This is a genomic window from Janthinobacterium aquaticum, assembly GCF_009208565.1.
In the GTDB taxonomy this organism is placed as follows: domain Bacteria; phylum Pseudomonadota; class Gammaproteobacteria; order Burkholderiales; family Burkholderiaceae_D; genus Janthinobacterium.
The window spans coordinates 286,496-502,423 of record NZ_WFLK01000003.1; the positions used below are offsets into that span (position 1 = coordinate 286,496).

Sequence of the window (215,928 nt, forward strand, 5' to 3'; positions counted from 1 at the left end):
ATGTCGCGCAGCAGGCCGCCGAAGACGCCGGTAATCATGCCGGCCAGCACCACGATGGCCGGATGCATCCCGGCGCCCATGGCAATATCGCAGCCGATCACGCAAAACGCCACCAGCCCCAGGCCGTCAACCAGCAAAAACACCGTGCGCAGATGATGCAGATAGCGCGCCACGAACGCCGTCACGACGGCCGCACCGCCGGTAAACAACAGGTACTCGGGATGGGCAATCCAGCCCAGCGGATAGTGACCGAGCAGCATATCGCGCACGGTGCCGCCACCGAGCGCGGTGACGGTGCCGATCATCACAATGCCGAACAGATCCATGCCACGGCGCATGCCCATAATGGCGCCGGACATGGCTTCGGCCGTAATGGCGACCAGGTATATCGTATAGAGCAACATGGATTCTTTCAGAAAAGCGTGCGCAGCACGGCTGCGCAAAACGCTATTGTGCAATGCAACACGCCAAAGCTAATCAAAAGTAAGTATTATTTAGGATTGATAAATTTTTCTAATCTTTGCCATGCCATGAACCTCAATCCACGCCATACCGAAGCGTTTCGCGCCGTGGTGGAAACCGGCAGTTTCGAGCAGGCGGCCGTGCAGCTGCACCTGACCTCGCCGGCCATTTCACAACGCGTACGGGCGCTGGAAAGCCAGCTGGGCAACGCGCTGATCGTGCGCAGCCGGCCGGCGCGCGCCACGCGCATGGGGCAGCGGCTGATGCAATACCTGAAACGCGCCAAGCTGCTCGAAGACGACCTGGAAGCGGAACTGGCGGTCGAGCATGACGCTCCGCTGACGCTGGTGCTGGCCCTGAACGCCGACTCGATCGGCACCTGGTTTTTTCCAGCCTTGTCAGAAGTGCTGATACGCGAGCGCGTGCTGCTGGACTTGCTGGTGGAAGACCAGGACCATACCTATACTTTGCTGGAAACGGGGATGGCGATCGGCTGCATTACCACCGAAGCCAAGCCCATGCGCGGCTGCATTGCCGAGCCGCTGGGCGTGATGCGCTACTGGCTGGTGGCCACGCCGGCGTTTCGCCAGCAATGGTTTGCGCATGGCATCACCCGCAAGGCCGCGCGCACGGCGCCGGTGGTGGCCTATACACGCAAGGACACCTTGCAATCGTCGTATCTGGAACAGCAGCTGGGACTGCCCGAAGGCGCCTACCCCTGCCACTATGTGCCGGGCGCCACCTCGCACTTCAACGCCATCCGTTATGGACTGGGCTATGGCATGGTGCCCGAACTGCTGCTGCGCGCCAACCCCGACGGCGCGCTGGTCGACAAGCTGGCGCCCACCCAGCCGGCCGACGTGGCGCTGTACTGGCATACCTGGAAGGTGCAGTCGCCACGGCTGGAGCAGCTGTCGCGCCAGATTATTGCAGCGGCGCGCAGCATGCTGGCCTAAGCTGGACTGACTATTTGCCTGCTTCGTCGTAGCTGGCCAGGCGGGCCGCCATGCGCGGCGCCAGTTCATGGCCGGCCGATACACTCACTTCCAGGTCGTTGAGCACGCCGTCCTTCAGGCCGTACACCCAGCCGTGCACGCTCAGCGACTGGCCACGTTCCCAGGCGTCCTGCACGATGGTGGTCTGGCAGACGTTCAGGACCTGCTCGACCACGTTCAGCTCGCACAGGCGGTCGCTGCGCTGGCGGCTGGTCAGCACGTCGCCCAGATAACGCTCATGCTTCTGGCTCACATCCTGCACATGGCGCAGCCAGTTGTCGACCAGGCCGATGCGCGTGCCGGTCATGGCCGCATGCACGCCCTTGCAGCCGTAGTGGCCGACGATAATCACATGTTTGACTTTCAGCACATCAACGGCGAACTGCAGCACCGACAGGCAGTTCAGGTCGGAATGCACGACCACGTTGGCAATATTACGATGCACGAAAACATCGCCTGGCGGCATGCCCAGCAGTTCATTGGCGGGCACGCGGCTGTCCGAGCAGCCAATCCACAGGTATTCTGGGGACGTTTGCGCTTCCAGGTTCCTGAAGTAATCGGGATTTTTCTCCATCATGGACGTGGCCCAGCGCAAGTTGCGCTGCAGCAGGTCCGTCAGGGCCGGGGCTTTGTTTGCTTCGGTCATGGTTTCCTTGCTTCTTAAAAAAAAAGCCGGGATGTGGTTGGCATCCCGGCGATTGAATTGCTAACGTTTATTCAAAAAAATCCTTGACCTTGTCTTTCCAGGTCTTGCTTTGAGGGCTGTGCTTGGCGCCGCCCTCGGTGGTGGATTTTTCAAAATCGCGCAGCAGTTCTTTCTGCTTTTCCGTCAGTTTGACTGGCGTCTCCACGGCAACGTGGCAGAACAGGTCGCCAGCAAAACCGGAGCGCACACCCTTGATGCCCTTGCCTTTGAGGCGGAAGGTCTTGCCCGATTGGGTGCCTTCAGGAATCGTAAACGACACCTTGCCGTTCAGGGTCGGCACTTCGATATCGCCGCCCAAGGCTGCCTTGGTAAACGAAATCGGCATTTCGCAATGCAGGTCGTCGCCTTCGCGCTGGAACACGGCGTGCGGCTTGATATGGATTTCCACATACAGGTCGCCCGACGGTCCGCCATTGGTGCCCGGTTCGCCGTTGCCGGACGAACGGATACGCATGCCGTTGTCGATACCAACCGGAATTTTCACTTCCAGCGTCTTGTTGCGCTTGATACGGCCGGCGCCGTTGCAAGTGCCGCAAGGCTCAGGAATCACCTTGCCGCTGCCGTGGCATTTCGGGCAGGTTTGCTGGATGCTGAAGAAACCCTGCTGCATGCGTACCTGGCCGTGGCCGCCGCACGTGCCGCACGTGACCGGCTGCGTGCCGGGCTTGGCACCGCTGCCGTGGCAGGTGTCGCACTTGTCCCAGCTCGGCACGCGGATGGTCGTGTCGAAGCCGTGGGCAGCCTGCTCCAAGGTAATTTCCAGGTTGTAGCGCAGATCGGCGCCGCGGTAGACCTGCGGGCCGGCATTGCGGCTGCGTCCGCCGCCGCCAAAGATGTCGCCGAAGATATCGCCAAAGCTGTCGGCAAAGCCGCCTCCGCCGAAACCGCCGCCGCCACCCATGTTCGGGTCCACGCCGGCATGGCCATAACGGTCATAGGCCTCGCGCTTTTCCGGATTGGTCAGCATCTCGTAGGCTTCTTTGACTTCCTTGAACTTTTCTTCCGATTCCTTGCTATCCGGATTGCGGTCCGGATGGTACTTCATCGCCAGCTTGCGGTAAGCCTTCTTGATTTCGTCTTCCGAAGCATTCTTTGCGACACCAAGTGTCTCGTAAAAATCACGCTTTGCCATTTGGCACCTTGCAGTCTATCTACTGATGTACAAACACACGAAAAAGCCGAGCGAGTACCGTGCAAACACGGTGACTCGGCTCGGCCGGTCTTCGCAACTTGACGGCCAGGCCGCCCCCACCAGAGTGGGAGTGAACCGTCCGAGTAACAATTACTTGCTGTCTTTTACTTCCTTGAAGTCGGCGTCGACCACGTCGTCCTGCTTGGCGTTCGCTTCCGATGCGCCAGCGGCTTGCTGAGCACCTTCTGCACCGCCTGCAGCTTGCTGCGCTTGCATGTCGGCGTACATTTTCTCGCCCAGCTTTTGCGCTGCCGAAGACAGGGCTTCCGATTTGGCATCGATTTCTGCCTTGTCGCCAGCCTTGATCGAAGCTTCCAGATCGGTGATTGCTGCTTCGATCTTTTCTTTCTCGCCAGCTTCGAGCTTGTCGCCGTATTCGGTCAGCGATTTGCGGGTCGAGTGTACCAGAGCATCAGCCTGGTTGCGCGACTCGGCCAGTTCCTTGACCTTTTTATCTTCTTCCGCGTTCAGCTCGGCGTCTTTCACCATCTTCTGGATTTCAGCCTCGGTCAAGCCCGAGTTGGCCTTGATCGTGATCTTGTTTTCCTTGCCGGTGGCCTTGTCTTTCGCGCCGACGTGCAAAATGCCGTTGGCGTCGATGTCGAAAGTCACTTCGATCTGTGGCGTACCGCGTGCTGCTGGCGGGATGCCTTCCAGATTGAATTCGCCCAGACCTTTGTTACCGGCCGCGATTTCACGCTCACCCTGATAGACCTTGATGGTCACGGCAGGCTGGTTGTCATCGGCAGTCGAGAACACTTGCGAAAACTTGGTTGGAATCGTGGTGTTTTTGTGAATCATCTTGGTCATCACGCCACCCAGGGTTTCAATACCCAGCGACAGCGGCGTCACGTCCAGCAGCAGCAAGTCCTTGCGTTCGCCCGACAGGACCGAACCTTGAATCGCTGCACCAACAGCCACGGCTTCGTCCGGGTTCACGTCCTTGCGTGGATCCTTGCCGAAGAATTCCTTCACTTTTTCCTGCACCTTCGGCATACGGGTCATACCGCCGACCAGAATGATGTCGTCGATGTCGGACACTTTCACGCCTGCATCCTTGATGGCCATGCGGCATGGTTCCATGGTGGCCGAAATCAGCTCTTCCACCAGCGACTCGAGCTTGGCACGGGTCATTTTCAGATTCAGGTGGACCGGTGCGCCATTGGCCATGGCGATGTACGGCTCGTTGATCTCGGTCTGTTGCGACGACGACAGCTCGATCTTTGCGCGCTCGGCCGAAGCCTTGATGCGCTGCAGGGCGATCGGATCTTTTTTCAGATCGATGCCGTTGATCTTCTTGAACTCGTCGATGATGTAATCGATAACGCGCTGGTCGAAGTCTTCGCCGCCCAGGAAGGTGTCGCCGTTGGTGGCCAGCACTTCAAATTGTTTTTCGCCATCAACGTCAGCGATTTCAATGATCGACACGTCGAACGTACCGCCACCCAGGTCGTACACGGCGATCTTGCGGTCGCCCTTTTCGTTCTTGTCCAGGCCGAATGCCAGTGCGGCTGCGGTCGGCTCATTGATGATGCGCTTGACGTCCAGACCAGCGATACGGCCGGCGTCCTTGGTTGCCTGGCGCTGCGAGTCGTTGAAGTAAGCAGGCACGGTGATGACCGCTTCGGTGACTTCTTCGCCGAGGTAGTCTTCTGCCGTTTTCTTCATCTTGCGCAGCACTTCAGCCGAAATTTGCTGCGGTGCCAGTTTTTTGTCGCGTACGCCGATCCACGCATCGCCGTTGTCGGCTTTGGTGATCTGGTAAGGCATCAGCGCGATGTCTTTCTGTACTTCTTTCTCGTCGAATTTGCGACCGATCAGACGCTTGACTGCAAACAGCGTGTTTTTCGGATTGGTCACTGCCTGGCGTTTTGCCGGCGCGCCGACGAGAATTTCGCCGTCTTCCTGATAAGCGATAATCGACGGCGTCGTGCGTGCGCCTTCAGCGTTTTCGATTACCTTTGGTTGACCGTTTTCCATGATGGAAACGCAGGAATTCGTGGTTCCCAGATCGATACCGATAATTCTACCCATGATTTTTCTTCCTTTTATTCGCTAGATTTCAGATGGTTCTTATATATGGCACTGCAGCATGTTTTCAAGACTGGCTTGACGCCGCACTCTGATTATTTTGCTTGCGCGGTGGTCACGATGGCAGGACGCAACAGACGGTCTGCAATCATATAACCTTTTTGCAATACCGTAACAACCGTGTTGGCTTCCTGGTCGGCCGGCACGACAGCGACGGCCTGGTGCTTCATCGGATCGAGCTTTTCGCCCTGCGCCGGCACAACTTCGACCAGGCGGTTGCGCTCGAAAGCGGCGCTCAGTTGCTTGAGCGTCATTTCCACGCCTTCTTTCAGCGACTCGATCGATGGCGCAGCCACCGTCAGCGCTGTTTCCAGGCTGTCTTTCACCGGCACCAGCGCTTCGGCAAAGCTTTCTACTGCAAATTTATGCGCTTTGGCCACATCTTCCTGGGCACGGCGACGAATGTTTTCACCGTCAGCCTTGGCGCGCATAAAGGCGTCGTGCATCTCTGCAAGACGCGCTTCGGTGCTGGCCAGTTGCTCTTCCAAAGTAGCCTCTGCAGGAGTCGATGGTGCAGCCGCTGCAGCGTCCGCTTCGTGATTAGGTACTGCTTGATTTTCCTGATCTTGCATCTGAAAAGCTCCTACAATCAATGACTTAATATTAGTTAGGCGACATATCTTTACAACACTGACCGGAACATGGGGCTAAGTCCCTGTCTTTCAAGGGGGTATAAGCGACAAGCTGAAAAATTACTGAAACATGGTACAACTTATCCCGATTCGCTTCTTTTTTCATGTTGCGGCCAGCGCGCCTGCACTGCACAACCCGGTATTTTAACAGTGCGGACATGGCTGCCACCATTTCAAAGTTGCAGATTTGCAAATTCGATGTGGCCAGAAACAGCGAGGCCGCGCAAGCGCGGCCCTTTTCTTTGATATCGCTTACCGGCTTAGTCGGCAGCGCCCAAAGCCAGCGCCGCAGCGCGCGACGCCTCGCCAGCGACGTGCTCGGCGGCGCGCTGCGGCACTGTTTTCATGGTAGGCCAGCCGATCATATGCTGCTCGGCAATTTCCGCCATGCCAGCGATCCAGGCCGGCGACTCGTTCAGGCAGGCAATGTAATGAAACTGCTGTCCGCCAGCCGCTTCGAAGTCATGTTTGGCTTCCATGGCGATTTCCTCCAGCGTCTCCAGGCAATCGCTGGTAAAGCCCGGGCACAGCAGGTCGACCCGCTTGACGCCCTGCTGCGCCAGCGCAATCAAGGTGGGCGCCGTATAGGGCTGCAACCATTCGGCCTTGCCGAAGCGCGACTGGAACGTCACCAGGTATTGTTCCTTGCTCAGGCCCAGCATTTCAGCCAGCAGGCGCGCCGTTTTCAGGCATTGGCAATGGTAAGGGTCGCCCAGCAGCAAGGTACGCTTGGGCACGCCATGAAAGCTCATCACCAGTTTTTCCGGCTGACCATGCTGCGCCCAGTGCGCCAGCACCGAGTCGCGCAGCGCATCGATATACGTTTCATGCTCGTGGTACTGCTTGATAAAGCGCAATTCCGGCACATTGCGCACCGATGCATAGTGCGCAAATACGGCGTCGTAGATGGAACCGGTGGTGGTGGCCGAATACTGAGGATAGGCCGGCAGAATGGCAATGCGTTCGCAGCCTTCGCTTTTGAGCTGCGCCAGCACCTCGGGCAGCGACGGCGAACCGTAGCGCATGGCCATCGCCACCGACAGGTCCGTATGGCCACGTTCGGCCAGCGCACCGGCCAGCAGCTGCGCCTGCTTTTGCGTATGCACTTTCAAGGGAGAGCCTTCGGCACTCCAGATCGACGCATATTTCTTGGCCGACTGGCTGGAACGGAACGGCAGGATAATCAGGTTCAGGATAAACCACCACACCAGGCGCGGAATTTCCACCACGCGCGGATCGGACAGGAATTGTTTCAGATAGCGCCGCACGGCCGGCGCGGTGGGCGCATCGGGCGTACCCAGGTTGACCAGCACCACGGCGCTGCGTGACACGGCGCCGTGCTTGTAGGGAGGTTCGGCTTGAAATGGCATGGCGTTTTTAGACTCGTTGGACGGGTAGCCGGACATTATAGCCACGTAGGTCGGATTAGCCGCGTAGCGGCGTAATCCGACAACATTGTTGGCGTTACAGGGCTGTCGGATCAGGCCGCAAACCGTAACCCGGCACATTGTTGGCGTCAGCGGTGTTGTCGGATTACGGCCCCCTCGGGGCCTAATCCGACCTACGGTCCGCGTGTGCAGACAGTGGGCTGATCGCGCTCAGATCGCCAGCAGCTCGCGCGCATGCTTGCGCGTAGTGGCGGTAATTTCCAGGCCGCCAAGCATGCGGGCTACTTCTTCGATGCGGGCCTTGTGGTCGAGCATGTCGATGCGCGAGGCGGTCTTGCCGTTGTCGAGCGTGCTTTTGGCCACCTGGAAATGCTGGTTGGCCTGGCTGGCCACCTGCGGCAAATGGGTCACGCACAATACCTGGCGGCCCTGCCCCAGGCGCTTGAGCAAACGCCCCACTACCTCGGCCACGCCGCCGCCGATGCCGCTGTCGACCTCGTCAAAGATCAGCGTCGGGGTGGTGGTGGCGTGCGAGGTAATCACGGAAATGGCCAGCGCAATGCGCGCCAGCTCGCCGCCGGACGCTACTTTCGCCAGCGGCTTGGGCGCCGTGCCGGCGTGGCCGGCCACCAGGAACTCGACCTGCTCCAGGCCATGCGCGGACGGCTCGCACGGGTTCAGGGCAATTTCAAAGCTGCCGCCCGTCATGCTCAGTTCCTGCATGGCGCGCGTGACGGCCTGGCCCAGCTCCTGCGCAGCAACGCGGCGCGTGCCGGATAGGCGCCCGGCCACGCCGCGGTATTCCTCCTCGATCTTTTTCTCCTGGCGCAGCAGGCCTTCGATATCGCTGGCGTCGGCCAGGTGCTGCAGCTTTTCCGACAGCTTGGCGTGCTCGTCCGGCAGCTCTTCAGGCGCGACGCGGAACTTGCGCGCCGTGCTGTGCATCGCTTCCATGCGCGCGTCGAGCTGATGCAGGCGCTCAGGGTCCAGCTCGACCCTGTCCAGATAGTTATTCAATGCATAGACGGACTCCTGCAGCTGGATGCGCGACGACTCGATCAATTCGACTATCGGCTGCAATTCGGCATCGACCGACACCAGCTTGCCCAGTTTCTGGTTCAGCGTCGACAGCTGCGAAACGATGGGCTGGTCTTCCGACTCGGAAATCATCGCCAGCGCTTCCTGCGCGCCTTCGAGCAGGCTGGCCGCATGCGACAGGCGGCTGTGCTCGTTGGTAATCTCGGTCCATTCACCGGGCTTGGCGGCCAGCTTTTCCAGCTCGCCCACCTGCCACTCAAGCCGCTCTCGCTCGTACAGCACATTGGCGGCATTGGTTTCAAATTCTTCACGCTGGCGCACCAGTGCGCGCCAGCGCTTGTGCAGTTGCGCCACCTGGCGCGCATCGTGCTCGGCGCCCGCTTCACGGGCCGTGGCCTGGCCGTCAAGCAGGGCGCGCTGGGCCTCGCTTTTGAGCAGTGACTGGTGCGCGTGCTGGCCGTGAATATCGACCAGCATGTCGCCCAGTTCGCGCAGCTGGGCGGCAGTGGCGGGAATGCCGTTGATATAGGCCTTCGAGCGGCCGGCATTGTCGATCACGCGGCGCAGCAGCGCACCGCCGCCTTCGGTGGCAAATTCGTTGGCCGCCATCCACTGCTGCGCGACGTCGCTGACGGAAAAGTCGGCTGAAATGTCGGCCTTGGCGGCGCCTTCGCGCACCACGCTGGCGTCGCCGCGCCCGCCCAGCGCCAACGTCAGCGCGTCGATCAGGATCGACTTGCCGGCGCCCGTCTCGCCCGTGAGCACGCTGAAGCCGGCGGAAAATTCCAGTTCAATCGAATCGACAATCACAAAATCGCGGATGGACAGGGTATGGAGCATGGCGGTATCAGTTGGGCGGCAGGCCGCTGGTTGGCAAATAAGGGATAAGGGTTAATCAGGTAAGCTTGCCGTCACTTGACGGATACTCGTTCCAGTGCAGTTTTTCACGCAGCGTGTGGTAATAGCTCCAGCGCTGCGGGTGCAAAAAGGTGATCGCATGGGGCGAACGGCGGATCAGGATGCGGTCCTGCTGGGCCAGGCTGGCAAAGGTCTGCATGTCGAAATTGACGCTGATATCGCGCCCGCGCACGATCTCGACCACGATCTGGCTCGAGTCGGGCAGCACGATGGGCCGGTTCGACAGTGCATGTGGCGCAATTGGCACCAGCACGATGCCGCCCAGGGTCGGGTGCAGCAAGGGGCCGCCGGCCGACAGCGCATACGCGGTCGAACCGGTGGGCGTGGCAATGATCAGGCCGTCCGAGCGCTGGTTGTACATGAAATGGCCGTCCACATCGACGCGCAGCTCGGCCATGCCGGCGCCGGCGCCACGCGAGACCACCACGTCATTGACGGCCAAGCCCACATGGATGGACTTGCCATCGCGCAGCACGCTGCCTTCAAGCAAGGTACGGCGTTCGGCCTTGAAGCGACCGCTGAGAATTTCCGCCAGCACCGGCAGCATGCGTTCGAGCGGAATATCGGTCATGAACCCCAGACGGCCCTGGTTGATACCGATCAAGGGCACATCGTAAGGCGCCATCTGGCGCGCAATGCCCAGCATGGTGCCGTCGCCGCCCATTACGATGGCGCAGTCGGCAGCTTCGCCGATCTCGGCCGGCGTCATGGCCGGCACCCCAGGAAAGGTCAGGTGGGCCGCCGTTTCCGTTTCAAATACCACGGTGTGGCCCAAGTGATGCAGGAAGTCAATCAGGGTCTGGACAGGTTCGGCAATGCCATCGGTATTCTGGCGCACGGCCAGGGCAATGGTCTTGGCGCCTAGGTTGAACGGCTGGCCGGCAATGGATGAACTGGCAGCATAGTGATGGTCGTTATTCTCGACGGACATAAAAATCTCGGCAAATGAATTCGGTGGCAAATCACCCCTGGACTGACGCCATGCGCCTGCCTGCCCTACGCTGCAGCCATAAATACTGTATATATTCACAGTATAGTGCGACAGCTGCGGACCTGCAAGGGTGTTCATGAAAACTTGCATGCCAGTGTAATCGTGCAAGCCGGACAGGAATAGCAGAAAAATGTGCGCCATGCGTGCGCCAGCGCCCACTGCTTTCCGAAATCCGCTTGCCCGCCACGCCAGCGAGCGTAACACTCAACGCTGTCAACCACCATTTCAGGAGGTCACATGAACCAGCCCAATCCCAACCAGAGCGACGGCAAGACCAGCACCCAACCGAGTGAGCAAAGCACCGAGCGGCGCATCAATACCGATGAAAAAGTGAAAAACGACGGTGTCGATCGCCTGCCCCATGAACGCGACGAGTCGCCCGACGCCCAGCACACCAAGCCGCGTGACATCATGAAACAGGCCGCCAGCGATATCGAGCAGGGCCTGGTCGATACCGACCTGCGCAATACGCCCGGGGTGGAAAAGGTCAAGCCTGCCGCGCCCGGCCAGGCGCGTCCCGATCCGGACCTGGAACCCAAAAAAGCCCGCTGACCTCTACCGGAGTCTTCCATGCTACAGCTCTTCCCACGCGCGCGAATGTCCGTGCTGGCCATCGCTGCGTTTGCAGTCGTGGCCGGCGGCGTTCAGGCGCAAACCATGCCGACCGGCTTTGGTCCGAAACCGGTACTGCCGGAGCCGAACAAGAAACTGATCCCGACCGTCCAGGTGGCGCCGGTGGCGCGCTGGACGGACGACGCACGCCCGGTGGCGGCGGCCGGCTTCGCCGTGCAGCCCTATGCGCGCGACCTTGACCATCCGCGCTGGATTTATGTGTTGCCTAATGGCGATGTACTGGTGGCCGAAACCAATGCGCCGCCCAAGCCCGAAGATGAAAAAGGCATCAAGGGCAAGATCATGAAAATGCAGATGAAAAAGGCCGGCGCCGTCACCCCGAGCGCCAACCGCATCACGCTGCTGCGCGGTCTGGACGCCACCGGCGCGCCGCAATCGCGCACCGTATTTCTGCAAGGCCTGAATTCGCCGTTTGGCATGGCGCTGGTCGGCAAGCACCTGTATATCGCCAATTCGGACGCGCTGGTACGTTTCCCGTATGAAGAAGGCCAGACCAATATCACCGCCCAAGGCACCAAGGTGATGGACCTGCCGGGCGGCCCGCTCAACCACCACTGGACCAAGAATGTGATTGCCAGCCCGGACGGCAAGTTTCTGTACGTGACGGTCGGCTCGAACAGCAACGTGGCTGAAAACGGCATGGCAGCCGAGGAAGGCCGCGCCGCCATCTGGCAATTCGACATTGCCAGCGGCAAGTCGCGCATCTTTGCCAGTGGCCTGCGCAACCCGAACGGCCTGGCCTGGCAGCCAACCAGCAAGGCGCTGTGGACGGCCGTCAACGAGCGCGATGAACTGGGTAACGACCTGGTGCCCGACTACATGACTTCGGTCAAGGATGGCGGCTTCTATGGCTGGCCTTACAGCTACTTTGGCCAGCACGTCGATGCGCGCGTCAAGCCGCCGCGCCCGGACTTGGTGGCCAAGGCGATCGCACCCGACTATGCACTGGGTGCACACACGGCTTCGCTGGGACTGGCGTTCTATGAAGGCAAGCTGTTCCCCGAGCGCTATCAGGGCGGCGCCTTTATCGGCCAGCACGGCTCGTGGAACCGCAAGCCCTTCAGCGGCTACAAGGTGATTTTCGTGCCGTTTGCCGATGGCATGCCGTCCGGCCCGCCACAGGATTTCCTCAGCGGCTTTCTCGATGGCAAAGGCAATGCCCAAGGGCGTCCGGTCGGCGTGGCGGTCGACAAGACCGGTGCGCTGCTGGTGGCCGATGACGTGGGCAACCTGATCTGGCGCGTGGCACCAAAACCGTAAGTACGGCACGCTGCGCCACACGCCCCCACGCCGCACAGTGTGACGCAGCGAACGGAAACAAGCGGGCTGGGCAGGCAACATGACAGTCCGAATCACGCGAGGAGCATACGATGAAAAAATCAGGATCTGCCGTCTGGAGTGGCGGCCTCAAGGATGGAAAAGGTTTTATCTCGACCGAAAGCACGGTACTGGACAATGTGCCCTATGGCTTCAATACCCGCTTTGAAGACGGCCCGGGCAGCAACCCGGAAGAGTTGATCGGCGCGGCCCATGCGGCCTGTTTCACGATGGCGTTGTCCGGCCAGCTCGGTGAAGCGGGCCTGCGCGCCACGGCCCTGAAAACCACGGCCGAAGTGAGCCTGGACAAGATCGACGGCAACTACGCCATCACTTCCGTGCACCTGACGCTGATTGCCACCATCCCCGGTGCGACCAATGAAGCGTTCCAGGAAGCGGCGCTGCGGGCCAAGCTCGGCTGCCCGGTCTCGAAACTGCTGGTGGCCAACATCACGCTTGAAGCGCATCTGGAATAAGCAACCACGCAAGGGGCCGTAGCGCCCCTTGCTGCACGATCGACGCAAAACGCCTAGAATCTTGCCATCGTTCACCTCACCACAGGATTTAGCATGCGAATTTTGCACACCATGTTGCGCGTCGGCGACCTGCAGCGCTCCATCGATTTCTACACCAAAGTGCTGGGCATGAAGTTGCTGCGCACCAGCGACAACCCGGAATACCAGTACACGCTGGCTTTTGTCGGCTACGGTTCCAATCCCGACCACGCCGAGCTGGAACTGACCTACAACTACGGCACCACCAGCTATGACCTGGGCAATGCCTACGGCCATATCGCCATCTCGACCGACGACATCGTGGCTGCCTGTGACGCGGCGCGCGCCAACGGCGGCAACGTCACGCGCGAACCGGGTCCGGTCAAGGGCGGCACCACCGTGATTGCCTTTATTACCGACCCGGACGGCTACAAGGTTGAACTGATCGAGCGCAAGTTCGACGGCGCCGGCAGCGGCCTGTAACCGTGATCAGGTTTGCCTGACGGCACCGGCAATTGCCGTGCGCAGCCAGGCAATACCGGCATCGCCCTCGGTGCGCTGATGGCGCACCAGCTCGAAAGCAAACGGGGCGATGGCAAACGGCGGCGCCTGCAGCGCCAGCCCCGGCATGCCGGGCTGCAAGGCACGCTGCGCCACCGTCAGCACCAGGTCCGTCCCCATCAACAAAGCAGGCGCTACCGTCCAGTGCGGCAGGCGTACGGCAATGCGGCGCGCCTTGCCCAGGGCCGCCAGCGCCGCATCGACTTCGGCTGCCATGCCGCCATCGTTAGACGCCACCAGCATGTGCGGGCGCGCCAGATAGGCGTCCAGCGTCAGCTGTGCGCCGGGCGCCAGCATGGCCGCATCAAATACACACATGAACTGTTCTTCAAACAGCGTCTCGCTGAGCAACTGCGCGGGACGCTGCGCAAACACGCCCAGCGCCAAGTCCAGTTCGCCATCCTGCAGGCCCGACAGCATGGCCGAGCGGCTGGCGTAGCTGACGGCCAGATCGATACCGGGCGCTTCCCGGCGCAAGCGCTGCAGCAGCTCGGGCAAGACCAGCGCCGCGCCATAGTCGGACATGGCCACGCGAAACGTGCGCTGACTGCTGCCGGCATCGAATACGGCGCCGCCGAGCACCGAGCGCACGCTTTGCAGGGCTTCGGCCAGCGGCTGCGCCAGCGCCAGCGCGCGCGCCGTCGGCTGGAAGCCTCCCTTGCCACGCAGCAGCAACGGGTCTTGCAGCAGATGACGCAAGCGGGCCAGTGCATGGCTGACCGCCGGCTGGCTCATGTGCAAGCGCCCGGCAGCGCGCGACAGATGGCGTTCGCGCAGCAAGGCATCGAGGATCACCAGCAGATTCAGGTCGACTGCGCGCAGACTATTCGTTTGGTGCATAGGTAAATGACAAAGTACGAATTGGTTATTATGCAAGCAGCATAATACGATGTCTTCATCAACTCAACAGATGGAGGCAATATGCAAGGATGGATGTTTGTACCGCTGGCCATGCTGGCCGGCAGCGTGGTGCCGTTGCAGGCCGGCGCCAACGCCGCACTGGGTCGCAATCTGGGCCACCCGCTGTGGGCCACCATGGCGTCGCTGGGCGTGAGCGCGGTGCTCGCGTCGCTGCTGATGCTGCTGATGCGCGTACCGGCGCCCGAAGTGGCACTGGCGCTGCGTGCGCCGGGCTGGACCTGGCTGGGCGGCGCCGCCGGCGTGTTTTACATCACCGCAGCGCTGCTGCTGGCGCCGCGCATGGGCTCCGGTCCGTTCATGGCGGCCGTGATCGGCGGCCAGATGCTGGCGGCGCTGGCGATCGACCGTTACGGCTGGCTGGGCTTTGCCAGCAAACATATCAGCCCGCTGCACTGGCTGGGCGCAGCGCTGGTGGTCGCTGGCGTGCTGGTCACGCAATGGGCGGCCAGCCGCGCCGCCTAAAAAAAACCCGGCACTGTCACCAGTGCCGGGTTTTCTGATCAATCACCGATTAGCGCTTAACGATCAAGCAGCGCATTGACCGGCACCAGATCGGTTTCCTTCAGGGTGCCGGCCGCCGCCTTCAGGCGCAGGCCGTTCATGATGGTGTCGTAGCGCGCTTTCGACAGATCTTTTTGCGTGCTGAACAGCTGTTTCTGCGCATTGAGTACATCGATATTGATGCGCACGCCTACCTGGTAGCCCAGCTGGTTCGATTCCAGCGCCGACTTGCTCGACACTTCCGCCGCTTCCAGCGCTTTGACTTGCGCCAGCCCGCTGTTGACGCCCAGGAAAGCCTGGCGCGCGCCTTGCGAGGCGTTGCGGCGTGCCGACTCCAGATCGTTGCGGGCCTTGTTTTCCAGCGCGATCGACTCGCGTACCTTGCTGGTGACGGCAAAGCCGCTGAAGATCGGCACGCTCCACTGCACGCCGATGGCGTTGTTGTTATTGCCGTTGCCAGTGCCGCCGCCCGAGCTGTAGGTGCGGCCGGTATTGGCGATCAGGTCGAGCGTCGGGTAATGGCCGGCGCGGTTGCGGCCGATATCGCGCTTGGCCGACTCGACATTGAACTGCGCCGTCACCACGCTGAAGTTCTGTTCTTCGGCCGAGCTGACCCACGGCTCGATGGCAGCCGGCTCCGGTGCGCTGATGGTCACGCCGGTGCGCATCGGCGACAGCGTCGTCGGCGCTTCGCCGATAATGGTTTGCAGTGCGCTGCGCTTGTTGGCCAGGTCGTTAATCGCGGCAAACTCCTGCGCCACGACCAGATCATAGGCGGCCTGGGCTTCATGGGTGTCGGTAATGGTCTGCGTGCCGACCTCGAAGTTGCGCTTGGCCGACGCCAGCTGCTCGGTGGTGGCGGCTTTTTGCGAACGGGTGGCGCCCAGGTTGTCTTCGGCGCTCAGCACGTCGAAATAGGCCTGCGCCACGCGCGTGATCAGGTCTTGCTGCACCTGCGCAAACTGCGCTTCGGCAATTGCCTGCGCCAGCTTGCTTTGCTGATAGGTTTCCCAGCGATCCCAGCGGAACAGCGGCTGCGACAGCGTCAGGTTATAACTGTTGGTGCGCACATGCACCGACGGCGAGGTGATCTTGTTGCCGCCCTGGTTCTGGATAATCTGCTCGGTATTGCCAACGGTATTGCTGCCGGACGCCGCAATTTGCGGCAGCAAGCCAGCCATGCCCTGCGGAACCCGCTCCATCCCGGCTGCCAGCGCCGCACGCGCACTGGCGTATTGCGCATCATTGGCCAGCGCCTGCTGGTACACCTGGATGAGATCGGCCGCCTGTGCCTGCGCGCATGTCATCGACAGGCAGGCGCTGGTCATCAGGGCGGCGATAAGGGTTTTGCGCATTGCATTTCTCCGTGGGAGTCATCTAATTATGGTTGGAATAAACATCTGCTGCCGCCTGCAGGATGCAAGCCTCCACAGGCAAGCACAAACTTTGCCTGGGAGTAATGCTAAAACATAAAACCTAGTATTTGGGCATGCTGCCGTCAACCTGCAGCGCCCAGGCGTGGACCCCGCCTGTCAAATTGCTGACCTTGCCAAAACCATGGTGTTCCAGAAACGCCGCCACCTGCAGGCTGCGCGCTCCATGGTGGCAGATGCAGACGATCTCGGCGTCTTCGTCCAGATCGTCGATGCGCCCCGGGATGGATTGCATCGGCATCAGGGTGGCGCCCTCGATGCGGCAGGTGTCGAACTCCCACGGCTCGCGCACATCGAGCAGCAAGGGGCGCGGACGGCTTTCGTCAGCGAGCCAGGTGGCCAGCTGGGGTGCGCTCAGATGCTCCATTGCCGTCCTGCCTTAGAACTGGAAGTGCGACGGCGCAACCGCTTGCAGCGGCGCCACATTGGTTTCAAACAGCTTGCGCGTATCGAAACCCTTGTCCGAGCTGCGCGTGATCAGGTGCGCCGACATGATCGGCGCTTCGCCGATAATGGCCAGGATGCGTCCGCCCACTTTCACTTGCGCCAGCAGCGCTTCCGGCGGCACCGAAAGTGCACCGGACACCACGATCACGTCGTATGGCGCACCCTTGCTCCAGCCTTGCGCGCCGTCGCCCAGTTCCACCGTGACATTGGTGACACCATTGGCGGCCAGGTTCTGCTCCGCCTGGGTTTTAATCTGTGGCACGATTTCCACGGTCGTCACGTGGCGCGCCTTGTGCGCCAGCAATGCCGCCATGTAGCCGCTACCGGTACCGATTTCCAGCACGTTCTCGTGTTTCTTTGGCGCAACGTCTTGCAGGATGCGCGCTTCCAGCTTGGGCGTAAACATTGCTTCGCCGGCGCCCAGCGGAATTTCGGTGTCCACGAAAGCCAGGTTTTTATAGGCAGCGGGAACAAAATCCTCGCGCTTGACCACATTTAACAACTCCAGCACGTCGATATCCAGTACGTCCCATGGACGGATCTGCTGTTCGATCATATTGAAGCGGGCTTGTTCGATATTCATCTTTGGACTCGGTCAGTGAAGTAATAATCCGCCATTTTATCGTTGAACTGGTTTGATGCCCATGTTAACGATAAACGGAGGCGGTGGAGGGATTTTGCGACGATCTGCAGATTTCGGGGGGTGAACCTTGGAAAAGCGGCAACTGGACGGTAAGCGCGCCGCTTACGGGCCCGGCGGATGCAGCAGCAAGCCACGCAAGCTCATGTCGACCAGCGTATCGAGATAGGCCAGCGGGTCGAGATCCTTGACCTCGCACGGCAGCATGGAGTGCGTCCACAGCATCAGCATGTTCATCGGCGCGCACAAAATGGCGCTGACCAGCACCGGGTCGACCTGGCGAAACTCGCCGCGCCGGATGCCGCGCTCGACCAGGCTGGCCATAAAGGCACTGCCGCGCGTAACCACCTCGTCGTTGTAGAACTGCGCCAGTTCGGGAAAATTATTCGATTCGGCCATCATCAGCTTGGCCAGGCCGCCAACCTTGGTGGCGCCAACTTCCTGCCACCACTGCATCATCATGCTGCGCAACAGGTCGCTGGTGCTGTCTTCCGACGCCGCCAGGCTGATCTCGGCCTCGCCGATCGACTGCACGATGCTGTCGCGCACCACCGCCTTGAACAGCTCCTGCTTGTTTTCAAAATACAGGTACAGCGTGCCCTTGGACACGCCGGCGCGCTTGGCCACGTCTTCGAGGCGCGTGGCGGCAAAGCCACGTTCGACAAACAGATCGAGCGCGGCGGCCAGCAACTCCTGCGGACGAGCATCCTTGCGCCGCTCCCAGCGCGGCTTGGTATCAATCGGGGCTTGCATGAGTCTTCCAGATAACTTACTTTCAAGTCATTAATGGTAGTCGTGTATACAAGTGGGGTCAAGGCTGGTGTGGCCGAATGCCACATGCGCTGCATCGAAACTGCCCGAGATTGCCTGTGATCACACTCCCGGCAGCACCAGTCAGCCAGGTGGCCGGGCCGGGAGCAGCCGCGATGCGTAGGCAGCAAGCTTGGTCATTTCGCTGAGCGTCACGCCATCGCGCACATGGATCGACATGCCTTCCAACAAGGTGTTGAGCACGGCCGCCAGCGACTTGACATCGGTCCTGGCCGGTAGCTGACCGTCCTTGATGCCTTTTTTCAGGCGCTTGCTGAAGTGTGCGATCCCCTCCTGGCGCAGCGCCTTGACCGCATCGAACACTTCCACCGACTCTGCCGAGACATTGATGGCGGCCAGTACCACCAGGCAGCCGCAGGGCACCTGTGGCGACAGCAGGATCTCGCCCGACTCCTTGAAGAAGCGGTCGATTGCGCGATGCACATCAGGCTCCTCAGCCATGCGCGCCCAGGGCGCATCCCAGTAGGTGCGCTCATAGAAGTCGACCGCTTCCAGAAACAACTTGGCCTTGTTGCCGAATGCGGCGTACAAACTGGGCGGATTGATGCCCATGGTCGAACACAGTTCCGCCAGCGATGCCGGCTCGTAGCCCCTGCGCCAGAATACATCGAGCGCCCGCACCAGGGCTTCGGCGCGGTCAAAGCCACGCGGCCGGCCCTTGATTTTTACGCTGGACGGAAGATTTTCAGTGCTGGACATCGCGGTTACCACCTGTATTGAATCGGTTACATGAAACACTGCGTCATCGAGTATACCGGCCATTGACCGCCCGCGGCAATGCAAACAGGCCGCCAGGGCATGCGCCCGGGCGGCCTGCAATGCGCTGCGCGAGCTTACCAGTCCTGGCGCGTCGGCGAGATGATCAGGTCATTGACCGTGACATTGGCCGGCTGGTCCAGTGCATACACCACGGCGCGGCCGATATCGTCGGGAGCAATCGCTATCTTGTTGAGCTCTTGGGCTGCCTTGCGTCCTGCCGGGTCGGTGACCTTGTCGGCCCATCCTGTGTTGATCACGCCAGGGCTGATGGTGTTGACACGAATGCCATGCTGGACGCCAAGCTCCTTGCGCATCGATTCAGTCATTGCCTGCACAAAAAATTTCGTTGCGCTGTACACGCCTGCGGCAGGTCCAACCTGGTGGCCGGCAACCGAATCCATATTCAAGATCTGGCCCGACTTTTGCGCCAGCATGAATGGCAGCACGGCGGCAATCGCGTTCAGATAGCCCTTGATATTCACATTGATCATTTTTTCCCAGTCATCGACAGCCAGATCGATCCAGCTGGAGAACAGCATCAGGCCGGCGTTGTTGACGAGAATGTCGATGGCGCCAAAATGGTCCATCGCCGATTGCGCCAGCGCCTTCATTTGGGCCGCACTGGTGACGTCGCACACGATGCCGATGGCTTGCCCGCCGGCCGCCGTCAATTCGGCGACGATGGCGTCCAGGCCTTGCTGGTCACGCGCAGCGAGCACGATTTTCGCGCCCTGCGCGGCCAGCGCGCGCGCCGAAGCGGCGCCGATACCCGACGAAGCGCCGGTAATGATGACAGTCTTGTTATGCAGATGGCTCATATTATTTCCTTTGGATTCAATGCCCGGCATCTGCCGGGCGACGGTGGTTGAATGTGCGGTACTGACTGGCTCAGATGGCAGCCGTTGGCCAGTCGGTGTAGCCGTTGGCGCCGCCGCCGTAGTAAGACTCACGCGGCGCGATGGTCAGTTCGGCGCCGCTGCGCAGCCGTTGCACCAGGTCCGGATTGGAAATGAACAGGCGCCCGAAAGCGACGGCGTCGATCTTGCCCTGCGCACGGCGCTGTACCGCCAGCTCCAGGTCATAGTTGTTGTTGCCGATGAAAGGGCCGGTGAACTGCGCGCTCAGGGCATCGAGGTCAATACCGTCGGGTACCGTGCGCGAGGTTGCCGTGGCCCCTTCGACAAAGTGCAGATACGCCAGCTTGAAACGATTCAGCTCATTGATCAGGTGGCCGTACATGGCCATCACGTTGCTGTCGGGCGGCGTATTGCCTGCGTCCGGCGTGACTGGCGAGAGGCGAATGCCGACCCGGTCGCTGCCCCAGATATCGACGATGGCCTGGGTCACCTCCAGCGTCAGGCGGGCGCGGTTCTCGATCGAGCCGCCGTACCGGTCGCTGCGATGATTGGTGGAATCGCGCAAGAATTGATCAAGCAGATAGCTGTTAGCCGAGTGCACTTCCACGCCATCGAATCCGGCCCGCAGCGCATTGCGCGCTGCAAGCTTGTACTGCTCGATGATGCCGGCAATTTCACCGGTTTCCAGCGCGCGCGGCATCGATACCGGCACAAAACCTTCGGTAGTGTAAGTGTTGCCTTCTGCCTGGATGGCGGACGGCGCCACCGGCGCTGCGCCATCGGGCTGCAGGGCCACGCTGGAAAAGCGCCCCACGTGCCACAGCTGGCTGACGATCTTGCCGCCAGCGGCGTGCACGGCGTCCGTCACCTTTTTCCAGCCGGCCACTTGCGCCTCGCTCCAGATACCGGGCGTGGCGGCATAGCCGCGTCCCTGCGGCGAAATATTGGTGGCTTCGGCCACGATCAGGCCGGCGCTGGCGCGCTGGGCATAGTACAGCGCATGCATCTCGTCGGGGATGCCTTCTTCGCTGTAGCGGCTGCGCGTGACTGGCGCCATGACGATGCGGTTGGCCAGTTCGATGGCGCCCATCGTGACGGGAGAAAATAAATCGGTACGGCTGGCGTTGTCTTTCATGTGGTTTCCTTTTTTGACCAGTTCAGGTCACTGGCAAACGTGGCCCGCTTGCGCCGGCATGGTTTGCGTTGAATCGGATTGTTTGACATTTTCTGTATCAATCACTATATAATACACATATTCCGTAGTACTTGCTACAGAATAATCCCAAAAGCTGGCATCGCAGGCGCCGGCCATTCAACCAAACAGAAGGAGCAACACCATGTCCAAACCCAGCTACGTACATGATTACAACGCTATCGCCGACGTCATCAACCAGTACAACGAAGGTGGCAAGCAAGCCGACAGCAGCATCATGAAACCGGCATTCAGCGAACAGGCAACCATCTTCGGCGTGACCGCAGAAGGTCAATTGACGGGCGGTGCAATCCAGGGTCTGTTCGACACCATCGACACCGCCTTTCGTCCTTCACCAGAAGCGCGTGCCGTGATTGCCCGCATCGACATCGCCGGTACGGCCGCCAGCGCCCGCATCGACACCAACGACATCTCCGGCTTCTGCTTCACCGACTTCTTCAACCTGCTCAAAGTGGACGGCAAGTGGATCGTGGTAAGCAAGATCTATCACACGCATGCGGCAGCCTGATTGCCCCGCACTTGCCCGCCCACTTACTCACAAGGATCTATCATGAACAGCAATATCAAGGCAGTACCGACCAGCCAGTACGACGCCGTCATCGCCGTCGCCCAGCAATATGTGGATGGCTTGCGTGCCGGCAGCAGCGAAGGCGTGGCGCAAGCCTTTCATCGCGATGCCGTCATGTACGGCTTTACCAACGGTGAACTGCTCGGTGGCCCGATCAGCAACTTGTTTGATTTCATCAACACCAATGGCAAGGCGCCGGACATCACGACCCGACTCGATGTGCTGGCCATCACGCCAACGACTGCCGTAGTGCGCGTGGACATGGAAAAAGACGCCATCGGCGCAAACTACAACGACTACCTGACGCTGATCAGGCTTGCCGACGGCTGGAAAGTCATCGCCAAGGTCTATCACCAGTTCGCAGCCTGAACGCTCACCCGCTACAGGAGTCAAGCATGGCAACAGTCGACTATTGCGCCCTTGTCGGGCATGCGCCAGACGAGGTCTGGAAGGTATTGAAACAATTCGGCCAGATCAGCGCATGGCATCCGGCAATCATTCACAGCCGCATCGAAGGCGAGCTGCCGGATGGCATGGTCGGTTGCGTGCGCCACCTGACGCTGGAGAACGGCGCCATCCTGCGCGAAAAACTGCTGTCGGTCGATGACAGCGAACGCCGGCTGTCTTACCGTTTTGAAGAATCGCCGCTTCCGGTGGATAACTATGTGGCGACCATCCGCCTGACGCCAGTCAGCGGCGAGGCCAGGACGCTGATCGCCTGGAACGCCACGTTCGATCTGCGCGAACCCGATCCGCAGCAACAGCAATCGGCGGCGATACAGGCCCTGATTGTCGGTGGACACGCCAGCCTGGCGTCTTATCTGGCCGGCAACGCGCAGCATTGAAACGGCATCAGTGAAGCGGTGCAGGCTTGCCATCCCACGTTGAACCTTGGGCAAGCCTGACACCGACCTTCAGGCGTGCACGATTGCCGCCTGCGGTTGTGGCGGCAACAACGCCTCTTTTTCCCAGCGGGCAATGACCAGCGGTGCAATCGCATTGCCAAGTACATTGAGGGTGGTGGTGCCGCTGTCGATAATGCGGAAAATACCGGCAATCAGCGCTACGCCTTCCAGCGGCAGGCCCGCAGAAGCAAGCGTGGCAGACAGAATGATGATGGCAAAACCGGGCACGCCTGCCGCGCCTTTTGATGTCAGCACCATGGTGATCACCAGCATCGCCTGTTGCGTGAGCGACAGATCGATGGCATAAAGCTGCGCGATGAAAATGGTCGCCACACCCAGGAAGATCGCGGCCCCGTCCAGATTGAAGGCATAGCCGACCGGAACGACAAAGCTGACAATGCGCCGTGGTACGCCATACGCTTCCAGCTTTTGCATCAGCTGCGGCATCACGGCAGCCGACGCCGCCGTTGAAAACGCCAGCAACAGTTCATGCTTGAAGTAGCGGATCAGCCTGAAAACATTCTCGCCGATCAGGTAGCAGATGCCGCCCAGGATCACCAGCGCAAACAGCAGCAGCGCCAGATAGACCACGCCAATCAGTTTGAGCAGCGGCAGCAGCGAAGCAAAACCGAAACTGCACACGGTGGCGCCGATCATGCCAAATACGCCGATCGGCGAATAGGCCATGACGATGCGCACCACCTTGAACATGGTATCGAGTATGCCTTGCAGCACAGCCAGCACTGGCGCACTTTTTTCACGTGGCAGCGAATTGAGGGACAAGCCGAACAGCACGGCAAAAAACAGGATGGACAGCAGTTTGCCTTCTGACAGGGCCACGAAGATATTGTCAGGGACAATGTTTTGCACAATCAGCAGTGCCCCCTTGGGCGGTGCCATGGTGACGGTCGCAGCGCCATGGACCATGCCCGAAATATCGGTGCCCGTGCCGGGCTCGAACAAATTGGCCAGCAACAAGCCGAAGACAATGGCCAGGCTGGTGATGGCGAAAAAATAGCCGATCGACTTCATGCCCATGCGGCCGAACGATTTGTTATCCCCACCGGCGATACCAAGCACCATGCAGCAAAATACCAGTGGCACCACCACCATTTTCATCATCTTGATAAAGATATCGCCCAGCGGCTTGAGCACTTGCGTGCTGGCCCACTCCTGGTGCAAGGGATGCGTGTTGAAATACCAGCCCGCCAGCACGCCGAGCGCCAGCCCGATGGCGATTTGTGCAACCAAAGAAATCCGTTTCATGCCTGTCCCCGTTTTTATTTATGGCAGCAGGACACGGGGCGAAACCCGTGCCACCGGTCTTACTTGGCGAACAGCTGATCGATGTTCTGGAAAGCCTTGAATTCCAGCGCGTTACCGCAGGGATCAAACAGGAACATGGTGGCCTGCTCGCCAACCTGGCCCTTGAAGCGAATATAGGGCTCGATGACAAACCTGGTGCCGAAGCTTTTCAGGCGCTCGGCCAGTGCCTCCCATTCGCTCCAGCCCAGCACCACGCCGAAGTGCGGTACTGGCACGTCATGGCCGTCGACCGGGTTCGAATGCACGTGTTCCTGCGAGGCTGTCTTCGGATGCTCATGGATCACCAGCTGGTGGCCAAAGAAGTTGTAGTCGACCCATTGCGTGCTGGAGCGTCCTTCCTCAAGGCCGAAAACATCGCTGTAGAAGCGGCGTGCCAGCGGCAGGTCATAGACGGGGATGGCAAGGTGAAATGGTGAAAGGCTCATGCGAAAGTCTCCTGTTGGTGTGAGATAAATGATGGGTGGCGACGCTTTTTAAGAAAGTCAATGTCGCCACTCAAGTATTGTAGAATCTCGAAATGAAAAAAATAATCAATATATTTTTTCCTTAAACACAAAAAGAATTGATCAATGATACGAGAACTCAAAACCCTGGTGTCGGTCGCGCGTGAAGGCACATTTGCTGCTGCGGGCGACAAGATCGGCCTGACGCAGGCGGCCGTCAGCGCGCAAATGCAGCGTCTGCAGCAAGAGCTGGGCTTGTCATTGTTCGACCGTGCGGGCCGCTCTGCCCGGCTCAACAAGATGGGTCACCAGATACTGGAGCAGACCCAGGAGTTATTGCGCCTGTACGACAATCTGGGCTCGGCAAGCGCCGGCATGCCGGCCGCCAAAGTGACCATCGGCGCGATTGCCTCGGTCCAGCGCTCGTTCCTGCCGGACGCCCTGGCCACGCTGCACCAGCGTCTGCCCGAGTGCCGCACCCGCGTGCTGCCCGGCCTGTCGATGGAGCTGCTCAATATGGTCGATGCCGGCGAGATCGACATGGCCGTGATCATCCGCCCGCCTTTTGCGCTGCAAAGCGACCTGCGCTGGACGACACTGGCACGCGAACCGTTTCGCCTGATCGTGCCACGCGACGTGCCTGGCGATGATTGGGTGCAATTATTGTCGCAGCAGCCTTTTGTGCGCTATGACCGGGCCTCGTTCGGCGGACGCCAGGTCGACCGCTTCCTGCGAAAAATGCATTTATCCTTGCGCGAAGTGTGCGAAGTCGACGAGCTTGACGCCATCGTCAAGCTGGTAGCCAACCGCGTCGGCATCGCCTTGCTGCCGCAGACTGCAGCCCACCAGCACTGGCCGGCCGTCGTGCGCGTTGTCGACCTGGGAGCGCACACGTTTCATCGTGATATCGGGCTGGTCCATCGCGCACAAACAACGCTGAGCGCCCCTGCGCGCATGCTGCAGGAGCTGATGCTGAAGCACGTTTGAAGGGCGTCAACCTGCGTGCCGGCATCCGTGTCAGCGGTGCGGTGCATATGCAGAACGTCAACGCTTATCACAGCCGATTGCGGCAATGGCTGGCGCCGTTTCATGGCGTGGCCACGCGCTATCTGTCCAACTACCTGGGCTGGCGCTGGATACTCGACGCCAGGCGCATCCGCTCAGCGACCAGTCTGCTTAACGCTGCACTGGGGCAATTCCCACATTTGGCAGTGACATAGCCAAAAAAATCGCGCGGCACTTGCATGCCTGCGCGATTGAAAGAGGAGAAAAAGTGATGTTGGATCAGGTCACCGGTGCGGGGTTGAACAGCGCCAGCGCGTTGTGCAGCTTCCAGTGCTCGGCCCAGGTTTTCTTGCCGCTGGCTACGTCGAGCATCAGACGAAACAGTTCCCAGCCGATATCCTCGATGGTAGCTTCACCGGTGGCGATACGGCCAGCATTGACGTCCATCAGGTCATGCCAGCGGCGCGCCAGGTCGTCGCGCGTGGCCACCTTGATCACCGGCACGGCAGCCAGGCCGTACGGCGTGCCACGGCCGGTGGTAAACACATGCATGTTCATGCCGGCGGCCAGCTGCAGCGTGCCGCAGATAAAGTCGCTGGCCGGCGTGGCGGCGTAGATCAGGCCTTTTTGCGTCAGCTTGTCGCCCGGCGAGATCACGCCGGAAATGGCGCTGCTGCCGGACTTGACGATCGAGCCCATGGCTTTTTCGGTGATATTGGCCAGGCCGCCCTTCTTGTTGCCCGGCGTGGTATTGGCGCTGCGGTCGACGCCGCCTTTTTGCAGGTACTCGTCATACCAGGCCATCTCGCGGATCATGCCGTTGGCCACTTCTTCATTGATGGCGCGCGAAGTGAGCTGGTCGATGCCGTCGCGCACTTCGGTGGTTTCCGAAAACATCACAGTGGCGCCGGCACGCACCAGCAGGTCGGTGGCGTAGCCGACGGCCGGATTGGCTGTCACGCCCGAGAACGCATCGCTGCCGCCGCACTGCACGCCCACCACCAGGTCGGCTGCGCTGCAGGTAACGCGGGTGCGCAGGTTCAGTGCAATCAGGCGCAAGGTAGCCATATCCATGATCGACTGCACCATCGACTCGAATCCCACATGCTCTTCGTCTTGCAGCGTGACGATATACGGGCCGTTGCTGACCTGGATCGCGCTCTCAGGCATCAGGCGCTTCGGCTGCAGTTTTTCGCAGCCCAGCGAGACCACCATCGACTGGCCGCCAAAGTTCGGGTTCAGGCTGATATTGCGCAAGGTACGGATGGGAATATCGGCGTTCGGCGCATCGATGGCCACTCCGCAGCCATAGATATGTTCCAGCCCCACCACATCGTCGACGTTCGGATACAGCGGCAGCAGTTCTTCCTTGATGCGCTTGACTGCGTGCTCCACCACGCCCGAGACGCACTGCACGGTGGTGGTAATGGCCAGGATATTGCGCGTGCCGACGCTGCCGTCGGCATTGCGGAAACCTTCGAAGGTGTAGCCCTCCAGCGGCGGCTGTACAGGCGCCTTGCGGGTGGCGATCGGCAGGCCGGTCAGTTCGCGCGCCGGCGGCATGCGCACCAGCGACTCTTCGATCCAGCTGCCCTTGACGATATCGCGCACGGCGTAGCCGATCACCACGTCGTATCGCACGATGGCCTCGCCTTCAGCCAGGTCGACCAGCGCGATCTTGTGGCCTTGCGGCACGCGCTCCTGCAGCACGAACTCGCCAGGGAACTCGGTGCCGGCTGGCAAGCCGCCGTCATTGACCACGATGGCTACGTTGTCGTTGGCGTGCATGCGAATATATAGGGGCTTCAACATAGGCTTCAAGGACGGCTCCTGCATGGTAAGAGTGTTCATCATGCACCAACCTTGCTGGCGGCGCTGCGACCACCCGTGGCTGGCGAGGCTTCCGGCAACATGACTGATTTTTTGAACTCGAAACGCTTGATGTCGCCCACCATGAACAGGTAGCACAGGATCGCCACCGCAGCATTGGCGCCAACGAATACCAGCGCGCCGGCAAACGACCCGGTGGCCTGCAGGATAAAGCCAATCACGATCGGCGTGGTAATGCCGGCGGTATTGCCGAAGGTATTGAACAGGCCGCCACTCAAGCCACCGGCTTCTTTCGGCGACGTATCGGACACCACGGCCCAGCCCAGTGCGCCGATGCCCTTGCCGAAGAAGGCCAGCGCCATGATCGCCACCACCAGCCAGTCGGCCGTGACATAGTTACAGAAGATCATGCTCATGGCCAGCAGCATGCCGCCCACGATCGGCGTCTTGCGGGCAACCGACAGCGAGTAGCCGGACTTGATCATGCGGTCCGAAATCACGCCACCGAGTACGCCGCCGAGGAAACCGGCCACCGCTGGCAAGGCGGCAATAAAACCGGCTTTCAGGATCGTCATATGGCGCTCCGTCACCAAATAGACCGGGAACCAGGTCAGGAAGAAATAGGTCAGCGTATTGATGCAGTACTGGCCGATATAGATGCCCAGCAGCATGCGGCTGCTCAAGAGCTCCTTGATGCAGGCCAGCGTATTGATTTTTGGTGCACTGCTTTTGGTGCCGCTGTCGAGATCGACCAGGCCGCCGCCCGCTTCAATATAAGCCAGTTCGGCCGCATTGATGCGCGGATGGTTTTTCGGGCCATAGATGGTTTTGCGCCAGATAAAGGCCATCACAATGCCCAAGCCTCCCATCACATAAAACACGCTTTCCCAGCCAAAAGTATGCACCAGCCAGCCCATGATCGGGGCAAACAGCACGGTGGCAAAATATTGCGCGGAATTGAAGATGGCGGCCGCCTTGCCGCGCTCGCTGGTCGGGAACCAGGCCGAGGTAATGCGGCTGTTGCCGGGGAACGAAGGCGCTTCGGCCGCCCCGACCAGCAAGCGCAAGCCGATCAATACCGCCACGGCCGTGCCGCCGGTAAAGAACCCCACCCAGCCCATCATCAACGTAAATACCGACCACAGGAAGATGCTGAAGAAATAGGTGATCTTGGAGCCGAAGCGGTCCAGCAGCCAGCCGCCCGGCAATTGCGCCAGCACGTATGACCAGGCAAAGGCGGAAAAGATAAAGCCCATCTCCACCGGCGACAGGTCCAGCAGCTTTTTCAGCTCGGGGCCGGCGATGGAAATGGTGGCGCGATCGGCGTAATTGATGGTGGTGACGATAAACAGTATCGCCAGGATGCCCCAGCGCACGCGGGTGGCTTTGGCGCCGGCTGCGCCGGCAGGAATGGTTGAGGTCTTCACGGGTGTCTCCAGATGAATCGCTAAGGGCGCTGCATGAACCTGGACCGGCTTTGCCGGGGCTGTTTCTTGTTTGCAGTCATTCACTACTTGATCTTTGTCATCAGTCATCAGACAACTGACGTCGTAGTATAATCACGGCATACGGAAATAGCAATCGCGTTTTTTCAGTTATTTTTTCACCTGATTTTGATTGATACCAAGCCCATGAATTTTCCCGCCATCGCATCGTTACCGCCCAAAAAGCACCGCAACCTGGCGCAAGGCGTGGTGGCGCATATTGCCGACAGCATCCGCCAGGGCAGCCTCAACCCCGGCGAAAAACTGCCGACCGAATCGGAGATCATGCGCCTGCATGGCGTGAGCCGTACCGTGGTGCGCGAAGCCATTTCGCACATGCAGGCAGCGGGCATGGTGCAGACCCGGCATGGGGTCGGCACTTTCGTGCTGGAACCTGCAGCGACGCCCAGACTGGGCATCGATCCGGGCACCGTGGTGACCATGCGCGACGTGCTGGCCATCCTTGAACTGCGCATCAGTCTGGAAACCGAATCGGCCGGGCTGGCGGCCAGCCGCCGTACTGACGCGCAATTACAACAGCTGCGCACGGCGCTCGACCATTTCCAGTCGCTGCCGCATGGCAATGACGACACGGTGGCCGCCGACGTGCAGTTCCACCTGACCATCGCGCTGGCGTCGGGCAACCGCTATTTCCACGATATCCTCAGCCACCTGGGCACCAATATCATCCCGCGCGCGCGCCTCAATTCGGCCAAGCTGGCGCAGGACGATCCGGCCACCTATATGGAACGCGTCAAGCGCGAGCACGAAGATATCTTCAACGCCATTGCGCGCCAGGACCCCGAGTCGGCGCGCGCCGCCATGCGCACCCACCTGAGCAACAGCCGCGAACGGCTGCGACGCGCACAGGAAGCCATCGAAACGGCGTAGGCCGCCACCCTACGCGTCGCAGCAACAGCGCCAGCAGCACCGGCGCTGTTTTTTTATGCCGACATTTTTCCGCTACCTGCTTGCGCTTCCCAATTTCATGTTGTACGATGTCTTACAACAGTGAGGCGTTAAGGTGTGCAACGTCATCGCTACCACCTACATGTTCTCTCTCTTACAATAAAGGCGACATCTCCATGTATACCCCTCAAGACCTGAAACAGATCCTCTCCTCCGGCCTGCTGTCGTTCCCGATTACCGACTTCGATGCCAACGGCGATTTCGTGCCGAAAACCTATGCAGATCGCCTGGACTGGCTGGCCCCGTACGGCGCCACCGCCCTGTTCGTTGCCGGCGGCACCGGTGAATTTTTCTCGCTGACGCCGGAAGACTATACGCAGGTCGTCAAGATCGCCGTGGAAACCTGCCGCGGCAAGGTACCGGTGCTGGCCGGCGCCGGCGGCCCGACCCGCACTGCGATTGCCTACGCACAGGAAGCCGAGCGCCTGGGCGCGCACGGCATCCTGCTGATGCCGCATTACCTGACCGAAGCGAGCCAGGACGGCCTGGTGGCGCATGTGGAAGCGGTCTGCAAATCGGTGAAATTCGGCGTGGTGGTCTACAACCGCAACGTCTGCAAGCTCAACGCCCAGTCGCTGCTGACTCTGGCCGAGCGCTGTCCTAACCTGATCGGCTTCAAGGACGGCGTGGGCGAGATTGAAAACATGGTGACCATCCGCCGCAAGCTCGGCAACCGTTTCACCTACTTGGGCGGCCTGCCAACGGCGGAAGTCTACGCTTCGGCCTACAAGGCGCTGGGCGTGCCGGTGTACTCGTCGGCCGTATTCAACTTCATCCCGAAAACCGCGATCGAGTTTTACGAAGCGGTGCGCACCGATGACTTTGCCACCACCGAACGCCTGATCGACCAGTTCTTCCTGCCTTACCTGGACATCCGCAACAAGAAAGCCGGCTACGCCGTCAGTATCGTCAAGGCCGGCGCCACGCTGGTCGGCCATACGGCCGGCCCGGTACGCGCGCCGCTGGTGGACCTGAACCCGCAGGAATGCGAAGAACTGGGCGCGCTGATCGCCAAGCTCGGTCCGCAATAATTTCCATACAGCTTCTTCTGCCCTGAACCGGCGCGCGCTGACCCACGTCACCGCGCGCCGTTTTTGCCTTTACTCCAGGAGTCTTCTTTGACAAACACTATCTACACCATCGCCGGCGATATGCTGATCGGCCAAAGCACCGAACACGGCAGCGAAAAACCCTTTCACGCCATCAATCCGGCCACCGGCGAACAGCTGGCGCCAGCCTTTGGCAGCGGCACCGTGCTTGATGTCGAGCGCGCCTGTGCGCTGGCCGACCAGGCCTTTGACGCCTACCGCGAAACCACGCTGGCACAGCGCGCAGCTTTCCTGGAAAAAATTGCCGATAACCTCATCGATATCGGCCCGGCGCTGATCGAGCGCGCGATGCAGGAATCGGGCTTGCCGCAGGTGCGCCTGGAAGGCGAACGCGGCCGTACCGTCGGCCAGCTGCGCCTGTTTGCCAAGGTGGTGGGCGATGGCGCCTGGCTGGCCACCGCGCTCGATTCGGCGCTGCCAAAGCGCACGCCGCCACGCCCGGACATGCGCCTGCGCAAGATCGCACTGGGCCCGGTGGCGGTGTTTGGCGCCAGCAATTTTCCCCTGGCTTTTTCGGTCGCCGGCGGCGACACCGCCTCGGCCCTCGCTGCCGGTTGCCCGGTGGTGGTCAAGGCCCATGGCGCCCACCCTGGCACCTCGGAACTGGTGGCCAAAGCCGTGCAGGCAGCCGTGGCCGCCTGTGGCTTGCCCGAAGGCGTGTTTTCCATGCTGCATGGCGACGGCCGCACCATCGGCCAGGCGCTGGTCAGCCATCCTGCCATCAAGGCGGTCGGCTTTACCGGCTCGCGCCAGGGCGGCATGGCGCTGGTGCGCGCCGCCGCGCAGCGCGCCGAACCGATCCCGGTCTACGCTGAAATGAGCAGCAGCAATCCGATGTTCTTGTTGCCCAACGCACTGGCGCGCCATGCCGCGCGCATCGGCAGCGGCTTTATCGATTCGTTGACGCTGGGCGCAGGCCAGTTCTGCACCAATCCTGGCCTGGTGGTGGCGATGGGCGGCCCCGATCTCGACGCATTCTGTGCCGCCGCCGTGACTGCACTGGAAGGCAAGCCGGCCAGCACCATGCTCACGCCGGGCATCTACGCCGCCTACAACGACGGCGTCTCGCGCCTGGCTGGCGCGCCCGGCGTCACCCTGCTGGCGCGCGGCCAGCAAGGCAATACCGCCTGCGCCGGCAAGGGTGCGCTGTTTGCCACTGACGCTGCCACCTTCCTGGCCAATCCGGCGCTGGAAGAAGAAGTGTTTGGCGCCAGCTCGCTGGTGATCAAGTGCAGCGAGATCGGCCAGCTGCGTCAGATCGCCGAGTATCTCGACGGCCAGCTGACAGCCACCGTCTTCCTGGAACAGGACGACCAGCAAGAAGCGCGCGGGCTGCTGCCGGTGCTCGAACGCAAGGCCGGTCGCATCCTGGTCAACGGCTACCCGACCGGCGTGGAAGTGTGCCATGCGATGGTGCACGGCGGCCCCTTCCCGGCTACCTCGGACAGCCGCAGTACCTCGGTGGGCGCCAGCGCCATCGACCGCTTCCTGCGCCCTGTCAGCTACCAGGACCTGCCGTCCTGGCTGCTGCCGGAGGCGCTGCAAGACGACAATCCGCTGCAATTGTGGCGGGTGCGTGACGGAGTGCCCGTGCGAGCCTGACATGGGTTTTTAAGCAATCTTCCACAATGGGCTGACACCCCTACCATCAAGGAATAGAGAAATGAAGAAGCAATATGGTTTGGCTGGCGCAGTGTTGAGCGCGATTGCCGGCATGGCCTCGGCACAAAGCAATGTCGTCATCTACGGCATCGCCGACGCCGGCATCACGCACGAGAGCGGCGGCGCAGCCGGCTCGCTCACCAAGGTCAACAGCGGTGCCGCCTCGGCCTCGCGCATCGGCTTCAAGGGTACGGAAGAGCTGGGCGGTGGCCTGTCGGCCATCTTCCTGCTTGAAAGCGGCTACAAGATCGACACCGGCGACATCGATGCGGCCGGCACGCTGTTCAACCGCCAGGCTTATGTCGGCTTGAAAAGCACGGCCGGCACGATGACGCTGGGCCGCCAGTACACACCGTACCACTCGACGCTGGCGTCGGTAGCCGACCCGTTCGGCACCGGCCTGGCTGGCACCTCGAAAAACCTGTTCCCCGATTCGGGTGCGAACGTGCGCAGCAGCAATACCGTGCTGTACGCCAGCCCGGTGGCCAACGGTGTCTCGGGCGAGCTGGCCTACAGCTTTGGCGAAAAATCGAGCACCAGCACCGGCCGCCAGTTCGGCGGCGCCATCGGCTATGCACAAGGTCCGCTGACGGTGCGCCTGGCCTACAACAGCAAAAATGGCGATGTGGAAACGGCGCCGGGCATTACGGTGCACAACGGCACCGGCCGCAACACCCTGTTGGCAGCCAACTACGACTTCAAGGTGGTCAAGCTGTTTGCCGCTTATGGCGTCGACAAGGGTTTCAACAGCGCGCCGCTGGGCAACGCCAACAACCCGTATGGCGGCGTGCGCCCGACCGCGTCGACCGACGGCAATGAAATCCTGCTGGGCTTTACGGCGCCGGTCGGCGGCGGCTCGCTGATCGCCTCGGTGATGCGCAAGGACGACAAGACCGCCTTCAACCAGGACGCGCGTTCGTGGGGCGTCGGCTATATCTATCCGCTATCGAAGCGCACCAGCTTGTACGGCGCCTATGCGGCCATCCACAACCGCAACGGCGCCGGCTATACCGTGGCCAACAACAGCGAGTCGGGTTCGGGCAACCGCGGCATGAACCTGGGCGTGCGCCACAGCTTTTAAAACCGGGGGTCAGTTCTTAATGCCGCTAAGTTAAGAGGATGGTAGGTCGGATTAGCGTAGCGTAATCCGACAATTGGCAGCTGATATTGTCGGATTACGCCGCTACGCGGCCTGCGCGGCTCGGCTAATCCGACCTACTTAGTTTACCAAGAGTTTTCCTTAACTTAGCGCCATCAGGAAACTGACCCCGATTTGGGCAGCACCTACCAGCTGACCTTGAGCGCACATTTCATCCATGGCAGCCTGATCGTGCTGAACGACCACGGCAGGCGGTCCATCAGCACATCGACATTAGCACGCTCGACCCGCAAGCACCATTGATGGTCTTCCTGCACCAAGCGTGCGGCGCGTTGCAGGAAAACCTCACGCAAGCCGTCTACGCTTGTATTTCCGAGTACGCTCCAGTGCTGCAGAACGGTCTGCAGCACCTGTGCCGAGAATTGCTGCTCCTGCTCCGTCAGCGCGCCGCCGGGTTCGACCGGCGCCGCGACATCCATGCCGCACAGCAGCTTGTTGAGCGCCAACGCATGGGCAGGCGCCTCGAAGGTGCCGTGGCTCAGATAATGCAGCAGGTATACGGCGCGTTGCTGCTGGCCTTCACCCAGGAAAGCGCCTTTTTCCTGCAATTCCAGCTTGTTGAAATAGCGATCCAGGAAAAGCCATAGCAGCACGATGCCGCCGTTGTGGATATACAGCGGTTCGTGCGGCGCTGCTTGCGGTGTGGTTTCCATATCGCTATTTTTATCTGAAGGTTGCGGGTCAGCCAATTATGACAGCGACGACCGGCAAGGCGCGTTTCATGCCGCGTTTTTTGCAGTTCATCGCATTTCAGTACAGACCAACTCAGCGCTTTGTTATCTTGATATCGACAGCTCGGCAGCCATAACGCGGCCGCCGGCTCCCTGATTACATAACAAACATAAAGGAAACACCATGCGTACCTTGCTGGCCCTGTGCTGCGCCGTTGCCATTACCGGCTGCGCCATCGTTATCAACCCCAACGACGGCGAGGTACGTTATGCCAGCGATTCCGGCGCAAAGTCGGTCGAAGGCAACCATCAGTTCAGCCGCGACGAACGCCCGGTCAGCAGTGCCAGTGCGCTCGATATCGACAAGCTCAACTGGGCCGACGCCAAGGTCGATGTGCGCGTCGGTCCTTCGCCTTCGCTGGTGATCGAGGCCGACAGCAATCTGCTACCGCTGATCCGCAGCGAAGTCAATGGCAACACGCTGCGCATCTGGAGCGACAGCAATATTCGCCGCAGCAGCGCCATTCATATCATCTACACCACGCCGCGCCTGAACAAGATCGATATTGCCAGCGGCGGTCGCCTGATCGTCAGCGGACTGAACGGCGATGATTTGCGCCTGGCGCAGCGCGGCTCGATGTACAGCGAATTGTCGGGCAAGGTGGAACGCCTCGATATCGCCAATAACGGGTCGGGCACCGTTAATGCCGTCGCTTTGAGCAGCGGCAACAGCGATGCCGTCCAGAACGGCTCCGGCCGCATCAATCTGGGTCAGGTCCGCGGCGAGCGCATCAACGTGGCGCTCAACGGCTCGGGCACGGTCAGCGCCAGCGGCGCCGTGCAGCGCCTCGATGCCAATATCAACGGCTCCGGCGACATCAACTTTGCGCAGCTGCAAAGCCAGGTTGCCTACCTGACCACCAATGGTTCGGGCGATATCGACGCCACCGCCGTAGCTGAGCTGAACGCCCGCTCCAGCGGCTCGGGACGCATCACCGTGCATGGCGATCCGGCGCGCCGGACAGTGTCGGGTTCAAGAGTGAATATCGTGAAGTAAAGCGACGCAGGCCAACGGCGAAAGGCGGGGCTTGCTATACTGTCGGCCCCAACCGCCTGCAAGCATTCCCATGTCCTCTCCTGCCCCGCTGGCCTGCCGCCTCTCGTGCGGCGCCTGCTGCATTGCACCGTCGATTACCAGCCCGATACCAGGCATGCCGGATGGCAAGCCTGCCGGCGTCAGGTGCATCCAGCTGGGCGACGACAACCTGTGCCGCATTTTCGGCAAGCCCGAGCGGCCTGCGTTTTGCGGCGGCCTGCAGCCATCGGCGGAGATGTGCGGTTCCGACCGCAACCATGCCATCAGCTGGCTGGGTGAACTGGAACGGTTGACAGCGCCCTGAACGTCAGGCTTTGGGCACGCCTTGTATTTCGGACATCTTGCGATTCGCCTCGATCAGCAGTGCGACAACGCCCGCCACGCACAGGGCAATCAGGCCATCGCGCACATCGGTCAGATCGAGGCTGCCACGGCGCAGATAATGCAACACCTCAAGAATGGCGACAAAAGCCAGGCAGCGCCAGCCATGTCGGCGCAAGGTACTGCGCAGCAATACCCCCATGGGCAATGTCGATTCCGGCATGATCGCTCCTCTTCGATTTATCCAATTAACTGTAGCATCAATGGATGCTTTTACAGCAAGCCTCCGGCAACGGCAGCAGAATAAAGTTGACGTCGTTTGCACGTTTGCGTATATTCATGCGCATTCCTGCACGATTTATACATCATGACCGCCAATCTGCTGCTCAAACAACGTCACGCCCTTATCCAGCAACAACTGCAAGCCGATGGCCGCGTGCTGGCGCTCGACCTGGCGCGCCAGCTCGATGTGTCGGAAGACACCATCCGCCGCGACCTGCGCGACATGGCAGCGGCCGGGCTGTGCCAGCGCGTGTATGGCGGCGCGCTGCCGCTGGCGCCCGATGGCGGCAGCCTGGCCGAACGGCGCCATGTGGCGCCCGAGCGCAAGGCGCGTCTGGCGCAGGCGGCCATGTCGCTGGTGCGCGCCGGCCAGGTACTGTTCCTCGACGCCGGCTCGACCAATCTGGCGATTGCCACCGCGCTGCCACCGCTGGCGCTGACCGTCATCACCAATGCGCCGGCAATCGCCATGGCGCTGATGGAGCGCCCCGAGATCGAGCTGATCATGGCCGGTGGACGGGTCGACCGGCGCGCTGGCGCCAGCCTGGGGCCGCAGGCACTGCGCACGGTCGAGCGCATGCATCCGGACCTGTGCTTTCTTGGCGCCTGCGGCGCCGACGCTGAAGCGGGCGTGACCGCCTTCAACTATGACGAAGCCGAATTCAAGCGCAGCATTGCCGGCGCCAGCAAGGCCGTGGTGGTGGCCGTGACCAGCGACAAGCTGGGTACGGCTGCGCCGTTTGGCGTGCTCGCCACCGGCCTGCTGCAGCATCTGGTGCTCGAGGCCGATACGGATCCAGTACACATTGCCGCCTTCGAGCGCCAGGGCGTGCAGGTGCTGCGCGCGCGCGCCCGCTGAGCCTTCTTTCAACCTCCTGTAGAAAAGCCACTCCATGCAACTTACCGGACTCTTGCAACAACGCGCCACGCGCCTGGTCTTTTTTGTCGCCGGGCTGGCCATGGCCGCCTGGGCGCCGCTGGTGCCCTATGCCAAGGCGCGCCTGCAACTCGATGAAGCCACGCTGGGCGTGCTGCTGCTGTGCCTGGGCGCCGGCTCGTTGTGCGCGATGCCGTTTACCGGCATGCTGGCGTCGCGCTTCGGCTGCCGCCGCGTGATCCTGTGCGCCGGCGCGGTGCTGGTGGCCGTCCTGCCGGGGCTGGCGCTGTCGGCCACGCCGCTGCAGCTGGGCCTGGTATTGCTGATGTTTGGCGCGGCCATGGGCACGTTTGACGTGGCCATCAATATCCAGGCGGTAATCATCGAAAAAGCAAACGGCGGCGCCATGATGTCCGGTTTTCACGGCATGTTCAGCGTCGGCGGCTTTGCCGGCGCGGCCTGCATGGCGCTGCTGCTGTGGCTGGGCCTGAGCCCGGCCTGGTCGTGCGTGGTAGTGATCGTGCTGCTGGCGCTGCTGCTGGCAGCGGCGCAGGCGCATCTGCTGCCGACGGCCTCGGACTCGCAGGAAAAAACCCCGCTGTTCGTGATGCCGCACGGCGCCGTGATCTTTATCGGCCTGCTGTGCTTTATCACCTTCCTGGCCGAAGGCGCCATTCTCGACTGGAGCGCGCTGTTCCTGACCACCACGCGCGGCGTGGACCCGGCCCAGGGTGGCCTCGGCTACGCAGCCTTTGCGATTGCCATGACCATCGGCCGCTTCACCGGCGACAAGGTGGTGGCGCGCTTCGGTGGCCGGCGCGTGCTGGCATTGGGCGGCCTGTGCGCCGCCGCCGGCTTCTTCCTGACCGTGGTCGCGCCCAATGCCGGCGTGGCGCTGGCCGGCTTCGTGCTGGTGGGCCTGGGCGCGGCCAATATCGTGCCGGTGCTGTTTACGGCGGCGGGCAAGCAGACCGCCATGCCGGCCAGCCTGGCCATCGCCGCCATTACCACCATCGGCTACGCCGGCATCCTGGCCGGGCCGGCCGTGATCGGCTTCGTGGCGCACGGCACCAGCCTGAACCTGGCCTTTGGCATGCTGGGCGCGTCGCTGCTGCTGGTGGCGGCCAGCGCGCGCCTGGTCACGGCGTCCCGGCATCCCTCCTGAAGCGCTACAGCCGGGGCGGCATCAACAACAGTTCCGGCATCGAGTTCAAGTCTGCAAGGCGCGCTCGTGGTAAGCTTCGACCCCGCGCTGCATGCACATCGATGCAGCGCTCCGCTTCTACCTTAGCCGCCTACACTCTCTATGGATCTCATTCTTGCCTTGAAAGCCCTTGTCATGGGGCTGGTCGAAGGCTTTACCGAATTTCTGCCCATTTCATCGACCGGCCACCTGATCTTGGCCGGCAGCCTGCTCGATTTCACCCAGGACGTGTCGAAAGACGTCATGGATGTGTTCGAGATTGCCATCCAGGCCGGCGCCATCCTGGCCGTCTGCTGGGAGTACCGCCAGCGCATCGGCGCGGTGCTGTCGACCTTGAGCAGCAGCGCCGGTTCGCGCAAGTTCGTGCTCAATGTGGCGATCGCCTTTTTGCCGCTGGCCGTGATCGGCCTGGCCGTGGGCAAAATGATCAAGCATGCGCTGTTCAAGCCGGTGCCGGTGGCGCTGGCCTTCATTATCGGCGGCGTGATCATCCTGCTGGTCGAGCGGCGTGCGCGGCGCAACCCGGTCACCGTGCGCGTCAATTCGGTCGAGGAAATGACGCCGCTCGACGCCCTCAAGGTCGGCTGCGCGCAGGCTTTTGCGCTGATTCCCGGCACCAGCCGTTCCGGTTCGACCATTATCGGCGGCATGCTGCTGGGCCTGTCGCGCAAGACCGCCACCGAATTTTCGTTTTTCCTGGCCATCCCGACCCTGCTGGCGGCCACTTTTTACTCGCTGTACAAGGCGCGCGACATTCTGTCGGCCAATGACCTGCCGCTGTTCGGCGTGGGCACGCTGGCGGCGTTTGTCTCGGCCTTTTTGTGCGTGCGTTGGCTGTTGCGCTACATCAGTTCGCACGACTTCACGTTTTTTGCCTGGTACCGTATCGTGTTCGGCATGCTGGTACTGGCCAGCGCGCACTACGGCTGGGTTGTCTGGGCAGAATAAGGCCATATGAATCAAGAGTCTCAAGATTTGCATCAACAGGCGCTGCAAACGCTGCAGACCGTCTTCGGCTATCCGGCCTTCCGCGGCCAGCAGGGCGATATTGTCGACCATGTCAGCCAGGGCGGCGACGCACTGGTACTGATGCCGACCGGCGGCGGCAAGTCGCTGTGCTACCAGATTCCGGCGCTGCTGCGCGATGGCGTGGGCGTGGTGGTCTCGCCGCTGATCGCGCTGATGCAGGACCAGGTCGACGCGCTGGCCGAAGTGGGCGTGCGCGCGGCCTTTCTCAATTCCACGCAGACATACGAAGAAGCCAGCCGCATCGAGCGCCTGGTGCGCACCGGCCAGATCGACCTGGTGTACGTGGCGCCCGAGCGCTTGATGACGCAGCGCTGCCTGGACCTGTTCCAGGCCTCGAAGATCGCCCTGTTCGCGATCGACGAGGCGCACTGCGTGGCCCAGTGGGGTCACGATTTCCGTCCCGAATACATCAAGCTGTCGGTACTGCACGAGCAGTTCCCCGACGTGCCGCGCATTGCGCTCACGGCCACGGCCGACCCGCAAACGCGCGCTGAAATCGCGCTGCGCCTGCAGTTGGACGATGCGCGCCAGTTCGTGTCTTCATTCGACCGGCCCAATATCCGCTATCAGATCGTGGAAAAGGCCAACGGGCGCAAGCAGCTGCTGGACTTTATCAGCACCGAGCACGCGGGCGACTGCGGCATCGTGTACTGCCTGTCACGCAAAAAAGTGGAAGAAACCGCCGAGTTTTTGAACGAGAACGGTATCCGCGCCCTGCCGTATCACGCCGGCATGGACTACGCCAAGCGCAGCGCCAACCAGGCGCGCTTCCTGCGCGAGGAGAACCTGGTGATGGTGGCCACCATCGCTTTCGGCATGGGCATCGACAAGCCCGACGTGCGCTTTGTCGCGCATCTGGATCTGCCAAAAAGCATCGAGGGCTATTACCAGGAAACCGGGCGCGCCGGGCGTGACGGCATGGCCGCCAATGCCTGGATGGCCTACGGCCTGCAGGACGTGGTGCTGCAGCGGCGCATGATCGACGAATCGGAAGCCGACGAAACTTTCAAGCGCGTGCTGGGCGTGAAACTCGACGCCATGCTGGGCCTGTGCGAAACGCTCAGCTGCCGGCGCATGCGCCTGCTCGAATACTTCGGCCAGCCGGCCACGCCGTGCGGCAACTGCGACACCTGCCTGGTGCCGCCGGTGTCGTTCGACGGCACCGTGCCGGTACAAAAGCTGCTGTCGGCGATCTACCGCGTCGACCAGCGCTTTGCCGGCGGCCATGTGATCGACGTGCTGCGCGGCGTCGAGTCCGAGCGCATCAAGACCTGGCATCACGATTCGCTGTCGGTATTTGGCATCGGCGCCGACCTGGGCGAAGCGGAATGGAAGGCAATCCTGCGCCAGGCCATCGCGCTGGGGCTGGTGGCGGTCGACCATGAACAATACAGTTCATTGAAGCTGACCGACGCCTCGCGCCCGGTGCTCAAGGGCGGCCAGAAAGTGCAGCTGCGCCAGTACCAGAAACCGGTCAAGACCAGCAAGCGCAGTACCAGCGTGGCCAAGGGCTACGTCGAGATGGACTTGTCCACCAGCGAGCAGGCGATCTTCGACAAGCTGCGCTGGTGGCGCGTGGAGACGGCGCGCGCGCACAATGTGCCGGCGTATGTGATCTTTGTCGACGCCACCTTGCGCGAAATCGCCAAGGCCAAGCCGACTTCGCTCGAGCAGCTGCGCAGCGTCAGCGGCGTGGGCGAGAAAAAACTGGCCTCGTATGGCGAGGAGATCGTTGCCATGATCCTGGAGCTGAGCTGATGGAAGTGCTGTCCTCACACCTGATTTACCAGGCCGTGCTGCTGATGGCGGCGCAGCCCGATGACGATGAAGACGATGAGCAACTTGAAGCACAGGTGCGCGCGCTGGTCGACGATGAACTGAGCGTGCGCCGCCTGCTCGATGTGATCCCCGAGGCCTTCGGCATGGTCATGGTGGCGCATCTGCCGGCGGCGGCCGGCGTGATCCTGCCCGACACGTTTTCAGCCCAGGAAGACGACGGCGAATGGACCGCCATCGCGCTGGACGCCGAACCGATTTTCGCCGTGGCAGCCGACATTGCCACCCATACCTTTCATAACGGCCCGCGCGCACAGATGCAGGCTATCGCCGGGCGCAGCTCGTTGCTCGCGGCCGTCAGCAATGCGCTTGACGCCGGCCATGAACTCGACGGCGCCACGCTGGGCGGCCCGCAGTTCTTCGGGCTGCCGGCGTCGCTCTACCAGCATGGTGACGCTTAAGCCTGCCGTGCTTTCCAGCCTGCGCCAAAAACGGTAACATCGCCGAATGGAAACCAAATGGCTGGAAGACTTTATTTCGCTCGCTGAAACGCATAATTTCAGCCGTTCTGCGGCCCTGCGCCACGTCACCCAGCCGGCCTTTTCACGGCGCATCCAGTCGCTGGAAAACTGGCTCGGCATGGACCTGGTCGACCGCACCTCCTACCCTACCCGTTTGACGCCGGCCGGCGCTGTGTTCTACGAGCAGGCGCTGGAAATGCTGGGCCAAATCAACGGCGTGCGCGCGCTGCTGCGCGGCAAGCGCGCCGCCACCCAGATGAGCGTGGACTTTGCCGTGCCCCATACGCTGTCGCTGACCTTTATGCCCAAGTGGCTGACGGCGCTTGAACAGGGTTTTGCGCCGATCAATAGCCGGCTGATGGCCTTGAACGTGCACGATGCAGTGCTGCAGCTGGTCGATGGCGGCTGCGATTTGCTGCTGTGCTATCACCATCCGCGCCAGCCGGTGCAGCTCGATCCGGGCCGCTACGACATGCTGGTGATGGGCCGCGAAATCCTGCGCCCGTATGCACGCTGCGGCGCCGACAAGGTGCCCGATTTCGTCCTGCCGGGCAGCGCCAAAGAGCCGCTGCCGTTCCTGTCCTATACCAACAATGCCTACCTGGGCCGCATGGTGCAGCTGATGCTGGCCGACGCCAAGTCGCCGCCGTTTCTCGACACCTGCTATGAAACCGATATGGCCGAAGGCTTGAAGATGATGGCGCTGGAGGGCCGCGGTATCGCCTTTTTGCCCGAGTCGGCGGTGCTGCGCGACGTCAAGTACAAGCACCTGGCGCGCGCCGATGGCGGTGCGCCGGAATGGGAAATCGACATGGAGATTCGCCTCTACCGCGAACGCCCCAACGGCCAGCGACCCGGCAAGCCGGTGGTGGAAAGACTGTGGCAGTACCTGCTGCGCGAACAGGAAAGCACGCCACGCAAGCGGCGCAAAAAATCCTGACAACTGGCCGCCACCACGGCGCAGTCAAGTTTTCATAACTATGCGTTTATTGCATAACCGGATGCGCACAAAGCATTGGCCGGGGCATGAGGCTATCGCCTACGATGCGGTTCCGCTGCGCGCAGCTTGTCTTTGGTTGCGCCTCTAACGTATTTCGCATTGTCCAGGAGCTATTCAGCATGACCAGCAAGCACGCACTGCCTTCCTACCTCAATCCAGAAGACCTCGGCCCATGGGGCGTCTACCTCGAACAGATCGACCGCGTCACGCCCCATCTGGGCAGCCTGTCGCGCTGGGTCGAAACGCTCAAGCGTCCGAAGCGTATCCTGACCGTGGACGTACCGATCGAGCGCGATGACGGCTCGATTGCCCACTACGAAGGCTACCGCGTGCAGCACAATATGTCGCGCGGCCCCGGCAAGGGCGGCGTGCGCTTCCACCAGGACGTGACGCTGTCGGAAGTGATGGCACTGTCGGCCTGGATGACGGTCAAGAATGCAGCCGTCAACGTGCCCTACGGCGGCGCCAAAGGCGGTATCCGCGTCGATCCAAAGACCCTGTCGCGCCATGAGCTGCAGCGCCTGACGCGCCGCTACACCAGCGAAATCAGCATGATCATCGGCCCGAACAAGGACATTCCTGCACCGGACGTCAACACCAATGAACAGGTGATGGCCTGGATGATGGACAGCTACTCCATGCTCAACGGCAATATGTCGACCGGCGTGGTGACCGGCAAGCCGATCTCGCTCGGCGGCAGCCTGGGCCGCCGCGACGCCACCGGCCGCGGCGTATTCGTGGTCGGCTGCGACGCTGCTGCCAAGGTCGGCATGCAACTCGAAGGCGCCAAGGTCATCGTGCAAGGTTTCGGCAACGTCGGCGGCGTGGCAGCACGCATGTTTGCCGAAGCCGGCTCGAAGATCGTGGCGGTGCAGGACCACAAGACCACCGTGGTGCACTCGGGCGGCCTGAACATTCCGCAATTGCTGGCACACGTGGCCGAAGTGGGCAGCGTCGAAGGTTTCCCCGGCGCCGAGGCATTCGTGCCGCGCGACGACTTCTGGGGCATCGACTGCGATATCCTGATCCCGGCCGCACTGGAACAGCAGATCACCGCCGAGCGCGCCCACGTCATCAAGGCAAAAATCATCCTGGAAGGCGCCAACGGCCCGACCATGCCGGCTGCCGACGATATCCTGACCGACAAGGGTGTGCTGATCGTGCCGGACGTACTGGCCAACGCCGGCGGCGTGACCGTCAGCTACTTCGAATGGTCGCAGAACTTCTCGAGCTTCTTCTGGACCGAAGAAGAGATCAACAGCCGCCTGACGCGCATCATGCGCGAAGCGTTCGACGCTGTGTGGCAGGTGTCGCAGGAGAAGAAAGTATCGATGCGTACCGCTACGTTTATCCTGGCGTGCACGCGCGTGTTGCAGGCGCGTGAAGTGCGTGGTTTGTACCCATAATCCTGGCTTGCAAGACCATGAAAAAACCCCGCTGTACAGCAATGTGCAGCGGGGTTTTTTATGTTCGGGCCAGCTCAGTCAGGTCGCAGTCAGGTCGCATAACCCTGCGGATTCTGGTGCTGCCAGCGCCAGTGGTCCAGGCACATGTCGTCGATATTCTTCTGCGCCGTCCAGCCCAGCAGCTCGCGCGCCAGGTCGGCCGAGGCGTAGCAGCTGGCGATATCGCCGGGACGGCGTGGCACGATCTGGTACGGCACCTGACGGCCGCTGGCCGCCTCGAAGGCACGCACGGTGTCGAGCACGCTATAGCCGTGGCCGGTACCGAGATTGACCGTAAAGCCGCCGTCGGTGGAGAACAGGCGGTTCAGGGCCGCCACGTGGCCGAGCGCCAGGTCGACGACATGGATGTAGTCGCGCACGCCGGTACCGTCAGGGGTCGGATAATCATTGCCGAACACCGCCAGCTTGTCGCGCCGCCCGACCGCCACCTGCGCGATAAACGGCATCAGGTTGTTTGGAATGCCTGCCGGGTCTTCGCCGATCAGGCCGCTGGCATGCGCGCCCACCGGATTGAAGTAGCGCAGTACGCCCACCTGCCATTGCGGATCAGAATGCACGAGGTCGCCCAATATCTGCTCGACCATCAGTTTTGAACGGCCATAGGGGTTGGTGACCGACAGGCGCGAATCCTCGACGATAGGCAGGGCTTCAGGATCGCCATATACGGTGGCGGACGAACTGAAGACAAACTTCTTCACCTGGGCGGCCGCAAGCACTTCCAGCAGCGCCACGGTGCCAGCGACGTTGTTGTCCATATACAGCAAGGGCTTGACCACCGATTCGCCGACGGCCTTGAGACCGGCGAAATGAATCACGGCGTCGATCGCGTGCGCATTGAGAATCGCCGCGACGGCGGCGCGGTCACGCACATCGGCTTCGTAAAACGGCACGCTTGTGCCAGTGATGTGCTCGACGCGCGCCATGGCTGTACGCGCGCTATTGCACAAATTGTCGAGGGCGATCACCTCATAGCCAGCGTCCAGCAACTCGACACAGGTATGCGAACCAATAAAGCCGGAGGCGCCGGTTACAAGGATTTTCCTGGCCATGATGTCAACCGATACAAAAAAGTCAAGCTTAGTCCAATTCGGCCGGCTTGGCTAGACAGCACACAGGAAGGCGATCTTTATTTTTTGATAAAGACCAGATCCCAGACGCCATGCCCGAGCTTGATGCCGCGGTTCTCGAACTTGGTCAAGGGACGGTAAGCCGGTTGCGGTGCGTACCCTTGCGCGCTGTTCTGCAGTTGTGGCTCCGCACCCAGCACTTCGAGCATCTGCACCGCGTAATCTTCCCAGTCGGTAGCGCAGTGCAGGTAGCCGCCCGGCGCCAGGCGCTCGCTCAGTTGCCTGACGAATGGCGACTGGATCAGCCGACGCTTGTTGTGGCGCGCCTTGTGCCACGGATCAGGGAAGAACACATGAATGCCTGCCAGCGAGCCGGCAGGAATCATATTGGCCAATACTTCCACTGCGTCATGCTGCAGCAGGCGCAAGTTGCTCAAACCTTCTTCGCCGATCAGCTTGAGCAAGCTGCCCACGCCCGGCGTATGGACTTCGATACCGATAAAATCCTTCTCCGGCATCGCCTTGGCGATATGCGCGGTGGTGGCGCCCATGCCAAAGCCGATTTCCAGGATCACCGGTGCCTTGCGGCCGAAGGTCTGCTCGAAATCGAGCGCCTGCTTGGCATATGGCAGCACAAACTGCGGCCCCAGCGTTTCGAGCGCGCGCGCCTGCGCGATGGACAGGCGTCCCGCGCGGGTGACAAAACTGCGGATGCGGTGTTCGGTCGGATCGTACATCATTGGCCGCACCGGGCCGTTTGCTGGGGTATCAGAAGACATGGGAATGAACAAGGTAGCGGCGCCGCGCAATGGCAGCTCCAGTCAAAGTGGAGCGGGTGAAGGGAATCGAACCCTCGTCGTAAGCTTGGGAAGCTTCTGCTCTACCATTGAGCTACACCCGCGAAGTGTGCATTCTACGCGGGTTGAGAAGAAGTTGGCAAACACTGCGCAATGGTAGCCGGCGCAGCAAATGCTGCCAGTCAAAGTCGTGGCAATATTTGTCTATCTGTTGCAACATCGTAAGGAAAACGCCTGAAAATGCTTTAATATAGATACTGATTGCCTCTGAAATAGCAGTTTCCAAGGTGCGCGTACAGACGATCGGCTGGAATGTTGCTACAATCGCGTACTTAGTTTCATAATTTATAGCGTTTTACCCCTGTAACCCACCAAGGATATATTCCATGAAAAAAATTCTGATCGCTTCGGCAATCCTGGCTTTCGCTTCGGCGCAGGCAATGGCTCAAACCACGGCACCAGCTGTACCAGCTAGCACCGCTCCAGCAGCTCCAGCAGCTGCTGGCGCAGCTGGTGGCGCAGCTGCCGGCGCTACCGTTGCCGGCCTGAGCACCAGCGCCCTGATCGCTATCGGCGCTGCCGTTGCTGTCGTAGCCGGCGCAGCAAGCTCGGATTCGACCACCACCAGCCATCACGGCACCACCAGCCACCACTAATCGCTGGCTGCCCAGGCAGCGCGATGCAGGCCAGACATGCAGATTGATCCTCAATCTGTCAGTGATGGCCTGATGTGGGATGAGGTGAAATCATCACGATCTCAGCCTCAGCAAAAAGAGCCCTTTTCAAATGAAACGGGCTCTTTGTTTTTCTTCAGCAAATAATTCGATGCAGGCCCGAGCATCTTTCCAGGCACCTCATCACCTTTAAGCCAGACCTGCTTCATGCCTGTCATTCATTTAATCGTAGTGATCTTATTATCATGAAAAACCAGCCTTTCTACAAACGCCTGGTTTTTGCCTTGGATGGCATTGCTGCGGCACTGCGCCTGGAATCGAGCTTTCGCCTGCAATGCCTGGCCGCTCTTATCGTCATAATCATGCTGGCGTGCTTCAGGCCGCCCATGATCTGGTGGGCATTACTGCTGCTAAATTGCGGGATGGTGCTGGCAGCAGAGCTATTCAATACAGCACTTGAGCACTTGATTGATCATGTGCATCCAACCGTGCACCCCAGCATTAAGATCGCCAAGGACTGCGCGGCCGGCGCAGTCCTGCTGCTCAGTGTGAGTGCAGTCATCGTGTTTATTGCTTTTCTGATTCAGTATTTTCAGATGTAAACATTAATTCATCATCATTACCCGGGACAGGCCACAGTCCAAGCCGGCCGGGGTTTCCCCCTGCAGAGCCGGCTTGTCACTGATTCAACCTTAATATTTGCTTTGCCAGGTCACGCTGATTTCTTTCGGTCCTGGATTGATCGACAGCCCCGACTTGCTCTGATCGCGCTGGGCCTGCCATAGCCAGCTACCCACGGCGTAACCGAGGATACCACCGGCAACGGTATCAGATACCCAATGCTTGCGACCAGCAACACGGCCTGCCGACCCAAGCGCTGCCACGCCATACAACCATGGCGCGTCGTACTCTTGAGCAAAAGGCGTCACGGCAGCAAAGGCGATCGTTGAATGCCCTGAGGGGAACGATGCATCCGAACGCTTCTTGCCCTCACCCACAGTCGTCCACGGGCCACGATTCTCATCAGGACGGGCACGGCCAATCGCATATTTCCCGACCAATGCCAGCCCTGTAGCGGCAGCAACCGATTGCATGGAAATCAGGCCGATATTTTGCAAGCGTTCGTCGCCCAGAGCAAAGGCGGCCCCAGCGGCACCGACCAGAGCAAAAGGCATGACTTTGCCGACCTTATCCCAATTGCGCAACACGCTGGAATCCTGATGCTTTTTGACAAAACGGTCAACCGGCTTGTCACTCAATGCCGATGCCACCACCACGCCACCGACCAGCGCCGTTGCCTTGACCCAGTCAGCCGGTTCAGGCAAAGCGGACGAAGATTGCTCCAGTCGCGCACGCATGGCAGGCCAGGGACTGACAAACGGCTGAACCGGAGGATTAACCGCTGGCAGAGTTTGCTCGTCTGGGCGTTCTGCAAAATTACCAAGACCATCGTAACTGGACATGTCGGCACGCGGGCGCTCCACCATGTCATACAGGTCACCAGGCGATGCCACCATCTGTCCGCCGTCACGCGTCCATGGAGAAATAGAAAAGCCTGCAACGGTCTGCGTATCCATCGGCAACATGGTGTTCAGTGGTACCGACAGGAAAACACCGCGATCCTGGTAGGGATCCGAAGGCTTGCCCGGAGTGGTGATGTCATTGGCGTTGGTGTGGGTATACCAGGCGCCAACTTCGATACCGGACTGGAAGCGACGTTTGACTTCTACCCGCACGCCGGAATCCTTGGCCAGGAACCTGCCGGCGCGCGCCGTCACAGTGATGTCGTGCGGCAGACGATAATGCATCGAACCGATTGCGGTAACGGTTTTATAGTCGAGTGAGTCAAACAAGCCCTTGTAGCCGCGCTGCTGCAATGCATCGACTGCCAGGTCGGCAGCCCACCGGCTGTCTTTTGGTAAATACAATACCTGCCCGCCGACGCCGCGGAACATGTCCTCATACAAACCGGCAGACAAGCGGGTGTAAACGCGCTCGGCAGGATTATCGTATTTATTGAGCATGATACGGCTCAGCGAAAAGCGGCCTCCACGCATATATTTCGCTACATCGCTGCGCACATGCGGCAATTCACTGTTCGATGGCTGCGTGACGCCCGATACGGTTTCCAACAATTGCAGGCTGGCTGCGCCATTAAAATACCAGCCATCGCCAAGGCGCCGGTCATAATTGGCCAGCGCCGAGATCGAATAACGGAAAGCGCCGCTGGGATCGTTAAAGAAGAAGCCTACCTTGGGCGCAATCTTGAAACGATTGGCTTCCCGGTCCACCGATTTAACCTGTACCACGTCGCCATCGACACCAAGGCCTACGGCCATCTTGCCATCATTCTCAATGGCATTGGTGGCCTTGACCACTGCTGGAACGGGCATGGTGGCAGGCATGGCAGCAGCGCCTGCCGACGATGCAATCGCGGGCCCATTGGCCATGACCGGTGCCACGGAAGATGCGGCAGGTGAGGCAGATGGGTAAACAGAGGCCGGGCGGTCAAGAAATTCGTTCAACCATGCTTGCTGATTATCACGGATGACATCGCCCCTCTCAGGGTAACGCACCAGCACGACGTCAAGAAAAGCCTTGCGATCAATCTTGCCGGCAAAATAATCCTTCAGTTTCGGCAGATCGACAAACTCGTAGGTAGCAATCGGCTGGTCCAGCTTGGTGTATGTGATGCGGATATTGCTCACGCCCACAGGCGTAAATGCAATTGCAGTGCGTGCTGCACGACCTACGGCGCGGCCCAGGTTGGAAATACGACTGTTGGTCAGGGTCAGTGCCAGCGTATTTCCTTCTTGTACGACACGAATGTTTTTATAGTCCTGCTTGACCAGGGCATTGACCAGGTCGGCGCCATAGCCAGCGTCGTTGTGCCACTGCTCCCTCGTTGGCAGCGGCGGTGGATTCTTGTCATCGACAAAATAAGCGGGCTCGAACAACTTGGGAATGAACTCGCGCTCGCCAAAGGGAATACTGACAGAAGCATTGATACTGAATTGGTCACGGCTGCGCGCGGCTTGCAGCGCAAGCCAGCCCCAGCGGTATTCCAGGCCCATGGACGGGCCTTTCCGGCGCCCTCCGGCACTGGTTTCGGCAGCGCGAAAATCGCGTACATAGTTAGTGGTGTCATACTCCGCCACCACCGACCAGCGCGGCAATGCCGCTGGACTCCAGCGCAAGCCGGCAAATGGGCCATCGGGGCGGTTGCGCGCATAACCCAAACTGGCCTCGATGTTCTTGGTCGCGCCAAATGTCTTGGTAGCAACCACATATTGCCCCTTGAATAATTCGGTACCAAACAAGTCGGTCGCACCGACTGCAACCGACGGCAACCATGTAGTTTCTTGCCACAAGCGCAGTTTTGCATCAATCACCTTGTCCTTGTAACGGCCATAGCCGCTCCCATACTCACCAGGTACATTGGTAAAGCCAGGAATACCGGTAATCGACACATAGCGCCCGGTCATCTGCAAGAACGGCAATATATTCGATGTCACCCATAATTGGCCATAGGGACTATCGTAGCTGTAACCCACGCTGAAGGTGCCATCCGGCTCCACCACTGCGGAAGGCATATTGATATAACCTGATTGGCCGCCATGATTTGGCGTTGCCGCGATTGCGCCGTGCGCGCCCAGGATCAGGCATCCGCACCAGGTATATTTCACTGATTTTCTAAGTACGCTTAACAAATCCGACTACCTTTTATCTATCCTGCATCGAAAATTTCTGACAAGATACCCAGAGGTAAAAGCGGCTGAAGCAACTTGGAAGAAACAAAGAAAGGCCAACTGCAGGGGATGAATGCCCAACCTCAGTTCGCCGCTGACTATGCTTGAAACTTGACGTGAAGCCAGTGCGATCAGGTCATCAAGAATCTATGCCGCAAGATTTTAACACTGTTTTCTTGTATTAAAGATGTGACTTGTTTCGTGTTCAACACAATAGCCACCGCAACAACAGGTGTCGCCTGGCTTCATATCGCAAGTACGCTCCAGGACCTCAAAGACCATTTCAACGTTGAATAATCACTGTCTACGAGTGACGACCGGTCCCAATAAGCGATGCCGGAAACGCCGAGAAACCAGCCACATGGCCAGCGCAAGACCCGTCAGCGCCAACTGTCCTGCCGCTAGCCACAATACCGAACCCGACAACATCGGCGAAATCACGCCAGCGACGATCGCACCGAGCAAGGTGCTGGCAAACGACTGGCAGGAGGCCACCGTGCCGCGGATATGCGGGAACAGGTCGAGCGCCAGCAAGGTGGCGCCCGGGCCAACCAGCGACATGCCGAAGGTGTAGAAGAACAGCGGCAGCACGCTCCACGGCAGCATTGGGGGCAAGAACAGGTGGTACACCACGTTGACGCTGGCCGCGCACAGCAGGAAAGCAAAACCGATGGCGATCTGGCGTGCAAAGGTCATCTTGCCGGCGATGCGGTTGGCGGCGGCGGCGCCCAGGAAAATGCCGCTGACGCAGGGGATGAACAGCCAGGCAAACTGCGATGGCCCCAGGCCCAGCTGTTTGGGCAGCATTTCAGGAGCGGCAGTAATAAACAGGAACAGGCCGCCGAAGTTCAGCGCCACGATGCCGGCCTTGATGTGAAATAGCGGCGAGCGCAGGATTTCGCCATAGCTCCTGGCCAGAAAGCGCGGATTGAAAGGCTGGCGCTGGGCCAATGGCAGCGTTTCAGGCAGGCGCCAGTAGCAAAAGCCCAGCAGTATCACGGTGTAAAACGCCAGGAACAGGAAGATCGAGCGCCAGTCGAACCAGATCACGATCCAGCCGCCCAGGATAGGGGCGACGGCCGGCGCGATCGAAAAAATCATGGTCACCAGCGACAGCAGCCGCGCCGCCGCCGCATCGGCATACAGGTCGCGGATAATGGCGCGGCTGATCACCACGCCGGCGCCGGCCGACACGCCCTGCAATATCCGGAAGAACCACAGATAATGGACGGTATGGGCCGAGGCGCAGCCGAGCGAACCGATGGCAAACATCAGCAGCGCCACCAGGATCACGTTGCGCCGCCCGAAGGCGTCCGAGATGGCGCCATGCCACAGCACCATGCCGGCAAAGGCCAGCATATAGAACGTCAGCGACTGCTGTACTTCCAGCGGCGAGGCCTGCAGCGAGCCCTGGATGGCGCCGAAAGCCGGCAGATAGGTATCGATCGACAACGGTCCCAGCATCGACAGGCCGGCCAGCATCAGCGCCAGCGCCCCGCGGCTCAGTGGCGCCATATGGCTTGGGGCGGGAGGTGGGACGGGTGTGACCGGGTCGGGCGGCAAATCTGCGGGGGGTGTGGGAAACATGGGAGTCCAGAATGGCGGCGCGAACCGATACCGGTTCGCGCGCGAGGGTAACTGCAAGTTTTTACTGCATGGTCATATTACTGCTGTGGCTTGGGTTTTGCCTCTTCACGGCGGTTGTAACCGGCAACCATATCGAAGCGGAACAAACGGCATTCCAGCGCACCGTTGAAAAACGGCGTCTTGCGCGCTTCTTTCAGGCGCAGCAGTTTCGGCAGGCCCAGGTCGGCGGTAAACAGGAACACGGTCCAGCCGGCAAAGCGCTGCTTCAACGTAGTGCCCATCGCCGAATAGAACGAGGTCGACAGTTCGTCTTCCGGCAAGGTGCTGTCGCCGCGCACGCCGATGCGCTCGCCGTACGGCGGGTTGGTCAGCATGATGCCGGCCATTGCGCTAGGCGGCTTGACTTCCTGCGCCTCGATCTGTTTGAGCGGCACCTCGAAGCGCACGCCGGCGCAGCGCAGGTTGTGGCGCGTCATGGCCACCATGTCGCCCGAGATATCGCTGCCGAAAATGGTCGGCTCGGCTGGCAGGGGCAGCACTTTGATGGCGTTCTTCATGGCGTTCCACGGCGCCGGATCGAAGTCGTGGAAGTTTTCAAACGCAAACTGGCGCGCGGCGCCGGGCGGGATGCCCTGCACCATCTGCGCCGCTTCGGCCAGGATGGTGCCCGAGCCGCACATCGGGTCGAACAGCACCATGCCCGGCTTCCAGCCCGACACGCGCAAGAGGCCCGCAGCGAGATTCTCGCGCAGCGGCGCATCGCCCGTCTCTTCGCGCCAGCCGCGCTTGAACAGCGCTTCGCCGGACGTATCGAGGTAGACGGTAAAGGTGTGCGCGTCGAGGAAACCGACGATGCGCATATCCGGCGTCTTGGTATTGACCGACGGACGCTCGTTGAACTGGTCGCGGAAGCGGTCGCAGATCGCATCCTTGATCTTCAGGGTGGTGAATTCCAGGCTGCGCAGCGGCGACTTGACGGCCGTCACATCGACGCGGATGGTGTGGTGTACGCCGAACCAGTCTTCCCATGGCTGCGCCAGGGTCAGGTCGTAAATGTCATTTTCGGTCTTGTAGCCCGAATGGGCCATGCGCATCAGCACGCGCGAGGCGATGCGCGAATGCAGATTCATGCGGTAGGCGTCAGTCAGCTCACCCGAGCAGTGCACGCCGCCCGGTACCTGGTTGTGCACCTTCATTGTGCTGCTGTCCTGCGCGATTTCGCTCAGCTCTTCGGCCAGCGCCGCTTCCATGCCGCGTGGGCATGGGCAAAAAAATGATGCCATGGTGAGGATACCTTTTATCCGTTAAAAACAATTTACTTGAAATCCCAGCGACATCTTGCGTAGGTCGGCTTAGCCCGCAGGGCGTAAGCCGACAAACACCGCCGCCGACTGAGCTTGTCGGATTACGCGCGGAGCGCTAATCCGACCTACGTTTAAAAATTCACCTCGCCAGCGCCCGCTCGACAAAATCGAGCCGGTCCTGGCCCCAGTAGCCTTCGCCGTCGACGATATACCAGGGTGAGCCAAACACCGAGGCAGCGGTGGCCGCTTCGGTATTGGCGTCGTACTCGGCCTGCACGCTGGCCGTCTCCGCCGTCTTGAGCAACTGGCGGCCGTCAAAGCCGGAGTCGAGCGCGATCTGCGCCAGCGTGTCTTCGTCGCCGATATTGCGCTCTTCCGCCCACAGGCCACGCATGATGGCGTGCGCCAGATTGAGCGACGCTTCCACGCCATGCGCCAGGCGCGTGGCAATAATCAGTTTCGCCGCCGCTTCCGGCGAAACCGGGAAAAACTTCGGCTGCAGCGTCAACGGCACTTGCAGGTGCGCCGACCAGCGCGCCAGTTCGGCCAGGCGATAGGCCTGGCGCTGCGGCGCGCGCTTGGCCAGCGGCAGGCCGCCCGAGACGCTGAACACCTTGCCCAGGTCAAACGGGCGCACGTCGATCTGCGCGCCCTGCTGCCTGGCGATCTCCATCACGCGCGCATGGCCGAGATAGGTCCACGGCGAATGGGGAGCAAAGAAATACTGGATGACCTTGTTCTGGCTGGCGTTCACGGCGTCTCCTTAGAATGGCTTGACCACGACCAGGATCACGATCGCCAGCAGCATCACCACCGGCACTTCGTTAAACCAGCGGAACCAGGTGTGGCTGCGCTGGTTGATCCCTTTTTCAAACTTGCGCAGGATCGCGCCGCAGGCATGGTGGTAGCCGAGCAGCAGCACCACCAGCGTCAGCTTGGCGTGGATCCAGCCCGGCAGCTTCATGCCGCCCTCGCCGCCGCCATACTGCATCCACAGCAGCACCAGGCCAAACACCATCGCCGGCAAGGCCAGGATCGACATGAAGCGATACAGCTTGCGCGCCATCAGCAGCAGCCGTTCGGTGGCTACCGTTTCGGTTTCCATCGCCAGGTTGACGAAAATGCGCGGCAGGTAGAACAGGCCGGCGAACCAGGAGGTGATGAAAACGATGTGCAGTGCTTTAATCCAGAGCATGGGTTTCCCGCAGTCAGAGGTAAAAAAAGAAGACGCTTGTTTGCGTACTTGTTTGCGTACTTACTTGCGTAACTTACTTTCGTACTTCACCGTGGCCAAACACCACGTACTTGAGCGAAGTCAGCCCCTCCAGACCGACCGGGCCGCGCGCATGCAGCTTGTCGTTGGAAATGCCGATCTCGGCGCCCAGGCCGTACTCGAAGCCATCGGCAAAGCGGGTCGAGGCATTGACCATGACGGAAGCCGAATCGACCTCGCGCAAAAAGCGCAGCGCGTCGCTGTAGTTTTCGGTGATGATCGATTCAGTATGCTTGGACGAATACTGATCGATATGGTCCATTGCCTGCTCGATGCCGTCAACCACGCGGATCGCCAGGATCGCCGCCAGGTATTCGGTACGCCAGTCTTCTTCGGTGGCCACCGCCAGATACGGGTAGCCGGCAGCGGCCAGGATCGCGTGGCTTTCCGGATCGGCACGCAGCTCGACCTGCTTGGTGGCGTAGCGCTCGGCCAGCAGCGGCAGCACGGTGGGCGCGATGGCGCGCGCGACCAGCAGCGTTTCCATGGTGTTGCAGGTGCCGTAGCGGTGGCACTTGGCGTTAAAGCCGATATCGACTGCCTTGACCAGGTCGGCCTGGTCGTCGATATACACGTGGCAGATGCCGTCCAGGTGCTTGATCATCGGCACCGTGGCCTCGTCCATCAGGCGCGCGATCAGGCCCTTGCCGCCGCGCGGCACGATCACGTCGACGTATTGCGGCATGGTGATCAGGGCACCCACGGCGGCGCGGTCGGTGGTGTCGATCACCTGCACCGCATCGGCCGGCAGGCCGGCGCCGGCCAGGCCTTCGGCGACCAGTTTTGCCAGCGCGCGGTTGCAATGAATGGCTTCGGAGCCGCCGCGCAAAATGGTCGCATTGCCGCTCTTGATGCACAGGCCGGCCGCATCCACCGTTACGTTCGGACGCGCTTCATAGATAATGCCGATCACGCCCAGCGGTACGCGCATCTGGCCCACCTGGATACCGGTCGGACGGTATTTCATGTTCGAGATTTCACCGATCGGGTCGGCCAGCGAGACGATCTGCTGCAAGCCCTCGACCATAGTGGCAATGGCCGCGTCGGACAGGGTCAGGCGATCGAGCATGGCCGGCGCCAGGCCGGCGGCAGCTGCCGCATCGAGGTCGAGCCGGTTGGCCGCGCGCAGCAGGTCGGCGTCGCGCACAATGGCGTCGGCGATCAGGGTCAAGGCGCGGTTGCGCGTGGCGCTGTCGGCGCGCGCCATGGCGCGAGAAGCGGCGCGCGCCCGCGTGCCAACGTCCTGCATATACTGTGTGATATCCATGCTGTCATCCATCATATGAAAATACTTAACCGCGGCAAACCTTCAAGGCCAGCTGCAGCAACGCATCCCAGGCGTCGCCCGCATAGCCCTTGGCCCGCAGGCCCTTGATCATCTTGTCCACCTGCGCCGCCTGCTGCAGCGCATGCTCGAGCACCGGCAGCGAAACGCGCCGCAGGGCCGGCTCCATCATGCGCTCGCGCGGACCCCAGATGCGGTATTCCTTCATCAAAGCGCCCAGCGGCCGGCCCTGCGCCATGCCGGCCTTTAACTTCAACAGCGTGCGGATCTCCTCGGATACCGCCCACAGCACCAGCGGCAGCGCTTCACCTTCGCCTTTCAGGCCTTCGAGCATGCGCACCAGGCGCGCCACATCGCCGCCCAGCATCGCTTCGGACAGCTTGAACACATCGTAGCGGGCCACGTTCAGCACCGCGTCTTGCACCTGTTCATAACTGAGCTTGCCCGGCTCGTGCAGCAGGCCCAGTTTCAAAATTTCCTGGTGCGCCGCCAGCAGATTGCCTTCCACGCGGTCGGCAATAAAGTCCAGGCTGGCGCGCTCGGCGCTTTGCCCTTGCGCCGCCAGGCGCTGGCTGATCCAGTTCGGCAACTGCCCGCGCTCCACATTGGCAATCTCGATATACACGGCCGCCTGCTGCAGGCTGGCCACCCAGGCCGCCTTCTGCGTGGCCCAGTCCAGCTTGGGCAGGGTAATGAGCGTCAGGTTGTCGGGACTGAGGTTTTTCGCATAGCTTTGCAGCGCCGCGCCACCGTCCTTGCCCGGCTTGCCGGTCGGGATGCGCAATTCGATCAGCTTTTTATCGCCGAACAGCGACAGCTCCTGATTGGCCGCCAGCAGTTCGCCCCACTTGAAGCTGCGCTCCACGCTCAGCACATCGCGCTCGCTGTAGCCCTGTGCGCGCGCGGCGCGGCGGATCTTGTCGGCCGCTTCGAGCGCCAGCAGGTGTTCGTCGCTGCTGATCACATACAGCTGCGCCAGGGGCTTGGCGACATGCGCGTCGAGCGCTTCGATCCGCAATTGCATGGCGTGCTTACTGCTGCACGGCCGGCGCAACGGGTGCTGCAGGCGCCACCGACATGGCCGGCAATACCGGCTTGATGGCGGCCAGGCGGCGCATGATCTGCTGCACCATATCGTTGCGCATGTCGCGGTACAGCTGCGCTTCTTCCGTTTCCTTGGCCAGCACCTGCGATTCATTGAAGGTGATCGGCCGCGTCAGGCTGATGGTGGTAGGCGCCAGCACCTGGTTGCCGGCCTTGTCGACCACGCGGAAATTGATCGAGTAACCGAGCTGGTATTCGCGCACGCGGCCGTTACTGTTGAGCGACAGAATGGTCTTGGTGCGGTTCCTCTCGGGATCGCTGAGCACTTCCAGGTCGGCGTCCGCCTCGGCCTTGCTGTCGACGATCTCGGTGCCGCCGATGGCGCGGATATAGCGTTTCAGGTCGATCGCCAGCGGCGACGCATCGGGCAGACCGATATGGAAGGTGGCAAACGGCAGCATGAAACTGCCGTTCGAGCCGCGCAGATGAAAGCCGCAGGCCGACAGCGCCACGGCCAGACCCAGCGCCAGCGCAGCGCGCCGGCCCAGCGATACAGGAGAGGAGATGGTCATGATTACACCACGATGCTGATTAATTTGCCCGGCACGACGATGACCTTTTTCGGCGGGGTCTCGATGTACTTCTGCACGCTTTCGCAGGCCAGCGCCAGCGCTTCGATGCTGGCCTTGTCGGCGTCCTTGGCTACCTTGATCGAGCCGCGCAGCTTGCCGTTGACCTGGATCATCATTTCAATCTCGGCCTGCTCCAAAGCTTGCGGATCGACCTGCGGCCAGGCGGCGTTCAACAGGTCGCCATGCACGCCGGCGTAGCCCAGTTCCTGCCACAGCACGTGTGTGATGTGCGGTGCGACCGGATTTAACAGGCGCAGGAAGATCGAATAGCCTTCGGCGATCACCGCGTTCGATTCGGCGCTGTCGTCAAGCTTGGCCGATTCGAGCGTGTTGAGCATCTTCATGCAGGCCGACACCACGGTGTTGTACTGGATGCGTTTCAGATCGTAATCAGCCTGCTGCAGCAGCTTGTGCAGTTCGCGGCGCAGGGTTTTCTGCGCTTCGCCGCTGGCGGCAACGGAGCCGGCCGCCAGTGCGGCAGCAATCGTGGCCGACTGCGCATGGCCGAAGTTCCACACGCGGCGCAGGAAGCGGTTGGCGCCTTCCACGCCGCTGCCCGACCACTCCAGGGTTTGCTCCGGTGGCGAGGCAAACATGGTAAACAGGCGGGCCGTATCGGCGCCGTACTGCTCGATCTGCGCAGCTGGATCGATGCCGTTGTTTTTCGACTTCGACATCTTCTCGGTGCCGCCGATTTCCACCGGCGCGCCGTCAGCCACCAGAATGGCCGACTGCGGACGGCCCTTGTCGTCCAGGCTCAAGCTGATATCGGCCGGGTTGAACCAGGTCTTCTTGCCGGCCGCGTCTTCGCGGTAATAGGTTTCGTTGAGCACCATGCCTTGCGTGAGCAGGTTGACGAACGGCTCGTCGAACTTGACCAGGCCGAAGTCGCGCATGATCTTGGTCCAGAAGCGCGCATACAGCAAGTGCATCACGGCGTGTTCGATGCCGCCGATATACTGGTCCATCGGCATCCAGTAGTCGTTGCGCGCGTCGACCATGGCGTCGTTCGAGCCCGGCGAGGTATAGCGCATGTAGTACCACGACGAATCGACAAAGGTGTCCATGGTGTCGGTTTCGCGGCGTGCAGGTTTGCCGCACTGCGGGCAGTCGCACTGCAGGAAGGCTTCATATTTGTTGAGCGGATTGCCGGTGCCGTCCGGCACGCAGTCTTCCGGCAGCACCACCGGCAGGTCTTTTTCCGGCACCGGCACCACGCCGCAGTCCGGGCAGTGGATCATCGGGATCGGCGTGCCCCAGTAGCGCTGGCGCGAAATACCCCAGTCGCGCAGGCGGAAGGTGGTTTTCTTCTCGCCCAGGCCCAGCTCGGCCAGATCAGCCGCTACCGCATCAAGCGCGGATGAGAAATGCAGGCCGTCATACTTGCCCGACGCAATCAGCACGCCTTCCTTGCTGCCATACCATTCCTGCCAGGCATCGAGCGAGAATTGCTCGCCCTTGACTTCGATCACCTGCTTGATCGGCAGATCGTATTTTTTGGCAAAGCCGAAATCGCGCTCGTCGTGCGCCGGCACGCCCATCACGGCGCCGTCGCCGTAGGTCATCAGCACATAGTTGCCGACCCACACTTCCACCTGGGCGCCGGTCAATGGATGGGTGACGAACAGGCCGGTCGGCATGCCCTTCTTCTCCATGGTGGCCATGTCGGCCTCGATCACGGAGCCGAGCTTGCATTCGGCGTTGAAAGCGGCCAGTTCAGGGTTGCTTTGCGCTGCGTGGACGGCCAGCGGATGCTCGGCGGCCACGGCGCAGAAGGTCACGCCCATGATGGTGTCGGGACGGGTGGTAAACACGTACAGCTTGCCATCTTGAATCGGCGCGCCGTCGGCGCCTTTAATCTCATGCGGGAACGCAAAGCGCACGCCGGTCGACTTGCCGATCCAGTTGGTCTGCATGGTGCGCACGCGCTCGGGCCAGCCCGGCAGCTTGTCGTCGACATAGGCCAGCAGTTCTTCGGCGTAGTCGGTAATGCGCGCGTAGTACATCGGGATTTCACGCTTTTCAATCAGCGCGCCCGAGCGCCAGCCGCGGCCGTCGACCACCTGTTCGTTGGCCAGCACGGTCTGGTCGATCGGGTCCCAGTTCACGGTGCCGGTCTTCTTGTAGATGATGCCTTTTTCCAGCATCTTGAGGAACATCCACTGGTTCCACTTGTAGTATTCAGGCTTGCAGGCGGTCATTTCGCGCGACCAGTCAATCGCCAGGCCCATCGACTCCATCTGCTGCTTCATATGGGCGATATTCGAATAGGTCCACTGCGCCGGCGGCACATTGTTGGCCATGGCCGCATTTTCAGCCGGCATGCCGAACGCATCCCAGCCCATGGGCATGAGCACGTTGTAGCCGTTCATGCGCAGGTAGCGGTACATCACGTCATTGATCGTATAGTTGCGCACGTGGCCCATGTGCAGCTTGCCCGAAGGGTAAGGCAGCATCGAGCAAGCGAAATACTTGCCTTTAGGGAAACGCGGGTCGTTTTCGACGGCTTTATAGGCGTCGATGGCCTTCCAGTGCGATTGGGCGGCTTGTTCGACGTCGGCGGGACTATATTTATCTTGCATGATGTGCGGCCAATGAGTGGATATGAACCGAACATTATAACGGGTGTCGGTGCCCGGTAGCGTGGCATGGCGCAGCCACGGGCTGGCGCCGCATGTAAAATCAGGCCATTGCCCTGTTTGCACCCGCCACCCCATGATCGTCTACCGCGAGTATGCCCCCATCCCTGCCCTGCGGCCGTGGCTCGACTGCGTCTGGAGCTGCCGCGTGCAAGCTGGTGCGGCGCCCCTCACGCACCAGGTGCTGCCGGACAATTGCATCGACATCCTGTGCCAGGATCAGCAGGACGCCAGCTTTGCGGTCGGCATGATGACGGCGCCGATTGCCGTGGTCAGTCGCGGCCTGGTGCAGACGGTGGCGGCACGTTTCAAGCCCGGCGCGGCCAGCCGCTTTTTCCGGCTGCCCTTGTGCGAGCTTAATGACGGCCGCGCCGAGTTGGGCCAGCTGTGGGGACGCGAACTGGCCTTGCGCCTCGGCGACGCACTGTGGAGCGAGCCGCTGGGCGATGTGCAGCGCCTGGCCATCCTGCAAGACACGCTGCTGCTGCGGCTGCAACAGGCACCGCCAACGCCAGCCGGCCTGATCGAGCAGGCCATCGCCGTGATTGAACGGGCGCAAGGCGGCCTGCGTGTGGACGCGCTGGCGCACAACCTGGGCGTATCGCGCCAGCATCTGGCGCTGCAATTTCGCCATCAGGTCGGCCTCAGTCCCAAGCTGTTTGCCCGCATCTGCCGCTTTCGCGCCGTGCATGGCGCACTGCGCCACTTGCCGGCGCAGGCCGACTGGGCCCAGCTGGCGCTGCAATATGGCTACTTTGACCAGTCCCACCTGATCCACGACTTCCACGACTTTGCCCATAGCGCGCCGGAAGCATGGCTGGCGCAGCGCCAGCGCTAAAGCTTCCATTTTTACAATCGCCGGTGCCCGACTCTGTGGCATGCTGACACCATTACTTTCTAACCAGGAGATACCCATGATCAAAGGTTTGCGCACCGTCACCTATCCCGTTCCCGACCTGGAGAAAGGCAAGCAATGGTATAGCCAGGCATTCGAGACCACGCCTTACTTCGACCAGCCGTTTTACGTAGGCTTTGCCATCGGCGGCTTCGAGCTGGGCCTGCTGCCCGACGGCCAGCCGGGCACCCAAGGCAGCGTGACGTACTGGGGCGTGGACGGCATCGAAGCCGAAGTCGAGCGCCTGCTGGGCCTGGGCGCTACCTTGCACCATGCCATTACCGATGTTGGCGACGGCATCCGCACGGTCGAGCTGCTGGACCCGTTCGGCAACCAGCTCGGCCTGATCGACAACCCGCATTTCGATACGGCCAAGGTAGCTTAAGCGGCCTGCTGCTGCAGCCACTGCCGGAACGGCTGCAGCGCCGCCTTTTCATGCGCCGCTTCCGGCTCGATCAGGTAATACGCACGCTGGCCTCGCAGTGGGCGCTCGCACACAATCTGCAGTTCGCCGCGCGCCAGCTCCGTCTCCACCAGCATGCGCGGCAGCAAGGTCACGCCCTGCCCTTGCACCGCTGCCATCGCCAGCATGGAAAACAATTCATAGCGCGCGCCATAGCGAGCTTGTGCGCCATCGACCTGCATGGCGTCGAACCATTGGCGCCAGGCGCCGGGACGCGTGCTCGGCTGCAATAGAGGCAGCTCCAGCACATCGTGCGCACTCCAGCTGCTGCGCCCGGCCAACAGGCGCGGACTGGCCACCGGCAATATTTCTTCATGCATCAGCAAGGTCGCGCGCGTGCCGGGCCAGCGCGCCAGCTGTTCTGGCGTGCCCGCATACAGGGCCGCGTCGTATTCAGTATCGGCAAACATGAACGGCTTGGTATAGGCGTCGATATGCACCACGATGTCGGGATGCGCGCTGGCCAGCGTATGCAGGCGCGGCATCAGCCAGCGCGTGGCAAAGGTCGGCACGGACGCCAGTTGCAAGGCGCCGCCGCCGCCCTGGCGCGCCATGGTGTCGAGCGTGTCGCGCTCCAGACCATCGAGGCGCGCTGCAATCTGGCGCGCATAGGACGCACCGGCGGCAGTCAGCAGCACGCCGTGGCGCGTGCGCTGGAACAGCTGCACGCCCAGGTATGTTTCCAGCGCAGCGATCTGGCGCGACACCGCGCTTTGTGTCAGCGCCAGTTCGCGCGCCGCATGGGTATAGCTCTGGTGGCGCGCTGCTGCTTCAAAGCAGTTCAGCGCCTGCAGCATGGGAATCTTGCGGGGCATGGCGTCTCCGGTAATCAGGTTGCCAGTATGGCGCAAGATATGCATCTCGCGCATATCTGGGTGAGAAAAAATCGTTTGCGCAAGGCTAGCCAAAAATCTACCATGACTTCCACTACCTTTTACCCTTGCGCCGGCGTTCCGGCGCCCACTTGCGAGGCACGACATGAGCAAAGCTGTATTCGACTGGAATTCCCCCCTGCTGCTGGATGAACAACTAACGAGCGAAGAGCGCGCCGTGCAGGACGCAGCGCGCGAATACTGCCAGGGCCAGCTGGTGCCGCGCGTGCTCGAGTCGTTCCGCCACGGCCGCACCGATGCCGCCATCTTCCGTGAAATGGGTGCGCTGGGCCTGTTGGGTTCGACCATTCCAGAGCAATATGGCGGCGCCGGCCTGAACTATGTGTGCTACGGCCTGGCCGCACGCGAAGTCGAACGTGTCGATTCGGGCTACCGCTCGATGATGAGCGTGCAGTCGTCGCTGGTGATGGTGCCGATTAACGCGTTTGGCAATGAAGAAACCAAACAGAAGTATTTGCCGAAACTGGCCACGGGCGAACTGATCGGCTGCTTCGGCCTGACCGAGCCGAACCACGGCTCCGACCCGGGCAGCATGGTCACGCGCGCGCGCAAGGTACCGGGTGGCTACAGCCTGTCGGGCGCCAAGATGTGGATTACCAACAGCCCGATTGCCGACGTATTCGTGGTGTGGGCCAAGGACGATGAAGGCGCAATCCGCGGCTTCGTGCTGGAAAAAGGCTGGAAAGGCCTGTCGGCGCCCGAGATCCATGGCAAGGTCGGCCTGCGCACCAGCATTACCGGCGAGATCGTGATGGACGAGGTGTTCTGCCCCGAAGAAAATGCGTTTCCCGATGTGCGCGGCCTGAAAGGCCCGTTCACCTGCCTCAACAGTGCGCGCTACGGCATCGCCTGGGGCGCATTGGGCGCGGCCGAAGACTGCTACCTGAAAGCACGCCAGTACGTGATGGACCGCCAGCAGTTCGGCCGTCCGCTGGCGGCCAACCAGCTGATCCAGAAAAAACTGGCCGATATGCTGACCGAGATCACCATGGGCCTGCAGGGCTGTCTGCGCCTGGGCCAGATGAAAGACGCCGGCTCGCCAGCGGTGGAAATCACTTCGATCATGAAGCGCAACAGCTGCGGCAAGGCGCTCGATATTGCCCGCATGGCGCGCGACATGATGGGCGGCAATGGCATCTCCGACGAATTCGGCGTGATCCGCCACCTGGTCAACCTGGAAGTGGTCAATACCTATGAAGGCACGCACGATGTACACGCCCTGATTATCGGCCGCGCGATTACCGGCATCGCTGCCTTCAATGGTTAAGGACCTTGCCGCCACGCTGCGCGCCGCACCGCTGGCCGGCCTGCGCGTGCTCGACCTGTCGCGCGTGCTGGCCGGGCCCTGGGCCGGCCAGTTGCTGGCCGACCTGGGCGCCGACGTGGTCAAGGTCGAGCAGCCGGGCCGCGGCGACGACACGCGCGCCTGGGGCCCGCCCTACCTGAAAGACGAAGACGGCCGCGATACCGTTGAAGCCGCCTATTTCCAGTGCGCCAACCGCAACAAGCGTTCACTGTGCATTGACCTGGCCACGCCGGAAGGCCAGCAGCTGGTGCGTCGGCTGGCGGCGCAGGCCGATGTACTGCTGGAAAACTTCAAGGTGGGCGGCCTCAAGCAATATGGACTCGATTCAGCCAGCCTGCTCGAACTCAATCCGCGCCTGGTGTACTGCTCGATTACCGGCTTTGGCCAGCACGGCCCGTATGCGGCGCGCGCCGGCTACGACTTTCTGATCCAGGGCATGGGCGGCCTGATGAGCATTACCGGCGTACCCGAAGGCGAACCGGGTGCCGGGCCGCAGAAGGTGGGCGTGGCGCAGACCGACATCATGACGGGACTGTATGCCACCATTGCGGTACAGGCCGCATTGGCCGAACGCGAGCGCTCGGGCCTGGGCCAGCATATCGACCTGGCCCTGCTTGACGTGCAGGTGGCAGCACTGGGTAACCAGGCCGCCAATTACCTGTGCGGCGGCGTCGTACCGCAGCGCATGGGCAATGCTCACCCCAATATCGTCCCCTACCAGGCGTTTCCTACTGCCGATGGCGACATGATCCTGGCAATCGGTAACGACGGTCAGTTTGCCCGCTTCTGCGCCATTGCCGGCCATCCGGAATGGGCCGAAGACTCCCGCTTTGTCACCAACCCGCAGCGCGTGGCGCACCGCGCCATATTGATCCCGCTGATGCGCCAGGCCACCGTCATGCGCACCACAGATGAATGGATCACAGCTTTTGAGCTGGCCGCCGTACCATGCGGCCCGGTCAACCGCATCGACCAGGTCTTTGCCGATCCGCAAGTGGTGGCGCGCGGCCTGAAGGTGGAGATGGCGCATCCGACAGCCGGCAAGGTGGCGCTGGTGGCCAACCCGGTGCGCCTGTCTGCGTCGCCGGTGCAATATCGGCTGCCACCGCCGTTGCTGGGGCAGCATACCGACGAGGTGCTGGGGGAGTGGCTGGGGTTGGAGCCGCAGGATGTGATGGGGTTGCGGGAGCGCAAGGTGGTGTGAATACCGGCGTAAATACCGCGTAGGTCGGATTAGGCCGCAGGCCGTAATCCGACAACATTGTTGGCGCCGGTGGTGTTGTCGGATTACGGCCCGAAGGGCCTAATCCGACCTACTTCAACGTCAGCTTCAACGCCGGCTTCTCGCCATAATCCTCGTAGCGTTCATTGATGCCGGCCACGCAAAACGTGATTTCTTCCAGCAGGTCCGGCACTTGCGCCTTCATGCTGTCGGCGTCCTGCACCACGATCTCGAGCAATTCGTTTGGCTTCAAACGAAACTGCGTCATGTTTTCATCGTCGCGCAGGTAGCTCAGGCAATCGACCCACGCGTCCATGCTGTTGCCGTAAAACGCGGGAAAGCCGAAGGCTTGCACGCATTGCGCGTGGAAACTCGCCTCGTCGGTGATGTCCTTGCCGTTCAGGGTGACTGTGGCCATGATCTTCCTCAGTTTTTCAGCGACAGCACGTCCTGCATGTCGAACAGGCCGGTCGGCTTGTCGGCCAGGAAGCGCGCCGCGCGCAGGGCGCCATGGGCGTAGGTGACGCGGCTGCTTGATTTGTGGCTGATCTCGATGCGCTCGCCGATGCCGGCAAACAACACCGTATGGTCGCCCACCACGTCGCCGCCACGGATGGTGGCAAAGCCGATGGTGGACGGGTCGCGCTCGCCGGTCACGCCTTCGCGGCCGTACACGGCGCATTCTTTCAGGTCACGCCCAAGGGCACCAGCTACCACTTCGCCCATCTGCAACGCGGTGCCCGATGGTGCATCGACCTTGAAGCGGTGATGCGCTTCGATAATCTCGATATCGTAGCCTTCGGACAGGCTTTTGGCGGCCAGCTCCAGCAGCTTCATGGTCACGTTCACGCCCACGCTCATGTTCGGCGCAAACAGGATGGCGGTTTTTTCGGCGGCAGCGGCAATCGCGGCCTTGCCGGCGTCATCGAACCCGGTGGTGCCGATAATCATCTTGATGCCGTGCTCGGCGCAGTAGGCCAGATGCTGCAGCGTGCCTTCCGGGCGCGTAAAGTCGATCAGATAGTCGGCGCCGGAAAGGCCTTTGGCCAGGTCGGACTCGATCAGCACGCCGGCAGGCTTGCCGAGAAAAGCAGCAGCGTCCTGGCCGATCGCCGGCGAGGAAGCGATATCGAGCGCGCCGGCCAGTACCGCGTCGGGCGCATTGGCCACCGCTTCGATCAGGATATGGCCCATGCGGCCGCTGGCGCCAGCAATGGCGATGTTCAGTTGGGTCATGATTTACTTTCTATACAACAATTACTTGGCAGGTGCATCAGGTACAACGGGCGTCTCGGCTGGCGCCGGCGCCGGTTTGGTCACCGGAATCATGGCCGGTGTATTGTCCGGATTGGCCGGCACCGCCGATGGCGCTACCGGCGACGGCACGACTGGCGTGGGCGCATCGGCCTTGGCCAGCTTCTTGGCAAACGGCGATGGACCGGCGATGCGGTCGATATATTCTTTTTCCGTCGGCAGGTTGCCGCCTTCAAAGCGCGAGACCTTGCCGTCCTGGTCAAAGAACACCACCACGCGGCTGGTGGTAGTTTCGCCATTGCCACGGGCCAGGCGGAACGGGTAGTCCCAGCGGTCGGCATGGAAGATGTCGGTCAGCAGCGAGGTGCCGAGGATAAAACGCACCTGGTCGCGCGTCATGCCCACTTTCAGCTGCGCCAGCATTTCTTCGGAAACAAAGTTGCCTTGTTGAATGTCAGGACGGTACGGCGAGAAAAACCACATGAATTTCTGCAGTTGCGTTACGGTGGTGGTCTGTGCGCCGCTGGCCGGCACCACTTCCGCGCTCTGCTGCTGGGCCGCCGCCGGCTTTTCACCCAGAATGCCACGATTGGCGCAGCCGGAAGCCATCAGCGCTATGCAAACCAGGCCAGCTGCAACCGGTGCTCGGAGTGAAATACGGTGACGCAAGGATGGCAATACAGCCGGAATGACACGCATAGTGACCTCAAATTGATGAAAAAACGTCGGCAGTAACTGCGCTGCCCAAAAAAGCATATTTTGGCACGCCCCGACAAAACGCTATATCATAAAGCACCTGACCCACATACGAGCAACAAACATGAGTAACAATCCTAGTGATCTCAAGGCAAGTGGCCTCAAGGCGACTTTGCCAAGGCTGAAGATACTCGATATCTTCCAGAGTAGCCCGGTGCGCCACCTGACCGCAGAAGACGTCTATAAAATTCTGCTGGCAGATAATATGGATGTCGGCCTGGCAACTGTCTACCGCGTCCTGACCCAGTTCGAACAAGCTGGCTTGCTTAATCGCAACCATTTTGAAACGGGCAAAGCCATTTTCGAACTCAACGAGGGCTCCCACCACGACCATCTGGTCTGCCTCGATTGCGGCCGCGTCGAAGAATTTTTCGACGAGGAAATCGAAGTACGCCAGCAAAGAGTCGCCGAAGAGCGCGGTTTCAAGATTGCCGAACACGCACTGGCGATCTATGGCAACTGCATCAAGACGGCCTGCCCGCACCGCCCTGCCTGATACCGCTAGTGCTGGCTCAAGGCGTTTGACAGCAGCTTGGCGGTAATATCGACAATCGGAATGACCCGCTCGTAAGCCATGCGGGTCGGTCCGATCACTCCCAGCGTGCCGACGATCCTGCCGTTCATCTCGTACGGCGCCGTCACCACGCTCATCTCGTCCATCGGCACCAGGCTCGATTCGCCGCCGATAAAAATCTGCACGCCGGTGGCCTTGCTCGACACATCGAGCAGTTGCATCAGGCCGGTTTTCTGCTCGAACATGTCGAACATCTGGCGCAGCGAGCCCATGTTGGAAGACAGGTCGCTGACCAGCAGATTGCGCTCGCCCGAAATGACCATGTCGTCCGAATGATCGGTCATCGCTTCGCTGCCCGCTTCGACCGCCTTCTGCATCAAATGTCCCATATCGTCGCGCAACTGGCGCAATTCATTCTGCAGACGGGCGCGCACGGCGTCAAACGACAGGCCGCCATAATTCTGGTTGATATAGTTGGCCGATTGCACCAGTTGCGCCGGCGTGTAGTCGGCATCGGTCAATAGCAGACGGTTCTGCACATCGCCGCCCGGGCTGACGATCACCAGCAGGATGCGCTTTTCCGACAGACGCAGAAATTCAATCTGCTGGAATACCGATTCGCGCCGCGGACTCATCACCACGCCGGCAAACTGCGACAGCGACGACAGCATCTGCGCCGCATTGGCGATGGTTTTTTGCGGCTGCTGCGGTTGCAGGCTCAGGCGCGATTCCACCAGTTGTTCGTCCAGCTGCCTGACTGTCAGCAGGGTATCGACAAAGATGCGGTAGCCGCGTGGCGTGGGAATGCGCCCGGCCGAGGTGTGCGGACTGGCCACATAGCCGAGCTCTTCCAGGTCGGCCATGATATTGCGGATGGTCGCCGGCGACAGGTCGAGCCCGGAAATTTTCGACAGGGCGCGCGAACCGACCGGCAGGCCGTCGGCGATATAACGCTCGACCAGGGCTTTCAGCAGTGTTTGGGCACGATTATCGAGTTGCATGGTGTGTTCAGTTTTTCAGAAAATGTCTTATGGCGCCTATTATGCACGCTGCCGCCAGGCAAGGCTCAATCTGCCAGTTGCGCCTGCAGCCACAGCAGCAGTTCATCGAAATTGGCGCAGATGGCATCAGGCACCACGCCGGCCGCCAGATGCGCGTCGCTGCCCTTGCGGTTCATCCACACGGCGCGCATGCCGGCATCCTGCGCCCCCGTCACATCGAAGTACAGGTCGTCGCCCACATACACGGCTTCGTGCGGTTGCACCCCCAACGCCTGGCAGCCGGCCAGGAAGATGCTGGTGTCCGGCTTGGCCACGCCGAAGTCGCTGGCGGCGATCGATATCCTGAAATGCTGTGCCAGGCCGATAATTTCAAGGTCTGCGTTGCCATTGGAGATCGATCCGACCAGCAGGCGCTGCCCCATCCAGGCCAGGCCGGGCAAGACATCGTCATACAGCGTCACGCGGTGGCGTGCGGCCAGGAACTGCTGCACCGCCGTATCAACCAGCGCCACGTCTTCGCCCACAGCCTCAAACGCTGACAGCAGACCGGCACGGCGCAATTCGATCAGGTTGCCGTGATAAGCGGGCTGCTGCTGCAACATGGCCAGTCGCGCCTGGCGCAGCGCTTCGATGGAAAACTGCTGCGCCACGCGCGGTGCATGGGCCAGCAGCCAGTCATGCAACAGGGTTTCAGCGGCGGCGATCACGGGTGCAATCGGCCACAGCGTATCGTCGAGATCGAACAGGATGGCTTTGGGCGGCACGGCCGCCTTGACAGTAACTGGAGACATGGCATCATTCAAACAATGGCCGCGACCAATCGCGCGACCCGCCCTATTGTCGCACTGATCGCTCGCTGCGGCATGTCCGCCTCTGTCAGCCTTGTGTCAGCCTGTGTCAGCTTTGTAGCATCGGCATTCTTGCCAGACCCGAATTGTTACAGGGTGATACAAGCGAAGGTCAATCGGCTTGCCAGATAGACTAAAATACGCCATTTAATGCGGCGCCAGCGTCCGTCGCGCTTCCCTACCTTATTCGTTTTGGAGAATGTATGAAAAATTTGTACCTGCGCTCGATGCTGGCGGCAGCTTGCGCTGCAACCCTGGCGGCATGTGGCGGCAGCGGTGGCAATCTGTACCTGGGCGGCAGCGTGAGCGGACTGGCTAAAACCGGATTGATCTTGACCAACGATGGCGAGGACCTGGCCGTTGCGGCTGGCGCCACCAGCTTTTATTTCACCAAACTGATCAAATCTGACGACCGCTACAATATCACCATCAAGACCCAGCCCAAGGGCGCTACCTGCACCGTGACCAACGGCAGCGGCAAGGCCAACAGCTATTCAGTCTCGACCACCTTAGTCAGCTGCATTACCGACCAATACACGCTGGGCGGCACCATCAGCGGCCTGACCGCCACCGGCCTGGTACTGGTCAACGGCACCTCGGGCCGCGCCGCGCCGCTGGCCGGCAGCGCCACCTTCACGTTTGACAGCACGGTCGGCGACGGCTCGCCCTACAACGTCAACGTGCTGGCCAATCCGCCCGGCCTGGTTTGCACGGTCAGCAATCCGAACGGCACCATGGGCTCGGCCAACAATACCAGCCTGGTCGTGGGCTGCACGCCACAATAAGCGCCGTCCTGCAACCCGCCTGCCTATTTAGTCTGCCCTATTATCTGGAGAAATACATGAAGTTATCTCGCCTGTGCCCGATCGCTGCGCTGTTGCTGACCGTGGGACTGGCCGCCTGCGGCGGCAAGGCCTCGTATGATGTCAGCGGCACCATTTCCGGCTTGAGCAATGCCGGCCTGGTGCTGGCCAACGGTAGCGACACCGTTTCACCGGCCGTCGGCGCCACCACGTTTACGTTCCCTAAGCGCATTGATTACGGCACCGATTACAACATTACCGTCAAGACGCCGCCAGCGCACATGAATTGCAGCGTAGCGAGCGGTTCCGGTTCGGCCGGCCATTATGTGAGCATCCAGGCTTTTGTCAGCTGCACGCAAAACGTCTATACGGTGGGCGGCACGGTGACCGGCCTGACGGTTGACGGCCTGGTGCTGGCCAACGGCAGCAATGCCACGCAACTGACGCTGGCCAAGGCTGCCACCACCTTTACCATGCCTGATGCGGTCGCCGACGGTGCTTCTTACGGCATCAGCGTGGTGACCAATCCGACCGGACTGGTGTGCAAGGTAGCCACCGACCCATCGACCGGTCTGTCGACCGGCGTCGGCACCATGGGCGCAGCAGCCGTGACCAAAGTACAGATCGCTTGCAACCCGGCCTGATGAAAAACTGTGATATTACCGATTGATATAATCGGTATTATGAAGATAAATTGGAGTTATATGTGGCGATGCAGCATACTGCATCTGTCTCCTCCAACTCTTCCAAGAATTGGATTTAGCCCGCTTTTACCAGCGGGCTTTTTTTTGTCCAAAATTCAGGCGGGGCCATCCTGACCGGGCCGTAGCAACTGCACGATGCTGGAAAAATCCTGCGTGCCATAGCCAGCCTGTGCATGCATCTGGTACAGCTGGCGCACCAGTCCGCCCAGCGGCGTTGGGGCATTGACCGCCAGTGCCGACTGCTGGGCCAGCCCCAAATCCTTCAACATCAGCGCCGTGCCAAAACCGCCGCTATAGTTGCGCGAAGCTGGCGCTGTTTCCATCACGCCCGGCCACGGGTTATACACTTCCAGCGTCCAGTTGCGGCCCGAACTCTTGGCCATAATGTCCGACAGCACTTTGGGATCGAGCCCGTGCGCCACGCCCAGGTTCAGCGCTTCGGCCGTACCGGCCATCAGAATACCAAGCAGCATATTGTTGCAAATCTTGGCCACCTGGCCCGCGCCGGCCTCGCCTGCATGGAAAATATTCTTGCCCATTTTTTCCAGCAAAGGCCGCGCCCGCTGCAAGGCCGCCTCGGGGCCGCCGACAATAAAGGTCAGCGTACCGGCCGCGGCGCCCGCCGTGCCGCCCGACACGGGGGCGTCGAGCATGGCAAAGCCGCGCTCGCCAGCCGCCTGCGCTACCTGGCGCGCCACCTCGGCACTGATGGTGCTGCAATCGATCAGCAGCGCGCCGGTTTTTGCCCTGTCGAGTATGCCGCCCTGATCCAGGTACAGCTGCTGCACGTGCTGGTTGGCCGGCAGCATGGTAATCACGGCGTCGGCGTTCTGCACGGCAGATGACGCCGACGCTGCTGCCGTAGCGCCAGCGTCCACCAGTGCGGTCACCGCGGCCGGCGCCAGGTCGAACACGGATACATGAAAGCCGGCGGCGACCAGATTGCGCGCCATCGGCGCACCCATATTGCCCAGTCCAATAAATGCGATATGTTGCATGGTGACTCCTTCAAGCCAGGTCGGCCAGTGGATGCGTGCTCCACGGCGCGACAAAAAATTCATCGAGATAGGCAGCCCTAAGCGTGTCCAGGCTGGCCGGCTGCCACTGCGGCGCGCCGTCCTTGTCGATCAGCAAGGCGCGCACGCCTTCGGCAAAGTCGGGATGGGCGCAGCATTGCACGGCCACGATCAGTTCCAGCTGGAACACCTGCGCCAGGCTCAGGTGACGCGTGCGCTGGCGCATGGTCCAGGCCAGCGCCGCCGAACTGGGCGCGCCCTTGCCCAGTGCGTGCGCCGCCTTTTGCAGCCACGGTGCGTCGCCGTCATAGCCGGCAATGGCCGCTGCCACTTCGGCCAGCGTAGGCGCCTGCGTCAGCGCCGCAATCGTGTCGTAATGCTGGCGCACTTCCGAGGCTGGCAGCGTAGCGTCGGGCGCCGACAGGCTGCGCAGCAGGCGCTGCAACTGCTGGTGATTGGCCTCGTCATTGTCATGCCATTGCGCCAGCGCCAGCGCATCGAGTACCGTAGCGCGCTCTTCCTGGCGCAGGAAATAGTCGCCCAACCCCACGAACAGCGCGTCGGCCGCATTCATCGCAGCGCCCGTCAGCCCCAGGAACAAACCGGTACGCCCGGGCATGCGGTTGAGGAACCAGCTGCCGCCCACGTCCGGGAACAGGCCGATGGCAATTTCCGGCATGGCAATGCGCGTGGTCTCGGTCACCACGCGGTGGCGGGCGCCGGCCATCAGGCCCAGGCCGCCGCCCATCACGATGCCGCCGCCCCATACCAGCAGCGGTTTGGCATAGGTATGGATGCGGTAGTCGAGCCGGTATTCTTCGGCAAAGAAAGCCAGCGCCTGCGGGTTGGGCACTACGCCCGGCTGCTCAAGCACGGCCGTGCGCAGGCTGCGCACATCGCCGCCGGCGCAAAAGGCCTTGTCTGTTGACGACTGCAGCACCACGCAGGCGATGCGCGCGTCGTCCTGCCAGCGCACCAGCGCGCCGTCGATGGCGCGTATCATGTCCAGGTTCAGCGCATGCAGGGATTTGGGCGCATCGAGCGTGATGATGCCCAGCTTCATGCCGCCCGGACAGGCGCGTTCTTCAAGTTGCACCAGTTCAGCCATTTTTCCACTCCGCGGCGCGTTTTTCCAGGAACGCCTGCACGCCTTCTTTCTGGTCCTGCGTGTCAAACAGGCCCAGGAACAGCGTGCGCTCGTCGGGGAGCGACTGCGTCAGCGGACGGCTGCGCGCGCCCTGGATCAGGCTCTTGCAGGCCGTGACGCTGCCCGGACTCTGGCGCGCCACCTTGGCCGCCAGCGCGCGCGCCGTAGCCAGCGCCTTGCCGGTCGGCACGACTTCTTCCACCAGGCCGATGCGCAAGGCGGTTTCCGCATCGACGCGCTCGCCGCACAGGATCATGCGCTTGGCCCAGCCTTCGCCGACCAGCCACGGCAGGTGCTGGGTGCCGCCGGCGCACGGCAGCAGGCCGACTGACGCTTCCGGCAAGGCCATTTGCGCATGCTCTTCGGCAATCCGGATATCGCACGCCAGCGCACACTCCAGGCCGCCGCCCATGGCATAGCCGTTAATGGCGGCGATGCTGACACCGCGAAACGCCGACAACGCCTCGAAGGCCTCGCCAAACGCGGCGGCCATCTTGAATGCCATGTCCTTGTCGCCATCGGCAAACAGTTTCAGGTCGGCGCCGGCCGAAAAGAACTTGGCGCCGCCGCCGGTAATCACCAGTGCATACACCTCGGGATCGGCGTTCAGATCGGCCACCAGTTCCTTCAGGGCCGCCAGGCTGGCCAGGGTCCAGGTATGGGCCGGTGGATTGTCCAGCGTGACCAGGACAGTATGGTCGTTCTGTTCGACCAGTAAATTGCTGTAGATTTTATTCATCGCAGGTTCTCCGTGGCGCCGTCTTTCAATATCGCTCGCGCGATGATCAGGCGCATGATTTCATTGGTCCCTTCCAGGATCTGATGGACGCGCGTATCGCGCACATGGCGCTCAAGCGGATACTCGCGGATATAACCGTAGCCGCCATGCAGCTGCAGCGCCTCGTTGCAGACGTTGAAGCCCGCATCGGTGGCAAAGCGCTTGGCCATGGCGCAATAACTGGACGCATCCGGGCTTTGCTGGTCGAGCTTCCAGGCGGCCAGGCGCACCATCTGGCGCGCGGCCACCAGTTCGGTCAGCATGTCGGCCAGCTTGAACTGCAGCGCCTGGAACTGCGCCAGTTCGCGGCCAAACTGTTTGCGCTCCTGCATGTATGCCTGCGCGCGCGTCAGCGCTGCCTGCGCCGTACCGACCGAGCACACGGCAATATTGATGCGCCCGCCATCGAGGCCCTTCATGGCAATCGCAAAGCCTTCGCCTTCTTCACCCAGCAGATGCGCTGCCGGCACTTTGACCTGGTCGAAATTGATGATGCGCGTAGGCTGGCTGTTCCAGCCCATTTTTTCTTCCTTCTTGCCGTAGCTAATGCCAGGCAAGTTGGCTGGCACGGCAAAGGCGGAGATGCCGGCCGCGCCATCGCCGCCGGTGCGCGCCATGACAACGAGCATATCGGTCTGGCCGGCGCCGGAAATAAAGGCCTTGGCGCCATCGATCACATAAAAATCGCCATCCTTGCGCGCACGCGTGCGCAGGGAGGCGGCGTCGGAACCTGCCTGCGGTTCGGTCAGGCAATAGCTGCCCAGTTTCCGGCCGCTGGCCAGCGCCGGCACCCATTCATCGCACAGCGCCTGCTGGCCCCAGCGCGACAGCATCCAGGTCACCATATTGTGGATGGTGATATAGGCGGTAGTCGAGGTGCAGCCGGCCGCCAGTTCCTCGAACACGATGGCCGCATCCTGGCGCGACAGGCCCAGGCCACCCCAGCGCTCGGGCGTGTACAGGCCGCAAAAGCCCAGCTCGCCAGCCCTGGCAATGGTTTCGACCGGAAAAATCGATTCGGCATCCCAGTGCGCCGCATGCGGCGCCAGCTCGCCCTCGGCAAACGCGCGCGCCGCCTGCTGGAATTCGCGCTGCTCGTCGCTCAGTTCAAAGTCCATGGCACTTCCTTACTTGAGGCTGATGGTAGTGTTGACCTTGCCCACCGATGCGGCATCGGTAAACCAGCGCTGGGTAATGGTTTGCGTCTGCGTGTAGAACAGCACCACCTGCTTGCCGAACGGGCCCAGGTCGCCCAGCTTGGAGCCGCGCGAGCCGGTAAAGCTGAACAGCGGCACCGGCACGGGAATCGGCACGTTGATGCCAACCTGGCCCACGTCGATTTCTTCCTGGAAGTAGCGTGCGGCCGCCCCGCTTTGCGTAAACAAGGCCGTGCCATTGCCGTTCGGGTTGCTGTTGACCAGTTCGATCGCTTCGTCGAGCGTGTCGACTTCGACCACGATCAGCACCGGACCAAAGATTTCCTGGTCATACACCACCATGCCGGGTTTCACACCTGACAGAATGGTCGGGCCGACAAAGTTACCGTTCGGATAGCCATCCACTTTTACATCGCGCCCGTCCAGCGTCAGGGTCGCGCCTTGCTCGATGCCTTTGGCCACCAGGCTGTTGACACGCTCTTTTGCTGCGCAGGAAATCACGGGGCCGAGGTCGGGATTGTCCTTGCCGGCGCCCACTGTCAGGGTTTGCGCCTTGGCCGCCAGTTCCGGCAGCCACTCACGCGCTTCGCCCACCAGCACCGCCACCGAAGCGGCCATGCAGCGCTGGCCGGCCGCACCAAAGCCAGCGCCCAGCAGCTGGTTCAGGGTCTGCTCCTTGTTGGCGTCCGGTAGCACCACCGCATGGTTCTTGGCGCCCATCATGCACTGCGCGCGCTTGCCGGCCAGGCTGGCGCGCTGGTAGACATGGGTGCCGACCTTGCTCGAGCCGACAAAGGAAATGGCCTTGATATCACGGTGGTCGCACAGTGCATTGACCACCTCTTCGCCGCCATGCACCACATTGAGTACGCCGGCAGGAATGCCAGCCTGCAAGGCCAGGCGCACCAGCTTTTCGGTCACCAGCGGGTCCTGCTCGGACGGCTTCAGTACAAAGGTATTACCGCAGGCAATGGCCATCGGGAACATCCACAGCGGTATCATGGCCGGGAAATTGAACGGCGTAATGCCGGCGCACACACCCAGCGGCTGCAGCACGCTGTAGGTATCGACGCCGCCGGCCACGTTCTGCGCAAATTCGCCCATCTGCAGCGTACCGATATTGGCCGCATGCTCGACCACTTCCAGGCCACGGAACACATCGCCTTCGGCGTCGAGCAAGGTCTTGCCCTGCTCCATGGTGAGGGTAGCGGCCAGCTCGCTCATATTGTCGCGGATCAGCTGCTGGAGTTTCAAAAAAATGCGGGCGCGCGCGCCGATCGGCGTCTTGCGCCAGGTTTTGAAGGCGCGCTGAGCCGAGGCGATGGCGGCATTGACTTCGTCCGGCGTGGCAAACGGCACGCGCGCCAGCACTTCCTGGGTGGCCGGGTTGACCACGTCGCGCCACACGGTAGAGGTCGATTCGACCCACTCGCCGTTGATCAGCAGGGGAACGGTAGGAACGGTGCTTGAATTGGTCACGCTGTGTCTCCTGATGTTTGAATAGTCTTTGCATTATTCGCAATTCACCCGCGCACAACAAGGCGTGAAAAAGCGAGGATTTGCAAAGCAGAGTCTGTTAATCTGCAAAGATTGTTAATTTGCAGACTCCACAAGGGAACGGCGATGGCAAAAGTATTCATGGGCGTGCGCCTGCAGCGCCTGCGCGAAGAGCGACGCATGACGCAGGCCGCGCTGGCCAAGTCGCTCGGTATTTCAGCGAGCTACCTGAACCAGATGGAACGCAACCAGCGTCCGCTGACGGTGCCCATTTTGCTGCGCATCGGCAGCGTGCTGGGGGTTGATCCGCAGATTTTTTCCGAGCATGACAGCGCCAGCCTGGTGGCCGATGTACGCGACGTGCTGGGCGAGCTGCCCGACGCACCACCGGCCTCGCTGGCGGAATTGAAGATGCTGGTGGAGAACATGCCCGAGCTGGCGCGCTCGATTTTGCTGATGCAGCAGCGCTACCGGCAGATGGCCGAGCGCGCCGATACGCTGGCCGCGCGGCTCGATGACGGCAGCCACGGTGCCAGTTCGGCCATGCCGTCAAGCGATGAGGAAGTGCGCGAGTACCTGAACCGGCGCCAGAACTATATCGATGAACTGGACCGCGCAGCCGAAGCGGTAGCGGCCGAGCTCGATGCCCGCCAGCGCACGCTTGATGCATTGCAATCGCGCCTGCTGGAGCGTCACGGCATCCGCGTGCAACTGTCCGACGGCGACGCCGGCATGGTGCGCAAGCACCGCTATGACGCCCAGCAGCGGCTGCTGTGGCTGCCTGACACACTGACCGGTGGCCAGCGCGCCTTCCAGATGGCGGCGCAGATCAGCCTGCTTGAACACAGCAGCCTGATCGACGACCTGGTGCTCGCGGCCGGCTTTTCTGGCGCCGGCGCGCAAGCCAGTGCGCGCCTGGCCCTGTCCAATTACTTTGCCGGCGCGCTGCTGATGCCCTACCAGCGCTTCTTGCAGGCAGCAGAAAGCCGCGCATACGATATCGAGCGCCTGGCGCACCAGTTCGGGGTGGGGTTTGAAGCGGTGTGCCATCGCCTCAGTACCATGCAGCGGCCCGAGGCGGCCGGCCTGCCGTTTTTCTTCGTACGCGTGGACCGTGCCGGCAATGTCTCGAAGCGCCAGTCGGCCACCGATTTCCACTTTTCCCGCGTGGGCGGCACCTGCCCGCTGTGGATCGTGTATGACGCCTTCAGCCATCCGGGCCAGGTACTCACGCAAGTGGCCAGCATGCCCGACGGCTGCACCTATCTGTGGATCGCACGCCAGGTCAGCACCGCCTCGCCCGGCTTTCGCGCACCGGGCAAAACCTTTGCCGTGGCGCTGGGCTGCGACATCTCGCAGGCACACCGGTTGATCTACTCCAAAGGACTCGACCTGCACGACCCGCAAGGCGCCACGCCGATCGGCACCGGCTGCAAAGTCTGCGAACGCCAGGCCTGCCCGCAGCGCGCGTTTCCGTCGCTGCTGCAGGCGCCGGGGCCGCTGGCGTAATTTGCTGGCGCTGCCGATGTTGTCGGATTACGGCGCTGCGCGCCCGTATTGCTGGCGCTGTCGGTATTGTCGGATTACGGCGCTGCGCGCCTAATCCGACCTACCCGCGCTCCGATTTTTTGATCCGCAAACCGGGCCGTAGGTCGGATTAGCCGAAGGCGTAATCCGACACGCACCGCCCACAGCGCCATTTACTCCACCACCTGCGCACGCAGCGCGTCAAACCGGCGTGCAAACTCCACGCGCCACGCGCCGCGCTGGCTGTCGTCGATCCAGGCGGCGTCGAGGCCGTTGAGCATAAAGCCGCGCAGGTCGTCCAGGCCGAAGCCGAACTCGCGCATCATCAGCCAGGCGCCGGTAGGCGTGACGTGGTGGAGGGTCGGGTCGTCGGTATTGGGATGCAGTTTCAGGCCCAGTTTGGCCATCGCGCGGATCGGGTGATCGAGCGCCCAGCGTTCCGGGGCCAGCGTGCGCAGGTAGTAGGAATTGGTCGGCACCACAGTAAACACCAGGCCGCGTTCGGCGTAGCGGCGCGCCAGCTCGGGGTTGTCGACGATGGTATAGCCATGGTCGATGCGGTCCACCTGCAGCTGCTCGACCGCCGTTTCCACGTTCATCCATGGCATGCCGAATTCGCCGGCGTGCGCGGTGCACTTGAAGCCGGCCTCGCGCGCGGCGCGGTAGGCCGCCAGGAACAGCTCGGGCGGACGCTCGTTTTCACGGTAGTCGATGCCGATGCCGATCACTTCTTGGGCGCGGTAGTCCTTCATCCATTCCACCATCTGCAGCGCTTCTTCGGCGCTGGCTTCGCGGTCGATGCTGGGGATCAGGCGGCCGATCACGCCGAAGTCGCGCTGCGCGTCGCGGATGGCGGCCACGATGGCGTCCTGCGCCGCTTCGTAGCGGATGCCCGAGATGCGCACGGTGCCGGTCGGATTCCAGAAAAATTCGGCGTAGCGCACGCCGTGGCTGTGCGCGTCTTCCAGGTATTCGTACGTCAGGCAATACAGGTCGGCCGGCGCCTTGATCAGGTGCGCGTCGAGTGCGCGCAGCACGCGCAGCACGCCGACTGGCTTGTCGCCGCGCGTATAGAAAGCGTCGATTTCCTCGGGCGTGACGATATTGCCGGTCTTCGCGGCCAGCATGCGGAAGGTGGCCTGGCGCACCGTGCCGAACAGATGGCAGTGCAACTCCACCTTCGGCATGGCGCGTACAAACTGCTCGATGCTCAAGGCAGCATTCAAAGGCATATCGGACATAAACTCGTTTCTGGTAAAAGTAGTCAGGCCACGATGGCCGTCAGGCGGCGCATCAGCAGTTCGATGGCAGCCGGGCCATCGGCCAGGTGCGCCACCTGCGTGTTGACCGGCGCGCGGCGCGGCACGCGAAACTCGCATACCGTCATGCCGCGCGTCAGTTCGCCCTTCAGTTCGATCGCCACATGGGCCGGCAGGAACTGGAACAGCTGCGGCGCTTCCAGGTACAGCGCCACCACCGGGTCGTACATCGGCATCGGCACTGAACCGTCGCTGCTGCGGATGCGCACATACGCTTCCAGATAGCCGGCCAGCGTGATGGCGCGCGGCGTGCCGACGGCGCGCAGGCGTTCGACTTCAGCGTTGGTCACCAGCAGCTGGCGGCACAGGTTCAGGCCGAACATGCGCATCGGGATGCCGGCCCTGAACACCTGGTCGGCCGCTTCCGGGTCGGCAAAGACATTGAATTCCGCCGCCGCCGTATGGTTGCCCTGGTCGCTCGAGCCGCCCATCATGATGATCTCGACGATCTGGCCGGCGATATCGGGTGCGCGCTGCAGCGCCGTGGCCAGGTTGGTCATCGGCGCAATCGCGATCAACGTGATCTGGCCCGGATGGGCGCGCACGGCCGCGATCAGTGCGTCGACTGCATCGCCAGGCGCATCGGTCGCAGCGCCCGGTGGCAGCACGGCGCCGGTGGTCGGCATGCCGCTGTCGCCCAGAATGCGCTGCGCGGTTTCAATCACGCCGTTCAAGGGCCGGTCGCAGCCGCGGTAGATCGGCACGTCAAGGGCGTCATTGGCCTTGATGCGCAAGGCGTTGTCGTAGGTGATATCGACCGGTGCATTGCCGGCCACCACGCTCACGCCCAGCCAGTCGATATCCGGGTTGCTGTTCAACAGCAGCATGGTCAGCCAGTCGTCGAAACCGGGGTCGGTATCGAGCCAGATTTTTTGTCGCGTCATGGTCATCTCCTTATGCCTGCAGCTGCAGCGCGCTGGCAGGCGGCAGCACGAACGAGACCGCCGTGCCTTCGCGCCAGGCGCCACCACCGGCCATGCAGATGCCCTTGACCTGGCCCAGCGGCGTGTCGAGCAGGTATTCAACCGTGTCGCCGAGAAAACCGCGCGCCAGCACCGTGCCCTGGTACTGGCCTTCGGCGTCGTCCACGGCGCACACGCGCACCTTGTCCGGGCGCCAGCCCAGCACACTGGTGCCAGGCGTCACTGCTGCTGCATACGGCAGACGGTTGCCGGCATGGTGCAGCGCGCCGTCGCGGTAATCGAACAGGTTTTCAAAGCCCATGAAGTTGGCCACGAAGCGGGACGATGGCGTATTGAATACCGCTTCCGGTGCGGCCAGTTGTTCGATGCGCCCGCCGTTCATCACCACGATGCGGTCCGACAGCGCCAGCGCCTCTTCCTGGTCATGCGTGACGTACAGCATGGTGATGCCCAGTTCACGCTGGATGCGGCGCAGTTCGGCGCGCATCTGCACGCGCAGCTTGGCGTCCAGGTTCGACAGCGGTTCGTCCAGCAGCAGCAGGGCCGGCTCGACCACGATGGCGCGCGCCAGCGCCACGCGCTGCTGCTGGCCGCCCGACATCTGCGCCGGCAAACGCGTTTCAAAACCGGCCAGGCCGACCGCGGCAATCACCGCTTCAACGCGGCTTCTCAGTTCAGCAGCAGCCACCTTGCGCAGGCGCAGGCCGAAGGCCACGTTGTCATATACGTTCAGGTGCGGAAACAGCGCGTACGACTGGAACACCATGCCGATATTGCGCTTGTTGGGCGCCAGTTTGCCGATCTCGCGGCCGGCCAGCACGATGCTGCCCGACTGCAGCGGCATCAGGCCGGCAATCGCGCGCATGGTGGTGGTCTTGCCGCAGCCGCTGGGGCCCAGCAGCGAAATCAGTTCGCCTTGCTCGACATGCAGATCGAGGTCCCTGACCGAGGTGGTGTTCTTGGCATAGCCCAGGTTGAGCTTGTGCAGTTCCAGATAACTCATGGTGTTTTGCCTTACATGTATTTTGAAATGCCCAGCACCTTCTCGGTCACCATCACGAAAGCCATGGTAAACAGCACCAGCAGGGTCGAGAGGGCGGCAATCGAAGGATCGAAGCTGTTTTCCATATGACCGAGCATCTCGATGGGCAGCGTGCTGATGCCCGGTCCGGTCAGGAACAGCGACACCGGCACCTGGTTGAACGAGGTGACAAAGGCGAGGAAAAAGGCGGCGATCACGGCATTGCGGATATTGGGCAGCACGATCATGAAAAACGCGCGCAGGCGCGAGGCGCCCAGCGTGATGGCGGCGTCTTCGATATCGACGCGCAGGTTGACCAGGCTGGCGTATACCACGCGCACCGAATAGGGAATAAGCAGCGCAATATGGCCGATCAACAGGCCCAGGTAGACCGGGGCATTAATCGTCAGCACCAGGTGGTGCAGCAGGCCCAGGCCCACCAGGATGGCCGGAATGATCAGGGGTGAGGTCAGCACCTGGCGGATCGCGCCGATGCCGGGCGGCGGCATGCGTGAAAACGCATAGGCCACCGGAATGCCCAGCGCCAGCGCAATGACGGTGGCGATCAGGCCGATTTCCAGGCTGGTCTGGAAGGCGCGGCGGAACTCGGGCGCCGACCACACTTCCACGATCCAGCGCAGTGAATAAGATTCGGGCGGGAAGGCCAGCGTCTCGCCGCCGGAAAAACCGGCCACGATGACAATCGCAAATGGCCCCAGCAAAAACAGGAACACCAGCCACAATACCACCCGCGAAAACAGGCTCTCTTTCATACCGAACTCCGACTCGAGGAAATACGTTTAAGGCCGGCATTGACCGCCAGCGTCATGCACACGAGGATGACCGCAATCACATTGGCCGCACCAAAGTCGCTCTCGACGCTGACCTTCTGGTACAGCAGCGTTTCCAGCATCAGCACCTTGGTGCCGCCCAACAGGGCCGGCGTCACATAGGCCGTCACGCAGCCGGTAAACACCAGCGTGCCGCCCACCACCAGGCCTTCCTGCGTCAGCGGCAGGGTGACCTTGCAGAACACCTGCCAGGGATTGGCACCCAGCGTGGCGGCGGCCGGCTCGACATCGCGCGGCAGGTTTTCCAGCGCACCGGCCAGCGACATCAGCATCAGCGGCAGCAGCAGCTGCAGCAGGCCGATAAACACCGCCAACTCGCTGAACAGCAGGCGCAGCGGCTCCTGCGCCAGGCCCATGCCCAGCAGCGCTTCGTTGACGGCGCCGTTACGGCCCAGCAGCACGATCCACGCATAAGTGCGGGCAATCGGCGAGACCATCAGCGGCAAGATCATCATGCCCACCACCAGCCCGCGCCATTTGGGCGACACGCGCGCAACCGCCTGCGCAGCCGGGTAGCCGAGAATGATCGAGGCCAGCGTGACCAGCGCGGCAATGCGCAGGGTGCGCCAGAAGATGGTGCGGTTAAATTCCTGCGAGAAGAATTCGACAAAGCGGTCCAGGCCCCAATGGAGCCCGTCGCCCACGCGAAACGCGTCGACCAGCAGCGCCGAGACCGGCAACAGGAAGCAGACAACGATAAAGATCAGCGCGGGCAGGACCAGCAGCAGTCCTGTGCGTTTTTTTGGATCAGCAAACATGCGCAGCTACCCTTACTTGGTCATCGCCTTGTTCCACTGCGTCATCCAGTCTGAGCGGTACTTGATGATGGTCTCGGGCTTGACGAACTTGAGCGAATTGATCTGGTCCGGGCCGTAGGTATTGAACTGGGCCGAGGCCACCGACAGGCGCACCTCCTTGTTGACGGGCGAGTCGACCAGCGCGTTGGCCAGCTGGGTCTGCACGTCCTTGGACAGCCAGAAGTCCATCAGCTGGTAGGCCAGGTCGGCATTTTTCGACTTGGCCACGATGCCCATCACGTTCATGCCGGCAGCCTGGCCTTCGGCCGGGATACTCCATTTGAGCGGCAGGCCGGTCTTGAGCATCTGAGACCAGGTAAAGCGCGCCACCGGCGCGGCCCAGATTTCATCCTGCGCAAACAGGGCAGCGAGCTGCGCGCTGTTTTTCGAGAACGTCACCACATTGCCTTTCAGGCCGGCGATCTTGGCAAAGCCGGTGGCGTAGTCGGGCGTCTTGCCGCCCCAGGCCGCGTCGGCCATGCGCAGCATCAGCGGGCCTTGCGTGGTGCTCACGTCGGGCAGCGCCACGCGGCCTTTCAGTTCGGGGCGCCACAGGTCTTTCCACGAATTCAAGGGCGCGATCTTGTCGCTGCGGTACACCAGACCGACCGAGTACAGGGTGTAACCGACCGCATAGTTGCCGCCGATCGGGTTTTTCGCCACGTCATACAGCTGGCCGTAGTTGCTCAGCTTGGAATAATCCATCGGCTGGATCACGCCTTTTTGCGCCGCTTCCAGCATGCCCGAGTCCGACAGCAGCACCAGGTCGATCACCGGATTGTTGCGGTGAACTACCAGCTTGGCGATGCGGTCGGCGTTGTTGCCGGTTTCCACCTTGATGTCGCAATTGCATTTGGCCTTGAACGGCTCGTACACATACTTCATGAACAGCGGCTGGGCAATCGGATAGGCCGAAATAACCAGCTCGCGCTTTTCCGCGTGCGCGGCGTTGGCCAGCAAACCGAGGCCGAGGGCCAGCAAATGGGACTTTTTCAAGATGCTTCCTTTCAGGGGGCGGCGCTGGCGGGCAGCGCCTGTCAAGATGAATCAGATATCAGAAATAATGTCGCATACCCACGATCAGCACGCTTTGCGTCTTGCCTTGGGCTGCGGCAAAACCGAACACGCGCGCAAAGGTGGCGTCGCCGGCGGCCTTCTGGTAGCTCCAGGTAATGGCCACGTCGGTACGCTTGGACAGGAAATAATCGGCCTGGAAATTGACCTGATGCCATTTCGGCTTCTTGTCGATCACATCGTAGTTACCGGTGGTAAAGAAATACGAGGCGCCCAGGTTCAGCGCTTCGGTCAGCTTGTGGTTCAGGTTGACGTCGATATTCTGCAACGTCAGGTTACTCTGGTCCAGGTAGTGATAGCGCACATTGGTGTACATCGCGCCCAGCTTGGTGCGGCCGATGTTGTAGAAACCACCGGTGCCGGCAATCGCCTGGCTCGATACGCCCGAACCGCTGACGGCGCTCTTGTTAAAGATCAGCAAGCCGCTGGCATAGTCGTTGCCAATCGCGCCGTTAGGGGCGTCCGGGGCATTCGGCTGGTCCATCTTGGTGTAGGCGGCGGCCCAACTGAAGGCGTCTTCCTTGTAGCCCAGGCCGGCGCTGTAGACGCGGTTGCGCACCGAATCGTTGGGGTTTTCGGAAAAACCGTACAGCCCGGTAAATTGCAACTTGTTGAAGGTCGGGCTCACATACTTGACGGCGTTCTGCACGCGCAGGTCGTTATAGCCATTGTCGTTGTCGCCGATATGCACGCCATTGCTGGCGATCACCACCGGGCCCAGCAGATCCTTGACGGCCTCATACTGGCGGCCCAGCGTCAGCGTACCCTTGTCGTTGCTGGTCAAGCCCACATACGACTGGCGGCCGAACAGGCGTCCGCTTTGCGCGGCCGTGCCGGTCATCACATTGAAGCCGTTTTCCAGCACGAAGATCACTTTGTTGCCGTCACCCAGATCTTCCTGGCCGCGAAAACCGATGCGCGGATTCTGGTTGGTACCGCTCAGTGCATGCAAACGCGTCTTGCCATTCTCATCGGACGTATAGCCGAGGCCAGCCGACAGCAAGCCATACACTTGTACATTGCTTTGCGCCTGCACTGCACCCTGCGCCAGCAAGCCACCCACCACCATTGTTCCCGCCATCCATTTGTTCATTGCATCACCCTGTTCAGATCAACTCTTCAATTTTTAGTATGGTTCCTGCTTGCCAGGAATTGCTTACATGGCAAGTATCGGTCAATCCAGAATATGGTAAATTGCGAGATAAGAAAATTTGTTTATTTTTATAAATTCATTAGTTTTTTTTATAAACTGAACCATGCACGAATTCAATAAAAAAATCTCCTTGCGCCATTTGCAAGCTTTCGCCACGCTAGCCCGTGTAAACAGCTTCAGCCGGGCGGCCGAAGAGCTGCACGTGACTCAGCCGGCGTTGAGCGCGTCGATCAAGCTGCTGGAGAACCAGCTGGGAAAAAAGTTGTTTATACGCACAACCCATCAGCTCGAACTGACGCGCGAAGGCAAGCTGGCGCTCGATTACACCACCCATTTGCTCAATACGGCCAACAATACCTTTGCCGATATCGCGCGCGCCATCGGCAGCGGCCGCCATCGCATCCGCATCGGCGCCATTCCCTCGGCCATGGCCATGACGGCAGCGGCGGTGGCGCGCTATACCGAGCAGCATGGCGACGAGGTGGAGATCGTGCTGTCCGACATGCCCAATGATGGTCTGCTGCAGGCGCTGCACTCGGGCCAGCTCGATTTTTGCGTGGGCATCGAGGTGCCGGGCGCGGTGTCATTCGAGGCGGTGACGCTGTTCGAGGATGAACTGGTGCTGGTGACTTCACGCCAGCATGCGCTGGCGCCGCAGAAAGAGATTCATTGGGACCAGCTGGCCGGACAGGAAATTGTGGTGTTTACCAAAGGCAGCATCTGGGAGTTTGCCTCGAGCGCGCTGCACCAGCACGGCCTCAATCCGTCGAGCCTGTATCAGATGGTGCACAGCGAATCGCTGTACGGCGTGGTGCGCGCCGGCATTGCCGTCGGCATTATGCCCAGCCTGTACACCACGTTTCTCAACGATATAGAGCTGCACGTGGCGCCGCTGCGCCAACCCACCTGTAAGCGCAAGATCGCGCTGATGCGGCGCAATGAAATCAGCCGCAATCACCATGTCGACCGCTGCTTCCTGGCCTTGAAACAGGATCTGAAGCAGGTTGATCAGTGGTTTTAAGCTGGCGCCTTGAGCAAATTGGCCAGCGCCACATACTGCTCGAGCCCGATACTTTCGGGGCGCAGCGTCGGATCGATACCGGCCGCCACGATCTGCTCTTCGGTAAACATGCCGGCCAGGCAGTTGCGGATCACCTTGCGGCGCTGCGAGAAGGCCTTCATCACCACCGCTTCGAGCGTCGCCTGGTCGCAAGCGAGGCGCTGCCGGACCGGAATCATGCGCACGATGGCCGACTCGACCTTCGGTGGCGGATCGAACGCGGTTGGTGGCACGATAAACAGCAGCGACATATCGTAGCGCCACTGCAGCATCACCGACAGGCGGCCATAGGCTTTGGTGCCCGGTTCGGCCACCATGCGTTCAACCACTTCCTTTTGCAGCATGAAATGCTGGTCCTGCACCAGCGGCGCAAAGTCGGCCAGGTGGAACAACAGCGGGCTGGAGATGTTGTACGGTAAATTGCCGACGATGCGCAGCTTCTGGCCTTCCGGTACGGGAATCTGTGCAAAGTCGAATTTCAGCGCGTCGCCCGAATGAATGGTCAGTTTGGCGGCATCGAAGGCTTTTTTCAGGCGCACGATCAGGTCGCGGTCCAGCTCGACCACATGCATGTGCGGCAGGTGGCGCAGCAACTGTTCGGTCATGGCGCCCAGGCCCGGGCCGATTTCAACCATGGCGTCGCCAGCTTGCGGACTGATCGACGCTGTGATGTCGTCCAGCACGAAGCGGTCATGCAGGAAGTTCTGGCCAAAGCGTTTGCGGGCAACGTGTTTCATATGATGTCTTCTATTAATGCGGTAAAGCCGGCACAGGCCGGCAAGGTATTGTTACGGCAACAGCAAGCCTCAACGCGCGCTGCTGGCTTTCAGCATATCGAGTGCGGTGCGCAGCGCCTGCTGCATGCTGCCGGTGTCAGCCACACCGAGGCCTTGCGCGGCCACATCGAGCGCCGTGCCATGGTCGACCGAGGTGCGAATCAGCGGCAGGCCCAGCGTCACATTGATGCCGCGCCCGAAGGTAGCGTATTTCAGCACCGGCAGGCCCTGGTCGTGATACATGGCCAGCACGCAATCGGCGTCCTGCAGGTATTTCGGCTGGAACAGGGTGTCGGCCGGATACGGTCCCTGCGCGTCGATGCCGCGTGCCTGCGCTGCGGCAATGGCTGGCGCAATCACATCGATCTCTTCACGTCCCAGATAGCCGCCCTCGCCCGCATGCGGATTCAAACCCGTTACCAGGATGCGCGGCGCGACAATGCCGAACTTCTGGCGCAAATCGGCGTCGATAATATCGAGCGTGGTGGCCAGGCCGTCTTGCGTGATGGCAGCCGGTACGTCTTTCAGTGGCAGATGGGTGGTGGCCAGCGCCACGCGCAGCACCGGCTGGCCGTGGCCAGGGTCGCCAGCGAGCATCATCACCACTTGCGGCGTGCCGGTTTTTTCTGCCAGGTATTCGGTATGGCCGGAAAACGCCACGCCAGCCTGGTTGATGGTGCTTTTCTGCAATGGCGCGGTGACCATCGCGCCAAACCAGCCAGCCTGTATGCCTTCCACGGCCGCATCGAGGGTATCGAGCACGGCGCGCCCGTTATCCTTGTCCAGCACGCCAGGAATGACATTGTTGTCGGTAGGAATATCGATCACTGCCAGACGGCCTGGACCGAAGTGCGGCAAACCGCTGTTGCGCACTGCCTGCAGCGACAGCGCCGCCAGCCGGATTTCCGGGTCGATCAGGCTGGCCGTCAGCGCCAGAAAGGCCGCGTCGCCCAGCAAAATGCAATTGGCTTCATGGCGCATCGCCCAGGCGGCGCGGATCGAAATTTCCGGCCCCACGCCGGCCGGCTCGCCACAGGTGATGGCAATGGCGGGACGGCGGCCTGCAGGCAGATTACTCATGCGCAACGCCCACCTTTACTGGTCGTCCGGACGGAATTCAACGTACGCGCGGTCGCGCACCTCGCGCGCCCAGCTCTCGGTCGCTTCTTCCAGCTTGCGCTCGCGCAGGGCGTTGCGGGCGGCATTGCGCTGCTTTTCTTTTGAAACGTCATCGCTCTTGCGCTCAAGCACTTCGATCAGGTGGAAACCAAAGCTGGTCTCGATCGGATCGCTGACCTGGCCGGGTTTCAGGCCGTTCATCGCCGCTTCAAATTCCGGCACGGTGTCGCCCGGATACAGCCAGCCCAAATCGCCTCCCTTGGACGCCGAGCCATCATTCGAGAACAGACGGGCCAGGTCTTCAAACTTGGCGGCCTTGTTGTCGAGGCGCTCTTTGAGTTCCAGCAGCTTGCGCTTGGCTTCTGCCGCCGACATGGTCGGCGTGACTTTCAGCAGGATATGGCGCGCATGCGTCTGCTGCACGGCGTCCACGGCCTGCGCCTGGGCAGCCGTACGGCGATCGACGACTTTCAGGATATGGAAACCGGTATTGCTCTTGATAATCGGGGTGATCTGGCCCGCTTTCAGTTTCAGCAGCTGCTCGGTAAACAGCGGCGGCAGGCGGTCGCTGTTGCGCCAGCCGATCTCGCCGCCGTTGAGGGCGTCGCTGGCGTCGGAATAGGTGGCGGCCATCTTGGCAAAATCGGCGCCGGTACGCAGCTGGCGGCTGACCTCTTCGGCGCGTGCGCGGCGCGCAGCGATCTGTTCAGGGCTGGAGTTTTCGGGTATGCGCACCAGGATTTGCGACAGGTTCAGTTCCACCTGTTCATTTGCGGCAGCCTTTTCCGCTTCCAGGAAGTTGTCGACCTCGGAGTCGGAAATCTGGATCTTGGCGTCGACTTCATGTTCGCGCAGGCGCTGCATGATGATTTCATCGCGGATTTCTTCGCGGAAGGCGGCAAACGGCGTGCCTTCTTTTTCCATCTGGTTGCGCAGGTCCTGGATGGTCATTTTTTGCTGTTCAGCAATACGGCCGATCGCGCGGTCGAGCGTCTGGTCATCGACGCGCACGCCCATTTCCTTGGCCAGCTGCATCTGTGCGCGCTCGACGATCATGCGCTCCAGCAACTGGCGGCGCAGGTCGGCCGGATCGGGCAGCGGCACGTTCTGCGCCTTCATACGCTGTTCCACGGCCTTGATGCGCGCCGCCACTTCATTGCGCGTAATGACGTCGTCATTGACCACCACGGCAATCGAATCGATGGTCTGGCCCTTGCTGGACGCCGGCGGCGTAAAGCCCTTCACCGGCGCTGCTGCCGGCTTGGCTGGGGCCGGTGCTGCGGCCTGCTGCGCCCAGGCGCTACTGGTTGCTGCGCCGGAAATGGCGCACATCAGAATCGCTGCAATTTTGAGTTGGTGCATACTGGCATTACGCATAATGTGGAAAGCGCTCATGTTCAAGTGAATAAAAAAACCGCTTGCGCCAGCGCCGGGGTCACCGGCGGCGGCGGCATTGCCATCTTAACGGACAGGCGGGTTCAGTGCCTGGTAGCCAGGGATGGTTTTGGTAAAGGTTTCCAGGCCGTTGGCGCCCAGACCCAGGCCGTTCGACAGGCCGGTCAGCTCCAGCTGGAAGAAAATCGGCGTCGACGATTTGCGCGCCGACGTCACAAAGCGCTGCGCGCCCATGCGGAAAACCCAGCAATCGCCCTTGTATTCGAGTCCCACCAGGCCTTCGAGCAGGCGGCGGTCGAGCAGCGAATAGCTGACGCGCCCCACGCCGTACAGGCGATCGGACAACGGCCACTGCGACGACACTTCGGCATTGCGGAAGCTGTCGCGCTGGAAGCGATTACTGAAATTCAAGACCTTTTTCGGCCCCGGCTGGTACTGCAGCGAATACGTCGAGCTGACCAGCTGGCTGTCGCTGGGATTGTACTGCACCAGGCTGTCGACGGTCCAAGTCTCCGACACACGGCCGGTTGCGGCCAGCAGGATATCGGAACGCGACTGGTTGACCGGCGTGGTCGAATTGAGCTGCACCCGCTGGTCGGCAAAATAGAAGCGCTGGCCAAAGGTCAGGCGCATGCGCTCGGTGCCATCGGCCTGCAGGAAACGCGATACCAACGCCGCCGTCATCTGATTGGCGTCGCCGATGCGGTCGCTGCCGACAAAGCGGTTTTCGGTAAAAATCTGCGTCAGGTTGAAGGTGGCGTCGGCCGTATCGAAGTTCGGGAACTGCGACTGGTTGCGGTACGGCGTATACACATAGAACAGGCGCGGTTCGAGCGTTTGCGTGCCGCCCTTGGCGCCGAACAGATTGCTGTCGCGCTCGAATACCAGCCCGCTGTCGACCGAGATAGTCGGCACGGCGCGGTTGAACGAGGTGGTGCCAAACTGTGCCTGGGTGGTGGCGTTATTGTCGAGCTGGTACGCGCTGGCATTCAGCATCAGCTTGGGCGTAATGAAGTAACCGGGACGCACGATGGGAAAGCTCACCTGCGGCACCACCACCAGGCGATTGCCCTGCACCAGCGTCGGATGCACGAAACGCGTCAGCTCGCTGTCAAAGCTCCAGTCGAAGCCGCCCCATACGTCATATTTGCCAGCGTGGAAATTAATCGACGGCAAACGGTCATAGGGACGCGTCACGAACAGACTGGGATCAGTCACCGCATCCGGGTCCTGCAGCACCTGATAGTTCTGCACGCGCGCCGTCAGCGACCAGTCTTCGGTGCGGTAATCGGTGCGCAGCTCGCGCAGCAGCTGGCGCTCGGTGGCGTTGGCCACGGTTTTCGAGAAGTCGTTCGGGTAGTTATTGTCCGATGCATCGCGCACATCCCAGCCGTAGGTCCAGCCCTTGGCCAGCGCCTGCTCATGCCTGGACTTGATCATGTAGCGGTCGGTCTTGGTCTGCTTGTCATTGGGCAGGTAGTCGATCGACGTCTCGCCGCTGTACAGGCCGGCATCGGTCTCGCCCAGATAACGCCCGACAGCACCGAGCTGGATGCCACGCCGCTGAATATACTTGGGATACAGCGTCAGGTCGCGGTTAGGCGCAATATTCACATAATAGGGCACCAGCAGCTCGAAACCGTTCTTCGAGGCAAAGCCCGGCGTTGGCGCCAGCCAGCCCGAGCGGCGCGCGCCCGACAGCGAGAACGAAATGCCGGGCGCGCCCAGGATCGGCACGTCCTTGAAGTAAATAATGGTCTTGCCACCCGTGCCCACATCGCGCCCGCTATCGAGGTTGAGCGTGCTCGATTTCAGATACCAGTCGGGATTGGGCCCTTCGCAGGTGCTGTAGGTGCCGTCGATCACGGTCGCTTCATCGGGGTTGATAAAGTCGACCCGCTCGGCTTTGCCGCGGCCGTTGCCCACTTCAAAATGATAGGTGGGGTTGAGCAGGAAACCCTTACCCGTATCCATGTTCAATTTCAGCAGGTCACCCGTATACTGGTCGCCGAAACGGCGCATCGTGATGCGGCCTTCGGCCTCGACTTCATTTTCAACTTGTTTGTAACAAGCTGTATCGGACGTCATTTTGGTGGTCGTGCCGCGCTCAATCACGACATTATTGTCAAGATTGATCTCGCGTTCGGGACGGCCGCTGATGCTTTCGGCCGTCATGACGGTCGGCGCGTCCGGGTCTTCAACATGCACCGGGCGCGGCGCTTTCTGGGCGTGAGCAGGCACCGCCGTAGCGGCAACAAGGGCACTGAGGGCGAAAGCCCAGCGCTGACTAGGGGGGGAGGCCGAAAACCAGCTCATGGATTGGACAAGGTAAGCACCATTGACAGGCGATTTTTTAAAGTGAATCCCTTATTATATGGGAATCCGCACGATCAACCCGTTTCCACAGGCCGTTTTAATGTCATCCTCATCCAATTCCCCCACCGCGCCGGCCCAACCCGACGTCCGCCTGACCCTGTTGAAGAACTGGTTGTCCTCATTGCAGCTGGTTGACGTCGAGACCGCCCGTCCGGCATCGAGCGACGCCAGTTTCCGCCGCTATTACCGGCTCGACGCCCTGCCGGGCGCGGCCGGCCTGCCCGGCGCCACCGTGATTGCCATGGATGCGCCGCCCGAGCGCGAAAACGTGCCGGCCTATATCAAGGTGGCCAGCCTGCTGCGCGACGCCGGCGTGTCGGTGCCCGAGATTATTGCGCAAGACCTGGAAAACGGCTTCCTGTTGCTGTCCGACCTGGGCGTGACCACCTATCTCGATGCGCTCGACCATGACAACGCCGCGGTGCTGTACGCCGAAGCGCTCGAATCGCTGATGCGCATCCAGCAGGCCAGCAGGCCGGACGTGCTGCCCGAATTCGACCGCGCCTTTGTCCTGCGTGAGCTCAATCTGTTCCCCGAGTGGTATATCGGCAAACATCTGGGCGCCACCCTGACGGATATACAGGCAACGCAGCTGAACCAGGTATTCGACGCCATCGCCGCCAATATCCTGGCGCAGCAGCAGGTCTTCATGCACCGCGACTACCACTCGCGCAATCTGATGCATGTCAACGATGGCTCGCTGCCCAATCCGGGCATCCTCGATTTCCAGGACGCCGTCTATGGCCCGATCACCTACGATATCGCTTCGCTGCTGCGCGACGCCTATATCCAGTGGGATGAAGAGCTGGTGCTCGACTGGGTGATTCGCTACTGGCAGCGCGCCAAGCAACTGGGCTTGCCGGTCAATCCCGATATCGACGCCTTCTACCGCGACTTTGAATTCACGGCGCTGCAGCGCCACCTGAAGATCCTGGGCATCTTTACGCGCCTGCACTACCGCGACGGCAAGGACCAGTACATGGGCGACCTGCCGACCGTGCTTGACTACGTGCGCAAGACCGCCAACCGCTACAAGGAACTCAAACCGCTGATCCGCCTGCTCGACGCGCTGGAAAACAAGGCGCCGCAGGTCGGCTACACCTTTTAATACTTATTTTTTCTGCCTCACTGAAAACGACTTGCCCATGAAAGCCATGATTTTCGCCGCCGGCCGCGGCGAACGGATGCGTCCACTGACCGATACCTGCCCCAAGCCGCTGCTGAAAGTACGCGGCCGCCCATTGATTGTCTGGCATGTACTGAACCTGGTGCGCGCCGGCATTACCGACATCGTCATCAACCATTCCCACCTGGGCCACCTGATTGAAGAGGCGCTCGGCGACGGCAGCCAGTACGGCGCGCGCATCGCCTATTCGCCCGAGACCACGCCGCTGGAAACGGCCGGCGGCATTGCCCAGGCGCGCCACCTGCTGGGCGAGGAGCCGTTCCTGGCCATTTCCGGCGATATCTATTGCCCTTACTTCGATTTTTCGCAGGTGCAAGACGTGCTGGCCGACAAGGACGTGCTGGGCACGCCGTATCCGCCCGAGACGCGCGATATCGCCTGGACCTACCTGGTGCCCAATCCCGACCACCATCCCAAGGGCGACTTCGGCCTGACGCTGTACGCCATCAACAATACCGACGAGACGCGCTGGACCTTTGGCAATATCGGCGTCTATCGTCCTGAAATGTTCGACGGCATTGCACCGGGCAGCCATGCGGGCCTGGGCGACCTGTTGCGCAAGTACGCCGACCAGGGCCGCATCGGCGGCGAAGTGTATCTGGGCGAGTGGACCAATGTCGGCACGCCCGAGCAGCTCGACGCCTTGAATGGCGTGGCGCCGAAAGCGACAGCGTGACGGACGCAGCGGCCATTCCCATGCTGGCCAATTACGCGGCGCGGCGCGCCGCCCTGATGGCGCAGATGGCGCCGGGCAGCGTGGCCATCGTGGCCACCGCGCCTGAAGTGGCGCGCAATAGCGACTGCGACTACCCGTACCGCCACGACAGCTATTTTTACTATCTGAGCGGTTTTGCCGAGCCTGACAGCGTGCTGGTGCTGGTGGCCGCCAGCGCCACGGCGCCGGCGAAGGCGCTGTTGTTCTGCCGCGCCAAGCACGCCGAGCGGGAAATCTGGGATGGCTTTCGCTATGGTCCCGAAGCGGCGCGCACGGCCTTCGGCTTCGACGCTGCTTTTCCCATCGAAGAACTCGATGCCGAAGTCTCGCGCCTGCTGGCCGATGCACCGGCCATCTGTTATGCGCTCGGCGGCAGCCTGGACGCACAGGTCAAAGTATGGCTGCGCAATGTGCGGCAAAAGGCGCGCAGCGGCGTGACGGCGCCGGCCAGCGCCGTCGATATCGGCCCGCTGCTAGACGCCATGCGCCTGCTGAAGGATCAGGACGAGCAACAGCTGATGCGCCGCGCCGCCGCCATTGCCAGCGCCGCCCATGTACGCGCCATGCGGGCCACCCGCCCGGGCCTTTATGAATATGCGCTGGATGCCGAACTGCTGTACGAATTTCGCCGCAGCGGCGCCCAGGCGCCGGCCTACAACTCCATCGTGGCCGGCGGCGCCAACGCCTGCATCCTGCACTACAGCGCCAACAACGCGCGCCTGAACGACGGCGAACTGGTGCTGATCGACGCCGGCTGCGAGCTCGATGGCTATGCGTCCGACATCACCCGTACCTGGCCCGTCAACGGCCGCTTCAGCGCGCCGCAACGTGATCTGTACCAGCTGGTGCTGGCCGCGCAACAGGCGGCGCTCGACATGGTACGCCCAGGCCTGGCGCAAAACCTGATCCACGAGGCGGCAGTACAGGTACTGGCGCAAGGCATGCTCGACCTGGGCCTGCTGGACCGCCACAGCTGCGGCAGCGTAGAGGACGTGATCGCCAACAAGAGCTACCTGCCGTTCTATATGCACGGCACCAGCCACTGGCTGGGCATGGATGTGCATGACGTGGGGGCCTACCGCGATACTTCCGCGGCCGGCAAGCCCTGGCGCGCGCTTGAAGCGGGCATGGTGCTGACTGTCGAACCGGGCATCTATGTGCGTCCGTCCGAGGGCGTGCCCGAGCATTTCTGGCACACCGGCATCCGCATCGAGGACGACGTGCTGGTCACGCCGCAAGGCCATGAAGTATTGAGCAGCGCGCCCAAAAGCGTCGCTGAAATCGAACAACTGATGTCACAGGATTAGCATGCACGCACCGTCCACCTACGATCTCGCCATCTGCGGCGCCGGCCCGGTCGGCATGGCGCTGGCCGCCCTGCTTGCGCAACGCGGTGCAGCATCGGCCGGCATCGTGCTGGTCGACGCCAAGTCGCTGGAGCAGGCCAGGCACGATCCGCGCACCATCGCACTGTCGCATGGCAGCCGCCTGATCCTGGAAGAAGCCGGCGCCTGGCCGGTCGAAGCGACGCCGATCCACCAGATCCATGTCTCGCGCCGCGGCCGTTTTGGCCGTAGCCTGATGGAGCGCAGCGAACATGGCGTCGAAGCGCTCGGCTATGTGGCGCGCTATGGCGCAGTGGTCAGCGTGCTGGCCGATGTGTGCGAGCGCGCCGGCATCGCCTCGCTGCGCCCGGCGCGGGTGACCGATACGCGCGAAGACGCCGATGGCGTCGATGTGACCGTGGAACGCGATGGCGCCGGCCAAACACTGCGCGCGCGCCTGCTGGTGCAGGCCGAAGGCGGCCTGTTTGGCCAGCAGAAGGAACGCGCTGTCAGCCGCGACTATGGCCAGAGCGCCATTATCGCCCATGTGCGCACCAGCCACCCGGTGCCGCATCGCGCCTATGAGCGCTTTACCGATGAAGGACCGCTGGCGCTGCTGCCCGAGGACGACGGCTACGCGCTGGTCTGGTGCGTGCCGCCGGCGCGCGCCGCACAGCTGCTGGCACTGGACGAGGCCGCTTTCCTGGCACGCCTGGGCGCAGCGTTCGGCGAACGCCTGGGGCGCTTTACCCATGTTTCGCCGCGCCTGGCCTATCCGCTGGGACTGAATGCCGAGGCGCCGGGCACGGCGCGCACGATCGCCATCGGCAATGCCGCGCAGACGCTGCATCCGGTAGCCGGCCAGGGCCTGAACCTGGGCCTGCGCGACGCGGCCGTATTGGCGCGCGTGCTGGCAGCCGACAGCAGCCCGGCGGCGCTGGCGCGCTATGCAAGCCAGCGCGCAGCCGACCGTGGCGCAACGGTGCGCATTACCGACACCATGGCGCGTATCTTTACCGGTAATGCACCGGCGCAAACGCTGCTGGGCCTGTCGCTGGGGCTGCTCGACATCGTGCGCCCGGCGCGCCATGTCCTGGCTGGCATGATGATGTACGGACGCCGCTAAAAATTGCATATGCCCCTGCTGGCAACAGGGGCATGCGGGCAAAAAAGAAACAGGTGAAAAAAGCGGCATGGAATAAACCGTCATGGGGTGCGACAATGAGGCCCACCCGGATTTTGGCGACGGTTCCATGACAGACGCATTGCCCGTAATTCCCCTCGCGGCGCCACTGGCTGGCACCTTGCCGGCAGTGCTGTTTTCGCGCCTGCTGGAAGACTCCCTCGACGCCGTCGTCATTATCGATGAACATTGCCGCATCTGCTATATCAATGGCGCCATGCAGTCGCTGTCGGGCTACGCCAGCGGCGAATTGCTGGGCCAGACGCTGAACGGCCTGCTGCCCGATGCGGTCGCGGCGCAGCATGACCGCATGGTAATCGATTACATCCGCAGTTCGCGCACCTCCAGCGTGCTGGGCAAGATCCGCGAATTTGCCATCCGTCACCGCAATGCGCAGATGATCCCGATCGAGATGAAGGCCATGGACCTGGGCATGGTGGACGGGGTACGCTATTTCGGCGCTTTTCTGCTCGATGTGCGCGCGCGGCGCGAACTGGCCGAAAAGAACGCCAGCCTGCTGGCGCAACTGGAACAGCAGGCGCTGCACGACGCGCTCACGTCGCTGCCCAACCGCCGCGCCTACGAAGCGCAGGCCGAGCAGGCGATGGCGCGCGCCGCGCGCAGCGGCGGCCCGCTGGCTGTCGGCGTGGCCGACCTCGATCATTTCAAGAAAATCAACGACCGCTACGGCCATGCGGTGGGCGACGCCGTGCTGCGCACGGTGGCGCAGGTACTGCGCGACACGGCCCGCATCACCGACCTGGCCGCGCGCCTGGGCGGCGAAGAATTCGGCCTGCTGTTCCCCGACGCCACGCTGGCACAGGCACACGGCGTGGCCGAGCGCATCCGCGCAGCCATCGCCAACACCCCAACCCTGCTGCCTGACGGCACGCCGCTGCAGGTCACCATGAGCATCGGCGTAGCCGCCCTGCCCCCCGGCGTCACGCTCGACGCGGCCATGTCGGAAGCGGACAAGGCGCTGTATGCGGCCAAGCATCAGGGGCGCAATCAGGTGGCCAGCGCGGGTTGATTTTTTGCATTGAACCGTGATCGCGTTCACCCCAACGGCGAAAATGCCGGGGTCGGATCCGTAGGTCGGATTAGGCGCGGAGCGCCGTAATCCGACAACACCTGAGACGCCAACAATGTTGTCGGATTACGGCCCGAAGGGCCTAATCCGACCTACGGGCCGGGTTACTCCACTGCCTTGAGCATATCCTCAATCACCTTCTTGGCATCACCAAACACCATCATGGTATTAGGCTGATAGAACAGTTCATTGTCCAGCCCAGCATAGCCCGACGCCATCGAGCGCTTGTTGACGATAATGCTCTTGGCTTTGTAGGCTTCCAAGATCGGCATGCCAGCAATCGGTGACTTGGGGTCCTTGGCAGCGGGGTTGACCACGTCGTTGGCGCCCAGCACCAGCACCACGTCGGTCTGGCCGAATTCGCCGTTGATGTCTTCCATCTCGAACACCTGGTCGTACGGCACTTCGGCTTCGGCCAGCAACACGTTCATATGGCCCGGCATGCGCCCGGCCACCGGGTGGATCGCATACTTGACGGTGACGCCCTTGTGGGTCAGCTTTTCCACCAGTTCCTTGAGCGAATGCTGCGCGCGCGCCACCGCCAGGCCGTAGCCGGGTACGATAATCACGGTTTCGGCATTGCCCATGATAAAGGCGGCGTCGTCGGCCGAGCCGGATTTGACCGGGCGCTGTTCCTGCGCGCCAGCGCTGCCGGCAGCGGGCGCATCGCCGCCAAAGCCACCCAGGATCACATTGAAGAACGAGCGGTTCATGGCCTTGCACATGATGTACGACAGGATCGCGCCAGACGAACCGACCAGCGAGCCGGCGATAATCAGCATCGAATTGTTGAGCGAAAAGCCGATGCCGGCCGCCGCCCAGCCCGAATAGCTGTTGAGCATGGAAACCACCACCGGCATGTCGGCGCCGCCGATCGGAATAATGATCAGCACGCCCAGCACAAAAGCGATCAGCGCCATGATGATGAACGGCGTCCAGGCCGGTTCCACGCCGTCGGCAAAGCAGAACGCCAGGCCCAGGCCCACCATCACCAGCGCCAGCAACAGGTTGAGCAGATGCTGGCCCTTGAAGCTGACCGGTGCGCCCTGGAACAGGCGGAACTTGTATTTGCCCGACAGCTTGCCAAAGGCAATCACCGAACCGGAAAACGTAATGGCGCCGACAAAGGTGCCGATAAAGAGCTCGAAGCGGTTGCCGATCGGCAGTGCTTCGCCATGCGCGGCAATATTGAAGGCCCAGGGCTCGGATACCGCCGCCACCGCGATACAGACGGCCGCCAGGCCGATCAGCGAATGCATGGCCGCCACCAGTTCGGGCATCTTGGTCATTTCCACGGTTTTCGCCAGATAGGCGCCGATGGCGCCGCCTACCACCACACCAAGGATCACCAGCGTCAGGCCCATGCCGCCGGTCTGCTGCTCCTGCAATTTCAGGATCAGCGCCACCGTGGTCACCGCAGCAATGGCCATGCCGCTCATGCCAAAGGCGTTGCCGCGGCGCGCCGTCGACGGCGACGACAAGCCTTTCAAGGCCTGGATAAAACAGACCGAGGCTATCAGATACATCATCGTCACCAGGTTCATGGTGACAAAGCTCATCGCGTGGCTCATGGCTTGTCTCCCTGCTTGGCCTTCGGCTCTTTTTTGCGGAACATTTCCAGCATGCGCTGGGTCACCAGGAAGCCGCCAAACACGTTCACGGCAGCAAGCGCCACGGCCACCGTACCGGCTACCTGCGCCAGCAGACCGTCGGTCAGGCCGGCCGCCAGCATGGCGCCGACAATAATGATGGCCGAGATGGCGTTGGTAACAGCCATCAGCGGCGTATGCAGCGCCGGCGTGACTGTCCAGACCACGTGGTAGCCGACGTAAATGGCCAGTACAAAGATAATGAGATTGATAATGGTGTGGCTGACATCCATACTGTTTTCCCCCTGCACTGCGTGATTATTTATGTCGGATTTATTTGCGTAACACGGCGCCGTCGGCGCACACCAGGCTGGCCTTGATGATCTCGTCGTCGCGGTCGATCTTCAGCTGGTCATCCTGGTCGATGATCAGCTTGAGGAAATCGAGCACATTGCGCGCATACAGGGCCGACGCATCGGCCGCCACCAGGCAGGCCAGGTTCGGTTCGCCCACGATATGCACGCCATGCTTGACGACCGTCTTGCCCAGCTCCGACAGCGGGCAGTTGCCGCCCTGCTCGACGGCCAGGTCGACGATCACCGAGCCGGGCTTCATGGCCTTCACGGTGTCTTCGGAAATGAGCACCGGCGCCGGGCGGCCCGGTATCAGCGCGGTGGTGATAATGATGTCGGCCAGCTTGGCGCGTTCGTGTACCAGCTCGGCCTGGCGGCGCATCCAGTCTGCAGGCATGGCGCGCGCATAGCCGCCGGCGCCCTTGGCGATCTCTTTTTCTTCGTCCGTCAGGAAGGGCACGTCGATGAACTTGGCGCCCAGTGATTCGACCTGCTCCTTGACCGGCGGGCGCACATCCGACGCTTCGATCACGGCGCCCAGGCGCTTGGCGGTGGCGATGGCCTGCAGGCCGGCCACGCCCACGCCCATGATCAGCACGCGCGCCGCCTTGACGGTACCGGCTGCCGTCATCAGCATCGGCATAAAGCGCTGATAGGTATTGGCCGCCACCAGCACCGCCTTGTAGCCGGCGATGTTGGCCTGCGACGACAAGACGTCCATCGACTGCGCGCGCGTGATGCGCGGCACTGCTTCAAGCGCAAAGGCCGACAGGCCGGCGCCAGCCATGGCGGCGATATTGTCGGCGTCAAACGGGTTGAGCATGCCGACCAGCACCGTGCCGCTGACCATCAGGGCGCGCTCCTCGGCATCGGGCGCGCGCACCTTGAGCACGATAGCGCTGGTGTAGACGTCGAGCGTGCTGCCGATCTGCGCGCCGGCGGCCAGATAGGCCTCGTCGGGTATCGAAGCGTGCGCGCCGGCCCCTGCCTGCACGATCACCTGGTGCCGGGCCGACAGCTTCTTGACGGTCTCGGGTGTTGCAGCCACCCGTGTCTCGCCAGGGCGCGTTTCAGCCGGTATGCCTATTCTCATGACGCCTCCACTAATAATAAACTGACTAGAATCTAACACGGAAACGGCGGGCCAAAACATTTGTCATTGGGCAACTTCTAGATTCGCCACACTAATTTCATGTAAATTGGGCAAGGCGTTCAGCCATGCGCCCTGCCTAATGGCGCAAACCGGGTTTGTGTCAATCCCGCCACAAATAAGCAACCGCAGTCAACCGTGCACGCTTGTCTTGCCAACCCGGAAAGCCTATATTGTCGGGCGCTTTTGCCCCCACGCCGACCATGTTCGCATGGAGCAGCCCGCAGCTCTGTATCTCCCGCCACAATTTAATAAAACGTTGCCATTTATCAATATATCCGTGCAAAGCAAGCCGGCTTCGGACCGCGCGCGCAGAACAAGATAAAATGTCGGCTCTTTCAAGGATGGAACCATGCCGCGAATCTGGAAACCCTCTGTCACCGTTGCCGCCATCGTCGAGCGCGACGGCCTGTTTTTGCTGATTGAAGAAGAGACCAGTGAAGGTATCAAGCTCAACCAGCCGGCCGGCCACCTCGACCCGTTCGAGTCGCTCGAGCAGGCGGTGATCCGTGAAACGCTGGAAGAAGCGGCCTATGATTTCATTCCGACCGCGCTGGTGGCCATGTATATGTCGCGCTACCGCTCGCAGCGTACCGGCGAGGATGTGACGTATCTGCGCTTCACCTTCTGCGGCACGGCCGGCGCCCAGCACGACCGCCCGCTCGATGAAGGCATTCTGCGCACGCTGTGGATGACGCGCGATGAAATGGCGGCCTGCCAGGATCGTCACCGCAGTCCGCTGGTGCTGCAGTGCGTCGATGAATACCTCGAAGGCCGGCGCGCGCCGCTGTCGCTGCTGCACACGCACGCCTCGGTCTTCAATGACGGCTAGTGCGATTATTTAAGGATATTGGAAAGTCAATGAGCAAGAAGAAAGTCGTGATCGGCATGTCGGGCGGGGTCGATTCCTCGGTGGCCGCATGGATGCTGAAGGAACAGGGCTATGAAGTGATCGGCCTGTTCATGAAAAACTGGGAAGACGACGACGATTCGGAATACTGCTCGACGCGCCAGGACTGGATCGACGCGGCCAGCGTGGCCGACGTGATCGGTGTCGATATCGAAGCGGTCAATTTTGCCGCCGAATACAAGGACCGCGTGTTCGCCGACTTCCTGCGCGAATACCAGGCCGGCCGCACGCCGAACCCGGATGTGCTGTGCAACGCCGAAATCAAATTCAAGGCCTTTCTCGACCACGCGATGACGCTGGGCGCCGACCTGATCGCCACCGGCCACTATGCGCGCGTGCGCCAGTCGCCCACGCAGGCCGGCCAGTTCGAGCTGCTCAAGGCAGTCGACGCCACCAAGGACCAGAGCTACTTCCTGCACCGCCTGAACCAGGCGCAGTTGTCGCGCACGCTGTTCCCGCTTGGTGAAATCCCGAAAACCGAAGTGCGCCAGATCGCTGAAAAACTGGGCCTGCCCAACGCCCAGAAAAAAGACTCGACCGGCATCTGCTTTATCGGCGAGCGCCCGTTCCGCGAATTTTTGAACCGCTATCTGTCGTACAAACCCGGTCCGATGAAAACCCCGGACGGCAAGACCGTGGGCGAACACGTGGGCCTGAGCTTTTACACGCTGGGCCAGCGCAAGGGCATCGGCATCGGCGGCGTGAAGTCGTACCAGAACGCCGACGGCAGCAGCGACGCCTGGTATGTAGCGCGCAAGGATATCGCCAACAACACGCTGTACGTGGTGCAGGGCCATGACCACCCGTGGCTGCTGTCGCCGGCACTGTCGGCCGACCAGGCCAGCTGGATCGCCGGCACCGCGCCGCAGGCCGGCCAGCTGTCAGCCAAGACGCGCTACCGCCAGGCCGACGTGCCGTGCGTGCTGCAGCCCGATGGCGATGCGCTGTTTGCGCTCGACTTCGAGCAGGCGCAATGGGCGGTCACGCCCGGCCAGTCGGCCGTGCTGTATGACGGCGACATCTGCCTGGGTGGCGGCATTATTGCCGGCTCAACCGGCCTGGCCTGAACCTGTCTGCTCCGGGGTAGCAGCAGAGGCGGCTGCCGCCGCCGCAGCCTGCTGCTTGCGCACCATGGCAATGACGGTATTGCGCACGGTTTTCAGCACAGTATCGGCCATAAAGGGCTTGACGATAAAGCCCGATACGCCCATGGCGTGCGCCGCCTGCAGGCTGGCCGCATCGATGCCGCCCGAGACCATGAAAATGAGGCTTTTCGGAAACTGCTCGCGGATGGTCTGCACCACCTTGCTGCCGTCTTCCACCTGTTCGCGCGCGATGCACACGAAATGCGGCCGATGCTTGACCATCAGCACCAGTCCCAGCGCACTGGTGTGGGCCTGGCCGCAGACGTCGTAGCCGCCGTCGGTCAGCACCGTATTGAGCAGGCCGCGCGCCACGGCGCTGCTGTCGATCAGGACTGCCTTTAACATCATGATGTACATCCTTGCTTGATTGTTCTTGCTGCCCGGCGTGAAGAGCCTATTTTTCCCACGCCAGCATATTCCAGGTCACGCCCAGCCTGACATCGGTTTTCAGGGCCACGAGCTTTCTTGAAAGATACAGTATTTCGCGCTCTTTCCGCAGGCTTTCACCGAGTGCGCCGGGCAAAATGCCGGCGCCGGCCATGACCGCGTCGATATTGCCGTAAGCGCGCAACAGTTTGGCGCCCGTTTTCAGGCCGATCTTGGCCACGCCGGGGATGCTGTCGGTGGCGTCGCCCATCAGCGCCAGCAGGTCGGGCAGCAGCTCGGGCGGCACGCCGAACTTCTTTTCAACCCAGGCATGGTCGTGCCAGACGCCCTTGAAGTGGTCCCATACCAGCGCGCCATGCGCGATCAGGCCATGCAGGTCCTTGTCGGTGGTGGCGATCACGGCCGCGCCGCGCCCTTCGTGCAGCCAGCGCATGACGGCCGTGCCGATCACATCGTCGGCCTCCACTTCGGGAATGCTGACCACATGCAGCCCGAAGCCGGCCAGCGTGTCATAAAAAGCCGGCAGCGCCTCGCGCAATACCTGCGGCATCGGCTGGCGCCCTTCGCGGTAGCCGGCATACAGCGCATGGCGCCAGGTCGGGCCGCCAAAGTCGAACGCCGGCAGGATATGCGTCGGCTCGTGGTCGTTGATCAGGGTGCGGAACGACGACAGCGCATGGCGCAGCGCGATATCGGCCTTCAGGTCGGAATCGGGTTCGGGACTGGCTTCGTAGACGCGGCGTACGATATTCAAGCCGTCGATAGCGAGGAGTCGGGCCATGCGGATCTGTCTCGGTGCGGGTGGAAGCGCGCATTTTACCGTATCGACCAGCCCGCCCTACCCTGGCCATTGCCCTTACTTTGCGTAATCGTAAGGCCCGCCGCGTTCGAGCGCGCGCTGGTAGGCGGGCCGCGCGTGAATGCGCTGCAGAAAAGCCGTCAGTTTTGGCAAGCTGCCATCGAGGCCGGCGCGCGAGGCGGCCGCTTCCAGCGGAAAGCTCATCTGGATATCGGCGGCGGAAAACTCGTTACCGGCAAACCATTTGTGCTTGTCCAGTTCGGCTTCCATATACGCCAGCTGGCTGGCGATATTGGGCTCGACAAACGTGCTTTTCACCTTGCGCGCAATGCCGCGCGCAATCGGCTTGGCAAAGAACGGCATCGGGCTCGACTCCACCTTGTCGAACACCAGCTTCATCAGCAGCGGCGACATGGCCGAGCCTTCGGCAAAGTGCAGCCAGTAGGTCCAGCGCAGTTTTTCCGGCGTGCCGGCAGCCGGTACCAGGCGGCCATTGCCATAACGCTCGACCAGGTAGTCAATAATGGCGCCCGACTCGGCCACCGTATTGGCGCCGTCGGTAATCACGGGCGACTTGCCCAGCGGATGGATGGCTTTCAGGGAGGCTGGCGCCAGCATGGTGACCGGATCGCGCTGGTAGCGCTTGACTTCGTATTCGAGACCGAGCTCTTCGAGCAGCCACAGCACGCGCTGCGAGCGCGAGTTATTAAGATGGTGGACAACGATCATGGCATTCCCATAGACAGATAAGTGGCTGCCAGTATAGCCTTGAGGGCACCGCGCACGCCTGCACACGCCAATGGCAAGCAATTATATTGCGCACGAACAATATTTCGATTGACAACATTTTGCATTTACAGCATCTTATTTCTTTTTCAATATGCAAGGACCTGGCGTGGAACTCGACAGCAACAACCCTGGCAACCCCGGCAACGGCGCAATCCACCGCGAAGCCATTACTTTCAGCGCAACCGGCAGCGAGTACTTCCGCATCTGGATCGTCAACCTGCTGCTGAGCATTGTCACGCTGGGCATCTATTCGGCCTGGGCCAAGGTACGCCGCAACCGCTATTTCTATTCCAGCACCCACCTGGCTGGCAGCAGCTTCGAATACCACGGCAATGCGGTGGCCATCCTCAAGGGCCGCATTGCCGCCGTGGTGCTGATCGCCGGCTACAATATCGCCCTCCAGGTGTCGCCCTTTATCGGCTTGGTCATGTTCGTGCTGATGGCCGCCATACTGCCCTGGCTGGTCTGGAAAAGCCTGCAGTTCAAGCTGTACAACACCAGCTATCGCGGCATCCGTTTCGGCTTTGGCGGCAGCGCCAAACAGGCCTACAAATACTTCCTGTGGCTGCCGCTGCTGAACATGTTTACCGCCGGCATGATGACGCCGTTCCTGCACCAGCGCCTGAAGCGCTTCCAGCATACGGAAAGCCGCTTCGGTACCAGCCACTTCAGCTTTGACGCCACCGTCGGCAGCTTCTACAAGACCTATCTGCTGTTTTTTGCGCTGCTGTTCGGCGGCCTGCTGGTACTGATCTTCGTGGTCTTCGGCAGCGTGTTTGCCTCGTTTGCCGCCAACACCAGCGACGCCAGCAAGGTCGGCAGCCTGCTGTTGGCCATCGGCGCGCTGTACCTGTACGCGTTTACCGTGCTGCCGCTGTTCCTGACCATGATCCAGAACCTGATCTGGAACCACACGCGCCTGCAGCAGCACCAGTTCCAGTCGCAGCTGACCTGGGGCCGCACCACCTTTGTCATGCTGACCAATCTGCTGGGCATCGTCGTTACACTGGGCCTGTTTACGCCATTTGCCCATGTGCGCTGGCTGAAGTACCGGCTGGAGTCGACCGCACTGCTGGCGCAGGGCAGCCTCGACGAATTCGTGGCCGCCACCGGCCAACAGGTTTCGGCTACCGGCGAAGGCGTGGTCGACCTGCTGGACTTCGACCTGTCGATCTGACCGATGAGCATCGACAGCCAGGGCGCAGGCGTCGCCGCGCGCTATTTCGACGGCCACAGCTCGCGCCTGTACCACGTCAGCCTGCAGGTGGCCGACGGCGAGGCGGTGCTGACCGGCGACATAACGCGGCGCTGCCCGCTGGCGCAGCTGCATGTGTCCGAGCGCAGCAGCCACGCGGTGCGCAAGGTCAGCTTTCCCGATGGCGCCTATCTGGAAATTGCCGACCAGGCAGCCTTCAACGACCTGCTCCATACCAGCGGCCACCGTGACGGCTGGGTGGTAAGGCTACAGCAAAGCTGGCGCGGTGCACTGCTGGCGCTGGCCGCCACCGTGCTGGCGCTGGTGCTCAGCTACCAGTACCTGCTGCCGCTGGCGGCCAAGGGCATTGCCTACGCGCTGCCGGTGTCGGTCGAGCGCCAGCTGGGCCAGGGCGTGCTCGATATGCTCGACCGCCATGTGTTTGCGCCCAGCGAACTGCCAGCAGCGCGCCAGCAGGCACTGCGCCAGCGCTTTGCGCAGCTGGCGCCGCCCGATGGCAATGCGCTCGAACATCGCATCGTTTTCCGCAAGAGCAAGATCGGTCCGAACGCGTTTGCCCTGCCTTCGGGCGACATTATCCTGACCGATGAAATGGTCAAGCTGATGCCCGACGACCTGGCCATCATGGGCGTGCTGGCGCATGAACTCGGGCATCTGCAGCGGCGCCACCTGACGCGGCGCATTATCCAGACCTCGGCCGTCGGCGCCGGCGCAGCGCTGCTGTTTGGCGATGTATCGACCGTAGTGGCCACCCTGCCGCCGTTGCTGCTGGACCTGAAGTATTCGCGCGACGTCGAGCGCGAAGCAGACGACTATGCGATTGCCATGCTGCGCCATAACGGCATCGCGCTCGAACACCTGGCGCAGGTGTTCGTGGCGCTGGGCAAGCTCGATACCGATACGCCATATCTGTCGAGCCATCCGGCCAGCGCCGAACGCGTGGCGCGCATCCGCGCGGCGCAGTAAGGCGCCAGGCCATGGCGGTATTGCCGCCATGGCCCCCATGCCCCCCTCATGCAAGAATGGCAAATCGCGGCTACACTCGTCAGTTATTCCTGAACAGCCTAGCCGGAGTATTCATGCATCTTGCAGCATTTCGCTACCTGGCCTTCGTGGCCACGGCAGCCGTATTTCTCGTTTCCCTGTTTTTTGATGAACATCCGTGGCTGCCACTGCTGGCCGGTGCACTGACCCTGGTCGGCCTGGTCGACCTGCTGCAAAAGAAAAGCGCGCTGCGCCGCAACTACCCGATCCTGGCCCACTTCCGCTATTTTTTCGAAAGCATCCGCCCCGAGATCCGCCAGTATTTTCTCGAGAGCGACGGCGAAGCCACGCCGTTCTCGCGCAGCCAGCGCAGCATCGTCTACCAGCGGGCAAAGCAGCAGACCGACAAGCGCCCGTTCGGCACCCAGCTCGATGTGTACGAAGCCGGCTATGAGTGGATCAACCATTCGATCGCGCCGGCCAAGGTCACGGGCCACGATTTCCGCATCGAGATCGGCAACCATCCCGACTGTCCGCGCGCGCAGCCCTATTCGGCCAGCGTGTTCAATATTTCAGCGATGAGTTTTGGCGCGCTGTCGGCCAACGCCATCCTGGCGCTCAATGGCGGTGCACGCGCCGGCAACTTCATGCACGACACGGGCGAAGGCAGCATCAGCCCGTATCACCGCAGCAACGGCGGCGACCTGGTCTGGGAAATCGGCTCGGGCTACTTTGGCTGCCGCAATCCCGATGGCACGTTTTCGGAAGAGCGCTTCGTGGCCAATGCCAGTTCGCCGCAGGTGAAAATGATCGAACTGAAAATGTCGCAGGGCGCCAAGCCCGGCCACGGCGGCGTGCTGCCCGGCCCCAAGGTGACGGCAGAAATTGCCGCCACGCGCGGCGTGGCAATCGGTGAAGACTGCGTCTCGCCGGCAGCGCACAGCGCGTTCTCCACGCCACTGGAAATGCTGCACTTTATCGAGCGCCTGCGCACCCTGTCCGGCGGCAAGCCGACCGGCTTCAAACTGGCCATCGGCCATCCGTGGGAGTTCTTCGGCATCGTGAAAGCCATGCTGGCCACCGGCATCACGCCCGACTTTATCGTGGTCGATGGCAGCGAAGGCGGCACCGGTGCGGCGCCGCTGGAATTTACCGACCATGTCGGCACACCGCTGCAGGAAGCACTGGTGCTGGTGCATAACACGCTGGTGGGCGCCAACCTGCGTGAGCGCGTCAAGCTCGGCTGCTCGGGCAAGATCATTACCGCATTTGACATTGCGCGCCTGATGGCGCTCGGTGCCGACTGGTGCAATTCGGCGCGCGGCTTCATGTTTGCGCTCGGCTGCATCCAGTCGCAAAGCTGCCATACCGACCGCTGCCCGACCGGCGTGGCGACCCAGGACCCGCAGCGCCAGCGTGCACTGGTGGTGCCGGACAAAGCCGAGCGCGTGGCGCACTTTCACCAGAACACGCTGAAAGCGCTGGCCGAACTGATTGCCGCGGCCGGCCTGCAGCATCCGCAGCAGCTGCGCCCACACCATCTGGTGCGGCGCATCTCGCCCAACCAGGTCAGGCTGGCCTCGGCGCTGCTGCCGTTCCTGGAAGCGGGTCAGCTGCTCGACCCGAGCCAGCTGCCGCAGCTGCCGCCCGTCTACGGCCTGTACTGGCCCAAGGCGCAGGCCGAATCGTTCCAGCAGCTCGATCCAGCCGCTTAACGCAGCAGGTTGACCTTGGCCAGGTCGACCAGTTCGCCGGCGCGCCCATCGAGGACGGCCTTGAGCATGAACACGCCGAACTTGTGCGCTTCCGCAGCAGTGGTCTTGGGCGGCATGATCAGCTCCTGGCGCGCACTGACCACATCGACCAGCACCGGACCATCGTACGCCAGCGCCTCGCGGATGGCCTCTTCGAGCTGGCCGGGGTGCTCGACGCGGATGCCCTTGATCCCCACGCCAACGGCCATCGCGGCAAAGTTCGGATTGTTCAGCTCGCAGCCGGTATCGAGAAAGCCGTTGGCCTTCATTTCCATCTCCACAAAGCCCAGCGTGCCGTTATTGAGCACGATGATCTTGACCGGCAGGCCCAGTTGCACCAGCGAGAGAAATTCGCCCATCATCATGGCAAAGCCGCCGTCGCCCGACATCGAGATCACCTGGCGGCCAGGGTGCGACACCTGCGCCCCGATGGCCTGCAGCATGGCGTTGGCCATCGAGCCGTGGTTGAACGAGCCGACCAGGCGGCGCTTGCCATTCATCTTCAGGTAGCGCGCAGTCCAGGCGATGGGCGTGCCGACGTCGCAGGTAAAGATGGCGTCATCGGCGGCCAGCTCGCTGACGATGCGCGTGACGGCCTGCGGGTGGATGGCGCGCGTGTCGCCATCGAGTTCGGCCAGGCGATCCAGTTCCTGGCGCGCCTGCACATAGTCTTCACGGGCGCGCGCAAGAAAGCTGCCGTCGGTTCTGGCAACGAGCCGGGGCAGCACTGCACTGATGGTTTCCTTCACGCCGCCCAAGAGGCCCAGCGTCAGCGCGCAGCGGTTGCCCAGCGCTTCCGGACGCAGGTCGACCTGGGCAATCTTCGCGTCTTCGGGGAAGAACTGGCGGTACGGGAAATCGGCGCCCAGCACCAGCAAGGTGTCGCAGCTTTTCATGGTCTTGTAGCCCGAGGCAAAACCAACCAGACCGGTCATGCCGACGTCGTTGGGATTGTCGTATTCGATATGCTCCTTGCCGCGTAGCGTATGGACTATCGGCGCCTGCAGTGTTGCGGCCAGCGCCATCACCTCGGCGTGCGCACCGGCGCAGCCAGCGCCGCAAAACAGCGCCACGCGTCCGCCCTCGTTGAGCAGCGACGCCAGCGCATCGATCTGCGCCGCCGCCGGCACCACCAGCGGCGGGGACGGAAACACCCACTGTGGCACCTCTTGTTTCAGGGTCTGCAGCGCCACGTCGCCGGGAATCACTACCACCGCCACGCCGCGCCGGGCCACCGCCACGCGCATGGCGCGCGCCAGCACCTGCGGCAGCACGGCGGGCGTGGACACCAGTTCCACGTAATGGCTGCACTCCCGAAACAGGCTTTCAGGGTGGGTCGCCTGAAAATAATCGATGCCGATCTCGGTGCTCGGTATATGCGCCGCTATCGCCAGCACCGGCACGCCGCTGCGCTGGCAGTCGAACAGGCCGTTGATCAGATGCAGGTTGCCGGGGCCGCAGCTGCCGGCGCACACCGCCAGTTCGCCCGTCAGGTGCGCCTCGGCGCCGGCGGCAAAGGCCGCGCCCTCTTCGTGGCGCATATGCACCCAGTCGATGACGCCGTCGCGCCGCAGCGCATCGGTCAGGCCATTGAGCGAATCGCCCACCACGCCGTAGATGCGTTTGACGTCGGCCTGGGCCAGCGTTTTTGACATGTAGTCTGCAACAGTGCTGCTCATCGGTGCTACCTCCTTGAAAGATGGGATGGATGCAGTTGCCGAGTCTAGCAAAGATAGCGATTGTGTTCCGCCAGCCTGTATTGCCGCTTGCAGGCATGGGCAAATCCCCTACAATAGCCGCGCACATACACAATCACAGGAGTGGCGGCATGGAGCAGCACTTGCGCGAAAAAGTGGGACAGTTGTTTATGGTGGGCTTTGACGGCCTGCAGCCAAACGACCATATCGAACGGCTGATACGCGAACACCGCATCGGTGGCGTGATTCTGTTTCGCCGCAATGTCCACACGCCCGAACAGGTCGCACGACTATGCCGGCAACTGCAGCAGATCAATGCCGAGGTATCCGATGTGCCGCTGCTGATTTCGATCGACCAGGAAGGCGGCATGGTGATGCGCATCGAGCAGGGCGTCACGCCGATTCCGTCGGCGATGGCCTTCCAGGCAGCCGGTTCGGTGCCCGACTGCGAGCGCATGAACCGCGTCAGCGGCGATGAAATGCGCCAGCTGGGCATCAACCTGATGCTTGCGCCGGTACTCGACATCAACAACAACCGCGACAATCCCGTGATCGGCGTGCGCGCCTACGGCGAAAACGCCGCCACCGTGATCGACTACGGGCTGGCTGCCATGCGCGGCCAGCAAAGCGCCGGCGTGGCCGTCACGGCCAAGCACTTCCCGGGCCACGGCGACACCGCCACCGACACCCACCATGCGATGGCGCAGGTCGGCCACGACAAGGCGCGCCTGCAGGCGGTGGAGCTGGCGCCGTTCAGGGCCGCGATTGCCGCCGGCGTGGACGCCATCATGACCGCGCATGTGATGTTTCCAGCATTTGAGGGCGGCGCCGGCGTACCGGCCACGCTGTCGAAAAACGTCTTGAGCGGCCTGCTGCGCGGCGAAATGGGCTTTGAGGGTGCGATCATTTCCGACTGCCTGGAAATGGCCGCGATTGCCGATGGCGTGGGCGTGCCGCAAGGCGCGCTGGCCACCTTGCAGGCTGGCGCCGATATCGCCCTGATTTCACATAGCGAAGCACGGCAGGTCGCTGCCATCGAAGCGGTCATCCAGGCGGGGCAGAACGGCGCCCTCAGCATGCAGCAGATCGATGCTGCGGTAGCGCGCGTGGCCCGGCTCAAGCAGGTGGCGGCCGTGCGCGAGTGGCGCAGCCTGCCCTCGCTGCCGCCTTCATTGATGGCGCCATCGGCCATGGCGCTGTCGCAGCAGTTGCACGCAGCGGCACTGCAGGTACAAGGCGCCTGCCCTGCGCTTGATCCGGCGCTGCCGGTCACCCTGATTACCGTGGAAGTGCGCGCCCGCAGCGAGATCGATGAAGTGGCGCTCGGGCGCAACCGCGAAGCACGCGGCTCGATGCACGATGGCTTGCAGGCGGCAGGTTTTGACGTCAGGGAGTGTGCGCTGTCGGTGCAGGCGCCCGACGATGAAGTTGACGCCGCCATCGCCTTTGCACAAGGCGCGCAGCAGATCGTGCTGCAGACGTATAACGCGGTGCTCTCGGGTGGCCAGCGCCGGTTGGTCGCTGCGCTGCCACAAGAGAGGCTATGGCTGGTGGCAGGCAGGCTGCCGTATGACATGGATCTGGCGCCAGGCGCGCAGGGCCGGCTGGCCGCATTCGGTTGCCGGCCAGCTGCGCTGGCGCCGGTGGCGCAAAAGCTGGCAACAGCCTAGCGCTGCACCATCATAATGACGCGCTTGTTGGGCTTGTCGCCAGCCGGCGCGTCTGTTTTTGGCGCCGGCGTGTCGCACGAGCCGCAGGAACCGCAGCCGCTGCCGCAGCCCGGTGCGATCTTGAACAGCACCGACATCTTCGCTTCATCAAGGCCGCAGCGCACCAGGCCACGCACGATGGCGCGCCGCATGCCGGCCGGCAGGTAGCGGGTGGAAAAATGCAGCACGGCTGCAGCCACGATCAGGGCAACGATAATGGTTTGCCACATGATGCTCTCCTATGCGCCCAGCAGCAGGGCTATGCGGTACGTAATGAAGGAAGCGCCGTAGGCCAGCGCGAACATATAGCCGGCCATCAGCAGCGCATAGCGCGTGGCGCCCGTTTCGCGCTTGACCACCGACAGCGTGGACAGGCACTGCGGTGCAAATACATACCAGGCCAGCAGCGACAGCGCGGTGGCCAGCGACCATGAATGGGCGATCAGCGGCTCGAGCGAGGCAGCCAGCGCATCGCCGCTTTGCGACAGCGCATACACGGTACCCAGCGCGCCGACCGCCACTTCACGCGCTGCCATGCCCGGCACCAGCGCAATGCAGATCTGCCAGTTAAAGCCGATCGGCGCAAAAATCACTTCCAGGCCACGGCCCAAGATGCCGGCCAGGCTGTAGTAAATTGGCGGATGGATGGCGTTGTCCGGCGGGCCAGGGAAGGTGCTGAGGAACCACAGGATGATCATCAGCGTGAGGATGATGGTGCCGACGCGCGTGAGGAAGATCTTGGCGCGCTCCCACAGGCTCACGGCCAGGTTGCGCAGGTGTGGCCAGTGGTAGGCCGGCAGTTCGAGCAGCAGCGGATGCTGGCTTTTCACGCCCATGCTGCGCTTCATCACCCAGGCCACGATCATGGCCGAGATAATGCCGGCAAAATACAGCACAAACAGCACCAGACCCTGCAGGCTCAGCAAGCCCCATACCTGGCGCTCGGGAATAAAGGCGGCAATGATCAAGGCATACACGGGCAGGCGCGCCGAACAGGTCATCAACGGCGCAATCATGATGGTGACCAGGCGGTCGCGCGGATTCTGGATGGTGCGCGCGGCCATCACGCCGGGAATGGCGCAGGCAAAGCTCGACAGCAGCGGAATAAAGGCGCGGCCCGACAGGCCCACGCCGCCCATCAGGCGGTCGAGCAAAAAGGCCGCGCGCGGCAGGTAGCCGCAGTCTTCCAGGCTCAGGATAAAGAAGAACAGGATCAGAATCTGCGGCAGGAATACCAGCACGCTGCCCACGCCGCCGATCACGCCTTCGACCAGCAGGCTTTTCAGATGGCCGTCAGGCATATTGGCCGTCAGCACGGCGCCCAGGTGCTCGACACCAGCGGTAATCATTTCCATCGGCGTGGCGGCCCAGGCAAACACCGCCTGGAAGATCAGGAACATCAGCACGGCCAGGATAATTGGGCCCATGACCGGATGCAGCACCACGTTGTCGATCTTTTCGGTCAGGTTGCCGCTGTCGGCGCTGTCATTGCTGACGATAGCGAGAATGCGGCGCACTTCGCGCTGGGTTGCCTCGACCGACACGCTGTCGATGCTGGACAAAGGCTGCGGATCGGCCGGCGGCAGCGGCAGCATGGCGTCGATGGCGGCCAGCAGCGCTTTTTCACCGTCGTGCTGGACGGCGATGGTTTCGACCACCGGCATGCCCAGCTCCTGGGACAGTTTGGCCGCGTCGATCACCAGGCCGCGTTTTTTGGCCACGTCGGTCATGTTCAGCGACAGCAGCATCGGCAGGCCCAGGCGCTTGACTTCGAGCACCAGGCGCAAATTGAGGCGCAAGTTGGTGGCGTCGACCACGCAGATGATCGCGTCGGGGCGCGGATCGCCCGGGCGCAGGCCGCCGACCACATCACGCGTAATGGCTTCGTCCGGCGTGGTGGCCGACAGGCTGTAGGCGCCCGGCAGGTCAAGCAGGCGCACCGGCGTACCGGCTGGCGTGGTGAAATGGCCTTCCTTGCGTTCGATGGTGACGCCGGCGTAATTGGCCACTTTCTGGCGCGAGCCGGTCAGGCGGTTGAACAGTGCGGTCTTGCCGCAGTTGGGATTGCCCAGCAAGGCGATTTGCGGCTGGGACGACGCTTTTTTCGCGCCATCGAGCCTGGTTTCTACTGCACCCATAAATATATTTCCGCTTCAGTCGAAGTTAAGCCAGTGGTTGAATCGTGATCAGGGCCGCTTCGAAGCGGCGCAGGGCAAAGGTGGCATTGCCGACCTTGATGGCGAGCGGGTCGCCACCGGGAATGCCGCGCTTGAGCATGCGGATACGTTCACCGGGAACAAATCCCAGCTCCATCAACCGGCGGGCAAGGTCAACGCCATCGCCCACCTGGTCCGCCGGAAGCGGCGTGATATGCAGCACAGTACCGCTCTGACCCACTGCAAGGGCGTCGAGGGTGATCTGGGTTGGTGCTTGAGTCATGAGCAAATTTCCGTTCAAGTTAAGGCATCCCGTACTTTGTTGTGGAATACCGACAACTGGCCTGAAAAAAACGCGGTCAGGCAGCGAGCGTCCGAGACAATACCAGCATTATAGTCATGAATGCGAATTGTTTTTATTTAGCCCTCGAAGAGGTCAATAACGGCACCTTTTCGCAGCGGTTTCCAACTGGCAAGCCAGGCCTGCAAACAGCGTCGGCACCGCACCGGTATCAAGAGCACCGATCAAATCGCTTGCAATGTTAGCGCCTTTGCGCGACAATTGGAAACGTAATGATAATGATTCTCATTAAAACGTTAGCAACAAAGTGCCCGGCAACACTCTTTTTTCGGCACTACTTTTAGCCACAAGGTGCGTCAATGATTGTATGTGTCTGCAACAACATCTCTGATCGTGAAATCCGCCAGGCGGTTGACCTGGGCCTGACCAGCATGGCCGAACTGCGCCGCGATCTCGGCGTGGCCACCTGCTGCGGCAAATGCCATACCTGTGCACGCGAAGTGCTCAATGAACACCTCGAAGCCACCGTGGCCTTGCGGGAAACCGTTATTTCACGAAGCACGGTGCTGACCAACTAACAAGAAAGCGATGAACGCCATGACGATGATGCCCCCGCCCATTACGGTGCAGGCCGTGGAACACTATGCTGGCTTTGAAAAAAAGCGCAGCAAGGTGGTACCGCTGACGCTCATCCTCGTGCTGCATATCGCCGCTTTCTATGCCATCCAGAGCGGCCTCCTGAGCCGCGTGGTCAGCGCCGCCATGCCGACCATTACCACCATTAATATCATCGCGCCGCCGGCACCACCGAAGCCGCCTGCGCCAGCCGTGCCGAAAACGGTGGAACTGAGCGCGCCGATGCCGCGCGCCGTGATTCCGCCACTGCCGCTGATCGCCGTGGCGCCAAGCGAACCGACCATTACGCCGCCGCAGCCATCGCGCGCGGAAGTGGCGCCACCGGCAGCGACGCCAGCACCGGCGGCGCCATCGACACCAGCGCCGTCACCACCGGCGCCAGCCACCCCGCGCACCGTCAGCAGCGTCGAATACATCAAGGCGCCGCAACTGGTCTATCCGAACATGTCGCGCCGCCTGGGCGAAAGCGGCACCGTGGTACTGCGCATCCTGATCAATGAAAAAGGCCTGCCCGAGCAGATCCTGATCCACAAATCGAGCGGCTACAACAACCTCGATGAAGCCGGCCGCCAGTCGGCCCTGCGCGCCCTGTTCAAGCCGATGATTGAAAACGGCAAGGCCGTGCCAGTCTATGTGCTGGTACCACTGACCTATCAACTGAGCTAGCCCGGGGCGGCCGCGCGCCGCCATCGCCAGCCCCGCAAGCATCGCGCTTTGTGCCCTGCTTGCTTTTTTGCGCCTGTTTTTATTCAAGCGATTTGCTTGTTGAGTCTGCCAGCCTACATCCCCGGGCGAGGCAGACTTTTTTTTGGAATCAAGCGGGCGTAGGTCGGATTAGCGGGGCAAAGCCACGCGTAATCCGACAACATTGTTGGCGCCGCAGGTGTTGTCGGATTACGGCCCAAGGGCCTAATCCGACCTACGTGACTGTCAGTGCATGGCAAAGCTAGACTAGATCTCCGCCCACATCCTCAGCAGATTATGATAATGCCCGGTCAACCCCACCGTCGCCGGCGAATCGCCATGGGTGCCGCGCAGTTGCTGGATGTTCTGGTCAAGCTCGAACAGCATGCTGCGCTTCCAGTCGTCGCGCACCATGCTCTGGGTCCACAGGAACGAGCAGATGCGCTCGCCGCTGGTCACCGGCAGCACCTGGTGCACGCTGGTCGACGGGTAGACGATCACGTCGCCGGCCGGCAGCTTGACTTCGTGCGTGCCATAGGAATCGACCACCACCAGTTCGCCGCCCTCGTACTCTTCCGGTTCGCTCAGGAACACGGTCGAGGAGACGTCGGCGCGCATCGACTGCAGGCCGCCCTTGGGCGTGCGCACGGCGCCGTCGATATGCAGGCCGTAGTGTTCGCCGCCGGCATAGCTGTTGAAATACGGCGGCAGGATGCGCAGCGGCAGCGCGGCGGCAAAGAACAGCGGATTGGCCATCAGCGCGCGGCTGACTATCTCGCCCAATTCAAGCGCCAGCGGCGAGCCTTCGGCCAGCTGGCGGTTGCGTTTGACCTGCGCGCCCTGGTCGCCCACGCTGGCGCGCCCGTCAATCCAGTCGGTCTGCGCCAGGCGCTGGCGGAAGTAAGAAACCTGTTCCGGCGTCAGCACGCCGGGTATATGCAGCATCATTTTGCTATCCTTTTTATAGAAACTACTGCAGCGATTATCGCATCGGCGCACGCTGTCAAAAACACCTGAAAGCAAGAAGCACATAGCCATTTGATGCTGGTCGCAACGCGAATGCGAATGGCCTTCATTTGCCTTAACAAATTTAAATCGGCGATATGTGGCAAATTATTTGAGAATGGGTTTTATTCGCACGATATTTACGCTAAAAATACGGAAAATTGCCCATTTTGATCGAAATCAAGCAATTTTTTGCGCTATGATTCGGGCATAGCGAAACCGACAGCGCTGCGCAGTTCGCGCCACCAGGCAGCCCTTCGCCACCCGGCAGTGGCCGCCAGCAGCGTGCGGTTTATCATGATTGCAGTACAGAACAAAGGAAATCCCATGAAGGGCGATAAAGAAGTCATCCGTTTGCTCAACGCACAGCTCACCAACGAACTGTCGGCCATCAATCAGTACTTCCTGCATGCGCGCATGTACAAGCACTGGGGCCTGGAAAAACTGGGCAAGAAAGAATACGAAGAATCGATCGGCGAAATGAAGCACGCCGACAAGCTGATCGACCGCATCCTGATGCTCGACGGCCTGCCTAACCTGCAAGCGCTGCACAAGCTGCTGATCGGCGAGAACACGCCGGAAGTGCTGGAATGCGACCTGAAACTGGAACGCGCTGCGCACGCCACCGTCAAGGAAGGCATCGCCACCTGCGAAAAAGCCGGCGACTATGTTTCGCGCGACCTGTTCCTGATGATCCTGGAAGACACCGAAGAGCATATCGACTGGCTGGAAACGCAGATCGACCTGATCGCCAAGGTCGGCATCCAGAACTACCTGCAAAGTCAGATGGCCGTCGAAGAATGATGAGGACACCTGGCAAAACCTGCTGCTACGGTTTTGTCAGGTGTCGCAGCTTTCGTGATGGAACAAAAAAACCGGCAATGCCGGTTTTTTTTACGCCTGCGGAACAGTATCCTTGAATGACTGCCGCTCGGACAATTTGTCGAACAGGCGCGCCAGCGACGGATGGTCGCTGCGCCAGTCGATTTCCGGAAAGCGAAAAGCCAGCCAGCCCAGCGCGCAGCCCACGGCCACGTCGGCCAGCGTGTAGTTCTTGCCGGCGCAATAGGCCTGTTCGCCCAGGCGCGCAGCCAGTGCCGCCAAGCCCAGCGTGACTTTCTCGCGCTGGCGCGCCACCCAGGCTTCGTTTTGCTGCTCCGGCGGGCGCTGCACGCGCTCCAGGCGCATCAGTACGCCGGCGTCGAGGATGCCGTCGGCCAGCGCTTCCCAGTTCTTGATATCGGCGCGCTCGCGGCCGTTGCCGCCGGCCGGCAGCAGCTTGCACACGGGCGTCAGGGTGTCGAGATACTCGACGATCACGCGCGAATCGATCAGTGCGCTGCCGTCTTCCATCACCAGGCAGGGCACCTTGCCCAGCGGATTGCTCTGCCCGATATGGGTGTCGGGCGCCCAGACGTTTTCCAGCACGAAGGTATAGTCGAGCTTTTTCTCCGCCAGCACAATGCGTGCTTTGCGGACATACGGACTGGCAAGCGAACCGATCAGTTTCATGGGGCGTCAGGAGATAAATGGAACAGCCAGTATAGCATCGGCGCCACGGCCTTTTGGCAGCACACCGGTTTGCGCTGGCGCAGTGTGGCGGCCATGCCGCATTCGATGGCAAACGCCGCCATTTGCATGGCGGCTGCTGCCGGCGGCGGGCCGGTGGGGCACGGTCGGTGGTAAAATCCCGCTTTTGCTGGCGCCGCGTCACCGCTGCAACACTGCACAGCCGCTCTTCCTGCGCGCCACACGCCAACCGTTACTTTAACCTGCGTCCGCTCTCATGACTTCTACTACTCCGTATTCCACGCTGTCGGCCCTGTCTCCGCTCGATGGCCGCTACGCCAGCAAGACCGACCTGCTGCGCCCGATCCTGTCCGAAGCCGGCTTCATGCACCACCGCGTGAAAGTGGAAATCTCCTGGCTGCAGGCGCTGTCGCAGGCAGGCTTTGCCGAGATCAAGCCGTTTTCGCCAGCTGCCAGTGCGCTGCTCGACAAGATGGCGGCCGAGTTTTCGGAAGCGGACGCGGCCCGCATCAAGGCCATCGAAGCGGTCACCAACCATGACGTGAAAGCCGTTGAATACTGGCTCAAGGAGCAGGTAGCCGATGTGCCGGAACTGGTGGCGGCGTCCGAATTCATCCACTTTGCCTGCACCTCGGAAGACATCAATAACACCTCGCACGGCATGATGCTCAAAGCGGCGCGCGACGGCGTGATGCTGCCGGCCCTGCAAGGCCTGATCGCCAAGCTCACGCAAATCGCGCATGACAACGCCGACCTGCCGATGCTGTCGCGCACCCACGGCCAGACGGCCAGCCCGACCACCCTGGGCAAGGAAATGGCCAACGTGGTGGCGCGCCTGGCGCGCGCCGCCAAGCGCATCGAACAGGTGGAAATCCTGGGCAAGATGAACGGCGCGGTCGGCAACTACAACGCCCACCTGTCGGCCTATCCGTCGTTTGACTGGCCGGCGTTCTCGAAAGAAGTGATCGAGCAGCGTCTGGGCCTGGTGTTCAACCCGTACACCATCCAGATCGAGCCGCACGACTACATGGCCGAGCTGTTTGACGCCTTTGCGCGCGTCAACACCATCCTGCTGGACCTGAACCGCGATATCTGGACCTATGTATCGCTGGGCTACTTCAAGCAAAAACTGAAAGCTGGCGAAATCGGCTCGTCGACCATGCCGCACAAGGTCAACCCGATCGACTTCGAAAACTCGGAAGGCAACCTGGGCCTGGCCAACGCCATCCTGAAACACCTGTCGGAAAAACTGCCGGTTTCGCGCATGCAGCGCGACCTGACCGATTCGACCGTGCTGCGCAATATCGGCGTGGGTCTGGGCTACACCCTGCTTGCCTACGACAGCTGCCTGCGCGGCCTGAACAAGCTGGAAGTCAATCCGGCGCGCCTGGCGCACGACCTCGATACCAGCTGGGAAGTGCTGGCCGAGCCGGTACAGACCGTGATGCGCCGCTATGGCATCGAGAACCCGTACGAGCAGTTGAAAGAGCTGACGCGCGGCAAGGGCATCTCGAAAGAAGCGCTGCAGGAATTCGTCAACGGCCTGGCCATTCCGCAGGACGCCAAGGATGTGCTGCTGGCCATGACGCCGGCAAACTATATTGGTATCGCGGCACAGCTGGCCAAGGCGATCTGAGAATCTGATTGAAAGCACCTGACACTAGGTGCAGTAGTTTGCGCGGGGCGGACAGCATAAAATGCTGTCCGCCCCGCAGTTTTTCCAGCCGCCTTTCTTGTAGAATCAGCAGCAGCCTCAACAGCTCCGCAACGTGGTTTGAATTTCTTTGGTATATTAGGCGCAATTAGTCCTAACACGTACTACTTTCCAGAAAGCCAACGATGCACCGTTATTCCTACACTGCCATGCTGCTGCACTGGCTGACCGCCCTGCTCATTATCTGCGCCTTCGTGATGGGCCTGGTGATGACCGATATCCCCGGTCTCACGCCAACCAAACTCAAATACTTTTCCTGGCATAAATGGCTGGGCGTGACCGTGCTGGCCATCGCCGTGATCCGCGTGCTGTGGCGCAAGGCCAACAAGGCGCCACCGCACCCGATCGGCATGCCTTCGTGGCAGGTACGCGCCGCCGAAGGCATGCATGTGCTGCTGTATTTCCTGATCTTTGCCGTACCCATTTCCGGCTATCTGTTCACGCTGTCGGCCGGCGTGCCAGTGGTCTACCTGGGCCTGTTCCAGTTGCCGGTCTTCATGGGTCCGAATCCGGAGCTTAAGCCTGTCTTACAAAATGTCCATTATGTTCTGAACATGATCATGGCTGCTGCCGTGGCCGCCCACGTGCTGGCCGCGCTCAAGCATCAGTTCATCGACCGCGACGGCGTGCTGCGCCGCATGCTGCCGTTCTAAGCTGTTTGTCTTACCTTTGTTCACTGACACACCAGGAAAATTACAAGATGAAAACTACCCAACGCATCGTCCTCGCCTCCCTGCTGGGCCTGTCCGTGGCTGCCACCGCCGCCACCATGCTGAAAACCGACAACACCAAGAGCAGCGTCTCGGCCGTGTTCAAGCAAATGAACGTGCCGGTGGAAGCGAAGTTCAAGAAATTCAATATCGCCATCGACTACGATCCGGCCAAGCCTGATGCATCGAAAGCCACCGTGGAAATCGACACGGCCAGCATCGATATCGGCGATCCGGAATACAACAAGGAAGTGGCCAAGAAAGAATGGTTCAATGCAGGCCAGTTCCCGAAAGCGACCTTTGTATCGAGCGGCATCAAAGCTGCCGGCGCCGGCAAGCTGACCGTCACCGGCAAGCTCAACATCAAGGGCAAGGCCACCGACGTCACCTTCCCGCTGACCGTCAAGGCCGATGGTGGCAAATACACGTTTGACGGCGCCCTGCCAATCAAGCGACTGACCTACAATATCGGCGAAGGCGAGTGGAAGGACACCAGCATGGTGGCTGATGAGGTCACAATCAAGTTTCATGTAGCAGCGCAGTAACGTCTGAGAAAACGCCTATGGCGGCGTTGCTCTTGCCTAGTCGTACTATTCGTACTGCCTTCGGCAAGGCGCCTTGCCCTAGGCGTTTTTCAGACATTACTTGTATAGAATAATTTTTAATCAAATTTATTAAACGGGACACCCATGACTTTCAAGCACCTGATGATCGCCCTGCTGGCCACCGCCAGCGCGGGCTCGGCAATGGCCGCCGCCGATACGTACAATCTCGACCCGACCCACACCTTCCCGAGCTTTGAAGCCGATCACATGGGCATGTCTGTCTGGCGCGGCAAGTTCAACAAGACCAAGGGCACGGTCACGCTGGACCGCGCGGCCAAAACCGGCACTCTGGACCTGGTGATCGAGGCGGACTCGATCGACTTTGGCCTGGACGCGATGAACGCCCACGCGAAAAAAGCCGACATGTTCAACGTCGAAAAGTTCCCGGAAATCACCTACAAGAGCAAGTCGTTCAAGTTCAACGGCGAGCAGCTGGTGGAAGTCGACGGCGAACTGACGCTGCTGGGCGTGACCAAGCCGGTCAAGCTGACGGTCGACAAGTTCAAGTGCATCATGCATCCGCGCTACAAGCGTGAAGTATGCGGCGCAGACGCCAAAGCCGAATTCAAGCGCAGCGACTTCGGCCTGAACTTCGGCCTGCCGGCGTTCTCGCCGGAAGTCAAGCTGGCGATCCAGGTCGAGGCCATCAAGGCCGACTGATCAAGTACAGCCAGGATGAAAAAAGGGAAGCGCACTGGCGCTTCCCTTTTTTTTAAACATAGCCTCGCCATGGGCGGGGCATACGCAATCAGTGCACGATACCGTCGCGCCGGACTACCTTGAGCGCGGTCAGCATAATGACCTTGATATCAAACGTGAACGACTGCAAGCGCAGATATTCGGCATCCAGTTTGACCTTCTCCGGTATTGGCAATTCGTCGCGGCCGTTAATCTGTGCCCAGCCGGTCAGACCGGGACGGATCAAATGTACATTCTGCTCGGTGCGCAGATCAATCAGATTTTGCTGATTGAACAGCGCTGGCCTTGGTCCGACCACGCTCATGTCACCGCAGATGATGCACCACAGTTGCGGTATTTCATCGAGGCTCGATTTGCGCAGAAAGCCGCCAACCGGCGTCAGGAAGGTTTTCGGATCAGCCAGCAAGTGCGTGGCTACCACCGGCGTATCGACGCGCATGGTACGCAGCTTGGGCATGGAAAAAATGCGGTTATCACGGCCAACGCGATCAGACCAGTACAGAACCGGGCCTTTGGACGTTACCTTGACCACGATGGCAAGCAGACACAGCGGGATGAAAAAGATCACGGCAGCAATCAGGCTCATCAGTAAATCAAATGCTCTTTTCATTTTTTGCTTTGACTATTCTTTAAAAGAAACTGCTCAACTGTCTTGTCGATGGCCGCCTGCGGTGTCACCACCGGTCGCCACCCCAACGTTGACTGAGTACTGGCAATATCAACCTGTAATGAGCCCGCCAGGCGATCAACAACGCCCTGCTTGCCCAGCAATTTGGCAGCACCCGCCATCAGCACTACTGGCACCGGCACCAGCAACACGCGTTTGTGCATCGCCCTGCCGATCTTGGTGACCAGTTCCTTCACGCCCATATCATCGCCATCGGACACCATGAACACATGGCCAGGCGCCGCAGGATGCTGGCTGCACACGATCAGCAGGTCAACCAGGTTATCGAGCGCAACCATACTGCGCAAATTGCGGATGCTGCCAAATGGCAGCGGCACGCCTTTTTGCACCAGCTTGATCAGGTTCAGGAAATTCGCCTTGACACCCGGACCATAGACCAGCGGCGGCCGAACGATTACCACCTCCAGGCCGGTATCGCGGCCCAGCTGCAGCAAAGCCTGTTCCGCTTCCATTTTCGAGACCCCGTAAGGGTCGCATGGCTGCGGCACATCGGATGCACGGAACGGCTGCGTGGTCGTTGCCTCGCCGTTCACCTTCACGCTGCTGACAAATACAAAGCGGCGTACGCCTGCGGCAACCGCCTGCCTGGCCAGATTGAGCGTACCGTCGAGATTGACCTCGCGGTAGGCGCGCAGCGGATCTTCATCGGTGTCTGACATGACGTGCACACGTGCGGCCAGGTGAAACACAACTTCGCAACCAGCCACAGCAGCGCACCAGTCGGTCTTGCCATTGAGGTCACCAACATTGACCTCCCCATCAGTGGCGCCTTTTCTGACTGCGGCACGTACCTTGGCGCCACCTGCGCGCAAGGTGTTGCACAGTGCCTTGCCGACAAAACCATTACTTCCCGTGACAAGCATCATTGTGTGAGCCCCTGTGGGGATTTAACTTGCTTCAACTGCATATCGATAAGCCATTCTTCCAGTTGCGTGATCAAGCCAGCGCGGTTAAATTGCGACGCGCTGGTTTGCAAACCATTAGTGCCCATATGCGCGCGCTCGGCTGGCGTCATGGCGGCCATCGCTACCACCGCCATGGCCAAGCCCTCGGCATCACCGGCATCGCAGGTCAAGCCGGCATTCGTCTGCCGCACCACATCGGCGCCCTCGCCATTCAACATCGCCAGCAAAGGAATGCCGGCGGCCAAGTACGATTGCAACTTGCCCGGGATCGTCATCGAAAAAATGGGCTGGTCCTTGAGCGAAACGAGCAGCGCATCAGCATGTTTGAAAAAGCTGGCCATACGCTCGACCGGATGACGCCCAAGCAAAATGAAGCAATCAGACAGTCCCCGCGCGACGACCTGCTCGGCGAGCCAGCCACTGAGTCGGCCATCGCCAACGATAACCCAGCGAATGGCTCGGTTGTGCTTGAGTTTTTCAGCCGCAGCCAGAATCGCCGGAAAGTCCTGTGCATCGCCTACGTTACCGGCAAACATTACAGTAAATACTGACGGATCAGCTTCCATCTCGGCCGCAGGCACGACTTCGGTCATGTCGAACACCGATTCTGCCCAGCTGGGAAAATACTCTATCCGCGCCGATTGACCCGCATACTTTGCGATATTGGGTACAAACGCTCTTGACTGAGCAAGGATCAAGTCACACCGTTTGTAGACGAATGAGACCAGCTTGCCTACTGCGCGCAATACCGCAGGTGACTTGACCACGCCGATGGCATGCAGTGTCTCCGGCCACAGGTCCAGCACCCAGAATGCCAACGGCGCCTTCTTTGCTGCCCGCATCGCTGCGGCAGGCAAACCGACAGTAATCGGGGAGGGCTCGTAGCAAAAAATAGCATCGAAATTACGTCCCCGTAATTTCCAGAGGCCACCACAGGTAGCACTGAGCGCGAAGGTGAAATAATTGAGCATCAGCCGTACGCCACCCTTGCCACGCGCAGTGTGGCGCACACGCACCACTTCCGCACCCGCATACTCGTTGAAATTTTCCGGCGCAGCCAAAAACTCGCTGAAAAATTCACCCGCCGGATAATTTGGATGGCCGGTCAGGACCGTGACCTGGTGGCCGCGGTCAACCAGCTCCGCAACCAGGTCATTGATCCGGAAATTTTCCGGCCAAAAATACTGCGTGACAACAAGTAAACGCACGTCAGGACCCTTATTGTTTTTTCCAAACTACGCGATTAACGTAGTCGGTATAGCTATGGACGATCCTGACCACTTTGTCCGATACATTGGGCATGCTGTAGTCGGCCACCAGGCGCAGGCTGCGCTCTTCGCCACGCGGCTGATCCGCCAGAATGGCCAGGCCCTGCAGGATGCGATCAACGTCCAGGCCGGTCATCATCACGGCCGCCTCTTCCATGCCTTCAGGACGTTCATGTGCTTCACGCAAGTTAAGGGCCGGGAAGTTCAGGATCGACGACTCTTCATTGATGGTGCCGCTATCGGACAACACTGCGCGCGCGCTCGCCTGCAGTTTCACGTAATCCCTGAAACCGAGTGGCTTGAGCAAACGCACCAGCGGGTGGAACTTGGCGCCCAGCGCGTCGACCTTCTTCTGTGTGCGTGGATGAGTAGAAACAATCACCGGGAAATTGTATGTTTCGGCTACCTGATTCAATGCCTCGACCAGCTTGGCAAAATTGGCCGGCGAATCGATATTCTCTTCACGGTGAGCACTGACAACAAAATACTCGCCCTCAGTCAGGCCCAGACGAGTAACGGCATCCGACGCGTCAATATGCGCCTTGTAATGATGCAGAACTTCATACATCGGGCTACCGGTCTTGATAATACGGTCGGGCAGCAAGCCTTCGCGCAACAGGTATTCCCTGGCGATGTCGCTGTAGGTCAGATTGATGTCGGCCGTATGGTCAACGATCTTGCGATTCGTTTCTTCTGGTACACGCTGGTCGAAACAACGATTGCCGGCTTCCATATGGAAGATGGGAATCTTGCGGCGTTTTGCCGGAATCGCCGACAGGCAGCTGTTGGTGTCACCCAGAATCAATATCGCATCCGGCTGTTCCTGTTCCAGTACTGCGTCGACGGCAATGATGATCTTGCCAATCGTTTCAGCCGCGTTGCCGCCGGCAGCATTCAGAAAATGATCGGGTTTGCGTACTTCCAGATCCTGGAAGAAAATTTCATTGAGCTCGTAGTCGTAGTTCTGCCCCGTATGGACAATGATCTGTTCGCAATATTCATCGAGCTTGGCCATCACGCGCGACAGACGGATGATCTCAGGCCGTGTGCCCACCACGGTCATGACTTTCAATTTTTTCATGCTGTTACCTTGTATGCAACGGTATCGGGATGTTGACGGTCAAAAATTTCATTCGCCCACAACATCACAATCATTTCTTCATCACCAATGTTGGTGATATCGTGAGACCAGCCGGGGATCGTTTCAACCACTTCCGGCGCATCGGCGCTGGTGCACAGCTCATGCGTGCGACCGCTCTCGATGTGCAGGAAACAGAAGCGCGCCTTGCCCTTGATCACCAGAAACTTTTCAGTCTTGGTATGGTGATAGTGCCCGCCACGCGTAATGCCAGGATGCGCCGTGAAGAACGAAAACTGTCCGGAATCGCGGGTCTTGAGCATTTCAACAAACATGCCGCGCGGATCTTCATGTTTAACGAGCGGATAAGAAAATGTCTCTGGCTCAAAATACGTAATGTAGGTCGAGTAGAGCGCGCGCGTAAAACCAGTGCCGACACGTTCGGTAATATGGTTCGTCCGGCTGTCTTTAAAAGCCTGCAAGAGCTCTGCGATCTCGCCAACGGTGGTGGTATAGACTGGCTGCACTTCCACCGGGGTACCGGCGACTGGTGCCACGTCCATGACTTTCAGGAAGTCGGCCACCACATCATCGACATACACCAGGCGTAGTTCGGCCGCCGGATTATTAATCTGGATCGGCAAACCATGGGCGATATTGTGGCAGAAGGTTGCCACCGCCGAATTGTAGTTCGGCCGGCACCACTTGCCAAAAACGTTCGGCAAGCGGTAGATGTACACAGGCAGGTTCATCTCAGATGCCAGCACGCGCAAGGCGTCCTCTGCAGCGCGCTTGCTCGCGCCGTAGGGGTTGGGCAACTCGGCTTGGATGGACGAGGCATAAATAATCGGCACCTGGCGGCCACTGCGTTTTACCGCATCGCATAGCGCTTGCGTCAGGTTGGCATTACCTTCCTCGAATTCCGACTCCGTCTTCGGGCGATTCACACCTGCCAGATGAAAGATGAATTCAGCTTGCGCAACTTTTGCATCGAGCTCATCGAGTGAATCGCCGCGCAGGAACGTGAGGCTATCGACGCCACGCTCCCGAAGATGAATCAACAGATTCTTTCCGATAAAGCCGTTAGCTCCGGTGACAAGTACCTTCATTGATCAACCTTCCTCAACTGGCGATTCGCCACGTGCAATAGCCTGGACGAAATCGAGTTTCATCAACAGTTGCTTCATGCCGGCGGTATCAAGGCGTTCGGTATTGTGCGAGTTGTAGTCGTCGTAAGTCGAGATCTTTGCCTCGCCCTCTTCGACGAACTTACCGTAGTTCAGGTCACGCAAATCAGGTGGAATACGGAAGTAGCCGCCGCGATCTTCAGCTGCGGCCATTTCTTCGCGGCTCAACAAGGTCTCATACAGTTTTTCGCCATGACGGGTGCCGATCACGTCCACCTTGTGGTCAGGCTTCTGCATGATCGACAGCAGCGCCTCAACCAGGGTTTCAACCGTTGCGGCCGGCGCTTTTTGAACGAACATGTCGCCGTTTGTGCCGTGTTCAAACGCATACAATACCAGGTCGACGGCGTCCTCAAGGGTCATCATGAAGCGTGTCATCGCCGGATCCGTGGTCGTGATAGGCTTGCCTTCCAACACCTGGTTCACAAACAGCGGAATAACAGAACCGCGCGAAGCCATGACGTTGCCGTAACGCGTGCCGCAAATAACAGTTTTCGCATCGTCCAGACCACGTGATTTGGCGACCATGACTTTTTCCATCATTGCCTTCGAGATGCCCATGGCATTAATCGGATAAGCGGCCTTGTCGGTGCTCAGGCATACCACACGACGCACGCTGTTCTGGATCGCCGCCTCGAGCAGATTGTCGGTACCGATGATATTGGTTTTGACCGCTTCCATCGGATGGAACTCGCACGATGGAACCTGTTTCAACGCCGCCGCGTGGAAAATAAAGTCCACGCCGCGGGTTGCGTTCAGCACGCTTGAAAAGTCACGCACATCACCGATATAAAACTTCAGTTTCGGATTGTTGTACTTCTTGCGCATGTCATCCTGCTTCTTTTCATCGCGGCTGAAAATGCGGATTTCTTTAATCCCGGTATCCAGAAAACGACGCAGAACGGCGTTTCCAAACGAACCTGTGCCCCCGGTAATGAGCAGTACTTTGCCTTCAAACATACAATTCCTTATTTTTCGTTAACTGTTGCCAGGTTCAAACCTAGCGCACGCGCCACCAGTTCGTCTCGTTGGATTACGCTTGGATAATTGATCAAAACGGCTTTATACACACCTTTGAAGACAAACAAACTGCCCGCCGAAGCACCGACCACACCACACGCTTCCACCAGCTTTTCGATATCCTGTAGCGAACCGGCGCCACCCAGGATCGTGATCGGAATACGCACGGCTTCGCGCAATTTCTGCGCCAATGCTACGTCATAGCCCTTCATCTGGCCATCCTGGTCGATCGAATTGAGCACGATTTCGCCCGCGCCCAGCAATTCCATTTGCTTGGCCAGCTCGATCGGATTACGCTTAGTATTCTTGCGACCGTTATGGATATAAACGTCGTACTCTTTGCTCAGCATGCGCTTCTTGACGTCGATGACAACGACCACGCTCTGGCGGCCCACTTCGTCGGAAATCTGCGAAACAAGTTCCGGGTTTTCCACCGCAGCCGAACTGATCGCAATTTTTTCTACACCCAGGCTGATGATGTGTTTTGCCTGTGCCGCAGTGCGGATGCCACCACCGTAGCACAAGGGCATACGGCATTCCGCCGCCAGGTCGGAAATCAGTTTGTAGTCGGGTTCAACGCCATTGACCGATGCATCAATATCAAGCACGATCAGCTCGTCCGATTCCTTTTCGTTGAAAATCTTGACAGCATTGATCGGGTCCCCCACATACTTAGGGGACTTGAACGAGACTGTCTTGACCAGACCTTTTTCGTGTACCAACAGGCAAGGGATAATCCTTGGTCTGAGCATCTTATAACTCCGCGAAATTTTTCAACAGCAAGGCACCATAGTGGTGGCTTTTCTCTGGGTGAAACTGGACGCCATGGACATTGCCCGAACTGACTGCGCAGCCAAAATTGAGGCCGTATGTCGCGCGGGCCGACACATGTGCCGGGTCACTGCTGTCGAAGAAGAACGAATGGAGAAAGTAAAACCGCGCGTCCGACTCCAGGCCCGCAAACAAGGCTGAACCGGGCGCTGGCGCCACATCGTTCCATCCCATGTGCGGAAGCGGCAACTTGGACGATTCCGCGACCGAACCGAACGAGCGAACCCGGCCTGGAATCCAGCCGAGGCCTGCCGATTTTCCTTCGTCGCTGTTGCTTGCCAGTATCTGCATGCCGACGCAGATTCCCAGCACTGGCACCTTCTTCTCGACAACCAGGTCTTCCAGCACCGGGCGCATACCGGATGCATCGAGCAATTCCATCGCCTTGTCAAACGCCCCTACACCCGGCAGGATGATCTTGGTAGCACCAGTGAGCTCGGCCGCTGTTTTGGCACGCGTAGCCTCGAAGCCAAGGCGCTTGTACATGTTGGCGAATGCCTGTACGTTGCCCAGGCCATAATCAACGATATGGATCATCGGAAGAACCTCTTCTCTGTACCCAGCAGGCGCATTGCATTGGCCCCCGCGCCAATCAGCCAGCGCTTGTTGCGGTAGTCACGGTAAGTCTTGTTTTCCCCGTCAAAAATGGCTTGCAACTCGTCCACGGAAAGATCGAGCTTGCTGGCCACGTATTCGAATTCCTGCTTGAGGAAATGTTCATCCATCTCAGGGCGAGAGATACGGTCCAATGCGGCTTCGCGCGTCATTTGCCCCGTCATGATCAAACTGGAGAAGTGCGCGCGGCGCTTCTGGAAGCCGAACTTGCGCGGCAGCCAGTAATCTTCGTAGAAGCGGGTAAAACGCGACTCATGGTGCTTATGCTGAAAGCGCTTCCAGCCAAAGCGGCGTTCGAGTTCGTCTTCGGCGTCTTTCTTCAGGAATGGCACCATGTTCAGCGGCTTGGCCACCTGCATACCCAGTACATGCTGGTAATAGCCTTTGTAGACGAGAATGTCCAGCAAAGGAAAAGTTTTCAGAGGACGTTTGCCAAATTTACCATGAATGTCACCGAACAAAGTCTTGTCGATACCCAGATAGCCGCCCCACGCTTCAGGCTCACGGCAGCACTCGGTCGAATAGTTCGAGCCGGTAACCACATACTTGATCTTGTTCTTGCGCGCGAATTTGTACAGCGACGAGAAGAACGAAGCATCCTGTGGCAAATCCTGATCAGGAATTTGAGACTTCAGGAAGGCGACCTGCAAGTCCTTCATTTCTTGCCAATTTACCACTTCAGTAAACAAGTCCAAACCAAGACCATCGACAAGTTTTTCGATGTTGCCGACTGCCTGGTCGGTATTCCAGCCAGCATCGACGTGATACAGCAGCGGGCGCAGGCCCATTTTCTCTTTCGCCACGTAAACAGCATAGGAACTGTCCAGTCCGCCACTCAAACCGATGATGCAATCGAAGTCTTTGCCCTTGCCATCGGCACGTATCTTATCGGCAAGCACGGCCAGTTCAGCCGCACCTCTTTCATCAGTATGCCAGTTCGGAACAATGTTCGTGTCATAGTTATTGCAGTAGTTACATGTACCGCTGCTATCAAATTGTATGCCCGCGTCGGAAGTATCCATGATACAACGGCGGCACATCTGGTAATTGGGATCCAAGTTCATGTTTTAATTTTGTCTTAAGTTAATTTTTCAGCTTGAAGCGCATAATCTAGAATACTTGCGGCAATCTTGGCAGACTGCGCAGACATTGACTCAAGCTCGGATTGTTGCATTTGCGCGGCGGACAATAGCGCATCGTATAGACTTTGATTAGAACTGACAAGCCAGCCATTAGATGCAATTAAAGCACGATGACTGAGCACATCAGCGATGATCACCGGCTTTCTACAGCACACTGCCATTTGCATGGTGGCTGACTGAGAGCCCGGCTGCACATACACGTCAGCCCCGATCAGCAGCTTAGTCAGTCCTTGCGTGTCAAGCCATCCCAGCTTGATGATGCGTGGATCCTTGCGCACCAGATCTTCGGCAGCATCTTTGATGTCGTCCATGAAGACACCCGCCAGCACCAGGCGCAAATTCTGGTCTGGCAAGGCGCTGAAGGCGTTCAGCGAGTCAAGCAAGCGTTTGGCGCCGTCGAATTTTCCGCTCTGTACAAAGATCCGTAGATCATCACCCCATTGGTATTGCGCTCTTACCGTTTGTCGAACCCGAGTATACGCGTCATCAGAAAAAACCTTGCCTCCGAGCGGAAGAAATTCGGCTTTTGCGGCAGGGCATCCATAAAAATTGCGGACAAATAATTCTGTCTCCTTGGAGATACAAAAGACACTGCGAATAGACGGTAGCGCCATCTGAAAAATCGTCCGGTAGAACATGAAATGCAGGAGCCACTTTGAAACCCAACCACGCGCACTATTATTGAAATCCTCGTGCGAATCCGCGTACAGTGCCGTACCTGGGTTTTGCTGGACATATCGGGAGACTTCTGCTAGTGCATACGAGCATAGCCCATGGAATACGATCACGTCGGGTGCCATTGCCTCAAGGCGCGCTGTCAGACCAGTGTAAGCGCGAATTTTTTTCGCCAGCCGGGAAATTGAAGCGAAGCGGTACGGCAAGCGCTCTACCATGGCTCCGTCACTCCCCATATATGAAGACGGCGTCACGTACGTCAATTTTCCATCACGTCCAAATGTTTCTGTCGATGCTACAACATGAACATCGTGGCCAGCCCGTACGTGCTCGGCAACTAGCATATTTTCTTGGTAAGCGTATCCATCAATGTAAAAACAGGAAAGACACAAATGTAAGATCTTCATAAATTCTTCTGGGTTTTAATAAAGGAAACAGGGTCGGTTATATGCCCCGCGAGTGCAGTGAGTGCCTCCTCATCGAGCGTCCACCACTGCGAACCGGATAATGCAAGACGCGTTTCCTCGTCGAACCGATACTTCACAATGCGGGCTGGGTTCCCTGCCACTACCGCGTAGTCAGGCACGTCCTTTGTCACTACAGCCCCCATGCCGACCACCGCTCCGTTACCAATAACCGTGCCGGCCTTTATAAATGCACCGTCGCCTATCCATACATCCGATCCGATGGTCGTCCTGACCTCTGGCAGATATTCAAACCTGGAAAATTTTTTCCTGACGCTATCTTTATGGGAAAGAAATACCGGCGACATAGATACAAAATGCATGGGATGCCCAACACCACCAATGGTTACGCGGCTTGCTATCGAAACAAACGCACCGATGTCGGCATTCAGAATTGTGCAATCGTAGCCACAAAATGAGTGCCTATCCATGCGTGAATTGACCAGAGCAGAGCCAGACTCGACCTTGGAATCGCGATGCACCTGAGAACGGCGTACGGATTTCCCCCTTAATATCTTGACAAGCTTGCACCAGATATGCATTATTATTGAGAACATTTTATTAAACATCTTTAAAATAGCTAAAAATATCAATTTTCATATTGAAAAATAATTTTCAATAACAAATAAGTAATTTACTGCTCAGCCCATAAAAATTATGACCTTGAGGAAATTCATCTACTATTTGTATTGAGCCCTCTTGGCCCTCTAAATTTTTTGATCTCGGGCGCATCGACCAAAGAAAAATAGTTATCAGCAATCCGCCACATGGCAACAACACAGTCGGCAATGGTACGTTCATAAGCGCCATCCAAAAACCAATAGCCACAAACTAATCAGACGTAGCGAAAAATACCGTGAAACTGCCTCCAATATTCTCATGAATAGTGCGAGAAAAGCAGTCACGACAAAGATGCCCATCAAACCTAAGGTGGCAAACGCATCAGAAGCCCAAAACCGCCATTGATATTTACAGTCTCTGAATCGAAATAATACAGTCGGATTTCTTGCCCTAAAGATCTATCGCATAGGGATGACTGCTAAATATTGCGGTGATTGGACCGATGTGCGTATAAAAGGTGAACCCATGTATCGAAAAGTATGGCAATAAAAATATTAATCAATTTTTATTTGTGAACGTGGACATACAACAAATACACAAATAGTTGTTAAAATTAACCAAAAATATGAATAAGCAGTCAAATGACTCTGAATTACACCTAATAAAGGCAATATGAGAATAAATAAAAAATTTATTCGCTTGTTATTGCAATTGCAATTACTCCTATTTGACATCCATATCCGGAATAAAAACCACAAGAGAATGCATGAACCAATGATTCCAAAATTTAGAGCCCACTCCAAAAACAAATTATGGGGATTAGGAATTAGAACAGTATCGGCGATTGCTAAATAGCTACTACTAGCTCCAGCACCTACTCCCAACCCATAACTTTCAACAACTCCATTCAGACCAGCTTTAATAATGGCAAGACGCCCTTCATCACCTTCAAAATCAGTCGAGAAATCGGAAAATTTCAACTGCAAAACCGTCAATAATAATGAATCATTACTAATTGAAAAAATAAAAATTCCGCCTAAAATGATGATTACCAATATAATCAAGAAAAATTGTTTCCTCTTGATCGGTAAAAAAAATTTGGCGAACAGTACGGCGAACAAACACAAGATAGCTGCTCGACTAGAGTTAATTAAGACTATCATTGAAACAAATAAAATAACAATGTTCTTAAAAAAAATTAAAGGCTTACTTACTCTCTCTTGATCACTTCCTGAAAAACATGTTCCGATCACACAAAAAACCAGGAAAAGTGAAAAATCATTGTAGTTTCCATGTACTCCAGACGCGAAAGGTAGCAGATTGATAAGCTGTCCTCCACCACGTTCTTCGAATCCGAGAGAAAAATGATTACCGGTTATCAACTCGTAAAACGCAAGCGGAAGTACAAAAAATCCGGCTAATAACCATGCGCGAGGCAATAATTTCTGCAAAGCTTCGATTTCACTAAGAGTCATTAAGCCGATCATAAGGAGTGGAATCATATTAACCAACAACACAATCAGATATTGCACAGTCACTGTCTTATCTACTGACCAGACAACTGACATCAAACTTATTATCATTAATGAAAATAAAAAAACCAAAATTTCATTTTGAAATTTTATCTTCTTATTGAAATTGAATAACCGTATCAATACGAATGGCAAAAGTATGATGGAGATAAGACGACTGACTTGTAGACTGCCGCCAATACCGCCCAACGCCAACGCTGTCACGGCGGCTGAAATAAGCCACGGAGCGCAAGATTGCGAATTTTTATTAATTGACTCGATCATTTTTTTCATTTAAACGGGCAGTTCATGGTCAAATTAAAATTTGAAAAAATTGCCCAACTCTTAAGTCTAGAAATTGAGTAAATTTTGATAATTATATAATTAATAATATATATAATTATAAAATTTTTGATATACTTATTTCAGTTGGGGAATTTTTAAAAATATTTAATAAATAATTAGACCTGAAAATATAATAATTGCAAAACATATTTCATTTTATAATACAAAAGCTGCTCACTTCAATTGCTATTTATAATGCAAAAAACTTAACGATTATTTATTTGACTATAATAAATTTTTTTAGCTTGAATAAAACTTGATCGGAATTTGGGGAAGTATAGAAAAATTGAAATGACCATCAAAAATTCAGCTTCCCAAGCATACCCAAGGCTGAATAAAAATCCGCAACCGATCATAGCTCCAACCATCAGATAGTGATGGCCAGCAACAACTCGCTCCCATACCTTGGTCGATAATTCACATTGCCAACTAAGAGTAACCAAAAAGGCTAACAATACTGCCTGCAGGGCGCCACGCGCACCGAAATACTTGTTGGCGACAAGCGACATGCCTATACTCAACACTGCGCCGACGATAGAAATAATCATCGACTGAAAGCTCAAACGCTTTACAGGTATGCCGAAATTACCAACGATAGAAATAGGCAGCAGGAGATTCCAAACAACGACCAGCACCACTAGTTCTGGTAGCCCACTATATTTAGCAGGAAATAAAAGTGACAAATAAGGAAGAACAAACAGACTTGCCAGCAACAAAAATGCACATAACATTGTGATAATTGTAGCAACGTGACGATATAACGCAGTAGGTGCTTTCAAGGCATACCAACGGTAGGCAAAAGGCAGCCATTGGGTAGTAAAAACAGCCTGCAAAAGTGCAAGGCCTCCGCCAAGCGATATGGCCAGGGACGTCGTGACAAGCTCTCGGGGATTGCCATTTGCACCAACGACATAAATGGCGGAAGCGGAAATAGCGTAATAAGCGAGCGATCCAGGGATGAGCGGCAGGCCAAACCTCAACAAATCTAGCCCGCGTGGAAGCGGCTTCTTCTCTTTGCCAGCATTATTCAGCTCAAAAATCAGGCCAATGCGGCGGGCCATGAAGATTTCATAACAAAGCGCCGCCATCGCGCTCAGGATAAAAATGCTGATAACAATATCATAAGTCAACGTGACTATTGACTGACTACCGATCAGTGCTATCAACAAAATTTGGAAAATTTTAGGCGTGACAATATCGATCCCATAAACTACACCATCGCCCGACATGCGAAGATATGATGAATAAATTCGGTTCAACAACAGCAGCACGCAAGCCAGAATCATGCCGGCATTGATCGAACTGCTGACTGCACCATCGAAATAAAATTTTATGAATGCCAGACCCAGCACGCCAAGCGGAATTGCATAAAATACAAGCCTCAGTATTATTTTCAGCAACTGACGTGGACTGGACGCTTCATGAAACTCGCGCACAAGCGCTTGGTCAAGACCAAGCCCTACAGTCAAGATAAAAAAATTGGCATTCGTCTGGAAGATGACGAACTTTGCCATATCACCTTCGGACAGCCAGCGGGCCAGTACCGGAATGAAAATAAACCCGATTGCGCCAACGATAATCGGAGATAAAGAATATGAAATTATTGACTTTCGACTCATCGGATTCAGCTAGTACTCTTGATCAGGATCAGCTCACGTCCGATACGGCCGGAAGATTAAAGGACACCAAATAGCCCACTGATCATATTAATATTAATTTCACGCCTGCCCGGCGATTTAAAACCACTAATTAACTTTCTCATCGCCAAGAAAATATTGCAAAACATGGAGCTATTTAACCGCAAAATATATGCGATTTAATATCATTTAAATATTGTATCGGTGATTGGAAATGTAAGCAGAAAGAATGAGATACCCCAGATCAGCTTTGCGCTCGACGAAATTTCTTTTGAAATTTTTAATCAAAAAATTATTGCTGCAAGCACACATCAGGGGGCGTGCTGATTGAATCGATTTGTTTCGCTGCACTTGCATATATTTTTACCAACTTTGAGCATACGGCTAACTGGCTGAAGTCATTGATGCAGCCATCACGTATTTGCTTGCGATTATAGAATCCGCTTTCTATCCGCTGACTCATAGTCGTCATTGCTTCGGCGACCGCATGAAGGTTTCCAGCCTCCGTCATAAGCCCATTCTCCATTGTGACGATATCATCCGTACCCCCACACTTGGTTGAAATGACGGGCAGTCCTTTGGCGAGTGCTTCTGTCACCACCACACCAAAAGTTTCATTATCGCTGGTCAGTACAAAACAATCTGACTCATCAAGCAACCCTGCCACCCGATTCTTTGGCTGCATGCCAAGTAATTGAATAGAAGCTCCCATGCCATACCTGGAAATCCTTTGTTCGAGCGCTATGCGCTCGGGACCATCGCCCACGATATAAAGAAGATGCGGAGTTTCCTTGCCGAAGGCATGAAAAAAGGCATCGATCAAAATATCTTGGCGCTTGCTTGGGTTAAGCAGAGCAACGTTAATAAAAGTTAATTTTTTTTTATTGGACTGATCTCTGATTTCGGTAGCAAAGAATACAGGGTCCACTGCATTTGGTACGACATGCGTATGGGTGAGTTCCATATCCTGCCGCATGTGAGTGAGCAAGGCATTCGATACGCTGATCACCACCTTGGCGTTTTTTGCGGCTTGTCGAGCTGGAAGCATTTCATACGGTGAAACCTCATGCTTGTGCCACTGGCTGGAATGTTCGGTAACGACATAGGGTATGCCATGCTTTCTGAATATCGCAGCAGCCAAGACGCCTGCCCTCAACAGACAATGTGCATGGATGACGTCAGGCTTGCCAAACCTGGCGCAATACCCATCGAAAAGCTGCATACCGGCAGCGACCCACTTGGGCAGGATTAGGCGCTCTATCCTAGGTGTCCAGTTGATATATGTTTTCCGAAAAATATTCACTCCACCACTGCTCGACCAAGTAGTCTTGCTGCGCAAATATTTTTTTACATGACGTAACGATCTGAGGTCGGGATAAATCATCCCGACCTGTTCGCCGAGCTCGTGCACACCAGACGCCTGCGTTGCAAAAAACGATCCGCTCGGATCGCCCTGGTAGTGCGCAAACCAGGACGGTATCACCAGTACATGCATTTTTTATCCCGCCAGTTTAGCAAGATGTCGAACCACTTCACGCTGGTCGGCTTCGGAAATGTCTGCGCTCATCGGCAAACTCATGACGCGCTTGCCCATTGCCTCGGCTACAGGAAAGCTCGGTTGTGCAGGATCGGCATACGCAGGTTGCAAATGCATCGGAATCGGGTAATGAATCGCCGTCGGAATGCCAGCTTCCAGCAGTCCTGCCTGGATTTTCTCGCGCGCATCGACCTTCACCGTGTACTGTGCCCATACGCAGTCGCGGTCATCCTTCAGTCCCAGCAATTCCACGCCGGTACAGCCACTTTCACGGATCAACTCAGCATACTTTTTTCCAAGTTCCTTGCGCTGTTCAACTTCCCATTCGAAGCGCTCGAGCTTGGCCAGAACGATCGCGCACTGCAGCGTATCCATCCGCCCGCCAACGCCAATACGGGTGTGGACATAGCGCTTGCTTTGGCCGTGAACGCGAATCTCGCGGCATGCCTGGGCAAGCGCATCGTCACTTGTGAAGATTGCCCCACCGTCGCCATAGCAACCAAGCGGCTTGCTCGGGAAGAAACTGGTGCAGCCGAAGGTGCTGAGATTGCCACTCTTGCGACCCTTGTAGGTGGCGCCAAAACTCTGGGCACCATCTTCGATCACAGCCAAGTCACCATGACGCGAGGCGATGGCATTGATTTCGTCCATGTCAGCTACCTGACCATACAGGCCCACCGGCATAATGGCTCGGGTTCGTGGCGTAATGGCAGCCTCGATGAGTGAGGCATCGATATTGCAAGTACCGGCGTCGATATCGACATAGATCGGGCGTGCACCGAGAAGCGTAATCACCTCAACTGTGGCAGCAAATGTGAAAGGCGTCGTGATGACTTCATCACCAGGCTTGATTCCCAGTGCCATCAAGCAAATCAGCAAAGCCTCGGTACCGCTTGCCACCGAGATGCAATGCTTGGCGCTAGTAAACTGCTCCAGGCGCGCTTCCATTTCGCGCACTTCAGGACCCATGATGTATTGCCCATGGTCAAGCACGCGATTGATACGCTCTTGGATTTGCGGCTTGAGTGTCTGATATTGCTGTTTCAGATCGATAAAGGGAATCATGCTTGGGTTTCCTTGGTGACTACTCCGTCACTGAGACGGTATTGTACGGACGTGGCAGAACAAATGCACGTGGCGTTGCCAGTTAGCGGCAACTCCAGGCGGTTTCCTTGCTCACTCATCCAGCCGATTTGGCGTGCAGGCACTCCCGCCATCAGGGCATACGGTTTCACGTCCCGATTAACAACAGCCCCGGCGCCCACGAAAGCATAGGCGCCGACCGTGACGCCGCACACGATGGTGCAGTTCGCGCCCAGTGTGGCACCCTTGCGCACGATGGTACGGCGATATTCGTTTTTGCGCGTCACTGCCGAACGGGGGTTATACACATTGGTAAAGACCATGCTCGGACCACAAAACACATCGTCTTCCAGCGTCACCGCATCGTAGACACTGACGTTGTTCTGCACCTTGACGTTATCGCCAATCTGCACATCGTTGCCGACATAGACGTTCTGACCGAACGAGCATGCCTTGCCGATACGCGCACCGCCACTGATATGCACCCAGTGCCAGACCCGCGTACCTTCGCCGATCACTGCGCCCTCATCGACGATGGCGGTGACATGAATATTGGAACTCATCGCTGCTCCCACATCAATACTCAAGCGGCAGCGCGACGCGCTTGCCGTCGCGCGATGACATGTACATCGCAATCAGCAATTCCAGCGATTTGAGACCTTCACGGCCGTCGGTTTCGGCGCTGGCGGTACCACGCAACGTCTGAATCACATTCTGGTAGTACAACGGATGGCCAAAACCATATACCGAGGTGGTCTCGTAGCTCACATCGTTGACACGCTGGTCGTCTTCATGTGGCTCGGAAAACTCCCATTTCTGGATTTCATTCACGGCCATGCCGCCGATACGCACGGTGCCTTTCTCGCCCAGGATGGTGATCGAGCCTTCCATGTTTTTGGGATAGGTCAGCATGGTGACATTGAGCGTCCCCATTGCGCCACTGCGCCAACGCAACGCAGCCACGCCACTATCCTCGACTTCAATATCGCGATCAAGCGTCGCAGTGTAGGCCATTACGCTTTCCACTGGGCCGACGATCCAGTCAAACAGGTCGATATAATGACTTGCCTGGTTCATGAAGGCGCCGCCATCAAATTCCCAGGTACCACGCCATTTGGCGCTGTCGTAATACTCTTGCGGACGAGTCCAGAACACATTGATTGCCACGCTGTAGATGCGACCGAAACGGCCTTGTTCGGCGGCACGTTTAAGCAATTGCAAGGTGGCGTTGCGGCGATTTTGCTTAACCACAAATAAACGCACATTGGCTTCGTCGCAGGCGCGGACCATGCGCAGGCCATCCTGCCAGCGCGTGGCCATCGGCTTTTCAGTTACGACATGACGACCGGTTTTCGCCACTTCGATCGCTTGATTGGCATGCAAGCCACTGGGAGTCGTCAAAACGACAACGTCGGCAGTTGTGTTCGCCAGCATGTCGGAAAGGTGGATATGCCCTTTAGCGCCGGTACGCGTAACAGCACGCTCAAGTGCTTGGGCATCAATGTCGCACACATCGACGATGTCGAAATCGGCGGCGTGTTTCTCCATCGCCTCCAAATGATTGTTGGCAATACGGCCACAGCCAACCAGAGCTATACGGATTTTCCGGTCTGTGATGGTTTGATATTTCTGCATAATGATCCTGAGATTAAAGTCGGAAAACGGTAAATCCAGCTGCGGCCAGCGCATCGCGTTTGAACAGCGACTTGAGGTCAGCCAACACTGGCGTGTCACCACGACACATGCCTCTCAGCTGTGTAGCATCGAGCGCACGGAACTGGTCATGGCCAACCGCCACCACCATTGCATCGACCTGATTGTCGCTGTCGATGGTACCGAGCTTGATGCCATACTCGTGTTCAACTTCCTTGGCGTTCGCCCACGGATCGCAAACGACAGTTTCGACGCCCCAGGTCTGCAACTCTTTGACAAGATCAGCGATCTTGCTGTTACGAATGTCAGGACAATTTTCCTTGAACGTCACGCCCATGATGCCAATTTTGCTGCGTGCAACGTCAACGCCTTTCTGCAGCATCAAACGGATAACGTTGCGTGCCGCGTAACGCGCCATATTGTCATTGATACGACGGCCAGCCAAGATGACCTGAGGGTGGTAGCCAACGGCTTCCGCCTTGTGGGTCAGGTAGTACGGATCAACGCCGATGCAGTGGCCACCAACCATGCCCGGGCGGAAGGGTAGGAAATTCCACTTACTGCCAGCGGCCTCAAGCACATCCAGCGTGTCGATGCCAAGGCGCGAGAAAATAACCGACAACTCGTTCACTAAGGCGATGTTCAGGTCACGCTGGGTGTTCTCAATAACCTTTGCCGCCTCGGCGACCTTGATGCTAGAAGCAGGAAAGGTTCCAGCCGTGATAATGCTTGCATACAGGTCATCGACCAGTTTGGCGACCTCCGGCGTAGAGCCGCTGGTGATTTTCTTGATCTTGGTAAGCGTATTGACCTTGTCACCGGGATTGATTCGCTCCGGGCTGTAACCGCAGAAAAAATCCTCGTTGAATTTCAGTCCGGAGAATTTCTCCAGTACCGGGACGCAGTCTTCTTCGGTCGCGCCAGGGTAGACAGTCGACTCATAAATGACGAGATCGCCCTTCTTAAGTACCTTGCCAACGGTTTCGCTAGCCTTCAGCAAAGGGGTGAGATCAGGCCGCTTGTACTGATCCACTGGCGTAGGAACTGTGACAATAAAGCAATTGCTTGAGCGCAGATCATCAATGGCAGTAGTAAAGTTCAGGTGCTCTGCAGCGCACAATTCTTCAGCAGTGGTCTCTAGTGTGAAATCCTCGCCAGCCTGAAGTTCCGCAATCCGTTTCTGATTGATGTCGAACCCCATGACCGGGCGCGTGCGGCCAAACTCGACGGCCAATGGAAGTCCCACGTAGCCGAGCCCGATAACTGCCACTTTAATTTCGTTCAATTTCATATTTTTCTCTACGTTACATATTTAACTAGGGTTAGCTTAAAGGCTTTCATACCAACGAACAGCGTCCAGCTTGCCTCGAACGCCATTGACGCACAACGATATCGGAAGCCAGAAGGCGTACTACCGCGACCATATAAAGATACATTGCGCAGCAAAGTTACCTGAATCGGAGATACGCTCTTAGCTCATTCCAGCGAGCCGCATTAGCTGGAACTGTCATAGCTCGCTTCTGTGCGGCTGAAAAAAGTACCCACAGAATTATGAAGAAACCAGATATCAGTGTTGCCGCAATTACGATCAGTGCGCGTTTCGGATTCGACTTGCGCTCTGGTTGCATCGCCGGATCGAGCACCTGGATAAGCGAAGGATCCTTGGCTTCATCAAGTCGGGCAAGCTCATACTGCTTTGCCAAAAGTTCGTACAGCATCTGGTAGTATTTCAGGTCGCGCATCAATTGGATGTTATCCAGCCCAGCCTTGCTAAGGTCACTTGGCTGAACATTTCCGGCACGCCCGCCCTCCAGTCTAGACAGTTCGTTACGCAGGCTGGCTAACTCTTCGCTGGCGCGTCGGAATTCCGGGTTCTGTGTAGTAACGAAAGCCCTCATCGATCCCAACTGAATCTCTTTGGCGGAAACCTGCGCCTTGAGACGTGCAGCGGTTTCGAGAATGGCACGGCTTTCACTATCGACACTGATCACGCCACTGGTGTCTATTGCGCCCTTGAGTGAGATCTCGACCTTTGCCAGATTGTTTTTTGCTGCCTCAAGTTCACGCTCATAGAATACGCGTCGTTGTGACGCTTCCGTAAGGGCCAGCGTCTGTGTAAGGCGCTGCAATTCTTCGACATAAGCATTGGTCATTCCGGCAACATCTTTTTGGCCTTCATCTTCGACTTCAATGCTGATCATGCCATCTTTCCCAGCAATTATAGTTGTCCGTCCCTGCAGACGATTTCGCGCCGCTTCGTAAGTTTCTGTATCATATCTTTTTTTCAAGTCAAACTTGGCGACCAGCTTGTCGGTGACCGTCCTGCTCTTCAAAATACCCACATAAAGATCAGAAGGGTTCTTAATACCGGCTGCGGCACCAGCGGCAAGACCGGCTACACCGCCAAGTTGTGACAGCAATGCGGACGCACCCGACTGCGACTGCTGAGGCGGCAGCAACTTGGTTTTGGCCTGATATAGATTGGGCAATACCAAGCTAATCGCTGCTGAGATCACTGCCACTGCCAGTGGTAAGCCAATAATTAACTTCTTGCGTTTGGCCAACACGATTAGCATGTCGAAAAAATTAAATTCCAGATCGGCCTGATTCTTGCCGGACTCTGTTGAAACCGCGTGCGTGTCGTTCATGCTGTGGAGCCACTCATATGATGATGATATTAATTTCTGTTGCAGGGCCACCTGCGGCCCTCACTCATCGCTACCAGACCTACTGCTTCAATACCTGAATCGCGGCGGCACCCAAACCAAAATTGGCAAAGATCGCTGCCCATTCACGCGTGCCCTTGGTAAATTTCGTCCATGCAGTTTCCCGATCCATTTTTTGTGGAACCACGATGGAGTCGCCTGGCATGACGATGACACCGCCGATGCCACCAAAACCCCAGCTACTCGTATTACGTGCAAGTACACTACCATCAGTACGCATGATAAAGATATTTTCGACATCCGCATCGACAGTCAGACCGGCCTTCTTGACGTAGTCGTCCACACGACTATTGGGTGACCAGAGCGGTGATGCCTCGGCATTGACAGAACCAAAAATATGCACAAATTCCGGCTTCGCAGGGATAACCAGACGATCACCATTTTCCAGTTTTAACTGGGGCAGGCGAGCAAATGAGCGCTCCTGCGGGTCAAGTCCGAACGCGATGCGACCAGTCGGTTTCATTTGCCTGAAGAGGGCAATATTCTCCTGAGCGATTTTCAATTCGGCCTGTCTTTGTGCTTCGGCGGCTTGGGCATCAATTGGCGTCGTTGCACGTGAATTGGCCAGATTTTTGGACTGCTCAACGCGTAACTGGTTTTCCAGTTTGGTAGCAGCCCTTTCCAGATTGACTTGCTGCTCTACACGTACCTGCTCGCGATAAAACGCGGTACCGAAGAAATATGCATCCGCAGTAGCGCCGCCAGCACGCGTCAGCAAATTTTGCAGCGTTTCGCCAGCCGTCATCTGATACACACCCGGTACTTTGACTTCGCCCTCAACCCGTACGAATACGCGGCGCTTGTCCATCGGCACCGCAACATCCTGCTGGGAAAAAATCGTGACCGTATCACCCGGTTGCAGCTGTACATTGTCCTGGCTGGACGGATTGGAGAATACCTTGCCTAAATTAAATGGAATCAGGTTGACCGTCAGGTCAGAGCGATTGATACGCTCCACGACAGCGTAATCCCAGTTGATCTCATCAATCAAACCACCGATACGCGAGGCAATATTGCCAGCTGCCTCGTTAGTGACATTGTCATTTTCACCAGTACTAACGACGCCATTTTGGCGCTTGATCGAACTACGTGTAATTAGATACTCGCGGCTGGGAATCAAGTCACTGACGTGCATTCCGGGGAAAAACGGTGCGCGGATGGATTGATCTACATTGCCGCGTAATATAACCGCATTCGAAAAATCAGGTGTGATAGAGGTAATATTGAGTACATCGCCGTTTTTAAGCGTGCGTTTCAGCCCGTTGCCGGACAAGGCGAACTGTTCTACGCTGCGCGGTTGGCTCTTGCTAGCATCAATGCGCTCAAGGTAAGCACGGCGCGGATCAGCCACAACTGGCATACCACCAGCGACGTCCAACATCGATTCGATCGTATCGTTGGCAGTGCGTAGCTCATAAATGGCCGGAGTATTGACTTTACCAACGAGTGCAACATGGCCAGTAGCCGCAGGGATGTAGATCGAATCGCCATCTTGGAGCTTGATGTCTGCCGATTTATCACCCTTGGCGATAAAGGCATACAAATCCAGGTCAGCGACGACCTTACCACCACGCTTGACTTGCAGGTGACGCATGCTGCCATTCGGGTTTGGGCCGCCGCTGGCAAACAACGTGGTCACCAAAGTGGACAGACTCGATACGGTGTAAGTACCCGGCCGCTTTGCCTGACCTACCACATACACTGTAATCGCACGCAACTTGCCGAAGCTTACGTTGATGGTTACACCCTTATACATTGTTGCGACAGCCTTGCGGATGACTGACTCCGCATCACTCGCGTTCACGCCCGCCAAGGCAACAGGGCCGATCGTAGGAATCGATATCTGTCCACTACGGTCGATTGTTGCACGATAGTCGATGTCAATGCTACCCGTACCGCGTATCATCAGTTCGTCGCCCACACCCAATGGATAGTCAGCAGGTACCGGGGCCCCCGAGATCGGAGTGTACGTCGAAGCTGCATTCGCAAAGAACTGCGCACCAAATACTGGCAGGATCTTGCCAGTACTGTCGGCAATAAATTTTTGGAACTCGCTCGTACCGACTTCCGGACCACGAACACCAGATACTGGCGGCCTTGCACCTGCCGCAGAGGGCGAGGAGGACGCAACGTTTGAGTCAGCGCTGTTATCAGCAAAATTAGCTGTATTAGCTGTATTAGCTGTATTAGCGTTTGTGATGCTGACCCGCCGTGGCGCCTCGGACGCAACGGAACTCGTGCCGACAGGCATGACTGCCTGACCAAACATTTCTTCTTTGGCGGCACCATCTTGGGCTGAAGCAGCAATGGAAGCAACGGTTAGAGCAACTGCTACGAGGCAACGGGTGATTTTGGTCATTGATGAATTCAGTTTAGGAGGGGGAGCTTGATGGCGATAAATGCGCATGTCATTTTAGCTTAAATCATGGAAACTGGAATATATATTTTAAAATAGTCAACACTTTGATGCCATGAACGTTGCAAATTCAGAGGTTGCTTTTCTCGTCATCTTAGTGAAGTAATGCCTGGGTGATCGCGCATTTTTTCAGTGGCGTCAAACATGCTTACCTCAATGCGCACGACGACTTTTGATAAGGCCGCAGAATATATCATGGGTTGAAGAATTGACGTGGACGATAGTTTTCTTAGCATCCAGCACATATGCCGTGAACTTCAAGGAAGAAGCAATGCGCGTCGCACACTAAATTGCACATCGTGAGGATGACAGAATTGATGCTGTCATCCTCAGGTCGCTAGACAGTCCGGTCAGAATGCCGACCAAGATCAACGCATGGCAGGTACGATACCGTGACCAATGTCAGCGCATTGGATCAGGCTCGATACGTCAAGCAAGGCGCGATTGGCAGCAGCGTCCTGTCCAGCTTGTAGCCATATATTGTCGGAAATATCAGATGACGGCGCATATTCCTGTACGATTTTTTGCAGATGCAAGCGGATCGCGTTGTGGTCGAATCGGGCGCAGGCGTCTTCCAGTTGCTGCAGCATTTGCTGAAGCACTGGCCATTCGAACTCAGCTTCCTTGGCGCGCATGATCAGAGGGTGATCGGTCCCACTGACATTGCTGCCGATCAGCAACTCCTCATACAACTTCTCGCCAGGGCGCAGACCGACATAATTGAGCTCGATGGTTCCAGCTGGCGTATCCGCTGTTTTGACTTCCTGTCCACTCAAGTGAACCATGCGCACGGCCAGGTCGGCGATACGTACCGGCTCACCCATATCGAGCACGAAGACGTCGCCGCCCTTGCCCATGGCGCCAGCCTGGATCACCAGCTGCGCCGCTTCCGGGATGGTCATAAAGTAGCGCGTAATATCAGGATGCGTCAGAGTGATAGGCCCACCACCAGCAATCTGCTTGCGAAACAACGGCACAACCGAACCTGACGAACCGAGTACATTGCCAAAGCGCACCATGGAGAAGCAGGTATCTGACTCCTTGCGCGCAAACGCCTGGAGAACGAGCTCAGCCAAGCGCTTGGTTGCGCCCATTACGTTGGTCGGACGCACTGCCTTGTCGGTGGAAATCAGCACAAAGCAGTTCACTTTTGCTGCGACTGCCGCCTTGGCCATGCTGAGCGTGCCATACGCGTTGTTACGAATACCCTCGATCGGGTTGTGCTCGACCAGCGGTACGTGCTTGTATGCAGCAGCGTGATAGACCGTTTCGACGGCAAAAGAAGACATAATACGGGTGCATTTTTCCGTTTCGAGCACCGAGCCAACAAAAGCGACCAGTTCAACATCAAGCTCTGATGTGACCTTGATTTCGCGCAGTTCCTGTTCGATTGTGTAAAGAGCGAATTCAGAAATATCCAGCAAAATCAACCTCTTCGGCTCAAGTGCGATGATCTGGCGGCACAACTCAGAGCCAATCGAGCCGCCGGCGCCACTGACCATAACCGACTTGCCGGTAATGCAAATCGACAGCAATTCAGCATTTGGCGCCACCACGTCGCGGCTCAACAAATCTTCGATCTCGATTTGGCGTACATCTTCCACCCGCATGTTCCCCTTGACGAGGTTGCTGATCGGTGGCGTAACCTTGATACGTACGGTCAACATGGCAAGCTTGTCAAGGATCGCGCGCTGCTCCTTACGACTCAGCTGCGGCATGGCCAGCAGAACGGTAGTGATATTGTATTTTTTGACAAGCCGTTCAAGCTCGGCCGATGGATATACTTTGATGCCGCGAACGATGGTGTTAACGCGCTGCGGATCATCATCGATAAAAATGATGGGCTGATATTCGTTGCCCGGGGTGATAGCGTTTGCCAGCAAGCTTCCTGCTTGCCCTGCACCGTAAATGGCGACACGCGTCTTGTTGCCAGAACCGCTCTGGCTCAGCAAGCTGCGCGCCAGGAACCGGCTTGACAGTACGTAAAGAATGGCGGCCAGCCAATAGATGACAAACGTTTTTACAGAAAACAGCGATCCTGGCAGGGCCAGGCCGATCACGGCCAGAATCAGTGTCGAAATGGTCACTGCACGCAAGGCGGTGAAGATGATTTTCTGGTCGATGTAGCGAATGACAGCACGATACAAGCCGAAATTTACGTACACCGGCACCGAGATCAACGCCGCGGCAAGCGCCACCCACACGTATTGTGTCGGCAACTGGAAGCTATGCCCCTGGGTTTGAAGAAGCGCAGAAAAATAGAAGATGATCGGAAGACATAGCACATCCACAGTCGCCGCCACCAGACGCTTCTGGTTGCGTGGAAGGCCAAGGAACAGGTTTTTCATGGTTTGTTGACTCAAAGGGAGGACACAATTGCCGCTCAAAATGCAGGAACTCCGATTGGAATTCTTATAACTGTAGAATGGTACATGAAATTATTTTGAGGTTGTGAGTTTTCGACGTATGCGCGCAACATGTGGAATTATAATTCGCCAGGGCAATACCCCAAGCGAAATTGCATAAAATGCAATAAAAATGCAAAAAATATATTTTTATGCGTTCAACTAGCCCGGTGCGAAGGAGGTGTTCTGTTGGCCTGTCAGCGACATCGATCATGCCAGCGAGGACTCACTCCTTACCTCATCTATCTATACTAAGTACAGCAACAGACTGCCTGGCTCAATTTTAAATATTTAAATTCGTATTTAAATATTAAATATAAATTTATTTTCGCGGAAAAAATTTGCTTGACGCGTCAATCGTGCGGCGCCGACATCATAGTGCGCTTATGATGAATGTCAAGAGTATTAGATTTCATTCACCTATCATTCGGGAGATCAATATGAACTTTATCATCTGGATTGTCATTGGCGGAGTGATTGGCTGGCTGGCCAGCATGGTCATGCGCACTAATGCACAGCAAGGCATCTTCCTCAATATCGTGGTCGGCATCGTTGGCGCCTTCCTCGGCGGCTGGCTGCTCTCGCCGTTGTTCGGCACCACCACCATCAACAGCGACAATTTCAGTCTGGCGTCACTGCTGGTATCGTTCTTGGGGGCAGTAATACTGCTCGGTATCGTCAATTTGCTGCGCCGTGGCAAGATGCGTTAAACAGCACCTTCATGAAGCAAGCCGGGCCGTCACGCCCGGCTTTTTTATTTCTGGCCGTACAAGTATTTGAAATTGCGTCGCTCAGGGTGGAAAAATTCAGAAAGACCTGCTTGCCACCTATAAAATCCCTCTCTTTGTTGCTTATATAATATTTTTTCGCATCATGCCATGCGGAAAATGTCATTGACTAGTCACGGTTCGGTGACGATACTCTAGGTCGCCCACTGCGCAAATCAGTGGACGCACCACGCTGGTTCCGACTTCACACCCTATAAAAAGCACAGAACTCGAATGAAAAAATCACTGATTGCGCTCGCCATCCTGAGCAACTTCGCGCATGCCGATGAAGGCATGTGGATGCCACAACAGCTGCCACAAGTAGCCAAGGAACTGAAGGCCGCCGGCCTGAAACTCGATCCATCGACCCTGACCAAGCTGACCGAGTTCCCGATGGGCGCCATCGTCAGCCTGGGCGGCTGCTCGGCGTCGTTCGTCTCGCCGCAAGGCCTGGTTGCCACCAATCACCACTGCGTCTACAACAGCGTGGCGGTCAACTCGACCAAGGAAAACGATCTGCTGGCCAACGGCTTCCTGGCCAAGACCTTTGCCGAAGAACTGCCAGCGGCGCCAGGCAGTCGCATCTTCGTGACCTCGGCCGTGACCAATGTCAGCGACAAGATCATCAGCACTGACGTGGCCAAGCTGCAAGGCAAGGCGCGCATCGACGCCATCGAGAAGAACCAGAAAAAACTGGTGGCCGAATGCGAAAAAGAAGCCGGCTATCGCTGCACCGTGTCGAGCTACTACGGCGGTCTCGAGTTCTACCTGATCAAGCAACTGGAAATTCGCGACGTGCGCCTGGTGCATGCGCCACCGGCCGGCGTGGGCAAATTCGGCGGCGACACCGACAACTGGATGTGGCCACGCCATACCGGCGACTACGGTTTCTACCGCGCCTATGTCAGCAAAGATGGCAAGGCTGCCGACTTCAGCAAGGACAACGTGCCGTACCAGCCGAAACACGTGCTGAAACTGGCCAAGGACGGCCTGAAAGAAGGCGACTTCGTGATGGCGCTGGGCTACCCGGGCCGCACCAACCGCCACCGCCTGCCGTCGGAAGTCGCGTTCACGTTTGACTGGAACTACCCTGCTTTCGTGAAAGCATCGGGCGAAACGCTGGCCATCATCGCGCGTGAAACCAAGGATAACAAGGACACCGCGCTGAAATACGCAGGCCAGGTTGCCGGTGTGAACAACTACTACAAAAACCGCCAGGGCATGCTGGACTCGTACGCCGGCAGCGACTTCCTGGCGCGCAAAACGGCCGAACATGAAGCGCTGAAAACCTGGGTCAACGCCAATCCGGCCCGCAAGGCTGAATTTGCTGCCGACATCGAGCAGGTGGAAAAGCTGATCGCCGAGCGCGACGCCGACACCAAGCGCGATTTCTTCCTCGGCTATTCGCAGCCGCGCCTGCTGAACACCGCACGCACCCTGTACCGCCTGGCCAACGAAAGCACCAAGCCTGACGCAGAGCGCAAGTCCGGTTACCAGACACGCGACCTGCCACGCATGGAATCGAGCATCAATGCTGTCGAGCGCACCTATGATGAAAAAGTCGACAAGGCGCTGGTACTGAACAGCCTGACCAAGTACGCAGCCCAGCCAGCGGCCCAACGCCGTGCCAGCTTTGACGCCGCCATCGGCATCAAGGATGGCATGTCGCAAGCCGACCTGGCAGCAGCGCTGGACAAACTGTATGCCGACAGCAAGCTGGGCGACAAGGCCGAGCGCGCAGCCTGGCTGAAACGCACGCCTGCCGAATTCCAGGCCAGCAAAGACAGCTTCATCCAGGCTGCCGTTGCCATGTACCCGGACGCGTTGAAAAACGAAGCCGAAGACGAAGAACTGGGCGGCAAGATCCAGCAATCGTACGCCAACTACATGAAAGCGAAGATCGCTTACATGAAGAGCAAGGGCCAAGCCGTCTACCCTGACGCCAACAGCACCCTGCGCGTGACCTTTGGCCGCGTTGCCGGCCGTGATCATGGCGCCGACGGCACCACCTGGACCGCCTTTACCACCGTCAACGGCGTCGTGGCCAAAGCCACCGGCGAAGGCGAGTTCAATGCCCCGGCAAAACAACTGGCAGCGATCAAGGCCAAGGAATTCGGCAAGTATGTCGATCCGAAGCTGAAAACCGTACCGGTCGACTACCTGGCCACGCTGGACATTACCGGTGGTAACTCCGGTTCGGCAGCGCTGAACTCGAAAGGCGAATTCATCGGCCTGGCCTTTGACGGCACGCTCGACTCGATCATCTCCGATTGGGACTACAACAAGGCCAATACCCGTTCGATCCAGGTCGACCTGCGCTACATGCTGTGGAACATGAAATACATCGACCACGCAGACAACCTGCTGAAAGAAATGGGCGCCGAGTAATCCAGCTCATCGTCGTCGGTAGGTCGGATTAGCGGGGCACAGCCCCGCGTAATCCGACAACACCGCTGACGCCACCAATGTTGTCGGATTACGGCCTGCGGCCTAATCCGACCTACGCATTTTTCGCAGGCGATACGGCGAATCTGTCTGCCGGCCTTGCGCCGGCAAGACGATCTGACGGCGTCCGTCACGCAGCAACAGAGCCAGGTCCGCACCGGGATAACGTTGCAGCCGCTCAATGTCATGGGCATCGGCAGCGCCAGCGATCACGATACGATAATCACTTTTTCCAAAATCGAGTAGCAGCGCTGGTGCGCTATCTGTCCACGGCAAGGCCGTGATGCGCAGTTGCATGCCATTCTTGCGCCACACGAACGACTGCCATAGCTGCAGGTGGCGCACCTGGCCGGCCACCATCACGCGCGGCGCCTCACCGTTCGATGGCAGTTGCAGCCGCAGGTCGGCTGGTGCGGCCGCATCGGGCAGCTCGAACGCCACGCGCAGTGCGCCATAATGAATCAGCGCGCCAGCCTGCATCACGCGAACCGAGCCGGCTGGCGGCGCTGCCAGCACCCACGCGCTACAACAGTACAACAACGCTATCATCAGCGACCGCATGCCATCCCCCTCAAACGTACAGTGATAACACCACGCCAGGCGATGCGACTTGTGCTGCATCAACGGCCGGACTCGCGGCCTGCGCCGGTGCTACAATTGCCGCCTCAGCGACCGCTTACCCAGCCTCCGCTCCAGCCTCTCCAGACTCAGACCGCCATGCCATCAGACCTGCGCACTAGCTACGAACTCGGTAACCATAACCAGACCACGACCTGGCTGGAATGCATCAATTACTACAAAGACCTGGCAGCACGCTATCCGCAAGTGCTGCATTTTGAACAGATCGGCCTGTCCGATTCGGGCGTGCCCATCCATGCTGGCGTGGTCAGCGCCGATGGCGTGTTCGACCGCGAAACCATCAAACGCGCGGGACGAACGGTGTTTTTCAACAATAACGGTATCCATCCGGGCGAACCGGAAGGTATCGACGCCTGCATGGCGCTGGTGCGCGACCTGTGCACGCAGCCGGAGCGCCTGGCTGCACTGGGCCAGACGGTGCTGCTGTTTATTCCGATTTACAACGTCGATGGCAGCCTGAACCGGGCCAACACGTCGCGCGTCAACCAGGATGGCCCAGAACAGTTCGGTTTCCGCGGCAACAGCCGCCACCTGGACCTGAACCGCGACTTCATCAAGTGCGACAGCCTGAACGCCCAGGTGTTCAACCGCCTGCTGGCCAGCTGGGACCCGGATGTGATGGTCGACACGCACACGTCGAACGGCGCCGACTATCCGTACACCATGACGCTGATCCACACGCAGACTGACAAGCTGGGCAATGGCTTGGGCCCGTTCCTGCAAGACACCATGCTGCCGCATATCTTTGCGCAGATGGAACAGGCCGGCTGGCCCACCTGCCCCTACGTCAATCCGGTCAAGGACAGCCCGGATCATGGCATTGCCGAATTTCTGGAAGTGCCGCGCTTCTCGACCGGTTTTGCCGCCCTGCATCATGTGATCGGCTTTATGCCGGAAACCCATATGCTCAAGCCGTTTGCCGACCGCTACGCCTCGATGCGCGCGCTGGTCGATATCACGCTGGCATTTACCGTCAAACATGGCGAACAGATCAAACAGCTGCGCGCGCAGGCCAAGGCAGCCGGGCGCACGCAAACGCAGTGGCCGGTCAGCTGGAAAATGAACGAAGAGCAACCTTCGACCTTCCGTTTCAAGGGTTACGCGGCGCAGTATTCGGCCAGCGTATTGGGTGACTATATGCGCCTGTCTTACGACCGCTCGCAACCGTGGGAGCGCGATATTGCCTATTACAACCGCTTTGACGTGGATGTCAGCGTAGCTGCGCCAAAAGCCTATGTGGTGCCGCAGGCGTGGCGCGAAGTGATCGATCGCCTGCGCTGGAACGGTGTGCAAATGACCCGCATTACCGCCGAACAGACCGTAACGGCGCGCTATTACCATATCAAAGAGGTCGGCACGCGGGCTGGCGCCTACGAAGGCCATATGTTTCACGACACGGTCAAGCTTGAAGAACGTCAGGCGGCCTTTACGCTCCAACCAGGCGACTATATCGTCGAACTGGACCAGGACCAGGCCCGCTATGCAGTCGAGACGCTGGAGCCGCAGGCGCATGACAGCTTCTTCCGCTGGGGCTTTTTCAACAGCGTGTTGGAGAAAAAAGAAGCGTATTCTGACTATGTGTTTGAAGACATGGCATCCGAACTGCTGCGCGATGAACCGGCACTGGCGACCAAATTTGCTGAGTGGAAAGCTGCCAACCCTGCGCTGCTGTCGAATCAGGAAGCCGTGCTCGACTTTATCTTTACCAACTGCCAGCGCTTTGCCGAGCCAGAGTGGCGGCGCTATCCGGTGCTTGCCCTGATGTAAGCCTGAACTGTTGCACCGTAGTAGCGGCGCTGTACCGGAGACCCTGGTACAGCGCTTGTTTTTGTGCCCTACCCACAAGGTAACTCCATGCACTACGCACTCAATCTGCGCACCTTTATTTATAGCCATTATTTTTACTTGGGCCTGCGGGTGGCCATCGGCCTGGTCGGCCTGACTTTGCTGACGCTGGAAGTGAGCGACAGCAATACCGCCATGACGGTCGGTATCGGCGCCCTGTGTACCACGCTGATGGACATGCCCAGTCCGCTGCGCCACAAATTCAACGAGATGCTGGCCTCGGTGCTGCTGTGCAGTGCCGTTACCCTGCTGATCAGCCTGTGCGGCCAGGTGTATTGGCTGCTGATGACGGTGCTGGTGATTGTCAGCTTCCTGGCCAGCATGATGGTGGTATATGGCAAGAAATCGATGCCCCTGCAGCTGGCGGCGCTGTTCATCATGACCATGTCGATGGAGCACCAGATGACGTGGCAGCAGTCGTTTCACCATGCCGGCCTGTTCATGCTGGGCGGCCTGGCCTACCTGGCCTATGCGATGGCCATCGCCTGGGTCTTGCGCCACCGCATCAAGCAGCAGGTGCTGGCCGAAGCGCTGTTCGAGCTGGCCGCCTATATCGACATCAAGGCCGATTTTTACGATACCCGCCATAACCTGACCGAGCAGTTCAACAAGCTGGTGCGCCACCAGAGCATCCTGGCCGACCGCCAGCAGGCCTCGCGCGACCTGATTTTGCGCAGCCACAAGAACAGCAAGGACGCCATTGTGGTACAGGTGCACGTGTGCATGCTGGATCTGTACGAACTGATCCTGTCGACCCATACCGATTACGCGCTGCTGCGCCAGCATCTGATGGATTCGGACGTGCTCAGGTCGCTGCATGGCCTGGCGTACAAGGCGGCGCGCGATATCGAATCGGTGGCCTACGCCGTCACGCGCAAGCGCGCTTCGTATGCGCAGATCAGCTATGACGACGAGTGGCGCGAGATCGAAGCGGAAATCAGCCGCCTGCAAGCCCAGGGCGACAGCGCGCAGGAAGCGCTGGCCACGCTGCGCGCCCAGCGCAACAAGATTCGTGCGATCCTGAAAATGATCGCCGAGCTGCATCTGGCCAGCCAGAAAGTCTATGACAACGTGCCATTCTGGAGCGGCGCCGACATGGCGCCGTTCCTGTCACAGCAGAAGTACGAACTGAAAACCCTGCTGTCGAACCTGAAGCCCGATTCGCCGATCTTCCGCTTTGCGCTGCGCGTATCGATGGCCATTTCAGTCGGCCTGGCCATCGGCCACTGGCTGCCCTATACGGCGCACAGCTACTGGATCGTGCTGACCATCGTGATCATTCTGCGCCCGACCTTCAGCATGACGCGCCAGCGCCGCGCCGACCGCATCATCGGCACCCTGATCGGCTGCGTGGCCACCGCCATCGTGATCCGTTTCGTGCACAGCGAAATCGCGCTGATGGCGATCCTGTTCCTGTCGATCGTGGCCACGCCTACCTTTATTTACCTGCGCTACCGCTATACGGCAATTGCCGTCAGCCTGATGATTTTGCTGCAGATGCATCTGGTCGCACCCAGCAACCCGAACCTGGTCAGCGAACGCCTGATCGACACCCTGATCGGCGCGGCCGTGGCGACCGTGTTCAGTTTTGTGCTGGCCAACTGGGAGTACCAGAGCCTGCCACGGCTGATCCGCCAGGTGCTCAACGTCAACCTCGGCTATATGCAGGCAAGCTTTGAACTGCTGCAGGGCAAGTGCCAGGACGACTTTGCCTACCGCATCGAACGCAAGCGCCTGATGGACAGTCTGGCAGCATTGAGTTCGGCGCTGGTGCGCATGCTCGACGAGCCGGCCAGCAAGCAGCGTGCGGTGGAAGACATCAATCTGTTTATCGTGCAGAACTACCTGCTGGTGGCGCATGTGGCGGCGCTGCGCTCGATACTCGGGCGTCATGGCACCAGCCTGCCGGTCGAACCGGTCAATGCGCTGCTGGTGCAAAGCCATCGGCAGGTGGGCCTGACGCTGTCGCGCGCGCTCGACCAGATCGATCACAAGGCGGCCATCAGCGCGCCGCCCGCCACCGTGCCAGCGCCGCTCAGTCATGACACCAGCTGGCCCGGCTGGCCGCTGGTGCAGCGCCGCATCCGGTTGTTGCAAGCCGATGCCGACAAGATCGTGATCCATAGCGCGGCGATCGTGCATGTTGTCGCACCACGCCATTAAGCGGAGGTGATTCGACGTCATCAGGATGTCATAACTGGTGGCTATGATGCGGTGGTTTCTTTTCCAACCATTAATTCATAGTCAAGGTCCTTCATGCACGCATTTCCCCTGACCCGCCGCCTGCCGCTGGCGCTCGCCATCAGCACCGCCCTCACCCTGGCCGCCTGCGGCGGTTCTGATCACCAGGAAGAAGCGCTGGTCATTCCAGCCGCACCGGCAGACCAGGGTGCGCCCGACACGGCGCCCGTTTCCACCACCGCCATTGCCTTTGTCGACAATGTCGCCAGCAACCAGCGCGGTGACGCGCGCTACGCGACTGCCGCCACCAATGCCGGCGTGCGCGTGCTGATCGGCATGCTCGATATCTGGAAGCCATTGACCGAAATCGTCGACGCTGGCGTGACCGCGCCAGCCGTCGGCAATTTCCCGGCCGTGACGCAATCGGCCTGGACTGGCGTACCCAACGACGGCACGCCTAACGGCACCATCGTCAACGCCGCCGTGCACAAGGCCAATATCGATTACTCGATCAAGGTCACCAACAGCCGCACGCCGGCCCAGGAACTGGCCGCCTATCTGGACGACCGCCGCGGCAAGGGCTACAGCATTACCGACGGCATGGGTCCGCTGACGGACGCCTGGCGCAGCGCTGCGCGCCAGACCACTACCATTACGTCGATTGCCGCCGACGCCACCACCAAGAAGTATGAAGACGAAGGCAATAACACCGGCGTGGCCGGCAGTACCAACGCCGAGTTCGGCAATGTGGTGACGCTGGTCAACGCCATGGGCAATAACGGCTCGACCGAACCGGCCAAGCGCTTCTACAAATATGCACGTCCTTACCGCTGGAGCAGCGAAGTCGTGCTGGTGCCGGCGCTGGTGCCGGCAAAAAGCACGACCCCGGCCACCGACGGCGGCTTTACCAGCGGCCATACGGCAGAAGCCGTACGCGGCGCGCTGGGCATGGCCTACGCGCTGCCAGAGCGCTACCAGGAAATGGTCACGCGCGCGCTGGAACTGGGCGAGAACCGCATTCTCGCCGGCATGCATTCGCCGCTCGACGTGGTCAGCGGCCGCATCCAGGCGCAAGCCATCGTGGCCGCCAACCTGCTCGACGCGGAAACGGCCAAGATCAAGGCCGGCGCCGTTACCCAGGCGCACGCCACGCTGATGGCCAAGACCGGCACCACGGCCGACAATTTCTACGACTACGCGCATTCCGGTACCGCCGCCAACGACCGCTTTGCCGACTACGCCACTAACAAGGCCGCCTATATCCGCCGCATGACGTTCGGCTTTGCACCGATCGGTTCGACCACCGCGCCAGCCGTGGTACCGAAAGGCGCCGAAGTGCTGCTTGAAACGCGCCTGCCTTACCTGACTGAAGCGCAGCGCCGCGTGGTGCTGAAAACCACCGCCATGCCATCGGGCTATCCGATCATGGACGATGCTGAAGGCTGGGGCCGCCTGAACCTGTTTGCCGCGGCCGATGGCTACGGCGTCTTTACCGGCAATGTGGTGGTGGTGATGGATGCAGCCAAGGGAGGCTTTAATGCAGTCGACCGCTGGCGCAACGACATCAGCGGCGCCGGCAAGCTCAACAAACAAGGCACGGGCACCCTGAAACTGGGCGGCAACAACAGCTGGAGCGGCGGCACGCAAGTCGAAGCCGGCCGCCTGGAAGCCAATTCGGCCACCGCGTTCGGCAAGGGCGATGTGTATGTCAGCGGCGGCACCGTGGTCAGCAACGCCAGCGCCAGCCTGGCGGTGGCAGCCAAGTACACGCAACTGGCCACCGGCAACCTGGAATTGAAACTGGGCAGCGGCCAGGGCGGACGCCTGACGGTGGCCGGCCAGATGACGGTCGCCGGCGGCAGCCTGAAAGTAACATTCCAGAACGGCTACAAGCCGGCAGCCGGCGACACCCTCAACGTGATCGGCGCGGCCAGCTTCAAGGGCAAGTTCGACAGCATCACGGTAGACGGCTTCAAGGTGACGCCGACCTATACCGCGACCGGACTGCAGCTGCGCCTGGACGTGTGATAAATCGTAGGTCGGATTAGGTGGGGCCGCCGAGGCCCCGCAGGGGCCGTAATCCGACAACATTGTTGGCGCTGCAGGTGTTTGTCGGATTACGGCCTGCGGCCTAATCCGACCTACAGATACTGCTCGAACCAGCCGATGGTGCGCTGTTGCAAATCGCGCTGGTGTTCGGGCTTGCGGAAGGCGTGACCTTCGCCGTCGTAGATGAACAAGCTCGACGGCACGCCCATGGCGCGCAGGCCGTGCCAGAATTCCAGCGACTGGGCGGCCGGCGTTTCCACGTCGCGCTCACCGACATAGATCAGCGTGGGCGTGCTGGCCTGCTTGATCGACTCGATCGGCGAAGCCTTGCGATAGACCTCGGGATTGTCATAGGCCGAGGCGCCGAAGAACGGGATCATCCACTGATTGATGCCGTTCTGGCCGTAGTAGCTGATCCAGTTGGCTACGCCGGCGCCGGCCACGGCTGCCTTGAAGCGATTACTGTGCGTCACGCCCCACATCGTCATGTAGCCACCATACGAGTGGCCCATCAGGCCCAGGCGCTGGCCGTCGACCGGCGCCACTTTTTCTACCGCATCGACGCCAGCGAGGATGTCGCGCCAGTCGCCGCCGCCAAAGTCGGCCATATTGGCGCGCGTAAACGCCTGGCCCTGGCCGAAGCTGCCACGCGGGTTGGGCAGGAACACGAAATAGCCTTTTTGCGTCAGTTCGCGGATCAACGGGCTGGCCAGGTCGCCCGGTGCCACATAGCGCGGCGAGGCTGCAGCACCGGGGCCGCCATGCACGTTGACGATCATCGGATAGCGCTTGCCAGTCTCGACCTTCAACGGTCCCAGCAGCCAGCCTTGTACCTTGAAGGCATCGTTGGTCCAGCTCACATTCTGCACGCTCAATTGCGGTGCAAACTGGTCGTTATCATGGGTAATCTGTTTCAGCTGGCCAATCGAGCCGGCCACCAGATGCGGGGCATGGGTAAAATCTTCCTGCGCGGCAGCGACTTTGCGGCCATCGGCGCTGAACGACAGGCGCCCATCGGCAGCGCTGCTGCTGACCTGGCCCAGCGATATGAATGCCCCCATTGCGGGCCCGGTTTCGGGGTTGATTCCAATCAGCGCCAGTTCTGCACCAGCCAGCGCCGTCGCCGCCAGGCCAGTGCCACGCCAGAGCACGCCGTTGAAGGTAGCGCGATAACCGGGCGTCAGGTTGCGCGGCGTGCCGCCGGCCAACGGCACGGTATAAATATCGCCGCCAACCGAACCAAAGTCGCTCATCAGGCCGCCAATAAAGGCCACCGTCCTGCCGTCCGGCGAGACCGAAGGCAGATTCATCTGCATGGCCGGCGCGGCGATCACGCGCAGCGCACCGCTGGCCGCGTCCACATGGGTCAGCCTGGCGACCCACCAGTTGCTGTCGCCATTGCCTTCGGCGCTGGTGGCCACAAAACCACGGCCGTCAGGCGTCCAGTTGTATTCATAAACATAGGTATTGGCCGGCGACACCAGGCGCAGTTCGCCGCCCGTGGCCGGTACCACGCCGATGCGCTGGGCGTCGTCGTTGCTGCCCACTTCGCCAACCTGGCGCGCGCCCGCTTCCACGGCGCCGGCCAGCTTGCGCGCGCCGACCGTGGCCAGCAGCGCCACCTGCTTGCCGTCCGGCGACCAGCGCGCCGTGCTGGCGACGCCTTTCAAGCTCAGCAGTTCGCGGCTTCTGGCGCCAGCCAGCGTGCCGATATACAGGCTGGCCTTGCCAGCCTTGCCGTCATAGGCCACGAACGCCAGTTGCCGGCCATCGGGCGACCAGCTCGGCTTGTCGTAGGAGCACACGGCACAGGGATCGAACTTCTGCACGATGGCACCACTGTCGGCATCGCGCACCACGATGGCCGCATGCGGGCGCTGCACCAGGCCGCCAGGATTGGCCGATTCGATGGCCACGATGCGCTGGCCATCGGCCGACAAGACCACCGCGCGATAATCATGCAAGGCCAGCGGTGCGGCGTGCGCCACCGTCCCCATCAACAAGCTTGCCAGCACGAAGCTGCCACCCAATTCAGTTATCTTCATCGTGTAAATTCCAGTCAAGGCTAAAAAAAACCGCCGGCAAGCGCGGCGGTTCTGGTCATGCGATATAGGCACTTACTGCTTGCCCAGATGGGAATTGCGCATGCTGTACAGGAAGTAAATGGCCACCGTCACCGCCATCCAGATACTGAACACCACAAAGGTCGTATGCGGCAAGTCGCGCATGATATACAGGCAGGCCATCACGCTCAGGCCAGGGATCACATACGGGCCAAATGGTACGCTGAATCCCTCGATGCGGTTGCTGCCCTGTTTGCGGCGCAACACCGGCACCGCAATCGACACCACCATAAAGGCCGTCAGCGTACCGATGCTGACCATATCCCACAGGTAAGTCGCGTCGACCGAGCCGGCCACCAGCGCCACCACCAGGCAGACGATCAGGGTATTGCTGACCGGCACCAAGGTGCGCGGATGCACGTTCTGGAACGCCTTGGGGATCAGGCCGTCGCGGCTGATGGCAAACAGGATGCGGGTCTGCCCGTAGATTGTGACCAGCGTTACGCTGAACACGGAAATGACAGCGCCGGCCGACAGCACCAGCGCCGGCCAGGCCTGACCCGTCACATTTTGCAGGATCACCGCCAGACCGGCCTCCTGACCTTCAAACAGCTTCGCTTGCTGTGCACCGAGCGCGGCGACGGCCACCAGCAGATAAAACACGGTCACGATCAGCAAGGCACTGAGGATGCCGCGCGGCACATTGCGGCGGGGATTTTTCACCTCGTCGCCGGCCGTGGCCACCGTATCGAGACCGATAAAGGAGAAAAACACCGTACCGGCCGCAGCGGTCACACCCGTCATGCCGGCAAAGCCCTTGCTGTTGTCGGTATTGAAGAAGGGGAAGAAATTGTCGGCATTGAAACCGGAAAACGCAATCACGATAAAAAACACCAGAATCGCCAGCTTGATAATCACCATGATGGCGTTCATCAGCGCCGACTCCTTGGCGCCGCGCAGCAGCAGCAAACAGCACATGCCGATCAGCAGAATCGGTGGCAGGTTGATATGGCCGGCATGGAACTCCATGCCATGCGGCCCGGACACGATCATCGGCGTGCGCAGCATCTCGGGTATATGCCAGCCAAAAGCGTTTTCCAGGAAATTGTTCAGATAGGACGACCAGCCGATCGCCACTGCACTGCCGGCCAGCCCATATTCAAGCAACAGGCAGGCCGCCATGATAAAGGCCAAAAACTCACCCACGGTGGCGTAGGCAAACGAATAGGAAGAACCTGAGGCGGGAATGCGAAACGACAGCTCGGCGTAGCACAGCGCCGTCAGGCCGGCCGTCACGGCGGCAATCAGGAACGACAGAATGACCGATGGTCCGGCCTTGGGCACCGCTTCGACCATGGTAAAGAAAATGCCCGTACCGACGGTAGCGCCCACGCCGATCATGGTCAGCGAAAACAGGCCGATGGAACGGCTGAGGCCGCTGCTGCTAAGGCCTTCACCATGTTCGACCGTGGTATCGATCGGCTTGGTGCGGCATAGTTTCTGGACCAGGGTTTGGCTCACTAGAAATCCTTTAGGAAGACATCAGACGAAAAACGGCTGCATTCCAGGCAGGGTAAACCTGGAAAACTGCAGCCATTTTCAAAACCAAGAGATTATAGGGCTTTCGCTGAACCTGACCAGCAGAACTTTGATGCAGGGATACAACGGCTATCCGCAGAATTTTTTCGCAAAAAAAGCGCGCATCTGGTTGCAGCATGCGCGCCTTGTACAAACCTGGATCTCTGACCAGACTTATGCCAGCTCGGCAATCAGTTCGATTTCCACGCAGGCGCCCAGCGGGATCTGCGCCACGCCGAAGGCCGAACGGGCATGCTTGCCGCTGTCGCCAAACACTTCAACGAACAGTTCCGAAGCACCATTGGTGACCAGATGCTGCTCGGTAAAGTCGGGCGTGGAGTTGACCAGGCTCATCACTTTCACGATGCGCTTGACCTTGTTCAGGTCGCCGCCGCAGGCGTCCTGCAAAGTGGCGATCAGTTCGATGGCGATGCCGCGCGCCGCGATCTTGCCTTCTTCGGTGGTGGTGTCCTTGCCCAGTTGACCAACCCAGACCTTGCCGTCCTTCTTGGCCAGGTGGCCCGACAGGAACACGGTATTGCCGGTGCGCGCATGCATGACATAGGCGGCAGCTGGCGCTGCGACCACCGGCAGTTCGATATTGAGGGCTTTGAGCTTTTCGTAAAACGACATGGGAATCTCCAAAAAAGTAAATGGCAGGACGAAGGCAGCCTCGCCGATAACACGCCATCATATGGCAGAACGGCCAGTTTTAGTTCACGAATGACTGGCCTTATTTAGTTAAAATTCAGACAAAAATGCGGTATTTCCAGCTGCAGCCGCTGCAAAAAGGCGGCATCGTGCGACACCACCAGCAAAGCGCCCCGGTACTGCGCCAGCATGCGTTCGAGCGCCTGCACGCTGGCCAGATCCAGATGATTGTCGGGCTCGTCCAGCAACAGCAGCTGGGGCGGCGCATCCGCATACAGCAAGGCCGCCAGCGCCACCTTCATGCGCTCGCCGCCGCTGAGCAGGCTGCTGGCCACGGTGGCGCGCGCGCCGGCAATACCCAACAGCGCCAGTCGCGTGCGCAGCTGGCCCTCGTTCAGGCTGCGATTGTGCTGTTGCAGCCGCTCAAGGGCGTTCAGCTCGCCCTGCTCTGACGCTGCATGCTGGTCCAGCCAGCCCAGGCGGGCATCGCAACGCATTTGGCCGCTGCGCGCTGCCAGTTGGCCGGCGATTACCCGCAGCAAGGTCGACTTGCCGCTGCCGTTGTCGCCCGTCAGCGCCAGGCGGCGCGGTCCGCTGATGACCAGGTTGATCGGTGTGGTGTCGCCGTGGGGCAGCACCAGATCCTGCAACTCGAGCAGCAATTTGCCGTTGGGTACCACGCTGTCCGGCGCCAGCAGCAGGCGTTCACTATCGGGCGCGCAGCGCGCGGCAAGTTCCTGCACGCGCTGCTGGCGTTCCTGCTGCACTGCCTGGGCACGCAGGCGCAGCTTGCCCTGTCTGTCCTGGCTGCTTTCCTTGCGCGCATCGAGCAGCAGCTTGCTCTGATTGCTGTTGCGTCCGTCGCGCTCGCCACGCGCCACGTGCCGCTGCTGGCGCTCAGCATGCTGCTGCGCTTCGCGTTCCATGCGCCGCGCACTGGCCTTTTCCGACTGCAAGGTCGATTGCAGCGCAGCGTGCTCACGGGCCCGCGCCTGGACATAGAAATCATGATTGCCGCCATAGCTGCGCAGACCATGGCCAGAGAGTTCGACAATTTCATCGACATGGGCCAGCAGGCTGCGGTCATGGCTGACCATCAGCACGCCACGCGGCCAGGCCTGCAATTGCGCGATCAAGCGGGCGCGCTGGCCGGCGTCGAGGTGATTGCTCGGTTCGTCCAGGATCAGCCAGTCGGCCTGCGACAGCCAGGCGCCCTGCAAGGCGATGCGCTGGCGCTCGCCGCCGCTCAGGCTGGCCGTGGGCGTATCAAGCGTCAGATGGCCCAGGCCCAGATCGCACAAGGCCTGCTGCAGGCGGTCGGCGGCATCCCAGCGTTCGCCTGCCAGCGCATAGTCGGCTTCATCGAGCGAGCCATCGGCAATACGCTGCAGGGCTGCCAGCACCGGCGCTGCGCCGGCCAGGTCGGCCACGGTGGGGAAGCTGGCAGGCTCAAACTCCTGCGGCACGTAATGCAGGCAACCGCTGCGGCGCACGGCCCCTCGCGCAGGCAGTTGCTGGCCAGCGATCAGGCGCGCCAGCACGCTCTTGCCCACACCATTGTCGCCAAGCAGGCCGACGCGGTGTGGGGCAAATGAATAATGCAGGTCTTGAAACAGCGTGCTGCCATCAGGCAGCACATGGGACAGATGGTCGAGTTGCAACAGGGATTGCAATGGTGCAGGCATGGATACTCCTTGGGCAAGGCTGGCGAACCCGCAAAGGCGGGATGGGCTGGGCCGTGCACAAGCACGGCAGTATCAATGGCGCATGTCGAAATGTCCTGAAAGATGGCAGTCAAGCCGCAGTTTAGCAGAAGATGGCGCTTTTTATCGCTGGCCCGACGTGGTCGTGTCAAACAGATCCTTGTACTGACGCGGCTGCGAGCGCCAGTATTGCGGCGGCGCCTGCACCTGCGCGCCGAGCCTGGCAGCTGCATGCCAGGGCCAGCGTGGATCGAACAGCATCGCGCGCGCCAGCGCCACCATATCGGACTGGCCGCTGGTCACAATATCGTCGGCCTGATGCGCATCGGTAATCAAACCGACGCTGATGGTCGGCAGGCCCGTTTCCTGTTTGATGCGCTTGGCAAAGCCCACCTGATAGCCGGGGCTGAGTGGAATCTTTTGCTGCGGCGACAGGCCACCACTCGACACGTGGATAAAGTTGCAGCCCAGGCGCGCCAGCGCTTTGGCAAAGCGCACGCTTTGCACGATCTCCCAACCGCCGTTTACCCAGTCGGTGGCGGAAATACGCACGCCCACCGCCATGCTCTCTGGCACGGCAGCGCGCACCGCCTCGAACACTTCGAGCGGAAAGCGCATGCGGTTTTCCAGGCTGCCGCCATATTGATCGGTGCGCCGGTTCGACAGCGGTGAAAGAAACTGATGCAGCAGATAACCGTGCGCCGCATGCAGCTCGATGCCGTCGATGCCCAACGCATTAACGCGCTGGGCGGCGGCCACGAAAGCGCCTTTGATCTGCAGCATACCCACGTCGTCCAGCGCCAGCGGCACCGTTTCGCCGGGCGCATGCGGGATGGCCGACGGCGCCACCGTCTGCCAGCCGCCTTCGTCCAGATGCACGCAATCGCCGCCTTGCCAAGGCGCGCGGCTCGACGCCTTGCGGCCCGCATGGCCCAGCTGCACCACCAGCGGGATCGGCGCATGGCGGCGAATCGCTTGCACTACCTTGCCCAGCGCATCCTGGTTTTCCTGCGACCAGATACCGAGATCCTGCGCCGAAATACGCCCTTCCGGCGAGACGGCCGTGGCCTCCGTCATCAACAGGCCGGCGCCGGACAGCGCCAACTGGCCCAGATGGATCATGTGCCAATCGGTGGCGTTGCCGTTGTCGGCAGAATACTGGCACATCGGTGCAACCACGATGCGGTTCGGTATCGTCAAGGGTCCAAACGTGTAAGGCGTAAACAGCTGGCTGCGCATGACATGCTCCGGGAAAAAGGAACGACAATTTTACTGCGGCTGGCCATTTCTTGGATTACACCTGCTTACGTTTGATACAGCGCAACATCTAGCTTGGTTGCAGCGATACCGCTAATCTGGACACATCATCAACAAGACATTGTTCTTCAGGAGAGCCACATGAATGCAACGACTACCCCAACTTCGCGCATCCACCCTTTGATGGCTGGCGCTGCCATTTCCGTCACGGTCCTGTGCCTGGTAGGCGCAGCTTCAATTGCCGGCATCCTGCCGAACTCGCGCGGCGCCAATGCGCCGGTGACGGCAACTGACCTGGCGGCAGCGCAAGCGCCAGTGCCACTGGCAGCACCGCTTGCTGCACCGCTTGCTGCTCCAGTAGCGGCGCCCTTGCCGGTCGCCGCTCCCGTGGTGACCCAGGCTGCGCCAGCTCCAGCGCCGGTGGTGCACAAACGCGTCGTCCATCACACCCAGGTAGCGCAGGCACGTCCGGCCTACCGCGATGATGACTATGCCTACCGCGAGCCGGTACGCCAGCAGGCGCCTGCACCTGCGCAGCCCAACTATGTCGGTATCGGCACCGGTGCAGTGATCGGCGGCCTGATCGGTAATCAGGTTGGCGGCGGCCGCGGCAAGGCCCTCGCTACCGTGGCCGGCGTGATCGGCGGCGGCATGCTGGGTAATGCAGTGCAGAACCAGGTGCAGCAGCCGCAGCGTTAAGGTCGGGTGTTGTCGGATTACGCGCTTGCGCGCTAATCCGACCTACATGATCGTAGTGTTGTCGGATTACGGCCTTGCGGCCTAATCCGACCTACGATCGCGTAGGTCGGATTAGCCCCCCGGAGGGGGGCGTAATCCGACAATATTGTTGGCGTGAGCGGTATAGCGACGTAATCCGACAACCTGTTCAGTCATACGCCCCCAAAAAATCCATCTTCCCCACCACCACCCCAGTGTTACGCAAAATGGCGTGGATCATCGACAGATGGAAGTAGAAGTTCGGCAGCGCAAAGGTCAGCAGATAGTCGTCGCCGTTGAAAGTCTTGCCTTCGTCGGTCCAGTTCAGCACGATCTGGCGCTGGGCGCTGCCGGCCATCTGGCCGGCGTTCACGCCGTCGATCCAGGCAATGGTATCGGCCAGGCGCTGCTGCAGCTGCTCGAACGAGGTTTCATTGTCTTCAAATTTTGGGGCCGGCAGGTCGGACAGGCGCGCCACCGACAGTTTGGAGGTATCGCTCAGGCGCTGCACCTGCGACTTCAGATCGAGCATATCGGGCGCCAGTTGCGCACCCAGCAAAATCTCGGGCACGATGCCGCCTTCTTCGACATGCGCCTGGGCTTTTTGCAGCAAGCTGGCAGCGACGCGCAAACCGCGCACAAAGACGGGAATAGTAGCCTGGTACATCGATACGGACATGGCGAACTCCTGAAATAATCGAGCAGCCAGTGTACGCCAGCCAGTGCAAAGGCGTGCGCACACCGTGCGGCCCTATTACGCCACGCGCACCACCATCAGGCCGGCGCGCAAGCCCACCCGCACATCGGGGTTGGGAAACACCACCAGCTCTTCCGCGTTCTGTACCGTATAGACATGTTCGCCATCGCGCGCAATCTCGGCGCCTTGCGCCAGGGCCGTGAAGTTCTGCGTGCTGCGATCAAAACCCATCGTGAAAGCATCACTGTGCTTGATGATTTCCTGCGCCACCTTGAACACATGCGGCGCGCTGGCCACGTGCGGGCCAACCTGGCCGCGCAGCAGCGCGTCCAACGCGCGCGCCACCTCGTCAAACAGCGACAGATCATTTTGCCCCAGCGTGCCAACGCGCCCCAGTTCCACCGTGCTGGCGGCCGCACCGAAATGTTCCGCCGAATAATAGCTGTAGGTACCGGCCGACTGCGGGTTCATCACAATGGCGCCGATGGCGGCCTGGCCCAGCCAGCCGATCAGCGCCGCCTTGGCCGCATCGGGCACAAGGTCGGGCACGATGGCAAAGGTCGGGTACACCGAGGGACGAATCGCCGTGTGCAGGTCCAGATGCCAGCGCTCGCGGCCAGCCTGGTTGAAAAAGTCGCGCGTGGCGGCGATCATGTCGTCGGCGCGTGCGCTTTCTGCCGCCTGCGCCAGCGAACCGCGCACGGGACGGAACATGCGATTGAGATCGGCGTCGATAAAGCGCTTGCCGGCGCGAATCGCATCGATATTGCCCACGCAGACGAGCAGATCGACCGCCAGCGCGCCAGCGTCGTGCGACAGCGCGTCAAGCACCTGGGCCAGCATTTCTATCGGCCCGGTCTCGTCGCCATGCACGCCAACCGACACTACCACGGCCGGCCGGCCTTCAGCGCCAGGCCGGCACACCTGCAGCATGCCCGGCGCCGGCAATGCCACCGCATGGTCGGCAGCGGCAAACAGCGCCGCTACTTCGCCAAAGTCGGCGTTGGCCAGCGCCTGCACTGCCGGTGACAGGCTGCCCGCCATCACGCAGCCGCCTGCGCCGTGACCTTCGCGGCCGCTTCCGACAGCGTCCAGACGTCCAGCATGGCCTGTTCCAGTTCGGTCGCCGCAGCGTAGGCTGGCAGGCCCAGCGCCGCGGTCACTTCAGTCACGGCGGCGCTGGCCGGTACGTCCTGGGCAGCGCGCGCCAGCACCAGCGCCAGCAAACGCTGCTGGCTGCGGCCAAGCGCCTGCTGTGCAAAGTTGCGCAGCTGCTCCTGGGCGCGGCTTTGCGCCGGCAGGCGCAGGCCGCGTTCCAGCGTATCGATGCCAGCCTGGTTGCGCAGGGCCATGCCGACCTGCAGGAACGCCGCCAGATTCATCGCTGCCGGGCGCTGTACCGACAAGGCCGGGAACAGGAAACCAGCCACCACATCGAGCGCACCGACCGCCTCCCATGCCTGCGCAAAGGCCGGGCTCAGGCCCGCTGTCTGCGCTGCGTCCGACTGCACGCCCACCGCGTTGAACAGTGCGCGGCGCGATTCGGCGCCGAACAGTTGCTTCAGCTCGGCCAGGCCGGCGCCGTCAGCCTGTTCGCCAGGCACCGACAGCACGCCGGCGATCATGGTTTTTTGCAGCGCGCGCGTTTGCGCATCGACCTTGATCGACACTTCGCGCGGTACGGCCAGCGCTTCGGCGTCGAGCGCATCGAATACCGGCGCCAGGTTCAACGCCACCCAGGCCTGGCCCCAGGCCAGGATCACATCGGACTCGGATACGCTGTATTCGCTGGCCAGTTCGCGCAGCATCAGCGGGCCGCAGCGGTTGACCGCTTCATTGGCCAGCACGGTGGCCAGAATGGCGTTGGCCAGCGGATGGTCGAGCGCCGAACGGGTAGCGACCAGCAGCGACGGGAAGTAGGGCTTGAGCACCGGCTCGGCCCAGCTCTCGGTCGTCAATGGCAGCGTCGCCAGGATGCGCTTGTAGCGGTTCTTCACATTGGCAATCACCACCGCAAGTTCCGGCGTGGTCAAGCCGCGGCCATCGTGCTTGCGACGCGCCAGTTCGGCCACCGTCGGCAGTTGTTCCAGGTCGCGCGACAGGGCGCCCTCTTCTTCCAGGCTGGCGATCAGTGCGGCGTAGCCGTCCTGCACCGCGCTGTCGGCTTGCGCCTGCAGTTCGCGCACCAGCAAACGCGTTTGCTGGGTGTTGTCGCGCAAGACCAGGCGCTCGACATCGTCGGTCATCGCATACAGTTCTCGGTTGCGCTCTTCTTCGGACAGCTTGCCGGCATTGACTTCCACGTCCAGCCAGATTTTCACGTTCACTTCATGGTCGGAGCAGTCGACGCCCGCCGAATTGTCGATCGCATCGGTAAAGATGCGACCGCCAGCGAGCGCAAACTCGATGCGGCCCGCTTGCGTGGCGCCCAGGTTGCCGCCCTCGGCCACCACTTTTACGCGCAGCTCGTTGCCGTTGACGCGGATATGGTCGTTGGCGCGGTCTTTCACCTGCGCGTGGGTTTCGGTCGAGGCCTTGATATAGGTGCCGATGCCGCCGTTATAAAACAGGTCGACCGGGGATTTGAGGATGCGGTGCATCAGCTCTTCCGGCGGCAGCGACGTCTCGGCAATATCGAGCACCTCGCGGATCTGCGGCGACAGTTCGATGCTGCGGCTCGAGCGCGGATAGACGCCACCGCCAGCCGAGATCAGCGACTTGTCATAGTCTTCCCACGAAGAGCGCGGCAGCGCAAACATGCGGGCGCGCTCGTCGAATGACACCGCTACGTCCGGGGTCGGGTCGAGGAAGATATGGCGATGGTCGAACGCTGCCACCAGTTTGAGCTGGCGCGACAGCAGCACGCCGTTGCCGAACACGTCGCCCGACATGTCGCCCACGCCCACCATGGTGACCGGCGTATTGTTCCAGTCGTGGTCCATTTCATAGAAGTGGCGCTTGACCGCTTCAAACGCGCCCTTGGCAGTAATGCCCAGCTTTTTATGGTCGTAGCCGTTCGAGCCGCCCGACGCAAATGCGTCACCGAGCCAGAAGCCGCGCTGCACGGCGATGCCGTTGGCGATATCGGAGAAAGTCGCTGTGCCCTTGTCGGCCGCCACCACCAGGTACGGGTCGGCGTCGTCGTAGCACACGGTATCGACCGGCGGTACGATATTGCCCAGCGAGCGGTTGTCGGTCACTTCCAGCAGGCTGGAAATAAACAGGCGATACACGGCTTCGCCTTCGGCCGCAATCACTTCGCGCGGTGCGTCTTTCGGCATCTGCTTGCAGACAAAACCGCCCTTGGCGCCGGCCGGCACGATCACCGCGTTTTTCACCATCTGCGCCTTGACCAGGCCCAGCACTTCGGTGCGGTAGTCTTCCATGCGGTCGGACCAGCGCAGGCCGCCACGCGCGACCGGGCCGCCACGCAGGTGCACGCCTTCAAAGCGGCGCGAGAACACGAAAATTTCACGGTAAGGACGCGGCTCGGGCACCAGCGCCAGCTTGCTGGTATCGAACTTGAAGATGATCTTGTCGCCCGCCTGGCCGTTCTGGAAGTAGCTGGTGCGCAGGGTAGCCGTCATCAGGTCGGCCAGCGCGGCCAGGATCGCTTCGGTATCGGCATGGTTGACCGACGCCAGGCCGGCCTTGACGGCGGCAATCGCGTCCAGCGCAGCAGCATGCTGCTCATCGGACAGCGATGGATCAAAACGCTGCAGGAAAGCGTCGACCAGCGCCTTGACCAGTGCCGGCTGGCGGCGCAGGCTTTCGGCGATATAGCGCACCGAAAAACTGCTGCCGGCCTGGCGCCAGTAGCTGGTGTAGGCGCGCACCAGTTGTACCTGGCGCGTCGACAGGCCGCCTTCGATGACAAGGCCATTCAGGCGGCCGTCTTCGACCGTGTCGTTGAACAGCGCGGCAAACAGTTCTTCAGCCACTGTCACCACTGCCGGCTGCGCCAGCTTGGCGGCGCTGTCGGCGTCGACCGTCAGGCTGGTGACGAAATAACGCGTACCGTCGGCAGCGGAAATCGAATACGCCTGTTCGCGGTCGATTGCCACGCCGGCATTGTGCAGCGCCGGCAGGATGGTCGACAGCGACGGCACGCGGTTGGCCGAATACAGGCGGATGGTGGTGACGGCGCCGGTTTCGATGCGCACGGCGACATGCGCCGGATCGGTATTGCGCAAGATGGCGTCGAGGTCGCGGAAAGCCACCGCCGGTGCGGTCGCGGCCACGTAGTCGAGCGGCAGCGTCGCGCACAGCTTGCGCAGGCTGGCGCGCAGCGCCACGTCGGGCACGGCGTCGGCCACGGCGGCAAAGCCGTTGTGCCAGCCATCGAGCACGCCCAGCAGCGGCTGTTCGATATCGGTTTCCAGGTCGAGCGGATAGCGCGCCGCATGGGCGATCAGATACACGCGCGCCAGCGGACCGTCGGCCACCAGCGTCTGCATGCTGACATGGGTCGCGCCGGAGCTGTTTTTCAGCGCCTTGGCCAGGCTCGAGGCCACGCTGGCGCTGTAGCGCTCGCGCGGCAGGTAGACCAGTACATTCAGGTGGCGCGCATAGACGTCGCGGCGCGCAAAGACCTTGGTGCGCGGCTGCTTGTACAGCGACACCACGGCGCCGCAGACCTGCGCCAGCCAGTCGATATCGGCTTCCAGCGCTTCGGTACGCGGCAAGGATTCGAGGATTTCACGGAATTTCTCGGCGCGGAAGCCCTGCTGGCGCACGCCGGCCAGGCTCAGCACCTGGGTCACGCGACCGCGTGCAAACGGCAGCGCCGTCAGCGGCGTGGCATTGCCGGCGCGCGTAAACAGGCCGACAAAGCAATGCTCGCCGAGGATCGCGCCTTGCGCGTCGGTGTCGCGCACGCCGATAAAGTCCAGCTGCTGGTCGCGGTGCAGGGTGCCGGCCACGTCGGCCTTGACGATCGACAGTGCAGAGGCGCGTTTGGCCAGCGTGTCAAAGTCGCCGGGGATATTGGCCAGGCAGGTGCCATAGACCGGATGGGCGGTGTCCTGCAGCACGCCGATGCGGCTGCCGATATCGCGTTCCAGTTCGCGCACGCCCGGCTTGACGCGGTAATAGGCATAGCCGAAGACTTCAAAGCCGCCGTTGCGTGCCCACTCCAGGAAAGCCGCCACTTCCGGGCCTTCTTCGCCCTGGGTATTTGCTGCCACGGCCGACAGGCGCTCGCCCATGGCGGCGCTGTCGCGGCGCACCACGGACGCATCGCGCGCCACCATCTCCAGCGCCGCCACCAGCGCGCCTTGCGCGTCCGGCGTCAGTTCTTCATCGAGCAGCACCAGCACATACGATTCGAGCGGATCACCGGGCTGGCGCACGGCCGCCACGCTGCCGTCGGCAGCGCGGCGCACCGGCAGCACGGTATTCATCACGCCGCGCACGGCCAGGTGCTGGCGGCGCATGGCCATCACGATGGAGTCGACCAGGTAAGGCATGTCCTGGTTCAGTATCAGCAAGGCCGTCGCCATGCCGCCACGACCGTCTGCATAGCGCAGGGCGGCGATCTGGCAGCCGTCGCCTGTGCGGGTGGAGGCCTGCGCAAAGCTGCCGGCCAGCACCGGCGCCAGGGTGTCGGGCGCGATATCGGCCAGGTCTTCGGCGTCGAGCGAGTCGAGCCAGGCCTGTACCAGTTCAGTCACTGGCGCGGCGGCCAGGTCACGAACCAGTTCGAGCGTCTGCATGCGGTGATCTTGTGGCGTTTGATTCATCTTGCATCTCCATGATGGTGTCTATGTGCTTGAGCGGGCACACCGGCTTGTGGCTGGCGTTGACGCTGTCGGTGGCGGGGTTGGCCCGTCAAATTCTGTACTGATGGTGTATGACTATAGCCGTTCGAGCCGATCTTCGTACAATCCTGGTAAGTTGAGGATGACGGCCAGTTCTTCAAGCGCTGCCTGCACTTCCAGCGCCAGTTGCGGATCGGCCAGGTCGGACGGCTCCAGGCGGTCGCGGTAGTGTTTTTCCACCCAAGCCACCAGGCGCTGATACAGCGCTTCGGTCATGATCACGCCCTGGTGCATGGCGTTTGCTTCGGCCTCGCTCAAGGCCACGCGCAAACGCAGGCAGGCAGGCCCGCCACCATTGCGCATGCTCTGGCGCAGGTCGAAATGAATCAGCTCGTCGATCGGCCCGCCGCTGGCGACCAGGCCATCGAGGTAGCGCGAGACGGCCTTGTTCTCGCAGCACTCCTGCGGGATCACCAGCGCCATCTTGCCGTCTGGTTTACTCAGCAGCTGGCTGTTGAACAGATAGCTGGTCACGGCATCGACAATCGGCACCTGGCCGGTATCGACGCGCAGCGCCTGCAGCCCGGTGCCCACGCCGTCGAGCGCGCGACCCAGCTGCAGCAGGCTCAGTTCTTCATCGGCAAATGCCTGCTCGTGGTAAAACAGCACATTGCCGTTGCCCACTGCAATGACGTCGTTATGAAACACGCCCTGGTCGATCACGTCCGGATTCTGCTGCACATACACGGTGCGCTTTGCATCGAGGCCATGCAGGCGCGCTACCGCCTGCGACGCTTCCAGCGTCTGGCGCGCCGGATAGCGCTTCGGGCTTGGTGCGGACGGATCGAACTCTACCCGGCCGTACACGAACAGCTCGACCGACGACGCACCGTGCGCGCTGCCAAGGCGCGTATGGTTGGCCGCGCCTTCGTCGCCAAAGGCCGGCGTCGACGGCAGCGCGTCGTGCACGGCAAAGTGTTCGTTGTTGCCGAAGATGGCGCGCAGGCTGCGCGCCGACTGTGTGTGCTCGAAGGCGCGGTGCAGCTTGTTATTGAGATTGGCAGCGGTGAAGTGCACGCGGCCGTCATGCGTGTCCGCCGACGGGCTGACGGTGGCGGCGTTGGCAGTCCACATTGGCGAGGCAGAGTAGGCGCAGGCCAGGATCACGGGCGACTCCTTGTAGGCGCGCGCCAGCACTTCGGCGTCGCTGCCGCCAAAACCGATTGAGCGCAGCAGGCGGAAATTGGGACGGTCCTGCGGCGGCAGAACTGCTTGCGCAAAGCCGCGTGCAGCCAGCGCACGCATCTTGGCCAGGCCCTGCAGGGCTGCCTGCTTCGGATTCGACGCGCTTTTCACATTGCTGAACGAAGCCACGTTGCCGAACGACAGGCCGGCATAGTTATGCGAGGGGCCGACCAGGCCATCGAAGTTGTATTCGCGCGCGCTGTGCATGGAAATTCCTTTAATACTTTAAAAATTGAGACCGGGCGACAGCTTGGCCGGCATCGCCAGTGTGCTGTTCTCGATCGAGGCGACCGGATAGGCGCAGTAATCGGCCGCGTAGTAGGCGCTTGGGCGATGATTGCCCGACTTGCCCACGCCGCCAAACGGCGCCGTGCTGGCCGCACCGGTAGTCGGGCGGTTCCAGTTGACGATGCCGGCGCGCGCGCGCACCTGGAAGCGCTGCCACAGCGCCGCATCGTCCGACAGCAATGCTGCGGCCAGGCCGAATTCGGTGGCGTTGGCCACTTTCAGCGCGGCGTCGAAGTCAGTCACGCGGATCACCTGCAGCAGCGGACCGAACCACTCTTCGTCCGGGATGCCGGCAGCGTTGGTCACATCGACGATGCCGGCGCTGACAAAGCCGGCCTGCGGGTTCAGCTGGCGCATCTGCAGCAACACCGTGCCGCCCTTGGCCACCATGTCGGCCTGCGCCTGCACCAGGCGCGCCGCCACGGCGCTGGAGACCACCGGCCCCATGAAAGGCTGCGGCTGGGCGTCGGAGGCGCCGATACCCAGCCTGGCCGCTACTTCGACCAGGCGCGCCACGAAGGCGGCGCCGGCGGCATTGTCCTGCACCACCAGCCGGCGCGCGCAGGTGCAGCGCTGGCCAGCCGACACAAAAGCGGAAAAAATAGCATGGTGCACGGCGGCGTCGATGTCTTTCACATCCCACACCACCAGCGCGTTATTGCCACCCATTTCCAGTGCCAGCATTTTGCCGGGCTGGCCGCCGAACTGGCGGTGCAGGCTGGCGCCGGTCTGGCTCGATCCGGTAAACAGCACGCCGTCCAGATGCGCATTGGCACCCAGCGCCACGCCGGTATCGCGCGCGCCATTGACCAGATTGAGCACGCCGTCGGGCAAGCCGGCCTGCTGCCACAGCTGCACCGTACGGATGGCGCTGCGTGGTGCATATTCGCTGGGCTTGAAGACGATGGTGTTACCGGCAATCAGGGCCGGCACGATATGGCCATTGGGCAGGTGGCCGGGGAAGTTATAGGGACCGAACACGCCGAACACGCCGTGCGGACGGTGGCGCAGCACGGCCTCGCCGTCGGCTATCGTGCTTTGCGTAACGCCGGTGCGCGCGTGGTACGACTGCACCGAAATGTCGATCTTGTTGGCCATGGTGGCCACTTCGGTACGCGACTCCCACAGCGGCTTGCCCACCTCTTCCGAGATCAGCAGCGCCAGCGTTTCAGCCTGTTCCTTGAGCAGGTCGCGAAAGCGCACGCAGATGCCGATGCGCTCTTCAATCGGCGTATCGGCCCATGCGTCAAAGGCCTGGCGCGCCGCCTGGCAGGCCTGCTCAACCAGTGCCGGGCCGGCCTCGAGACTGGCCCAGGTCTGCTTGCCGTTCGATGGATCGACGGTCGTCAGTTCGCGGCCGTCGCCGGGCAGCCAGGCGCCGTTGATCAGGTTGGAAACGGTGTCGGACGGTTTAAGATGGGTCGATGGTGCCATGAGTATGCTTCCTCGGGTTGAGTGACAAGGTGCGCACGGTATCGCCAGGTTGGCAGCGCAGCAGATGCAGTTCATCGTCACCGAGCACCAGCTTGCCGTTGTGCGGATTGGCACTGGTGACGATCATGCGGAAATCTTTCAGGTCGGTGTTCGACACCAGGTAAGGTTCGCCGTCGGCGCCGGCCTCACAGGCCTCGGCCACAATGCCGGTTGCCAGCGTGGCCGGCATGCTGTCGCGCATGGCGCGCAGCTCGGACACGCGCGCCTGCAGCACCGGACCGGCATCGAAAATATCGACATAGCCTTCGAAATGCAGCCCTTCCTGCTCCAGCAGGCGGCGCGCCGGCGCGGTGCTCAGGTGGACCTTGCCGATCACTTCCTGCGCCGACTCAGGCAAATAGGCCACGTACATCGGCTGGCGCGGCATCAGCTCGGCGATGAAGGACTTCTTGCCCAGGCTGGTCAGGTCGTCGACATGGTGGAAATCCATCTTGAAGAAATGCCGGCCCAGGCCTTCATAGAACGGCGAGCTGCCGTCCTGGGCCTGGTAGCCGCGCATCTCGGCAATCAGCTTTTCCTTGAACAGCTGCGGGAACTGGGCAATGAACAGGAAGCGGCTTTTCGACAGCAGCTTGCCGTTGTTGCCGGTGCGGTAGTCGGGGTGCAGGAACAGCGAACACAGTTCGGTGCTGCCGGTCAGGTCGTTCGACAGGTACAGCGTTTCCATGCGGGTAAACACATCGATCTCGCGGCTGGAGTGAACCAATGTGCCGATGCGGTAGTTATAGAACGGCTCTTCCATGCCGACCGCGCCCTTGATGGCGCACACGCCGGCCAGGCGGCCCGTATCGGTGTCTTCCATCACGAACATGTAGTCGCGCTTTTCCGGTTCGATGGTGCCGGCAAACGAAGCGCAGGCGATGTCGAGACGGTCGCCCAGCATTTTCATGTCGGGCTTCAAGGTGGTCATGCCGGTGCCGACCTGGCTGGCCAGGCCATACAGCGCATCGAGGTCGTTGGCGTTGATTGCCCGTACTACTAGCATGCTGGTCTCCTTAGATGCGTACGCAGATCACGGACTCGCCGCTGGCCACGGCCAGCGCTTCGAGCAGGTCGGCCGGCAGGCCCACCGACTCTTGCGCCTCGAGTGCGTCGCAGGCAAACGTGACGGCGCGGAAATCGTGCTCGTTGCTTGAAGCGATCGCATAATTGATTTTCTGGCCGGCGCGGCTGGGCGTGACGCCTTCCACCACACGGCGCGTCAGCGCGCCGGTAACCGAGCGCAGCGAATTCTTGTGCGCCTGCAGGATCGGGCCGCCATCGAAGATATCGATATAGTCGTCGGCCTGGAAACCCTCTTCGGTCATCAGGTTGAAGGCCAGTTCGCCGCTCGGATGGATCTGGCCCATGGCCGCCTGCGCATCGCCGGGCAGCAGCGGTACATAGACCGGGTAATGCGGCATCAGCTCGACGATCAGGGTGCGATTGCGCGCCCCGCCAATCACTTTTTCAGCGTCCAGAAAACCCATCTGGAAAAACTTGCGACCCAGCGCGTCCCAGAACGGCGACTGGCCGTCGGCGTCTGTCATGCCGGCCAGCGGCACGAAGAAGCGCTCGCTGAAACGCTGCGGCGCCAGCACGGCAAACAGCAGCCGCGCGCGCGACAGCAGCGCCGCTTCCAGTCCCGCCTGCTCCATGTTACGGATGAAAAAGCCGGACAGCTGCGAGCAGTCGGTCAGTTCCGAACACAGCGTCAGCGCATGCACGCTATGGCTGATATTGAGGTCGCGCGAGACCTGCTGGATCACATCGTTACGGAAGGAAAAATAAGTGCCGTTCGAGCCAGCGGCGGCAAAGATGGCGGCCGTGCCGAGCAGGCTCTGGTCCTCCAGCGACTCGAGCACGAACAGATACGATTCTTCGCTGGGCAGATCGACGCGCGCCGCAAACGAGGCAATCGAGCGCTCGACGGCGGCGCTGATTTTTTCACGCGTCCTGGGCAGGGTATGCACCCCCGGCATGCTGAGCGCGGCCAGCGATTCAAGAGCTGCAATATCCGCAAGGGCTACCGGACGGACAACATACATGGGTACTCCTTCGGTGCAGGGTAAAACAGACCGGCCCGCAGTCATGCGGGCCGGCGGAGTCAAAACGCTGGTCAGGCCTTGCGCAGGCTGTCGACCGCGGCATGCAACAGGCGGCCTGCTTCGGCGATCTGTTCGTCCGAGACGATCAGCGCCGGCGCCAGGCGCACCACATCCATGCCGGCGATCAGCACCATCAGGCCCTGCGCTTCGGCAGCCTTCTGGATATCCTTGGCGCGGCCTTTCCAGGCCTCGCTGACGACCAGGCCCAGCAGCAAGCCGCTGCCGCGCACGGCCGAGAACACCTCAGGGTAATCGCTGATCAGCCCTTGCAGCATGGCGATGGTGTTGACGCTCGCTTCTTTCACGCGCGCCAGGAAGGCTGGCGTATTGATCGTTTCAAGCACGGCCAGCGCCACGCTGGTGGCCAGCGGGTTGCCACCGTAGGTGGTGCCGTGGGTGCCGACGGCCAGCGTTTGCGCCAGTTCTTCGGTGGTCAGCATGGCGCCGATCGGGTAGCCATTGCCCAGTGCCTTGGCGGCGGTCAGGATATCTGGCGTGACGCCATAGCCCATATAGGCGAACAGCGCGCCGGTACGGCCCATGCCGCACTGCACTTCGTCGAAAATGAGCAGGGCGCCGGTCTTGTCGCACAGTGCACGCAATTCTTTCAGGAATTCCGGATTGCCTGGTACTACACCGCCTTCGCCCTGCACTGGCTCGACGATCACCGCGCACACATCGTCACCGATGGCGGCGCGCGCCGCTTCGATATCGTTGTAGGCGATATGGTCGATTGACGGCGGCAGCGGCTCGAAGCCTTCGGTGTATTTCGACTGACCGCCGACCGAAACCGTAAACAGCGTGCGGCCATGGAAGGAGCTGAAGCACGAGATGATGCGCGACTTGTGCGCGCCAAATTTGCTGTGCGCATATTTGCGCGCCAGTTTCAGCGCCGCTTCGTTGGCTTCTGCGCCCGAGTTGCAGAAAAACGCGCGGTCGGCAAAGGTCGCTTCGGTCAGCGCCGACGCCAGGCGCAGCACCGGCTCGTTGGTATAGCCGTTACCGAGGTGCCACAGCGTGTTGATCTGCTTGGTCAGCACTTCAACCAGTGCTGGATGGCAGTGACCGAGGCTGTTGACGGCGATGCCGGACGTGAAATCGAGGTAACGCTTGCCTTCCTGGTCCCACAGTTCCAGGCCGACGCCACGCACGGGCACCATGGCCGCCGGGGCGTAGGTAGGAACGATCACCTGGTCAAAGGTGTCGCGGGTGACTGGACGAGCCGTAACGGTCGCATCAAGCTTGGCATTCATGGCATTCCCATCAAAATGTGAGGTACTCCCGCAGCTACCGCAGCTACGCTTGTACTGCATTATAAAAAGCGGGATGCTAAAACTCTTTTGAATCTGCGACAAGGATTTTCACAATTCCTCACAGCTGCAGGGGCATGGCCTTCAGGCCGGTGGCATCAGTTTGCGCTGGCGCTCTTCGCGCGGGGTATTGCCGAACAGCGCGCCGAAGGCGGTGGAAAAGTGCGAACCGGATGAAAAGCCGCACATCAGGCCGACTTGTACGATGGAATAATGGGTATCGAGCAATAACTGGCGCGATTTTTTCAGGCGCAGTTCGAGGTAGTAGCGCGACGGCAGGCTGCCCAGGTACTGCTTGAACAGGCGCTCGAGCTGGCGCCGCGACAGGCCGACCAGATTGGCAATATCGTCGGTCGACAGCGGTTCCTCGATATTGGCTTCCATCAGCGTGACCGCTTCGGACAATTTCGGCTGCAGCACGCCAAAGCGCGCCTGCAGCGCCACCCGCTGGCGCTCCTCCTTGCCGCGCACGCGGTCCACGCACAAGGCTTCTTTCAGTTGCGCCTGCACATCGGCGCCGAACACCGCTTCGATCAGGGTCAGCGAAAAATCGATGCTGGCCGCACCGCCGCAGCAGGTCAGGTGCGGCCCGTCGATATCGAACAGGTGCGGCGTCAGGATGGCGCGCTCGGCGCGCGCTTCGGCGTCCGCATACAGCGCCCACGGCAGCGCAATGCGCACGCCGTCCATGACGCCGGCATCGGCCAGCCACAGCACGCCGGCGCCCACGCCACCCCAGAACGGCGCCGCACGGCAGCGCTCGATCACGGCGCGACACAGCTCGGGCGGCAACGGCGGCTGGCCTTCGTCGGCCACCAGCAACGCTATTTGCCAGTTGCCGCTTTGCACGGCGGCCTGGGCTGGCGTCACGATATCGAACTGCAGCGCCCCCGGCCCCAGCGCGCGCGCGCACAGGCGCAGCGGTTGCACCAGGCCGGCCCAGGTCATCGATTCGGCGTCACCAGCCTGGATCAGCAGCAGGCGCAGCGGCTTGTCGCGGCCGATACGGGAGAGGTTGGCAAAGGACATCGGCAGGCAAGATCGGGCAATGGCTGAGTGAGGTGCGCCTATCATACTGCACCAGCGAGCAGGCAATGGCGCAAGGATGCAACAGACGCACCGGCGCGCAGAAAAAAGCAGGCCGGAAGGATATAATCGTGCCCCATGGGTGAACGATATTTAAAAAGTATCCGGCTGCTGGCCGAATGCATGCAGGGCTTCGAACGCTTTTCGGCGGACTATGTACGCCAGTACGGGCTGACGCATGCGCAGTTCGATATTATCGCCACGCTGGGCAATACCAGCGGCATGTCCTACAAGGAACTCGGGCAGAAAACCCTGATTACCAAGGGCACGCTGACGGGCGTGGTGGAGCGGCTGGAAGAAAAGGCACTGGTGCAACGCGAACGCTGCACGCGCGACAAGCGTTCGTACTTCGTGCGCCTGACCGACGCCGGGGAACAGGTCTTTGAAGAGGTCTTTCCCAAGCTGACCCGCCAGGCCCAGCAGCATTTTTCGGCCTATGGCGAAGCCGACTTCGTGCGCCTGGAAACGGAACTGCGCAAGCTGAAACAAGTCATCGACAGCAGCAACAGCTAATATCTCTGCAACACTAAAAACAAGACAAAGGAAATCAAATTGAAAACTTCCCTGCTCGACGGCAAAAAACCGGCACACTTTGACAAGCACATTATCGGCAACCTGCTGCTCAACGCCAGCACGCCCGAACTGGTGCGCCAGGAAAACCTGATTATCGGCATCCGCAATGAAGACGGCGAAATCTACCGCCTGATCGGCGCAGCCAAGCACCACAGTTTCATGAACGCCGTCGAAGAACTGTTCGACCTGGGCCTGACGGACGAGCTCGACGAAAGCGATGAGCTGGTCGAAGGATGCGACGCGATTTTCAGCGAAGTGCTCGAATAAGCGTTGGCATTTTTCGTAGGTCGGATTAGGCCGTAGGCCGTAATCCGACATCGGCAGCGCTGCCAACGGGCGGCGGGCATTTGTCGGCTTACGCTGCGCTAAGCCGACCTACGCCGACCTACGCCGACCTACGCCTGCACCGGCTGTTAATGAAAAGATCATCGTTAAAAAGTTCCACACGGAAATATTGCGAGTATAATTTTTTCAATGAACAGACTCGACGCCCTTAACAGCATCGCCGCCTCCGCCAGTCGTGGCGAACTGACCTTTCCTGCCAATGTCGACGCCTCGCTCAAGCTGCAGCAGGCATTGGCCGATCCCGATTGCCATATCGAAGCGGCCGTCAGGCTGGTGCAGGCCGACCCGCTGCTGGCCGCGCGCACCGTGGCCATTGCCAATTCGGCGGCCTATAACCGCAGCGGCAACGACATTACCAATGTGCGTACTGCCGTGCAGCGGCTCGGCGTGCGTACCTTGCAGTCGGTGGTGGCGTCACTGATCGTGCGCCAGCTTGGCAGCACGATTACCGATCCGCAGCTCAAGGCCAAGGCCGATCAGTTATGGGAGCATACGGCCCACGTGGCCGCGCTGTCGCAGGTGATTGCAAGGCGCGTGACCCGGGTCGACCCCGATACGGCGCTGTTTGCCGGCATCATGCACGAAGTCGGCGGCTTTTACCTGCTGTCGCGCGCCGGTGAATATCCCGGCATTCTCGATGGCGACGCGCAGGAATGGGTCGAGCATGGCGAACAGGCTGTGGGCCGCGGCGTGCTGACCAAGCTCAAGGTGCCCGAAGCCGTGATGCAGGCGATCGAAGCGCTATGGGAAGGCCTGCGCGCGATTCCGCCCGAATCGCCAGCCGACACCCTGCTGCTGGCCAATGACCTGGCGCCGGTGGCCTCGCCGCTCAATGAAAATCCGGCTGCGATTGCCGTACGCGCCAAACGCGCCGCCAGCAGTATCGACTGCCTGATCGGCGAGCACGATACGCTGTCAAGCATCATGGCCGAGTCGGCCGAGGAAGTGCAGTCGCTGCTGCGGGTGCTGGTGCACTGATTTCCGGTGGCGTCGTTGGCGTCTGCACGATCAGCAGGTGCTTGTTCATGGCCTTGTCGTGTTGCCGCTGCTGCACCACCATGGTGGCAACAGCCTTGGTGCTGAGCAATGGCTTCGGGTGGCGCGGCATAAACATGGCATTCCTTCGGGAAAGATGAATATGCCGACATGCTGTGCCATTATTAAATTTTCAAGTCCCTGCGCCACTTCCGCCCAAAAAAAACCCGCTCGAAAGCGGGTAAAGTCCAAAGCTAGGGATGTCCTGAAAGAGACAGCCCCATGGTAGGCCTGCAGGCCACACATTTCCGTGCGTTGCCACACATAGGCCGGACTTTATTGGGCAATCAGTTCCACCTGCGTCTGCTGCCAGGCCGGCAGCTGCTGCACGCGCTGGTACCAGGCTTGGAGGTTGGCATACTGCGCCAGCGGCAGCTGCACCGCCTCGCTGTACATCAGCGGCGCCGCCACCGCGAACTCGGCCAGGCTGACGCTGTCGCCGCACAGCCACTGACGCCCTGCAAGGTGGGCGTCGAGCACCACTGCGCACTCGGCAAGGTCGCGCTCGCCGCGTGCCACTTCCAGCGGATCGGGGCCGCCATTGCCGGTGATACCCTTCCAGGCGCGCTCCCAGGTCAGCACGCTGATGGCCGGTGCAAAGTGCTGGGCGCCCCAGAACAGCCAGCGATTGACATCGGCGCGCGCCTTGCCCGCTGGCGGATACAGCGTCTGGCCCGGCGTCTGTTCGGCAAGGTACTGCATGATGGCGCACGATTCCCACAGCAGAAAGTCACCGTCGGCCAGCACCGGCACTTTGCCGTTCGGGTTCAGTTCGGCCAGGCGGCGGCGGTCGTCCGGATGCATCAGGTCGACCTCGGCCAGCTCCAGCGGCAGGCCAAGATGGATCGCCGTCATGACGGCGCGGCGGGCGTTGGACGACATGGGGTGGTGGTACAGGCGCATGGTGTTTGACTCCGGTTAGTGGCGAAACCGTTATCGTATGCGCGGGCGCTGACAGTTTTTGTCAGTAGCGTGCCGGCCTTCAGGCTTCCGGATCAATATCGTGGGCCTTGCGCCAGGCCGCCAGCAGCACCTGGCGGCGCGTGGCATAACGCTCGCCGGTGGACAGCACGCTGGCAATGCGGTCGATGCGGAAATGACGGTAGTCGCCGCGCAGTTCGCACCAGGCGGCCAGCAGGCGCTTGCCTTCAAAATAGGCCAGTGCAAACGGCCAGACGGTGCGTTCGCTGGCGCTGCCCTGCTGGTCCTCGTAGCCCAGCATCAGCCTGTGTTCATGGCGTATTGCCTCGCGCACCGGCTGCACGAAACGGTCGGCCTGGGCAGCGGTGGTTGAGGCCTCGGCGTCAGGCTGATCGGCACGCCGGCCCAGCGGCACCCACAGGCTGGTCTCGGCCATGCTGTCGCGCAGGTCGCGTGGTGAAGCGGTGGCGATCTTGGCCAGCGCCCGGCTGGCTGCCTCGGCCAGCGCGGCGTCGCCCTGGCGGCGCACCCAGCGCGCCCCCAGTACCAGCGCTTCGAGCTCGTCGGCATCGAACATCATCGGCGGCAAAAAGGCGCCGCAGCGCAGCAGGTAGCCGACGCCGGCCTCGCCCTGCAACGGCGCGCCCAGCTCGGCCAGGGTCTGGATATCGCGGTAAATCGTGCGTTCCGAGACCTGAAGCTGTTGCGCCAGCTGGGCAGCCGTTACCGGCACCCTTTTCGCGCGCATGGCGTCCAACAGTAAAAACAGGCGGCCGCTGCGGCTCATGCTTGCTTCCTTATAAAAAATGCCGCCCGGCTTGCGCGGGGCGGCATGACTGTCAACCTCGGCGCTTAAACAACGGCGCCGTCGGTTTCGTCTTTTTCCTTGACCGGCTTGATCAGGTCTTCACGTTTCACACCCAGCCACATGGCAATCGCAGCGGCCACGAATACCGACGAGTAGATGCCGAAGCAGATACCGATGGTCAGCGCGATGGCAAAGTGGTGCAGCGTCTGGCCGCCGAAGAACAGCATCGACAGCACCATCATCTGGGTACAACCGTGGGTGATGATGGTACGCGAGATGGTGCTGGTGATCGCATTGTCGATCACTTCATGCACCGACGCCTTGCGCTGCTTGCGGAAGTTTTCGCGGATACGGTCAAAAATCACCACCGACTCATTGACCGAGTAGCCGAGCACGGCCAGGATACCGGCCAGCACCGTCAGCGAGAATTCCCACTGGAAGTAGGCAAAGAAGCCCAGAATGATCACCACGTCATGCAGGTTGGCGAAAATGGCCGACACGGCGTATTTCCACTCAAAGCGCACAGCCAGGTAGATCATCACGCCGATCACCACCATCACCAGTGCGTTCAAACCGTTCTGCGCCAGTTCCTCGCCCACCTGCGGGCCGACGAATTCGACTTTCTGCAGCACCACCGCTTCGCTGCCGGCCGCATCCATGCAGGCGCTCTTGAGCACGTGTTCGCCTTTTTCGGTGACCGTATCGATCGGCTTGGCAGTGCCCTGCTCGGCCTTGCACAGCATGTCGAACACACGCAGCGAGGTATCGGCAGCGGACACGCCTTTTTCCACCGGCAGGCGGATCATGACGTCGCGCGCGGTATCGAAGCTGGTCACGCCCGGCTCGTCATAGCCCATCTTGATCAGCGTATTGCGGATGCCTTCCAGGTTGGCTGCCTTGGGGTACTTGACCTCCATTACCGTGCCGCCCTTGAATTCAACCGACAGGTGCAGGCCCTTGTGGAACAGGAAGAACACGGCTGCCACAAATGTCAGCGCCGAGATCACGTTGAAAATCAACGCATGGCGCATAAAGGGAATATCTTTTTTGATCCGGAAAAATTCCATGAAATCCTCTGAGTTCTATTCTGTGCGTCCGGTGCAAGCACCGGACGCGATCGCTGTTGGACGCTATCGGGTGGCCGCTTAGTTTTTCAGGCCAGGTGTCCAGACCGTGCCGATCGACAGCGTGGTCAGCTTTTTCTTGCGGCCGTACCAGAGGTTGACCACGCCGCGCGATACAAACACGGCAGAGAACATCGAGGTCAGAATACCCAGGCAGTGCACCACGGCAAAGCCGCGCACCGGACCGCTGCCGAACACCATCAGTGCGATACCGACGATCAGCGTGGTCACGTTCGAGTCAAGAATAGTGGCCCAGGCGCGGTCGAAACCGGCAGCAATCGCCGCCTGTGGCGTACTGCCCGAACGCAGCTCTTCGCGGATGCGTTCGTTAATCAGCACGTTCGAGTCAATCGCCATACCCAGCGCCAGCGCAATCGCCGCAATACCTGGCAGCGTCAGCGTAATCTGGATCATCGACAGCAGAGCAATCAGCAGCAGCAGGTTGCAGGCCAGAGCCAGTACGCTGAAGGCGCCGAACATCATGTAGTAGATGATCATGAAGATTGCGATGGCCAGGAAGCCGTACATCGTCGAATGGAAGCCCTTGGCGATATTCTCGGCACCCAGTTGCGGGCCGATGGTGCGCTCTTCGATCACCGTCATCGGCGCCGACAGCGCGCCCGAGCGCAGCAGCAGCGACAGTTCGTTGGCGTTTTCAGCGCCGCCCATGCCGGTGATCTGGAAGCGCGAACCGAGTTCCTGCTGGATGGTGGCAACCGACAATACTTCCGGTTTGCCTTTTTCAAACAGCACGATGGCCATGCGCTTGCCCACGCGTTCGCGGGTCGCTTCACGCATCTTGCGGCCGCCGTCGCCGTTCAGGTCGATCGATACGGCTGCCTGCTGATTCTGGTCGAAGCTGGCGGTGGCGCTGGAGATATAGTCGCCGGTCAGGATCACGTCTTTCGACAGCACCACCGGCACGCCTTTGCCCACTGTGAACAGCTCGGAATTGAATGGAATGGCGCTCGACATTTCAGTGCCCGGCACAATGGTTTCGTCGACCAGGCGCACTTCCAGGGTCGCGGTACGGCCGATAATGGCCTTGGCGCGCGCCACGTCCTGCACACCTGGCAGTTGTACCACGATGCGGTCTGGTCCTTGCTGCTGGATCAGCGGTTCGGCCACGCCCAGCTCGTTGACGCGCTTGGACAGGGTCGAAATATTCTGTTTGACACCTTCATCGATGGTGGCTTTCAGTGCGGCCGGCTTGAGCGACACCATCAGTTTCAGGTCGCTGCCGGCACCGGTATCGGCAAAGGCCAGGTCCTGCATCTGGTCTCCCAGCAGTTGCTTGGCTTTCAGGCGCGTTGCGTCATCGCGGAAGTTGATCTGGATGCTGTCGCCCACGCGCTCGATGCCGGCGTGGCGCACGTTCTTGTCACGCAGGATGCTGCGTGCAGCAGACTGGATGCCCTGTACCTTCTTGGTCAGCACGGCCTTGCCGTCGACCTGCATCAGGAAGTGCACGCCGCCGCGCAAGTCCAGGCCCAGAAACATCGGCAAGGCATGGATTTTTTGCAGCCATTGCGGGGTATTGGCCTGCAGGTTGACCGTCACCACGTAGGTCGGGTCGGACGGATCGGTATTGAGGTCTTTTTCCAGTACCAGCTTGGCCTTGAACTGGGTATCGGGATCGGCAAAGCGCACGCGCACGGAGGCGAGGTTGCCGGCGCCGTCAAAGGTAATGGCCTCCGACTTGACGTTTTCTTTCGTCAGTATCTGCTCGACTTGCGTCATCAGCTCGCTGGTCACCTTGACGGTCGACCTGCCGCTGGTTACCTGCAGCGCCGGTGATTCACCGAAATAATTGGGTATCGTATACAGTATGCCCAGCAATAAGGCGACGGCGATAAGGATGTATTTCCAGACAGGATAGCGATTCATAGTGATTCAGCGTTCAGTGTTGAGCGTCGGAGGCGTCGCAGGCGCACACCAGGCTGCGGATAGCACCCTGATGCAGGATCATGCAAAGATTACAGCGCCTTCAGCGTGCCTTTAGGCAGCAAGGTGGTGATGGAGCTCTTTTGCACGGTGATTTCGGTACCGGTAGCTACTTCGATGGTGACGTAAGCGTCCACTACCTTGGCAACACGGCCCAGCATGCCGCCGGCGGTAACGACTTCATCGCCCTTGGCCAGCGCGTCCATCATCGCCCGCTGTTCCTTGGCGCGTTTTTGCTGTGGGCGGATCATCAGGAAATACATGACCACAAACATCAGTACCAGTGGCAAAAAGCTGGTCAGGTTGCCTGCCAGGCCTGCTGGTTCGGCGGCGGCGCCGGCTTGCGCGTAAGCATTGGAAATGAAAAACACGGTGACTCCAGTTCTAATCAGTTTGAAAAATTGCGCTGTATTCTAGCATTGGCATTTAACCCCAAGCCTTTTTACAGGCATGGCAGCACCAATTGGGGCTAAAAAAGCATTATGCAATGCTTTCTGGCCCCAACCAAGCGGCAAAACACAAAACATACAGAGCAAGGGCTTCTTCCCGCTTGTGCCCATCGATTGCGCCCCTGCTAAGGTTTTCTTAAGCTCCGCGTGCCCGCTCCGCATGGAACTGCAGCGTAAAGGCGTGGAAGCGGTCTTCATCAAGCGCTTCGCGCATCTGGCGCATCAGGTCCAGGTAGTAATGCAGGTTGTGGATGGTGTTGAGGCGCGCACCGAGGATTTCTTTCGAGCGGTGCAGATGGTGCAGGTAGGCGCGCGAGAAATTGCGGCAGGCGTAGCAGCTGCAGGTCTCGTCGAGCGGCGCCTGGTCTTCCTTGTACCTGGCGTTCTTGATCTTGATATCGCCAAAGCGCGTAAACAGCCAGCCGTTGCGGGCATTGCGGGTCGGCATCACGCAGTCGAACATGTCAATGCCGTTCGATACACCGGCAACCAGGTCTTCCGGCGTACCCACGCCCATCAGATAGTGCGGCTTGTTGGCCGGCAGGCGCGGGCCGACGTGGGCCAGCATGCGCATCATGTCTTCTTTCGGCTCGCCCACCGACAGCCCGCCGATGGCCAGGCCGGGGAAGTCGATCTCTTCGAGCTTGGCCAGCGACTCGTCGCGCAGCATTTCATACATGCCACCCTGCACGATGCCGAACAGCGCGTTCGGGTTTTCGCCACGGTGGAATTCATCCTTCGAGCGCTGTGCCCAGCGCAGCGACATGCGCATCGACTTGGCCGCTTCTTCGATGGTGGCCGGACGGCCGGCGATTTCATACGGCGTGCATTCGTCGAACTGCATCACGATGTCCGAATTGAGCACGCGCTGCACCTGCATCGACACTTCCGGCGACAGGAACAATTTATCGCCGTTGATCGGCGAATTGAAATGCACGCCTTCTTCCGTGATCTTGCGCATGGCGCCCAGCGAAAACACCTGGAAGCCGCCCGAGTCGGTCAGGATCGGCTTGTTCCAGCCCATGAAGCCGTGCAGGCCGCCAAACTTTTCCATCACGGTATTGCCCGGACGAAGCCACAGATGGAAGGTATTGCCCAGGATAATCTGCGCGTCGATCTCATTGAGTTCCAGCGGCGACATGGCTTTCACCGAGCCGTAAGTGCCCACTGGCATGAAGATCGGCGTCTGCACCACGCCATGGTTGAGTTTCAGGGTGCCGCGGCGCGCCTTGGTAAGACCGCTCGTATCGGTCTTGAGGAGGGTAAATTCCAGCATATCAGTCTTTCAATGGAGTCAGGTTCAACGGCGCGCGCGATTGGGTAGTCAGCAGCATTGCGTCGCCATAGCTGAAGAAACGGTAGTTCTGCGCAATCGCATGCGCATAGGCGGCACGGATCGGCGCAAAGCCGGCAAAGGCCGACACCAGCATCAGCAGCGTCGACTTGGGCAGGTGGAAGTTGGTGATCAGACGCGTGACGGTCTTGAAGGCATAGCCTGGCGTAATGAACAGGGCCGTGTCGGCACTGCCCGCTTCAAGCTGGCCGCTCTGCGACGCCGATTCCAGCGCGCGCAGGCTGGTAGTGCCGACAGCGACCACATCGCGCCCGGCTGCCTGCGCAGCGCGCACCGCGTCCACGGTTTCCTGCGGCATGGTGTACCACTCGGTATGCATCTTGTGCTCGCTCAGCACTTCCGTGCGTACCGGCTGGAACGTGCCGGCGCCCACATGCAAGGTCACATAGGCAAAGTTGACGCCCTTGGCTTTCAGCTGATCGAGCAGCGCCTGGTCGAAATGCAGACCGGCAGTCGGTGCAGCCACGGCGCCGGGCACCTTGTTGAAGACGGTCTGGTAGCGCGTTTCGTCGAACTCGTCGGCGTCATGCTCGATATACGGCGGCAGCGGCAGGCGGCCATGCGCTTCGATCAGCTCGAACACATCGGCCTCGAAGTGCAGCGTAAAGAATTCGCCGGCGCGCTCGCCGACTGTCACATCGAAGGCATCGGCCAGGCGGATGCGGCATCCCGGCGGCGGCGACTTGGAGGCGCGCACCTGGGCCAGCACCGTGCGCGGATCGAGCACGCGCTCGACCAGCGCCTCGATCTTGCCGCCACTTTCCTTGACGCCGAAGAAACGCGCTTTCAATACGCGCGTGTCATTCATCACCAGCAGGTCGCCCGGCTGCAGCAGGTTGACGATATCGGCAAAGCTGCGGTCGACGATGGTCTCGCCATCGAGGTGCAACAGGCGCGAAGCGCTGCGCTCGGCCAGGGGAGTTTGCGCAATATTTTCTTGCGGCAAATGAAAATCGAAGTCGGAAAGCGAATACATGCTTTAAATGGGTGAAATATGATTGGAAATGCGCAAATGATGCACTGACACCGCGCTGACACTATACTGTGCGCCTATACAGGTCTTGCCGACTGGCCTTACAATAATTGCTTGCATGCCGCGGCCGCACGATGCGACTGCTGCCGGTTTGGTACCGGCCAACCCTCTATTTTACGCTAGCGGCACAAAAAATTCTTATATGCCAGATTCAAAGACCACACCAAAAGCTGCAGCCAAGCCCAAAGCGGCCAAAAAAGTGGTCAGCACCGAAAGCAAGCTGGCCAGATTGGGCCTGCGCAGCGACATGGACCTGGTGCTGCACCTGCCGATGCGCTACGAAGACGAAACGCGCGTCTACACCATACGCGACGTGTGCATGCGCGGCGGCGAGTCGTGGCAGGTGGAAGGCATCGTGACCAAAAACGAGGTCACCTTCAAGCCGCGCAAGCAGTTGCTGGTCACGCTGGCCGATGAAACGGGCGAGCTGATACTGCGCTTCATGAATTTTTACGGCAGCCAGGTCAAGCAACTGGCCGAGGGCACACGCGTGCGCGCACGCGGCGAACTGAAACACGGCTTCTTTGGCGCCGAGATGGTGCATCCGACCTACAAGGTAGTCAACGAGGGCGCGCCGCTGCCCACTTCGTTGACACCCGTGTACCCTTCGGGCGAAGGCCTGTCGCAGCATGTGCTGCGGCGCGAGATTGCCGACGCCATGCGCCGCATCGACTGGACCGACACCTTGCCGGAAAGCCTGCGCCAGCAGCTGCAGCTGTCGCCGTTCCGACCCGCCGTGCACTTGCTGCACTACCCGCCGCACGATATCGATGAAAGCGCATTGACGGACCGCTCGCATCCGGCCTGGACGCGCATGAAATTCGATGAGCTGCTGGCCCAGCAGCTCTCGCTCAAGCGTGCCCAGTATGCGCGCCGCTCGAAAGGCGCCGCCGCGCTGCCGGTCACCGGTGCGCTGACGGCCGCTTTTGGCGCCGCCCTGCCCTTCAAACTGACCGGTGCCCAGGCGCGTGTGCTCGATGAAATCCGCGCCGACCTGCGCCTGCCGTATCCGATGCAGCGCCTGCTGCAGGGCGACGTCGGCAGCGGCAAGACGGTGGTGGCGGCGCTGTCGGCCACGCAGGCCATCGACAGCGGCTACCAGGCCGCGCTGATGGCACCGACCGAGATTCTGGCCGAGCAGCATTTCCGCAAGATCGCCGCCTGGATGGAGCCGCTGGGCGTCAAGGTAGCCTGGCTGACGGGCAGCCTGAAGAAAAAAGAAAAAACCGCGGCGCTGGAACTGATCGCCTCGGGCGAAGCGCAGTTGGTGATCGGCACCCACGCGCTGATCCAGGACACGGTGGAGTTTGCAAAACTGGGCCTGGTGATCGTCGACGAGCAGCATCGCTTTGGCGTCGGCCAGCGCCTGACCCTGCGCAACAAGGGCGACAGCGCGGCCGTGCCGCACCAGCTGATGATGTCGGCCACGCCGATCCCGCGCACGCTGGCCATGACCTATTACGCCGACCTGGAAGTGTCGGTGATCGACGAACTGCCGCCCGGGCGCAGCCCGATCGTCACCCGTACGGTGGATCAGAACCGGCGCGACGAAGTCATTGCGCGCGTGTATGCAGCCGCGCTTGAAGGCCGGCAGGTGTACTGGGTCTGCCCGCTGATCGAGGAATCCGAAGCGCTGCAGCTGCAAACGGCCACCGACACCTACATGATGCTGGCCGAGGCGCTGCCGGCGCTGCAGATCGGCCTGGTGCATGGCCGCCTCAAACCAGCTGAAAAACAGGAAGTGATGGATGCCTTTATCGCCGGCCAGTCGCATGTGCTGGTGGCCACCACCGTGATCGAGGTGGGCGTCGATGTACCCAATGCATCGCTGATGGTGATCGAGCACGCCGAGCGCTTCGGCCTGTCGCAGCTGCACCAGCTGCGCGGACGCGTCGGCCGCGGCACGGCTGCCAGCGTCTGCCTGCTGATGTACCAGGGCCCGCTGGGCGGCGTGGCGCGCCAGCGCCTGATGACCATGCGCGAAACCACCGACGGCTTTGAAATCGCCCGCCGCGACCTGGAAATCCGCGGCCCCGGCGAATTTCTCGGCGCCCGCCAGTCCGGCCAGGCCATGCTGCGCTTTGCCGACCTGGAAACCGACCAGTGGCTGGTCGACCAGGCCAGCGAGGTGGCGCACGAACTGCTGCAGGCTGGCACGCCGGAGAGCGCCAGCGTGGTGGAAAATCACCTGGCGCGCTGGCTGGGCGCCAAGGAAGAGTTCCTGAAGGTCTGAATCGCGTCAACTGATCACTGGCTTGATGGCACGTCCGGATTCAACTGGCGGCGTATGCGCAACGCCCGCATCCACACGACCGGACGGCCCAGCACAACCTACATGCACATCCAGAACCGGTTTGCCAGGTCCAGCATAAAGTCCGGCCGCAGGTAGGCCATGAACACCAGCGCCAGCACGGTGGCGCCCAGCGCACGCCACAGCCAGCGGCGCCCGGCGGGCGTCATGCTGCCACCGCTGCGCGCTTGACCGCCCGCTCATCGATCGGCAGGTTGATCAGCGCGGCCATCAGTCCGAGCGCGATGGTGATCAGCCAGACGGCGTTGTAGTTGCCCTGATGCTCGTACAGATAGCCGCCCAGCCAGGCACCGAGGAAGCTGCCGACCTGGTGCGAAAAGAACACCAGTCCGGCCAGCATCGACAAATGGCGCACGCCGAACACGCCGGCGATAATGCCGTTGGTCAGCGGCACGGTCGACAGCCACAGCACGCCCATGCAGGCGGCAAACAGATAGACGCTCCATGGCGACAACGGCAGCAGCAGAAACAGCGCAATGACGGCGGCGCGCGCCGTGTAAATGGCCGACAGCAGATAGCGTTTGGGGAACCGGCCGCCCAGCTTGCCCGCATAGTAGGAGCCGACGATGTTGAACAGGCCGATCATGGCCAGCGCGGTGACGGCGATATTGGGATTGATCAGGCCACGGTCTTTCAGGTAGGACGGCAGGTGCACGCCGATAAATACCAGCTGGAAGCCACACACGAAGTAACCGCACAGCAGCAGCCAGAACGAGCGGTTGCGCATCGCTTCGCCAAACGCCTCGCCCACGCTTTGTTGCGCGCCACCGGTGTGGCTGACGGCCGGTTCGCGCAGGAAAAACGCCATCGGTATCATGGCTGCCACCACCAGCGCGGCCAGCGTATAAAACGCGTTTTGCCAGCCGATGGCCGATATCAGCTGCTGCTCGATGGGCATCATCAGGAACTGGCCGAACGAGCCGGCCGCCGACGAGATGCCAAACGCCCACGAGCGCTGCTCGGGCGGTGCGCTGCGCCCGACGATACCGCTGATGGCGCCAAAGGCTGTACAGGCCAGCGCCATGCCGATAAACAATCCGGAGCCGATAATGAACAGGGTGGGATCTGTAACGCTGGCCATCCATACCAGCCCGGCCATATAGCTGAAGGCGCCAAAGATCACCACGCGCATGGTGCCGAAACGGTCGGCCGCCATGCCGGCAAACGGACCGAATACGCCCCACATCAGGTTTTGCATGGCCATCGCCAGCGAATAGGTTTCACGCGTCCAGCCATTGGCCTGCGAGATCGGCTGCATCCAGAAGCCCAGACCGTGGCGCACGCCCATGGCCAGCGTCAGCACCACGCCGCTGGCAATCAGAACGGTTTTCAGGCTGGGGCGGGTCGAGACAGTGTTCATGGCGACTCCCGCCTCAAATGCGGTCGGCAGGATAGGCCAGGCCGATCTGCGCGCGCATTGCGTCCAGCTGCGCCATCAATGCCACCGTCTCGGCATGCGGCATGATGTCGGACTCGGTCAGGCCGAAGCGGATGCAGCGCATCGCTTCGATCGCCTCGTGCGTGTATCCGTTGCCCAGATACGGCGTATCGATGCGGCGCGCCGGGCCGTCCATTGGTTCGACCAGCAGATGATCGGCCTTGTAAAAGCGTGCTGGCAAGCGGATGCGGCCCAGGCTGCCCGAGATCACCATTTCGGTCGGTGTCAGCGCGCACAGGCTGCCGGCGCACGATGAGGTGGTGCCGTTGGCATGGCGCAGCACAAACGCTACCTGCTCGTCGACGCCGGTGGCGCCGATATTGGCCAGCGCCTGCGTAGCGGCTACCGGGCCGAGGAAAAACGCCGCCATCGACAGCGGGTAGATGCCCACATCGAGCAGTGCACCGCCGCCCAGCGCCGGATTGAGCAGGCGGTGCTCGGGCGCCACGTTGGCCACAAAGCCGATATCGGCCGAGATCTGCTGCAATGTGCCGATCTCGCCACTGGCGATAATCCGTTTGGCCTCCTGCGCCATCGGCAGGAAGCGGCTCCACATCGCCTCCATCAGGAACAGCTGCTTCTCGCGCGCCAGGCCAACCACCGCCTGCGCTTCGCGCGCGTTCATGGTAAATGGCTTTTCGCACACCACATGCTTGCCGGCGGCCAGACACATCAGTGCGTTGTCGGCATGCAGGGTATGCGGCGTGGCGATATAGACGATATCGACTTCAGGATCGTCGGCCAGCGCCTGGTAGCTGCCGTGATGGCGTGCCACGTCAAACCGCGCGCCAAACTGCTGCGCGATGTCGATGCTGCGCGAGGCCACTGCCGCCAGTTGCGCACCGGGTGCATCGCGCAGGCCGGTGGCCATGGCGCTGGCGATTTTTCCGGTGCCGAGTATGCCCCAGCGTAGTGTTTTTTCCATGGTTTTGTCTCCTGTTCGCTGTGTTCCAGCGGTTTTTATTTTTCGCGCTTCGGTCTGAATACCGCCGCGTCGTTATAGAAATCATCGTCCTGGCCCTCGCACCAGCCGGGCAGCCCCAGCACCGGCAGCGGCGTAAAATCCGCTGTGGTCAGGCCCTGCTGCGCCAGGTCGTGCGCCACGCGCCGATCCAGCCAGGCGCGCCGTCCGGCTGCGTCGAGAACAAAGTAATCGTCGCCGGCAAATACCACGCGTGTGTGAGCGGTAATGGCCTTGTAGGGTGCCACCAGTTTTTCCATCAGTGCATGGCCGAACAGCCATACTTCGGCGTCGCCACCCTCGCCGAACTTGGCGCGCTGGTCGACAAACACGCTGCGCCAGTCATGGCCGCGCAGCGCCGCTTCCAGTGCGCGACCGCTGTCACCCTCGCGCAGCACCAGCAGCGCCGAGTTTTCGTCAAAAATGGTGGCGCCATCGCGCGCCGGTCCGCGCGACTTGCCCACGCCCGACAGCGCGATCTGCGCCGCCTGCAGCGCGTTCAGCTGGCGCTTGATCAGCGGGAAGGTCAGCCACACCAGCGCATTGAAAAAGTCGTGCAGATTATCGCGCGTGGGCACGCCGCCGGTGGCGCCGATGAATTCTTCATAGGCCACGCCGTCGGGCAGATCGGCTTGCGGTACAAAGCCCAGCGGCAGGCCGGACGGATTGCGCAGGTCCAGTGCGCGCGCCTGCGCGTTCAGCGCGACGATCACGCTGTCGCGAGCCAGGTCCAGCCGACGCCGCGCCGGCAGCACGGTGGCATACCAGGGGCGGCTCCAGTCTATCGATGGCAGCATTGCCGCTTACGCCATCTTCCAGTTGATCTGCTCGCCGGCGTTGAGCGGAATGACTTCACCGTCGCCCATCGGCAGCGAGGCCGGCAGGGTCCAGCTTTCACGGCGCAGGGTGATGGTGTCGGTATTGCGCGGCAGGCCATAGAAAGCCGGGCCGTTAAAGCTGGCAAACGCTTCGAGCTTGTCGAGCGCACCGGCGCGCTCGAACGCTTCAGCGTACAGTTCCATCGCATGCAGCGCGGTATAGCAGCCGGCGCAGCCGCAGGCCGCTTCCTTGGCGCCCTGCATGTGCGGCGCCGAATCGGTGCCGAGGAAGAAGCGCTCGTCGCCGCTGGCCGCTGCCGTCATCAGCGCCAGACGGTGCTCTTCGCGTTTCAGGATCGGCAGGCAGTAGTAGTGCGGACGGATGCCGCCCTTGAAAATCTCGTTGCGGTTATACAGCAGGTGGTGGGCGGTAATGGTGGCGGCAATCGGGCCTTCCGCTTCGGCCACGTACTGCGCCGCATCCTTGGTGGTGATGTGCTCGAACACCACCGACAGGGCCGGGAAGGCGCTGCGCAGCGGACGCATCACGCGTTCGATAAAGACCGCTTCGCGGTCGAAAATATCGATTTCCGGATCGGTTACTTCGCCATGCACGAGGAACGGCATGCCCACTTCCTGCATTACTTCGAGCACCTTGTAGCAGTTTTTCAGGTCGGTCACACCCAGGTCGGAATTGGTGGTGGCGCCAGCCGGATACAGCTTGACGGCCTGCACCACGCCGCTGTCCTGCGCGCGGCGAATCTCGTCGGGCGAGGTGTTATTGGTCAGGTACAGCACCATCAGCGGATCGAACGTCATGCCCTGCGGCAGGGCCGCCAGGATGCGCTCGCGGTAGGCAACGGCATCGGCGGTGGTGGTCACGGGCGGCTTGAGGTTCGGCATCACGATGGCGCGGCCGAACTGGCGCGCGCTGTGCGGCAGCACACTGGCCATGGTGGCGCCGTCGCGCAAGTGCAGATGCCAGTCGTCCGGGCGGGTGATGGTCAGGCTGGAAGGGATGTGTTCGAGTGTGGACATGGCGGCAGCTTTCAGGCGGTCATTACGAATACCGCCATTTTACCAGCCACACGATGGCAGGACAGGCCGGTGCGCCGCAAAAAAAGGCCGCCAACCCTTGCGGGTTGCGGCCGTCGAGGCGAAACCCGGCGCGGCAGGCTAGTGGATGATCTTCGCCAAAAAGTCGCGCGCGCGCTCAGAACGGGCACCGTTGAAGAATTCGTCCTTGCTGCAGTCTTCGATGATCTTGCCCTGGTCCATGAAGACGATGCGGTTGGCCACGCGGCGGGCAAAACCCATCTCGTGGGTCACCACCATCATGGTCATGCCCTCCTGCGCCAGGCCGACCATCACGTCGAGCACCTCGTTGATCATTTCCGGGTCGAGCGCCGACGTCGGCTCATCGAACAGCATGGCGACCGGGTCCATCGACAGCGCGCGCGCAATCGCCACGCGCTGCTGCTGGCCGCCCGACAGCTGGCCGGGGAACTTGTCCTGCTGCGACAGCAGGCCGACGCGGTCGAGGTATTTCAGGCCCTTGGCATTGGCCTCATCGGCGCTGCGTTTCAACACCTTGATCTGGCCGATGGTCAGGTTTTCGCGGATCGACAGGTGCGGGAACAACTCGAAGTTCTGGAACACCATGCCGATGCGCGCGCGCAGTGCCGACAGATTGGTTTTCGGCGCGTTGACGGCCACGCCGTCGACGATGATGCTGCCCTGTTGTATCGGTTCAAGCCCGTTGACGGTCTTGATCAGGGTCGACTTGCCGGAGCCGGACGGGCCGCAAATGACCATCACATCGCCCTTGGCCACCTGCGTGCTGCAATCGGTCAGCACCTGGAACTGGCCATACCATTTGCTCACTTGTTTGAGTTCGATCATCTTGCTTCTTTCTACTTTGCGGTTAGCGAATGATGGCAACGCGTTTTTGCAGGCGCTTGACCAGGAACGACAGGGCATAGCACAGCACGAAATACACCACCGCCACGAACACATACATTTCCACCAGGCGCCCGTCGCGCTGGGCGATCTTCGAGGCGGCGCCAACAAAGTCGGGAATCGACAGCACATACACCAGCGAGACGTCCTGGAACAACACGATGGTCTGCGTCAGCAGCACCGGGATCATGTTGCGAAACGCCTGCGGCAGCACGATCTGCGACATGGTCTGCGCATAGTTCATGCCCAGCGCCTGGCCGGCCCACACCTGGCCGCGCGGAATCGACTGTATGCCGCTGCGCATGATCTCGCAGTAGTACGCCGCTTCGAACATGATAAAGGTAATCAGCGCCGAGGAAAACGCGCCGACCTTGACCGGCTCGTCCGCACCGATAATCCAGGCGGCGATATACGGCACCAGGAAATAAAACCAGAAGATCACCAGCACCAGCGGAATCGAGCGGATCAGGTTGACGTAGGCCGACGCCACGCCCGAGACGATGCGGTTGCCAGAGAGACGCATCAGCGCCAGCACGGTGCCCAGCACGATGCCGCCCACCATCGCCAGCGCCGTCAGTTTCAGCGTAAACACCATGCCGACCTGGAACAGGTAGACCCAGGAGCGCGAGATCACATCGAAGTCGAAATTGCCCAGCATCTCAGTGTCCTCCCGACTTGCTGCCGGCCACGATAAAGCCGGGGATCGTGATTTTTTTCTCGATCAGGTGCGCCAGCAGCACCACGCACAGATTGACCACGATATAGATGATGGTGGCCGCTGAAAACGCCTCGAACACCTGGAACGAGAACTCCTGGATGGCGCGCGCGCTGGCCGTCAGTTCGACCAGACCGATGGTCAGCGCCACCGAGCTGTTCTTGATGATGTTCAGGCATTCGCTGGTCAGCGGCGGCATGATCACGCGTGCGGCCATCGGCAGCAGAATGTAGCGGTAGGTTTGCGGCAGCGTCAGTCCCAGCGCGGTGCCGGCCAGCTTCTGGCCGCGCGGCAGCGCCTCGATGCCGGTGGTGACCTGCACCGCCACGCGCGATGAAGTGAAAAAACCCAGGCATAGTACGGCGGTCACGAACGGCGCATTGGGCAGCGCCTTGACCCAGTTGCCCAGGTCGGTCGGCAGCAGTTCGGGCATCACGAAATACCACAAAAACATCTGCACCAGCAGCGGCACATTGCGAAACAGTTCCACATAGGCGTTGGCCACGCCGACAATCCACTTGTTGGGCAAGGTGCGCAAGGTGCCAATCACCAGGCCCAGTATCAGCGCCATGATCCAGGCCGTGCCAGCCGTCGCCAGGGTCCAGGTCAGGCCCGACCACAACGTATCCATATAGGTGCCGACGCCATCCGGGGATGTTTCCCAGAAGATGCGCCAGTTCCAGTTGTAATTCATGTTGCTCCTTCGCCAGCCGGTCACGTAAAAAAAGCGGAAGGCTTGCACCCTCCGCTTCTTGCTTGCTCGTGCTTATTTTTTCTTTTTATCCGAGGTTTTTTGCGCTTCCGGCACGGCCGCATACGCTGCCGGATCGCCCGAATCGGTCGGGTTCATGAACACCGCCTTCAGCTGCGGCGGCATCGGGAAGTTCAGGTTGATGTTCTTGGGCGGAATCGGCGAAGTAAACCACTTGGCGTAGATGCGGTTGATGTCTTCGCTCTTGTACAGGCGCGTCAAGGCGTCGTCCACCACCTTCTTGAAGGCTGGATCGCCCTTGCGCAGCATGATGCCGTAGGGCTCGACCGACAGCGCTTCCTTGGTGATTTCATAGTCGTTCGGGTTCTTGGAATTGGCCACCTGCGAAGCGAGCAAAATATCATCGTTCGCTTCGGCCACGGCGCGCCCGGTTTCCAGCATCAGGAACGACTCGGGATGGTCCTTGGCAATGGCGATATTCATGCCCAGGTTTTTTTCCTTGTTCAGGATGGTCATCTGCTTGACGGTCGAGGTGCCGGCAGTGGCCACCAGCGTCTTGCCGCGCAGGTCTTCCAGCGACTTGATGTTCGACGATTTTTTTGCCAGTACGCGGTTGGCAATCACGAACATGGTCGGTGCAAAGGCCACCTGCTGCTGGCGTTCGAGGTTGTTGGTGGTCGAGCCGCATTCGAGGTCGATGGTGCCGTTGGCCATCAGCGGGATGCGGTTGGCCGAAGTAACCGGACTCATCACCACTTTCAGTTCAGCCAGGCCCAGGTGCTTTTGCAGCGCGGTGACGGCCTTCATGCACAGGTCGATCGAATAGCCCTGGTACTGCTGCTTATCGTCGAGATAGGAAAACGGCACCGAGCCGTCGCGCACGCCCAGCGTGATCGAGCCGGCCTTCTTGATCTTGGCCAGGGTGCCAGTCAACTCCTGCGCGTGGACGGGGGACATGCTGCCGATAACACCAACGCTGAGCAGCGTGGCGATCATGTTGGTCAATTTCATAAATTCTCCTGAGCAGACAAACCAGGCCTAGCCTGTACGAAACAACTGTGGTGCAGACGCCACCAATGCAGTTGATTCTATGTCATTTTGCACGCCAGCCCAGCCGTTTTCTTTATTTGCCCCCCAGTTTCCCCGCAATGGGGACCGCGCGCACCAGCCCGGTGCCGCAGCTGTGGCATTTTCCCGACTGCCGCCCCTATTTGGCCAGCGCCAGCTGGGCCGGTTCGCCGTCCTCGCTTTCATCCTGGACGCCGGCCTGCTGGCGTTGCCACATCTGCGCATACAGGCCATCGGCCGCCAGCAGTTGCGGATGGGTACCGCGCTCGACGATGCGGCCATGGTCGAGTACCAGTATCTGCTGCGCGTCGGCCACCGTCGACAGGCGGTGCGCAATGACCAGCGTAGTGCGGCTTTTGGCGATCTCTTTCAATTGCGACTGGATCGCCTGTTCGGCCTTGGAATCGAGCGCCGAGGTGGCTTCGTCAAAGATCAGGATGGCCGGGTCTTTGAGCAGCGTGCGGGCAATGGCCACGCGCTGCTTCTCGCCGCCCGACAGTTTCAGGCCGCGCTCGCCCACCATCGAAGCATAGCCATCGGGCAGGCTTTCGATAAAGTCGTGGATCGAGGCCGCCCTGGCTGCTGCCACGATGGCCTCACGGCTGGCGCCCGGCTTGCCGTAGGCGATGTTGTATTCGATAGTGTCGTTGAACAGCACGGTATCTTGCGGCACGATGCCGATCGCCGCGCGCAGAGAATCCTGGGTAATCGCGCGCAAGTCCTGGCCGTCAATGACAATGCTGCCCTGGCCGACCTCATAAAAACGGAACAGCAGGCGCGACAGCGTGGACTTGCCCGAGCCGCTATGGCCGACCACGGCAGTGGTGGTGCCGGCGGCAATCTCGAAGTCCACGTCGAACAGGATCTGGCGCTTGGCTTCGTAGCTGAAATCGACATGATTGAAACGCACGGTGGCGCCGTGGGTGGCCAAGGGCCTGGCGTCCGGCGCATCGGCAATTTCACGGTTTTCTTCCAGCAGCGCAAACAGGCGCTCCATATCAGCCAGGCTCTGCTTGATCTCGCGGTAGATCACGCCCAGGAAATTGAGCGGAATATACAGCTGGATCATAAAGGCGTTCACCAGCACCAGGTCGCCCAGCGTCATGGTGCCGGCAATTACGCCCACCGTGGCGCGCCAGAGGATCAGCGTCACAGCCGTGGCGATAATCAGTGACTGGCCGGTATTGAGCAGGGACAGCGAGGTTTGCGACCTGACGGCGGCCGATTCATAGCGCTGCAGGCCTTCGTCATAGCGGCGCGCCTCGTAGTCTTCGTTGCCGAAGTATTTGACGGTCTCGTAGTTGATCAGCGAATCGATGGCTTTGGTATTGGCCTTCGAGTCGAGATCGTTCATGGTGCGGCGAAAATGCGTGCGCCAGTTGGTCACCAGCACCGTAAAGGTGATATATGACACCAGCGCCACCAGGGTAATAATGCTGAACCAGATATCGTAGTGCAGCACCAGGTAGCCCAGCACCAGCGTGATTTCCACCAGCGTGGGCAGGATATTGAAGAGGGTATAGGAAATAAGCGAGCCGACGCTGCGCGTGCCGCGCTCGATATCGCGCGTCATGCCGCCGGTCTGGCGGTTCAGGTGAAAGCGCAGCGACAGCGCATGCAGGTGGCGAAAGACTTTGAGCGCAATGGTGCGCACGGCGCGCTGGGTGACGCGCGCAAACAGGAATTCGCGCAGCTCGGTAAACAAGGTAGTCGACAGGCGCAGCAGGCCGTAGGCCACCAGCAGCGCCACCGGCAGCACCAGCAGGGCCTGCGGATGGCTGGCGGTGACCGTCATGGCGTCGACCAGCTTTTTCAGTATCAAAGGCACGCCGACATTGGCCAGCTTGGCGCCAACCAGGCACAGCAGCGCTACCAGCACGCGCCATTTGTAGACCCATAAATAGGGCAGCAGGGTCTTGATGGTGGAAAAATCGCTGTGACCGGAAGTTCTGGCGGTGGGTGGCGGTGGGGAAGTCTGGGAGCGGCGCATGGCAAATATCGGCTATTTATGGTTCAATCGGTCAATTGTAGCCTTTCATGAGAATCAACGATGAGCACCTCCCCCGCCCGCACCGACAACTGCCTCGCCTCCGGCCTGCCTGCCGGCAAAATGCCCGAACTGCGCATGATGCCCGCCCCATCGGACGCGAACGTGTATGGTGATGTGTTTGGCGGCTGGATCATGGCGCAAGTCGATATCGCCGGCTCGCTGCCGGCCACGCGGCGCGCCAACGGCCGTGTCGCCACCATCGCCGTCAACTCGTTTGTCTTTAAAAATCCCGTGTTTGTCGGCGATCTGCTGTCGTTCTACGCCGATATCGTCAAGGTCGGCAATACCTCGATTACCGTCAACGTGGAAGTGTATGCCGAGCGCAACCGCCTGCAAGCCTGCATCGTCAAGGTCACCGAAGCCACGCTGGTGTATGTGGCTACCGATGCCGACCGCAAGCCGCGCAAGGTGCCGCCGATTGAAACGCTGCTGACGCCCTGACTGTGCATGGATAGCGCGCGCCGCATCTTCCTGCTCAGTGCGGCGCGCATCGGCGCCCTGGCTGGCGCCGCTACCGCCCTGTCCGGTTCCACTGCTGCTGCCGGCGTCAATGCCGGCGGCTATCCGTTTGCGCTGGGCGTGGCCTCCGGCTCGCCCCTGCCTGACGCGGTGGTGCTATGGACGCGCGTCAGTTACGATCCCTTGCAGGCCGCCGCCACGCCAGCCATCGCGCTGGCAGTGCGCTGGGAAGTGGCCAGCGACGAAGCGTTCCGCCATATCGTGGCCAGGGGCCAGGCCACCGCCACGCCCGAACTGGCCCATAGCGTGCACGTGGATGTGGGCGGCCTGTCGCCCGGACGCTGGTACTGGTACCGCTTTATGCTGGGCGACGCCGTCAGCCCCGTTGGCCGCACCCGCACCGCGCCAGAGCCCACCAGCATGCCCGCCATGCTCAAGCTGGCGGTGGCCTCGTGCCAGCACTGGGAGTTCGGCAGCTATGCGGCGCACCGGCATATTGCTGCGGCGGCGCCCGACCTGGTGGCGTTCCTGGGCGACTATATCTACGAATGGGGCGCTTATCACCTTGAGCACCCGCAGCGCGCCATCCGGCGTGACGAAAGCTTCACCCTGGCGCAATACCGCGCGCGCTATGCGCAGTACAAGAGCGACAAAGATCTGCAGGGCGCGCATCTGGTCGCACCGTGGATCGTCACTTGGGACGACCATGAAGTGGCCAACGACTACGGCAACGAGCGCGACGAGTTGCTGACCACCACCTTTTTGCAGCGACGCGCAGCCGCCTACCAGGCGTTTTACGAACATATGCCGCTGCGCCTGCTGCCGCTGGGCCGGCGCGGCTTTGTCGACATGCGCATCTAACAGCGTTATGACTGGGGCCGCCTGGCACGTTTCCATGTGCTCGATGACCGCCAGTACCGCGCCCAACATGCGTGTTCCAAACCGAACCGTGGCGGCTCGAACTCGGTCACCACGCGTGCCTGCCCCGAGCTGATGCAGCCTGGTCGCAGCATGCTGGGCAGCGAACAGGAGCGCTGGCTGCAGGCGGGACTGGCGCAATCGCCGGCGCGCTGGAATATCCTGGCGCAGCAGACGCTGATGGCGCAGTCGAGCCAGGTGCCAGTGCTGCGTCCGGGCGATGAGCGGGTCTGGACCGATGGCTGGGACGGCTATCCGATGGCGCGCCAACAGCTGCTCGATACCCTGCAGGCAAGCCGCGCGCGCAATCCGCTGGTGCTGTCGGGCGACGTGCACACGTTTTACGCAACCGAACTGAGCCGCAACGCCATGCGCGCGGCCAGTCGCAGCAATCCGGTGCTGGCGACCGAGTTCTGCGGCACATCCGTCACGTCAAGCTCGCGTCCGCAAGCGCGCACGGCCGAATACGTGGCCATGAATCCGCATATCAAATACGGCCGCAGCGACAAGCGCGGCTATATGCTGCTGGCCATTACGCCAGAAAAAACCACGGTGCTGTTCCAGGGCCTGGACAATGTGCGCGACAGCGCCTCGAACGTGGCCACGCTGGCCAGCTTTACCGTACGCGACGGCAAGGCTGGCCTGCAGCAGGGCTGATCACATTGCCGATACTTTCTTGAGCGCGTCGCGATAACGGCGGCTGACCGGCACTTCACTACCGGTCGACAAGCTGGCGCGCGCGTCGCCCGAATCAAGCGGCACGATGCTTTGCACAAACGCCAGGTTGACGATATAGCTGCGATGGACGCGCACGAAACAGGCCGGATCGAGCCGGCGCTCGATGGCCGCCATGGTCGAGCGCAGCGGATAGTCGTGGCCGCGCACATGCAAATTGACATAATTGCCCCAGGCCTGCAGCCATTCGATGTCTGCGGCCGGCAGCAGAAAATCCTTGCCCAGCTTGCGCACCAGAAAGCGCTCGGGCTGCTCGACCGGTTCCACCGCCGGGCCTTCATCCGGTTCTGCCAGTAAAGTTGCCTCGCCCTGCCAGCGCATCAGCAGCAAACGATAGAAACCGACCACCAGCAACACCATAAAGTAAGCACGTACATCCTTGACATATTCATACGGCAATTCATGCCACCAGTTGCCGAAATCATAGCTGCTGCCCTGGCTCCAGTACGCCAGCTTGCGCAGGGCCACCATCGCAGCCACATGCACCAGGCTGTATGCAACCGACACGGCCAGGTGAAAGCGCAGGTTCTGGCGCTGGAACACCAGCTGCAGGGGCCGCATCTGACCGGCCAGCACCACCGCCGGTACCAGCGCCAGCAGCACAAGATTGCTGCTCCACTCCCATACGGCCACTTGCCACCAGGGCGTAGACAGTCCGGCCCGTCGCAGGTCAAGCAAGACCAGCCAGCTGTTGACGCTAGCCTGCAGCAAATACAGCGCGATCCAGAATCCGGGTTCGGCCACGCGGCGCCAGAGTTGATAACGTTGCAACAGATCGGTGGAAGATACGCGCATGGGCTCAGCCGTTTGATAAGTGGCACGATTGTACGGCCCCGAACTGGTCCCGGGTAGGCAATTCGTCCCGGCCAGCCGTCCGCTGGTCACATGCCGCTGGCCCGCAACGCGCATGCTGCCTATGCTGGGGCCTCTTTGACCACTTGCTCAGCTGCCATGACCGATGCTACCCGCCGCCACGATATCGACGCCTTGCGCTTTCTCGTTTTTACCCTGCTGATCTTTTTTCATACGGCCCTGATGTATCTGGAGGGTTCAGGTTTTCATATGCGCAGCAGCTATACCACCGACCTGCTCAATATGCCGCTCGTGTTCCTCAACCGCTGGCGCATGGAACTGGTTTTCCTGATCTCCGGCGTCTCGTGCGCGATGATGACGCAAACGACGCGCGGCACGTTCCTGTGGCGGCGCGTCCAGCGCCTGCTGCTGCCGCTGCTGTTCGGCATTGCCGTCATCATTCCCATCCAGCCGTATTGCGAAGGCGTCAGCAACGGCCTGGTCGAACCGGGCTATGGACAGTTTCTGCTGCATTATTTTGGCGGCTACCCGTGGCCTGCCGGTGCCTTTGCGGGCTGGCAATATGGCTTTACCTGGAATCATTTGTGGTATCTGGTCTACCTGCTGCTCTATACGGTCATGCTGGTGCTGCTGCAGCCGGTAATCGACCGGGTCAGGCCACTGTTCCTGCGCTTGCGCGGCGCCGCCCTGCTGGTGCTGCCGGCCGTGCCGACGCTGGCTGCCACGGTGTTGCTGAAACTGCGCTATCCGGAAAACCACGCGGTAATCAATGACTGGTACGCGCACGCCATCTACTTCACGCTGTTCCTGTACGGCTGGTGGTTGGGCAATGACAAGTCGCTCTGGGCGGAACTGGCGCGCCTGCGCTGGCATACCCTGTGGGCAGGCCTGGCGGCGTTTGCCGTGTACATGTATTTCGACAAGATTTATTCGGAAAACCTGCTGACCTGGGCTTCCATCGGTTCCTGGCCCATGCGCAACCTGTATATGTGGCTGGCCATCTGCACCATACTGGGCTGGTCGCATACCTTGCTCAATCGTCCTTACAGATGGCTACCTTGGGCGCGCCAGGCCGTCTTTCCCTGGTATATCCTGCACCAGAGCGCTATCGTGCTGCTGGCCTACTGGCTGGTACCGCTGCGCCTGGGACCGGTGACCGAACCGGTGCTGGTGCTGCTGGGCACGCTGCTGATCTGCTGGCTCGGTACCGAGTTGATCAAGCGGGTCAACTGGCTGCGCCCCTGTTTCGGCCTGCCAGCTCTGCGGCGCACCGAAGCCGGCGCGCCGCTGGTCGTGGCAAATTAAGCCACCTTTTTCTCGTCACGCAACTGGCGGCGCAAGATCTTGCCGACATTGGTTTTCGGCAGTTCATCGCGGAACTCGATGTATTTCGGTTTCTTGTAGGCCGTCAGTTCATGCTTGCAGTGCTCACGGATCATTTCCACCGTCAGGTTCGGGTCCTTGCGCACCACAAACACTTTCACCGCTTCGCCGGCATTGGCGTCAGGCACGCCGATGCACGCGCATTCAAGCACGCCGGGGCAGGACGCCACTACTTCTTCGACTTCATTCGGATAGACGTTGAAACCCGAGACAATAATCATGTCCTTCTTGCGGTCAACGATGCGTACATAGCCGCGCTCGTCCATGATGCCCACGTCGCCGGTCTTGAAGTAGCCATCGGCCGTCATCGACTTGGCGGTTTCATCGGGACGCTGCCAGTAGCCAGCCATCACTTGTGGCCCCTTGACGGCGATCTCGCCCGGCTGGCCCAGCGGCACGTGCACGCCGTCGTCATCGATAATGGCCACTTCGGTTGACGGAATCGGCATGCCGATGGTGCCGGTAAATTCGGTAATGTCGACGCGGTTGCCGGTCACCACCGGGGAGGTTTCCGACATGCCATAGCCTTCGATCAGCGGGCAGCCGGTGACCTTCAGCCAGCGTTCGGCCACGGTGCGCTGCAGCGCCATGCCGCCGCCATTGCATACCTTGTAGCTCGAGAAATCGAGCTTGGCAAAGTCTTCGTTATTGAGCAGCGCGTTGTACAGCGTATTGACCGCAGGGAACACCACGATCTTGTACTTGGCCAGCTCCTTGACGAAGCCGGGGATATCGCGCGGGTTGGGAATGAGCACATTGAGGCCACCCAGGCGCATGCCCATCAGTGCGCTGACGGTCAGCGAGTAAATATGGTACAGCGGCAAGGCACTGACAAAACCCATCGAGGTGGCGCGCATTTCTTTGGTCATCACCGGCGAAATCCAGGCTTCGTTCTGCAGCACGTTGGCAATCACGTTACGGTGCAGCAGCATCGCGCCTTTCGAGACGCCCGTAGTGCCGCCCGTGTACTGCAGGAAGACGATATCGTCATGGCCCTGCTGCACCGGCTTCAAGCTCAAACGCGCGCCTTCGGCCAGCATCTTGTTAAAGCTGATGGCCGTCGGCAGCGAAAACGCCGGTACCATTTTCTTGATCTTGCGCACCACCAGATTGACGATCGCGCCTTTCAGGGTGCCGAGCAGGTCGCCCATGGTGGCCACGATCACATGCTTGACCTGCGTGCGCGGCAGCACCTGCTCGACCGTGGTGGCAAAGTTTTCCAGCACGATGATGGCTTCGCTGCCCGAATCGGTCAGCTGGTGCTCGAGTTCGCGTGGCGTATAGAGCGGATTGACGTTGACCACCGTATAGCCGGCACGCAAAATGGCCGCCAGCGCCACCGGATACTGCAGCACATTGGGCAGCATGATGGCCACCCGCGCGCCCGGCTGCAGGCCGCGGCTTTGCAGCCAGGCGCCCATCTGCGCCGACAGCTTGTCGAGCTCGCGGTAGGTCATGAACTTGTCCATGCACACGAACGCATTGCGCTCGGCATACTTCTGGAACGATTCTTCCAGCAAATGCGTGACCGAACGGTACTGCGTGCAATCGATTTCTGCCGGCACGTTATCGGGGTATGACTTCAACCAAATCTTGTCCATCTCGCCTCTTCTTTATCTGTAGGGTGGCCGCCTGCCACCAGTTGTCAGGCAGCGGCCTTGTTTTCGTCACGCAAGGCGCGACGCAATATCTTGCCGACGTTGGTCTTCGGCAGCTCATCACGAAACTCGATATATCTGGGTCGTTTATAACCGGTCAGTTGCTCTTTGCAATATGCCAGCAGGGTGTCAGCCGTGAGATTCGGGTCGCGGCGCACCACGAACACCTTCACCGCTTCGCCCGAATGCTCGTCCGGCACGCCCACGCAAGCGCACTCGAGCACGCCGGGATGGGCCGCTACCACCGCCTCCACCTCGTTCGGATAGACATTAAAGCCAGACACCAGGATCATGTCTTTCTTGCGGTCGACGATCTTCACAAAGCCGCGTTCATCCATGATGCCCACGTCGCCCGATTTGAAAAAGCCGTCGGCCGTCATCACCTTGGCCGTCTCGTCCGGGCGATTCCAGTAGCCGCTCATCACCTGCGGGCCACGAATGGCAATTTCACCGGGCTGGCCCAGCGGCACTTCATGACCATCGTCGTCGAGGATGGCAATTTCGGTCGACGGAATCGGCAGGCCGATGGTACCGGTAAACTGCGTGCTGTCGGCGCGGTTGCAGGTGGCCACCGGCGAGGTTTCCGACAGGCCATAGCCTTCGATAATCGATACGCCGGTAATTTTCTGCCACTTGTCGTTGACGGCCTGCTGCACGGCCATGCCGCCGCCATTGGCAATCTTCAGGCCCGAGAAATCGAGGTGCGCAAAATCGGGGTGGTTGGCCAGCGCGTTATAGAGCGTATTGACTGCCGGCAGCAGATTGAATTTGTACTTGGCCAGTTCCTTGATCAGGCCCGGGATATCGCGCGGATTCGGGATCAGGATATTGAGCGCGCCGACCCGCATGCCCCACAGCGCACAGGCCGTCAGCGCAAAGATATGGTACAGCGGCAAGGCGCATACCACGATCACCTGTTCTGGCTGTTTGGGATCGAGCGCGGCGCCCGACCACGCTTCGCTTTGCAGCACATTGGCAATCACATTGCGATGGCTGAGGGTGGCGCCTTTCGATACGCCCGTGGTGCCGCCCGTGTACTGCAAAAAGGCAGCGTCATTGATCTGCACCTCGACTGGCGTAAGCTTCATGCCGCTGCCATGGCCGAGCGCACTCTTGAAGCGCATGGCGTTGGGCAGCGAATAGGCCGGCACCATTTTCTTGATATTGCGCACCACGAAATTGACGATGGCGCCCTTCACGGTGCCCAGCATTTCGCCCATGCTGGCCACGATAATATGCTTGACGCTGGTCCTGCCCAGCACCTGTTCGAGCGTATGGGCAAAGTTTTCCAGCACGATAATGGCTTCGCTGCCCGAATCGTTGAGCTGGTGTTCAAGTTCGCGCGCCGTATAGAGCGGGTTGACATTGACTACCGTATAGCCGGCGCGCAGCACAGCGGCAATGGCCACCGGATACTGCAGCACATTGGGCATCATCAGCGCCACGCGCGCGCCTTTTTTCAGGCCGCGGCTTTGCAGCCAGGCACCCAGTTGGCGTGAATAGGTATCGAGCTCGGCATAGGTCAAAAATTTGTCCATGCAGACATACGCCTTGCGCTCTGCATATTTTTGAAACGCTTCTTCGAGCAAGTGCACCAGCGAACGGTATTGGTCCGGATTGATGTCGGCAGGAACGCCCGGTGGATACGACTTCAGCCAAATTTTTTCCATGCTGTGCCTCTTGTCTCGAATAATCGTAGGGGGAGCCGGCGCTGTGGGCGCGGCACGCGTGGTGACTACGTTTCTGTGCTGCGGATTCTGTCGTCCTGCAGTCAATATGAGCATTCTTGAGAGCAATTGCTCGGTGCTGCTAACGCGATGCTATCGGGCGCTGCCCTTCCATGCAAGCGCTTTCAGCACGATTCGAGCACGAATTCTAAGGGCTTTTTACGCTGCATTGCAGCATGAAAAATACACCGTTACGTCTCCACCGGACTTGGTGAAGCTGACAATCTTTAAAGGTCACGGGCTGACCAATTGCTGCAGGCGGCGTACGCGTTCCGGCTTGTCCAGGCGAGCCAATGTGTGCACTGCAGCATAAAAAGCACGAAAGTTCTTTTTTTCTTCCAGCAAATTTTTAAAGGCCGGCAAAAAATCATTGTAGGTCGCCACCGAAGCCAGGTGCGCATTGCTCAAGGGCTGCTCGAACCAGCGGTCATAACCACCATAACCTCCCCATTGCTGGCGCAATAGCTGGTAGTCCTGTTTCAAGGCAGCAAACAGGCGCGCCTTGCGCGCACGCTTCTCCGCATCCGGCATCGGGCTCGCATAAACCTCCTCAAGACGCTTCTTGTAGCGCAGCAGCAAGGCCAGGAAATCCTGGCGCCGCATTGCATACGCATCATAGGCAGTACGCAGCGCCTCGCTGCTGTGGCCGGCCAGCCAGCGCTGTACGCCGGCCTCTTCCACGGCCATGGCAAACGATTCGTTGAAGGCCGAGTCGCCCGGCACATACACGACCTGGTGCGCCAGTTCATGGAAAATCATGCGCGCCAGTTCGGCGTCGTTGTAGTTGATAAAGGTCGACAGCAACGGATCGTCAAACCAGCCCAGCGTGGAGTAGGCCGGCACGCCGCCGACCTGCACATCGTAATGTTCGCTGCGCAGCGTAGCTGCATACGCCAGCGCCGCTTCCTTGCTGTAATAGCCGCGATAGCTGACGCAGCCGGCAACCGGAAAGCACCATTGCAGCGGCTGCAACGACAGTTCCGGCGTGGCCACCACGTTCCACAGCACAAACGGGCGTTGCAAGGCTGCATAGTTCTTGTAGCTGCCATTGTCGGGCAACGCCAGTTCGCTGACGGCAAAGCGGCGGATCTGCTGCGCCGTGGCCAGCCGGCTCTTCAGACGCGGCTCGGTGGCCGGATCAGTGAGCCAGTCGTCAACGGGGCGCGCCGCCGACCAGACGCCGTACTGGCCTTGCGCCGCCTGCGTGTAATACTGCAGCTGGGAGCAGCCGCCCAGCAGCAGGCACAATGCGCCCGGCAGCAGGCGAGCCGGCCAGCGCATGTCAGGCGACCTTTTCCACTTCGACCAGGGTGTCATAGAAAGTGGGCGCACGGCCCATATCGGTCAGCCGCTGGCTGGTCACTTCGTTGGCATTCTTGCCGTCGCTGGCCAGCTTTTTCCACCAGACCGACAGGCCCACCACCAGGCCACGGCGCGCCTTGTCGGTCACGCGCGCCCTGGCCACGAAACTGCCACGGTCATTGAAAATGCGCACCATGTCGCCGGCTGCAATGCCGCGCGTGGCGCAGTCATCGGGGTGGATATCGAGGTGCGGTTCGCCTTCGGCAGCACGCAGGCTTTTCACGTTCACAAACGTGGAATTGAGGAAGTTGCGCGCCGGCGGAGAAATCATGGCCAGCGGATAGCGCGCCGCCAGTTCAGGATTGCTCGCGGGAGACTCATACGGCGCAATATAGGACGGCAGCGGATCGAGCCCGGCTTGCGCCATCGATGCCGAATAGAATTCGCACTTGCCCGACGGCGTGGCAAAGCCGCCGTTGGCAAACGGCGCCTCGGGCATGGCGAGTTTCTGCCAGCCTTTGCGTTTCAGCGATTCCCAGTCGAAATGCACGGCGCGCGCATCGGTGGCATCGAACGCCTGCGCCGCCAGCGCTTCATCGCTTTCCTGGAAGCACGGGTCGTCAAAGCCCATGCGCTGCGCCAGCAGGCGGAAAATTTCCGTATTGGCCTTAGCCTCACCCAGCGGCGCGATCGCTGCATTATTGGCCATCATGTACAGGTGGCCGTAGGTGGAGTGCGCGTCGACATGCTCAAGCTGGGTGGTGGCTGGCAGCACGATATCGGCGTAATCGGCCGTATCGGTCTGGAATTGCTCGAGCACCACGGTAAACAGGTCTTCACGCGCAAAGCCCTGCTCAACCCTGGCCGACTCGGGCGCCACCGCCAGCGGGTTGGAATTGTAGACAATCACCGCCTCGACCTGCGGGCCGAATTCGGCCGACGCCGTTTTCAGCAGATCGTCGCCGATGGTGCTCATATTGATGGTACGTGGCGTGCCCTGCAGCAAATCGGGACGCTGCAGCGCCTTGCGGTTAACCGGGAAGGAGCCCGAGCTCGACAGCTGCATGCCGCCGGCCGCATGGCGCCAGGCGCCCGTCAATGCGGGCAGGCAGGCAATATTGCGCACCGCCATGCCGCCGCCGCGCACGCGCTGCACGCCATAGTTGGCACGGATCGCCGCGCCTTCGCCATTGCGGCAGGTCTGGCCGTACAGCCGCGCCAGCTCGACGATCTGCACTGCAGCAATACCGCAGGTGTCGGCCGTGCGCTCGGGCGTCCATTCGGCCACGCGTTCTTTCAAGGCATCAAAACCCAGCGTATGGTTGGCGATATAGTCATGGTCGAGCCAGTCTTCGGCTATCAGCACATGCATCAGGCCCAACGCCAGGGCCGCATCAGTACCTGGCAACAAGGCGATATGCTGGTGGCATTTTTCCGCCGTCAGCGAGCGGTACGGGTCGATGGCCACCAGGGTTGCACCATGGCGCTTGGCCTCCTGCGCACGCATCCAGAAATGCAGGTTGGACGCAATCGGGTTGCCGCCCCAGATAATGATCAGCTTGGCATTCTGGAACTGCTCCATATCGGTGCCGATGGTGGCGCCCACCGTATAGCGGTAGCCGGTGGCGCCGGCCGAGGCGCAGATGGTGCGGTCCAGCAACGAGGCGCCCAGCTGGTGGAAAAAACGCGACGACATCGATTCGCCCTGTACCAGCCCCATGGTGCCGCAGTAGCTGTACGGCAAAATGGCCTGCGGGTTGCGCGCGGCAATTGGTTTCAGGCGCGCAGCAATCGTATCGAGCGCCTCGTCCCAACTGATGCGCTCGAACTTGCCTTCGCCCTTCCTGCCCACGCGACGCAGCGGAGTGAGCAAACGGTCCGCATGATAAGTGCGCTCGGTATAGCGCGATACCTTGGTGCACAGCACGCCGGCGGTGGTCGGATGGTCGGGATCGCCCTTCACGGCAGTGGCGACGCCATCCTCGACAGTGACCAGCAGCGCGCAGGTGTCAGGGCAGTCGAGCGGGCAGGTGGCGCGCACTTGGGTAGTGGTCATCGGGTAATCCAGGCTAACGTGAGGGAAAGCGATACTGTAAACCATACGGCGCACACCAGTGGGGCTGCGCTGGATTTACTGGCGGAACACGGGCTACAATGCCCCCTACCCGTGTCTGTTTCCGATCAAACACAACACGTTCTGGCGTGCTCCACATTGATGCGCGCCTGCATCCACAGGAGAGTACGATGAAACTAGTTGATCCCATCATGGCGTTTCAATCCGAGCTGCGACGTATCCGCCGCGATCTGCATGCCCACCCCGAGCTGTGCTACGAAGAACAGCGCACCTCCGATGTGGTGGCCGCCAAACTGACCGAATGGGGCATTCCGGTGGTGCGCGGCCTGGGCCGCACCGGCGTGGTCGGCATCATCAAGAACGGCACGTCCGAGCGCGCGATCGGTATCCGCGCCGACATGGATGCGTTGCCGATGCAGGAAATCAATACGTTTGAACATGCTTCGCGCCATCCGGGCAAGATGCACGCCTGCGGTCACGACGGTCATACGGCCATGCTGCTGGGCGCCGCCTACCATCTGGCCAAGCACCGCAATTTCGACGGCACCGTCTACCTGATCTTCCAGCCGGCCGAAGAAGGCGGCGCCGGTGCGCGTGAAATGATCGAAGACGGCCTGTTTACCCGCTTTCCGATGGATGCCATTTACGGCATGCACAACTGGCCAGGCGCGGCCACCGGCACGCTGTCGGTCGTGGAAGGGCCGATGATGGCGTCGAGCAATGAGTTTTACGTGACGGTCAAAGGCAAGGGTGCTCACGCGGCGCAGCCGCACAAAGGCATCGACCCGGTGATGGTAGCGGTGCAGATCGCGCAAAGCTGGCAGACCATTATCACGCGCAACAAGAGCCCACTCGATACCGCCGTGCTGTCGATCACGCAAATCCACGCCGGCAGCGCCACCAATGTGATTCCCGATGACGCCAATCTGGTCGGCACCGTGCGCACCTTTACTACCCCGGTGCTGGACCTGATCGAAGAGCGCATGCGCGAGATCGCCGTCCATACGGCCGCCGCCTTTGGCGCCGAAGTTGAATTCAAGTTCAAGCGCAATTATCCACCGCTGGTCAACCACGCCAAAGAAACAGCGTTTGCGGTGGAAGTGATGAAAACCGTGGTGGGCGCCGACAAGGTCAATGCCAATGTCGAGCCCACCATGGGCGCGGAAGACTTTGCTTTCTTCCTGCAGGAAAAAGCCGGCTGCTATATCTTTATCGGCAACGGCGATGGCGACCATCGCGATGGCGGCCACGGCCTGGGGCCATGCGTATTGCACAACGGCAGCTACGACTTCAATGACGAGCTGCTGCCGATCGGCGCCAGTTTCTGGGTGCAACTGGCCGAAGCAAGCCTGCCGCAGGCTTAAAACCGGTCCGGTTCGCGGCCCAGGCGCTGGCCCGGATTCAGCGCTTCCAGGGCCAGCAGCGCGGCGGCATGGTCTGCGGTGGGGTGCGTATCAGCCAGGGTCTCGTAGCGCTGCGTGACCAGTTCGGTCACCGGCAGCGCCAGTTTGGCTGCCTCGGCGGCAGCGAGCACATTATGCAGATCCTTGATCTGGCTCTTGACCTGGCCGCCGGCCACGAAATTGCGCTCGAGCATGCGTTGGCCATGCACTTCCAGGATACGGCTTTCCGCAAAACCACCGCGGATGGCCGCGCGTACGGCCGTGGCATCGGCGCCCGCCGCCTGCGCCAACAGCAGCGCTTCGGCCACGATATTGAGCGTGGCGCCAACAATCAACTGATTGCACAGCTTGGCCACCTGGCCGCTGCCGGCCGGTCCCACCAGCGTTGGCCGACCCATCGCGGTCAACAGCGTTTCCACCTGCGCATAATCATCGGGGTTGCCACCAGCCATAATGGCAAGGCTGCCGGCCTGAGCACCGCCAACGCCGCCCGAGACGGGCGCATCGATAAAGCGCAGGCCAGCGGCCTGCAAGGTGGCGTGGAACTGCTGTGCTTCCGCCTGTTTGGTCGAACTCATGTCGATCCACAGCGCCCCGTCTGCCATCCCGGGCATCGCCTGTTGCATTACCTGCTGCACGACCGGGCCGGCTTCCAGCATCGAGATGATCACGTCGGCGCCGTCGACCGCTTCGACCAGCGTGGACGCCACGCTGGCACCCGCCACGCACAGGACTTGGGCCTTGCTCAGCGTGCGATTCCAAACTGTGACAGAATAACCCGCCTGCAACAGGCGCCGGACCATTGGCTCCCCCATCAGGCCAGTACCGAGAAATGCGATTTTTGTAGAGAATGTCAATTGAACTCCTGATGATTCGAGTGGTCACGCAAGTGCCTGCAAAACAGAATAGCTGCCTGTGCAAACAAAACAATAAGCCTTTACGGCCCATTTTATGATGAAAGCCCCTATGTTCTTCAAGAAGACACTCCTCTCCTCCATCGCGGCCATGGCCGCCCTGATGGCTGCCGGCTCGACTTTCGCTGCCGATGACAAACTGATCGACTCGGTCTACGGCGAATACGCCAAAGGCGTAAAGATCCAGATGGTGCGCGCCGGCGTGACCTCGAACTGGGATAAAGCCTGGTTTGTATCGAACGGCACGCAATTGAGCGGCTACTGGGACGCCAGCATCGGCGGTTGGGATGGCAAAGCCTACCGTAACGTACCTGGCCAGCATCAGAAACTGTGGGATCTGGGCTTCACGCCAGTGTTCCGCTTTGAAAACACCAACAAGCTGGGCTTCTACGCCGAAGCCGGTATCGGCGTGCACATGCTGTCCAAGCTGTACAACAACGACGACGACCGCCTGTCGACCCACTTCCAGTTCGGTGACCATGCCGGCATCGGCTATGTATTCGACAACAAATGGGAAGTCAGCGCCAAGATCCAGCACTTCTCGAACGGCGGCTACAAAAAACCGAACAGCGGCGTGAACTACGGCGTGGTGAAAGTGGCGTACCACTTCTAAGCTGATTCTGTGAAATTGAAAGAACCTGCGCTGGCCGCGGGTTTTTTTTCGCGGTGTTTTCCCGTTCGCCGGTCGGATTGGCCGCGTAGGTCGGATTAGGCCCCAAGGGGGCCGTAATCCGACAACACCGCAGGCGCCAACAATATTGTCGGGTTTGAGCCAACAATGTTGTCGGATTACGGCCCGAAGGGCCTAATCCGACCCACGGACGAAAAAAAACCCGACCATTTCTGATCGGGTTTTTCTCTACTACGAATAACAAGCCTGACAATAACCTACTTTCACACTGGTTGCAGCACTATCATCGGCGCAAAGTTGTTTCACGGTCCTGTTCGGGATGGGAAGGGGTGGGACCAACTTGCTATGGTCATCAGGCATAACTTGTACTGACGCTTGTTCTCGGTTGAGCAACAAGGCCATGAATCTGGAAGAAGCAAAGATCGGGGTAATGAATAGTTGTATCAACACACACGCAACGTTGTACCGTCTTATCCTCTGTACCTGCTAAGGTTATAGGGACAAGCCGTACGGGCAATTAGTACTGGTTAGCTTAATGCATTACTGCACTTCCACACCCAGCCTATCAACGTCCTGGTCTCGAACGACCCTTCAAAGAGCTCAAGGCTCTGGGAAATCTCATCTCAAGGCAAGTTTCCCGCTTAGATGCTTTCAGCGGTTATCTCTTCCGAACTTAGCTACCCGGCAATGCCACTGGCGTGACAACCGGTACACCAGAGGTTCGTCCACTCCGGTCCTCTCGTACTAGGAGCAGCCCCCTTCAAATTTCCAACGCCCACGGCAGATAGGGACCAAACTGTCTCACGACGTTTTAAACCCAGCTCACGTACCACTTTAAATGGCGAACAGCCATACCCTTGGGACCGGCTACAGCCCCAGGATGTGATGAGCCGACATCGAGGTGCCAAACTCCCCCGTCGATATGAACTCTTGGGAGGAATCAGCCTGTTATCCCCAGAGTACCTTTTATCCGTTGAGCGATGGCCCTTCCATACAGAACCACCGGATCACTATGTCCTACTTTCGTACCTGCTCGACTTGTCAGTCTCGCAGTTAAGCACGCTTATGCCATTGCACTATCAACACGATGTCCGACCGTATCTAGCGTACCTTCGAACTCCTCCGTTACACTTTAGGAGGAGACCGCCCCAGTCAAACTGCCTACCATGCACTGTCCCCGACCCGGATAACGGGCCAAGGTTAGAACCTCAAATGAACCAGGGTGGTATTTCAAGGATGGCTCCA

Annotated in this window: 191 protein-coding genes, 1 tRNA gene, 2 rRNA genes and 3 pseudogenes (1 of these 197 running past the window's edge); 68 read left to right on the forward strand and 129 right to left on the reverse strand. The window is 60.3% G+C overall.

Going from position 1 to position 215,928, the window contains the following annotated elements; translation table 11 throughout:
• Nucleotides 1–404, reverse strand: partial view of a trimeric intracellular cation channel family protein gene (locus tag GCM43_RS06790; protein ID WP_152242758.1) — the 5' portion only. The gene continues 220 nt to the left of window position 1, outside the view; 404 of the gene's 624 nt are visible here — the first part of the coding sequence; its start codon is at nucleotides 402–404; its stop codon lies off the left edge, out of view.
• A 126-nt stretch (nucleotides 405–530) separates the two neighbouring features.
• Between GCM43_RS06790 and GCM43_RS06795 the strand changes: the two genes are divergently transcribed.
• On the forward strand, nucleotides 531–1,418 hold the full coding sequence (locus tag GCM43_RS06795; RefSeq protein ID WP_152242759.1) for an HTH-type transcriptional regulator ArgP: 888 nt from the start codon (nucleotides 531–533) through the stop codon (nucleotides 1,416–1,418).
• Between the two features lie 10 nt (nucleotides 1,419–1,428).
• Here GCM43_RS06795 and can read toward each other — a convergent pair whose 3' ends face one another.
• The 7 genes from can to GCM43_RS06830 all read right to left on the reverse strand — a co-directional run bounded on the left by can (nucleotide 1,429) and on the right by GCM43_RS06830 (nucleotide 10,353).
• Nucleotides 1,429–2,103, reverse strand: coding sequence for a carbonate dehydratase (can, locus tag GCM43_RS06800; protein WP_152242760.1), 675 nt, complete (start codon nucleotides 2,101–2,103; stop codon nucleotides 1,429–1,431).
• A 67-nt stretch (nucleotides 2,104–2,170) separates the two neighbouring features.
• The gene (dnaJ, locus tag GCM43_RS06805; protein ID WP_152242761.1) at nucleotides 2,171–3,295 is read right to left on the reverse strand and encodes a molecular chaperone DnaJ; all 1,125 of its coding nucleotides are present in this window, start codon (nucleotides 3,293–3,295) and stop codon (nucleotides 2,171–2,173) included.
• Between the two features lie 150 nt (nucleotides 3,296–3,445).
• On the reverse strand, nucleotides 3,446–5,389 hold the full coding sequence (gene dnaK / locus GCM43_RS06810) for a molecular chaperone DnaK (RefSeq protein WP_152242762.1): 1,944 nt from the start codon (nucleotides 5,387–5,389) through the stop codon (nucleotides 3,446–3,448).
• 92 nt (nucleotides 5,390–5,481) lie between these two features.
• Nucleotides 5,482–6,018 carry a nucleotide exchange factor GrpE gene (gene grpE, locus GCM43_RS06815; RefSeq protein WP_152242763.1) on the reverse strand — a complete coding sequence of 179 codons (537 nt, stop codon included), beginning with the start codon at nucleotides 6,016–6,018 and terminating at the stop codon, nucleotides 5,482–5,484.
• 320 nt (nucleotides 6,019–6,338) lie between these two features.
• Nucleotides 6,339–7,448 carry a ferrochelatase gene (gene hemH / locus GCM43_RS06820; RefSeq protein ID WP_152242764.1) on the reverse strand — a complete coding sequence of 370 codons (1,110 nt, stop codon included), beginning with the start codon at nucleotides 7,446–7,448 and terminating at the stop codon, nucleotides 6,339–6,341.
• A 228-nt stretch (nucleotides 7,449–7,676) separates the two neighbouring features.
• Nucleotides 7,677–9,344: a DNA repair protein RecN gene (gene recN / locus GCM43_RS06825; protein ID WP_152242765.1), complete on the reverse strand. Its 1,668-nt coding sequence runs from the start codon at nucleotides 9,342–9,344 to the stop codon at nucleotides 7,677–7,679.
• A 55-nt stretch (nucleotides 9,345–9,399) separates the two neighbouring features.
• Nucleotides 9,400–10,353 carry an NAD kinase gene (locus GCM43_RS06830; protein ID WP_152242766.1) on the reverse strand — a complete coding sequence of 318 codons (954 nt, stop codon included), beginning with the start codon at nucleotides 10,351–10,353 and terminating at the stop codon, nucleotides 9,400–9,402.
• Between the two features lie 297 nt (nucleotides 10,354–10,650).
• Here GCM43_RS06830 and GCM43_RS06835 point away from each other — a divergent pair, with 297 nt between their 5' ends.
• The 4 genes from GCM43_RS06835 (at nucleotide 10,651) to gloA (ending at nucleotide 13,340) form a co-directional block, all read left to right on the forward strand.
• Nucleotides 10,651–10,965 (forward strand): hypothetical protein, encoded by a 315-nt coding sequence (locus tag GCM43_RS06835; protein ID WP_226929364.1) that lies wholly within the window; start codon nucleotides 10,651–10,653, stop codon nucleotides 10,963–10,965.
• 18 nt (nucleotides 10,966–10,983) lie between these two features.
• Entirely contained in the window at nucleotides 10,984–12,306 is a 1,323-nt protein-coding gene (locus GCM43_RS06840; RefSeq protein ID WP_413770932.1) for a PQQ-dependent sugar dehydrogenase, read from the forward strand.
• Nucleotides 12,307–12,416: 110 nt separating this feature from the next.
• The gene (locus GCM43_RS06845; protein ID WP_152242767.1) at nucleotides 12,417–12,839 is read left to right on the forward strand and encodes an OsmC family protein; all 423 of its coding nucleotides are present in this window, start codon (nucleotides 12,417–12,419) and stop codon (nucleotides 12,837–12,839) included.
• A gap of 93 nt (nucleotides 12,840–12,932) precedes the next feature.
• Nucleotides 12,933–13,340 (forward strand): lactoylglutathione lyase, encoded by a 408-nt coding sequence (gene gloA / locus GCM43_RS06850; protein ID WP_152242768.1) that lies wholly within the window; start codon nucleotides 12,933–12,935, stop codon nucleotides 13,338–13,340.
• A gap of 6 nt (nucleotides 13,341–13,346) precedes the next feature.
• On the opposite strand, the gene GCM43_RS06855 is transcribed toward gloA, so the two are convergent.
• Nucleotides 13,347–14,258, reverse strand: coding sequence for a LysR substrate-binding domain-containing protein (locus GCM43_RS06855; RefSeq protein ID WP_152242769.1), 912 nt, complete (start codon nucleotides 14,256–14,258; stop codon nucleotides 13,347–13,349).
• A gap of 81 nt (nucleotides 14,259–14,339) precedes the next feature.
• On the opposite strand from GCM43_RS06855, the gene GCM43_RS06860 reads away from it, so the two are divergent.
• Complete coding sequence (locus tag GCM43_RS06860) at nucleotides 14,340–14,801, forward strand: DMT family transporter (protein WP_152242770.1); 462 nt, start codon at nucleotides 14,340–14,342, stop codon at nucleotides 14,799–14,801.
• Between the two features lie 56 nt (nucleotides 14,802–14,857).
• On the opposite strand, the gene GCM43_RS06865 is transcribed toward GCM43_RS06860, so the two are convergent.
• From GCM43_RS06865 to GCM43_RS06895, 7 genes are all read right to left on the reverse strand, one after another.
• Nucleotides 14,858–16,195, reverse strand: coding sequence for a TolC family outer membrane protein (locus GCM43_RS06865; protein ID WP_152242771.1), 1,338 nt, complete (start codon nucleotides 16,193–16,195; stop codon nucleotides 14,858–14,860).
• Nucleotides 16,196–16,316: 121 nt separating this feature from the next.
• On the reverse strand, nucleotides 16,317–16,640 hold the full coding sequence (locus tag GCM43_RS06870; RefSeq protein WP_152242772.1) for a rhodanese-like domain-containing protein: 324 nt from the start codon (nucleotides 16,638–16,640) through the stop codon (nucleotides 16,317–16,319).
• 12 nt (nucleotides 16,641–16,652) lie between these two features.
• Nucleotides 16,653–17,303 carry a protein-L-isoaspartate O-methyltransferase family protein gene (locus GCM43_RS06875; protein ID WP_152242773.1) on the reverse strand — a complete coding sequence of 217 codons (651 nt, stop codon included), beginning with the start codon at nucleotides 17,301–17,303 and terminating at the stop codon, nucleotides 16,653–16,655.
• A gap of 162 nt (nucleotides 17,304–17,465) precedes the next feature.
• Nucleotides 17,466–18,113 carry a TetR/AcrR family transcriptional regulator gene (locus GCM43_RS06880; RefSeq protein WP_152242774.1) on the reverse strand — a complete coding sequence of 216 codons (648 nt, stop codon included), beginning with the start codon at nucleotides 18,111–18,113 and terminating at the stop codon, nucleotides 17,466–17,468.
• A gap of 141 nt (nucleotides 18,114–18,254) precedes the next feature.
• Nucleotides 18,255–18,890, reverse strand: coding sequence for a TetR/AcrR family transcriptional regulator (locus GCM43_RS06885; RefSeq protein ID WP_152242775.1), 636 nt, complete (start codon nucleotides 18,888–18,890; stop codon nucleotides 18,255–18,257).
• Nucleotides 18,891–19,024: 134 nt separating this feature from the next.
• On the reverse strand, nucleotides 19,025–19,768 hold the full coding sequence (locus GCM43_RS06890) for an SDR family oxidoreductase (protein ID WP_152242776.1): 744 nt from the start codon (nucleotides 19,766–19,768) through the stop codon (nucleotides 19,025–19,027).
• A 70-nt stretch (nucleotides 19,769–19,838) separates the two neighbouring features.
• Nucleotides 19,839–20,942, reverse strand: coding sequence for an alkene reductase (locus GCM43_RS06895; RefSeq protein WP_152242777.1), 1,104 nt, complete (start codon nucleotides 20,940–20,942; stop codon nucleotides 19,839–19,841).
• 202 nt (nucleotides 20,943–21,144) lie between these two features.
• Between GCM43_RS06895 and GCM43_RS06900 the strand changes: the two genes are divergently transcribed.
• The 3 genes from GCM43_RS06900 to GCM43_RS06910 are packed head-to-tail and all read left to right on the forward strand — an operon-like array spanning nucleotide 21,145 to nucleotide 22,433.
• Nucleotides 21,145–21,528, forward strand: coding sequence for a nuclear transport factor 2 family protein (locus tag GCM43_RS06900; RefSeq protein ID WP_152242778.1), 384 nt, complete (start codon nucleotides 21,145–21,147; stop codon nucleotides 21,526–21,528).
• A 42-nt stretch (nucleotides 21,529–21,570) separates the two neighbouring features.
• Nucleotides 21,571–21,957 carry a nuclear transport factor 2 family protein gene (locus GCM43_RS06905; protein WP_152242779.1) on the forward strand — a complete coding sequence of 129 codons (387 nt, stop codon included), beginning with the start codon at nucleotides 21,571–21,573 and terminating at the stop codon, nucleotides 21,955–21,957.
• 26 nt (nucleotides 21,958–21,983) lie between these two features.
• A complete protein-coding gene (locus GCM43_RS06910) occupies nucleotides 21,984–22,433 on the forward strand; it encodes an SRPBCC family protein (protein WP_152242780.1) in 450 nt (149 codons plus the stop codon).
• Between the two features lie 69 nt (nucleotides 22,434–22,502).
• Here the strand turns inward: GCM43_RS06910 and GCM43_RS06915 are convergent, their stop codons facing one another.
• Entirely contained in the window at nucleotides 22,503–23,759 is a 1,257-nt protein-coding gene (locus tag GCM43_RS06915) for a cation:dicarboxylate symporter family transporter (RefSeq protein ID WP_152242781.1), read from the reverse strand.
• Between the two features lie 59 nt (nucleotides 23,760–23,818).
• Complete coding sequence (locus tag GCM43_RS06920; RefSeq protein ID WP_152242782.1) at nucleotides 23,819–24,244, reverse strand: VOC family protein; 426 nt, start codon at nucleotides 24,242–24,244, stop codon at nucleotides 23,819–23,821.
• Between the two features lie 144 nt (nucleotides 24,245–24,388).
• Here GCM43_RS06920 and GCM43_RS06925 point away from each other — a divergent pair, with 144 nt between their 5' ends.
• Nucleotides 24,389–25,249, forward strand: a complete 861-nt coding sequence (locus GCM43_RS06925) for a LysR family transcriptional regulator (protein WP_152242783.1) — start codon at nucleotides 24,389–24,391, stop codon at nucleotides 25,247–25,249.
• A gap of 5 nt (nucleotides 25,250–25,254) precedes the next feature.
• Nucleotides 25,255–25,482 (forward strand): annotated as a pseudogene (locus GCM43_RS06930) (IS1595 family transposase); the annotation flags it as partial.
• Nucleotides 25,483–25,546: 64 nt separating this feature from the next.
• Here the strand turns inward: GCM43_RS06930 and garD are convergent.
• Nucleotides 25,547–27,079, reverse strand: a complete 1,533-nt coding sequence (gene garD / locus GCM43_RS06935) for a galactarate dehydratase (protein ID WP_226929365.1) — start codon at nucleotides 27,077–27,079, stop codon at nucleotides 25,547–25,549.
• A 38-nt stretch (nucleotides 27,080–27,117) separates the two neighbouring features.
• A complete protein-coding gene (locus GCM43_RS06940) occupies nucleotides 27,118–28,524 on the reverse strand; it encodes an MFS transporter (protein WP_319636940.1) in 1,407 nt (468 codons plus the stop codon).
• Nucleotides 28,525–28,728: 204 nt separating this feature from the next.
• On the opposite strand from GCM43_RS06940, the gene GCM43_RS06945 reads away from it, so the two are divergent.
• The 4 genes from GCM43_RS06945 (at nucleotide 28,729) to GCM43_RS06960 (ending at nucleotide 33,402) form a co-directional block, all read left to right on the forward strand.
• A complete protein-coding gene (locus tag GCM43_RS06945) occupies nucleotides 28,729–29,472 on the forward strand; it encodes a FadR/GntR family transcriptional regulator (RefSeq protein ID WP_152242785.1) in 744 nt (247 codons plus the stop codon).
• Between the two features lie 194 nt (nucleotides 29,473–29,666).
• A complete protein-coding gene (kdgD, locus tag GCM43_RS06950) occupies nucleotides 29,667–30,581 on the forward strand; it encodes a 5-dehydro-4-deoxyglucarate dehydratase (protein WP_152242786.1) in 915 nt (304 codons plus the stop codon).
• Nucleotides 30,582–30,701: 120 nt separating this feature from the next.
• Nucleotides 30,702–32,261 carry an aldehyde dehydrogenase (NADP(+)) gene (locus tag GCM43_RS06955; RefSeq protein ID WP_152242968.1) on the forward strand — a complete coding sequence of 520 codons (1,560 nt, stop codon included), beginning with the start codon at nucleotides 30,702–30,704 and terminating at the stop codon, nucleotides 32,259–32,261.
• 61 nt (nucleotides 32,262–32,322) lie between these two features.
• Nucleotides 32,323–33,402: a porin gene (locus GCM43_RS06960; RefSeq protein ID WP_152242787.1), complete on the forward strand. Its 1,080-nt coding sequence runs from the start codon at nucleotides 32,323–32,325 to the stop codon at nucleotides 33,400–33,402.
• A gap of 203 nt (nucleotides 33,403–33,605) precedes the next feature.
• Here GCM43_RS06960 and GCM43_RS06965 read toward each other — a convergent pair whose 3' ends face one another.
• Nucleotides 33,606–34,169 (reverse strand): contractile injection system tape measure protein, encoded by a 564-nt coding sequence (locus GCM43_RS06965; protein WP_319636941.1) that lies wholly within the window; start codon nucleotides 34,167–34,169, stop codon nucleotides 33,606–33,608.
• 166 nt (nucleotides 34,170–34,335) lie between these two features.
• Here GCM43_RS06965 and GCM43_RS06970 point away from each other — a divergent pair, with 166 nt between their 5' ends.
• Nucleotides 34,336–35,208 (forward strand): head GIN domain-containing protein, encoded by an 873-nt coding sequence (locus tag GCM43_RS06970; RefSeq protein ID WP_152242789.1) that lies wholly within the window; start codon nucleotides 34,336–34,338, stop codon nucleotides 35,206–35,208.
• A 70-nt stretch (nucleotides 35,209–35,278) separates the two neighbouring features.
• Nucleotides 35,279–35,551, forward strand: a complete 273-nt coding sequence (locus GCM43_RS06975) for a YkgJ family cysteine cluster protein (RefSeq protein WP_152242790.1) — start codon at nucleotides 35,279–35,281, stop codon at nucleotides 35,549–35,551.
• Nucleotides 35,552–35,554: 3 nt separating this feature from the next.
• Here GCM43_RS06975 and GCM43_RS06980 read toward each other — a convergent pair whose 3' ends face one another.
• Nucleotides 35,555–35,791, reverse strand: a complete 237-nt coding sequence (locus GCM43_RS06980; RefSeq protein ID WP_152242791.1) for a hypothetical protein — start codon at nucleotides 35,789–35,791, stop codon at nucleotides 35,555–35,557.
• A gap of 144 nt (nucleotides 35,792–35,935) precedes the next feature.
• Here GCM43_RS06980 and GCM43_RS06985 point away from each other — a divergent pair, with 144 nt between their 5' ends.
• From GCM43_RS06985 to GCM43_RS07015, 7 genes are all read left to right on the forward strand, one after another.
• Entirely contained in the window at nucleotides 35,936–36,709 is a 774-nt protein-coding gene (locus GCM43_RS06985) for a DeoR/GlpR family DNA-binding transcription regulator (RefSeq protein WP_152242792.1), read from the forward strand.
• Nucleotides 36,710–36,743: 34 nt separating this feature from the next.
• Nucleotides 36,744–37,892 carry an MFS transporter gene (locus GCM43_RS06990; protein ID WP_152242793.1) on the forward strand — a complete coding sequence of 383 codons (1,149 nt, stop codon included), beginning with the start codon at nucleotides 36,744–36,746 and terminating at the stop codon, nucleotides 37,890–37,892.
• A gap of 141 nt (nucleotides 37,893–38,033) precedes the next feature.
• Nucleotides 38,034–38,879 (forward strand): undecaprenyl-diphosphate phosphatase, encoded by an 846-nt coding sequence (locus GCM43_RS06995; protein WP_152242794.1) that lies wholly within the window; start codon nucleotides 38,034–38,036, stop codon nucleotides 38,877–38,879.
• Nucleotides 38,880–38,885: 6 nt separating this feature from the next.
• Nucleotides 38,886–40,718: a DNA helicase RecQ gene (gene recQ, locus GCM43_RS07000; RefSeq protein ID WP_152242795.1), complete on the forward strand. Its 1,833-nt coding sequence runs from the start codon at nucleotides 38,886–38,888 to the stop codon at nucleotides 40,716–40,718.
• Entirely contained in the window at nucleotides 40,718–41,197 is a 480-nt protein-coding gene (locus GCM43_RS07005; RefSeq protein ID WP_152242796.1) for a hypothetical protein, read from the forward strand. Before recQ ends, GCM43_RS07005 begins: the two co-directional genes overlap by 1 nt.
• A 46-nt stretch (nucleotides 41,198–41,243) precedes the next feature.
• Nucleotides 41,244–42,197 carry a LysR family transcriptional regulator gene (locus GCM43_RS07010; RefSeq protein WP_152242797.1) on the forward strand — a complete coding sequence of 318 codons (954 nt, stop codon included), beginning with the start codon at nucleotides 41,244–41,246 and terminating at the stop codon, nucleotides 42,195–42,197.
• Nucleotides 42,198–42,376: 179 nt separating this feature from the next.
• On the forward strand, nucleotides 42,377–43,663 hold the full coding sequence (locus GCM43_RS07015) for a Glu/Leu/Phe/Val family dehydrogenase (RefSeq protein ID WP_152242798.1): 1,287 nt from the start codon (nucleotides 42,377–42,379) through the stop codon (nucleotides 43,661–43,663).
• Nucleotides 43,664–43,752: 89 nt separating this feature from the next.
• Here GCM43_RS07015 and galE read toward each other — a convergent pair whose 3' ends face one another.
• The 3 genes from galE to GCM43_RS07030 form a co-directional block, all read right to left on the reverse strand.
• Nucleotides 43,753–44,772 carry a UDP-glucose 4-epimerase GalE gene (gene galE, locus GCM43_RS07020; protein ID WP_152242799.1) on the reverse strand — a complete coding sequence of 340 codons (1,020 nt, stop codon included), beginning with the start codon at nucleotides 44,770–44,772 and terminating at the stop codon, nucleotides 43,753–43,755.
• A 77-nt stretch (nucleotides 44,773–44,849) separates the two neighbouring features.
• Entirely contained in the window at nucleotides 44,850–45,530 is a 681-nt protein-coding gene (gene trmB / locus GCM43_RS07025) for a tRNA (guanosine(46)-N7)-methyltransferase TrmB (protein ID WP_152242969.1), read from the reverse strand.
• A gap of 87 nt (nucleotides 45,531–45,617) precedes the next feature.
• A tRNA-Gly gene (locus GCM43_RS07030) sits at nucleotides 45,618–45,691 on the reverse strand.
• 282 nt (nucleotides 45,692–45,973) lie between these two features.
• Here GCM43_RS07030 and GCM43_RS07035 point away from each other — a divergent pair.
• On the forward strand, nucleotides 45,974–46,243 hold the full coding sequence (locus GCM43_RS07035; RefSeq protein ID WP_152242800.1) for a hypothetical protein: 270 nt from the start codon (nucleotides 45,974–45,976) through the stop codon (nucleotides 46,241–46,243).
• A 263-nt stretch (nucleotides 46,244–46,506) separates the two neighbouring features.
• A complete protein-coding gene (locus tag GCM43_RS07040) occupies nucleotides 46,507–46,863 on the forward strand; it encodes a diacylglycerol kinase (protein WP_152242801.1) in 357 nt (118 codons plus the stop codon).
• A 90-nt stretch (nucleotides 46,864–46,953) separates the two neighbouring features.
• Here the strand turns inward: GCM43_RS07040 and GCM43_RS07045 are convergent, their stop codons facing one another.
• The 9 genes from GCM43_RS07045 to leuS all read right to left on the reverse strand — a co-directional run bounded on the left by GCM43_RS07045 (nucleotide 46,954) and on the right by leuS (nucleotide 59,717).
• Nucleotides 46,954–49,971 carry a YjbH domain-containing protein gene (locus GCM43_RS07045; RefSeq protein ID WP_226929366.1) on the reverse strand — a complete coding sequence of 1,006 codons (3,018 nt, stop codon included), beginning with the start codon at nucleotides 49,969–49,971 and terminating at the stop codon, nucleotides 46,954–46,956.
• Nucleotides 49,972–50,307: 336 nt separating this feature from the next.
• A complete protein-coding gene (locus GCM43_RS07050) occupies nucleotides 50,308–51,525 on the reverse strand; it encodes a multidrug effflux MFS transporter (protein ID WP_152242971.1) in 1,218 nt (405 codons plus the stop codon).
• A 149-nt stretch (nucleotides 51,526–51,674) separates the two neighbouring features.
• The gene (locus tag GCM43_RS07055; RefSeq protein ID WP_413770933.1) at nucleotides 51,675–52,880 is read right to left on the reverse strand and encodes a THUMP domain-containing class I SAM-dependent RNA methyltransferase; all 1,206 of its coding nucleotides are present in this window, start codon (nucleotides 52,878–52,880) and stop codon (nucleotides 51,675–51,677) included.
• A gap of 160 nt (nucleotides 52,881–53,040) precedes the next feature.
• A complete protein-coding gene (locus GCM43_RS07060) occupies nucleotides 53,041–53,655 on the reverse strand; it encodes a 2-hydroxychromene-2-carboxylate isomerase (RefSeq protein WP_152242802.1) in 615 nt (204 codons plus the stop codon).
• A gap of 9 nt (nucleotides 53,656–53,664) precedes the next feature.
• Nucleotides 53,665–54,096 carry a CopD family protein gene (locus tag GCM43_RS07065; protein ID WP_152242803.1) on the reverse strand — a complete coding sequence of 144 codons (432 nt, stop codon included), beginning with the start codon at nucleotides 54,094–54,096 and terminating at the stop codon, nucleotides 53,665–53,667.
• Between the two features lie 73 nt (nucleotides 54,097–54,169).
• On the reverse strand, nucleotides 54,170–55,441 hold the full coding sequence (locus GCM43_RS07070) for a glutamate-5-semialdehyde dehydrogenase (RefSeq protein ID WP_152242804.1): 1,272 nt from the start codon (nucleotides 55,439–55,441) through the stop codon (nucleotides 54,170–54,172).
• 25 nt (nucleotides 55,442–55,466) lie between these two features.
• Complete coding sequence (gene holA, locus GCM43_RS07075) at nucleotides 55,467–56,483, reverse strand: DNA polymerase III subunit delta (protein ID WP_152242805.1); 1,017 nt, start codon at nucleotides 56,481–56,483, stop codon at nucleotides 55,467–55,469.
• Nucleotides 56,484–56,490: 7 nt separating this feature from the next.
• Complete coding sequence (locus tag GCM43_RS07080; protein WP_152242806.1) at nucleotides 56,491–57,075, reverse strand: LPS-assembly lipoprotein LptE; 585 nt, start codon at nucleotides 57,073–57,075, stop codon at nucleotides 56,491–56,493.
• Nucleotides 57,076–57,077: 2 nt separating this feature from the next.
• Nucleotides 57,078–59,717: a leucine--tRNA ligase gene (leuS, locus tag GCM43_RS07085; protein ID WP_152242807.1), complete on the reverse strand. Its 2,640-nt coding sequence runs from the start codon at nucleotides 59,715–59,717 to the stop codon at nucleotides 57,078–57,080.
• A 133-nt stretch (nucleotides 59,718–59,850) separates the two neighbouring features.
• Between leuS and GCM43_RS07090 the strand changes: the two genes are divergently transcribed.
• A complete protein-coding gene (locus GCM43_RS07090) occupies nucleotides 59,851–60,612 on the forward strand; it encodes a helix-turn-helix domain-containing protein (RefSeq protein WP_226929367.1) in 762 nt (253 codons plus the stop codon).
• Between the two features lie 76 nt (nucleotides 60,613–60,688).
• A complete protein-coding gene (locus tag GCM43_RS07095) occupies nucleotides 60,689–61,054 on the forward strand; it encodes a VOC family protein (RefSeq protein WP_152242808.1) in 366 nt (121 codons plus the stop codon).
• Here GCM43_RS07095 and GCM43_RS07100 read toward each other — a convergent pair.
• Nucleotides 61,051–61,947, reverse strand: coding sequence for a LysR substrate-binding domain-containing protein (locus tag GCM43_RS07100; protein ID WP_152242809.1), 897 nt, complete (start codon nucleotides 61,945–61,947; stop codon nucleotides 61,051–61,053). The genes GCM43_RS07095 and GCM43_RS07100 overlap by 4 nt on opposite strands.
• A gap of 163 nt (nucleotides 61,948–62,110) precedes the next feature.
• Between GCM43_RS07100 and GCM43_RS07105 the strand changes: the two genes are divergently transcribed.
• Together GCM43_RS07105 and GCM43_RS07110 are read left to right on the forward strand one after the other, a co-directional pair.
• Nucleotides 62,111–63,292: an acyl-CoA dehydrogenase gene (locus tag GCM43_RS07105; RefSeq protein WP_152242810.1), complete on the forward strand. Its 1,182-nt coding sequence runs from the start codon at nucleotides 62,111–62,113 to the stop codon at nucleotides 63,290–63,292.
• On the forward strand, nucleotides 63,285–64,535 hold the full coding sequence (locus GCM43_RS07110; RefSeq protein ID WP_152242811.1) for a CaiB/BaiF CoA transferase family protein: 1,251 nt from the start codon (nucleotides 63,285–63,287) through the stop codon (nucleotides 64,533–64,535). The genes GCM43_RS07105 and GCM43_RS07110 overlap by 8 nt, the downstream gene beginning before the upstream one ends.
• 109 nt (nucleotides 64,536–64,644) lie before the next feature.
• On the opposite strand, the gene GCM43_RS07115 is transcribed toward GCM43_RS07110, so the two are convergent.
• Genes GCM43_RS07115 through GCM43_RS07125 form a run of 3 tightly spaced genes read right to left on the reverse strand, consistent with a single transcriptional unit; the run spans nucleotide 64,645 to nucleotide 66,416 of the window.
• On the reverse strand, nucleotides 64,645–64,971 hold the full coding sequence (locus tag GCM43_RS07115; RefSeq protein ID WP_152242812.1) for a barstar family protein: 327 nt from the start codon (nucleotides 64,969–64,971) through the stop codon (nucleotides 64,645–64,647).
• A gap of 8 nt (nucleotides 64,972–64,979) precedes the next feature.
• Nucleotides 64,980–65,789 carry a 4-hydroxy-tetrahydrodipicolinate reductase gene (gene dapB / locus GCM43_RS07120; RefSeq protein WP_152242813.1) on the reverse strand — a complete coding sequence of 270 codons (810 nt, stop codon included), beginning with the start codon at nucleotides 65,787–65,789 and terminating at the stop codon, nucleotides 64,980–64,982.
• 21 nt (nucleotides 65,790–65,810) lie between these two features.
• Complete coding sequence (locus tag GCM43_RS07125) at nucleotides 65,811–66,416, reverse strand: outer membrane protein assembly factor BamE domain-containing protein (RefSeq protein WP_413770934.1); 606 nt, start codon at nucleotides 66,414–66,416, stop codon at nucleotides 65,811–65,813.
• A gap of 211 nt (nucleotides 66,417–66,627) precedes the next feature.
• Between GCM43_RS07125 and fur the strand changes: the two genes are divergently transcribed.
• Nucleotides 66,628–67,059, forward strand: coding sequence for a ferric iron uptake transcriptional regulator (gene fur, locus GCM43_RS07130; protein ID WP_152242815.1), 432 nt, complete (start codon nucleotides 66,628–66,630; stop codon nucleotides 67,057–67,059).
• Nucleotides 67,060–67,064: 5 nt separating this feature from the next.
• Here fur and hrcA read toward each other — a convergent pair whose 3' ends face one another.
• Nucleotides 67,065–68,078, reverse strand: a complete 1,014-nt coding sequence (gene hrcA, locus GCM43_RS07135) for a heat-inducible transcriptional repressor HrcA (RefSeq protein ID WP_152242816.1) — start codon at nucleotides 68,076–68,078, stop codon at nucleotides 67,065–67,067.
• A 65-nt stretch (nucleotides 68,079–68,143) separates the two neighbouring features.
• Nucleotides 68,144–68,869: an HAD family hydrolase gene (locus GCM43_RS07140; RefSeq protein WP_193315561.1), complete on the reverse strand. Its 726-nt coding sequence runs from the start codon at nucleotides 68,867–68,869 to the stop codon at nucleotides 68,144–68,146.
• A 260-nt stretch (nucleotides 68,870–69,129) separates the two neighbouring features.
• Between GCM43_RS07140 and GCM43_RS07145 the strand changes: the two genes are divergently transcribed.
• Together GCM43_RS07145 and GCM43_RS07150 are read left to right on the forward strand one after the other, a co-directional pair.
• Nucleotides 69,130–69,711: a hypothetical protein gene (locus tag GCM43_RS07145; protein ID WP_152242817.1), complete on the forward strand. Its 582-nt coding sequence runs from the start codon at nucleotides 69,130–69,132 to the stop codon at nucleotides 69,709–69,711.
• A 56-nt stretch (nucleotides 69,712–69,767) separates the two neighbouring features.
• On the forward strand, nucleotides 69,768–70,373 hold the full coding sequence (locus tag GCM43_RS07150) for a hypothetical protein (protein WP_152242818.1): 606 nt from the start codon (nucleotides 69,768–69,770) through the stop codon (nucleotides 70,371–70,373).
• 155 nt (nucleotides 70,374–70,528) lie between these two features.
• Here GCM43_RS07150 and mmsB read toward each other — a convergent pair whose 3' ends face one another.
• The 5 genes from mmsB to GCM43_RS07175 are packed head-to-tail and all read right to left on the reverse strand — an operon-like array spanning nucleotide 70,529 to nucleotide 76,010.
• Nucleotides 70,529–71,431 carry a 3-hydroxyisobutyrate dehydrogenase gene (gene mmsB, locus GCM43_RS07155; protein ID WP_152242819.1) on the reverse strand — a complete coding sequence of 301 codons (903 nt, stop codon included), beginning with the start codon at nucleotides 71,429–71,431 and terminating at the stop codon, nucleotides 70,529–70,531.
• A gap of 10 nt (nucleotides 71,432–71,441) precedes the next feature.
• Nucleotides 71,442–72,557, reverse strand: a complete 1,116-nt coding sequence (locus GCM43_RS07160; protein WP_152242820.1) for an enoyl-CoA hydratase/isomerase family protein — start codon at nucleotides 72,555–72,557, stop codon at nucleotides 71,442–71,444.
• Complete coding sequence (locus GCM43_RS07165) at nucleotides 72,550–73,335, reverse strand: enoyl-CoA hydratase (RefSeq protein WP_152242821.1); 786 nt, start codon at nucleotides 73,333–73,335, stop codon at nucleotides 72,550–72,552. The genes GCM43_RS07160 and GCM43_RS07165 overlap by 8 nt, the downstream gene beginning before the upstream one ends.
• Nucleotides 73,332–74,492 (reverse strand): acyl-CoA dehydrogenase family protein, encoded by a 1,161-nt coding sequence (locus GCM43_RS07170; RefSeq protein WP_152242822.1) that lies wholly within the window; start codon nucleotides 74,490–74,492, stop codon nucleotides 73,332–73,334. The genes GCM43_RS07165 and GCM43_RS07170 overlap by 4 nt, the downstream gene beginning before the upstream one ends.
• Before the next feature lie 9 nt (nucleotides 74,493–74,501).
• Nucleotides 74,502–76,010 carry a CoA-acylating methylmalonate-semialdehyde dehydrogenase gene (locus tag GCM43_RS07175; protein ID WP_152242823.1) on the reverse strand — a complete coding sequence of 503 codons (1,509 nt, stop codon included), beginning with the start codon at nucleotides 76,008–76,010 and terminating at the stop codon, nucleotides 74,502–74,504.
• A 144-nt stretch (nucleotides 76,011–76,154) separates the two neighbouring features.
• On the opposite strand from GCM43_RS07175, the gene GCM43_RS07180 reads away from it, so the two are divergent.
• The gene (locus GCM43_RS07180; RefSeq protein ID WP_152242824.1) at nucleotides 76,155–77,537 is read left to right on the forward strand and encodes a short-chain fatty acyl-CoA regulator family protein; all 1,383 of its coding nucleotides are present in this window, start codon (nucleotides 76,155–76,157) and stop codon (nucleotides 77,535–77,537) included.
• 191 nt (nucleotides 77,538–77,728) lie between these two features.
• On the opposite strand, the gene GCM43_RS07185 is transcribed toward GCM43_RS07180, so the two are convergent.
• The 7 genes from GCM43_RS07185 to GCM43_RS07215 are packed head-to-tail and all read right to left on the reverse strand — an operon-like array spanning nucleotide 77,729 to nucleotide 84,633.
• Entirely contained in the window at nucleotides 77,729–78,796 is a 1,068-nt protein-coding gene (locus tag GCM43_RS07185) for an adenosine deaminase family protein (RefSeq protein ID WP_413770935.1), read from the reverse strand.
• Nucleotides 78,797–78,819: 23 nt separating this feature from the next.
• Nucleotides 78,820–79,764 (reverse strand): nucleoside hydrolase, encoded by a 945-nt coding sequence (locus GCM43_RS07190; RefSeq protein WP_152242825.1) that lies wholly within the window; start codon nucleotides 79,762–79,764, stop codon nucleotides 78,820–78,822.
• A 4-nt stretch (nucleotides 79,765–79,768) separates the two neighbouring features.
• Nucleotides 79,769–80,800 carry an ABC transporter ATP-binding protein gene (locus GCM43_RS07195; RefSeq protein WP_152242826.1) on the reverse strand — a complete coding sequence of 344 codons (1,032 nt, stop codon included), beginning with the start codon at nucleotides 80,798–80,800 and terminating at the stop codon, nucleotides 79,769–79,771.
• Between the two features lie 11 nt (nucleotides 80,801–80,811).
• Entirely contained in the window at nucleotides 80,812–81,591 is a 780-nt protein-coding gene (locus GCM43_RS07200) for an ABC transporter permease (protein WP_152242827.1), read from the reverse strand.
• Nucleotides 81,588–82,427: an ABC transporter permease gene (locus GCM43_RS07205; RefSeq protein WP_152242828.1), complete on the reverse strand. Its 840-nt coding sequence runs from the start codon at nucleotides 82,425–82,427 to the stop codon at nucleotides 81,588–81,590. Before GCM43_RS07205 ends, GCM43_RS07200 begins: the two co-directional genes overlap by 4 nt.
• Before the next feature lie 12 nt (nucleotides 82,428–82,439).
• A complete protein-coding gene (locus tag GCM43_RS07210) occupies nucleotides 82,440–83,462 on the reverse strand; it encodes an ABC transporter substrate-binding protein (RefSeq protein WP_226929369.1) in 1,023 nt (340 codons plus the stop codon).
• A gap of 58 nt (nucleotides 83,463–83,520) precedes the next feature.
• Complete coding sequence (locus GCM43_RS07215; RefSeq protein WP_226929370.1) at nucleotides 83,521–84,633, reverse strand: porin; 1,113 nt, start codon at nucleotides 84,631–84,633, stop codon at nucleotides 83,521–83,523.
• Between the two features lie 163 nt (nucleotides 84,634–84,796).
• On the opposite strand from GCM43_RS07215, the gene GCM43_RS07220 reads away from it, so the two are divergent.
• Complete coding sequence (locus GCM43_RS07220; RefSeq protein WP_152242829.1) at nucleotides 84,797–85,714, forward strand: LysR family transcriptional regulator; 918 nt, start codon at nucleotides 84,797–84,799, stop codon at nucleotides 85,712–85,714.
• On the opposite strand, the gene rsmA is transcribed toward GCM43_RS07220, so the two are convergent.
• The 4 genes from rsmA to GCM43_RS07240 form a co-directional block, all read right to left on the reverse strand.
• On the reverse strand, nucleotides 85,711–86,490 hold the full coding sequence (gene rsmA / locus GCM43_RS07225) for a 16S rRNA (adenine(1518)-N(6)/adenine(1519)-N(6))-dimethyltransferase RsmA (protein ID WP_152242830.1): 780 nt from the start codon (nucleotides 86,488–86,490) through the stop codon (nucleotides 85,711–85,713). The genes GCM43_RS07220 and rsmA overlap by 4 nt on opposite strands.
• Nucleotides 86,491–86,559: 69 nt before the next feature.
• Complete coding sequence (gene pdxA / locus GCM43_RS07230; protein WP_152242831.1) at nucleotides 86,560–87,609, reverse strand: 4-hydroxythreonine-4-phosphate dehydrogenase PdxA; 1,050 nt, start codon at nucleotides 87,607–87,609, stop codon at nucleotides 86,560–86,562.
• Nucleotides 87,610–87,624: 15 nt separating this feature from the next.
• Nucleotides 87,625–89,010: a peptidylprolyl isomerase gene (locus GCM43_RS07235; RefSeq protein WP_226929371.1), complete on the reverse strand. Its 1,386-nt coding sequence runs from the start codon at nucleotides 89,008–89,010 to the stop codon at nucleotides 87,625–87,627.
• Between the two features lie 99 nt (nucleotides 89,011–89,109).
• Nucleotides 89,110–91,359: an LPS-assembly protein LptD gene (locus GCM43_RS07240; RefSeq protein WP_152242833.1), complete on the reverse strand. Its 2,250-nt coding sequence runs from the start codon at nucleotides 91,357–91,359 to the stop codon at nucleotides 89,110–89,112.
• 100 nt (nucleotides 91,360–91,459) lie between these two features.
• On the opposite strand from GCM43_RS07240, the gene GCM43_RS07245 reads away from it, so the two are divergent.
• The 5 genes from GCM43_RS07245 (at nucleotide 91,460) to GCM43_RS07265 (ending at nucleotide 96,858) form a co-directional block, all read left to right on the forward strand.
• The gene (locus GCM43_RS07245) at nucleotides 91,460–92,527 is read left to right on the forward strand and encodes an aminoglycoside phosphotransferase family protein (RefSeq protein WP_152242834.1); all 1,068 of its coding nucleotides are present in this window, start codon (nucleotides 91,460–91,462) and stop codon (nucleotides 92,525–92,527) included.
• A 37-nt stretch (nucleotides 92,528–92,564) separates the two neighbouring features.
• Entirely contained in the window at nucleotides 92,565–93,281 is a 717-nt protein-coding gene (murU, locus tag GCM43_RS07250) for an N-acetylmuramate alpha-1-phosphate uridylyltransferase MurU (RefSeq protein ID WP_152242835.1), read from the forward strand.
• A 20-nt stretch (nucleotides 93,282–93,301) separates the two neighbouring features.
• Nucleotides 93,302–94,627 (forward strand): Xaa-Pro aminopeptidase, encoded by a 1,326-nt coding sequence (pepP, locus tag GCM43_RS07255; RefSeq protein ID WP_152242978.1) that lies wholly within the window; start codon nucleotides 93,302–93,304, stop codon nucleotides 94,625–94,627.
• Nucleotide 94,628: 1 nt separating this feature from the next.
• Nucleotides 94,629–95,771 carry a UbiH/UbiF/VisC/COQ6 family ubiquinone biosynthesis hydroxylase gene (locus GCM43_RS07260; RefSeq protein ID WP_152242836.1) on the forward strand — a complete coding sequence of 381 codons (1,143 nt, stop codon included), beginning with the start codon at nucleotides 94,629–94,631 and terminating at the stop codon, nucleotides 95,769–95,771.
• Nucleotides 95,772–95,898: 127 nt separating this feature from the next.
• Nucleotides 95,899–96,858, forward strand: coding sequence for a sensor domain-containing diguanylate cyclase (locus GCM43_RS07265; RefSeq protein WP_193315562.1), 960 nt, complete (start codon nucleotides 95,899–95,901; stop codon nucleotides 96,856–96,858).
• A gap of 164 nt (nucleotides 96,859–97,022) precedes the next feature.
• Here the strand turns inward: GCM43_RS07265 and GCM43_RS07270 are convergent, their stop codons facing one another.
• From GCM43_RS07270 to GCM43_RS07280, 3 genes are read right to left on the reverse strand one after another with little or no spacing between them, the layout of a single operon-like run.
• Nucleotides 97,023–98,477, reverse strand: coding sequence for an NAD(P)(+) transhydrogenase (Re/Si-specific) subunit beta (locus tag GCM43_RS07270; protein WP_152242979.1), 1,455 nt, complete (start codon nucleotides 98,475–98,477; stop codon nucleotides 97,023–97,025).
• Between the two features lie 8 nt (nucleotides 98,478–98,485).
• A complete protein-coding gene (locus tag GCM43_RS07275) occupies nucleotides 98,486–98,800 on the reverse strand; it encodes an NAD(P) transhydrogenase subunit alpha part 2 (protein ID WP_152242838.1) in 315 nt (104 codons plus the stop codon).
• Nucleotides 98,801–98,840: 40 nt separating this feature from the next.
• Nucleotides 98,841–99,953 carry a Re/Si-specific NAD(P)(+) transhydrogenase subunit alpha gene (locus GCM43_RS07280; protein ID WP_152242839.1) on the reverse strand — a complete coding sequence of 371 codons (1,113 nt, stop codon included), beginning with the start codon at nucleotides 99,951–99,953 and terminating at the stop codon, nucleotides 98,841–98,843.
• 409 nt (nucleotides 99,954–100,362) lie between these two features.
• On the opposite strand from GCM43_RS07280, the gene GCM43_RS07285 reads away from it, so the two are divergent.
• Both GCM43_RS07285 and mnmA read left to right on the forward strand, forming a co-directional pair.
• Complete coding sequence (locus tag GCM43_RS07285; RefSeq protein WP_152242840.1) at nucleotides 100,363–100,842, forward strand: NUDIX hydrolase; 480 nt, start codon at nucleotides 100,363–100,365, stop codon at nucleotides 100,840–100,842.
• Nucleotides 100,843–100,871: 29 nt separating this feature from the next.
• Complete coding sequence (mnmA, locus tag GCM43_RS07290; protein ID WP_152242841.1) at nucleotides 100,872–101,987, forward strand: tRNA 2-thiouridine(34) synthase MnmA; 1,116 nt, start codon at nucleotides 100,872–100,874, stop codon at nucleotides 101,985–101,987.
• Here mnmA and GCM43_RS07295 read toward each other — a convergent pair.
• The 3 genes from GCM43_RS07295 to GCM43_RS07305 form a co-directional block, all read right to left on the reverse strand.
• A complete protein-coding gene (locus GCM43_RS07295; RefSeq protein ID WP_152242980.1) occupies nucleotides 101,970–102,410 on the reverse strand; it encodes a response regulator in 441 nt (146 codons plus the stop codon). The genes mnmA and GCM43_RS07295 overlap by 18 nt on opposite strands.
• Before the next feature lie 49 nt (nucleotides 102,411–102,459).
• Complete coding sequence (locus tag GCM43_RS07300) at nucleotides 102,460–103,233, reverse strand: 5'-3' exonuclease (protein WP_152242842.1); 774 nt, start codon at nucleotides 103,231–103,233, stop codon at nucleotides 102,460–102,462.
• 75 nt (nucleotides 103,234–103,308) lie between these two features.
• Nucleotides 103,309–103,980, reverse strand: coding sequence for a glutathione S-transferase (locus tag GCM43_RS07305; RefSeq protein WP_152242843.1), 672 nt, complete (start codon nucleotides 103,978–103,980; stop codon nucleotides 103,309–103,311).
• 166 nt (nucleotides 103,981–104,146) lie between these two features.
• Here GCM43_RS07305 and GCM43_RS07310 point away from each other — a divergent pair, with 166 nt between their 5' ends.
• The 3 genes from GCM43_RS07310 (at nucleotide 104,147) to GCM43_RS07320 (ending at nucleotide 107,955) form a co-directional block, all read left to right on the forward strand.
• The gene (locus tag GCM43_RS07310; RefSeq protein ID WP_226929372.1) at nucleotides 104,147–105,217 is read left to right on the forward strand and encodes a YjgN family protein; all 1,071 of its coding nucleotides are present in this window, start codon (nucleotides 104,147–104,149) and stop codon (nucleotides 105,215–105,217) included.
• 3 nt (nucleotides 105,218–105,220) lie between these two features.
• Nucleotides 105,221–106,222 (forward strand): M48 family metallopeptidase, encoded by a 1,002-nt coding sequence (locus GCM43_RS07315; RefSeq protein WP_152242845.1) that lies wholly within the window; start codon nucleotides 105,221–105,223, stop codon nucleotides 106,220–106,222.
• Between the two features lie 113 nt (nucleotides 106,223–106,335).
• Nucleotides 106,336–107,955, forward strand: coding sequence for an FMN-binding glutamate synthase family protein (locus tag GCM43_RS07320; protein WP_152242846.1), 1,620 nt, complete (start codon nucleotides 106,336–106,338; stop codon nucleotides 107,953–107,955).
• Here the strand turns inward: GCM43_RS07320 and poxB are convergent.
• Nucleotides 107,952–109,673 (reverse strand): ubiquinone-dependent pyruvate dehydrogenase, encoded by a 1,722-nt coding sequence (gene poxB, locus GCM43_RS07325; protein ID WP_152242847.1) that lies wholly within the window; start codon nucleotides 109,671–109,673, stop codon nucleotides 107,952–107,954. The genes GCM43_RS07320 and poxB overlap by 4 nt on opposite strands.
• Before the next feature lie 149 nt (nucleotides 109,674–109,822).
• Here poxB and nagZ point away from each other — a divergent pair, with 149 nt between their 5' ends.
• Nucleotides 109,823–111,361, forward strand: coding sequence for a beta-N-acetylhexosaminidase (gene nagZ / locus GCM43_RS07330; protein WP_152242848.1), 1,539 nt, complete (start codon nucleotides 109,823–109,825; stop codon nucleotides 111,359–111,361).
• On the opposite strand, the gene GCM43_RS07335 is transcribed toward nagZ, so the two are convergent.
• Genes GCM43_RS07335 through GCM43_RS07345 form a run of 3 tightly spaced genes read right to left on the reverse strand, consistent with a single transcriptional unit; the run spans nucleotide 111,358 to nucleotide 113,839 of the window.
• Entirely contained in the window at nucleotides 111,358–111,630 is a 273-nt protein-coding gene (locus GCM43_RS07335) for a DUF6587 family protein (RefSeq protein ID WP_152242849.1), read from the reverse strand. The two genes, nagZ and GCM43_RS07335, sit on opposite strands and share 4 nt — an antisense overlap.
• Before the next feature lie 9 nt (nucleotides 111,631–111,639).
• Nucleotides 111,640–113,538 (reverse strand): ferrous iron transporter B, encoded by a 1,899-nt coding sequence (gene feoB / locus GCM43_RS07340; RefSeq protein WP_152242850.1) that lies wholly within the window; start codon nucleotides 113,536–113,538, stop codon nucleotides 111,640–111,642.
• Between the two features lie 25 nt (nucleotides 113,539–113,563).
• Nucleotides 113,564–113,839, reverse strand: a complete 276-nt coding sequence (locus tag GCM43_RS07345; protein ID WP_152242851.1) for a FeoA family protein — start codon at nucleotides 113,837–113,839, stop codon at nucleotides 113,564–113,566.
• Between the two features lie 377 nt (nucleotides 113,840–114,216).
• Between GCM43_RS07345 and GCM43_RS07350 the strand changes: the two genes are divergently transcribed.
• Nucleotides 114,217–114,435 (forward strand): (2Fe-2S)-binding protein, encoded by a 219-nt coding sequence (locus tag GCM43_RS07350; RefSeq protein WP_152242852.1) that lies wholly within the window; start codon nucleotides 114,217–114,219, stop codon nucleotides 114,433–114,435.
• Between the two features lie 19 nt (nucleotides 114,436–114,454).
• Nucleotides 114,455–115,159 (forward strand): energy transducer TonB, encoded by a 705-nt coding sequence (locus GCM43_RS07355; RefSeq protein WP_152242853.1) that lies wholly within the window; start codon nucleotides 114,455–114,457, stop codon nucleotides 115,157–115,159.
• Nucleotides 115,160–115,444: 285 nt separating this feature from the next.
• Here GCM43_RS07355 and GCM43_RS07360 read toward each other — a convergent pair whose 3' ends face one another.
• Nucleotides 115,445–116,125: a Fe2+-dependent dioxygenase gene (locus tag GCM43_RS07360; RefSeq protein WP_152242854.1), complete on the reverse strand. Its 681-nt coding sequence runs from the start codon at nucleotides 116,123–116,125 to the stop codon at nucleotides 115,445–115,447.
• A 384-nt stretch (nucleotides 116,126–116,509) separates the two neighbouring features.
• Here GCM43_RS07360 and bfr point away from each other — a divergent pair, with 384 nt between their 5' ends.
• A complete protein-coding gene (bfr, locus tag GCM43_RS07365; RefSeq protein WP_152242855.1) occupies nucleotides 116,510–116,986 on the forward strand; it encodes a bacterioferritin in 477 nt (158 codons plus the stop codon).
• Nucleotides 116,987–117,076: 90 nt separating this feature from the next.
• Here bfr and GCM43_RS07370 read toward each other — a convergent pair whose 3' ends face one another.
• Nucleotides 117,077–117,694 carry a glutathione S-transferase N-terminal domain-containing protein gene (locus GCM43_RS07370; RefSeq protein ID WP_152242856.1) on the reverse strand — a complete coding sequence of 206 codons (618 nt, stop codon included), beginning with the start codon at nucleotides 117,692–117,694 and terminating at the stop codon, nucleotides 117,077–117,079.
• A 274-nt stretch (nucleotides 117,695–117,968) separates the two neighbouring features.
• On the opposite strand from GCM43_RS07370, the gene purB reads away from it, so the two are divergent.
• The 4 genes from purB to GCM43_RS07390 all read left to right on the forward strand — a co-directional run bounded on the left by purB (nucleotide 117,969) and on the right by GCM43_RS07390 (nucleotide 121,401).
• Nucleotides 117,969–119,348, forward strand: coding sequence for an adenylosuccinate lyase (gene purB / locus GCM43_RS07375; RefSeq protein ID WP_152242857.1), 1,380 nt, complete (start codon nucleotides 117,969–117,971; stop codon nucleotides 119,346–119,348).
• Between the two features lie 203 nt (nucleotides 119,349–119,551).
• Complete coding sequence (locus tag GCM43_RS07380; protein WP_152242858.1) at nucleotides 119,552–120,079, forward strand: cytochrome b; 528 nt, start codon at nucleotides 119,552–119,554, stop codon at nucleotides 120,077–120,079.
• Nucleotides 120,080–120,126: 47 nt separating this feature from the next.
• Complete coding sequence (locus GCM43_RS07385) at nucleotides 120,127–120,681, forward strand: YceI family protein (protein WP_152242859.1); 555 nt, start codon at nucleotides 120,127–120,129, stop codon at nucleotides 120,679–120,681.
• Between the two features lie 144 nt (nucleotides 120,682–120,825).
• A complete protein-coding gene (locus tag GCM43_RS07390; protein ID WP_152242860.1) occupies nucleotides 120,826–121,401 on the forward strand; it encodes a YceI family protein in 576 nt (191 codons plus the stop codon).
• Between the two features lie 88 nt (nucleotides 121,402–121,489).
• Here the strand turns inward: GCM43_RS07390 and GCM43_RS07395 are convergent, their stop codons facing one another.
• The 21 genes and pseudogenes from GCM43_RS07395 to GCM43_RS07495 form a co-directional block, all read right to left on the reverse strand.
• Nucleotides 121,490–122,050, reverse strand: coding sequence for a sugar transferase (locus GCM43_RS07395; RefSeq protein WP_152242861.1), 561 nt, complete (start codon nucleotides 122,048–122,050; stop codon nucleotides 121,490–121,492).
• A complete protein-coding gene (locus GCM43_RS07400) occupies nucleotides 122,047–122,994 on the reverse strand; it encodes a UDP-glucose 4-epimerase family protein (protein ID WP_152242862.1) in 948 nt (315 codons plus the stop codon). The genes GCM43_RS07395 and GCM43_RS07400 overlap by 4 nt, the downstream gene beginning before the upstream one ends.
• On the reverse strand, nucleotides 122,991–124,241 hold the full coding sequence (locus tag GCM43_RS07405; protein WP_152242863.1) for a glycosyltransferase family 4 protein: 1,251 nt from the start codon (nucleotides 124,239–124,241) through the stop codon (nucleotides 122,991–122,993). The genes GCM43_RS07400 and GCM43_RS07405 overlap by 4 nt, the downstream gene beginning before the upstream one ends.
• A 10-nt stretch (nucleotides 124,242–124,251) precedes the next feature.
• Nucleotides 124,252–125,382 carry a non-hydrolyzing UDP-N-acetylglucosamine 2-epimerase gene (gene wecB, locus GCM43_RS07410; protein ID WP_152242864.1) on the reverse strand — a complete coding sequence of 377 codons (1,131 nt, stop codon included), beginning with the start codon at nucleotides 125,380–125,382 and terminating at the stop codon, nucleotides 124,252–124,254.
• On the reverse strand, nucleotides 125,379–126,488 hold the full coding sequence (gene wbjC, locus GCM43_RS07415) for a UDP-2-acetamido-2,6-beta-L-arabino-hexul-4-ose reductase (protein ID WP_152242865.1): 1,110 nt from the start codon (nucleotides 126,486–126,488) through the stop codon (nucleotides 125,379–125,381). Before wbjC ends, wecB begins: the two co-directional genes overlap by 4 nt.
• Before the next feature lie 3 nt (nucleotides 126,489–126,491).
• Complete coding sequence (locus GCM43_RS07420; RefSeq protein ID WP_152242866.1) at nucleotides 126,492–127,526, reverse strand: polysaccharide biosynthesis protein; 1,035 nt, start codon at nucleotides 127,524–127,526, stop codon at nucleotides 126,492–126,494.
• 8 nt (nucleotides 127,527–127,534) lie between these two features.
• On the reverse strand, nucleotides 127,535–128,338 hold the full coding sequence (locus tag GCM43_RS07425; protein WP_152242867.1) for an AglZ/HisF2 family acetamidino modification protein: 804 nt from the start codon (nucleotides 128,336–128,338) through the stop codon (nucleotides 127,535–127,537).
• 1 nt (nucleotide 128,339) lies between these two features.
• Nucleotides 128,340–128,954, reverse strand: coding sequence for an imidazole glycerol phosphate synthase subunit HisH (gene hisH, locus GCM43_RS07430; RefSeq protein ID WP_152242868.1), 615 nt, complete (start codon nucleotides 128,952–128,954; stop codon nucleotides 128,340–128,342).
• Nucleotides 128,951–130,096 carry an N-acetyl sugar amidotransferase gene (locus GCM43_RS07435; RefSeq protein WP_152242869.1) on the reverse strand — a complete coding sequence of 382 codons (1,146 nt, stop codon included), beginning with the start codon at nucleotides 130,094–130,096 and terminating at the stop codon, nucleotides 128,951–128,953. Before GCM43_RS07435 ends, hisH begins: the two co-directional genes overlap by 4 nt.
• A gap of 14 nt (nucleotides 130,097–130,110) precedes the next feature.
• Nucleotides 130,111–131,256, reverse strand: a complete 1,146-nt coding sequence (locus GCM43_RS07440) for a glycosyltransferase family 4 protein (protein WP_152242870.1) — start codon at nucleotides 131,254–131,256, stop codon at nucleotides 130,111–130,113.
• 112 nt (nucleotides 131,257–131,368) lie between these two features.
• Nucleotides 131,369–131,540: pseudogene (locus GCM43_RS26545) on the reverse strand (DapH/DapD/GlmU-related protein); the annotation flags it as partial.
• A gap of 888 nt (nucleotides 131,541–132,428) precedes the next feature.
• A complete protein-coding gene (locus tag GCM43_RS07450) occupies nucleotides 132,429–133,679 on the reverse strand; it encodes an O-antigen ligase family protein (RefSeq protein ID WP_152242872.1) in 1,251 nt (416 codons plus the stop codon).
• Nucleotides 133,680–133,936: 257 nt separating this feature from the next.
• Nucleotides 133,937–135,349, reverse strand: coding sequence for a lipopolysaccharide biosynthesis protein (locus GCM43_RS07455; protein WP_152242873.1), 1,413 nt, complete (start codon nucleotides 135,347–135,349; stop codon nucleotides 133,937–133,939).
• Between the two features lie 310 nt (nucleotides 135,350–135,659).
• Nucleotides 135,660–136,862 (reverse strand): glycosyltransferase, encoded by a 1,203-nt coding sequence (locus GCM43_RS07460; RefSeq protein ID WP_152242874.1) that lies wholly within the window; start codon nucleotides 136,860–136,862, stop codon nucleotides 135,660–135,662.
• A 3-nt stretch (nucleotides 136,863–136,865) separates the two neighbouring features.
• Nucleotides 136,866–137,966: a DegT/DnrJ/EryC1/StrS family aminotransferase gene (locus GCM43_RS07465; protein ID WP_152242981.1), complete on the reverse strand. Its 1,101-nt coding sequence runs from the start codon at nucleotides 137,964–137,966 to the stop codon at nucleotides 136,866–136,868.
• Nucleotides 137,966–138,550 carry an acyltransferase gene (locus GCM43_RS07470; RefSeq protein WP_152242875.1) on the reverse strand — a complete coding sequence of 195 codons (585 nt, stop codon included), beginning with the start codon at nucleotides 138,548–138,550 and terminating at the stop codon, nucleotides 137,966–137,968. Before GCM43_RS07470 ends, GCM43_RS07465 begins: the two co-directional genes overlap by 1 nt.
• Nucleotides 138,551–138,563: 13 nt before the next feature.
• Nucleotides 138,564–139,622 (reverse strand): Gfo/Idh/MocA family protein, encoded by a 1,059-nt coding sequence (locus GCM43_RS07475; protein WP_152242876.1) that lies wholly within the window; start codon nucleotides 139,620–139,622, stop codon nucleotides 138,564–138,566.
• Between the two features lie 13 nt (nucleotides 139,623–139,635).
• Entirely contained in the window at nucleotides 139,636–140,931 is a 1,296-nt protein-coding gene (tviB, locus tag GCM43_RS07480; RefSeq protein ID WP_152242877.1) for a Vi polysaccharide biosynthesis UDP-N-acetylglucosamine C-6 dehydrogenase TviB, read from the reverse strand.
• A 157-nt stretch (nucleotides 140,932–141,088) separates the two neighbouring features.
• On the reverse strand, nucleotides 141,089–142,288 hold the full coding sequence (locus GCM43_RS07485) for a GumC family protein (protein WP_152242878.1): 1,200 nt from the start codon (nucleotides 142,286–142,288) through the stop codon (nucleotides 141,089–141,091).
• Between the two features lie 79 nt (nucleotides 142,289–142,367).
• On the reverse strand, nucleotides 142,368–144,725 hold the full coding sequence (locus GCM43_RS07490) for a polysaccharide biosynthesis/export family protein (protein ID WP_226929373.1): 2,358 nt from the start codon (nucleotides 144,723–144,725) through the stop codon (nucleotides 142,368–142,370).
• Between the two features lie 425 nt (nucleotides 144,726–145,150).
• Nucleotides 145,151–147,130, reverse strand: coding sequence for a polysaccharide biosynthesis protein (locus GCM43_RS07495; protein ID WP_152242879.1), 1,980 nt, complete (start codon nucleotides 147,128–147,130; stop codon nucleotides 145,151–145,153).
• Between the two features lie 497 nt (nucleotides 147,131–147,627).
• Here GCM43_RS07495 and GCM43_RS07500 point away from each other — a divergent pair, with 497 nt between their 5' ends.
• Nucleotides 147,628–147,897 (forward strand): GlsB/YeaQ/YmgE family stress response membrane protein, encoded by a 270-nt coding sequence (locus GCM43_RS07500; protein WP_152242880.1) that lies wholly within the window; start codon nucleotides 147,628–147,630, stop codon nucleotides 147,895–147,897.
• A gap of 291 nt (nucleotides 147,898–148,188) precedes the next feature.
• A complete protein-coding gene (locus tag GCM43_RS07505; protein ID WP_152242881.1) occupies nucleotides 148,189–150,342 on the forward strand; it encodes a S46 family peptidase in 2,154 nt (717 codons plus the stop codon).
• Nucleotides 150,343–150,444: 102 nt separating this feature from the next.
• Here GCM43_RS07505 and GCM43_RS07510 read toward each other — a convergent pair whose 3' ends face one another.
• The gene (locus tag GCM43_RS07510; protein ID WP_152242882.1) at nucleotides 150,445–150,948 is read right to left on the reverse strand and encodes a hypothetical protein; all 504 of its coding nucleotides are present in this window, start codon (nucleotides 150,946–150,948) and stop codon (nucleotides 150,445–150,447) included.
• Nucleotides 150,949–151,116: 168 nt separating this feature from the next.
• Between GCM43_RS07510 and GCM43_RS07515 the strand changes: the two genes are divergently transcribed.
• The 3 genes from GCM43_RS07515 to GCM43_RS07525 all read left to right on the forward strand — a co-directional run bounded on the left by GCM43_RS07515 (nucleotide 151,117) and on the right by GCM43_RS07525 (nucleotide 157,092).
• Entirely contained in the window at nucleotides 151,117–152,805 is a 1,689-nt protein-coding gene (locus GCM43_RS07515; RefSeq protein ID WP_152242883.1) for a M14 family zinc carboxypeptidase, read from the forward strand.
• Between the two features lie 87 nt (nucleotides 152,806–152,892).
• Nucleotides 152,893–155,046 (forward strand): FUSC family protein, encoded by a 2,154-nt coding sequence (locus GCM43_RS07520; protein ID WP_152242884.1) that lies wholly within the window; start codon nucleotides 152,893–152,895, stop codon nucleotides 155,044–155,046.
• A 93-nt stretch (nucleotides 155,047–155,139) separates the two neighbouring features.
• Nucleotides 155,140–157,092 (forward strand): phosphatase PAP2 family protein, encoded by a 1,953-nt coding sequence (locus GCM43_RS07525; protein WP_152242885.1) that lies wholly within the window; start codon nucleotides 155,140–155,142, stop codon nucleotides 157,090–157,092.
• Nucleotides 157,093–157,205: 113 nt separating this feature from the next.
• Here the strand turns inward: GCM43_RS07525 and GCM43_RS07530 are convergent, their stop codons facing one another.
• The 5 genes from GCM43_RS07530 to GCM43_RS07555 form a co-directional block, all read right to left on the reverse strand.
• Nucleotides 157,206–159,158 (reverse strand): S9 family peptidase, encoded by a 1,953-nt coding sequence (locus GCM43_RS07530; RefSeq protein WP_152242886.1) that lies wholly within the window; start codon nucleotides 159,156–159,158, stop codon nucleotides 157,206–157,208.
• Nucleotides 159,159–159,230: 72 nt separating this feature from the next.
• Nucleotides 159,231–160,697, reverse strand: a complete 1,467-nt coding sequence (locus GCM43_RS07535) for an amino acid permease (RefSeq protein WP_152242887.1) — start codon at nucleotides 160,695–160,697, stop codon at nucleotides 159,231–159,233.
• A gap of 231 nt (nucleotides 160,698–160,928) precedes the next feature.
• Nucleotides 160,929–161,387, reverse strand: coding sequence for a RidA family protein (locus GCM43_RS07545; RefSeq protein WP_152242889.1), 459 nt, complete (start codon nucleotides 161,385–161,387; stop codon nucleotides 160,929–160,931).
• A gap of 104 nt (nucleotides 161,388–161,491) precedes the next feature.
• Nucleotides 161,492–163,090 (reverse strand): ATP-binding cassette domain-containing protein, encoded by a 1,599-nt coding sequence (locus GCM43_RS07550; RefSeq protein ID WP_152242890.1) that lies wholly within the window; start codon nucleotides 163,088–163,090, stop codon nucleotides 161,492–161,494.
• Between the two features lie 141 nt (nucleotides 163,091–163,231).
• Entirely contained in the window at nucleotides 163,232–164,347 is a 1,116-nt protein-coding gene (locus GCM43_RS07555; RefSeq protein WP_152242891.1) for an NADH:flavin oxidoreductase/NADH oxidase, read from the reverse strand.
• A gap of 159 nt (nucleotides 164,348–164,506) precedes the next feature.
• Here GCM43_RS07555 and GCM43_RS07560 point away from each other — a divergent pair, with 159 nt between their 5' ends.
• Nucleotides 164,507–165,064, forward strand: a complete 558-nt coding sequence (locus tag GCM43_RS07560; protein WP_152242892.1) for a glycine zipper 2TM domain-containing protein — start codon at nucleotides 164,507–164,509, stop codon at nucleotides 165,062–165,064.
• A gap of 187 nt (nucleotides 165,065–165,251) precedes the next feature.
• On the opposite strand, the gene GCM43_RS07565 is transcribed toward GCM43_RS07560, so the two are convergent.
• The 9 genes from GCM43_RS07565 to GCM43_RS07605 form a co-directional block, all read right to left on the reverse strand.
• On the reverse strand, nucleotides 165,252–165,761 hold the full coding sequence (locus GCM43_RS07565) for a DUF1993 domain-containing protein (protein WP_152242893.1): 510 nt from the start codon (nucleotides 165,759–165,761) through the stop codon (nucleotides 165,252–165,254).
• A gap of 75 nt (nucleotides 165,762–165,836) precedes the next feature.
• Complete coding sequence (locus GCM43_RS07570; protein ID WP_152242894.1) at nucleotides 165,837–166,823, reverse strand: succinylglutamate desuccinylase; 987 nt, start codon at nucleotides 166,821–166,823, stop codon at nucleotides 165,837–165,839.
• A complete protein-coding gene (locus tag GCM43_RS07575; protein WP_152242895.1) occupies nucleotides 166,823–171,520 on the reverse strand; it encodes an NAD-glutamate dehydrogenase domain-containing protein in 4,698 nt (1,565 codons plus the stop codon). The genes GCM43_RS07570 and GCM43_RS07575 overlap by 1 nt, the downstream gene beginning before the upstream one ends.
• Nucleotides 171,521–171,634: 114 nt before the next feature.
• Entirely contained in the window at nucleotides 171,635–172,990 is a 1,356-nt protein-coding gene (gene astB, locus GCM43_RS07580; protein WP_152242896.1) for an N-succinylarginine dihydrolase, read from the reverse strand.
• Nucleotides 172,991–173,008: 18 nt separating this feature from the next.
• The gene (astD, locus tag GCM43_RS07585) at nucleotides 173,009–174,505 is read right to left on the reverse strand and encodes a succinylglutamate-semialdehyde dehydrogenase (RefSeq protein ID WP_152242897.1); all 1,497 of its coding nucleotides are present in this window, start codon (nucleotides 174,503–174,505) and stop codon (nucleotides 173,009–173,011) included.
• Nucleotides 174,483–175,550 (reverse strand): arginine N-succinyltransferase, encoded by a 1,068-nt coding sequence (astA, locus tag GCM43_RS07590; RefSeq protein ID WP_152242898.1) that lies wholly within the window; start codon nucleotides 175,548–175,550, stop codon nucleotides 174,483–174,485. The genes astD and astA overlap by 23 nt, the downstream gene beginning before the upstream one ends.
• Before the next feature lie 10 nt (nucleotides 175,551–175,560).
• Nucleotides 175,561–176,592 (reverse strand): arginine N-succinyltransferase, encoded by a 1,032-nt coding sequence (locus GCM43_RS07595; RefSeq protein ID WP_152242899.1) that lies wholly within the window; start codon nucleotides 176,590–176,592, stop codon nucleotides 175,561–175,563.
• Between the two features lie 71 nt (nucleotides 176,593–176,663).
• Nucleotides 176,664–177,905 (reverse strand): acetylornithine/succinylornithine family transaminase, encoded by a 1,242-nt coding sequence (gene astC, locus GCM43_RS07600; RefSeq protein ID WP_152242900.1) that lies wholly within the window; start codon nucleotides 177,903–177,905, stop codon nucleotides 176,664–176,666.
• A gap of 141 nt (nucleotides 177,906–178,046) precedes the next feature.
• Entirely contained in the window at nucleotides 178,047–178,991 is a 945-nt protein-coding gene (locus GCM43_RS07605; protein ID WP_152242901.1) for a GlxA family transcriptional regulator, read from the reverse strand.
• A 180-nt stretch (nucleotides 178,992–179,171) separates the two neighbouring features.
• Between GCM43_RS07605 and GCM43_RS07610 the strand changes: the two genes are divergently transcribed.
• The 3 genes from GCM43_RS07610 (at nucleotide 179,172) to GCM43_RS07620 (ending at nucleotide 180,944) form a co-directional block, all read left to right on the forward strand.
• Nucleotides 179,172–179,561, forward strand: a complete 390-nt coding sequence (locus tag GCM43_RS07610) for a MarR family winged helix-turn-helix transcriptional regulator (RefSeq protein ID WP_226929374.1) — start codon at nucleotides 179,172–179,174, stop codon at nucleotides 179,559–179,561.
• Nucleotides 179,562–179,600: 39 nt separating this feature from the next.
• Entirely contained in the window at nucleotides 179,601–179,888 is a 288-nt protein-coding gene (locus GCM43_RS07615) for a hypothetical protein (protein ID WP_152242903.1), read from the forward strand.
• Between the two features lie 207 nt (nucleotides 179,889–180,095).
• Nucleotides 180,096–180,944 carry an HDOD domain-containing protein gene (locus GCM43_RS07620; protein ID WP_152242904.1) on the forward strand — a complete coding sequence of 283 codons (849 nt, stop codon included), beginning with the start codon at nucleotides 180,096–180,098 and terminating at the stop codon, nucleotides 180,942–180,944.
• Between the two features lie 333 nt (nucleotides 180,945–181,277).
• Here GCM43_RS07620 and GCM43_RS07625 read toward each other — a convergent pair whose 3' ends face one another.
• From GCM43_RS07625 to queA, 7 genes are all read right to left on the reverse strand, one after another.
• On the reverse strand, nucleotides 181,278–181,904 hold the full coding sequence (locus GCM43_RS07625) for a glutathione S-transferase family protein (protein ID WP_152242905.1): 627 nt from the start codon (nucleotides 181,902–181,904) through the stop codon (nucleotides 181,278–181,280).
• Nucleotides 181,905–181,983: 79 nt separating this feature from the next.
• On the reverse strand, nucleotides 181,984–182,709 hold the full coding sequence (locus GCM43_RS07630) for a helix-turn-helix transcriptional regulator (RefSeq protein ID WP_152242906.1): 726 nt from the start codon (nucleotides 182,707–182,709) through the stop codon (nucleotides 181,984–181,986).
• Nucleotides 182,710–182,774: 65 nt separating this feature from the next.
• Entirely contained in the window at nucleotides 182,775–183,797 is a 1,023-nt protein-coding gene (gene secF, locus GCM43_RS07635; protein WP_152242907.1) for a protein translocase subunit SecF, read from the reverse strand.
• 78 nt (nucleotides 183,798–183,875) lie between these two features.
• The gene (gene secD / locus GCM43_RS07640) at nucleotides 183,876–185,741 is read right to left on the reverse strand and encodes a protein translocase subunit SecD (RefSeq protein ID WP_152242908.1); all 1,866 of its coding nucleotides are present in this window, start codon (nucleotides 185,739–185,741) and stop codon (nucleotides 183,876–183,878) included.
• Nucleotides 185,742–185,830: 89 nt separating this feature from the next.
• Nucleotides 185,831–186,169, reverse strand: coding sequence for a preprotein translocase subunit YajC (gene yajC, locus GCM43_RS07645; protein ID WP_152242909.1), 339 nt, complete (start codon nucleotides 186,167–186,169; stop codon nucleotides 185,831–185,833).
• A 214-nt stretch (nucleotides 186,170–186,383) separates the two neighbouring features.
• Nucleotides 186,384–187,523 carry a tRNA guanosine(34) transglycosylase Tgt gene (gene tgt, locus GCM43_RS07650; protein ID WP_152242910.1) on the reverse strand — a complete coding sequence of 380 codons (1,140 nt, stop codon included), beginning with the start codon at nucleotides 187,521–187,523 and terminating at the stop codon, nucleotides 186,384–186,386.
• Between the two features lies 1 nt (nucleotide 187,524).
• Nucleotides 187,525–188,577 carry a tRNA preQ1(34) S-adenosylmethionine ribosyltransferase-isomerase QueA gene (gene queA / locus GCM43_RS07655; RefSeq protein WP_152242911.1) on the reverse strand — a complete coding sequence of 351 codons (1,053 nt, stop codon included), beginning with the start codon at nucleotides 188,575–188,577 and terminating at the stop codon, nucleotides 187,525–187,527.
• A 199-nt stretch (nucleotides 188,578–188,776) separates the two neighbouring features.
• Between queA and recG the strand changes: the two genes are divergently transcribed.
• Complete coding sequence (gene recG, locus GCM43_RS07660) at nucleotides 188,777–190,867, forward strand: ATP-dependent DNA helicase RecG (protein WP_152242912.1); 2,091 nt, start codon at nucleotides 188,777–188,779, stop codon at nucleotides 190,865–190,867.
• Nucleotides 190,868–190,965: 98 nt separating this feature from the next.
• Here recG and GCM43_RS26370 read toward each other — a convergent pair whose 3' ends face one another.
• The 10 genes from GCM43_RS26370 to GCM43_RS07705 all read right to left on the reverse strand — a co-directional run bounded on the left by GCM43_RS26370 (nucleotide 190,966) and on the right by GCM43_RS07705 (nucleotide 200,606).
• A complete protein-coding gene (locus tag GCM43_RS26370) occupies nucleotides 190,966–191,094 on the reverse strand; it encodes a hypothetical protein (RefSeq protein WP_264372639.1) in 129 nt (42 codons plus the stop codon).
• Nucleotides 191,091–192,305: an MFS transporter gene (locus tag GCM43_RS07665; protein WP_152242913.1), complete on the reverse strand. Its 1,215-nt coding sequence runs from the start codon at nucleotides 192,303–192,305 to the stop codon at nucleotides 191,091–191,093. Before GCM43_RS07665 ends, GCM43_RS26370 begins: the two co-directional genes overlap by 4 nt.
• Before the next feature lie 13 nt (nucleotides 192,306–192,318).
• On the reverse strand, nucleotides 192,319–193,308 hold the full coding sequence (locus tag GCM43_RS07670; protein WP_152242914.1) for a Gfo/Idh/MocA family protein: 990 nt from the start codon (nucleotides 193,306–193,308) through the stop codon (nucleotides 192,319–192,321).
• 35 nt (nucleotides 193,309–193,343) lie between these two features.
• Nucleotides 193,344–194,141, reverse strand: a complete 798-nt coding sequence (locus GCM43_RS07675) for a DUF3025 domain-containing protein (protein WP_152242915.1) — start codon at nucleotides 194,139–194,141, stop codon at nucleotides 193,344–193,346.
• Between the two features lie 6 nt (nucleotides 194,142–194,147).
• Nucleotides 194,148–195,200 (reverse strand): dihydroorotase, encoded by a 1,053-nt coding sequence (gene pyrC / locus GCM43_RS07680; protein WP_152242916.1) that lies wholly within the window; start codon nucleotides 195,198–195,200, stop codon nucleotides 194,148–194,150.
• 138 nt (nucleotides 195,201–195,338) lie between these two features.
• Nucleotides 195,339–196,064 carry an amino acid ABC transporter ATP-binding protein gene (locus tag GCM43_RS07685; protein WP_152242917.1) on the reverse strand — a complete coding sequence of 242 codons (726 nt, stop codon included), beginning with the start codon at nucleotides 196,062–196,064 and terminating at the stop codon, nucleotides 195,339–195,341.
• A gap of 22 nt (nucleotides 196,065–196,086) precedes the next feature.
• Entirely contained in the window at nucleotides 196,087–196,779 is a 693-nt protein-coding gene (locus GCM43_RS07690) for an amino acid ABC transporter permease (RefSeq protein ID WP_152242918.1), read from the reverse strand.
• Nucleotide 196,780: 1 nt separating this feature from the next.
• The gene (locus GCM43_RS07695; RefSeq protein WP_152242919.1) at nucleotides 196,781–197,530 is read right to left on the reverse strand and encodes an amino acid ABC transporter permease; all 750 of its coding nucleotides are present in this window, start codon (nucleotides 197,528–197,530) and stop codon (nucleotides 196,781–196,783) included.
• Between the two features lie 72 nt (nucleotides 197,531–197,602).
• Complete coding sequence (locus GCM43_RS07700; RefSeq protein WP_152242920.1) at nucleotides 197,603–198,559, reverse strand: amino acid ABC transporter substrate-binding protein; 957 nt, start codon at nucleotides 198,557–198,559, stop codon at nucleotides 197,603–197,605.
• A 196-nt stretch (nucleotides 198,560–198,755) separates the two neighbouring features.
• A complete protein-coding gene (locus tag GCM43_RS07705; RefSeq protein ID WP_152242921.1) occupies nucleotides 198,756–200,606 on the reverse strand; it encodes an ABCB family ABC transporter ATP-binding protein/permease in 1,851 nt (616 codons plus the stop codon).
• Nucleotides 200,607–200,666: 60 nt separating this feature from the next.
• On the opposite strand from GCM43_RS07705, the gene GCM43_RS07710 reads away from it, so the two are divergent.
• Nucleotides 200,667–201,107: an acyl-CoA thioesterase gene (locus GCM43_RS07710; protein ID WP_152242922.1), complete on the forward strand. Its 441-nt coding sequence runs from the start codon at nucleotides 200,667–200,669 to the stop codon at nucleotides 201,105–201,107.
• A gap of 6 nt (nucleotides 201,108–201,113) precedes the next feature.
• Nucleotides 201,114–202,700, forward strand: a pseudogene (locus GCM43_RS07715) (alkaline phosphatase D family protein).
• Here GCM43_RS07715 and GCM43_RS07720 read toward each other — a convergent pair.
• A complete protein-coding gene (locus tag GCM43_RS07720) occupies nucleotides 202,701–203,573 on the reverse strand; it encodes a LytTR family DNA-binding domain-containing protein (protein ID WP_152242923.1) in 873 nt (290 codons plus the stop codon).
• 156 nt (nucleotides 203,574–203,729) lie between these two features.
• Here GCM43_RS07720 and GCM43_RS07725 point away from each other — a divergent pair, with 156 nt between their 5' ends.
• Nucleotides 203,730–204,896, forward strand: coding sequence for an acyltransferase family protein (locus GCM43_RS07725; RefSeq protein WP_152242924.1), 1,167 nt, complete (start codon nucleotides 203,730–203,732; stop codon nucleotides 204,894–204,896).
• Here the strand turns inward: GCM43_RS07725 and GCM43_RS07730 are convergent.
• The 4 genes from GCM43_RS07730 to GCM43_RS07745 all read right to left on the reverse strand — a co-directional run bounded on the left by GCM43_RS07730 (nucleotide 204,893) and on the right by GCM43_RS07745 (nucleotide 211,717).
• Nucleotides 204,893–206,575, reverse strand: a complete 1,683-nt coding sequence (locus GCM43_RS07730) for a long-chain-fatty-acid--CoA ligase (RefSeq protein WP_152242925.1) — start codon at nucleotides 206,573–206,575, stop codon at nucleotides 204,893–204,895. The genes GCM43_RS07725 and GCM43_RS07730 overlap by 4 nt on opposite strands.
• Before the next feature lie 44 nt (nucleotides 206,576–206,619).
• Nucleotides 206,620–208,302: a long-chain fatty acid--CoA ligase gene (locus tag GCM43_RS07735; protein WP_152242926.1), complete on the reverse strand. Its 1,683-nt coding sequence runs from the start codon at nucleotides 208,300–208,302 to the stop codon at nucleotides 206,620–206,622.
• A 291-nt stretch (nucleotides 208,303–208,593) separates the two neighbouring features.
• Nucleotides 208,594–209,640, reverse strand: a complete 1,047-nt coding sequence (locus tag GCM43_RS07740; protein ID WP_152242927.1) for an aminopeptidase — start codon at nucleotides 209,638–209,640, stop codon at nucleotides 208,594–208,596.
• A 1-nt stretch (nucleotide 209,641) separates the two neighbouring features.
• Entirely contained in the window at nucleotides 209,642–211,717 is a 2,076-nt protein-coding gene (locus GCM43_RS07745) for a molybdopterin-containing oxidoreductase family protein (RefSeq protein ID WP_152242928.1), read from the reverse strand.
• Nucleotides 211,718–211,905: 188 nt separating this feature from the next.
• On the opposite strand from GCM43_RS07745, the gene GCM43_RS07750 reads away from it, so the two are divergent.
• Complete coding sequence (locus GCM43_RS07750) at nucleotides 211,906–213,099, forward strand: M20 aminoacylase family protein (RefSeq protein ID WP_152242929.1); 1,194 nt, start codon at nucleotides 211,906–211,908, stop codon at nucleotides 213,097–213,099.
• On the opposite strand, the gene GCM43_RS07755 is transcribed toward GCM43_RS07750, so the two are convergent.
• A complete protein-coding gene (locus GCM43_RS07755) occupies nucleotides 213,096–213,977 on the reverse strand; it encodes an NAD(P)-dependent oxidoreductase (RefSeq protein ID WP_264372640.1) in 882 nt (293 codons plus the stop codon). The genes GCM43_RS07750 and GCM43_RS07755 overlap by 4 nt on opposite strands.
• A 112-nt stretch (nucleotides 213,978–214,089) precedes the next feature.
• Here GCM43_RS07755 and GCM43_RS07760 point away from each other — a divergent pair, with 112 nt between their 5' ends.
• Complete coding sequence (locus GCM43_RS07760) at nucleotides 214,090–214,665, forward strand: acyloxyacyl hydrolase (protein WP_226929376.1); 576 nt, start codon at nucleotides 214,090–214,092, stop codon at nucleotides 214,663–214,665.
• A gap of 262 nt (nucleotides 214,666–214,927) precedes the next feature.
• Here the strand turns inward: GCM43_RS07760 and rrf are convergent.
• Nucleotides 214,928–215,040, reverse strand: a 5S ribosomal RNA gene (rrf, locus tag GCM43_RS07765).
• Nucleotides 215,041–215,179: 139 nt separating this feature from the next.
• A 23S ribosomal RNA gene (locus tag GCM43_RS07770) occupies nucleotides 215,180–215,928 on the reverse strand; the annotation flags it as partial.

Bases quoted from the DNA above. Each gene is read 5' to 3' on its own strand.
- GCM43_RS06795 (WP_152242759.1), top strand. From the start codon at position 531: ATGAACCTCAATCCACGCCATACCGAAGCGTTTCGCGCCGTGGTGGAA.
- can (WP_152242760.1), bottom strand. From the start codon at position 2,103: ATGACCGAAGCAAACAAAGCCCCGGCCCTGACGGACCTGCTGCAGCGC.
- dnaJ (WP_152242761.1), bottom strand. From the start codon at position 3,295: ATGGCAAAGCGTGATTTTTACGAGACACTTGGTGTCGCAAAGAATGCT.
- dnaK (WP_152242762.1), bottom strand. From the start codon at position 5,389: ATGGGTAGAATTATCGGTATCGATCTGGGAACCACGAATTCCTGCGTT.
- grpE (WP_152242763.1), bottom strand. From the start codon at position 6,018: ATGCAAGATCAGGAAAATCAAGCAGTACCTAATCACGAAGCGGACGCT.
- hemH (WP_152242764.1), bottom strand. From the start codon at position 7,448: ATGCCATTTCAAGCCGAACCTCCCTACAAGCACGGCGCCGTGTCACGC.
- recN (WP_152242765.1), bottom strand. From the start codon at position 9,344: ATGCTCCATACCCTGTCCATCCGCGATTTTGTGATTGTCGATTCGATT.
- GCM43_RS06830 (WP_152242766.1), bottom strand. From the start codon at position 10,353: ATGTCCGTCGAGAATAACGACCATCACTATGCTGCCAGTTCATCCATT.
- GCM43_RS06835 (WP_226929364.1), top strand. From the start codon at position 10,651: ATGAACCAGCCCAATCCCAACCAGAGCGACGGCAAGACCAGCACCCAA.
- GCM43_RS06840 (WP_413770932.1), top strand. From the start codon at position 10,984: ATGCTACAGCTCTTCCCACGCGCGCGAATGTCCGTGCTGGCCATCGCT.
- GCM43_RS06845 (WP_152242767.1), top strand. From the start codon at position 12,417: ATGAAAAAATCAGGATCTGCCGTCTGGAGTGGCGGCCTCAAGGATGGA.
- gloA (WP_152242768.1), top strand. From the start codon at position 12,933: ATGCGAATTTTGCACACCATGTTGCGCGTCGGCGACCTGCAGCGCTCC.
- GCM43_RS06855 (WP_152242769.1), bottom strand. From the start codon at position 14,258: ATGCACCAAACGAATAGTCTGCGCGCAGTCGACCTGAATCTGCTGGTG.
- GCM43_RS06860 (WP_152242770.1), top strand. From the start codon at position 14,340: ATGCAAGGATGGATGTTTGTACCGCTGGCCATGCTGGCCGGCAGCGTG.
- GCM43_RS06865 (WP_152242771.1), bottom strand. From the start codon at position 16,195: ATGCGCAAAACCCTTATCGCCGCCCTGATGACCAGCGCCTGCCTGTCG.
- GCM43_RS06870 (WP_152242772.1), bottom strand. From the start codon at position 16,640: ATGGAGCATCTGAGCGCACCCCAGCTGGCCACCTGGCTCGCTGACGAA.
- GCM43_RS06875 (WP_152242773.1), bottom strand. From the start codon at position 17,303: ATGAATATCGAACAAGCCCGCTTCAATATGATCGAACAGCAGATCCGT.
- GCM43_RS06880 (WP_152242774.1), bottom strand. From the start codon at position 18,113: ATGCAAGCCCCGATTGATACCAAGCCGCGCTGGGAGCGGCGCAAGGAT.
- GCM43_RS06885 (WP_152242775.1), bottom strand. From the start codon at position 18,890: ATGTCCAGCACTGAAAATCTTCCGTCCAGCGTAAAAATCAAGGGCCGG.
- GCM43_RS06890 (WP_152242776.1), bottom strand. From the start codon at position 19,768: ATGAGCCATCTGCATAACAAGACTGTCATCATTACCGGCGCTTCGTCG.
- GCM43_RS06895 (WP_152242777.1), bottom strand. From the start codon at position 20,942: ATGAAAGACAACGCCAGCCGTACCGATTTATTTTCTCCCGTCACGATG.
- GCM43_RS06900 (WP_152242778.1), top strand. From the start codon at position 21,145: ATGTCCAAACCCAGCTACGTACATGATTACAACGCTATCGCCGACGTC.
- GCM43_RS06905 (WP_152242779.1), top strand. From the start codon at position 21,571: ATGAACAGCAATATCAAGGCAGTACCGACCAGCCAGTACGACGCCGTC.
- GCM43_RS06910 (WP_152242780.1), top strand. From the start codon at position 21,984: ATGGCAACAGTCGACTATTGCGCCCTTGTCGGGCATGCGCCAGACGAG.
- GCM43_RS06915 (WP_152242781.1), bottom strand. From the start codon at position 23,759: ATGAAACGGATTTCTTTGGTTGCACAAATCGCCATCGGGCTGGCGCTC.
- GCM43_RS06920 (WP_152242782.1), bottom strand. From the start codon at position 24,244: ATGAGCCTTTCACCATTTCACCTTGCCATCCCCGTCTATGACCTGCCG.
- GCM43_RS06925 (WP_152242783.1), top strand. From the start codon at position 24,389: ATGATACGAGAACTCAAAACCCTGGTGTCGGTCGCGCGTGAAGGCACA.
- garD (WP_226929365.1), bottom strand. From the start codon at position 27,079: ATGTTGAAGCCCCTATATATTCGCATGCACGCCAACGACAACGTAGCC.
- GCM43_RS06945 (WP_152242785.1), top strand. From the start codon at position 28,729: ATGAATTTTCCCGCCATCGCATCGTTACCGCCCAAAAAGCACCGCAAC.
- kdgD (WP_152242786.1), top strand. From the start codon at position 29,667: ATGTATACCCCTCAAGACCTGAAACAGATCCTCTCCTCCGGCCTGCTG.
- GCM43_RS06955 (WP_152242968.1), top strand. From the start codon at position 30,702: ATGCTGATCGGCCAAAGCACCGAACACGGCAGCGAAAAACCCTTTCAC.
- GCM43_RS06960 (WP_152242787.1), top strand. From the start codon at position 32,323: ATGAAGAAGCAATATGGTTTGGCTGGCGCAGTGTTGAGCGCGATTGCC.
- GCM43_RS06970 (WP_152242789.1), top strand. From the start codon at position 34,336: ATGCGTACCTTGCTGGCCCTGTGCTGCGCCGTTGCCATTACCGGCTGC.
- GCM43_RS06975 (WP_152242790.1), top strand. From the start codon at position 35,279: ATGTCCTCTCCTGCCCCGCTGGCCTGCCGCCTCTCGTGCGGCGCCTGC.
- GCM43_RS06980 (WP_152242791.1), bottom strand. From the start codon at position 35,791: ATGCCGGAATCGACATTGCCCATGGGGGTATTGCTGCGCAGTACCTTG.
- GCM43_RS06985 (WP_152242792.1), top strand. From the start codon at position 35,936: ATGACCGCCAATCTGCTGCTCAAACAACGTCACGCCCTTATCCAGCAA.
- GCM43_RS06990 (WP_152242793.1), top strand. From the start codon at position 36,744: ATGCAACTTACCGGACTCTTGCAACAACGCGCCACGCGCCTGGTCTTT.
- GCM43_RS06995 (WP_152242794.1), top strand. From the start codon at position 38,034: ATGGATCTCATTCTTGCCTTGAAAGCCCTTGTCATGGGGCTGGTCGAA.
- recQ (WP_152242795.1), top strand. From the start codon at position 38,886: ATGAATCAAGAGTCTCAAGATTTGCATCAACAGGCGCTGCAAACGCTG.
- GCM43_RS07005 (WP_152242796.1), top strand. From the start codon at position 40,718: ATGGAAGTGCTGTCCTCACACCTGATTTACCAGGCCGTGCTGCTGATG.
- GCM43_RS07010 (WP_152242797.1), top strand. From the start codon at position 41,244: ATGGAAACCAAATGGCTGGAAGACTTTATTTCGCTCGCTGAAACGCAT.
- GCM43_RS07015 (WP_152242798.1), top strand. From the start codon at position 42,377: ATGACCAGCAAGCACGCACTGCCTTCCTACCTCAATCCAGAAGACCTC.
- galE (WP_152242799.1), bottom strand. From the start codon at position 44,772: ATGGCCAGGAAAATCCTTGTAACCGGCGCCTCCGGCTTTATTGGTTCG.
- trmB (WP_152242969.1), bottom strand. From the start codon at position 45,530: ATGATGTACGATCCGACCGAACACCGCATCCGCAGTTTTGTCACCCGC.
- GCM43_RS07035 (WP_152242800.1), top strand. From the start codon at position 45,974: ATGAAAAAAATTCTGATCGCTTCGGCAATCCTGGCTTTCGCTTCGGCG.
- GCM43_RS07040 (WP_152242801.1), top strand. From the start codon at position 46,507: ATGAAAAACCAGCCTTTCTACAAACGCCTGGTTTTTGCCTTGGATGGC.
- GCM43_RS07050 (WP_152242971.1), bottom strand. From the start codon at position 51,525: ATGGCGCCACTGAGCCGCGGGGCGCTGGCGCTGATGCTGGCCGGCCTG.
- GCM43_RS07055 (WP_413770933.1), bottom strand. From the start codon at position 52,880: ATGGCATCATTTTTTTGCCCATGCCCACGCGGCATGGAAGCGGCGCTG.
- GCM43_RS07065 (WP_152242803.1), bottom strand. From the start codon at position 54,096: ATGCTCTGGATTAAAGCACTGCACATCGTTTTCATCACCTCCTGGTTC.
- GCM43_RS07070 (WP_152242804.1), bottom strand. From the start codon at position 55,441: ATGGATATCACACAGTATATGCAGGACGTTGGCACGCGGGCGCGCGCC.
- holA (WP_152242805.1), bottom strand. From the start codon at position 56,483: ATGCAATTGCGGATCGAAGCGCTCGACGCGCATGTCGCCAAGCCCCTG.
- GCM43_RS07080 (WP_152242806.1), bottom strand. From the start codon at position 57,075: ATGACCATCTCCTCTCCTGTATCGCTGGGCCGGCGCGCTGCGCTGGCG.
- leuS (WP_152242807.1), bottom strand. From the start codon at position 59,717: ATGCAAGATAAATATAGTCCCGCCGACGTCGAACAAGCCGCCCAATCG.
- GCM43_RS07090 (WP_226929367.1), top strand. From the start codon at position 59,851: ATGATCGTCTACCGCGAGTATGCCCCCATCCCTGCCCTGCGGCCGTGG.
- GCM43_RS07095 (WP_152242808.1), top strand. From the start codon at position 60,689: ATGATCAAAGGTTTGCGCACCGTCACCTATCCCGTTCCCGACCTGGAG.
- GCM43_RS07100 (WP_152242809.1), bottom strand. From the start codon at position 61,947: ATGCCCCGCAAGATTCCCATGCTGCAGGCGCTGAACTGCTTTGAAGCA.
- GCM43_RS07105 (WP_152242810.1), top strand. From the start codon at position 62,111: ATGAGCAAAGCTGTATTCGACTGGAATTCCCCCCTGCTGCTGGATGAA.
- GCM43_RS07110 (WP_152242811.1), top strand. From the start codon at position 63,285: ATGGTTAAGGACCTTGCCGCCACGCTGCGCGCCGCACCGCTGGCCGGC.
- GCM43_RS07115 (WP_152242812.1), bottom strand. From the start codon at position 64,971: ATGGCCACAGTCACCCTGAACGGCAAGGACATCACCGACGAGGCGAGT.
- dapB (WP_152242813.1), bottom strand. From the start codon at position 65,789: ATGACCCAACTGAACATCGCCATTGCTGGCGCCAGCGGCCGCATGGGC.
- GCM43_RS07125 (WP_413770934.1), bottom strand. From the start codon at position 66,416: ATGGCTTCCGGCTGCGCCAATCGTGGCATTCTGGGTGAAAAGCCGGCG.
- fur (WP_152242815.1), top strand. From the start codon at position 66,628: ATGAGTAACAATCCTAGTGATCTCAAGGCAAGTGGCCTCAAGGCGACT.
- hrcA (WP_152242816.1), bottom strand. From the start codon at position 68,078: ATGCAACTCGATAATCGTGCCCAAACACTGCTGAAAGCCCTGGTCGAG.
- GCM43_RS07140 (WP_193315561.1), bottom strand. From the start codon at position 68,869: ATGTCTCCAGTTACTGTCAAGGCGGCCGTGCCGCCCAAAGCCATCCTG.
- GCM43_RS07145 (WP_152242817.1), top strand. From the start codon at position 69,130: ATGAAAAATTTGTACCTGCGCTCGATGCTGGCGGCAGCTTGCGCTGCA.
- GCM43_RS07150 (WP_152242818.1), top strand. From the start codon at position 69,768: ATGAAGTTATCTCGCCTGTGCCCGATCGCTGCGCTGTTGCTGACCGTG.
- mmsB (WP_152242819.1), bottom strand. From the start codon at position 71,431: ATGCAACATATCGCATTTATTGGACTGGGCAATATGGGTGCGCCGATG.
- GCM43_RS07160 (WP_152242820.1), bottom strand. From the start codon at position 72,557: ATGGCTGAACTGGTGCAACTTGAAGAACGCGCCTGTCCGGGCGGCATG.
- GCM43_RS07165 (WP_152242821.1), bottom strand. From the start codon at position 73,335: ATGAATAAAATCTACAGCAATTTACTGGTCGAACAGAACGACCATACT.
- GCM43_RS07170 (WP_152242822.1), bottom strand. From the start codon at position 74,492: ATGGACTTTGAACTGAGCGACGAGCAGCGCGAATTCCAGCAGGCGGCG.
- GCM43_RS07180 (WP_152242824.1), top strand. From the start codon at position 76,155: ATGGCAAAAGTATTCATGGGCGTGCGCCTGCAGCGCCTGCGCGAAGAG.
- GCM43_RS07185 (WP_413770935.1), bottom strand. From the start codon at position 78,796: ATGTCCGATATGCCTTTGAATGCTGCCTTGAGCATCGAGCAGTTTGTA.
- GCM43_RS07190 (WP_152242825.1), bottom strand. From the start codon at position 79,764: ATGACCATGACGCGACAAAAAATCTGGCTCGATACCGACCCCGGTTTC.
- GCM43_RS07195 (WP_152242826.1), bottom strand. From the start codon at position 80,800: ATGAGTTATCTGGAACTGCACAAGCTCAACCTGGGCTATGCCAAGAAC.
- GCM43_RS07200 (WP_152242827.1), bottom strand. From the start codon at position 81,591: ATGAAAGAGAGCCTGTTTTCGCGGGTGGTATTGTGGCTGGTGTTCCTG.
- GCM43_RS07205 (WP_152242828.1), bottom strand. From the start codon at position 82,427: ATGTTTGCTGATCCAAAAAAACGCACAGGACTGCTGCTGGTCCTGCCC.
- GCM43_RS07215 (WP_226929370.1), bottom strand. From the start codon at position 84,633: ATGAACAAATGGATGGCGGGAACAATGGTGGTGGGTGGCTTGCTGGCG.
- GCM43_RS07220 (WP_152242829.1), top strand. From the start codon at position 84,797: ATGCACGAATTCAATAAAAAAATCTCCTTGCGCCATTTGCAAGCTTTC.
- rsmA (WP_152242830.1), bottom strand. From the start codon at position 86,490: ATGAAACACGTTGCCCGCAAACGCTTTGGCCAGAACTTCCTGCATGAC.
- pdxA (WP_152242831.1), bottom strand. From the start codon at position 87,609: ATGAGTAATCTGCCTGCAGGCCGCCGTCCCGCCATTGCCATCACCTGT.
- GCM43_RS07235 (WP_226929371.1), bottom strand. From the start codon at position 89,010: ATGCACCAACTCAAAATTGCAGCGATTCTGATGTGCGCCATTTCCGGC.
- GCM43_RS07240 (WP_152242833.1), bottom strand. From the start codon at position 91,359: ATGAGCTGGTTTTCGGCCTCCCCCCCTAGTCAGCGCTGGGCTTTCGCC.
- GCM43_RS07245 (WP_152242834.1), top strand. From the start codon at position 91,460: ATGTCATCCTCATCCAATTCCCCCACCGCGCCGGCCCAACCCGACGTC.
- murU (WP_152242835.1), top strand. From the start codon at position 92,565: ATGAAAGCCATGATTTTCGCCGCCGGCCGCGGCGAACGGATGCGTCCA.
- pepP (WP_152242978.1), top strand. From the start codon at position 93,302: ATGCTGGCCAATTACGCGGCGCGGCGCGCCGCCCTGATGGCGCAGATG.
- GCM43_RS07260 (WP_152242836.1), top strand. From the start codon at position 94,629: ATGCACGCACCGTCCACCTACGATCTCGCCATCTGCGGCGCCGGCCCG.
- GCM43_RS07265 (WP_193315562.1), top strand. From the start codon at position 95,899: ATGACAGACGCATTGCCCGTAATTCCCCTCGCGGCGCCACTGGCTGGC.
- GCM43_RS07270 (WP_152242979.1), bottom strand. From the start codon at position 98,477: ATGAGCTTTGTCACCATGAACCTGGTGACGATGATGTATCTGATAGCC.
- GCM43_RS07275 (WP_152242838.1), bottom strand. From the start codon at position 98,800: ATGGATGTCAGCCACACCATTATCAATCTCATTATCTTTGTACTGGCC.
- GCM43_RS07280 (WP_152242839.1), bottom strand. From the start codon at position 99,953: ATGAGAATAGGCATACCGGCTGAAACGCGCCCTGGCGAGACACGGGTG.
- GCM43_RS07285 (WP_152242840.1), top strand. From the start codon at position 100,363: ATGCCGCGAATCTGGAAACCCTCTGTCACCGTTGCCGCCATCGTCGAG.
- mnmA (WP_152242841.1), top strand. From the start codon at position 100,872: ATGAGCAAGAAGAAAGTCGTGATCGGCATGTCGGGCGGGGTCGATTCC.
- GCM43_RS07295 (WP_152242980.1), bottom strand. From the start codon at position 102,410: ATGTTAAAGGCAGTCCTGATCGACAGCAGCGCCGTGGCGCGCGGCCTG.
- GCM43_RS07300 (WP_152242842.1), bottom strand. From the start codon at position 103,233: ATGGCCCGACTCCTCGCTATCGACGGCTTGAATATCGTACGCCGCGTC.
- GCM43_RS07305 (WP_152242843.1), bottom strand. From the start codon at position 103,980: ATGATCGTTGTCCACCATCTTAATAACTCGCGCTCGCAGCGCGTGCTG.
- GCM43_RS07315 (WP_152242845.1), top strand. From the start codon at position 105,221: ATGAGCATCGACAGCCAGGGCGCAGGCGTCGCCGCGCGCTATTTCGAC.
- GCM43_RS07320 (WP_152242846.1), top strand. From the start codon at position 106,336: ATGCATCTTGCAGCATTTCGCTACCTGGCCTTCGTGGCCACGGCAGCC.
- poxB (WP_152242847.1), bottom strand. From the start codon at position 109,673: ATGAGCAGCACTGTTGCAGACTACATGTCAAAAACGCTGGCCCAGGCC.
- nagZ (WP_152242848.1), top strand. From the start codon at position 109,823: ATGGAGCAGCACTTGCGCGAAAAAGTGGGACAGTTGTTTATGGTGGGC.
- GCM43_RS07335 (WP_152242849.1), bottom strand. From the start codon at position 111,630: ATGTGGCAAACCATTATCGTTGCCCTGATCGTGGCTGCAGCCGTGCTG.
- feoB (WP_152242850.1), bottom strand. From the start codon at position 113,538: ATGGGTGCAGTAGAAACCAGGCTCGATGGCGCGAAAAAAGCGTCGTCC.
- GCM43_RS07345 (WP_152242851.1), bottom strand. From the start codon at position 113,839: ATGACTCAAGCACCAACCCAGATCACCCTCGACGCCCTTGCAGTGGGT.
- GCM43_RS07350 (WP_152242852.1), top strand. From the start codon at position 114,217: ATGATTGTATGTGTCTGCAACAACATCTCTGATCGTGAAATCCGCCAG.
- GCM43_RS07355 (WP_152242853.1), top strand. From the start codon at position 114,455: ATGACGATGATGCCCCCGCCCATTACGGTGCAGGCCGTGGAACACTAT.
- GCM43_RS07360 (WP_152242854.1), bottom strand. From the start codon at position 116,125: ATGATGCTGCATATACCCGGCGTGCTGACGCCGGAACAGGTTTCTTAC.
- bfr (WP_152242855.1), top strand. From the start codon at position 116,510: ATGAAGGGCGATAAAGAAGTCATCCGTTTGCTCAACGCACAGCTCACC.
- GCM43_RS07370 (WP_152242856.1), bottom strand. From the start codon at position 117,694: ATGAAACTGATCGGTTCGCTTGCCAGTCCGTATGTCCGCAAAGCACGC.
- purB (WP_152242857.1), top strand. From the start codon at position 117,969: ATGACTTCTACTACTCCGTATTCCACGCTGTCGGCCCTGTCTCCGCTC.
- GCM43_RS07380 (WP_152242858.1), top strand. From the start codon at position 119,552: ATGCACCGTTATTCCTACACTGCCATGCTGCTGCACTGGCTGACCGCC.
- GCM43_RS07385 (WP_152242859.1), top strand. From the start codon at position 120,127: ATGAAAACTACCCAACGCATCGTCCTCGCCTCCCTGCTGGGCCTGTCC.
- GCM43_RS07390 (WP_152242860.1), top strand. From the start codon at position 120,826: ATGACTTTCAAGCACCTGATGATCGCCCTGCTGGCCACCGCCAGCGCG.
- GCM43_RS07395 (WP_152242861.1), bottom strand. From the start codon at position 122,050: ATGAAAAGAGCATTTGATTTACTGATGAGCCTGATTGCTGCCGTGATC.
- GCM43_RS07400 (WP_152242862.1), bottom strand. From the start codon at position 122,994: ATGATGCTTGTCACGGGAAGTAATGGTTTTGTCGGCAAGGCACTGTGC.
- wecB (WP_152242864.1), bottom strand. From the start codon at position 125,382: ATGAAAAAATTGAAAGTCATGACCGTGGTGGGCACACGGCCTGAGATC.
- wbjC (WP_152242865.1), bottom strand. From the start codon at position 126,488: ATGAAGGTACTTGTCACCGGAGCTAACGGCTTTATCGGAAAGAATCTG.
- GCM43_RS07420 (WP_152242866.1), bottom strand. From the start codon at position 127,526: ATGTTTGAAGGCAAAGTACTGCTCATTACCGGGGGCACAGGTTCGTTT.
- GCM43_RS07425 (WP_152242867.1), bottom strand. From the start codon at position 128,338: ATGCTCAGACCAAGGATTATCCCTTGCCTGTTGGTACACGAAAAAGGT.
- hisH (WP_152242868.1), bottom strand. From the start codon at position 128,954: ATGATCCATATCGTTGATTATGGCCTGGGCAACGTACAGGCATTCGCC.
- GCM43_RS07435 (WP_152242869.1), bottom strand. From the start codon at position 130,096: ATGAACTTGGATCCCAATTACCAGATGTGCCGCCGTTGTATCATGGAT.
- GCM43_RS07440 (WP_152242870.1), bottom strand. From the start codon at position 131,256: ATGAAGATCTTACATTTGTGTCTTTCCTGTTTTTACATTGATGGATAC.
- GCM43_RS07450 (WP_152242872.1), bottom strand. From the start codon at position 133,679: ATGAAAAAAATGATCGAGTCAATTAATAAAAATTCGCAATCTTGCGCT.
- GCM43_RS07455 (WP_152242873.1), bottom strand. From the start codon at position 135,349: ATGAGTCGAAAGTCAATAATTTCATATTCTTTATCTCCGATTATCGTT.
- GCM43_RS07460 (WP_152242874.1), bottom strand. From the start codon at position 136,862: ATGCATGTACTGGTGATACCGTCCTGGTTTGCGCACTACCAGGGCGAT.
- GCM43_RS07470 (WP_152242875.1), bottom strand. From the start codon at position 138,550: ATGAGTTCCAATATTCATGTCACCGCCATCGTCGATGAGGGCGCAGTG.
- GCM43_RS07475 (WP_152242876.1), bottom strand. From the start codon at position 139,622: ATGCAGAAATATCAAACCATCACAGACCGGAAAATCCGTATAGCTCTG.
- tviB (WP_152242877.1), bottom strand. From the start codon at position 140,931: ATGAAATTGAACGAAATTAAAGTGGCAGTTATCGGGCTCGGCTACGTG.
- GCM43_RS07485 (WP_152242878.1), bottom strand. From the start codon at position 142,288: ATGAACGACACGCACGCGGTTTCAACAGAGTCCGGCAAGAATCAGGCC.
- GCM43_RS07490 (WP_226929373.1), bottom strand. From the start codon at position 144,725: ATGACCAAAATCACCCGTTGCCTCGTAGCAGTTGCTCTAACCGTTGCT.
- GCM43_RS07495 (WP_152242879.1), bottom strand. From the start codon at position 147,130: ATGAAAAACCTGTTCCTTGGCCTTCCACGCAACCAGAAGCGTCTGGTG.
- GCM43_RS07500 (WP_152242880.1), top strand. From the start codon at position 147,628: ATGAACTTTATCATCTGGATTGTCATTGGCGGAGTGATTGGCTGGCTG.
- GCM43_RS07505 (WP_152242881.1), top strand. From the start codon at position 148,189: ATGAAAAAATCACTGATTGCGCTCGCCATCCTGAGCAACTTCGCGCAT.
- GCM43_RS07510 (WP_152242882.1), bottom strand. From the start codon at position 150,948: ATGATAGCGTTGTTGTACTGTTGTAGCGCGTGGGTGCTGGCAGCGCCG.
- GCM43_RS07515 (WP_152242883.1), top strand. From the start codon at position 151,117: ATGCCATCAGACCTGCGCACTAGCTACGAACTCGGTAACCATAACCAG.
- GCM43_RS07520 (WP_152242884.1), top strand. From the start codon at position 152,893: ATGCACTACGCACTCAATCTGCGCACCTTTATTTATAGCCATTATTTT.
- GCM43_RS07525 (WP_152242885.1), top strand. From the start codon at position 155,140: ATGCACGCATTTCCCCTGACCCGCCGCCTGCCGCTGGCGCTCGCCATC.
- GCM43_RS07530 (WP_152242886.1), bottom strand. From the start codon at position 159,158: ATGAAGATAACTGAATTGGGTGGCAGCTTCGTGCTGGCAAGCTTGTTG.
- GCM43_RS07545 (WP_152242889.1), bottom strand. From the start codon at position 161,387: ATGTCGTTTTACGAAAAGCTCAAAGCCCTCAATATCGAACTGCCGGTG.
- GCM43_RS07550 (WP_152242890.1), bottom strand. From the start codon at position 163,090: ATGCCTGCACCATTGCAATCCCTGTTGCAACTCGACCATCTGTCCCAT.
- GCM43_RS07555 (WP_152242891.1), bottom strand. From the start codon at position 164,347: ATGCGCAGCCAGCTGTTTACGCCTTACACGTTTGGACCCTTGACGATA.
- GCM43_RS07560 (WP_152242892.1), top strand. From the start codon at position 164,507: ATGAATGCAACGACTACCCCAACTTCGCGCATCCACCCTTTGATGGCT.
- GCM43_RS07565 (WP_152242893.1), bottom strand. From the start codon at position 165,761: ATGTCCGTATCGATGTACCAGGCTACTATTCCCGTCTTTGTGCGCGGT.
- GCM43_RS07570 (WP_152242894.1), bottom strand. From the start codon at position 166,823: ATGGCGGGCAGCCTGTCACCGGCAGTGCAGGCGCTGGCCAACGCCGAC.
- GCM43_RS07575 (WP_152242895.1), bottom strand. From the start codon at position 171,520: ATGAATCAAACGCCACAAGATCACCGCATGCAGACGCTCGAACTGGTT.
- astB (WP_152242896.1), bottom strand. From the start codon at position 172,990: ATGCACAGCGCGCGCGAATACAACTTCGATGGCCTGGTCGGCCCCTCG.
- astD (WP_152242897.1), bottom strand. From the start codon at position 174,505: ATGGCACCATCGACCCATCTTAAACCGTCCGACACCGTTTCCAACCTG.
- astA (WP_152242898.1), bottom strand. From the start codon at position 175,550: ATGCTAGTAGTACGGGCAATCAACGCCAACGACCTCGATGCGCTGTAT.
- GCM43_RS07595 (WP_152242899.1), bottom strand. From the start codon at position 176,592: ATGTATGTTGTCCGTCCGGTAGCCCTTGCGGATATTGCAGCTCTTGAA.
- astC (WP_152242900.1), bottom strand. From the start codon at position 177,905: ATGAATGCCAAGCTTGATGCGACCGTTACGGCTCGTCCAGTCACCCGC.
- GCM43_RS07605 (WP_152242901.1), bottom strand. From the start codon at position 178,991: ATGTCCTTTGCCAACCTCTCCCGTATCGGCCGCGACAAGCCGCTGCGC.
- GCM43_RS07610 (WP_226929374.1), top strand. From the start codon at position 179,172: ATGCAGGGCTTCGAACGCTTTTCGGCGGACTATGTACGCCAGTACGGG.
- GCM43_RS07620 (WP_152242904.1), top strand. From the start codon at position 180,096: ATGAACAGACTCGACGCCCTTAACAGCATCGCCGCCTCCGCCAGTCGT.
- GCM43_RS07625 (WP_152242905.1), bottom strand. From the start codon at position 181,904: ATGCGCCTGTACCACCACCCCATGTCGTCCAACGCCCGCCGCGCCGTC.
- GCM43_RS07630 (WP_152242906.1), bottom strand. From the start codon at position 182,709: ATGAGCCGCAGCGGCCGCCTGTTTTTACTGTTGGACGCCATGCGCGCG.
- secF (WP_152242907.1), bottom strand. From the start codon at position 183,797: ATGGAATTTTTCCGGATCAAAAAAGATATTCCCTTTATGCGCCATGCG.
- secD (WP_152242908.1), bottom strand. From the start codon at position 185,741: ATGAATCGCTATCCTGTCTGGAAATACATCCTTATCGCCGTCGCCTTA.
- tgt (WP_152242910.1), bottom strand. From the start codon at position 187,523: ATGCTGGAATTTACCCTCCTCAAGACCGATACGAGCGGTCTTACCAAG.
- queA (WP_152242911.1), bottom strand. From the start codon at position 188,577: ATGTATTCGCTTTCCGACTTCGATTTTCATTTGCCGCAAGAAAATATT.
- recG (WP_152242912.1), top strand. From the start codon at position 188,777: ATGCCAGATTCAAAGACCACACCAAAAGCTGCAGCCAAGCCCAAAGCG.
- GCM43_RS26370 (WP_264372639.1), bottom strand. From the start codon at position 191,094: ATGACGCCCGCCGGGCGCCGCTGGCTGTGGCGTGCGCTGGGCGCCACC.
- GCM43_RS07665 (WP_152242913.1), bottom strand. From the start codon at position 192,305: ATGAACACTGTCTCGACCCGCCCCAGCCTGAAAACCGTTCTGATTGCC.
- GCM43_RS07670 (WP_152242914.1), bottom strand. From the start codon at position 193,308: ATGGAAAAAACACTACGCTGGGGCATACTCGGCACCGGAAAAATCGCC.
- GCM43_RS07675 (WP_152242915.1), bottom strand. From the start codon at position 194,141: ATGCTGCCATCGATAGACTGGAGCCGCCCCTGGTATGCCACCGTGCTG.
- pyrC (WP_152242916.1), bottom strand. From the start codon at position 195,200: ATGTCCACACTCGAACACATCCCTTCCAGCCTGACCATCACCCGCCCG.
- GCM43_RS07685 (WP_152242917.1), bottom strand. From the start codon at position 196,064: ATGATCGAACTCAAACAAGTGAGCAAATGGTATGGCCAGTTCCAGGTG.
- GCM43_RS07690 (WP_152242918.1), bottom strand. From the start codon at position 196,779: ATGCTGGGCAATTTCGACTTCGATGTGATCTCGCGCTCCTGGGTCTAC.
- GCM43_RS07695 (WP_152242919.1), bottom strand. From the start codon at position 197,530: ATGAATTACAACTGGAACTGGCGCATCTTCTGGGAAACATCCCCGGAT.
- GCM43_RS07700 (WP_152242920.1), bottom strand. From the start codon at position 198,559: ATGAAATTGACCAACATGATCGCCACGCTGCTCAGCGTTGGTGTTATC.
- GCM43_RS07705 (WP_152242921.1), bottom strand. From the start codon at position 200,606: ATGCGCCGCTCCCAGACTTCCCCACCGCCACCCACCGCCAGAACTTCC.
- GCM43_RS07710 (WP_152242922.1), top strand. From the start codon at position 200,667: ATGAGCACCTCCCCCGCCCGCACCGACAACTGCCTCGCCTCCGGCCTG.
- GCM43_RS07720 (WP_152242923.1), bottom strand. From the start codon at position 203,573: ATGCGCGTATCTTCCACCGATCTGTTGCAACGTTATCAACTCTGGCGC.
- GCM43_RS07725 (WP_152242924.1), top strand. From the start codon at position 203,730: ATGACCGATGCTACCCGCCGCCACGATATCGACGCCTTGCGCTTTCTC.
- GCM43_RS07730 (WP_152242925.1), bottom strand. From the start codon at position 206,575: ATGGACAAGATTTGGTTGAAGTCATACCCCGATAACGTGCCGGCAGAA.
- GCM43_RS07735 (WP_152242926.1), bottom strand. From the start codon at position 208,302: ATGGAAAAAATTTGGCTGAAGTCGTATCCACCGGGCGTTCCTGCCGAC.
- GCM43_RS07740 (WP_152242927.1), bottom strand. From the start codon at position 209,640: ATGCGCTGGCCGGCTCGCCTGCTGCCGGGCGCATTGTGCCTGCTGCTG.
- GCM43_RS07745 (WP_152242928.1), bottom strand. From the start codon at position 211,717: ATGACCACTACCCAAGTGCGCGCCACCTGCCCGCTCGACTGCCCTGAC.
- GCM43_RS07750 (WP_152242929.1), top strand. From the start codon at position 211,906: ATGAAACTAGTTGATCCCATCATGGCGTTTCAATCCGAGCTGCGACGT.
- GCM43_RS07760 (WP_226929376.1), top strand. From the start codon at position 214,090: ATGATGAAAGCCCCTATGTTCTTCAAGAAGACACTCCTCTCCTCCATC.